The sequence below is a fragment of the Loigolactobacillus coryniformis subsp. coryniformis KCTC 3167 = DSM 20001 genome (assembly GCF_002706425.1).
GTDB lineage: Bacteria > Bacillota > Bacilli > Lactobacillales > Lactobacillaceae > Loigolactobacillus > Loigolactobacillus coryniformis.
Window position 1 is genome coordinate 1153429 of sequence record NZ_CP017713.1, and the last position, 230686, is coordinate 1384114.

Annotated in this window: 215 protein-coding genes, 2 tRNA genes, 1 other RNA gene, 2 pseudogenes, 1 riboswitch and 3 other annotated features (2 of these 224 running past the window's edge); of the genes and pseudogenes, 173 read left to right on the forward strand and 47 right to left on the reverse strand. The window is 43.2% G+C overall.

Going from position 1 to position 230686, the window contains the following annotated elements:
• Positions 1-559 carry the 5' end (the start) of an ABC-F family ATP-binding cassette domain-containing protein gene (locus LC20001_RS05730; protein ID WP_010009840.1) on the reverse strand. The gene continues 1391 nt to the left of window position 1, outside the view, so only the first 559 of its 1950 coding nucleotides appear in the window; its start codon is at positions 557-559; its stop codon lies off the left edge, out of view.
• A gap of 304 nt (positions 560-863) precedes the next feature.
• Between LC20001_RS05730 and LC20001_RS05735 the strand changes: the two genes are divergently transcribed.
• From LC20001_RS05735 to LC20001_RS05745, 3 genes are all read left to right on the forward strand, one after another.
• Positions 864-1523 (forward strand): redox-sensing transcriptional repressor Rex, encoded by a 660-nt coding sequence (locus LC20001_RS05735; RefSeq protein ID WP_003679989.1) that lies wholly within the window; start codon positions 864-866, stop codon positions 1521-1523.
• 119 nt (positions 1524-1642) lie between these two features.
• On the forward strand, positions 1643-2575 hold the full coding sequence (locus tag LC20001_RS05740; protein WP_010009839.1) for an LPXTG cell wall anchor domain-containing protein: 933 nt from the start codon (positions 1643-1645) through the stop codon (positions 2573-2575).
• Between the two features lie 81 nt (positions 2576-2656).
• Positions 2657-2728, forward strand: a tRNA-Gln gene (locus LC20001_RS05745).
• Positions 2729-3108: 380 nt separating this feature from the next.
• On the opposite strand, the gene LC20001_RS05750 is transcribed toward LC20001_RS05745, so the two are convergent.
• Positions 3109-4476 (reverse strand): aldehyde dehydrogenase family protein, encoded by a 1368-nt coding sequence (locus LC20001_RS05750; protein WP_010009838.1) that lies wholly within the window; start codon positions 4474-4476, stop codon positions 3109-3111.
• A 223-nt stretch (positions 4477-4699) separates the two neighbouring features.
• Entirely contained in the window at positions 4700-5629 is a 930-nt protein-coding gene (locus LC20001_RS05755; protein WP_010009837.1) for an alpha/beta hydrolase, read from the reverse strand.
• 171 nt (positions 5630-5800) lie between these two features.
• Here LC20001_RS05755 and LC20001_RS05760 point away from each other — a divergent pair, with 171 nt between their 5' ends.
• From LC20001_RS05760 to LC20001_RS05770, 3 genes are all read left to right on the forward strand, one after another.
• A complete protein-coding gene (locus tag LC20001_RS05760) occupies positions 5801-6454 on the forward strand; it encodes a deoxynucleoside kinase (RefSeq protein ID WP_010009833.1) in 654 nt (217 codons plus the stop codon).
• Positions 6455-6646: 192 nt separating this feature from the next.
• The gene (locus tag LC20001_RS05765; protein WP_010009832.1) at positions 6647-6847 is read left to right on the forward strand and encodes a cold-shock protein; all 201 of its coding nucleotides are present in this window, start codon (positions 6647-6649) and stop codon (positions 6845-6847) included.
• Between the two features lie 146 nt (positions 6848-6993).
• Positions 6994-7611: a hypothetical protein gene (locus LC20001_RS05770; RefSeq protein WP_010009831.1), complete on the forward strand. Its 618-nt coding sequence runs from the start codon at positions 6994-6996 to the stop codon at positions 7609-7611.
• Positions 7612-7657: 46 nt separating this feature from the next.
• Here the strand turns inward: LC20001_RS05770 and LC20001_RS14380 are convergent, their stop codons facing one another.
• Both LC20001_RS14380 and LC20001_RS05775 read right to left on the reverse strand, forming a co-directional pair.
• Positions 7658-7801: a hypothetical protein gene (locus LC20001_RS14380; protein WP_010009830.1), complete on the reverse strand. Its 144-nt coding sequence runs from the start codon at positions 7799-7801 to the stop codon at positions 7658-7660.
• 429 nt (positions 7802-8230) lie between these two features.
• Entirely contained in the window at positions 8231-9469 is a 1239-nt protein-coding gene (locus LC20001_RS05775; RefSeq protein WP_069700426.1) for a transposase, read from the reverse strand.
• A 244-nt stretch (positions 9470-9713) separates the two neighbouring features.
• Here LC20001_RS05775 and LC20001_RS05780 point away from each other — a divergent pair, with 244 nt between their 5' ends.
• The 3 genes from LC20001_RS05780 (at position 9714) to LC20001_RS05790 (ending at position 11883) form a co-directional block, all read left to right on the forward strand.
• A complete protein-coding gene (locus tag LC20001_RS05780; RefSeq protein WP_010009829.1) occupies positions 9714-9842 on the forward strand; it encodes a hypothetical protein in 129 nt (42 codons plus the stop codon).
• A gap of 93 nt (positions 9843-9935) precedes the next feature.
• Positions 9936-11630 (forward strand): oleate hydratase, encoded by a 1695-nt coding sequence (locus tag LC20001_RS05785; protein ID WP_010009828.1) that lies wholly within the window; start codon positions 9936-9938, stop codon positions 11628-11630.
• 180 nt (positions 11631-11810) lie between these two features.
• Positions 11811-11883, forward strand: a tRNA-Glu gene (locus LC20001_RS05790).
• Positions 11884-12260: 377 nt separating this feature from the next.
• Here LC20001_RS05790 and LC20001_RS05795 read toward each other — a convergent pair.
• Positions 12261-12947: a CPBP family intramembrane glutamic endopeptidase gene (locus LC20001_RS05795; protein ID WP_010009827.1), complete on the reverse strand. Its 687-nt coding sequence runs from the start codon at positions 12945-12947 to the stop codon at positions 12261-12263.
• 161 nt (positions 12948-13108) lie between these two features.
• On the opposite strand from LC20001_RS05795, the gene LC20001_RS05800 reads away from it, so the two are divergent.
• The 6 genes from LC20001_RS05800 to LC20001_RS05825 all read left to right on the forward strand — a co-directional run bounded on the left by LC20001_RS05800 (position 13109) and on the right by LC20001_RS05825 (position 20447).
• On the forward strand, positions 13109-13738 hold the full coding sequence (locus LC20001_RS05800; RefSeq protein ID WP_010009826.1) for a TetR/AcrR family transcriptional regulator: 630 nt from the start codon (positions 13109-13111) through the stop codon (positions 13736-13738).
• Between the two features lie 61 nt (positions 13739-13799).
• On the forward strand, positions 13800-15542 hold the full coding sequence (locus tag LC20001_RS05805) for an ABC transporter ATP-binding protein (RefSeq protein WP_010009824.1): 1743 nt from the start codon (positions 13800-13802) through the stop codon (positions 15540-15542).
• Entirely contained in the window at positions 15535-17406 is a 1872-nt protein-coding gene (locus LC20001_RS05810; RefSeq protein ID WP_010009821.1) for an ABC transporter ATP-binding protein, read from the forward strand. The genes LC20001_RS05805 and LC20001_RS05810 overlap by 8 nt, the downstream gene beginning before the upstream one ends.
• A gap of 105 nt (positions 17407-17511) precedes the next feature.
• Positions 17512-18516 carry a serine hydrolase domain-containing protein gene (locus LC20001_RS05815; RefSeq protein ID WP_010009820.1) on the forward strand — a complete coding sequence of 335 codons (1005 nt, stop codon included), beginning with the start codon at positions 17512-17514 and terminating at the stop codon, positions 18514-18516.
• Positions 18517-18613: 97 nt separating this feature from the next.
• Positions 18614-19576 carry a mannose-6-phosphate isomerase, class I gene (gene manA / locus LC20001_RS05820; RefSeq protein ID WP_056943244.1) on the forward strand — a complete coding sequence of 321 codons (963 nt, stop codon included), beginning with the start codon at positions 18614-18616 and terminating at the stop codon, positions 19574-19576.
• A gap of 124 nt (positions 19577-19700) precedes the next feature.
• Positions 19701-20447, forward strand: a complete 747-nt coding sequence (locus LC20001_RS05825; RefSeq protein WP_056943242.1) for an NADP-dependent (R)-specific alcohol dehydrogenase — start codon at positions 19701-19703, stop codon at positions 20445-20447.
• Positions 20448-20591: 144 nt separating this feature from the next.
• Here LC20001_RS05825 and LC20001_RS05830 read toward each other — a convergent pair whose 3' ends face one another.
• Positions 20592-21944 carry a Mur ligase family protein gene (locus tag LC20001_RS05830; RefSeq protein WP_003680141.1) on the reverse strand — a complete coding sequence of 451 codons (1353 nt, stop codon included), beginning with the start codon at positions 21942-21944 and terminating at the stop codon, positions 20592-20594.
• 393 nt (positions 21945-22337) lie between these two features.
• Here LC20001_RS05830 and LC20001_RS05835 point away from each other — a divergent pair, with 393 nt between their 5' ends.
• The 29 genes from LC20001_RS05835 to sufB all read left to right on the forward strand — a co-directional run bounded on the left by LC20001_RS05835 (position 22338) and on the right by sufB (position 49458).
• Complete coding sequence (locus LC20001_RS05835; protein WP_010009811.1) at positions 22338-22922, forward strand: thymidine kinase; 585 nt, start codon at positions 22338-22340, stop codon at positions 22920-22922.
• A gap of 379 nt (positions 22923-23301) precedes the next feature.
• Entirely contained in the window at positions 23302-24384 is a 1083-nt protein-coding gene (gene prfA / locus LC20001_RS05840) for a peptide chain release factor 1 (RefSeq protein ID WP_003678763.1), read from the forward strand.
• The gene (gene prmC / locus LC20001_RS05845) at positions 24377-25213 is read left to right on the forward strand and encodes a peptide chain release factor N(5)-glutamine methyltransferase (RefSeq protein ID WP_010009809.1); all 837 of its coding nucleotides are present in this window, start codon (positions 24377-24379) and stop codon (positions 25211-25213) included. Before prfA ends, prmC begins: the two co-directional genes overlap by 8 nt.
• A gap of 18 nt (positions 25214-25231) precedes the next feature.
• The gene (locus LC20001_RS05850) at positions 25232-26254 is read left to right on the forward strand and encodes an L-threonylcarbamoyladenylate synthase (protein WP_003678759.1); all 1023 of its coding nucleotides are present in this window, start codon (positions 25232-25234) and stop codon (positions 26252-26254) included.
• 170 nt (positions 26255-26424) lie between these two features.
• On the forward strand, positions 26425-27675 hold the full coding sequence (locus LC20001_RS05855; RefSeq protein WP_010009805.1) for a serine hydroxymethyltransferase: 1251 nt from the start codon (positions 26425-26427) through the stop codon (positions 27673-27675).
• Positions 27676-27801: 126 nt separating this feature from the next.
• On the forward strand, positions 27802-28431 hold the full coding sequence (upp, locus tag LC20001_RS05860) for a uracil phosphoribosyltransferase (protein WP_003678756.1): 630 nt from the start codon (positions 27802-27804) through the stop codon (positions 28429-28431).
• Positions 28432-28982: 551 nt separating this feature from the next.
• Complete coding sequence (gene atpB, locus LC20001_RS05865; RefSeq protein ID WP_029507970.1) at positions 28983-29699, forward strand: F0F1 ATP synthase subunit A; 717 nt, start codon at positions 28983-28985, stop codon at positions 29697-29699.
• Positions 29700-29729: 30 nt separating this feature from the next.
• Positions 29730-29942 carry a F0F1 ATP synthase subunit C gene (atpE, locus tag LC20001_RS05870; protein ID WP_010009801.1) on the forward strand — a complete coding sequence of 71 codons (213 nt, stop codon included), beginning with the start codon at positions 29730-29732 and terminating at the stop codon, positions 29940-29942.
• A gap of 107 nt (positions 29943-30049) precedes the next feature.
• A complete protein-coding gene (atpF, locus tag LC20001_RS05875) occupies positions 30050-30574 on the forward strand; it encodes a F0F1 ATP synthase subunit B (protein ID WP_003678752.1) in 525 nt (174 codons plus the stop codon).
• Entirely contained in the window at positions 30561-31103 is a 543-nt protein-coding gene (gene atpH, locus LC20001_RS05880) for an ATP synthase F1 subunit delta (RefSeq protein WP_003678750.1), read from the forward strand. The genes atpF and atpH overlap by 14 nt, the downstream gene beginning before the upstream one ends.
• A gap of 79 nt (positions 31104-31182) precedes the next feature.
• Positions 31183-32709, forward strand: coding sequence for a F0F1 ATP synthase subunit alpha (gene atpA / locus LC20001_RS05885; protein WP_003678748.1), 1527 nt, complete (start codon positions 31183-31185; stop codon positions 32707-32709).
• A gap of 14 nt (positions 32710-32723) precedes the next feature.
• Complete coding sequence (locus tag LC20001_RS05890) at positions 32724-33659, forward strand: F0F1 ATP synthase subunit gamma (RefSeq protein WP_010009798.1); 936 nt, start codon at positions 32724-32726, stop codon at positions 33657-33659.
• A 37-nt stretch (positions 33660-33696) separates the two neighbouring features.
• A complete protein-coding gene (gene atpD / locus LC20001_RS05895) occupies positions 33697-35145 on the forward strand; it encodes a F0F1 ATP synthase subunit beta (RefSeq protein WP_003678745.1) in 1449 nt (482 codons plus the stop codon).
• An 11-nt stretch (positions 35146-35156) separates the two neighbouring features.
• Entirely contained in the window at positions 35157-35582 is a 426-nt protein-coding gene (locus LC20001_RS05900) for a F0F1 ATP synthase subunit epsilon (RefSeq protein ID WP_003678743.1), read from the forward strand.
• 279 nt (positions 35583-35861) lie between these two features.
• Positions 35862-36095: a DUF1146 family protein gene (locus LC20001_RS05905; protein WP_010009795.1), complete on the forward strand. Its 234-nt coding sequence runs from the start codon at positions 35862-35864 to the stop codon at positions 36093-36095.
• 28 nt (positions 36096-36123) lie between these two features.
• Positions 36124-37488 (forward strand): UDP-N-acetylglucosamine 1-carboxyvinyltransferase, encoded by a 1365-nt coding sequence (gene murA / locus LC20001_RS05910; RefSeq protein ID WP_003678741.1) that lies wholly within the window; start codon positions 36124-36126, stop codon positions 37486-37488.
• 200 nt (positions 37489-37688) lie between these two features.
• The gene (mreB, locus tag LC20001_RS05915) at positions 37689-38672 is read left to right on the forward strand and encodes a rod shape-determining protein (protein ID WP_010009793.1); all 984 of its coding nucleotides are present in this window, start codon (positions 37689-37691) and stop codon (positions 38670-38672) included.
• Positions 38673-38686: 14 nt separating this feature from the next.
• A complete protein-coding gene (locus LC20001_RS05920; RefSeq protein WP_010009792.1) occupies positions 38687-38875 on the forward strand; it encodes a DNA-directed RNA polymerase subunit beta in 189 nt (62 codons plus the stop codon).
• 106 nt (positions 38876-38981) lie between these two features.
• A complete protein-coding gene (gene yidD / locus LC20001_RS05925; protein ID WP_010009791.1) occupies positions 38982-39275 on the forward strand; it encodes a membrane protein insertion efficiency factor YidD in 294 nt (97 codons plus the stop codon).
• Positions 39250-39468 carry a DUF2969 domain-containing protein gene (locus tag LC20001_RS05930; protein WP_010009789.1) on the forward strand — a complete coding sequence of 73 codons (219 nt, stop codon included), beginning with the start codon at positions 39250-39252 and terminating at the stop codon, positions 39466-39468. The genes yidD and LC20001_RS05930 overlap by 26 nt, the downstream gene beginning before the upstream one ends.
• 206 nt (positions 39469-39674) lie before the next feature.
• Positions 39675-40880 (forward strand): FtsW/RodA/SpoVE family cell cycle protein, encoded by a 1206-nt coding sequence (locus LC20001_RS05935; RefSeq protein ID WP_003678736.1) that lies wholly within the window; start codon positions 39675-39677, stop codon positions 40878-40880.
• A 72-nt stretch (positions 40881-40952) separates the two neighbouring features.
• Positions 40953-41183: a binding site (T-box leader), on the forward strand.
• Positions 41184-41265: 82 nt separating this feature from the next.
• On the forward strand, positions 41266-42300 hold the full coding sequence (locus LC20001_RS05940) for a methionine ABC transporter ATP-binding protein (protein ID WP_010009787.1): 1035 nt from the start codon (positions 41266-41268) through the stop codon (positions 42298-42300).
• Positions 42293-42991, forward strand: coding sequence for a methionine ABC transporter permease (locus LC20001_RS05945; RefSeq protein ID WP_010009785.1), 699 nt, complete (start codon positions 42293-42295; stop codon positions 42989-42991). The genes LC20001_RS05940 and LC20001_RS05945 overlap by 8 nt, the downstream gene beginning before the upstream one ends.
• 43 nt (positions 42992-43034) lie before the next feature.
• Positions 43035-43856: a MetQ/NlpA family ABC transporter substrate-binding protein gene (locus tag LC20001_RS05950; RefSeq protein ID WP_010009784.1), complete on the forward strand. Its 822-nt coding sequence runs from the start codon at positions 43035-43037 to the stop codon at positions 43854-43856.
• 315 nt (positions 43857-44171) lie between these two features.
• Complete coding sequence (sufC, locus tag LC20001_RS05955) at positions 44172-44966, forward strand: Fe-S cluster assembly ATPase SufC (protein WP_003678728.1); 795 nt, start codon at positions 44172-44174, stop codon at positions 44964-44966.
• Between the two features lie 13 nt (positions 44967-44979).
• Positions 44980-46284 (forward strand): Fe-S cluster assembly protein SufD, encoded by a 1305-nt coding sequence (sufD, locus tag LC20001_RS05960; protein WP_010009782.1) that lies wholly within the window; start codon positions 44980-44982, stop codon positions 46282-46284.
• Complete coding sequence (locus tag LC20001_RS05965; protein WP_003678725.1) at positions 46265-47503, forward strand: cysteine desulfurase; 1239 nt, start codon at positions 46265-46267, stop codon at positions 47501-47503. The genes sufD and LC20001_RS05965 overlap by 20 nt, the downstream gene beginning before the upstream one ends.
• A complete protein-coding gene (gene sufU / locus LC20001_RS05970; RefSeq protein ID WP_003678724.1) occupies positions 47490-47966 on the forward strand; it encodes a Fe-S cluster assembly sulfur transfer protein SufU in 477 nt (158 codons plus the stop codon). Before LC20001_RS05965 ends, sufU begins: the two co-directional genes overlap by 14 nt.
• 49 nt (positions 47967-48015) lie before the next feature.
• On the forward strand, positions 48016-49458 hold the full coding sequence (gene sufB / locus LC20001_RS05975; protein ID WP_010009778.1) for a Fe-S cluster assembly protein SufB: 1443 nt from the start codon (positions 48016-48018) through the stop codon (positions 49456-49458).
• Between the two features lie 150 nt (positions 49459-49608).
• On the opposite strand, the gene LC20001_RS05980 is transcribed toward sufB, so the two are convergent.
• A complete protein-coding gene (locus LC20001_RS05980; protein ID WP_029507672.1) occupies positions 49609-49824 on the reverse strand; it encodes a DUF378 domain-containing protein in 216 nt (71 codons plus the stop codon).
• A gap of 381 nt (positions 49825-50205) precedes the next feature.
• Here LC20001_RS05980 and mobA point away from each other — a divergent pair, with 381 nt between their 5' ends.
• The 13 genes from mobA (at position 50206) to LC20001_RS06045 (ending at position 66343) form a co-directional block, all read left to right on the forward strand.
• Entirely contained in the window at positions 50206-50787 is a 582-nt protein-coding gene (gene mobA / locus LC20001_RS05985) for a molybdenum cofactor guanylyltransferase (RefSeq protein WP_035457225.1), read from the forward strand.
• 9 nt (positions 50788-50796) lie between these two features.
• Positions 50797-51621: a formate/nitrite transporter family protein gene (locus tag LC20001_RS05990; RefSeq protein WP_010009776.1), complete on the forward strand. Its 825-nt coding sequence runs from the start codon at positions 50797-50799 to the stop codon at positions 51619-51621.
• On the forward strand, positions 51614-52192 hold the full coding sequence (locus LC20001_RS05995; protein ID WP_010009774.1) for a hypothetical protein: 579 nt from the start codon (positions 51614-51616) through the stop codon (positions 52190-52192). Before LC20001_RS05990 ends, LC20001_RS05995 begins: the two co-directional genes overlap by 8 nt.
• A gap of 176 nt (positions 52193-52368) precedes the next feature.
• Complete coding sequence (locus tag LC20001_RS06000; protein ID WP_010009772.1) at positions 52369-52857, forward strand: NADH-quinone oxidoreductase subunit NuoE family protein; 489 nt, start codon at positions 52369-52371, stop codon at positions 52855-52857.
• A gap of 153 nt (positions 52858-53010) precedes the next feature.
• A complete protein-coding gene (locus LC20001_RS06005; RefSeq protein ID WP_040473068.1) occupies positions 53011-54312 on the forward strand; it encodes a complex I 51 kDa subunit family protein in 1302 nt (433 codons plus the stop codon).
• A gap of 2 nt (positions 54313-54314) precedes the next feature.
• Positions 54315-57026: a formate dehydrogenase subunit alpha gene (fdhF, locus tag LC20001_RS06010; RefSeq protein WP_029507969.1), complete on the forward strand. Its 2712-nt coding sequence runs from the start codon at positions 54315-54317 to the stop codon at positions 57024-57026.
• Positions 57027-57046: 20 nt separating this feature from the next.
• Positions 57047-58249, forward strand: coding sequence for a molybdopterin molybdotransferase MoeA (locus tag LC20001_RS06015; RefSeq protein ID WP_003678330.1), 1203 nt, complete (start codon positions 57047-57049; stop codon positions 58247-58249).
• Between the two features lie 635 nt (positions 58250-58884).
• Entirely contained in the window at positions 58885-60918 is a 2034-nt protein-coding gene (gene tkt / locus LC20001_RS06020; RefSeq protein ID WP_010009764.1) for a transketolase, read from the forward strand.
• Positions 60918-61793: a shikimate dehydrogenase gene (gene aroE, locus LC20001_RS06025; RefSeq protein ID WP_003678327.1), complete on the forward strand. Its 876-nt coding sequence runs from the start codon at positions 60918-60920 to the stop codon at positions 61791-61793. The genes tkt and aroE overlap by 1 nt, the downstream gene beginning before the upstream one ends.
• 20 nt (positions 61794-61813) lie before the next feature.
• Positions 61814-62815: a 3-deoxy-7-phosphoheptulonate synthase gene (aroF, locus tag LC20001_RS06030; RefSeq protein WP_003678326.1), complete on the forward strand. Its 1002-nt coding sequence runs from the start codon at positions 61814-61816 to the stop codon at positions 62813-62815.
• 81 nt (positions 62816-62896) lie between these two features.
• Positions 62897-63985, forward strand: coding sequence for a 3-dehydroquinate synthase (gene aroB, locus LC20001_RS06035; protein ID WP_010009763.1), 1089 nt, complete (start codon positions 62897-62899; stop codon positions 63983-63985).
• Complete coding sequence (locus tag LC20001_RS06040; RefSeq protein WP_010009762.1) at positions 63985-64824, forward strand: prephenate dehydratase; 840 nt, start codon at positions 63985-63987, stop codon at positions 64822-64824. Before aroB ends, LC20001_RS06040 begins: the two co-directional genes overlap by 1 nt.
• 100 nt (positions 64825-64924) lie before the next feature.
• Entirely contained in the window at positions 64925-66343 is a 1419-nt protein-coding gene (locus tag LC20001_RS06045) for an MATE family efflux transporter (RefSeq protein WP_010009761.1), read from the forward strand.
• A gap of 42 nt (positions 66344-66385) precedes the next feature.
• On the opposite strand, the gene LC20001_RS06050 is transcribed toward LC20001_RS06045, so the two are convergent.
• Entirely contained in the window at positions 66386-66898 is a 513-nt protein-coding gene (locus LC20001_RS06050) for a YbhB/YbcL family Raf kinase inhibitor-like protein (RefSeq protein ID WP_010009760.1), read from the reverse strand.
• 165 nt (positions 66899-67063) lie between these two features.
• Between LC20001_RS06050 and proB the strand changes: the two genes are divergently transcribed.
• Both proB and LC20001_RS06060 read left to right on the forward strand, forming a co-directional pair.
• Positions 67064-67900, forward strand: a complete 837-nt coding sequence (gene proB, locus LC20001_RS06055; RefSeq protein ID WP_010009759.1) for a glutamate 5-kinase — start codon at positions 67064-67066, stop codon at positions 67898-67900.
• 102 nt (positions 67901-68002) lie between these two features.
• Positions 68003-69250, forward strand: a complete 1248-nt coding sequence (locus tag LC20001_RS06060) for a glutamate-5-semialdehyde dehydrogenase (RefSeq protein WP_010009758.1) — start codon at positions 68003-68005, stop codon at positions 69248-69250.
• A 34-nt stretch (positions 69251-69284) separates the two neighbouring features.
• Here the strand turns inward: LC20001_RS06060 and LC20001_RS06065 are convergent, their stop codons facing one another.
• Positions 69285-69797: an aminoacyl-tRNA deacylase gene (locus tag LC20001_RS06065; protein ID WP_003678319.1), complete on the reverse strand. Its 513-nt coding sequence runs from the start codon at positions 69795-69797 to the stop codon at positions 69285-69287.
• 170 nt (positions 69798-69967) lie between these two features.
• On the opposite strand from LC20001_RS06065, the gene LC20001_RS06070 reads away from it, so the two are divergent.
• The 3 genes from LC20001_RS06070 to LC20001_RS06080 all read left to right on the forward strand — a co-directional run bounded on the left by LC20001_RS06070 (position 69968) and on the right by LC20001_RS06080 (position 73056).
• Positions 69968-70939 (forward strand): DUF2785 domain-containing protein, encoded by a 972-nt coding sequence (locus LC20001_RS06070; RefSeq protein WP_010009756.1) that lies wholly within the window; start codon positions 69968-69970, stop codon positions 70937-70939.
• A gap of 27 nt (positions 70940-70966) precedes the next feature.
• Positions 70967-72340 carry a glycerophosphodiester phosphodiesterase family protein gene (locus LC20001_RS06075; RefSeq protein ID WP_010009755.1) on the forward strand — a complete coding sequence of 458 codons (1374 nt, stop codon included), beginning with the start codon at positions 70967-70969 and terminating at the stop codon, positions 72338-72340.
• A 128-nt stretch (positions 72341-72468) separates the two neighbouring features.
• Positions 72469-73056, forward strand: a complete 588-nt coding sequence (locus LC20001_RS06080; protein WP_010009754.1) for a DNA-3-methyladenine glycosylase I — start codon at positions 72469-72471, stop codon at positions 73054-73056.
• Here the strand turns inward: LC20001_RS06080 and LC20001_RS06085 are convergent.
• The 5 genes from LC20001_RS06085 to LC20001_RS06105 all read right to left on the reverse strand — a co-directional run bounded on the left by LC20001_RS06085 (position 73042) and on the right by LC20001_RS06105 (position 76566).
• Positions 73042-73926 carry a PPK2 family polyphosphate kinase gene (locus LC20001_RS06085; RefSeq protein ID WP_010009753.1) on the reverse strand — a complete coding sequence of 295 codons (885 nt, stop codon included), beginning with the start codon at positions 73924-73926 and terminating at the stop codon, positions 73042-73044. The two genes, LC20001_RS06080 and LC20001_RS06085, sit on opposite strands and share 15 nt — an antisense overlap.
• Positions 73927-73995: 69 nt before the next feature.
• Complete coding sequence (locus LC20001_RS06090; RefSeq protein ID WP_010009752.1) at positions 73996-74493, reverse strand: universal stress protein; 498 nt, start codon at positions 74491-74493, stop codon at positions 73996-73998.
• Between the two features lie 77 nt (positions 74494-74570).
• The gene (locus LC20001_RS06095) at positions 74571-74843 is read right to left on the reverse strand and encodes a hypothetical protein (protein ID WP_010009751.1); all 273 of its coding nucleotides are present in this window, start codon (positions 74841-74843) and stop codon (positions 74571-74573) included.
• Positions 74844-75057: 214 nt separating this feature from the next.
• Positions 75058-75247: non-coding RNA, 6S RNA (ssrS, locus tag LC20001_RS06100), on the reverse strand.
• Between the two features lie 47 nt (positions 75248-75294).
• Entirely contained in the window at positions 75295-76566 is a 1272-nt protein-coding gene (locus tag LC20001_RS06105) for a replication-associated recombination protein A (RefSeq protein ID WP_029507676.1), read from the reverse strand.
• A gap of 185 nt (positions 76567-76751) precedes the next feature.
• Between LC20001_RS06105 and gshAB the strand changes: the two genes are divergently transcribed.
• Positions 76752-78998: a bifunctional glutamate--cysteine ligase GshA/glutathione synthetase GshB gene (gene gshAB / locus LC20001_RS06110; RefSeq protein WP_056943243.1), complete on the forward strand. Its 2247-nt coding sequence runs from the start codon at positions 76752-76754 to the stop codon at positions 78996-78998.
• Between the two features lie 43 nt (positions 78999-79041).
• Here gshAB and LC20001_RS06115 read toward each other — a convergent pair whose 3' ends face one another.
• Positions 79042-79491, reverse strand: a complete 450-nt coding sequence (locus LC20001_RS06115; RefSeq protein WP_010009748.1) for a YueI family protein — start codon at positions 79489-79491, stop codon at positions 79042-79044.
• 97 nt (positions 79492-79588) lie between these two features.
• Here LC20001_RS06115 and LC20001_RS06120 point away from each other — a divergent pair, with 97 nt between their 5' ends.
• Positions 79589-80212 carry a DUF1054 family protein gene (locus LC20001_RS06120; protein WP_010009747.1) on the forward strand — a complete coding sequence of 208 codons (624 nt, stop codon included), beginning with the start codon at positions 79589-79591 and terminating at the stop codon, positions 80210-80212.
• Between the two features lie 43 nt (positions 80213-80255).
• Here LC20001_RS06120 and rpsD read toward each other — a convergent pair whose 3' ends face one another.
• The gene (rpsD, locus tag LC20001_RS06125; RefSeq protein WP_003678305.1) at positions 80256-80867 is read right to left on the reverse strand and encodes a 30S ribosomal protein S4; all 612 of its coding nucleotides are present in this window, start codon (positions 80865-80867) and stop codon (positions 80256-80258) included.
• Between the two features lie 325 nt (positions 80868-81192).
• On the reverse strand, positions 81193-81645 hold the full coding sequence (locus LC20001_RS06130; protein WP_010009746.1) for a GAF domain-containing protein: 453 nt from the start codon (positions 81643-81645) through the stop codon (positions 81193-81195).
• A 149-nt stretch (positions 81646-81794) separates the two neighbouring features.
• Here LC20001_RS06130 and ezrA point away from each other — a divergent pair, with 149 nt between their 5' ends.
• The 17 genes and pseudogenes from ezrA (at position 81795) to LC20001_RS06215 (ending at position 100905) form a co-directional block, all read left to right on the forward strand.
• On the forward strand, positions 81795-83510 hold the full coding sequence (ezrA, locus tag LC20001_RS06135; protein ID WP_010009745.1) for a septation ring formation regulator EzrA: 1716 nt from the start codon (positions 81795-81797) through the stop codon (positions 83508-83510).
• A gap of 198 nt (positions 83511-83708) precedes the next feature.
• Positions 83709-84857: a cysteine desulfurase family protein gene (locus LC20001_RS06140; protein WP_003679622.1), complete on the forward strand. Its 1149-nt coding sequence runs from the start codon at positions 83709-83711 to the stop codon at positions 84855-84857.
• An 80-nt stretch (positions 84858-84937) separates the two neighbouring features.
• A complete protein-coding gene (gene thiI / locus LC20001_RS06145; RefSeq protein WP_003679620.1) occupies positions 84938-86155 on the forward strand; it encodes a tRNA uracil 4-sulfurtransferase ThiI in 1218 nt (405 codons plus the stop codon).
• 39 nt (positions 86156-86194) lie between these two features.
• Positions 86195-86479, forward strand: a binding site (T-box leader).
• Between the two features lie 61 nt (positions 86480-86540).
• Entirely contained in the window at positions 86541-89204 is a 2664-nt protein-coding gene (locus LC20001_RS06150) for a valine--tRNA ligase (protein ID WP_010009741.1), read from the forward strand.
• Between the two features lie 75 nt (positions 89205-89279).
• Complete coding sequence (locus LC20001_RS06155) at positions 89280-90584, forward strand: bifunctional folylpolyglutamate synthase/dihydrofolate synthase (RefSeq protein ID WP_003679617.1); 1305 nt, start codon at positions 89280-89282, stop codon at positions 90582-90584.
• A 9-nt stretch (positions 90585-90593) separates the two neighbouring features.
• Positions 90594-91250 carry an HAD family hydrolase gene (locus LC20001_RS06160; protein ID WP_003679615.1) on the forward strand — a complete coding sequence of 219 codons (657 nt, stop codon included), beginning with the start codon at positions 90594-90596 and terminating at the stop codon, positions 91248-91250.
• 68 nt (positions 91251-91318) lie between these two features.
• On the forward strand, positions 91319-91996 hold the full coding sequence (gene radC, locus LC20001_RS06165) for a RadC family protein (protein WP_003679614.1): 678 nt from the start codon (positions 91319-91321) through the stop codon (positions 91994-91996).
• Positions 91997-92149: 153 nt separating this feature from the next.
• Positions 92150-92350 (forward strand): cold-shock protein, encoded by a 201-nt coding sequence (locus LC20001_RS06170; RefSeq protein WP_003679612.1) that lies wholly within the window; start codon positions 92150-92152, stop codon positions 92348-92350.
• Positions 92351-92683: 333 nt separating this feature from the next.
• Positions 92684-93688, forward strand: a complete 1005-nt coding sequence (locus LC20001_RS06175; RefSeq protein WP_003679610.1) for a rod shape-determining protein — start codon at positions 92684-92686, stop codon at positions 93686-93688.
• Between the two features lie 125 nt (positions 93689-93813).
• Positions 93814-94671: a rod shape-determining protein MreC gene (gene mreC / locus LC20001_RS06180; RefSeq protein ID WP_003679608.1), complete on the forward strand. Its 858-nt coding sequence runs from the start codon at positions 93814-93816 to the stop codon at positions 94669-94671.
• On the forward strand, positions 94672-95193 hold the full coding sequence (mreD, locus tag LC20001_RS06185; protein ID WP_003679607.1) for a rod shape-determining protein MreD: 522 nt from the start codon (positions 94672-94674) through the stop codon (positions 95191-95193).
• Positions 95194-95310: 117 nt separating this feature from the next.
• The gene (locus tag LC20001_RS06190) at positions 95311-95985 is read left to right on the forward strand and encodes a septum site-determining protein MinC (protein WP_003679605.1); all 675 of its coding nucleotides are present in this window, start codon (positions 95311-95313) and stop codon (positions 95983-95985) included.
• 3 nt (positions 95986-95988) lie between these two features.
• A complete protein-coding gene (gene minD / locus LC20001_RS06195) occupies positions 95989-96786 on the forward strand; it encodes a septum site-determining protein MinD (RefSeq protein WP_010009740.1) in 798 nt (265 codons plus the stop codon).
• Positions 96787-96868: 82 nt separating this feature from the next.
• Positions 96869-97097, forward strand: a binding site (T-box leader).
• 166 nt (positions 97098-97263) lie between these two features.
• Positions 97264-97926, forward strand: coding sequence for an amino acid ABC transporter permease (locus LC20001_RS06200; protein WP_003679601.1), 663 nt, complete (start codon positions 97264-97266; stop codon positions 97924-97926).
• Between the two features lie 12 nt (positions 97927-97938).
• Entirely contained in the window at positions 97939-98580 is a 642-nt protein-coding gene (locus LC20001_RS06205) for an amino acid ABC transporter ATP-binding protein (RefSeq protein ID WP_010009739.1), read from the forward strand.
• 95 nt (positions 98581-98675) lie between these two features.
• Positions 98676-99506 carry an amino acid ABC transporter substrate-binding protein gene (locus tag LC20001_RS06210; RefSeq protein WP_003679596.1) on the forward strand — a complete coding sequence of 277 codons (831 nt, stop codon included), beginning with the start codon at positions 98676-98678 and terminating at the stop codon, positions 99504-99506.
• Between the two features lie 201 nt (positions 99507-99707).
• Positions 99708-100905, forward strand: a pseudogene (locus tag LC20001_RS06215) (IS4 family transposase).
• Positions 100906-101113: 208 nt separating this feature from the next.
• Here LC20001_RS06215 and LC20001_RS06220 read toward each other — a convergent pair.
• Positions 101114-102478, reverse strand: coding sequence for an aspartate kinase (locus LC20001_RS06220; protein WP_003679594.1), 1365 nt, complete (start codon positions 102476-102478; stop codon positions 101114-101116).
• Positions 102479-102771: 293 nt separating this feature from the next.
• Here LC20001_RS06220 and thiT point away from each other — a divergent pair, with 293 nt between their 5' ends.
• A complete protein-coding gene (thiT, locus tag LC20001_RS06225) occupies positions 102772-103353 on the forward strand; it encodes an energy-coupled thiamine transporter ThiT (RefSeq protein ID WP_003677475.1) in 582 nt (193 codons plus the stop codon).
• Between the two features lie 55 nt (positions 103354-103408).
• On the opposite strand, the gene LC20001_RS06230 is transcribed toward thiT, so the two are convergent.
• Both LC20001_RS06230 and LC20001_RS06235 read right to left on the reverse strand, forming a co-directional pair.
• Positions 103409-103522 (reverse strand): DUF4044 domain-containing protein, encoded by a 114-nt coding sequence (locus LC20001_RS06230; RefSeq protein ID WP_010009737.1) that lies wholly within the window; start codon positions 103520-103522, stop codon positions 103409-103411.
• Positions 103523-103601: 79 nt separating this feature from the next.
• Positions 103602-104549: a magnesium transporter CorA family protein gene (locus tag LC20001_RS06235; RefSeq protein ID WP_003677476.1), complete on the reverse strand. Its 948-nt coding sequence runs from the start codon at positions 104547-104549 to the stop codon at positions 103602-103604.
• 127 nt (positions 104550-104676) lie between these two features.
• Between LC20001_RS06235 and LC20001_RS06240 the strand changes: the two genes are divergently transcribed.
• The 19 genes from LC20001_RS06240 (at position 104677) to LC20001_RS06330 (ending at position 125945) form a co-directional block, all read left to right on the forward strand.
• A complete protein-coding gene (locus LC20001_RS06240) occupies positions 104677-105009 on the forward strand; it encodes a DUF3397 family protein (RefSeq protein WP_010009734.1) in 333 nt (110 codons plus the stop codon).
• 208 nt (positions 105010-105217) lie between these two features.
• Positions 105218-105649 carry a division/cell wall cluster transcriptional repressor MraZ gene (gene mraZ, locus LC20001_RS06245; protein WP_010009733.1) on the forward strand — a complete coding sequence of 144 codons (432 nt, stop codon included), beginning with the start codon at positions 105218-105220 and terminating at the stop codon, positions 105647-105649.
• A gap of 24 nt (positions 105650-105673) precedes the next feature.
• Positions 105674-106618: a 16S rRNA (cytosine(1402)-N(4))-methyltransferase RsmH gene (gene rsmH / locus LC20001_RS06250; protein ID WP_003677480.1), complete on the forward strand. Its 945-nt coding sequence runs from the start codon at positions 105674-105676 to the stop codon at positions 106616-106618.
• Positions 106619-106632: 14 nt separating this feature from the next.
• Positions 106633-107046 carry a protein required for the initiation of cell division gene (locus LC20001_RS06255; RefSeq protein ID WP_010009730.1) on the forward strand — a complete coding sequence of 138 codons (414 nt, stop codon included), beginning with the start codon at positions 106633-106635 and terminating at the stop codon, positions 107044-107046.
• Positions 107043-109217 carry a penicillin-binding transpeptidase domain-containing protein gene (locus tag LC20001_RS06260; protein ID WP_003677482.1) on the forward strand — a complete coding sequence of 725 codons (2175 nt, stop codon included), beginning with the start codon at positions 107043-107045 and terminating at the stop codon, positions 109215-109217. Before LC20001_RS06255 ends, LC20001_RS06260 begins: the two co-directional genes overlap by 4 nt.
• 339 nt (positions 109218-109556) lie before the next feature.
• Entirely contained in the window at positions 109557-110522 is a 966-nt protein-coding gene (gene mraY / locus LC20001_RS06265) for a phospho-N-acetylmuramoyl-pentapeptide-transferase (RefSeq protein WP_003677484.1), read from the forward strand.
• 46 nt (positions 110523-110568) lie between these two features.
• Entirely contained in the window at positions 110569-111948 is a 1380-nt protein-coding gene (gene murD / locus LC20001_RS06270) for a UDP-N-acetylmuramoyl-L-alanine--D-glutamate ligase (protein WP_003677485.1), read from the forward strand.
• 5 nt (positions 111949-111953) lie between these two features.
• Positions 111954-113045, forward strand: a complete 1092-nt coding sequence (gene murG / locus LC20001_RS06275; RefSeq protein ID WP_010009729.1) for an undecaprenyldiphospho-muramoylpentapeptide beta-N-acetylglucosaminyltransferase — start codon at positions 111954-111956, stop codon at positions 113043-113045.
• 75 nt (positions 113046-113120) lie between these two features.
• On the forward strand, positions 113121-113984 hold the full coding sequence (locus LC20001_RS06280) for a cell division protein FtsQ/DivIB (RefSeq protein WP_003677488.1): 864 nt from the start codon (positions 113121-113123) through the stop codon (positions 113982-113984).
• Between the two features lie 145 nt (positions 113985-114129).
• Entirely contained in the window at positions 114130-115455 is a 1326-nt protein-coding gene (ftsA, locus tag LC20001_RS06285) for a cell division protein FtsA (RefSeq protein ID WP_003677490.1), read from the forward strand.
• A 33-nt stretch (positions 115456-115488) separates the two neighbouring features.
• A complete protein-coding gene (gene ftsZ, locus LC20001_RS06290; protein WP_003677492.1) occupies positions 115489-116790 on the forward strand; it encodes a cell division protein FtsZ in 1302 nt (433 codons plus the stop codon).
• A 26-nt stretch (positions 116791-116816) separates the two neighbouring features.
• Entirely contained in the window at positions 116817-117485 is a 669-nt protein-coding gene (locus tag LC20001_RS06295; protein ID WP_003677494.1) for a YggS family pyridoxal phosphate-dependent enzyme, read from the forward strand.
• Between the two features lie 73 nt (positions 117486-117558).
• Entirely contained in the window at positions 117559-118035 is a 477-nt protein-coding gene (locus tag LC20001_RS06300) for a cell division protein SepF (RefSeq protein ID WP_003677495.1), read from the forward strand.
• A gap of 213 nt (positions 118036-118248) precedes the next feature.
• Entirely contained in the window at positions 118249-118527 is a 279-nt protein-coding gene (locus LC20001_RS06305; protein WP_010009726.1) for a YggT family protein, read from the forward strand.
• 35 nt (positions 118528-118562) lie between these two features.
• Positions 118563-119345: a YlmH family RNA-binding protein gene (locus LC20001_RS06310; protein WP_003677496.1), complete on the forward strand. Its 783-nt coding sequence runs from the start codon at positions 118563-118565 to the stop codon at positions 119343-119345.
• An 18-nt stretch (positions 119346-119363) separates the two neighbouring features.
• Entirely contained in the window at positions 119364-120128 is a 765-nt protein-coding gene (locus tag LC20001_RS06315) for a DivIVA domain-containing protein (protein WP_010009725.1), read from the forward strand.
• 298 nt (positions 120129-120426) lie between these two features.
• Positions 120427-123219 carry an isoleucine--tRNA ligase gene (gene ileS / locus LC20001_RS06320; protein WP_010009724.1) on the forward strand — a complete coding sequence of 931 codons (2793 nt, stop codon included), beginning with the start codon at positions 120427-120429 and terminating at the stop codon, positions 123217-123219.
• Positions 123220-123455: 236 nt separating this feature from the next.
• Positions 123456-124433 carry a diaminopimelate epimerase gene (gene dapF / locus LC20001_RS06325; RefSeq protein WP_010009722.1) on the forward strand — a complete coding sequence of 326 codons (978 nt, stop codon included), beginning with the start codon at positions 123456-123458 and terminating at the stop codon, positions 124431-124433.
• A gap of 69 nt (positions 124434-124502) precedes the next feature.
• Positions 124503-125945 carry an MFS transporter gene (locus LC20001_RS06330; protein ID WP_029507967.1) on the forward strand — a complete coding sequence of 481 codons (1443 nt, stop codon included), beginning with the start codon at positions 124503-124505 and terminating at the stop codon, positions 125943-125945.
• A 45-nt stretch (positions 125946-125990) separates the two neighbouring features.
• Here the strand turns inward: LC20001_RS06330 and LC20001_RS06335 are convergent, their stop codons facing one another.
• Complete coding sequence (locus LC20001_RS06335; RefSeq protein ID WP_010009715.1) at positions 125991-127178, reverse strand: toxic anion resistance protein; 1188 nt, start codon at positions 127176-127178, stop codon at positions 125991-125993.
• Positions 127168-127875 (reverse strand): 5-bromo-4-chloroindolyl phosphate hydrolysis family protein, encoded by a 708-nt coding sequence (locus tag LC20001_RS06340; protein WP_010009714.1) that lies wholly within the window; start codon positions 127873-127875, stop codon positions 127168-127170. The genes LC20001_RS06335 and LC20001_RS06340 overlap by 11 nt, the downstream gene beginning before the upstream one ends.
• A gap of 196 nt (positions 127876-128071) precedes the next feature.
• Between LC20001_RS06340 and LC20001_RS06345 the strand changes: the two genes are divergently transcribed.
• The 9 genes from LC20001_RS06345 to recD2 all read left to right on the forward strand — a co-directional run bounded on the left by LC20001_RS06345 (position 128072) and on the right by recD2 (position 136830).
• On the forward strand, positions 128072-128611 hold the full coding sequence (locus LC20001_RS06345; protein ID WP_010009712.1) for an NUDIX hydrolase: 540 nt from the start codon (positions 128072-128074) through the stop codon (positions 128609-128611).
• A 97-nt stretch (positions 128612-128708) separates the two neighbouring features.
• On the forward strand, positions 128709-128963 hold the full coding sequence (locus LC20001_RS06350) for a hypothetical protein (RefSeq protein ID WP_010009710.1): 255 nt from the start codon (positions 128709-128711) through the stop codon (positions 128961-128963).
• 97 nt (positions 128964-129060) lie between these two features.
• Entirely contained in the window at positions 129061-129753 is a 693-nt protein-coding gene (locus LC20001_RS06355) for a 5'-methylthioadenosine/adenosylhomocysteine nucleosidase (protein ID WP_003677504.1), read from the forward strand.
• 71 nt (positions 129754-129824) lie between these two features.
• Complete coding sequence (locus tag LC20001_RS06360; RefSeq protein ID WP_003677506.1) at positions 129825-130985, forward strand: cysteine desulfurase family protein; 1161 nt, start codon at positions 129825-129827, stop codon at positions 130983-130985.
• Positions 130986-131103: 118 nt separating this feature from the next.
• Positions 131104-131445, forward strand: a complete 342-nt coding sequence (locus tag LC20001_RS06365; RefSeq protein ID WP_003677507.1) for a DUF1831 domain-containing protein — start codon at positions 131104-131106, stop codon at positions 131443-131445.
• Positions 131446-131760: 315 nt separating this feature from the next.
• Entirely contained in the window at positions 131761-132885 is a 1125-nt protein-coding gene (mnmA, locus tag LC20001_RS06370; protein ID WP_003677509.1) for a tRNA 2-thiouridine(34) synthase MnmA, read from the forward strand.
• 109 nt (positions 132886-132994) lie between these two features.
• Entirely contained in the window at positions 132995-133654 is a 660-nt protein-coding gene (locus LC20001_RS06375) for a histidine phosphatase family protein (protein ID WP_010009707.1), read from the forward strand.
• 8 nt (positions 133655-133662) lie between these two features.
• On the forward strand, positions 133663-134319 hold the full coding sequence (locus LC20001_RS06380) for a tetratricopeptide repeat protein (protein ID WP_003677513.1): 657 nt from the start codon (positions 133663-133665) through the stop codon (positions 134317-134319).
• A gap of 9 nt (positions 134320-134328) precedes the next feature.
• Positions 134329-136830, forward strand: coding sequence for an SF1B family DNA helicase RecD2 (gene recD2 / locus LC20001_RS06385; RefSeq protein ID WP_010009706.1), 2502 nt, complete (start codon positions 134329-134331; stop codon positions 136828-136830).
• A 26-nt stretch (positions 136831-136856) separates the two neighbouring features.
• Here the strand turns inward: recD2 and LC20001_RS06390 are convergent, their stop codons facing one another.
• From LC20001_RS06390 to LC20001_RS06405, 4 genes are all read right to left on the reverse strand, one after another.
• Complete coding sequence (locus LC20001_RS06390) at positions 136857-137819, reverse strand: diacylglycerol/lipid kinase family protein (RefSeq protein WP_003677517.1); 963 nt, start codon at positions 137817-137819, stop codon at positions 136857-136859.
• Between the two features lie 84 nt (positions 137820-137903).
• Positions 137904-139586, reverse strand: a complete 1683-nt coding sequence (rnjA, locus tag LC20001_RS06395) for a ribonuclease J1 (RefSeq protein ID WP_003677518.1) — start codon at positions 139584-139586, stop codon at positions 137904-137906.
• Positions 139561-139800, reverse strand: a complete 240-nt coding sequence (locus tag LC20001_RS06400; protein ID WP_010009705.1) for a DNA-directed RNA polymerase subunit epsilon — start codon at positions 139798-139800, stop codon at positions 139561-139563. The genes rnjA and LC20001_RS06400 overlap by 26 nt, the downstream gene beginning before the upstream one ends.
• 338 nt (positions 139801-140138) lie before the next feature.
• Complete coding sequence (locus tag LC20001_RS06405) at positions 140139-141377, reverse strand: transposase (RefSeq protein WP_069700484.1); 1239 nt, start codon at positions 141375-141377, stop codon at positions 140139-140141.
• Positions 141378-141971: 594 nt separating this feature from the next.
• Here LC20001_RS06405 and LC20001_RS06410 point away from each other — a divergent pair.
• Positions 141972-142478, forward strand: coding sequence for a hypothetical protein (locus LC20001_RS06410; RefSeq protein ID WP_010009702.1), 507 nt, complete (start codon positions 141972-141974; stop codon positions 142476-142478).
• A 47-nt stretch (positions 142479-142525) separates the two neighbouring features.
• Here the strand turns inward: LC20001_RS06410 and def are convergent, their stop codons facing one another.
• Positions 142526-143083, reverse strand: coding sequence for a peptide deformylase (def, locus tag LC20001_RS06415; protein ID WP_003677521.1), 558 nt, complete (start codon positions 143081-143083; stop codon positions 142526-142528).
• A gap of 315 nt (positions 143084-143398) precedes the next feature.
• Between def and LC20001_RS06420 the strand changes: the two genes are divergently transcribed.
• The 12 genes from LC20001_RS06420 to LC20001_RS06475 all read left to right on the forward strand — a co-directional run bounded on the left by LC20001_RS06420 (position 143399) and on the right by LC20001_RS06475 (position 156025).
• Positions 143399-144325, forward strand: coding sequence for a Rossmann-fold NAD(P)-binding domain-containing protein (locus LC20001_RS06420; protein WP_003677522.1), 927 nt, complete (start codon positions 143399-143401; stop codon positions 144323-144325).
• Positions 144322-144600, forward strand: coding sequence for a UPF0223 family protein (locus LC20001_RS06425; RefSeq protein ID WP_010009699.1), 279 nt, complete (start codon positions 144322-144324; stop codon positions 144598-144600). Before LC20001_RS06420 ends, LC20001_RS06425 begins: the two co-directional genes overlap by 4 nt.
• Positions 144601-144609: 9 nt before the next feature.
• On the forward strand, positions 144610-145389 hold the full coding sequence (locus tag LC20001_RS06430; protein ID WP_003677524.1) for an inositol monophosphatase family protein: 780 nt from the start codon (positions 144610-144612) through the stop codon (positions 145387-145389).
• Positions 145390-145986: 597 nt separating this feature from the next.
• Positions 145987-147834 (forward strand): translational GTPase TypA, encoded by a 1848-nt coding sequence (gene typA, locus LC20001_RS06435; RefSeq protein ID WP_099267131.1) that lies wholly within the window; start codon positions 145987-145989, stop codon positions 147832-147834.
• Positions 147835-148093: 259 nt separating this feature from the next.
• Positions 148094-148381, forward strand: coding sequence for a DUF1507 family protein (locus LC20001_RS06440; protein ID WP_244901115.1), 288 nt, complete (start codon positions 148094-148096; stop codon positions 148379-148381).
• 18 nt (positions 148382-148399) lie between these two features.
• Positions 148400-149620: an FtsW/RodA/SpoVE family cell cycle protein gene (locus tag LC20001_RS06445; RefSeq protein ID WP_010009695.1), complete on the forward strand. Its 1221-nt coding sequence runs from the start codon at positions 148400-148402 to the stop codon at positions 149618-149620.
• Between the two features lie 26 nt (positions 149621-149646).
• Positions 149647-153102 (forward strand): pyruvate carboxylase, encoded by a 3456-nt coding sequence (locus tag LC20001_RS06450; RefSeq protein WP_010009693.1) that lies wholly within the window; start codon positions 149647-149649, stop codon positions 153100-153102.
• Between the two features lie 12 nt (positions 153103-153114).
• Positions 153115-153531, forward strand: a complete 417-nt coding sequence (locus LC20001_RS06455) for a YlbF/YmcA family competence regulator (protein ID WP_010009691.1) — start codon at positions 153115-153117, stop codon at positions 153529-153531.
• Positions 153532-153592: 61 nt separating this feature from the next.
• Complete coding sequence (locus tag LC20001_RS06460; protein ID WP_010009689.1) at positions 153593-153931, forward strand: YlbG family protein; 339 nt, start codon at positions 153593-153595, stop codon at positions 153929-153931.
• Positions 153932-153934: 3 nt separating this feature from the next.
• Positions 153935-154504 (forward strand): 16S rRNA (guanine(966)-N(2))-methyltransferase RsmD, encoded by a 570-nt coding sequence (gene rsmD / locus LC20001_RS06465; RefSeq protein WP_010009687.1) that lies wholly within the window; start codon positions 153935-153937, stop codon positions 154502-154504.
• The gene (gene coaD, locus LC20001_RS06470) at positions 154494-154991 is read left to right on the forward strand and encodes a pantetheine-phosphate adenylyltransferase (RefSeq protein WP_010009685.1); all 498 of its coding nucleotides are present in this window, start codon (positions 154494-154496) and stop codon (positions 154989-154991) included. Before rsmD ends, coaD begins: the two co-directional genes overlap by 11 nt.
• Positions 154992-154993: 2 nt before the next feature.
• A complete protein-coding gene (locus LC20001_RS06475; RefSeq protein WP_010009683.1) occupies positions 154994-156025 on the forward strand; it encodes a SepM family pheromone-processing serine protease in 1032 nt (343 codons plus the stop codon).
• 98 nt (positions 156026-156123) lie between these two features.
• Here the strand turns inward: LC20001_RS06475 and LC20001_RS06480 are convergent, their stop codons facing one another.
• The gene (locus LC20001_RS06480; protein WP_145955953.1) at positions 156124-157497 is read right to left on the reverse strand and encodes an IS701 family transposase; all 1374 of its coding nucleotides are present in this window, start codon (positions 157495-157497) and stop codon (positions 156124-156126) included.
• A 287-nt stretch (positions 157498-157784) separates the two neighbouring features.
• Positions 157785-159233 carry a DDE-type integrase/transposase/recombinase gene (locus LC20001_RS06485; protein ID WP_099267101.1) on the reverse strand — a complete coding sequence of 483 codons (1449 nt, stop codon included), beginning with the start codon at positions 159231-159233 and terminating at the stop codon, positions 157785-157787.
• A 175-nt stretch (positions 159234-159408) separates the two neighbouring features.
• Here LC20001_RS06485 and LC20001_RS06490 point away from each other — a divergent pair, with 175 nt between their 5' ends.
• From LC20001_RS06490 to holA, 4 genes are all read left to right on the forward strand, one after another.
• The gene (locus tag LC20001_RS06490; RefSeq protein ID WP_035456922.1) at positions 159409-160086 is read left to right on the forward strand and encodes a helix-hairpin-helix domain-containing protein; all 678 of its coding nucleotides are present in this window, start codon (positions 159409-159411) and stop codon (positions 160084-160086) included.
• Between the two features lie 366 nt (positions 160087-160452).
• A complete protein-coding gene (locus LC20001_RS06495) occupies positions 160453-160944 on the forward strand; it encodes a ComE operon protein 2 (RefSeq protein WP_010009681.1) in 492 nt (163 codons plus the stop codon).
• 150 nt (positions 160945-161094) lie between these two features.
• Entirely contained in the window at positions 161095-163167 is a 2073-nt protein-coding gene (locus LC20001_RS06500; protein WP_235804475.1) for a DNA internalization-related competence protein ComEC/Rec2, read from the forward strand.
• 99 nt (positions 163168-163266) lie between these two features.
• Entirely contained in the window at positions 163267-164292 is a 1026-nt protein-coding gene (holA, locus tag LC20001_RS06505; RefSeq protein ID WP_003680528.1) for a DNA polymerase III subunit delta, read from the forward strand.
• 50 nt (positions 164293-164342) lie between these two features.
• Here the strand turns inward: holA and rpsT are convergent, their stop codons facing one another.
• From rpsT to LC20001_RS06520, 3 genes are all read right to left on the reverse strand, one after another.
• On the reverse strand, positions 164343-164597 hold the full coding sequence (rpsT, locus tag LC20001_RS06510) for a 30S ribosomal protein S20 (protein ID WP_010009676.1): 255 nt from the start codon (positions 164595-164597) through the stop codon (positions 164343-164345).
• Between the two features lie 223 nt (positions 164598-164820).
• Positions 164821-166188 (reverse strand): IS4 family transposase, encoded by a 1368-nt coding sequence (locus LC20001_RS06515; protein WP_099267132.1) that lies wholly within the window; start codon positions 166186-166188, stop codon positions 164821-164823.
• Positions 166189-166401: 213 nt separating this feature from the next.
• Positions 166402-167427, reverse strand: a complete 1026-nt coding sequence (locus tag LC20001_RS06520) for an IS30 family transposase (RefSeq protein WP_099267133.1) — start codon at positions 167425-167427, stop codon at positions 166402-166404.
• A 267-nt stretch (positions 167428-167694) separates the two neighbouring features.
• Here LC20001_RS06520 and rpsO point away from each other — a divergent pair, with 267 nt between their 5' ends.
• The 9 genes from rpsO to LC20001_RS06565 all read left to right on the forward strand — a co-directional run bounded on the left by rpsO (position 167695) and on the right by LC20001_RS06565 (position 177417).
• Positions 167695-167964, forward strand: coding sequence for a 30S ribosomal protein S15 (gene rpsO, locus LC20001_RS06525; RefSeq protein WP_004562567.1), 270 nt, complete (start codon positions 167695-167697; stop codon positions 167962-167964).
• A 216-nt stretch (positions 167965-168180) separates the two neighbouring features.
• On the forward strand, positions 168181-169059 hold the full coding sequence (dapA, locus tag LC20001_RS06530) for a 4-hydroxy-tetrahydrodipicolinate synthase (protein ID WP_004562569.1): 879 nt from the start codon (positions 168181-168183) through the stop codon (positions 169057-169059).
• 39 nt (positions 169060-169098) lie between these two features.
• Positions 169099-170784, forward strand: a complete 1686-nt coding sequence (locus LC20001_RS06535) for a ribonuclease J (protein ID WP_176720056.1) — start codon at positions 169099-169101, stop codon at positions 170782-170784.
• 152 nt (positions 170785-170936) lie between these two features.
• A complete protein-coding gene (locus LC20001_RS06540) occupies positions 170937-171887 on the forward strand; it encodes a hypothetical protein (RefSeq protein ID WP_004562573.1) in 951 nt (316 codons plus the stop codon).
• A 226-nt stretch (positions 171888-172113) separates the two neighbouring features.
• Positions 172114-173301 carry an elongation factor Tu gene (tuf, locus tag LC20001_RS06545; RefSeq protein ID WP_004562580.1) on the forward strand — a complete coding sequence of 396 codons (1188 nt, stop codon included), beginning with the start codon at positions 172114-172116 and terminating at the stop codon, positions 173299-173301.
• Between the two features lie 210 nt (positions 173302-173511).
• Positions 173512-174846, forward strand: a complete 1335-nt coding sequence (tig, locus tag LC20001_RS06550; protein ID WP_004562581.1) for a trigger factor — start codon at positions 173512-173514, stop codon at positions 174844-174846.
• Between the two features lie 293 nt (positions 174847-175139).
• A complete protein-coding gene (gene clpX, locus LC20001_RS06555) occupies positions 175140-176390 on the forward strand; it encodes an ATP-dependent Clp protease ATP-binding subunit ClpX (protein ID WP_004562582.1) in 1251 nt (416 codons plus the stop codon).
• 110 nt (positions 176391-176500) lie between these two features.
• Positions 176501-177088: a ribosome biogenesis GTP-binding protein YihA/YsxC gene (gene yihA, locus LC20001_RS06560; protein WP_004562583.1), complete on the forward strand. Its 588-nt coding sequence runs from the start codon at positions 176501-176503 to the stop codon at positions 177086-177088.
• Between the two features lie 26 nt (positions 177089-177114).
• The gene (locus LC20001_RS06565) at positions 177115-177417 is read left to right on the forward strand and encodes a nucleoside triphosphate pyrophosphohydrolase family protein (protein WP_004562584.1); all 303 of its coding nucleotides are present in this window, start codon (positions 177115-177117) and stop codon (positions 177415-177417) included.
• Between the two features lie 41 nt (positions 177418-177458).
• Here LC20001_RS06565 and LC20001_RS06570 read toward each other — a convergent pair whose 3' ends face one another.
• The 4 genes from LC20001_RS06570 to LC20001_RS14385 form a co-directional block, all read right to left on the reverse strand.
• Positions 177459-178220 (reverse strand): 3-oxoacyl-ACP reductase, encoded by a 762-nt coding sequence (locus LC20001_RS06570; RefSeq protein WP_010009672.1) that lies wholly within the window; start codon positions 178218-178220, stop codon positions 177459-177461.
• On the reverse strand, positions 178220-178444 hold the full coding sequence (locus LC20001_RS06575) for a DUF2829 domain-containing protein (protein WP_010009670.1): 225 nt from the start codon (positions 178442-178444) through the stop codon (positions 178220-178222). Before LC20001_RS06575 ends, LC20001_RS06570 begins: the two co-directional genes overlap by 1 nt.
• A 74-nt stretch (positions 178445-178518) precedes the next feature.
• Positions 178519-179010, reverse strand: coding sequence for a QueT transporter family protein (locus tag LC20001_RS06580; RefSeq protein WP_010009668.1), 492 nt, complete (start codon positions 179008-179010; stop codon positions 178519-178521).
• Between the two features lie 7 nt (positions 179011-179017).
• A riboswitch (PreQ1 riboswitch) is annotated at positions 179018-179062 on the reverse strand.
• Between the two features lie 103 nt (positions 179063-179165).
• Positions 179166-179309, reverse strand: coding sequence for an SPJ_0845 family protein (locus LC20001_RS14385; RefSeq protein WP_010009666.1), 144 nt, complete (start codon positions 179307-179309; stop codon positions 179166-179168).
• A gap of 468 nt (positions 179310-179777) precedes the next feature.
• Between LC20001_RS14385 and LC20001_RS06585 the strand changes: the two genes are divergently transcribed.
• From LC20001_RS06585 to tnpC, 17 genes are all read left to right on the forward strand, one after another.
• Complete coding sequence (locus tag LC20001_RS06585) at positions 179778-181250, forward strand: ABC transporter substrate-binding protein/permease (RefSeq protein WP_004562587.1); 1473 nt, start codon at positions 179778-179780, stop codon at positions 181248-181250.
• A 4-nt stretch (positions 181251-181254) separates the two neighbouring features.
• Entirely contained in the window at positions 181255-181986 is a 732-nt protein-coding gene (locus tag LC20001_RS06590) for an amino acid ABC transporter ATP-binding protein (RefSeq protein WP_004562588.1), read from the forward strand.
• Positions 181987-182123: 137 nt separating this feature from the next.
• The gene (gene uvrC / locus LC20001_RS06595) at positions 182124-183896 is read left to right on the forward strand and encodes an excinuclease ABC subunit UvrC (RefSeq protein WP_010009662.1); all 1773 of its coding nucleotides are present in this window, start codon (positions 182124-182126) and stop codon (positions 183894-183896) included.
• Positions 183897-184150: 254 nt separating this feature from the next.
• Entirely contained in the window at positions 184151-184636 is a 486-nt protein-coding gene (gene purE, locus LC20001_RS06600) for a 5-(carboxyamino)imidazole ribonucleotide mutase (protein WP_010009660.1), read from the forward strand.
• Complete coding sequence (gene purK, locus LC20001_RS06605) at positions 184629-185747, forward strand: 5-(carboxyamino)imidazole ribonucleotide synthase (RefSeq protein ID WP_010009658.1); 1119 nt, start codon at positions 184629-184631, stop codon at positions 185745-185747. The genes purE and purK overlap by 8 nt, the downstream gene beginning before the upstream one ends.
• The gene (gene purC / locus LC20001_RS06610; RefSeq protein WP_010009657.1) at positions 185747-186475 is read left to right on the forward strand and encodes a phosphoribosylaminoimidazolesuccinocarboxamide synthase; all 729 of its coding nucleotides are present in this window, start codon (positions 185747-185749) and stop codon (positions 186473-186475) included. The genes purK and purC overlap by 1 nt, the downstream gene beginning before the upstream one ends.
• Positions 186462-186707, forward strand: coding sequence for a phosphoribosylformylglycinamidine synthase subunit PurS (gene purS, locus LC20001_RS06615; RefSeq protein ID WP_010009656.1), 246 nt, complete (start codon positions 186462-186464; stop codon positions 186705-186707). The genes purC and purS overlap by 14 nt, the downstream gene beginning before the upstream one ends.
• Positions 186708-186709: 2 nt before the next feature.
• The gene (gene purQ, locus LC20001_RS06620; RefSeq protein ID WP_010009655.1) at positions 186710-187390 is read left to right on the forward strand and encodes a phosphoribosylformylglycinamidine synthase subunit PurQ; all 681 of its coding nucleotides are present in this window, start codon (positions 186710-186712) and stop codon (positions 187388-187390) included.
• A complete protein-coding gene (gene purL, locus LC20001_RS06625; protein ID WP_010009654.1) occupies positions 187387-189585 on the forward strand; it encodes a phosphoribosylformylglycinamidine synthase subunit PurL in 2199 nt (732 codons plus the stop codon). Before purQ ends, purL begins: the two co-directional genes overlap by 4 nt.
• A complete protein-coding gene (gene purF, locus LC20001_RS06630; RefSeq protein WP_010009652.1) occupies positions 189579-191006 on the forward strand; it encodes an amidophosphoribosyltransferase in 1428 nt (475 codons plus the stop codon). The genes purL and purF overlap by 7 nt, the downstream gene beginning before the upstream one ends.
• Positions 191007-191121: 115 nt before the next feature.
• A complete protein-coding gene (gene purM, locus LC20001_RS06635; protein ID WP_010009651.1) occupies positions 191122-192156 on the forward strand; it encodes a phosphoribosylformylglycinamidine cyclo-ligase in 1035 nt (344 codons plus the stop codon).
• Positions 192153-192722, forward strand: coding sequence for a phosphoribosylglycinamide formyltransferase (purN, locus tag LC20001_RS06640; protein WP_010009649.1), 570 nt, complete (start codon positions 192153-192155; stop codon positions 192720-192722). Before purM ends, purN begins: the two co-directional genes overlap by 4 nt.
• 26 nt (positions 192723-192748) lie before the next feature.
• Entirely contained in the window at positions 192749-194275 is a 1527-nt protein-coding gene (purH, locus tag LC20001_RS06645) for a bifunctional phosphoribosylaminoimidazolecarboxamide formyltransferase/IMP cyclohydrolase (protein WP_010009647.1), read from the forward strand.
• A 39-nt stretch (positions 194276-194314) separates the two neighbouring features.
• Positions 194315-195568 (forward strand): phosphoribosylamine--glycine ligase, encoded by a 1254-nt coding sequence (gene purD, locus LC20001_RS06650; RefSeq protein ID WP_010009646.1) that lies wholly within the window; start codon positions 194315-194317, stop codon positions 195566-195568.
• 237 nt (positions 195569-195805) lie between these two features.
• On the forward strand, positions 195806-195982 hold the full coding sequence (locus LC20001_RS14390) for a hypothetical protein (RefSeq protein ID WP_156403535.1): 177 nt from the start codon (positions 195806-195808) through the stop codon (positions 195980-195982).
• Positions 195972-196325 carry an IS66 family insertion sequence element accessory protein TnpB gene (tnpB, locus tag LC20001_RS06660; RefSeq protein ID WP_010011941.1) on the forward strand — a complete coding sequence of 118 codons (354 nt, stop codon included), beginning with the start codon at positions 195972-195974 and terminating at the stop codon, positions 196323-196325. Before LC20001_RS14390 ends, tnpB begins: the two co-directional genes overlap by 11 nt.
• A gap of 64 nt (positions 196326-196389) precedes the next feature.
• Positions 196390-197919 carry an IS66 family transposase gene (gene tnpC, locus LC20001_RS06665; protein WP_169925048.1) on the forward strand — a complete coding sequence of 510 codons (1530 nt, stop codon included), beginning with the start codon at positions 196390-196392 and terminating at the stop codon, positions 197917-197919.
• Between the two features lie 63 nt (positions 197920-197982).
• Here tnpC and LC20001_RS06670 read toward each other — a convergent pair whose 3' ends face one another.
• The 5 genes from LC20001_RS06670 to LC20001_RS06690 form a co-directional block, all read right to left on the reverse strand.
• Complete coding sequence (locus tag LC20001_RS06670; RefSeq protein ID WP_225358951.1) at positions 197983-198837, reverse strand: NAD(P)-dependent oxidoreductase; 855 nt, start codon at positions 198835-198837, stop codon at positions 197983-197985.
• A 208-nt stretch (positions 198838-199045) separates the two neighbouring features.
• Complete coding sequence (locus tag LC20001_RS06675; RefSeq protein ID WP_035457969.1) at positions 199046-200395, reverse strand: IS4 family transposase; 1350 nt, start codon at positions 200393-200395, stop codon at positions 199046-199048.
• Between the two features lie 133 nt (positions 200396-200528).
• Complete coding sequence (locus LC20001_RS06680) at positions 200529-202475, reverse strand: PTS fructose transporter subunit IIABC (RefSeq protein WP_003679950.1); 1947 nt, start codon at positions 202473-202475, stop codon at positions 200529-200531.
• Between the two features lie 26 nt (positions 202476-202501).
• Positions 202502-203419: a 1-phosphofructokinase gene (gene pfkB / locus LC20001_RS06685; protein WP_010010113.1), complete on the reverse strand. Its 918-nt coding sequence runs from the start codon at positions 203417-203419 to the stop codon at positions 202502-202504.
• Positions 203416-204171: a DeoR/GlpR family DNA-binding transcription regulator gene (locus LC20001_RS06690; RefSeq protein ID WP_010010112.1), complete on the reverse strand. Its 756-nt coding sequence runs from the start codon at positions 204169-204171 to the stop codon at positions 203416-203418. The genes pfkB and LC20001_RS06690 overlap by 4 nt, the downstream gene beginning before the upstream one ends.
• Positions 204172-204762: 591 nt before the next feature.
• Here LC20001_RS06690 and obgE point away from each other — a divergent pair.
• The 9 genes from obgE (at position 204763) to LC20001_RS06735 (ending at position 215996) form a co-directional block, all read left to right on the forward strand.
• Entirely contained in the window at positions 204763-206058 is a 1296-nt protein-coding gene (gene obgE, locus LC20001_RS06695) for a GTPase ObgE (RefSeq protein ID WP_003679956.1), read from the forward strand.
• A 32-nt stretch (positions 206059-206090) separates the two neighbouring features.
• On the forward strand, positions 206091-207983 hold the full coding sequence (locus LC20001_RS06700; RefSeq protein WP_010010111.1) for an acyltransferase family protein: 1893 nt from the start codon (positions 206091-206093) through the stop codon (positions 207981-207983).
• A gap of 149 nt (positions 207984-208132) precedes the next feature.
• Positions 208133-208819, forward strand: coding sequence for a response regulator transcription factor (locus LC20001_RS06705; protein ID WP_010010110.1), 687 nt, complete (start codon positions 208133-208135; stop codon positions 208817-208819).
• Positions 208816-210135, forward strand: coding sequence for a sensor histidine kinase (locus LC20001_RS06710; RefSeq protein WP_010010107.1), 1320 nt, complete (start codon positions 208816-208818; stop codon positions 210133-210135). Before LC20001_RS06705 ends, LC20001_RS06710 begins: the two co-directional genes overlap by 4 nt.
• A gap of 728 nt (positions 210136-210863) precedes the next feature.
• Positions 210864-211817, forward strand: a complete 954-nt coding sequence (gene rnz, locus LC20001_RS06715) for a ribonuclease Z (RefSeq protein WP_003680309.1) — start codon at positions 210864-210866, stop codon at positions 211815-211817.
• A gap of 24 nt (positions 211818-211841) precedes the next feature.
• Entirely contained in the window at positions 211842-212633 is a 792-nt protein-coding gene (locus LC20001_RS06720) for an SDR family NAD(P)-dependent oxidoreductase (RefSeq protein ID WP_010010106.1), read from the forward strand.
• A gap of 84 nt (positions 212634-212717) precedes the next feature.
• Positions 212718-213089 carry a LapA family protein gene (locus LC20001_RS06725; RefSeq protein WP_010010105.1) on the forward strand — a complete coding sequence of 124 codons (372 nt, stop codon included), beginning with the start codon at positions 212718-212720 and terminating at the stop codon, positions 213087-213089.
• Positions 213090-213151: 62 nt separating this feature from the next.
• Entirely contained in the window at positions 213152-215488 is a 2337-nt protein-coding gene (recJ, locus tag LC20001_RS06730) for a single-stranded-DNA-specific exonuclease RecJ (RefSeq protein WP_010010103.1), read from the forward strand.
• Positions 215478-215996, forward strand: coding sequence for an adenine phosphoribosyltransferase (locus LC20001_RS06735; protein ID WP_003680303.1), 519 nt, complete (start codon positions 215478-215480; stop codon positions 215994-215996). Before recJ ends, LC20001_RS06735 begins: the two co-directional genes overlap by 11 nt.
• 377 nt (positions 215997-216373) lie before the next feature.
• Here LC20001_RS06735 and LC20001_RS06740 read toward each other — a convergent pair whose 3' ends face one another.
• Positions 216374-217540: a hydroxymethylglutaryl-CoA synthase gene (locus LC20001_RS06740; RefSeq protein WP_010010102.1), complete on the reverse strand. Its 1167-nt coding sequence runs from the start codon at positions 217538-217540 to the stop codon at positions 216374-216376.
• 34 nt (positions 217541-217574) lie between these two features.
• A complete protein-coding gene (locus LC20001_RS06745) occupies positions 217575-217976 on the reverse strand; it encodes a hypothetical protein (protein WP_010010101.1) in 402 nt (133 codons plus the stop codon).
• A gap of 168 nt (positions 217977-218144) precedes the next feature.
• Here LC20001_RS06745 and LC20001_RS06750 point away from each other — a divergent pair, with 168 nt between their 5' ends.
• From LC20001_RS06750 to LC20001_RS06780, 7 genes are all read left to right on the forward strand, one after another.
• Complete coding sequence (locus LC20001_RS06750) at positions 218145-218486, forward strand: hypothetical protein (RefSeq protein WP_035457700.1); 342 nt, start codon at positions 218145-218147, stop codon at positions 218484-218486.
• A 176-nt stretch (positions 218487-218662) separates the two neighbouring features.
• Positions 218663-218899 carry a cytochrome b5 domain-containing protein gene (locus tag LC20001_RS06755; protein WP_035457699.1) on the forward strand — a complete coding sequence of 79 codons (237 nt, stop codon included), beginning with the start codon at positions 218663-218665 and terminating at the stop codon, positions 218897-218899.
• Between the two features lie 210 nt (positions 218900-219109).
• Complete coding sequence (locus LC20001_RS06760) at positions 219110-220600, forward strand: flavocytochrome c (RefSeq protein ID WP_010010099.1); 1491 nt, start codon at positions 219110-219112, stop codon at positions 220598-220600.
• Positions 220601-220975: 375 nt separating this feature from the next.
• Positions 220976-222304 (forward strand): MATE family efflux transporter, encoded by a 1329-nt coding sequence (locus LC20001_RS06765; protein WP_029507982.1) that lies wholly within the window; start codon positions 220976-220978, stop codon positions 222302-222304.
• Between the two features lie 100 nt (positions 222305-222404).
• Complete coding sequence (locus LC20001_RS06770) at positions 222405-223349, forward strand: DMT family transporter (protein ID WP_010010095.1); 945 nt, start codon at positions 222405-222407, stop codon at positions 223347-223349.
• An 81-nt stretch (positions 223350-223430) separates the two neighbouring features.
• Positions 223431-224270 carry an aldo/keto reductase gene (locus LC20001_RS06775; protein WP_010010094.1) on the forward strand — a complete coding sequence of 280 codons (840 nt, stop codon included), beginning with the start codon at positions 223431-223433 and terminating at the stop codon, positions 224268-224270.
• An 82-nt stretch (positions 224271-224352) separates the two neighbouring features.
• Positions 224353-224859, forward strand: a complete 507-nt coding sequence (locus tag LC20001_RS06780) for an O-acetyl-ADP-ribose deacetylase (RefSeq protein WP_056943291.1) — start codon at positions 224353-224355, stop codon at positions 224857-224859.
• Between the two features lie 51 nt (positions 224860-224910).
• Here LC20001_RS06780 and LC20001_RS06785 read toward each other — a convergent pair.
• A pseudogene (locus LC20001_RS06785) lies at positions 224911-225789 on the reverse strand (IS982 family transposase).
• 135 nt (positions 225790-225924) lie between these two features.
• Here LC20001_RS06785 and LC20001_RS06790 point away from each other — a divergent pair.
• A complete protein-coding gene (locus LC20001_RS06790) occupies positions 225925-226188 on the forward strand; it encodes a type II toxin-antitoxin system RelB/DinJ family antitoxin (protein ID WP_010010092.1) in 264 nt (87 codons plus the stop codon).
• 441 nt (positions 226189-226629) lie between these two features.
• Here LC20001_RS06790 and LC20001_RS14395 read toward each other — a convergent pair whose 3' ends face one another.
• The gene (locus LC20001_RS14395; RefSeq protein ID WP_035457574.1) at positions 226630-226842 is read right to left on the reverse strand and encodes a hypothetical protein; all 213 of its coding nucleotides are present in this window, start codon (positions 226840-226842) and stop codon (positions 226630-226632) included.
• A 176-nt stretch (positions 226843-227018) separates the two neighbouring features.
• Between LC20001_RS14395 and LC20001_RS06795 the strand changes: the two genes are divergently transcribed.
• A complete protein-coding gene (locus LC20001_RS06795) occupies positions 227019-227357 on the forward strand; it encodes an ArsR/SmtB family transcription factor (protein ID WP_010010089.1) in 339 nt (112 codons plus the stop codon).
• 172 nt (positions 227358-227529) lie between these two features.
• Here LC20001_RS06795 and LC20001_RS06800 read toward each other — a convergent pair whose 3' ends face one another.
• Positions 227530-228975: a DDE-type integrase/transposase/recombinase gene (locus LC20001_RS06800; protein ID WP_169925066.1), complete on the reverse strand. Its 1446-nt coding sequence runs from the start codon at positions 228973-228975 to the stop codon at positions 227530-227532.
• 143 nt (positions 228976-229118) lie between these two features.
• Here LC20001_RS06800 and LC20001_RS06805 point away from each other — a divergent pair, with 143 nt between their 5' ends.
• Both LC20001_RS06805 and LC20001_RS06810 read left to right on the forward strand, forming a co-directional pair.
• A complete protein-coding gene (locus tag LC20001_RS06805; protein WP_010010088.1) occupies positions 229119-230135 on the forward strand; it encodes an NADP-dependent oxidoreductase in 1017 nt (338 codons plus the stop codon).
• Between the two features lie 95 nt (positions 230136-230230).
• Positions 230231-230686, forward strand: the 5' portion of a protein-coding gene (locus tag LC20001_RS06810) for a glycosyltransferase family 8 protein (protein WP_010010087.1). The gene runs 396 nt beyond the window's last position; 456 of the gene's 852 nt are visible here — the first part of the coding sequence; its start codon is at positions 230231-230233; its stop codon lies beyond the right edge, outside the window.

The window sequence follows — 230686 nt, forward strand, 5'->3', positions numbered from 1 at the left end:
GATCGTGTTTTTCCAGTAAAAGTTTGGCTAAGGCTAAGCGTGATTTCTGTCCGCCGGAAAGGTCACTGACGCGATGTTCATAATAGTCAGCATCGAAGCCGAATCCATGCAAAACGTTGCGGATTTCTGCTTCATAGCCATAACCATTACGTTCGGTAAAAGTATGCTGCAGTTGTTCATAGCGTTTAAGCGCTTGTTGATAAGCTTCATCATCGGTCAATAATTGTTTGTCACCGAGTTGAGCTTCTAATTGATGCATTTGCTGTTCCATTTCACGTAAATCGGCGAAAACGGTCAACATTTCTGCAAAAATCGTGTGCTCCGAATCCAGACCAGTATCTTGTGATAAATATCCGATACTAACACCTTTACTGGTAATTACTTGGCCTTCGTCAGGTGGGTTCTGGCCGATCAAAATTTTTAATAAGGTTGATTTGCCGATGCCGTTACGCCCGACTAAAGCAACGCGTGCGTTACTTTGAACTTCTAATTGTACGTTTTCAAACAAAACTTCTGCACCGAAGCGCCGGGCAACGTTTTGTGCTTGTAATAATATCACGAGGTTCGCTTCTTTCTGAATGAATTATTCGCTTATTTAAATGGTAGAACAATAACTGTAAATTGACTATTCCTTGGTTAAATCACTACAATTATTAATGATGCTTTGCGCAAATTCTTTTTTAGCGGTCATTGAGTAATTTTTAGATACTCTTTAGTCTACCATATCTTGCTAGTTTCAGGACTGCATGTGCAAAATATGTTGTGAGCAATCAATTGCTTTTCACAAGTAAATACAGTATGATAACAAGTGTTATTAAGAAATTAATTCACAAGTAAAAAAAACATAGTTTGGAGTTGAGCGAATGGCTGAAGCAAAAATACCTAAGGCAACGGCAAAACGGTTGCCAATTTATTATCGTTACTTAAATATCTTATTTAATGCCGGCAAGCAGCGCGTTTCTTCTACAGAGCTTTCTGAAGCAGTTCAAGTTGACTCGGCGACGATTCGTCGTGATTTTTCATATTTTGGTGCACTAGGCAAACGTGGCTATGGTTACGATGTTGAAAGTTTGTTAAACTTTTTTAAAAAGACGTTGAATCAAGACCGTTTGACTAACGTTGCTTTGATTGGTGTTGGTAATTTAGGTCATGCCTTGTTGAACTATAATTTCCGTCAGACCAATAGTGTGCGTATCAGTGCCGCTTTTGATATTAATGAAGAGATCGCCAATACGATTCAAAGTGGGGTACCTGTCTACCCAATGGCTGAGATGAAGGAACAACTGCAGATTCAGCAAATCGATGTCGCTATTTTAACAGTACCAATTGAGGACGCACAAAAAGTGGCGGACGAATTAGTAACGGCCGGCGTTAAAGGTATCATGAACTTTACCCCGATCCGTATTTCGGTCCCTACGACGGTGCGTGTACAAAATGTTGATTTAGCTAATGAATTACAAACATTGATTTATTTCTTAGATCATTATGGTAGTGAAAATACTGATAATTCAACGACTGATTAAGCGCGCGATAGGCCATTTGGCTATCACGTGCTTTTTTATACTTCATTGCGGCGCGGAGACAAAAAGTATGATAGGATAAGAGTGAATGGGTTTACAGTCATCTATCTGGAGGGATTTAGATGCTATATTTAAAACATGGGCTGCAAGGCTGGCTACTTAGTGGTAGTATACTGCTAGGATTAGGCTTATGGGGCACACAAACGAATGCAGCAATAACACCAGCAATGGTGCCAACAGCACCAGATCGTACCGCAGTTGTTTCTGAACCGCAGCAATCGTTAATGGCAGATTTGGCGGCACCGGTGACTAATGCGGTAGCGCCAGCAACGGATACCGCAGTACCGGAAGCTAAAGCAGCTACTGGTGCATTGGATAATGCAACTTTGCCAGTGACACCAGCAACAACTACTAGGACGGTTAATGAATCTACGCTAGTTCCGCAACCAGAAGAGTCAGCGGCTTCTTCTGCAGCTAGCAGTGCAGCACCCGCAGCTATGCAATCGGCTGCGGATACTAGAAATGAGACCGCAACTTCAGCTACAGCATTACCGGAGAGAAAAAGCCAATCGGTGGCACAAAGTACAGTACCAATGGCAACAATCAGCGAAGAAGCAGCTAAAAGTAGTGCACCCGTAGCTGCACAATCAGTAGCGAGTTCTGATACTAAGAAAACAGTGGCAGATAAAAAAATAGGGCAAGCTGATTTATTCGCCGATTTAGAATCCGCTGAATTAGCTCCAGAGAAGCCGGCAACAATTACCGCTGCGCAGGAAAACAAAAAGGATACCCCATTTAAGATTGTTCAAGATGTAACGGCAAAACAGAGTAGTAAAGCAAAAGTAGGCGTAAGGACACCAACTGAATCTACAATTACGGCACAAGTAACTAGCATGATTGAAGTGGCGCACAAGGCTAAACAAAAACAACCAACTTCTATTTTCGCCGCTTTACTTCCAGCAACTGGCGAACACATTAACTTTTTATTGAGTCTGGCTGGAATTGGGTTGATCAGCAGCGCAATTATCTTGTTAAAACGTAATTGGGCACATTAATTGCATAAAAAATCAAATTTATAATTGACAGCTAGCTGTTTTTTCGGTAAACTATTAGTCGTTGATGAGATTTCACATCATTGGGTAATAGCGAAATGGTAACGCAACGGACTCTGAATCCGTAATTTCTAGGTTCGATCCCTAGTTACCCAATTTTTATAAGCGTAGACCGTCACCAGTGCTTAGAAGCGCCGGTATGACGGTCTTTTTGTTTATTATCTTGAAAATTTTGACAAAATTGATCATCGTGTGAAAGCGACGGTAGTGACTGCGTTGATCGTAAAAAAATTAGGTGTTTTTGACTGTAAATTATATTTCGTCATTGCCTAAAATGCGTGGCGGATTAGCTTAATGATTCTCCTAAACAGGGTATTGACTAAGGAAGTGGGTTGTTGTGTACGCAGGTATTAAGCGACTTTTAATCATTGGCGGTTAGTGCCAGTGTATTGCTCATTATCAGTCTTTAAGCGTTATTGCTTCTTACATGCAAACAAAAAGCCTTACCGGTAGCTAAACCATGTAAGGCCCAAAGTTTATTCGCTGATTGTTTTGGCATTGGCAAATTCACGAATACCTAAATCACCTAGTTCGCGACCGTAACCTGATTGCTTAATACCGCCAAAGGGCAGTTCAGGGTAAGAGGTCAGCATGTGATTGAGCGCAATTTGTCCCGTCTCGATCTGGTCAGCTAACTTACGGGCGTGCGCGATATCACCCGTAAAAATGGTGCCGCCTAGGCCGCGTTGTGACTGATTGGCTAGTCTAAGTATTTCTTCATCCGAACTTGCTCGATAAACTTGCGCCACTGGTCCAAATAATTCGGTATCGTACAGCGGGTGATCAAAGGCCATCCCTTCTAGAATAAGTGGCTTAAAACCAGCCCCGGGTCCTGCGATCGGGGTATTTTGCCCCCAAATTAGTTTGGTGCCACCGTTGATGATCGCATCGACTTGTTCCTGTAGTTGTTGCTGGGCTTTTTTGGAAGATAGCGGTGCTAGTGTGGTCGCGGGGTCCATTGGGTCGCCGAGTTGACGTTGTGCAAAGGCTGCACTCATGCCGCTGATAAAATCATCATAGACGGCTTCATGGATGATAAAGCGCTTGGCCGCGGTGCACACTTGACCGGCATTATTTAAGCGTCCAGCCACGCCAGCTTGAATGGCTTTTTCCAGATCGGCATCGGCTAAAACAACGAAAACATCGGTTCCACCCAGTTCCATAGTTGACTTGCGTAAATTTTTACCAGCAATTGCGGCGATTTTCTGCCCAGCTCCAGCCGAACCGGTGAAGGCCACACCTTGTATGCGATGGTCGGCAATGATTTGCGCCACTTGTTCATAGTTAATGAATAAATTTTTAAATGCGCCAGTTGGTAAGCCGGCTTGGATCGTCGCCGTTTCAAACGCTTGGGCACATTCAGGGATGATACTAGGATCCTTAAGTAACACTGGGTTACCGAGTATAAAGTTGGGCGCAAAAACGCGCATGATCTGTGTAAACGGAAAGTTCCATGGTTCGATCGTCATGATTGCGCCAATCGAATGCAATCTGACGTACGCTGGACCATTAGGTGCGTCGGGGTAGGGAACGTCCTGCAATAAGTGAGCGCCGTTTTGGACATAATATGCAGCAAAGTCGGCGGCTTTTTTAACTTCGGCTTGTGCTTCAGTCCATAACTTGCCCATATTGGTTGTTATTGGTGTGGCGTATTGGGGAACATTTTGTCGTAGTTCGGTGACCAGTTGTTGCAATAAGCGGGTGCGTTCAGCAATGGCCTGGCGTTTAGCTGTTTGATAAAAGTCTTGGGCATTAGCTAAGGCCTGTTCGACTTGTTGAGCGGTCGTTGCGGGAAATTCACGAATCAGCTTACCAGTGTAGGGATTGATTGCACGATATGCCATTTTGTTCAGCTCCTTTTCCTATTTAAGTCTATTTTGCCGAATTTATTGTGAAAACACAAAATAGATGCGTCTAAAGTAATTAATTGCTGATTTATGATTAGGTTTTCCGCTATTTCGATAATTGGTCGGTGAAATAGTCCGGGTCAGGGCATGTGATCAAATCGCTGAGTATAAACTGAAGCACCCCCACGCCGCGATACTAGGGCATGGGGGTGCTTTACATTTAATGAACGTATTTTGTCAAAAATTGTTTGATATGTTGTTGGTAAGCTTGAGGCTGTTTGCTAAATGATTTAACGTGAGCGGCGCCTTTGACTAACCACATTTCCTTGGGGGAATTGGCGGCGCGGTATAGTTTTTTAGTCATATAGGTAGGTACAAATTTATCGGCGGTCCCGGTCACAAAATAGATTGGTTTGTGATTTTTATGGACTTGCTTGACGGCGCTGGCTTCTTCAAAGCTATAGCCGGCGCGAATGCGTGTGACTAAGCTGGTGATCGGCACCAGCGGGTATTTGGGCAAGTTATACTGTTGCTTGGCTTCATAGGTGATCTCGTCTTCGACTGATGTATACGGGCTGTCAACGGCGTAAGCTTTGATCTGCGGCAATTGATGCTCGCCGCTGGCCATGACCATGCCGGCAGCACCCATGCTGATGCCGAACATGACGATCTTACTATTTTGACCGTTTTTACGAACGACTTGGCGGGCCCACAGTAAATAATCGCGGCGATCAAGCCAGCCAAAGCCGATCACGTTACCTTGACTAGCGCCGTGACCACGGTTATCTGGTAGCAATACATTGTAGCCTAATTGATGAAATAAGGCCGCATAGGCGCCCATTTCTTCCTTGCGGCTCATAAAGCCGTGGGCGATCACTGCTGTTTTATTTGTTTTCTTGGCCGCTGGGATATAGTCGGCATCTAGTTTGAGTCCGTCAGCAGTGGTTTCGTACCAATGAGTTTTGGTCGTATCCGCAAACCATTTTTTCTGCTGATACAGCGGATCACTAGGTTTCAGTGTGCTGGTTTTACCGAGGAAATCTTTGGGTCCCGGCACCACTGCTACGTGGTAAAAATACATGCCTGCGCCGAATAAGCCGATGATCACGACGCCGATAATAGCTAACAAGGTCAGCCAGATTTTTTTCACAAGAGTCACTTCCTAATTCATAATTGCCGTAAAACGTTAATAGGATTAACTTATTTATCATAGCCTTAGTAATGGGGTGTTGACAAGTTTTTATGAAAAATGATTGTCCTTTAAGCTATTCTGCCCTACAATATAGGGTATGCATTTTTGCAACTAACGAGGGGGCCAATCATGGTGATAATAACAGCAGGGATGATCGGCGTCGGCAAGACCACGCTGACCGGAATGATTGCGGAACATTTAGGCACACAAGCATTTTTTGAGCCAGTCGGCGATAATCCTGTTTTACCACTTTATTATTCTGATCCAAAAAAATACGGATTTTTACTACAGATTTTCTTTTTGAATAAACGGTTTGCGATGATCAAAAAAGCGTTGACTGACGATAACAACGTTTTAGATCGTTCAATTTATGAAGATGCGCTGTTTACACGAGAAAATAACAAGGAAGGCAACATTAGTGACCAAGAATTTGAGATCTACCTTAAATTATTGGACAATATGATGGCTGAATTACGGAGTATTCCTAAGAAAGCACCTGATTTGTTAGTGTACGCCTACGCTGATTTTGAAACGATTTTGTATCGAATCAAAAAACGTGGCCGTGATTATGAACAGGTTGAAAACGACCAAGGTCTTTATGATTACTACTTTAAGATCTGGAGTGCCTATAAGGAATGGTTTGAAGCTTACGACGAAGGCCCTAAAATGCGCGTTGACCTGCAACAGTTTGACTTAGCCAAACCAGATAATGCGCAAAAAGTGTTACAGATGATCGACAATAAATTGGCCACTGTTCGGCAAACAACTTCCTTAACTAAATGATCTGCAGAAATTTTTTAAATTAATTGCGTGATTAGTTTGCTATTAACAGGGGGATATGCTACTATACTTATAGTACTTCTTTGTTCGGAATATTTTGGTTTCAAGTTTCATCGTAAACTTCTTCCAATGTACGCCTTTCACAAGATTTACCAAATTATACAGGTCGATTGACCTACAGGAGGATTTTTACACATGGAATTAGGTACAGTTAAATGGTTTAACGCAGACAAAGGTTATGGCTTCATTACTCGCGACAATGGCAGCGATGTATTCGTACATTTCTCAGCTATCCAAGGCGAAGGTTACAAGTCTTTAGAAGAAGGCCAACATGTAACATTTGACGTTGAAGACAGCGATCGTGGCCCACAAGCGACTAACGTTGTTAAAGACTAGTTACTAGTCTGATGAACAGTCTCGAGTAATCGGGGCTGTTTTTTTGTACCTTGAATATCATTTCGGTTTAAGGCTTGAGTTTCTGTTGGTTTCTTTGTTAAAATCAACATAGTAAGTTGCCATGATGTGGAAGGGGTTCAACAAACATGAAAAAACTTTTCGGTGTTTTATTAATCGGGGTCACTGCAGTCACCTTGGCAGGGTGCAATAATGGTGGTTCCACGGACTCGTCCAGTGAATCAAGCCAGCAAACGAGTCAAGTTAGCAAGAAGGCTAGCAGCAGGAAAGCGCAAAGCCCAAGTACAGTCTCCAATTCAGCTAGCAGTACAAAAACCAGCAGTGCTGATGGTAATACAGCTGGTACGTCTTCTACAGCGATTGCTAGTTCTTCCAGCAGTAATGCTGGAAGTTCAACAAGCTTGGTAGCCAGCAGTCAAGCTGCTGGTCAAAGTCAGGCGCAAACGGCTACGACAGTCAATGGGCTGAACTTAACAACTGCGCAAGTACAGGATTGGGTCGCACAACATGTTAGTGGTAACTATCAATCAGATGATTTAGGGTATGAAATGAGCAAGGATGCTAATGGTGAATTAGTGATCCAAGTACGCGAAAATCATAATAGTGCTAATATGCAGGCACAGGGGGCTGACGCTGGGACTGCACCGACAATTGGCTGGTTCAAGATCAATAGTCAAGGCCAGTTACTTAGCTCACCTGATGCTGGTGCTTCGTGGAGTGTTGTGAGTAACAGTTACAATAATTAAGTGTATAAAAATAGGGATGCGGCAATTATGCCGTGTCCCTATTTGTTTAAGCTGTTTTTTTGTTTTTTGCTTGTTGATCGCGCAAACGCTGCTCTCTACTGAATTGAATCATAAAGGCAGTCAAATTACGACTGATTGCTTGATCAGAAAGCCGCCGAAACGGCAATTCAGGTTGCTTTTGTTTTTCCATATTAACGCCTACCTACTATATTGACAAAACTAACGACGTTTTTCATTGGGTTGAAAAACGCTTAAATGATTCACTTAAACTGGAACCGCAACATTGTCCGCAGCTAAGCACGAGCTCAGTTAAATACTGAGAAAAAGTGACTTGCCCACAAAAAAACTGAGGACGCCTACATCTTAGCTTTCTCAGCTGAGTCACATTTTTATTATTCATGCAGACCACTGCACAAACTCACCACTATTTACTATACACCATTTATGCGAAAGTTGCTAATACTTGAATTTACCCATTTTACCTTGTTCGGCGGGCAAAGGTTATGTCTTTGTCGGTCATTAATCGTTTTGGTACCAGTCAACTGGATCAAACTCATTTAGATGTATCCTAAATAAACGTCCCTTGACAGCACGTTTGAAAAACTTATCGAACTAACACTTAAATCGCCAAGCACAACTGCCTAGGGTCATGCCGTTGCTCGATACATTTGAAGTGCCTAATACCACTGACATCGAATTTCAGGATCGCCGCTAAGCCACGAATATAGCGATAAAACTTAAACCTTACCGCTTGCCGTAAACACTGTGCTTTGCGGTATAAGATTTCATTAAATGATAGCCCGGCTTCGATCTTGATCGCGTGATGACCTAATAAATACGTGATCAATCGGTGAATCAGCTGCAGTGAATTTAGCGAAAGTGTGCGGATTTTTTCCAAGTGATATTCCTGCTTCTGTACCCGGAATAGTTCTTCGATCCGCCAGCGGGTAAGATAGCTTTTGACGATCCGGAGCACGTCTGCTTTACTCGTAATTACCTTATTGGTCAGGAGTCTCATTGGCTTTTCACCATATCCATAAACGACCACCATAAAAAACGCTCGACCTTTAAACGCGGGTAAAGTCACTTTGATATGACTGATCTTTAAATGATAGTCTTTGCCTTTGATCTGACTATCAAAGGCGATCTTGCCCTTGCGTCGCTGCGCCAATTCAGGGACTTTATAAGCCTTATCCTGGTAGTGGACCCAGCGTTTGTCGGTTAAGCGCATAATGAAATCAGTTTGCTTTTGCATCAAAAAGTTAATGATATCATTCGCATCATAACCGCGATCCATCACGACGGTATATTTTTTATCACCAAAGAGTTGATCAACGCGATTTAAGCCGCGATAGGTTTCAACGTTAGTACTGATAAAGTCAGTTTCCTCAGCTGAAAATAAATGCGAGTATAGCGGTAGTGGCTGCTTTGTTTTTGATGTTGCGACCGTAATATTGGTTGTGAGGTAGCCTTTTTCGGTGACACCTTTTGAACCGTCGTGTACCCGGCCTAAAGCTTCAAATTTCTCACCATAAGGCTTGGTAATATCAGAATTATCAACGATGACTAGCATATCGTCCTTAAGCTGCGGTTGTACCGCGGCCAAATAATTTTGATCCAACTTGGCATAATCATGAAAATTCGTGGCGTTGCGGCTCAAACGTTTGAGCGTACCCAAAAGCGTAATATCCTCATTCAACGCACGGCTGATTTCCGCTAGTAATGGTGAACGTCCTTTCGCTAGTCCATAAAGCATGTCCATAACGAAATTAGTCGTAGGTTTAGACATGCCGAGCGTGAGCTTTTTGGCATAATTAATAATTTCTCGTTTTGCTTGATATATTTCCGTTGATTTCATGTTAAAATAACCTTGGTCCTTTCTTTTGTTAGCTTTGTTCTCGTTATTTTGGGTAAACTCAAAACTAATATAATCCCGGTTAAGTGATTAGCGTGGACAATCGGGAGCAAGTGTCCGAGTACGATCATTGCTTTTTTATATTAAGAATCTATAATGGAGTTGAAATGTAGTTGAATGGTTGATCAAGGATTTTTTAGCTACCATAACTGCTTATTTCAGTAACTTTTACAAGGAGGTCAGCAACATGAATAATAAACTTGTTTGTCTAGGCGCTACGGTCGGTTTGATCACGGCTAGCGTTTTGTACCTTGCTAAAAAGACTGGTTTTTTTGAGGATGATCGTCATTTGTATGATGAATTCGAATCACGTTAAGATGTACTGGGAAATCTTTTGCTAATATTACTGACGAATTTTGGTAGTACAGCGTGTAATGCGTTGAGCTAGTTAATGATCGGAGGAATTAGTATGCGGAAAAATAAAGCTATCATGATCGGTGCCGGTTTAGCCAATATGGCGGCTGCGGTTTATTTGATTCAAGAAGGTCACTGGAGTGGTGATCAGATTACTTTTTATTCACTGGATGATCATGGTTCAAATGATGGCGCGCCAACAAAGAGCGTAACCGATGAATATTGGAATAAAAATCATCCCTTAGAAAATCAGAAAGGCTATGTTGCTCGTGGCGGACGGATGCTGAATTATCGGACTTATGTTGATTTGATGGATCTACTTGATCGGATTCCATCGGCGACGGAAACTAATATGACTGCGGCTGAAGATACACGTGATTTTGATGCTAAACACCGTACCTTTGACAAGGCGCGGCTGCTTGAAGGCGGTAAGGGTATTATTAATGGCAGTCATTTAGGCTTAAATAATCAGGATCGGCTGCATCTAACTAAGTTGATTGCAATGCCGGATTCGGAAGAAGAAAAGCTGGATAACGTCACGATCGCTGATTATTTTAGTGATGATCCCCATTTCTTCGGCACAAATTTCTGGTTTATGTGGGAAACGACCTTCGCTTTTCGTATACAAAGTTCTGCTCAAGAATTACGACGCTATATGCACCAAATGATTTACGAATTTACTCAGATCGAGCATCTAGTCGGTGTCAACCGGACGAGATATAATCAGTATGAAAGCATTATGCTCCCACTGGTTAATTATTTACGTGATCAGGGTTGTCACATTATCTTGAATCGTCTGGTAACTGATTGGACGTTTAAAGATACGCCGATGCAAGATGAGATCACAGTTACTGGTTTGACAGTTAAGAATACAGTCACCGGTGTCGACGAACACGTCACGGTCGATGACGATACTGCGGTGATCTTTACTAACGGTTCAATCACTGATTCAGCCACTTTAGGTGACTTTAATACACCGGCGCCAGAAAATATGGATTATGGTGCAGCAGCTAGTCTATGGAAAAAAGCAAGTGAGCATTTCTATAATTTAGGTAATCCGGATAAATTTTTTGCTGATCGGAATGCCAGTGAATGGGTCAGTTTCACGCTAACGACTAAAGATCATTTATTGTTAAATGAAATTACTCGGATCACGACTCAAGTGCCAGGAAATGCGCTGAATTCGTTTATCTCGACTAGCCCGATTACAGCGTTGGGACATAAAGATGTGAATATGTCGATCGTGGTTCATCACCAGCCACATTTTACAACACAAAAACCGAATGAGACGGTTATTTGGGGTTACTTCCTATATCCACGGCGGCGTGGCGAGTTTATCGATAAGCCATACATCAAAATGACGGGTAAAGAAATGATCCAGGAATTGATTGGTCAATTGTCTAAAGTAGATCCAGGTCCCGGCAATATTCGCGACAAAACGGATCAGATCATGGCTAGCGTGATCAATAATATTCCGGTTTATATGCCTTATGCCTCTGCATTATTTAATAATCGGGCTAAAACTGATCGGCCAAAGGTTATTCCACAACATGCCACTAATTTGGCCTTTACTGGTGAATTTGTTGAGCAACCTTATCAGATGATCTTCACTGAACAAAGTGCGGTTCGTTCTGGTGAAATTGCGGCGTATCATTTCGCTGGTATTCCAATGTCGCATTTAGTTAAGACACCGCGTTATGATAAAGATTTGAAGACGTTAGCTAAAGCGGCTAAGAAAATGTTTGATTAGTGTAGTTTGTTTAAATGAGCATTAAAAAGAAGATAAACGATGATTGTTTATCTTCTTTTTTGCTGTCTAATCAGCTTGAACTGCAAAAGTGATAGGGTGGTATGGATTGGGTCGTTATAAAAAAAGCTTGACCAGCACCTTAAGTTTCTGTAGAATAATATATGTTCCAAATGTTGACCTTGCCCGTTGGTCAAATTGGTTAAGACGTCGCCCTCTCAAGGCGGAGTTACGGGTTCGATCCCCGTACGGGTGATAAAATAATTTTTCTAAGCCGAAAAGACTGTCAGATCAGTCTTTTCGGCTTTTTTATGTCTGCAAGTTAATAAAAGGTGAACTAGTGCCGCATAACCAAAATAGTTGGCTAATTTTTAGCTTTCTCAAGTTTGACGGTAATGGACAGAGCGGGTTATCTGCCATTTTAGTAAAGTGGTGATTACAGTAAAACGCTGATAAAAGCAGTAGAGAAAACCACTTTTATCAGCGTTTATAGTTGTAGTTTGTATTTACTACGCAGCGTTTAGACCAGTGAACAACTATTACTACCAGAATGGAACCGAACTAAGGCTGTTCATATATAATTTGATGAACTTGGTGGTAGCAATACAAATTGGTTTAAATTTGAGTACAATGCTAAACGAGTGCTGCTAAGGTGTTATTTAAAATATGCAGCGTGATCGACGCCTTTAAATTTTTGGTGCGACTATAAACTAGTGCCAAAACCAAGCCGAGTAAGATTTTTGACAACCAATAAATTGGATCGACTTGACCGCTGGAGAGATCAACGTGAAAGGTACCGAAGATCACTGAGCTTAAGCCAATGCTTAGCCAACGACGGTGTGGGAAAAACCAATTTAGAAAAAGACCACGAAAAAGAATTTCCTCAAGAATCGGGCCAATGAAAGCAACGAACAATAACATGAAGAAAGTGAAGCTTTGTAGCAAGCTAGTTAAACTATCTACGTTGGCGTTACCACTTGTTTTAACGAATGGAATGGTAGCAGCGTTGATTAGTAACATGGCAATGAACCCGGCAGCAACTAAAAGCCCATCACGTTTATGTAGTCGTTGTTCAAATTCATTGTTATTGTCAGTCACCGCTTTACGATAGACTTGCCAAAATAAAATCGTGATCAAAATGGAAATGATCAGGAATAAACTGCCTAATACATAAGTTAATTGGGTTTGCTGTGTGCCGGCTATTGCGCTGGCAAAGCTTAAACCAGTTAATGGTAATTGTTCGGCCAATAGAAGTAAGCAGAAATAGCCTACGTGGCGGACGGTCGCCCAGCCAGAATTATTTGTTTTGATAATCGTCACCTCACGAATTTAAGTAACCTCATGATAGCACGAAATTTGTTTTTAGACGTGTGAAACGTCTGGCTTGCTTTTCAATTTAAAAATCTCTATAATGACACACTGTCATATAAGCGACAAAGTGTCATAAATTTAAATTGATTAATGGGGAAAGGAGGAAGCAGATGCCAACACGCACTTTTTTTAATTTATCCCAGGAAAAACAACAACGGCTGCTAGAGGCGGCACGCTTAGAATTTTCGCGGGTGCCTTTACATGAAGCGTCGATCAGCAAAATTATTGCTAGTGCGGATATTCCTCGCGGCAGTTTCTACCAGTACTTTACTGATAAAGAAGACCTTTATTACTATTACGCTGATTATTTACGCAAGCAAGGGCAAAATTCACTATTAAGCAATTTACAGGCGGTCGACGGTGATTTATTTGCTGCATTTCGCCATTACTTTACTAAATTAGTTGATGAAATCATTAATGGACCTAATGCGGTTTTCTACAAAAATATGTTTTTGAACATGACTTATAAAAATGGTCGTAAAGTGACCTCAGCAACACAAAAGAGGCACCCACACCATGGACATGATGATTTTTATGCGGCCGTTGATTTCTCGGTTTTAAAAATTTCAACGCCGCATGAGTTAGGTACATTGATGCATATTTTAATGGCGACGTTATTTCAAACGCTGGGGGCCTATTACTTACGGCAACAACATGGTGAGCAGATCACGGTGGCACAATTAAACCAAGAATTTGAACAAGCCTTAGGTTGGATCGAACATGGTGTGGCGATCAATTGATCGTTTTGAATCAATCAAGTATTTTAATGTAACTTTTTATTTTAATTAAGGAAGTGAGTAGATGCTTAAAATAGCACGTGGACGAATGTCAATTTGGGCCGTCACTGGCGCTTTTTTATTTATGATCTTACAAGTGATCAGCAGCTTAAATCTACCAAGTTTGACGGCTAATATCGTCAATAATGGTGTCGCTAAAGGCGATATCAATTATATTTGGCGCGTGGGTGCTGAAATGGTCGGGTTTGCGCTTTTGAGCGTGTTGGCCGCTGTGGGTAATGTTTTTTTGGCAGCACGGACTTCACAGCATTTAGGCCAACAACTCCGTTCGGACATTTATCGTAAGGTCATTGGTTTTTCTAACGATGAGTTTGATCAGGTGGAGACCTCGTCACTGATCACCCGGACGACCAATGATGTGGTACAGATTCAAAACGTGGCCATGATGGCATTACGGATGATGATCATGGCGCCGATCATGTTGATCGGTGCCAGTGTTCTGGCATACAACAAAAACCAGCGATTGACGATGATCTTTTTAATTGTTTTACCGGTACTAGCTATTTTTATTGGCTTAGTGATGCGGTTTGCCGTACCGTTATTCCGCGCAATGCAGTCTAAAACCGATCGAATCAATTTGATTTTTCGTGAAGGTTTGACTGGGGTCCGGGTTATTCGGGCGTTCCGGCGTGATAAATTTGAGCAAACTCGTTTTGAAGCGGCCAATCAGGATTACACACATAATGCAATCAAAGTTTTTAGTATCATGGCGTTGATGTTTCCAATTATGACTTTGATGATGAGTGCGACTAATGTTGGAATCACTTGGTTTGGGGCTAAATTGATCGCTGATTTCTCGATGCCAGTCGGTAATCTGATCGCCTTTTTGACCTATGCCATGCAGATCTTAATGAGTTTTATGATGTTATCAATGGTTTTTGTTTTCATTCCGCGAGCGCAGGCTTCAGCATTACGGATTCAAGAAGTTTTAGCGCTTGATTCAACGATCAATGATAAGCCTGAACCGAAGGCATTACCGGCCGATTTTGATCATAGTGAATTGAACTTTCAGCATGTTGATTATCGCTATCGGGGTGCAGAAAATCGCGCCCTGACGGATATTGATTTCAGCGCTAAAAGTGGCCAAACAGTAGCGATTATTGGTGGGACTGGTTCTGGTAAAACATCGTTAGTCAGCTTACTACCGCGCTTTTATGATGTGGAGGCTGGTAGTATCAGTTTCAATGGCACGGATATCCGTGATTTTACGCAACATGATTTGCGACAAGCTATTTCTTTTGTTCCGCAAACGGCGATTCTATTTACGGGGACTGTACGTGAGAACATGCAATATGGTGATCCGAATGCGACTGATGAAGCCATTTGGCGTGCGTTGAAGATTGCCCGCGCCGATGATTTTATTGCGGCTGACGCTGGTTTAGATACCCACGTTGAACAAGGTGGCGGTAATTTTTCTGGTGGTCAACGGCAACGGTTAGCGATTGCCCGGGCTTTAGTCAAAGACGCCGCGGTGTATGTGTTTGATGATTCTTTCTCAGCATTAGATTTCAAAACTGATTCTCAGTTGCGCGCTGAATTAAGGGCTGATAGTCGGATCCAAAATCGAATCGTGATCATTGTTGCGCAACGAATTGCAACGGTGGCTGATGCTGATCTAATTCTAGTTTTAGATAATGGTAAATTAGTTGGTAAAGGGACTCATGAAGCGTTAAAAGCACACAATGCCGTTTACCAAGAAATCATGGCTTCCCAGTTAAAGGAAGGAGAGGAGGCGCAACATGAGTAAAGAAACACCAACACGGCCACCAATGGGCCATGGTCCCGGCAATCATGCCGGCCTAGTTGAAAAACCACAGCACTTTTGGCGGACAACCAATCGTTTGTTGCGCTACATGTCCAATCGTTTATTTGCGGTGGCAGTGGTTTTAATTTTGGCGATCACGTCAGTTATTTTCCAAATTCGGACGCCGAAAATTCTCGGTGAGGCAACGACGGAAATTTATAAAGGCATCATGAAGGGCGCAGCAATGAAAAAAGCCGGTGAAACGGTGGCTAAGTTGCCGATCGATTTTGATAAGATCAAGCAGATCATCATTATTGTTGTCTTAATGTATTTAACCTCAGCGTTGTTTAGCTTTTTCCAGCAATTTATTATGACGCGGGTCTCGCAGCAAACGGTCTATCAGTTGCGCCGCGAGTTTAAGGAAAAAATGCAACGGGTACCGATCAGTTATTATGATACGCATAGCAACGGTGATATTATGTCGCGAGCAGTTAACGATATGGATAATATCGCCAGTACCTTACAGCAAAGTTTAACGCAGGCAGTGACGAGTACTGTGACTTTTGTCGGCACGATCTGGATGATGCTGACGATCAGTTGGAAGCTGACCTTGATCGCGTTGATCACTATTCCATTAAGCCTAGTGATTGTTGGCGTGATTGCACCACGGTCGCAGCGTTATTTTGCGGGGCAACAGCGTAGCTTAGGCTTGTTGAATAATCAGGTTGAAGAAAATTATAGTGGCCATGTGGTTTTAAAAAGTTTTAACAAGGAACAAGCCGCGATCGATACTTTTGAAGAACAAAATCGTAACTATTATCAGTCAGCTTGGAAGGCACAATTTATTTCCGGGATCATTATGCCGTTAATGATTTTCTTGAATAATATTGGCTACGTCTTCGTGGCGATCATCGGTGGGGTACAGGTCACTCACGGTGCAGTGACGTTAGGTAATGTGCAGGCCTTTTTACAATACATGAATCAGTTCTCCCAACCAATTTCACAATTAGCTAACTTAATGAACACGATCCAGTCAACGATTGCTTCTGCGGAACGGATTTTTGCGGTGTTAGATGAACCAGAAATGAGTCCAGAGCCAACTGCTAAGCCAGTTGTTCAGCCGAACGCAAACTTTATTGATTTTGATCATGTACAGTTTGGTTACAATAAAGGCGAATTGTTGATGAATGACTACAATTTGAGCGTTAAAAAAGGTCAGCGCGTCGCTATTGTTGGGCCAACTGGTGCCGGTAAAACGACGATCATTAATTTACTGGAACGCTTCTACGATGTCAGCGGTGGCACAATTCGTTTGGCCGGCGTTGATACTCGTGAATTAAGTCGTGAAGACCTACGGCAGCATTTTGCTATGGTTTTGCAGGATACATGGCTGTTTACCGGTACGATCTACGATAATCTGAAATACGGTCGTGAAGACGCAACGGATGACGAGGTCATGGCGGCAGCTAAGGCAGCCCACGTTGATGAATTTGTTCGCCGCTTACCTAACGGCTACAACACCATTTTGAATGAAGCGGCCTCTAATATTTCTCAAGGGCAACGGCAATTAGTTACGATCGCGCGAGCTTTTGTTGCCGATCCTGAGATTTTGATCCTTGATGAAGCCACCAGTTCGGTCGATACTCGGACTGAAGTTCATATTCAGCACGCGATGGAACGCTTATTGGCTAACCGCACCAGTTTCGTGGTGGCCCATCGGTTGTCAACGATTCGTGATGCCGATAATATCATCGTAATGAATCATGGTGACGTGATCGAAACTGGGACTCATGACCAATTAATGGCCCAAAAAGGGTTCTACGCTGATTTATACAATAGTCAATTTTCTGGCAATATTGTGTCGTAAATGCGTTATAGTAAAAGCAAAGGTGTACGCTGCCTTTGCTTTTTTTATTGGGCGACGTTTCAACTTGGCGCCTTTTACCATAATTGTGAAATTGGAGTTGGTACGATGTATCCACAAACTGAACAGAAAATTCAAGCTTTAGTCGCTAATGGGATCGTTCCTGGTGTTAGTTATGGATTTATTCAGCAGCAGCACACTTGGACGAATTATTTAGGTGCTAGCCAGTTGTTGCCGGAAAAAAAGGCCTTACAAGCCGGCCAATTGTATGATCTGGCGTCATTGACTAAAGTAGTGGCAACGACGACTTTAATTTTAAAATTACAAGAACAAGGTCGACTAGCCATTACTGATCCAGTTCAAAAATATTTACCAGAATTTGGTGATGGGCGAGTAACGTTACGGCATTTGTTGACGCATACTTCGGGTATCACCGGCTATATTCCGAATCGTAACCAACTGGCAGCACCGGCATTGACTAAAGCATTACTTGGCTTAAGTGTCGGTGCAGATTTTGGACGCAAAGTGGTTTATAGCGATACAGGGCTGATCTATCTAGGTTGGATCATCGAACGCTTGTTAAAGGAGCCAGTACAAACGGCGTTGACACATGAAGTGTTGCAACCATTACATTTAAATACAATGACCTTTACGCCGGAAAAGGCGCGTTGTGTGCCCGCCAGTTATGAACCAACGGGCCGCGGTTTGATCCAGGGCGTTGTTCATGACCCCAAAGCCTTTATCTTAGGCAAACATTGTGCCTCGGCTGGTTTATTTTCTAATTTAGCTGATCTGTTACAATTTTGCCGGTTCATGTTGGGTGACTTTACGGTTAACCAACCACCGATCAGTTCAGCAACGATTGCCGCATTATACCGTGATTACACCGGCTTTGATGGCGGTCGTAGCTTAGGCTGGCAATTGTTGTATGCAGCGGACGGGCATCCAGTTATTTATCATACTGGTTTTGTTGGTCATTTTATGTTGATCGATGCGACCAAGCATAATGCTGTCGTTTTTCTGTCTAACCGCATCCATCCAACGGCACCAAATAAACCTTATCTTGCATTACGTGACGAAATCGTTACCACTTATCTGCAGGAAGCTAAATGAAACGGTGATTAAAACACACGAATTAGACTCGACGTCACTAACTGAAAACGGTAAAATAATTAGCGGAGCATTTGAGAATATTGAAGGAGTGATTATTTTGGCAGAACCGTATTTCTTACAGCCTTATTTTCAAGAAAAAATTTGGGGCGGAACTAAATTACATGATGAATTTGGCTATACCTTACCTAGTGAACGTACGGGCGAATGTTGGGCGATTTCCGCGCATCCCCATGGACCTAGTACCGTCGCTAACGGTCCATATGCTGGCCAGACCTTGATCGAAGTTTGGCGCGATCATCGCGATGTTTTTGGCGATGCTAAGGGGGATGTTTTCCCATTATTGACTAAAATTTTGGATGCTGAAGCTGACTTATCGGTTCAGGTTCACCCCGATGACGCTTATGCTGCGGAACACGAGCATGAACTGGGCAAAACGGAATGTTGGTATATCATTGCCGCTGATCCAGGGGCTGAATTGATCTATGGTCATAATGCCAAAAGTGAAGCTGAATTGGCCGATATGATCCATTCGGAAGACTGGCAGGGCTTGTTCCGCCATGTACCCGTTAAAGCCGGTGATTTCTTTTACGTCCCTAGTGGAACGATCCATGCACTGGGCAAAGGAATTATGGCTCTAGAAACGCAACAAAGTAGCGATACGACTTATCGGTTATATGACTATGATCGAGTAGACGCTAAGACTGGCAAAAAACGTGAACTGCATATCCAACAATCAATTGACACGACCACGGTACCGTTTGTGGCGCCTAAGTTAGCTATCACTAGTCAACAGTTTGGCGATTCTAAAGTTACCACTTTCGTTAAAGCGCCATACTTTACGGTTTACGAATGGCAAGTTAAAGGTGAACTAGAGTTAACCCGTCAAAGCGCGCCATATACATTGGTTTCCGTTTTAGCTGGGCAAGGTGAGATCACCGTTGATGGTCAAAGTTATCCGTTAGCTAAAGGGCAACACTGTTTATTACCATTTGCAGTCAAAAAATGGCAATTGTCCGGTGACTTACAAATTATCGCTTCCGAACCGGGTAAGAAAGCATAAAGAATGGATTTAGCGGCTGAATTTAGTCGCTATTTTTATATCATTTTAAAAAGCGCTTTCATTTACAGCTAAACAAGACTAAAATATAATTGTTCAAGCTAAAAATATTTTAGGAGACTATTAAATGACAGGACGTTTAATTGGCAAAGTTGCGCTGGTTACCGGCGGAACAAAAGGAATTGGTTTAAGCTGTGCACAGCGTTTTGTAGAAGAAGGGGCGAAAGTTGTTATTACTGGGCGCCATGTGGATCTTGGTGAAGCAGCGTTAGCAACTATTAACGCACCAGAGGCACTGAGCTTTATGCAACAGGATACCTCAGATGATCAAGAGTGGCCACAGATTATTAAGGCCGTCCAGGATAAGGTTGGTAAGTTGGATATTTTAGTTAATAATGCCGGTATTTGTTTTTTTAAAGATATTGAGCATACAACTGCAGCAGAATGGCGTAAAATACAGTCGATCAACTTGGATGGGGTTTTCTTTGGCACTAAATATGCCTTAATCGCGATGAAAGATCATGGGGGTTCGATCATTAACATGTCGTCGATCGAAGGTTTGATTGGCGAACCAATGTTGGCTGCCTATAATGCTAGCAAAGGGGGTGTACGACTATTTTCTAAATCAGCGGCCTTGTATGCAGCTAAAGAAGGTTACAATGTGCGCATCAACACAGTCCATCCCGGTTACATTCACACGCCGTTGGTTGATTGCGCACCGGATGTGGTGACTCACGAAGAGCAATTAACACCAATGGGGCACTTAGGCGAACCCGTAGATATTGCGAATATGTGCGTATTCTTAGCTTCAGATGAATCAAAATTTGCCACTGGTGCAGAATTTGTTGTCGATGGTGGTTATACGGCTCAATAATTCATTGTTGTGGTCAATGGTTAATGTGGATCAAATTATTTCAGTAAATGACTGAATATACAACGAAGCATTAATAATACGACTTCATTGAATGAGCAAATAAAATAAGCTTGGGTAACTTTTTCAGGTTACTCAAGCTTATTTTTAATGCTTACGGTTAGCTGCGGCAATGAAGCCTTGCGCCGCAAATTTTTCGCGTAATTGAAGAACTGCCGTGTAAGTGGCTAATACGTAAACTTGTTCAGTTGGCAAAGTCTTGATTTTTTCCGCGACTTCACTTAGATCCTTGATCTGTTGTAATTTATCTTCTGGGACACCGGCAACCTGCCAACGAAAGGCAATATCAGTGACTCGCTCACCACCAGCGATAAAGCTGGGAATCGCTTGAGTCGCCATTTTTTCAAAATTACCATCCCAGATCCAACTAGTGTCGATACCGTCAGCGTAATTGGCGTTCAGCAAAGTGACCAACGAAAAAGGTTTTTTATTCAATAAAATTAAATCAAATACTTGATTTAAGCCCACCGGATTTTTGACTAAAATTAAAGTTACAGCCTTATCGCCGACTTGAATCACTTCTTGACGACCAAAAACTTTTTCGTCAGCATCGAGTGCTTGCGCAATCGCAGTAGGTTCAATACCAAAATAACGACCTACACTGTAAGCAGCTAATGCGTTATAGATATTATACGTGCCACCAATATTAAGTTTGATTGGCTGACCATCGATCACAAAACTAGAGCTAACCGGCGTTTGCTCAGTTAATTCAGTGACTCGGTGTTGTAGTTCAGGACGGGCAAAACCACAGTTAGGACAGTAGTATTTACCTAGATTACTGTAAACTAATGATTTGTAGTGCAGAATATGATTGCAGACTGGGCACAAAACACCATCAGTATTGTATTCAGCTTTTAATTCACCATCAGGCTGGTTATCAAAGCCGTAATAGATGAATGGGTTGGGTAATTTACGTGAATGGAAAATTGGCGCATCACCGTTAGCGATGACCGTTGCCTCAGGTGCATTGGCCACACCATCAAGAATTTTCTGATAGGTGGTATATAATTCGCCATAACGATCCATTTGATCACGGAAAATGTTAGTGAAAACAAAGGCTGTTGGTTTGATGTATTTGGTTACTTCGATCACATTAGCCTCATCAACTTCCAAAACAGCGATCTGCTTACCAGAGCGCCCACGCTTGTGGGTTAAGAAGGCGGTGATGATACCTTGCTTCATGTTGGAACCAGTTGGGTTAGTCAAAATATCACTGTATTTTGCGTGTAATACTTTGACAGTTAAGGCTGTGGTCAACGTTTTACCGTTAGTGCCTGTGATGATCACGACTTCATAATCACGACCTAACGTTGCCAGAATATCTGGATCAATTCGATTGGTGATTTTACCCGGCAAAGAGCTACCACCTTTCATGAAGGTGTGCAAAAACCAGTAAGCCGAGCGACCAGCAGTCGCGGCGAAAGAACTTTTTAATGACATAATGAGTCTCCTATTCCACAATTAAGGTGATTTTATTAGCCTAGTGCGCTAATAAAATTTGCTATTTCAAAGGGTGCAACTATTTTGGTTTGATCCAATCGGCAATAAACGACTGTTTAGTATGGGAAGTATAAGTCGCATTAAATAACAATAACTATTTTGACAACGAAAAGTGTGCTTGTCAAAAGATAACCTGCGCCGACAATGTTTATAAGGCGAGCATAACATAACTTGATGATTTAATTCGCTGCAATGATTAAAACCAATCGTTTTCTAACTAAAAATAGGCAGTACAAAGATTGCTTTTTTACTTGTCACTAATTTGCAGATGAATTTTTCACTAAAATCGATTATACTGAATAAGAATGTTTATGAAAAGGGGTAAGAACAAGGATGGCCCAGTTGTTTTTTCATTATGGCGCAATGAATAGCGGTAAAACAATCGATATTTTAAAGGTTGCCCATAATTATGAGGAGCAAAATAAGTCGGTGATCATTATGACGTCAGGTCTAGATGATCGCGATGAGATCGGCTACGTTTCTAGCCGGATCGGGTTACGCCGCCAAGCGTTGCCGATTTTTGCTGAAACCAATATTTGCGATGTTGTGAAACAAGAAAATCCCAATGCAGCGTGTTTATTGATCGATGAAGCACAGTTCTTGCAAAAGCATCATGTGATTGAACTGGCTAAAATTGTCGATGAGCTGAATATACCAGTCATGACGTATGGTCTGAAAAATGATTTTCGCAATGAATTATTTGAAGGCTCAAAGTATTTATTGTTATACGCCGATAAAATTGTTGAAATCAAAACAATTTGCTGGTTCTGCAATAAAAAGGCTTTGATGAACATGCGTGTCGCTAATGGCAAGCCTGTCTATGAAGGCGAACAAATCGAAATTGGTGGCAATGAAGCTTACTACCCAGTTTGTCGTAAGCATTATTTTCATCCAATTTTAAGCCAATTAAAAGCATGAATGTGTTAATGTATTTAGCTAATAAAATAACCTTAATTGTGAAGTAGAGCCATGTTTCTTGCGGCAAGTATTTTGCCACAAGAATGGACATCGCCCGGAACATCAGAATTTATTAGCGTATTCCGCTAATAAATGACCTTAATTGTGAAGTAGAGCCATGTTTCTTGCGGTAAGATTTTCGCCACAAGAATGGACATCGCCCGGAACATCAGAATTTATTAGCGTATTCTGCTAATAAATGACCTTAATTGTGAAGTAGAGCCATGTTTCTTGCGGCAAGTATTTTGCCACAAGAATGGACATCGCCCGGAACATCAGAATTTATTAGCGTATTCTGCTAATAAATGACCTTAATTGTGAAGTAGAAAGGAAACTAATCATGGACGAAATGTTTGAACAGTTGCAAGCCGTGGTTGATCGTCATGAAGAATTGGAAGGCTTACTTTCCGATCCTGAAGTGATCAGTGATACACAGCGCTTCATGAAGCTGTCGAAAGAAGAAGGCGAGATCCGCGAAACAACGGAAAAGTATAACCGTTACAAGGATGTTGTCGGCCAGATCGCCGAAAATGACGCAATGTTGCGTGAAAAACTTGATCCAGAAATGGACGCGATGGTCAAACAAGATCTAGCTGAATTAAATACTGAAAAAGAAAAATTAGAGCATGAAATGACCTTACTGATGCTACCTAAGGATCCTAATGATGATAAAAATATTATCATGGAGATCCGGGGCGCAGCTGGTGGTGATGAAGCCAGTCTTTTTGCTGGGGACTTACTTAACATGTATATGCGCTATGCCGAAAAGCAAGGTTGGAAAGTGGAGACTGTCGATGAAACACCAACCGAAGTCGGTGGCTTTAAGAGTGTGGTCATTATGATCTCAGGTGATAGTGTTTACTCCAAGTTGAAGTTTGAAAATGGTGCGCATCGGGTACAGCGCGTTCCCCAGACTGAATCACAAGGGCGTGTGCACACCTCAACAGCAACTGTTGCGGTAATGCCGGAATATGATGCGGTTGATTTGGATATTGACCCGAAAGATATTCGGACCGACGTTTATCGTTCGTCTGGTGCCGGTGGTCAGCATATTAATAAAACTTCCTCTGCAGTACGGATGACCCATTTGCCAACGGGGATCGTCGTTGCCATGCAGGATCAGCGTTCACAGCAACAAAACCGTGAAAAAGCAATGCAAATTTTGCGGGCCCGGGTTTATGACTATTATGAAAGTCAAAATCAAAGTGAATACGATGAAAATCGGAAACAATCAGTTGGGACTGGTGATCGTTCAGAACGGATCCGCACCTATAACTATCCACAAAATCGGGTGACGGATCACCGGATCGGTTTGACTCTAAACAAATTGGATCGGATTATGAATGGTGAATTAGAAGAGATTATTGATGCGTTGATCTTACATGATCAAACGGCTAAATTGGAGCAGCTCCAAAATGGCTGAGCCAACATTTTTTGAGGCCTTGCGTTGGGCCTCTATTTTTTTAGAACAGCGGCAACAAGAAGACGCAGGTCGTTTTTTGTTATTAGAACGACAAAATTGGACAAGTACACAATTGCTGCTGCGCTATCGGGAACCGATGCCAGCCGCAATTTGGCATCAGTTTCAAGCTGATGTGCAACGTTTTGCTAAAAATGAACCCGCACAGTATATTGTTGGTCACGCGCCGTTTTACGGACATGAATTTAAGGTCACAACCGCGACTTTGATCCCACGCTCAGAAACAGAAGAGTTGGTTGAATGGGCATTAAATGAATTGCCAGCTACACCATTGAAAATATTGGATCTAGGAACTGGCAGTGGTGCAATCGCAGTTAGCTTAAAGTTAGCGCGTCCCCAGTGGCAAGTTTGGGCTAGTGATATTTCGGCGGCAGCATTAACTGTTGCTGCCGACAATGCGCATGACTTGGGTGCAGCCATTAATTTTCGGCAAAGTGATGTTTTTACTAATTTAGCGGTCGAAAAATTTGATGCGATCATCAGCAATCCGCCTTATATTGCCCCTAGTGAGCGTGATGTGATGGATGCCAGTGTTTTAGCCCATGAGCCAGCAACGGCTTTGTTTGCCGCTGAAGCTGGTTTAGCAATTTATCGGCGTATTTTGACTGACTTACCGCAACATTTGACGATCAACGGCCAGTTTTTTGGTGAGTTTGGTTATCATCAGCGACCAGCACTGGCTAAAATGGTTGCCGAATTATTACCGGCGAGTCAAGTGAAGTTCCGGCGTGATCTAGCTGGTCATGAGCGGATGCTCCAGATCAAACTATGAATGAAAGAAGGAAGTACGTTGCAAACAAAAGTTTTTAAACCAGATCAATTGGCGGCCGCTGCTGCTGAATTGGCTGCTGGTGAATTAGTGGCTTTTCCCACGGAAACAGTCTACGGTTTAGGTGCCGATGCAACGAATGAAACGGCAGTAAAAAAAGTTTATCAAGCAAAAGGAAGACCTAGTGACAATCCATTGATCGTTCACGTAGCTGATGTGGCAACAGTCAAAAAATATGTGGCTGATTTTCCCACGACAGCTGAAAAACTGACCCAAGCCTTTTGGCCAGGTTCGTTGACGATCATCTTGCCATTACAACCTAATGCTTTCTCGAAAACAGTTACTGGTGGCTTGAATACAGCGGCTTTTCGTAATCCGCGTAATCAAGTGACCTTGGATCTGATCAAGCAATTAGGGCGGCCAATCGTTGGACCGTCAGCTAATACTTCGGGAAAACCAAGTCCAACATTGGCAGAACATGTTTTACATGATTTGGCGGGTAAAATTGCTGGTGTTGTTGATGATGGTCCAACGGGTGTCGGCTTAGAATCGACTGTGATCGACTTGAGTACAGCAACTCCCACAATTTTGCGGCCTGGCGCAGTGACTAAAGAAGATATTGAAGCAGTGATCGGTTCGATCGATGCTGATCATCATAAAGTCAAAGCAGATGAAGTCCCTAAGGCACCGGGAATGAAATATAAACATTACGCGCCGAATGCGCAAGTTTATATGACAGCGGCTACGGACTTCAAGGCGGCGGCCGCTTGGGCACGTGAACAGGGTGAACCATTCGGCTTATTGGCAACGGATCAGGTGTTAGCTGAATTTTCTGCTTTAGCACCAGCTTATCGTTTTTCTTTAGGTGATTCGATCGTAACAGCCAGTCAGCATTTATTTGATGGCTTACGGCACTACGATCAATTACCTGAGGTCAAGTTGATTTTAGCAGAGGAATTCCCAGCCCAAGGCTTAGGTGTTGCTTACATGAATCGGTTAGCTAAGTCAGCAGGTCAACAGCGCTTTACGAAAAGTGAACACTAATTATAATTAGTATTTTCTAGACGTGTCTAGCTAAATGGTTGTTAAGTAACAATCAAACGCTTCAAGACACGTCTATTTTGATATGGTATAATCGGCTTATTCGGTGAGGTTAAGGCTGGCTCATTGATTACGCATTAAGCGTAAATATCAGTTTTGGAGGATGATGCGCAATGGATTTTCACGTTGATGATCAGGAAGTTTGGCAGGCAATTCGACAAGAGGAGCAACGGCAAGAACATAATATTGAGTTAATCGCATCGGAAAATATTGTTTCTGATGCGGTACGCGCTGCTCAGGGTAGTGTCTTAACTAATAAATATGCAGAAGGCTATCCAAAACATCGTTTTTATGGTGGCTGTGAATATATTGATGTGATCGAGCAATTGGCGATTGATCGTGCCAAAGAATTATTCGGTGCAGAGTACGCTAATGTTCAACCGCACTCTGGTTCTGGGGCTAATATGGCAGCCTATTCGGCTTTACTCGAACCCGGTGATCGTGTGATCGGGATGAGTCTTGCTGAAGGTGGACATTTGACGCACGGTGCACCAATGAGTTTTAGTGGTCAAACTTATGACTTCAAAAGTTATGGGGTAGATGCTAAAACGGGTCGGATTGATTTTGATGCAGTGCGTCAATTAGCCCATGATTTTCAACCTAAATTGATTGTCGCTGGTGCTTCGGCTTATAGCCGTGAGATCGACTTTAAGCAATTCCGTGAAATTGCTGATGAGGTTGATGCGTACTTAATGGTGGACATGGCCCACATTGCTGGTTTAGTAGCAGCGGGCCTACACCAAAGCCCTGTACCATATGCTGACATTGTTACTACGACCACCCATAAAACTTTACGTGGGCCACGTGGCGGCCTTATCTTGGCAAAAGAGCAATATGCTAAGGCAATCAACTCAGCAGTCTTTCCTGGCATCCAAGGTGGTCCGTTGGAGCATGTGATTGCTGGTAAGGCAATTGCTTTGAAAGAAGCTTTACAGCCAGAGTTTAAGGCCTATGCCCAGCAGATCATTGTTAATGCTCAAGCCATGGCCGAGGTTTTTGCTGCGGATGAGCGCATAAAAATTATTTCCGGTGGCACAGATAATCATTTAATGTTATTGGACGTCACAAAATTTGGTTTAACAGGTCGCGATGTTCAGGATCTGCTGGATACAGTCAGCATTACTGTCAATAAAAATACGATCCCTAACGAACAAAATGGCCCATTCCGGACTAGTGGGATTCGGGTGGGGACACCGGCGATCACAACTCGTGGTATGAAAGAAGCCGAAGCTAAGCAAGTGGCACAATTAATTTTACGGGCAATCGAGCAACGCGAAGATCCAAATGCATTGGCCGAAGTTAAGCGGGATGTATTCGCTTTAACGGAACAATTTCCGATCAATGCAAAAAGATTTGAATTTTAACTAGCCATAGCGACTATAATTCGCTAAAATATAAGTAATCAAATTGGGAAAACGGGACACGCTGATTTTTTTGGTGTGTGCCGTTTTCTGCAGTCTGCAACTAATATCAATAAGAGGAGCGTAATCATGGGAGAACTACATGTAATTGACCATCCGTTAGTCCAGCACAAGTTAACGATCATTCGCGATAAAAAGGTGGGGACACAACAATTCCGCCAGGTTGTCAACGAAATCGCAACTTTAATGGCCTACGAAGTTACTCGTAATATGGCGACAGAAGATGTGGTCGTCGAAACCCCAATTGCAAAAACAACGCAAAAATCATTAACCGGTAAAAAGGTGGCTATTGTGCCAATTTTACGGGCCGGCTTGGGTATGGTCGATGGCTTCTTAGAATTGATTCCCGCAGCTAAAGTTGGTCATATTGGGATGTACCGTGACCATGAAACTTTGAAACCAGTCGAATACTTTGTCAAAATGCCGACTGATATTGATCAACGGGAATTGTTTGTTGTTGATCCAATGTTGGCTACCGGCGGTTCTGCGATCATGGCGATCGATGCCCTGAAAAAGCGCGGCGCAAAGCAAATCAAATTTGTCGGCTTGGTTGCAGCACCAGAAGGCGTCAAAGCCTTGCAAGAAGCACACCCCGATGTTGATATTTACGTCGCTGGTCTAGATGACTATCTAAATGAAGATGGCTACATCGTTCCAGGTTTAGGCGATGCTGGTGATCGACTATTCGGGACAAAATAACGTGAACTTTAAACTCAGCTGATCTAGCAATGCCTAGATTAGCTGAGTTTATTTTGTTGTGAGCTACTTACAGGTGCCTCACTAACAAAAAAAGTAGCTATTTCACAAACAAAGTTCCAGCACTATAATCGCTAGCGGGCCAAAATAGCTGGAAGCTATTTGGTTTATTTGACTTAGCGGATCAGAATATTTTTGGCTGCAACGTAACCTTGAATTTATTTCCTTTGTATCTAATATTATGGATATTAAACGTAAAAAATAAATTCATATTTATTTTTTTCATGAAAAACTGTGTGCTACTAGGCTTTTTATGATTATAAATCGCTTTCGTATGTCGATAATCAATTTTGTATTTTTAGTGTATTGGTGGTATTATAACGATTGTATTTTAGATGGGTCTGCAACATGTGCTGTCTAAAGTCTTTTCTGCAAATGTGCTTTGATGCGGTCTTAGTTCTATGATACACTCAGAATACAGTGACTTTGTGTACATATGTTTTAACCGTGCAACACTGTGGAAGCAAATCGGTTGTGAAAAGAGGTGAGATTCTGTGAATGAAGAGAGTTACGTTGTAAAGTTTTTGGGGATTCCCTTCAACATTACCAACGTTGTCTCAGGATTGATAGCAATGGTCATCGTATTCTGTTTGGTTTGGTTCTTGTCGCGTAATTTGGCATTACGGCCAAAAGGCAAGCAAAACGTGTTGGAATGGATCATTGATTTTACCAATGGTATTGTCTCGACTAACGTTCCTGGTGAGCAAGGGAAACGGTTCAATTTATTAGCTTTTGTACTGTTTTTATTTATTTTTGTTGCGAACCAAATGGGGCTGTTAGTGCAAGTCATTATTGGCGGCAAGACTTTGATCAAATCACCGACGGCTGATCCAATGGTTACGATGTCTTTAGCTCTGCTGGTCTTATTAGTATCACATTATTTTGGTGTTATGATCTTTGGTTTCAAGGGATATTTGGTCAATTCCTACATGCGACCAGTAAGTTTCATGTTACCAATTAATGTGCTGGAAGAGTTTACTAATTTCCTGACGCTAGCATTCCGTCTATACGGGAACATTTTTGCCGGTGAAGTGCTGCTGACTCTGATCGGCGGCGTCGCAAAGTCTCACGGCCTCGTGACAACAATTGTCGCGTTACCGCTGGAGATGATCTGGCAAGGATTCTCAATCTTCATTGGTAGTATCCAAGCTTATGTATTCGTCACCTTGTCCATGGTTTATATCTCGAAAAAAGTTGAAGTCGAAGAATAGACCAACAAACCTTAGGGAGGAAAGTTAATTATGAATTTTATTGCAGCAGCTATTACAGCCGCAGGTGCCGCTATCGCCGCAGGTTATGGTAACGGTAAAGTTATCTCCAAAACAATCGAAAGTATGGCTCGCCAACCAGAATTATCCGGTCAATTACGTAGTACGATGTTTATCGGTGTTGGTTTGATCGAAGCCCTTCCGATTATCGCCATCGTTATTTCATTCATGTTGATGTCGCGTTAATCGCTGTAGGCAGCATTAAGTCTGCCTTTTTTGATTGAACAGAAATTTCTGCGAATTAAGCGGTGTCCGTGCCGCGGAACACATTCTTACAAAGGAGGTGTCAATAGATGCTTTCACATTTCGTTATTGGTGCTGCCAGTGGTTTATACATTGGTGATCTATTGTTTTATGCCATTTCGTTCATTATCTTAGTTGCGTTGATCAAGCACTTTGCTTGGGGACCAGTGACTAAAATGATGGATGAACGGGCCAACAAGATTTCTGGTGACTTGGACTATGCGGAAAAGTCCCGGAATGAAGCGACTGAATTAGCGGCTAAACGCCAAGCTGAATTAGATCGTTCACAAACAGAAGCCACTAGTATTGTGACAACTGCGCGCCAAAATGGTGAAAAGCAGCGACAAACCATCATCGAACAAGCACAAACTGATGCAACAACTTTAAAGGCTAATGCCCAAAAAGATATTGTTCAAGAACGTGCGGATGCACTGAAGAGTGCCCAAAATGATGTCGCTGCCTTATCTATTGAGATTGCTTCTAAAATCATTCAAAAAGAACTGAATGCCACTGACCAAAAGGCACTGATTGATTCTTATATCGAAGGGTTGGGGAAGCAAAATGGCGCTAGATAAGTATACGATCGGGCAACGTTATGGCACGGCCTTATTTGATCTAGCGACAGAACAAGGAACGATCGATGCGGTTTATGCCGACGTTGCTGCATTACAGCAAGTATTTGCTGATACACCAACTTTGGCGGCCACACTGACTAATGCGACGTTGACCTTAGAACAAAAGCAACCTATTTTAACTAGCTTGCAACAAGGTGCAACTGACAGTGTTAAAAACTTGATCCAAATGGTTTTTGATTATGGTCGGATGAATGAAATGCCATTTATCCTAGCTGCATTTATGCAACGTTATGACCAAGTTAATGGTATTGTCCATGCTAAAGTGACATCGGCAGTTGCTTTGACGACGGAGCAGCAGCAGGCTTTATCGACACAATTAGCGGCCCGTTTAGGTGCTAAACAGATCACAATCGATAATACGGTTGATGAAGCCGTGATCGGTGGCGTGATCGTTGAAGCTAATAATTTGGTTATTGACGGCAGTATTCGCAGTAAGCTTGCACAAGTTCGGCAATTACTATTAGGTTAAAAGGTATTTTGAGATTAGTTTAATTAGCGTTTTGCGACATTTTGTCCAAAAACGGTTTATTTAAAAAGAGGTGAACCCTATGAGCATCAAGGCTGAGGAAATCAGTTCTTTGATCAAACAGCAATTAGCTAACTATTCAGCTGATTTGTCTGTTGAAGAAGTCGGTACCGTAACCTACGTCGGTGATGGTATCGCAAGAGCACATGGCCTCGACAACGCAATGGCCAATGAATTGCTGGAATTCCAAAACGGTTCATATGGTATGGCGCAAAATTTGGAAACAAATGATGTCGGGATCATTATTATGGGTTCATATGACGACATTCGTGAAGGCGATACGGTTAAACGTACTGGCCGGATCATGGAAGTTCCTGTTGGCGACAACATGATCGGCCGGGTCATCAACTCATTAGGACAGCCAATTGATGGTCAGGGTGAGATCAAAACAGATCACACACGTCCTATTGAATTTAAGGCACCTGGTGTTATGGATCGTCAGTCCGTCTATGAACCACTACAAACAGGTTTGAAAGCAATCGATTCGTTAGTTCCAATTGGTCGCGGTCAGCGTGAATTGATCATTGGTGACCGTAAGACAGGTAAGACTTCAATTGCCATCGATACGATCATCAATCAAAAAGATCAGGACATGATCTGTATTTATGTTGCGATTGGCCAAAAGGAATCAACAGTACGTGCTCAGGTCGAAGCACTCCGTCGTTACGGTGCATTGGATTATACCATTGTCGTAACTGCCGGTCCTTCTGAACCAGCACCAATGCTCTACTTGGCACCTTATGCCGGCGCGGCAATCGGTGAATACTTCATGTACAACGGCAAGCATGTTTTGATCATTTATGATGATTTATCAAAACAGGCAGCAGCTTATCGTGAAATTTCCTTGCTGTTACGGCGTCCGCCAGGTCGTGAAGCGTACCCTGGTGATATTTTCTATACCCATTCACGTTTATTGGAACGTGCTGCTAAATTAAGTGAAAAGCTCGGCGGCGGTTCAATGACTGCTCTGCCAGTTATTGAAACTCAAGCTGGTGACGTTTCCGCTTATATTCCAACTAACGTTATTTCAATTACTGATGGTCAGATTTTCTTGGATAGCGACTTATTCTATTCAGGAACACGGCCAGCAATCGATGCCGGGACTTCTGTTTCTCGTGTCGGTGGTGACGCTCAGATCAAGGCAATGAAGAAAGTTGCCGGGACTTTGCGTGTGGATCTAGCTTCTTATCGTGAATTGGAAAGCTTTGCGCAATTCGGTTCTGATTTGGATGCAGCAACACAAGCGAAGTTAAATCGTGGTCGGCGGACTGTTGAGATCCTTAAACAACCTGTGCATAAGCCATTACCTGTTGAAAAACAAGTTTTGATCCTTTATGCATTGCGTCAAGGCTATCTAGACAGTGTACCGGTTGACGATTTGAGCCGTTACGAAGCTGAATTATTCAATTTCTTCGATGGTAGTCATGCTGATGTTTTAGCCGCAATTGCTAAGACCGGTAAATTACCTGAGGATGATTCATTAGATGACGGTATCAAGGCTTTTGCAGCCACATTTAAAGCGAGTGCAACTGCAGCAGCCGCGAACTAGAAGGAGATGAGATTATGGCTGAATCATTAACTGAGATCAAACGCCGGATCGCATCGACTAAAAGTACCGAAAAAATCACCCAGGCCATGCAAATGGTTTCGGCGGCTAAGTTGAATCAGATCGAAAAGAAATCGACCGCTTATCAGCTATACTCTTCTAAAATTCGTGAAATCGTGACCCACATGGCAGCTGCACAGTTGTTGGCAATTAATAATGCCAATGATCTGCGTGAAAAAAATGATGAGCCACAAACCACTCAGGATCAGCTTAAAGTCAGCAGTATGCTCCAACAGCGACCAATCAAAAAGACTGGTTACTTGGTCATTACTTCTGACCGTGGTTTAGTCGGTAGTTATAACAGTAGTGTCATCAAAGCCGTTACTGATATGATCACCAACGACCACAAATCTGCTGATGAATACGTCTTTATGGCGGTTGGTGGTACAGGTGCAGATTTCTTTAAGAATCGGGGCATGAATATTGCCTACGAATATCGTGGTGTTAGTGATGTCCCAACTTTTAATGAAGTGCGGGAGATCGTAACAACTGCGGTTTCGATGTACGATTCTGGTGTATTTGATGAGTTATACGTTTGCTACAACCATCATGTCAATACATTACGTTCAGAATTCCGTGCTGAAAAGATGTTACCAATCACTGATTTAGATGTTACTGAAGTGCAAGATCAGCACATTGAGTACATTGCAGATCCTTCACAAGAAGAAGTGCTGGATGCAATTTTACCGCAGTATGCCGCTAGTTTGATTTTTGGTGCCTTAATGGATGCCAAAGCTGCTGAACATTCTGCCGGTATGAATGCAATGCGTAGTGCAACTGATAATGCCAATGATTTGATCGATAAATTGACGTTGACCTATAACCGGGCGCGTCAAGGTGCGATCACACAAGAACTTACAGAAATTACGGCTGGGGCCAGTGCATTAGAATAGTCCTAGTAATTAAAAATGACGGGAGGAACAAAGCAATATGAGTGCTGGTAAAATTGTCCAAGTTATGGGCCCAGTTGTCGATGTTTCGTTTCCTTTAGATGGTTCACTCCCTGATATCAATAACGCACTGCTCGTCCGTAAAGCAAAAGACGAAACAGTGACGTTGGAAGTTGCGTTGGAATTAGGCGATGGCGTTATGCGTACGATCGCTATGGAATCTACCGATGGATTACAACGAGGTATGGTCGTTGATGATACTGGTAGTTCTATTTCCGTACCAGTTGGTAAAGCAACTTTAGGGCGTGTATTCAACGTTTTAGGTGAAACAATCGATTTTGGTGATAAATTCCCGGCGGATGCTGAACGTAGCAGTATCCACAAACCATCACCAGATTTTGAAGATTTAAGTACATCTTCAGAAATTCTTGAAACAGGGATCAAAGTAATTGATCTGCTTGAACCTTACCTTCGTGGTGGGAAGATCGGTTTATTCGGTGGTGCCGGTGTCGGTAAAACCGTTTTGATCCAGGAGTTAATTCATAATATTGCCGAAGAACATGGCGGTATTTCTGTCTTTACCGGTGTCGGTGAACGGACACGTGAAGGTAATGACTTGTATTACGAAATGAAGGAATCCGGCGTTATCGATAACACAGCGATGGTGTTCGGTCAGATGAATGAACCACCTGGTGCCCGGATGCGGGTTGCCTTGACTGGGGTCACATTAGCGGAATACTTCCGTGATGTTGCGGGCCAGGATGTGCTATTGTTTATCGATAACATTTTCCGGTTCACCCAGGCCGGCTCTGAAGTTTCCGCGCTGTTAGGTCGTTTGCCATCAGCCGTAGGTTATCAGCCAACATTGGCTACTGAAATGGGCCAATTGCAGGAACGGATTACCTCAACGAAAAAGGGTTCTATTACTTCGATTCAGGCGGTTTATGTCCCTGCCGATGACTATACCGATCCAGCGCCAGCAACTGAATTTGCTCATTTGGACGCAACGACTAACTTGGAACGTTCATTGACACAACAAGGGATTTATCCTGCTGTCGATCCATTGGCTTCTTCATCAAGTGCCTTGGATCCCGAAATTGTTGGTGAAGAGCATTACCGTGTTGCCACTGAAGTTCAGCAAGTGCTCCAACGTTACCGTGAACTACAAGACATTATCTCGATCTTAGGGATGGATGAATTGTCTGATGAAGAAAAGATTATCGTTGCGCGTGCGCGGCGGATTCAATTCTTCTTATCACAGAACTTTAGTGTTGCCGAGAAATTTACTGGTCAACCAGGTGCTTACGTGCCTGTTGCTGAAACAGTTAAAGGCTTTAAAGAAATCTTGGCTGGTAAATATGACGATCTTCCTGAAGATGCCTTCCGTGGTGTTGGCCCGATCGAAGAAGTTGTTGAAAAGGCGAAGAAGATGGGTTACGGTCAAGATAGTGCGACGGCTGCTGAACCTAAAAAAGCTGCAGCTAATTAGGAGGTGCACAAATGGCTGACAAACCAGTTTTGACAGTTAATATTGTCACTCCTGATGGGATCGTATACGATCATCACGCAACGATGGTTATTGTGAAGGCCCTCGATGGACAATTGGGGATCATGCCGAATCATGAACCAATCATTGCACCGCTACAAATTGATGAAGTTCGCGTTAAACGTGTAGATAATCCGGGACACGAAGATGCAATTGCCGTTAATGGTGGTTTCATGGAAATGTCCAACAATGTTGCTTCAATCGTCGCTGATTCAGCAGAACGAGAACGTGATATTGATGTATCACGGGCACAGTTAGCTGAACAACGCGCTGAAGAGCGGATCAAAACGGCTAAAGCAAAGCATGATGCGGATGAATTGGCACGGGCGCAAATTAAGTTACGCCGTGCGGTGAACCGAATCAATGTAGCTAAACATTAAGTTTTTTATAAATAAGCCAATGGTAAATTCGTTTACCGTTGGCTTATTTTTTAGTTAGACTGATTTAATGCGATCTTTACGAATCTTGAATTCGGGCGATCTGAGTCGTTAGGTACAGTAAATGATGATAAGCACTGATATAATAAGCTTATCAGGAAAATTCTGACAATTCGATTAGTCTATGATAGAATAGTGACAGGAAAAACAGTTGGATGCAATGCTGCTTTGAGGTTGCATCTATTTTTAACGGCCTAATCTAGTTAAAATGGGGATAATAGCATGCAGAACATCGGTATTCAAGCAGTAATTACATTGGCGTCTTATTTTATTTTTACCGGTGTGGCGTTTTGGGCTTTACAGGCGGTGCGCTTTGATCATTTACTGCGTGCCGGTCATGTCCCTCAGGCGCAGACTTTGTTTATTATTTTAGCTGCTGTTTTAGGTTATCTATGTACTAGCTTTTTCTTAAGTTTTATCGATAACACCCGTAACTTGATTTTCTTGTTACGTTAATCTAGTCAGTGTGACGGAGGGAAATTCCATGGAAAAATTGATCGTGCGCGGTGGTCAAACATTGAACGGAACGGTTGAAATCGAAGGTGCCAAAAATGCAGTTTTACCTATTTTGGCAGCTAGTATCTTGGCTTCTGAAGGCCAGATGACATTGGATAATGTGCCGATTTTATCTGATGTGTTTACGATGAATGAAGTTTTGAATATGTTGCAACTGAATTTAGAATTTGATCAGTTGCGTAAGACGATCGTGCTGGATGCGACTGGGGAGTTATCCTTTGAAGCACCACTAGAGTACGTTTCAAAAATGCGGGCATCAATCGTTGTTTTAGGCCCATTGTTGGCGCGTTTAGGTCATGCGCGTGTGGCTATGCCTGGTGGCTGTGCAATTGGCACGCGCCCGATTGATCTGCATCTAAAAGGTTTCGAAGCTTTAGGTGCGACGATCGAACAGCATGCTGGTTATATTGATGCATGGGCGGACAAATTAGTCGGTAGTAATATTTACTTAGATTTTCCTAGCGTTGGTGCCACACAAAATATTATGATGGCAGCAACCTTAGCTGAAGGCACTACTGTGATCGAAAATGTTGCTCGGGAACCGGAAATCGTTGATCTAGCTAACGTACTTAATAAAATGGGTGCTAAAGTGGTTGGCGCCGGAACTGATACGTTGCGGATCGAAGGCGTTAAGTCGTTACATGGTTGCAGTCACAGCATTATTCAAGATCGGATCGAAGCTGGAACATTTATGGTGGCAGCGGCGATCACCGGTGGTAACGTGTTGATCAAAGATGCAATCAAAGAACATAATAAACCATTGATTTCTAAGCTAGAAGAAATGGGTGTCACTGTCGTCGAAAATGATGCTGGTGTTCGAATCATCGGTAATCAACAGTTACGGCCAACTAGCGTTAAAACACTGCCACATCCAGGCTTCCCAACGGATATGCAAGCACAAATGACTGTGTTGCAATTAGCAGCTACGGGAACGAGCTTGATGACGGAAACCGTCTTTGAAAATCGCTTTATGCATTTAGATGAATTGCGCCGCATGAATGCTGATTTTAAAATTGAAGGCAGTTCAGTTTTGTTATATGGACCGACTGAATTTAATGGTGCGGAAGTGGCAGCTTCTGATTTACGTGCGGCTGCTGCATTGGCAATCGCTGGTTTGGTTGCTAAGGGCTTTACTCGGGTCACTAACTTAAAATACTTAGATCGTGGGTACTATCATTTTCAGCAAAAATTACGTGCGTTGGGGGCTCAGATCATACGGGTGACTGAACCAGCTAATCAAGAGCGTCTGGATGCTGCTTCTTTTGCTAAGGAATTAGCTTATCAACAAGAACAGGATCGCGTGCAGAGTTTAGCAACAATGATCAAGCGATAATTTTAAAGCTATTCGTCGGTTTTAGAGCCGAGAATAGCTTTTTTGATAAAATCTTTACTTTTAAACGGGTTATAGAGCGCCAAGTGAGGTTTTCGTCCTTATGAAGTTATGCTATAATTCAATATTGATTGGGCTAGTGAATTAGCCCGCAACCGAAGTGGAATTAGCTGCTCGGTTCATGTGAGAGGAGAAATATAAATATGGCGAAAGATATCGGCATCGACCTAGGCACCGCTAATGTTTTGATCCACGTTGAGGGCAAGGGCATCGTGCTTAATGAACCTTCAGTTGTGGCAATCGATACAAAGAGCGGTAAGGTACTTGCCGTGGGCACAGAGGCATATAAAATGGTTGGACGGACGCCAGGTAACATTCGAGCGATCCGGCCGTTAAAAGATGGTGTCATTGCTGATTTTGATATTACGGAAGCAATGCTGTCCTATTTTATTGATAAATTAAATGTTAAAGGGGTATTATCCAAACCCAATATTTTAATTTGTTGCCCAACAAATATTACTTCAATTGAACAAAAAGCAATTATTGAAGCTGCAGAAAAATCCGGCGGCCGTAATGTTTACTTAGAAGAGGAACCAAAAGTAGCCGCGATCGGTGCCGGGATGGATATTTTCCAACCCCAAGGCAACATGGTCATTGATATTGGTGGTGGGACTAGTGACATCGCCGTTTTATCAATGGGTGATATTGTGACTAGTCAATCATTACGACTAGCCGGGGATAAAATGGATGCTGAGATTGCCGCATTTGTTAAGAAAGAACATAGTCTGTTGATCGGTGAACATACGGCAGAAAAGATCAAGATCGAAATTGGTGAAGTGTATGGTCAGGATACTGGTAAAACCTTGGATGTTCGTGGCCGCGACATGGTGACTGGTTTACCACGGACCATTACGATCACTTCTAAAGAGATCGAATCTGCTTTACATGATACCATGATGGTCATTGTGCAAGCAGCCAAGGATGTTTTAAATCAAACACCACCAGAACTGTCAGCGGATATTATTGATCATGGGATCATGTTGACTGGTGGCGGTGCATTATTACATGGTATCGCCCAGTTATTTACGGATAACTTGAAGGTACCAGTCATCGTGGCTGAACAGCCGTTAGATGCGGTTGCATTGGGTACTGGCGTGTTACTGGGGAACATTAATAAAAGACGATAGACTGAGGTGATATCATGAATAATGATTCCAATCGATTTGATATTTTTGTTAAGCCAGTTTTGGTTCGGATCCTGTTAGTGGCTATTGCCATGACGATTGCTATCGTAATCGGTGCAATGATCGGCTATGCAGTTGGCGGTGGCAATCCATTGCGGGTTTTCTTACCTAGTACTTGGGGTCACCTATTAGACTTTGTGCGTTGATGAATTAGAGGCTGAGCATTAGCTTGGCTTCTTTTTGCTAGAAATATGGCGTAAAATTGGTCTAGGCGTAATCCGCGAATCCAAGAGGTAAAAGTGAGGTTTAGGTATGCGGTATATAGTGATCAAATTAATCAGTTGGTATCAACACTTTTCAGCACAGACGCCAAATCATTGCCGCTACTATCCGACTTGTTCGCATTATACGCAAACGGCGATATTGCGTTTTGGGGCTATTCGCGGCGGTTTAATGGGCATTAGTCGAATCCTACGGTGCCAGCCGCTTAGTCAAGGTGGGATTGATCCAGTACCACAACGATTTACTTTATTCCGAAATAAAAACACAGTAGATATAGCGAAAGCGAGTGAGAAATATTATGGCGAAACAGCCCAGCAAGATTGAGCTTAGTATTGAAGAAGAAAAACAGGCCGGCGAAACGATTAATGTTGTTTATGATGGTAAACACCGGGTCGGTAGTATTCGACCCGAGGCAGGTCAGTTTGTTGTTGAATTGACTAATGGTGAAGTCTATCACGCTAAGACCTATGATGAAGGTTTGAATACATTGATCATGCAATATCATTTACACAAGTAAAAATGATTATCAGTTGAGAAAATAGATCTGTTAAAACAATATTAGAAGTGAATTACCATGTCTTTAACATAACCGTGCAATTCTAAAAATGGCACTTAGTTTGGTAAGTGGCTGTGTTTATTTGCCAGACTCTAAGTATTACCGTTAATGTTAAATTTGTGGTATAAAAATTGTCCATTATTGTGAAGTAGAGGAAAGGTGAGTTGATGAATCGACAAACAGCTCGCGAGGAACGCGAGAACTCACGGATCGATTACGGTATTATATTTCCGATCATGATGTTAGCATTGGTTGGTTTAGCCTCGATTTATGTCGCTGCTAGTAATGATACTAAAAGTGTTAACGTTGTTAGAATGGTCGTTACCCAATTGATTTGGTACGTGATCGGGATCGGGATCGTTGCCGTGATGATGCAATTTGATTCCGAACAATTATGGAAGATCGCACCTTATGCTTATGGCTTCGGGATCTTTTTGATGATCATCATTTTGGTTTTTTATAGCCGAGCCTATTACGTTCAGACCGGGGCCAAAAGTTGGTTTGCCTTTGGTCCGTTTACGTTCCAGCCGTCTGAGGTGATGAAGCCCGCGTTTATATTGATGGCAGCGCGGGCGGTTCGCGGACATAACGATAAGTATCCGCAACATACGGTACAGACGGATATGCTATTGCTAGGTAAGCTGATTTTATGGATTTTGCCTGTCCTACTATCGTTACATTTCCAAAATGATTTAGGGACTACATTAGTCTTTTTAGCCATCCTAGGCGGTGTTATTCTGGTTTCTGGCGTTACTTGGAAAATTCTAGTACCGTTGATTTCAACGGTCACGGTGATTGGTGGAACTGCCTTAGCTTTTGTTACCACCACTTGGGGGCGTAACATTTTAGGCCGTCTCGGGTTTAAAGCTTATCAGTTTGCGCGGATCGATACATGGCTGAATCCATCCAATGATACCAGCAGTTCCAGTTATCAGTTATGGCGTAGTATGAAGGCAATTGGTTCGGGGCAGATTTTTGGTAAAGGTTTCAACCATGTTGAAGTTTATGTGCCTGTACGTGAATCTGATATGATTTTTTCCGTTATCGGTGAAAACTTTGGCTTTATTGGTTCCACGTTATTGATCTTATTGTATTTCTTGTTGATCTATCAAATGATTCGGGTTACTTTTGATACTAAAAACGAATTTTATGCTTATATTTCAACTGGCGTCATTATGATGATCTTGTTCCATACCTTTGAAAATATTGGTATGAACATTGGCCTATTACCATTGACTGGTATTCCGTTACCATTTGTTTCGCAGGGTGGTTCAGCTTTGATCGGAAATTTGATTGGTATCGGGATGATCATGTCGATGCGTTTCCACTATCACAGTTACATGTTTAGCGCCGACAGCGAAAAGTTTAATTGATGCGAAATTGGTAAATTAACGGTTGTGACTTGACACTGATTTGTAATCTGCTTATAATTGGAAACAATTCAATAAAGCACGTCGAAGGAAAGAAGCTAAGTAAACATTTATAGTGAGCTGTTGGCCAGTGGGAAACAGTAATGTACTTAGTTGAATGGTTCTGGAGTGCTGCTAGGTGAAAGTAAGTAAGCTAGCACGGGGAGCGACCGTTACTCGTTGAGTCTATGACTCATTAAGGTTGATGGAGCAATCTATCAACAAATTAAGGTGGTAACACGTAAAGTTAAGCTTTTCGTCCTTTGACAGCTATTTAGTCAAGGATGAAAAGCTTTTTATTTTTCTAAACACCGCATGAAAATTATTAAGAGAAAGAGATGATCAACGCGTGATTGAAATTAAGGACGTCAGCAGAATTTACCGTGGTAAGAAAAAAACGATCACGGCCGTAAAAGACGTCAACCTAACGATCAATGATGGCGAGATTTATGGTATCGTTGGCTATTCTGGTGCCGGTAAAAGTACTTTAGTCCGAATGCTTAATGGGTTAGAAACGCCAACTAGTGGGACAGTTACGATCAATGATACCGTGATGAGTGATTTAAAAGGCAAGCCACTGCGGGAAGCACGCCAAAAAATGGGAATGATCTTTCAGTATTTTAACTTATTGTGGTCGCGGACGGTTCTAGAAAATGTGACTTTTCCATTAGAATTAGTCGGTATGAGCAAGGTTGATCGCGAAGCTAAGGCTAAGAAGTTGATCGATACTGTTGGTTTGCAGGGACGCGAAAATGCTTATCCAAGTGAATTATCTGGTGGGCAACAACAACGGGTTGCCATTGCGCGGGCGTTAGCAAATGATCCGCAGATTCTATTATCTGATGAAGCCACTAGTGGTTTGGATCCGAAAACAACTGATGAAGTCTTGGATTTACTCTTGAAGATCAACCGCGAGTTAAAAATTACGATCGTCGTGATCACCCATGAAATGCATGTGATCCGTAAAATTTGTGATCGTATGGCAGTTATGGATGAAGGAGCAGTGGTCGAAGAAGGCAATGTCTTCGATATTTTCCGTAATCCTAAAATGGAAATTACGCGTCAATTTGTTTCTGAAGAAGAAACGCCGCAGCTAAACGATACGACTGTGGTGATCAATGAGTTGCTAGCGCAAGTACCAACGGGGAAAATCGTTAAATTGACTTTCCACGGTGATCAGGCTAAGTTACCGATCATTTCTGAAATGTTGCGACAATTTCCCAATGTTGATCTTAATATTGTTGACGGCAGTATTCATCAAACGCAGGAAGGATCAATTGGAACTTTGTATCTGCAATTGTTAGGTGACGATGCTGAAATTGCAGGTGCAACCGATTATCTGCATAAAATGCGTGTGGGAACGGAGGTGATTCGTGGTGAGTAGTACAACAGGCTTCTCCTCATACTTCCACTTTTCACAAGTTGATTGGCCCAGCATGTGGTCGGCAACGATCGAAACAATTTGGATGACGATTTTCTCATTGGTTTTAGTCGCTATTTTAGGTGTTTTACTTGGCTTGTTATTATTCGAAACAACCGGCAGTACTAATTTCTGGGCTCGATTGGTTCATGGCTTGACGGCCTTATTCGTTAATGTTTTCCGGTCGGTTCCGTTTATTATTTTAATCGTGTTGTTATTGCCACTGACTAAAAAATTAGTGGGTACCATCATTGGGCCTAAGGCGGCTTTGCCGTCATTGATCATCTCCGCCGCACCTTTTTATGCGCGAATGGTTGAATTGGCCTTCCATGAAATTGATCATGGTGTGATCGAAGCGGCGGAAGCCATGGGCGCAACGCGGTGGCAGATCGTCTATAAAGTGTTGTTGCCAGAGAGTAGTCCCGCACTGGTTTCAGGGATTACCGTTACTGGTATTTCCCTGATCGGTTTTACCGCAATGGCTGGTGTGATCGGGGCTGGTGGCTTAGGGAACTTAGCTTACTTAGATGGTTTCCAAGCTAGCAATAATACGGTTACCTTAGTTGCAACCATCATTATTTTATTAGTTGTTTTTGTTTGTCAAACAATCGGTGATTTCGTGGTCAAACGACTGGATAAGCGAGTTGCCAATTAAGTTTTGGTTATAAAATGTTTTATGAAAAATGGAGGGATTTTTTATGTCAAAGAAACATCGTTTAATTAAGTTTGTTACGGCTGCGGCTGTACTTGTGCTAGGGGCGAGCACATTTGGTTCTACGGCTGAAGCCGCAACTACATTGAAAGTCGGTGCAACTAAAACACCACATTCAATTATTTTAAATCACGTTAAGCCTCAATTGAAAAAAGAAGGCGTCAATCTAAAAGTAACGGTCTTCCAAGATTATTCCTTGATCGATAAGGCTTTAGTCGCTAAAAACTTGGATGTTACTTATTTTGCGCACAAACCTTATCTAGAACAAGAAATTGCGAAAAATGGGTATAAGATCAGCGATATTGGTGCTGTGCATTTGGAACCAATCGGTGCTTATTCTAAGACAGTTAAAAGTTTGAAGAACGTTAAAGATGGTGCAACGGTCTTAGTTTCAAATAACCGGCCTGATTATGGTCGTATCTTACAGATTTTGAAGGATGCGAATCTGATCACAATCAAAAAAGGGACTAAACTAACAGATGCTGATTTCACGGACATTGCGTCTAATCCTAAACATCTAAAATTTAAGCACAATTATGATCCAAAATTAATGCCTGAATTATACAAGAACAACGAAGGTGACGTAATTTTCATCAACGCTAACTTTGCCGTTCAAGGTGGTTTGAATCCGAAAAAAGATGCAATCGCTTTGGAGAAACAATCATCACCGTATGCTAATATTCTTGAAGTTCGTAAAGGTGACGAAAACAAACCAACTATTAAGAAATTAAAGAAGGCTTTGCAATCTAAATCAACACAAAACTGGATCAGCAAACATTTCAAAGGTGCAGTTTTACCAGCTAAATAGAACTAAGGAAAACTACGAGAAATCGTAGTTTTTTTGTTTAAATTAAAGTAAGCGTTGCCAAGCTAAGTAATGTTAAAAGCGACTATCAGGATATTCTTAATAAATTCTCATTTTACAAAAATAAGTCTTGGTTGGCGGAATTATAAAGCATAACAACTTTTTTGTGGCAAGAAATTCTTTAAGGAACTCGCCAAGGGTTATTGAAAAAGGTTCTCAATTAAGTTAGAATGAGTATTGTTTAATATTGGAAACGATTTTTCTCTTAAAACGTTTTCACTGGATAAACCAGTAATTCCTGATATCGGAGGAGAGCACATGTCAAAGTTAGAAGTAAAGAATCTACACGTTGCCGTCGTTGATGAAGATAAAGGTCAGCAAAAAGAGATCCTCAAAGGGGTCAATTTAACCATGCAAACCGGCGAAATTCACGCCATCATGGGACCAAATGGTACTGGTAAGTCGACCTTATCACAAGCAATCATGGGCAATCCTGCATATAAAGTCACTGAAGGTGACGTTTTGTTAGATGGTAAGAGTCTTTTAGATATGCCAGTAGATGAACGGGCACGTGCTGGTCTATTTTTGGCAATGCAATACCCAGCTGAAATTGCCGGGGTAACCAATGTCGAATTTATGCGGGCAGCAATCAATGCTCGGCGCGCCGATGATGATCAGATCCCAGTATTAGAATTTATGAAGTTCCTCGATAAAAATCTGGATATCTTAGATATGACCGACGATATGGTTGAACGTTACTTAAACGAAGGCTTCTCTGGCGGCGAAAAGAAACGCAACGAGATCCTACAGTTAATGATGATCCAACCTAAATTTGCTATTCTTGATGAAATCGATTCTGGCCTTGATATTGACGCATTAAAGGTTGTCTCCAAAGGGGTCAATTCGATGCGTGGACCTGAATTTGGTTCATTGATCATCACCCATTATCAGCGTTTGCTGAATTATATTGTTCCTGATACCGTTCATGTCATGATGGGTGGACGAATTGTTGAAAGCGGCGGCCCTGAATTAGCTGAAAAATTGGAAGCTGAAGGCTACGCTGGTGTACGGGACGATCTTGGTTTGGATGTCAAACTAACAGACGAAATCTAAGGAGGCGCAGGTTATGGAAACACAAGCAGAAATTGAGTTTCAATCCGCAGTGTCGGCCTTTTCTGCGGCCCATAATGAACCTGATTGGTTGCGGAAGTTGCGCCTAACAATGCTGGCTAAGTATCCAGAATTAGCGCTACCTAAATTTGAAAAAATTAAATACCAACGTTGGCCACTAACGGCTGTCCATGAACCGACTATTGTGGATTCTTCAGCAGCTGACTTATCAGCTTTATCATTGGATTATGCTGATGCCAAAAACGTTTTGGTCACAGTTGGTGAAACGGTGCTTACAACTAAATTGGATCCTGCATTAGCTGCTAAAGGGGTTATTTTCACGGATTTATTTACAGCCGTGCATGAACATCCTGACTTAGTTGCGAAATACTTTATGACAACAGCCGTTAAGCCGGATGATAACCGCTTGACTGCGTTTAACGCCGCTTTTCTTAACGGTGGGGCCTTTCTGTACGTACCTAAAGGTGTCAAGATCGAGGATCCGATCCAAGGTTATTACATCCAAGATAGTACGCGAACACAAGACTTTATTCATCATGTTTTAGTAGTGGCTGATACGAACAGTCAAGTTACTTATTCAGAAAATTATGCTACTGTTGGTGAGCAAGCTAATTTAGCTAATATTATTGTTGAAGTTGTGGCTGCCGATGATGCCCATGTGCGTTTTTCAGCGGTTGATCAGTTAAGTGCTGCGACGACAGGTTATATCAGTCGGCGGGGTAACTTAGCTAATGATGCTAAGCTAGATTGGGCAATCGGAATGATGAATGATGGCAACGTGGTGGTTGATTTCAATACCGATCTAGTTGGCCATGGTGCGCACGCGGAAGTTAAAGTTGTTGCGGTCACCACTGGTGAGCAATTGCAAGGTATCGATACGCGCGTGACTAATTTAGGACAGCATACGATCGGACATATTTTGCAGCATGGGGTTATTCTTGAGTCCTCAGCTCTGATCTTCAACGGTGTAGGACATATTGTTAAAGGCGCTCGTGGTTCCGATGCACAGCAAGAAAGTCGTGTCTTGATGTTATCGACACATGCGCGCGGTGATGCCAACCCAATTCTATTGATCGACGAAAATGATGTGACTGCTGGTCATGCGGCGAGTGTTGGTCGTGTTGATGAAGAACAAATGTATTATTTGATGAGTCGCGGAATTGATAAAAAGCGGGCAGAACGGCTAGTCATTCGTGGGTTCTTGGGTAATGTTCTAACCGAGATCCCAGCTAAGCGTGTTCGTGATCAGTTGACCGCCACGATCGAGAGGAAGTTAGAAAATGGGCAAAAATCTGAATGATATCCGCGCTGATTTTCCAATTTTGGATCAGCAAGTTAATGATGAACCATTAGTCTACTTAGATAATGCTGCAACCACGCAGAAACCTAAAGCAGTTGTTGAAGCTTTAACACATTATTACTATAACGATAACGCCAATGTTCATCGTGGTGTGCACACATTAGCTGAACGTGCTACTGAAAAGTTTGAAGCGGCCCGCGAAAAGGTCCGTGCTTTTATCAACGCTCGTTCAACTAAAGAAGTGTTATTTACGCGTGGAACGACGACCAGTCTAAACTGGATCGCCGCTAGTTATGGTGAAGCTAATATTACTGCCGGTGATGAGATCGTGATTTCTTACATGGAACATCACAGTAACTTAGTTCCCTGGCAGCAATTAGCTATCCGTAAACAAGCAACGCTCAAATATATCAAAATGAACGCTGATGGCACACTGGATATGGCCGATGCACAGCAACAGATCACGGATAAAACTAAAATTGTGGCGATCGCACAGGTTTCCAATGTTTTAGGTGTGGTCAATCCAATCAAAGAATTGGCTAAAATAGCCCATCAACATGGTGCAGTAATGGTCGCTGATGGGGCCCAGTCGTTACCTAATATGCCAGTAGACGTTCAAGATCTGGATTGTGACTTTTTAGCTTTCTCTGGACATAAAATGCTTGGTCCAACAGGAATTGGTGGCTTGTACGCAAAGGAAGCTCTCCTAAATGAAATGCCACCGATTGAGTTTGGTGGCGAAATGATCGATTTTGTGAATTTATTTGATAGCTCATGGTCCCAGTTGCCGTGGAAATTTGAAGCAGGTACGCCAGATATTTCTGGTGCAATTGGTTTAGGTGCGGCGATCGATTATTTGAATCAGTTTGGGATGGCTGCGGTTCATGAACATGAACAAAAGCTAGTTGATTATGTGTTACCTAAGTTGTTAGCGATTGATGGACTGACCGTTTATGGTCCCCATGACCCAGCTAAACATACCGGTGTGATTGCTTTTAATTTAGATGGGCTACATCCCCATGATCTAGCAACCGGCTTAGATATGGAAGGTGTTGCGGTTCGGGCCGGCCACCATTGTGCGCAACCGTTGATGAAATATTTGCAAGTACCAGCTACAGCGCGGGCTAGCTTTTATATCTATAATACGAAGGCAGATGCTGACCGCTTAGTTGATGCAATTGTGGCAACAAAGGAGTTCTTCAAAAATGGCACTGTCTAAATTAGATAATTTGTATCGCCAAGTTATTCTTGATCACTCAGCACATCCACATCATCATGGCCACTTGCAACAAGCGACTAATGAGATCGAATTACGTAATCCAACTTGTGGCGATGTGTTACAACTGGAAGTGGCTTTGACCGATGGTAAAATTACGGATATTGCTTTTTCTGGCGATGGTTGTACTATCAGTCAAGCCTCGGCTAGCATGATGACTGATGCCGTGGTTGGAAAAACACCAGCTGAAGCGGAAGAAATGGTTCAGGTTTTTTCAGAAATGATTATTGGCGATAAGCCTGGTCTGGATACAACGGCGTTAGGTGATGCGGCAATTTTAGAAGGTGTTGCTAAGTTTCCAGCGCGGATCAAGTGCGCCACTTTAGCTTGGAAAGCATTAAATAATGCACTAACTGGTGAGGACGGTAAAGGAATGGCTCATTTGTTGAGCTCACATGAGGATTAGTTATTGACCGTTTGAACCATATATTGAATAAGGGGGACAGCTTATGCCAATGCCTGAAACTGAAAATACAAAAAATAACGCTACCGTTGCTAGTAGCGTTGATGAATTAGGTTTGGATAAAGATTATGACTTTGGCTTTCACGATGATGTCACACCTGTTTTTTCAACGGGTCACGGCTTGACCGAAGATGTCGTTCGCGCCATCTCTAAGGAAAAAGACGAACCGCAATGGATGTTAGATTTTCGTCTGAAATCATACGAATTATATAAAAAACTACCCATGCCAGCATTTGGTCCAGATTTGTCAGGATTAGATTTGGATAATATGCTTTATTATCAAAAAGCAACGGATAAAAAATATCGTGACTGGGAAGAGGTTCCTGAAGATATCAAAAATACGTTTGATCGCTTAGGGGTTCCAGAAGCGGAACGTAAATATTTAGCGGGTTCCTCAGCACAATACGAATCAGAAGTTGTTTATCATAATATGCGCGATGAGTTCAATAAGTTAGGAATCATCTTTACCGATACCGATACTGCCTTGAAGGAGTACCCAGAATTATTCCGTAAGTGGTTCGCTAAGTTAGTTAAACCATCCGACAATAAATTTGCGGCTTTAAATTCAGCAGTGTGGTCCGGTGGTTCATTTATTTATGTGCCTAAAGGCGTGAAAACGGACGTGCCGATTCAATCGTATTTCCGTTTGAATGCGGAAAATTCTGGTCAATTTGAACGAACATTGATCATTGTTGACGAGGGTGCCAGTGTACAATACGTTGAAGGTTGTACCGCACCTAATTATTCCTCTGACAGTTTGCATGCTGCCGTTGTTGAAGTTTTTGCCCAAAAGGACGCTTATATGCGTTATACGACCATTCAAAACTGGTCCAATAACGTTTACAGTCTGGAAACAAAACGGGCACAAGCGATGGAAAATGCCACGATGGAGTGGGTCGATGGTAACTTAGGTTCTAAGATTACCATGAAGTATCCGAGTGTTTATTTAGATGGCGAAGGCGCAACTGGAACGATGCTTTCGATCGCGGTTGCGGGCCATAATGTTGATCAGGATGCTGGTGCGCGGATGATCCATAACGCTAAAAACACCTCCTCATCAATTGTTTCTAAGTCGATCTCTAAAGACGGCGGGGCGGTTGATTATCGTGGTACAGTGCGTTTTGGTCGTCATTCAGATGGTTCTAAAGCACATATTGAATGTGATACGATCATTATGGATGAAGAATCTAGCTCAGATACAATTCCGTACAACGAAATTTTGAATGGCAATGTATCGATGGAACACGAAGCAAAAGTTTCTAAAATTTCTGAAGAACAATTGTATTATTTGATGAGCCGTGGTATTTCTGAAGCCAAGGCGACTGAAATGATCATCATGGGCTTCGTTGAACCATTTACTAAGGAATTACCGATGGAATATGCCGTTGAATTAAACCGTTTGATTGGTTATGAAATGGAAGGGACCGTCGGCTGATGTCTTAACGATATGGTTGGTTAAGAAGTATCGTTGTTTTACACAAAAAGCAGCTCAATACCCTAAATTAGGGTGTTGGGCTGCTTTTGTGTCTTGAATTTATACTTTAAGTGCAACAAAAAACCGGCGTTAAGCCGGTTTTTCGATTACCTAAGCTTCGCGCCTGACTGATTTGGCAATCAGTGAAAAGAACTTAAGTGAATAAAGTGCACAGATCCCAACAACAATATACACGATTTTAGAGAGTAGTGCAGTTTGACCGCCGAAGATCGTCGCAACTAGATCAAAGTTGAATAAGCCCACAAGCAGCCAATTTAAGCCACCAATAATCAATAAACCAAGTGCAATGCTATCTAAGGTTTTCATAAAATGCGCTCCTTTCTAAACAATTACTTTTGGGACAATTAAAGTGTATCAGGTGATAGGTCTATGAGCTAGAAAGATGCAAAACGAAAAGTCTAGTAAGCATTGAGGATGAGGAAAACATAAATAATGCCGTAAATTATTTTAGTGGCGATGATGAATTTATAGCTCTCCTTTAATAGATAAATAATTATGCTGCAGAGGGCACAATTATTTTTTATTCGTCATCAATAAATTACTAGAAGCAGGATTTTGTTGGGTTAGAGGAAGCAAATCAATAAATTTTGGTTGACTATTTTTGTAAGCGTTTTATAATTAATTGAAAAGGCAAAAATATTTAGTCATAAAAAATATTATTTTGAAATGTAAAGGAGGGACCAGGCAATGATTGCAGCTACGGATGTGACGGGGATTATTCTTTGTGGCGGACATAGCTCGCGAATGGGATTTAATAAAGCATTGTTAAAATTGGACGGACAATATGTCATCTTACAGACTGCGGTCAAACTCAAAGAATTATTTCCGGCAGTGGTATTGATGACGAATAACCAGCAAAATTTTCGGGTGAGTGATGCGTTTGCTGGTTATCCGATTTGGGAAGATGACTATCAAAACTCTGGTCCCTTAGGTGGTCTGGTCACTGCTTTGGCTAGAGTAACTACGCCATATATTTTTGTGACTGCGTGTGATATTCCGAATATTTCTTTAACTATGATCCGGCAATTATTGAATAGCGTGCAGTCTGAACAGGTTATTTTGTATCAACAGGATAACCATATTGAATCCCTCTTTGGACTTTATCATCGTTCTTGTTTACCACTATTTACAGCGCAATTAGCTCAAGGTAATGGACAAATTCGCTATTATTTTTCGCAATTACGTGTTAGATTACTTTCCAGTCCTTTAACCGAGTTAAGGAATATTAATACGCCGGCTGAGTTACCTGGGTGGCGTATTAAAAAATGAGGTGAAAATATGAACAGTTTAAAAGCAAATCAAGTTATTGAAACGTTCAGTTTAAAGGCGAAGACTAAAAGTCAGCTTGGTTTAGGGAAATTATTGCTGTTAGGGATGATGGCAGGTGCTTTTATTGCAATTGGTTATTTGGCGTTTGTCCGAGTTGCTGGGACTGTACCTAAAAGTTGGGGGAGTTTTTCAACTTTTTTGGGTGCCTGTTTATTTCCAATTGGATTGATTGCAATCACGTTTTTAGGTGGTGAATTAGTTACTGGGAATATGATGATTCTCACGTTCGGTTTTTTGAAAAAACAGCTCACTTTAGTTGCAGTGATCAAAAACTGGGTACTTGTGCTGCTTGCTAATTGTTTAGGTGGTGCGCTGTTTGGCTTGCTTTTTGGTCATTTAGTCGGATTAACTGAAGGTGATTTTGCAGCTAAAACGATTGCGATCGCAACTGCAAAATTAGCGGATAGCCCTAGTGCAATGATCATATCTGGTGTTGGTTGCAATATTTTAGTTGGAATGGCCATTTTTCTAGCGGCAATGAGCCAGGACTTTTTTGGTAAGGTAATCGGTGTCTGGTTTCCAATCATGATCTTTGTGGTTTGCGGGTTTCAGCACGTGGTTGCCAATGCCTTTATTCTAACTGCAGCGGTTCTGGCTGGCGGTCATTTTTCAGCTAGCGCGTTGGTGCTCAACATTTTACTTGTTTTTATTGGTAATGCAATCGGTGGCGCGCTTGGCTTAGCTGTACCTGTTTATTATGCCAATCGTGAATCGGCGGTGGTTTCTACTACTGAGAGTCCTGAATCAATCAAGCAGGTGATCGTCAATGAATGAGTTGATTGCAGTACCGCAAATGATTCAAATTGGCTCAACTGGTCGCAATAGTGGTAAAACGGTTGTTGCTAAAAAATTGATTCACAGATTTAAACAGCGTCATACACTGGTCGCTTTGAAGATTATTACAATTACTGGTACGCGCGGTAAATGTCAACGTGGCGGTGTTGGCTGTGGTATCTGTACGAGCATTGATTCTGGATATGAATTGACTGAAGAAAAGAATCGGCGGGGCAAAAAAGATACGATGGAATTATTAAAGGCGGGTTGTCAGCAAGTATTTTTGTTAAAGGCATTTCGTGAGCATTTGCTGGATGGTTTTGAAGCATTTTTAGCGCAGATTCCAGCTGATGCATGCATTATTTGCGAATCAAATTCACTCCGTTCTTACATTCGGCCCGGTATTTTTCTGATGTTGAATAATCAAAAAAAACAGGTTAAGCCGACTGCGGCTAGTGTTTATAATTTAGCTGATTTAGTGATGACTGCACCAACCGATCAGGAGCTGATGCAGATCAGCATTCAAGCGACGGCAACACAACAGGAAGTCTGGGCGACGCAAGCAGTCTAAGGCTGTGTTTGAATTTTATGATTGCTCAACCCAAGGCGCACTGAGAAACAATCTTTTAACTTTATTTTAATGATCTAACACGTTACCAAGTGTCGCTTGTTGTCTGATTAAGTTGATGCTTAAAAGATGGTTGCTTTTTCAAACGCATCCAGAATGAAGGAAGGTTATCGAAATAAATGGCTAATTTAACAATTAATGAAAAAAATGAAATTATTGATCGTTATCAAGCTAATCCTGAGCAAGCATTGAATATTTTAGTTGATCTACAGTTTGCTTCGACTGATGGCTATATTGATCAGAAAACGGCACAGCTAGTTGCTAAACGTGTTGGGGTGACCGAAACACGTATTTATGAGTTGATTAGTTTCTATGCGATTTTGAAGGAGAAAACTCAGGCACGTTATGTCTTGAAAATCTGTAATAGCGCACCTTGCCGTTTTTCTGGTGAACCATTAGTCAGCCGTAGTCTCAAAGAAATTCTAGGTGTCAATGAAAATGAGATGACGGCTGATGGTTTGTTCTTATATCATGGGATTCCGTGTGTTGGTGCTTGTGCACAGACCCCCTTTATTAAGATCAAAGATCGTGTTTTCCCAAATTTAACTGCGCAACAAATCGTTCAATTAATCAGTGATCTTCGTGCTGGTCGTTATCCAGCACTATAGTATGGCAATCAGCAAAATAAATATTGCTGTCGCCAACTAAGCTGGTGTTGCTGCTTAGTTGGCGACTAGATCAAGTGAAAAATGAGTCTTAGCGGTAACAGAAAAATTTTAGTACAAAATTATCCACTATTGTGGAATAGCGGTGGTGAAAAAATGGTAGTTAGAAATCAAGCCGTTTTAACGGCACGTTTTAATAAATTACAGGCTGATCCCACTGATATTGATGCTTTTTGTCAGTTAGATGGTTACGCTGGTTTAAAAAAAGTAGTTGAAATGGACAAAACAGCGGTGTTAGATGAACTTGATCGCGCTGTATTATTAGGTCGTGGTGGTGCTGCTTATCCCGCCGGCAAAAAATGGCGTCATCTTTTTTATGCTAAAGGGCAACCTAAATATATTGTCTGTAATGCCGATGAAGGTGAACCGGGCACATTTAAAGATAAGACGTTGATCGAACATGATCCATTAGCAATCATTGAAGGGATGACGATTGCTGGTTACATGTTTGATTCACCGCAGGGCTATATTTATATTCGTGGTGAATATCGCAATTTACACCGTTGTTTACGTAAAGCCTTAGTGCAAGCACGGACCGCCAATTTTTTAGGTGAAAATATTCTTGGTATCACTGGCTTTAATTATGATATTAAAATTATTTCTGGCGCCGGTGCGTATGTTTGCGGTGAAAGCTCAGCCTTATTAAATTCAATTGAAGGGAAGACGGGGCGGCCTCGAGTTAAGCCACCACATTTAGCTGATGTAGGTCTATATCTGCAGCCTACCTTAGTGAATAATGTGGAATCTTATGCCAATATTCCGGTGATCATTCGTGAAGGTGGTGCAGCTTTTAAAGCATTGGGTACAGAAAAAGGCGGTGGAACCAAATTAATTTGCTTAACTGGTCATGTTAAAAATCGGGGACTGTTTGAAGTTAATCTGGGAACGCCACTTTACGATATTCTGTATTCAGAAAAATATGGTGGTGGCAGTAGTACTGGGCGACCATTGAAATTTATCCACTTTGGTGGTCAGTCTGGACCCATTGGGGCGGTAGCGCAACTAAAGGATTGTCTTTATTCTTATGATGGCTTATGGGCCAATAATTTAGCAATTGGTTCGGGCGCGCTAGTTGTCATGGATGATAGTGTCAGCATTATTGATTATTTAAATAGTGTCGCTGCTTTTTTTGCCCATGAATCTTGTGGTAAGTGTACACCTTGCCGAATCGGCACATTACGAATTTTAGAAGCACTAGAAAAATTTCAGAAAAAAGAAGCTGTCCCTGGTGACCTAGAAGTTTTTGAATCGATGTTAACGCATGTGACTCAGTTATCTGCTTGTGGGCTTGGCCAATCAGTTGCAACATCTATGGTCAGTAGCTTGAAGCTTTTTCCAGAAGAGTTTGAATTGGCGATCAATCGGCAGACAGCTGAGCAGAAGGAGGTTTTGTGGTGATGATGGAAACAAAAACAGCAACCGTAATGTTAACAATCGATGGACAAACGGTAACAGTTCCGGAGGGGACAACATTGCTAAAGGCTGCTGCAATGAACGGAATTGAGATTCCTACACTTTGCCATTTAAAAGAGTTAGCTCCCGATGGCTCTTGCCGGATGTGTATGGTAGAAGTTGAAGGTGGTCGCAAAGGTGGCTTAGTGACAGCCTGTTCAGCACATGTGCATGAAGGAATGGTTATTCATACTCAAAATAAAAAAGTGCGTGACTCACGCCGTTTTGTATTGGATCTGTTGTTAAGTAATCACAAATTAGATTGTTTTAAATGCCCAAGTAACGGTGACTGTAAATTACAAGATTATTCTTTGGAATATGGGATGCTTGAAACTAGTTTTCATGGGCAGCGACAACCAGGAAATCAGCAAGACACGACAAACCCGTTTTTTGATTATGACCCAGAAAAGTGTATCATGTGTCGGCGTTGTTCGCGCGTCTGCCAGTTACGCCAAGGACGTGACGTGATCAGTATTGCCAAGCGTGGATTTGATACCAAAATGATGCCAGCCTATGGTGAGGATTGGGATCAATCAATTTGTGAATCTTGTGGTAACTGTGTGTCTGTTTGCCCAACTGGTGCACTGGCTTCTAAAGATCAACAAAAGTTTCGTAAGTGGGCAACTACTAAAATACGAACAACTTGTCCGCATTGTGGCACTGGCTGTCAAGTCGATTTATTAGTTAAAAATAATGTGATCGTTGGTGCTGAACCAGCTGATGGACCCGCTAATCGTAATTTATTATGCGTAAAGGGAAAGTTTGCGTCTTACAAGTTTGTAGCGTCTGGGGACCGTTTAACGACGCCTCTGATCAAGCGCCAGGGTCAATTCGTACCTGCTAGTTGGGATGAAGCATTAACCTTGATTGCAGATAAGTTTACGGCGTTAAAACAAAACTATGGTGGCAATAGTTTAGCTGGGTTCTCTTGCTCGCGTTCGACTAATGAAGACAATTATGTTTTCCAAAAAATGGTACGGACTGCTTTTGGTAGTAATAATGTTGATAATTGTGCACGTGTCTGTCATTCGGCAACAGTTCATGGGCTAGCTCATACTTTAGGTAGTGGGGCAATGACCAATACGATCGCAGATATTACCACTGATGTTGACGTGATTTTATTGATCGGTTCTAATACTACTGAAGCTCATCCAGTGATTGGATCTCAGATTCGCCAAGCTGTTCAACATGGGACCAAGTTGATCGTTATCGACCCGCGCAAAATCGATCTAACCAAAAATAGCACAATGCATTTACAGGCTAAAGCAGGTACTAATGTGGCTTTGATCAACGGAATGATGAATGTAATCATACGCGAAGGGTTGGCCGATCAGGATTTCATTGCTAAACGAACTGAAGGTTACACCGCAATGCGTGAATTAGTGGCCGATTATACACCGGAAAAGGTAGCCAAGATTTGTGAAATTGAACCTGAAGAAATTATTAATGCGGCGCGGTTATACGCTAAAGCTGGCAAAGCACCAATTATCTATTGTTTAGGGGTAACTGAACACAGTACTGGTACCGAGGGTGTGATGAGTATGTCTAATTTAGCCATGCTTGTTGGTAAAATTGGTCGTCCAGGCTGTGGCGTCAATCCATTGCGTGGACAAAATAATGTTCAAGGAGCCTGTGATATGGGCTGCTCACCATTTGATTTTCCTGGTTATCAAAAAGTAGCTGATAGTAAAACAATTGCCAAATTTGAAAAGGCGTGGGCAACAAAATTAAATCCCCAAATCGGTTTAACGTCAACACAAGTTTTACCTGCAGCTACACGTGGCGAGATTAAAGGCTTATATATTTTTGGTGAAGATCCCATTGTGACTGATCCGGATACCTCGCATGTGCGTCACGCCTTAGAATCATTAGATTTCTTAGTCGTTCAAGAATTATTTATGACGGAAACTGCGGCTTACGCGGACGTGATTTTACCAGGAATTAGTTTTGCGGAAAAAGACGGGACTTTTACTAATACAGAACGGCGAATTCAACGGATTCGTAAAGCAGTTGCACCGCGTGGTGGTGCGCGTGAGGATTATAAAGTTTTTTGTGAAGTCGCAACGCGGATGGGTTATGCAATGACCTATGATTCACCGAGCCAAATTATGGCTGAGATTGCTCAAGTAGTTCCAACTTTTGCCGGGGTCAATTATAAACGTTTAGATATGTTAGGTAGTTTGCAGTGGCCTTGTCGATCATTGGATGATCCGGGAACGCCCATTATGCATGTCGGGCAATTTAGCCGTGGATGTGGTTTGTTTATGGCCATTCCATATAAACCAGCTAAAGAATTGCCGGATGCTACTTATCCATACCTAATGTCAACTGGGCGAATGTTGTACCAATATAATACTAGAGCAATGACGGGACGAACCGCAGGTATTAATAAATTAGCCAATCATTCATATATTGAAATCAATTATGAGGATGCTAATCGCTTGGGAATTAAGGATGGCGATAAAGTACAAGTTAGTTCTCGACGGGGTAAGATCCAAACTTATGCGGCGGTTGGTGATCAGGTAATGCAGAGTTCAGTCTTTATGACTTTCCATTTTCCTGACGGTAACGTTAACGAAATCACCAATCCAGTATTTGATGATATTGCGATTATCCCTGAATATAAAGTGTGTGCAGTGGCAATTGAGCCAGTGAAATGAATGGGGAAAGGAGCGGGTTCATGATTGAACTAGAACAGGCGATTGCATTAGTTACAGGAGCATTATCACCACAAATTGATAGTGAATTGGTTCCTTTAGCACAAGCTAGTGGCCGTGTGACTGCCTGCGCCCTTAAAGCGCCCTTAGCGGTGCCAAACTTTGTTCGTTCAGCGATGGATGGGTACGCTGTCTACGCTACTGATGTTGTTCGGGCAAGTCCAGAGCAACCAAGACGATTAACTGTTTTAGGGACGATCTATGCCGGTGATCACATGAGCTATACACCACGAATGGGTACGGCAGTCCGAGTTATGACCGGTGCAGCAATTCCACCGGGTTATGATGCAGTGGTTAAACAAGAATTAACTGATCAGGGACAAGCTGTTGTACAAATTTATCAACCAATCAAGGCTGGGAAAAATCTGATGCCAATTGGTGAGGATATTATCAGTGGACAAGTCGTATTTGAACCGTATACTTACTTGAATGGTGATAGTGTTGGTATATTAGCTAGCTTAGGTTATACGACAGTCCCAGTACTACAGCGTTTACGTGTTGGTTTGATTGCAACTGGCAATGAATTAGTTATCCCCGGACAGCCACTAGCACCGAATCAGATCTATAACAGCACAATTTATTCTTTAGCGGCGTATATTGAGCGTACTGGTGGTCAAGTCGTACTACAAACGATTTGTCAGGATAATCCAGCCGAATTAATGGCGTTATTGACGCAAAACAAACAAAAAGCTGATTTGTTTATTACGACCGGCGGTATTTCTGTTGGAGCAAAGGATTTTATACCGGCAACGCTGACAGCCAATGGAGGGCAACCACTATTTCATTTTGTGAATTTAAGGCCAGGAACACCGATCTTTGCAGCTAATTGGCAGCATAAATTGATTCTATCCTTGTCAGGGAATCCGTTTGCGGCAATGGTTAATTTTCACTTGTTTTATTGGCCATTGTTAGTGCGTTTTCAGCGGAATGAACATTTTAATTTAAAAAAACAAACAGCGCGCTTAGTAGCGGGCAAAATGCCAGCAACCAGTATGCGCCGTTTTGTACGGGCAAAATTGACCGGAACTGAGGTAGTGATCGATAAAAAGGGGCATTACGCGTCGGTACTGCATAATATGATCGATAATAATTGTTTAATTGAACAGATAAAGGGGAAGAGCTTACAGGTCGGCGATCAGGTAACTGTCTATTCATGGCCAGATTAGGTGTGGTCGTTAAAAAAGTGTATAAAAAGAACGTTTGATCTGCGCCTCCAGCAAGTCAAGCGTCCGCCATACCGCGATATTGAATTGTTCCTAACCTTCATCACCAAGATGATGCTTATCATGAAATAACATGAGCACCAACCCTGTTACAATTATGGCACCTTCAATAAGAGCCGCCAAGTCATCAGCCTCCTGTAATTGGTCACAACTACAATTCTATTGTAAAACGGAATAAGGTAATTGTTAAGCACTAAATGTTTTTTTCAAAAAAAGGTTGACGGGCTCACAGACAGTTGTTATACTAATTTCATTCAATTCTAAGGATTTTTTAATATGACGCAAGTAAACCGAATGTGTACCCTAATTTCACAATCGAATACGTATTATTACTATTGGTTCTTTAAGTAGTGTCTGCATCGGTAAGCTAGATGCAGACACGAAGTCTGCATCTATGCGAGCCAATAGTCTTTAAGCGTGTATTAAAAACTTGGCCACATGGATGATTTAAGAAAATCAGCTGTGTGGCTTTTCTTTTTGGGAACCTTTATTAGGCTATCTCTCTAAGATGAGGTCTAAGGTCGCACAGCAAATAACATGTTGTGCGACCTTTTACTTTTACTTACGGAGGGATTTATATGTTTGATGAAACAGATCAGTTGAGTGTGAATGCATTACGGGCTTTAAGTATTGATATGATTGAGCGGGCAGGGTCAGGACATCCCGGATTACCTTTAGATGCTGCACCAATGGCTTACGTTTTATATAGTCGTCATTTACGAGTCGATCCACAAGCACCAGATTGGGTCAATCGTGATCGATTCGTCTTATCAGCAGGGCATGGTTCAGCCTTGCTATACAGCATGCTGCATTTGAGTGGTTTTCCAACCCGTATGGCTGATCTGAAACAATTCCGGCAATTACACAGTATGACGCCAGGACATCCTGAACATGGTTTGGTTGCGGGAGTTGATGCAACGACAGGCCCCTTAGGTCAAGGTTTGGGAATGGCCGTTGGGATGGCGATGGCGGAAACGCATTTGGCGGCGCAATATAATACGCCAGAACAGAAAGTGATCGATCATTTCACTTATGTGATTTGTGGTGATGGTGACTTGATGGAGGGAATCTCTCATGAGGCCGCCAGTTTAGCTGGTAACCTAAAGTTAAATAAATTAATTGTTCTGTACGATTCAAACGATGTCTCACTAGATGGTGCGACGGACCGTACTTTTTCTGATGACGCCCAACAACGATTTGCAGGTTATGGTTGGGATTACCAAAAAGTAAGTGATGGTAATAATTTGGCGGCAATCGATGCGGCAATTACAGCGGCTAAGTTGACAGACGCACCAAGTATGATCGAAATTAAAACCACAATCGGTTATGGCGCACCTAAACAAGGGACTCATTTGGTCCATGGGGCCCCCTTAGGCCAAACTGATTTGGCGGCGACTAAGCAAAGTCTTGGGTGGCAAGCAGCGCCGTTCACAGTGCCAGCAGCAGTTAAGCAACGGTTTGCTGAGCGGGTGCAGGAACGTGGCCAGGTGGCTCATCGACAATGGCAAGCATTACTAACCACCTATCAGCAGGCACAACCTAAATTAGCCGCTCAGTTACACCACGCGTTAGCACAAGAATTGCCAGTTGATTGGCAGAGTGATCTACCTAAATATCAAATTGGGGATAGTGAAGCTGGTCGGATCACGAGTCAAAAGATGATCCAAGCACTAGCGGCTAAGGTACCTAGTCTCTGGGGTGGTGCAGCTGATCTAGCTTCTTCGAATAAAACGGATATTGCTGCCAGCGGTTCCTTCAGCGCCACTGCGCGACAAGAACGCAATTTAAACTTTGGTGTTCGTGAATTTGCTGAAGCCGCAGCAATGAATGGCATTGCTTTGCACGGTGGTAGTCATGTGTTCGGTGGCACGTTCTTCGTTTTCTCAGACTATATGCGTGGTGCAATTCGTTTGGCGGCATTACAAAAATTGCCTGTGACTTATATTTTTACCCATGATTCATTGGCTGTGGGTGAAGATGGACCAACTCATGAACCGGTTGAACAATTGATGAGTCTACGAGCTATGCCTGGCATCAGTGTGATTCGTCCAGCTGATCCCAATGAAGCAGTTGCTGCTTGGCGTTTGGCAATGACTACCAATGACCGACCATCGGTGCTAGTATTAACACGGCAGGATTTGGCGGTATTAAAAGGTAGCTTAAATCACCCTGACGGTGTCAGTCGTGGCGGTTATGTGATTTCACCACAACAACGTAAACAAGCTGAAGGGATCTTACTTGCGTCTGGTTCTGAAGTTGCTTTGGTGATCGCCGCCCAACAGCGTTTGCGCAAATTCGGCCATGATGTGGCTGTAGTCTCAATGCCGTGTTTCGATCGGTTCATGCAACAACCAGCGGCTTACCGTGAAAAAGTATTGCCGCGAAATATTCGCCGGCGGGTATCAATTGAGTTGGGCGCAACACTAGGTTGGGAACGGTTCATTGGTTTAGATGGCTTAAGCCTTGGTATTGATACCTTTGGTGCTAGTGGTCCTGCTGCTGAAGTCTTGGCGGAATATGGTTTTACTAGTGATGCTGTGGTTGCTGCTTATCAGAAATTATGGCGGGCCGATAACCGGCTACAAACGCCGATTCGACGGAGTGTGATTTAATGATCGATGGTAAAACACAGTTATATGGATTCTTTGCGCATCCGGCGCAGCATAGCTTATCGCCGCTGATGTATAATACCACGTTTGCTGAACAGAAAATCAATGCAGTTTACTTAGCTTTTGATTTTACGGCTGATTTAGCTACTGCGGTTACGAGTATGCGGACTTTGAATTTTGGTGGTGCTAATCTATCCATGCCATTTAAGGCACAGGTCATTCCACTATTAGATGAGATTGCACCGGAAGCTAAGTTGATCGGTGCGGTCAATACGATCGTCAATCAAAACGGGCGCTTGATTGGCCATAGTACTGATGGTCCAGGATTCTTTGCTGGTTTGGCGCAGCAAGGGCAGACTTTTCAGAACGCTCATTTGACAATTTTAGGTGCTGGCGGTGCTGGATTAGCCATTATTGCCGCGGCTGGTCAAGCGGGTGTCACCGCGATCGATGTGTTTAAGCGGCGTAACGCCACCTACGCGTCAGTAGCAGCCAAATTGACTGAAATCGCCGCGGCGACTAAAGTAACGATTAGATTACATGATTATGCGGCTACAAATGAGTTGACCGCTGCGCTAAAAAGTAGTGATTTATTGGTCAATGCCACTAATATTGGGATGGGTGCTGGTAGTACAGCGCTACCGATACCACAGACTGTGTTGACTCAGGTACCACCAACGACTGTAGTCAGCGATGTGATCTATTTCCCTAAAGAAACGGCATTTTTAAAGGCAGCGCGACAGCTCGGACATCCTACGTATAATGGATTGCCGATGCTGATCCAGCAAGGTGTCTTAGCTTACAAACTATGGACTGGCGCTGAAATGCCCTTGGCAAAAGTAACCCAAGCATTAGAACAACAGCTCTATCAAAAATAATAAAAATGAGGTAATTAATGATGATCATACAATTAAAGACAAATGCAGACGAACAAATTATTGCGGGCTTGATTGCGCGTTTGGAAGCAACTCCAGCCACTGTTATTCGCATCAAAAACCATTTAGCAATTCCTGAAGTTAAAACGACTGAATTATCTGCTGCTGAAGCGGGTGTAGTTGCTGAAGTGATTGAAAAAACGCCAGCTGCCGTTTTAGGGAGTCGTTTGTTCCAACCAGAAGATACGATCATTAAATTGCCACATTCTGTGATCGGTGGTAAAGGTAATTTCACAATGATGGCTGGTCCTTGTTCAGTTGAATCAGAAGAACATGTCCGAAAAATGGCTAAGGTAGCTAAGGCAGGTGGTGCAACGCTATTGCGGGGTGGTGCCTATAAACCACGGACTTCACCATACAGTTTCCAAGGTTTAGGTGAAGATGGCTTGAAATACTTACGCGAAGCAGCTGATGAAAATGGTATGGACGTGATCACAGAAGTTATGGATGAGACTCACGTTGACTTGATTGCTAAGTACACGGATGTTTTCCAGATCGGTGCTCGTAACATGCAAAACTTCTCATTACTAAAGGCAGTTGGTAAAACTAACGTTCCAGTAGCATTGAAACGTGGTTTAGCTGGAACGGTCGATGATTTATTAAATGCATCAGAATACATTGCGGCTGGCGGTAATCATCAGATCATGTTGTTAGAACGCGGTATTCGAACGTTCGATAATAAATATACCCGTAATACCTTTGACTTAGCAGCGGTTCCTGTGTTGCAAAAATTATCCCATTACCCAGTGCTTGTTGACCCTAGCCATGCAGTTGGTGAATGGGATCTAGTTACACCAATGGCCCATGCCGGTGTTGCTTCTGGTGCTTCTGGTATGATCGTCGAAATTCATGATGACCCAGAACACGCATTTTCTGATGGTCCACAAGCATTGAAGCCAGATACTTACTTAAAGATGACGGAACAAGTTTACGCGATTCGTCAATTAATGGATAGTTGGGAATAAGGGTAGTGACAATCATATGCTTACTTAGTAATTTTTGCTAAGTAACTTTCAGCTTAAAGTGAGATAGAGGAAGAAGGCAGTATGTTGCAAAAAATTGAAGTTAAGTTACCACAAAAAGAATACCCGATCTACATTGAAAATGGTCTTTTGACGCAAATAGGTACCTTGGTGCGGGAGCACTGGACTAAAGTACAGCAAGTTGCGCTGATCAGTGATAGTAACGTTGCACCATTGTACGCAGAAAAGGTGCGGATTCAATTGACTAATGCAGGTTTTCAAGTCTATCTTTACACCGTGACTGCTGGTGAAGCAGCTAAATCATTAGGTGTGGCGTCTTCACTGTATGATGAATTATTAGGTGATGGCTTCACGCGTAGTGCTGGTGTGATCGCGCTTGGTGGTGGTGTGGTCGGTGATCTAGCTGGTTTTGTGGCTTCAACTTTTATGCGCGGTTTAGCCTTTATTCAAATTCCAACTTCTTTGTTAGCCCAAGTCGATAGTAGTGTTGGTGGTAAAACCGCCGTCGATCTACCGGCGGGTAAGAATTTAGTTGGAACGTTCTATCAGCCTGATGCAGTATTGATCGATCCGGCTACGTTGACGACTTTATCGCAGCGTTATTTAGTTGAGGGCTATGCGGAAGTAGTTAAAATGGCTGCCATTGCCAGCCCTGATTTTTGGCAATTGGTGACCCAAGTCCAATCGGTTGCAGCTATTTTAGATTTGGCTGAAGCATTGATCCAGGCCAGCGTGACTTTCAAAGCTAAGATTGTTATGGCGGATGAAAAAGAGGGCGGCTTACGACAAATCCTGAATTTTGGTCATACTTTTGGTCATGCAATCGAAGCCGGTGCCAATGGTGCTTTGGCGCATGGTGAAGCAATCAGTATCGGCATGGTGGCACTGACGCAGTGTTTTGAACATGCCGGCTTAACGCCAGCGGGGATGACCGCTAAATTACAGCAACAGTTAGCTGCCGTTGGGTTACCGCTAACTAGTAAATTAATTGGTCAGGCCGATTTTTATGCGCGAATCGCAAAGGATAAGAAAAATCGGGGTGGCCGGGTAAACTTGATCTATTTAAAGGCGATTGGCGAGCCAGCTATTTATCCAATGGCTCTGGCAGAATTACCACAATTTGTGGAAGAAAATCTATTGGCGGTGATGTGATGTCACCACGTTTAGCGGTGTTGGGACCAGCGGGGACCTTTAGTGATATTGCTGCACAACAATATTTGCGTCAGCAGCAGTTTGCTTGGCAATTGACTTACTATAATTCAATCGATCAAGTAGCAGCTAGCGTGCAGGCAGAAACCGAGTACGCCTTATTACCATTAGAAAATACATTGGACGGCTATGTTCAAAATACATTAGCAATTTTAAGTTATGCGGAGCTACAGGTAGTCGGTGAAGCGTTAGTGCCGGTGCGCTTTTCCTTAGCCGCAAATGCTGCTGATTTGGCCAGTATTAAGCGGATCTACGTTCAGTTTAAAACCAAGGGACAGTGTGAACGAATCCTAGCGCAGTTACCACAAGCTGAACGTTTGACCACCGAAAGTAATATGCTATCGTTTAATAAATTACAAACGGCAGCGCACGGCGACGCAGCTATTATTCCTCAATTTCATTTGGCGGAGTTACCAGATACTTTTCTGAAATTAGCTGATGTTACCGATACGACTGAAAATTATACTCGGTTTATCGTGGTCAAAAAACAGACTGCTGCTTTGCAACAAGTACAGCCGTGGCAACAAGATTTTCGAGCTTTATGTTATATTACGCCGCACACAGATCGGGCTGGCTTATTGAGTGAGATTCTCCAGGAATTTGCCCAGCGACATTTAAATTTGATCTCGATCATGTCGCGGCCTACCCGGCGTGAGTTAGGTCATTATCGCTTTTTTATTGAAATCGGTGGTCAAGCCGGCCAATCACCGGTGTTAGCGGATGCTTTGGCTCAGCTAGCACAACGGCATCACGTGAAGTACCTAGGTAGTTTTAGTCGCTAATTGCTGCCGCCATAACCAATTAAAATTTTATTTTCAATCCTCTTGCATTTTCATGAAAATCCTTGTAGACTATCCACTATTGTCTAAACGAGGTTTGAAAATGAAAGGGGATTTTGTCGTGCGTACTTTAACTGCAGGGCGGCCATTAAAATTGATTCTCTGGTTTACATTACCATTATTAATTGGTAATTTTTTCCAGCAGTTTTATAATATTGCGGATACTTTGATTGTTGGCCAGACGCTAGGGGTTGAGGCTTTGGCGGCAGTTGGTGCAACTGGTGGGATCTCGTTTCTGATCATCGGTTTTGCTCAAGGTATGACCACTGGATTATCGTTGTTAACGGCACGCCGGTTTGGTGCGCATGATTTTCGTGGTGTCCGGCGTAGTTTTGGAGTTAGCATCGTGATCAGCTTAGTTGTTGCTAGCTTATTGACGGTGATCAGTTTACGTTTCACACGTGAATTTTTAGTGATGATGGCAACACCGGTTTCAATTTTACCGCAGGCAGTTGCTTTCATTCAGATCATTTTTGCTGGGATCATCGCCTCAATGATGTTCAACTTACTATCAAACATGTTGCGTGCACTAGGTGATAGTAAAACACCGCTGATCTTTCTAATGATCGCCAGTGTAATCAATATTGGGCTTGATTTTTTGTTGATCATGGGCTTTCATTTAGGCGTTGCTGGGGCCGGTTACGCCACAGTTTCAGCGCAGATTGTGGCCAGCTTACTCTGTTTAGTTTATATTTGGCGGCACATTCCGTATTTACGAGTCACTTGGCGCGATTTGAAATGGGACAAAGCCTTGTACTGGGAACATTTACGGATGGGTTTACCACTGGGCTTTCAATCATCGGTTATCGCCATCGGTGCCATCATTTTACAAGTGGCGTTAAATGATTTAGGAACAAACGCTGTTGCCGCATCAACTGCAGCCAGTAAAATTGATCAGATCGCGACCTTGCCGATGATGTCATTGGGAATCACGCTAGGTACCTATGCTGCACAAAATTTTGGTGCCCAGGAATATGGTCGAATCATCAAAGGTGTGCGTCAGAGTTTGTTGTTATCTGTTGTTTTCAGTTTAGTACTCAGTGTACTCATTATTATCAGTGGCCGTACATTAGTGACTTTCTTCATCGGTAACGATATAGCAGTGTTAGATTTGGCGCAGACTTATTTCTTGGTGGTTGCCAGTGGCTATGTTTTTCTTGATATTTTATTTGTCATGCGCTACACACTACAGGGATTAGGCTACAGCATGATCTCGATCATTGCCGGAATTGCTGAATTAGGGATGCGCGCTTTAGCGGTTTTTGCTTTAGTCAAACCATTTGGCTATGCTGGTGCTGCTGCAGCTGAACCATTGGCGTGGATCGGCTCCTGTATTGTGTTAGTGATCACTTATTTACAGGCGATTCGGCGACTCCGTAAAGCCGAACAATTGAAACAAAAAGTTCATGGGCAACCTGCTGAACCAGTGGCAGCACCGGAATTAGAATTAGTTGAAGAGTAACGAAAAGACGTCAACCACAAAAAAGTTGACGTCTTTTTTAAATCAAGCCCGACTAGGTAACTCAATTTGAGCTTGTGCTAAAATATGGCCGGCGCTGGCGTGATAGAACTCATTCAGCCAATAGCCATTAGTTAGAGGTAATAACTGATCAAGTGCGTATACCGTTAATTGATAATTATGGGTTTTGTCCGGTGGTGTGGGGCCAATATAATGTTTGGCTGCGTCCAGATCATTATTTTTAACAAACGGTGAAGCCAGACTATTCTTACCTTGGATCAATTGAGTCGTTAAGTCACGACTGGCGTTGGCTGGTAAGGTTGTTTGTTCTGGCGCGATATTAGTTACTAACCAGTGGATCCACGGGAAACCAGCAACTGGCACGGCATCAAAGTCTAACAAAGTTAGCGCCCAGGCTTTAGTTGCGGCCGGTAACTCAGCAACTTGCACTGGGAATGAACGATTGGGACCGCCATTAGTACCACGCGCGGTATCTGGTGCATATTTACCATATTCATCAGCTAAGTACCCATTTTCAGTTGGGACAATAGGTTTCATTTGCTCACCACTTTCATTAAAATAAAACGGCTATCGTCTTTAATTTACGCGTGTTGGCTGGCTAATTCAAGTTTTGACACCGACAGCTTTGTTCACTATCGGGATTGTGGTAGAATGAGTATAATTTTAATGTAACACTAATAATTAATAAAGGATGAGTGTGTTATGGCAGAGATGCGGCAAATTGAAGCGCAACGGATCGTAGTCAAAGTGGGAACCAGTAGCCTCATTTACCCTAATAATCAATTGAATCTACACACGATCACTCGCTTAGCGCTGGTGCTCAGCGATCTGAAGAACCAGGGCAAAGAAGTGGTGCTAGTGTCATCGGGGGCGGTTGGTGTTGGGATGAATAAGTTGGGCTTGGCGCAACGACCCACAACCTTACCGGAGCAACAAGCAGTGGCGGCCGTTGGTCAGGGTGAATTAATGGGCATCTATGGCCGGGCATTTGGTACCTATAATCAAACAGTTGGTCAAATGTTGTTGACGCGTGATGTGATCGCTTATCCACAAAGCCATAGCAACGCCTTAAATACCTTTCAGAATCTACTCAAAATGAATGTGATCCCGATCGTCAATGAAAATGATAGTGTCGCAGTTGAAGAATTCAATCATTTGACTACTTTTGGTGAAAATGATGTGTTAGCGGCTATCATTACCAATCTGATCGATGCCGATCTTTTAATCGTTTTATCGGATATTGATGGCTTTTACACGGCCAATCCAGCTAAAGATAAAAACGCGCGCTTGTTGGCTGAGGTACGGCAGATCGATCAGACGACCTTAGCTGCTGCTGGCGGTCACGGCACTAGATATGGGACTGGTGGGATGGTCACCAAGTTAAAGGCAGCAAAACGAATCATTGCTAATGATCAGCAAATGGTTTTAGCTAACGGTAGCGATCCACAGATTATTTATCGGATTTTAGCTGGTGAACCTGTGGGGACATTATTTAAAGCGGCTAAAGTACAGCAATTAACTAGTGAACATCATGGCTAAGGCCATATTTCTTGCGGCAGTATTTTGCCATAGTAACATCAAGGTTAATTAGTGTGTTTTGCTAATTAACTACCTTAAAAGTGAAGTAGAGGAGGTAGTGGCATGCAATCGATCCAGGAAATGGGGCAGGCTGCTCAAGCAGCCGCGTTTACATTAGGTCAATTGGCAACAACTAAAAAAAATCAAGTTTTACTAGCGATGGCGGACGCACTAGTAGCAGCGACGCCAACAATTTTAGCCGCTAATCGACAGGACATGGCGGCGGCTAATGCCAATCAGGTACGTCAGGTGATGCGCGATCGTTTAAAATTGGATGAGCAACGAATTGAAGCAATGGCAATGGGGTTGCACCAAGTAGCAACTTTAGCCGATCCAATTGGTGTGATCGATAAAGGTTGGCAAACCGATGCGGGGTTGCAAATTGCCCAACAACGAGTGCCATTAGGCGTGATCGCAATGATCTATGAAGCGCGGCCCAACGTAACTGTTGATGCGGCGGCATTGACTTTTAAATCTGGAAATGCGGTTATTTTACGTGGTGGTAAAGAGGCGTTGCAATCTAATATTGCTTTAGCCACTGTTTTGCAGCAAGTGCTTGTTGATTTACAGTTGCCAGCGGCAGCAATCCAATTGGTCACGGATACGTCACACGAGACGGCACAAGCACTGATGCGGCTCAATGATTACGTCGATGTCTTAATTCCACGTGGCAGTGGCAAATTCATTAAAACAGTTGTCCAGACAGCGACCGTGCCGGTGATCGAAACCGGGGCTGGTAATTGTCATATTTACGTTGATGACTCTGCTGATCTAGCGATGGCCCGGGATATTATTATCAACGCAAAAACGCAACGACCAGCAGTCTGCAATGCCATGGAAAAGTTAGTGGTCAATCAGCAAGTCGCGGCGCAATTTTTACCACAGTTGGCAGCGGCATTGGCACCATATAATGTTGAGTTGCGTGGCGATGAACAAGCACAGGCAATTTTACCTACGATCACACCAGCTACTACTGAAGATTGGGCAACTGAATATAATGATTATATTTTGGCAATCAAAGTCGTACCTGACTTGGATGCGGCAATCAAGCATATTAATCGGTATAATACGAAGCATTCAGAAGCAATCATTACCAATGATTATGCGCATAGTCAGCAATTCACGAAACAAATCGATGCAGCGGTGGTTTACGTTAATGCGTCAACCCGTTTTACCGATGGTTTTGAATTTGGTTTTGGTGCGGAAATCGGTATTAGTACACAAAAATTACATGCCCGTGGACCGATGGGCTTGACTGCGCTGACCTCGACCAAGTATGTGGTTCGGGGTTCTGGTCAGATTCGTCAATAAAGCAAAAAAGCCGCATTTGCGGCTTTTTTTGCGTTCAGTCTTCTTCAGTAATATCGGCAAACTTAGCGCCAAGGAATTTGACTAGTTTACGCGGGTCTAACCGAACGGAGCGACCAATTTTACCGGAAGAAACTAAAATCTCTGGTTGGATTTTGGCAGTGGTACTGAAGTAGATTGGATAATTATATTTTTGGTGAATACCGATCGGTGTATTTGCGCCATGTTCATAGCCAGTTGTGGCAATTAATTCTTTTAGTGGCACTAAGCCAACCTTACGATTACCGGTCACTTTAGCAAATTTCTTATAGCTGATCCGTTCATCAACTGGGACAACCCCAACGATCGGGCCTGTTTTTTGGCCTGTCATGACCAAGGTTTTATAGATCATGTGGTCGTCAATATTCAATTCGCTTAATTTCAATTGACGCACATCACCATCTTGTTCAGTCGGAAATTCGTATTGCGTATAATCGATTTTGGCCTGATCAAGAATTTTTTCGACTAAAGTTTTATTTAATTTAGCGTTTTTGTCATGTTTCTTACTCACGTTCAAGATCCTTTCTGCACATGATGCTTAGTACCAGCCAGACGGTCACTAAGCACGAATGAATTAATACTTTCAATATAGCATTTTCATTGCGCAGATGCGAGCCGGCTGAACGGTTTAATGTTAAACTAGACATAAGATATTATGAAAATAAATGATGGAGGCAGCATATGACGGATGCAGTAACTGAAACGCTTCGCCAGCTGGACCAGTTAAGAACTAGATTGAGTCGCGGCGAACTTTATCAACGTTTACCTCAAAAAGTTGGTGAGTTGATCGATAATTTACCACATGAAAAAAGAACTCCGGTACCAGTGTTGAAAGACAATAAGGCGGCATTAGCGCAAATCAAGTCATTGCGCTTACAGATCAAGCAGAAAAAATTGACTGCGATCAGTGATGCTGAAATTGACTTTTTACTGGCACATTTAGCGGCAACCGATCCTTTGGTACGCGATAAAGGCGTCTATTTCTTATTTAACGATATTCTCCAAGCACGATTATTAAGTGCAGCGCAAATCAAACGAATATTTCATCGTTTACTTGACCCCAATATATTGTACGGGCATATTTTGGAGACGAAAAGTAATGCCATTTTTTTACGTTCTTTTAGTGTCATGATCTTGTCAGGAATTTTGTATGTTGATCGGATGCATTATCACACATTACAAACCGCTGATTTAGAGGAAGTCAGCCTCAAGATCTCTGCTTACATGGCAATGGAAACAGATGGTCGCGGCTATATTGGGACCCGTGGTTGGGCACACGCGTATAGTCATGTTGGCAATGTACTGGATGAACTGACTGAAAGTACGTCACTTAATCGAGCTAATAAGCTGTTTTATTTAACGGTACTGTTAGCACGTTATCAGCGATTGGAATCACCGTTGATCTTTGGTGAGGATCATCGGTTGGCGTTAGCAATCGCTAATTTGGTCAATAAAAATAAATTTTATGCGGATTATTTTTTATTGCTCTTGCAAGCTTGGCAGCGTGAATTAATGATTATGCGCCCACAAGAAAATGAAGGCTTTTGGAATTGTTGGTATAATCGCAATCGGTTATTACAAGCCTTGATCATTCGGGGTGATCTACCTCAGAAGATCCAAGATTTTTTAATGCAGATCGTTGATGTTTTTTAAGTGACTGCTAACCATGGAGTGGTTGTTGTGTTGATTATATTACTGTTGCTGAATGTAAGTAGTTACTGGGTTTATCATAACAGCGGGGGTAACCCGCTGTTGTTATTGATTTGGCTTTTGTTGGGATTAATAGCTAGTTATGCATGGGTAGAGCGTGCCCAAGCCTTAACTTGGTGGCAATTATTAGGTCATAGTCTACGTGGCAGCCTTTGGTTGCCTTTTTCTGGTTTATTAGCATTTAATTTTTGGCGGTATAGTTGGCAACCGCCAAGTGGTTTACTCGATCAATTTTTAAATCATCGCTGGCAAATTTTGCCGTTACTTTTGGTGCTTTACCTCGGTATCATTGGTTTTAGTGTGCGTCATCATTTTAGTGAATATTTACCGCACATGCTCCGCTGGCTAGGGTTACTTTTGCTGCTGGCAGTTAGTTTGCTGATCGTGCAATGGGGAAGTGATCAGATTGGCGGCACTTTCAGTCGTTATAGTGTGCGATTGCTTTGGTTAGTCTGGTTGAATGGTAAGTATCTTTTGTGGCTAGATTTATTATTGCGTTTGCGGCAACAGCAACTGGCATTAGATTATCGTTGGTTTAGTGTTGGACTTTTATTAGTAATAATTCTTGCTTGGCCAATGAGTGGTCAATTTTTTGCTAAGACGGCCACACAACCGCAAATTATTGCCCATCGAGGTGTCAATGGTCAGGGGGTACAAAATACGATCAGTGCTTTACGCTCAACGGTACCGGCACAGCCAAGTTTAGTTGAAATTGATTTGCGGACTACTCATGATCAGCAATTTATTGTTAGTCATGATGCTGATACTCAGCATTTGACGGGGCAGGCTAATAATATTGCGCACACTAATTTGGCTCACCTACAACATTTGACGTTGACGGAGAATGGACAGCACGCTCACTATGCCAGTTTTGCTGACTATTTACAGACGGCACAAAAGGTAAAGCAGCCGTTATTGATCGAATTAAAAGCGTCCGATCATTTTCAGCGAATGGCTCGTGAGTTTGTTCAGCAATACCGAACTAAATTACCAGCATCGGCGCAGTTTCATAGTGCTAGCTTAACGTTGGTCAATTTATTAAAGCAGGCGCGGTTCACACCGGTTGGCTATATTTTACCGTTTACGCAAACTGGGTTGCCTGCAACTCACGCTGATTTTTATAGCGTTGATTGGCGTACCTTGAATCCACTGATCGTTGCACAAGCACGGCAGCAGGGTAAACCGTTATATGTCTGGACAGTTGATCAAGTTTGGGCATTACAAGCAGTTCGTCATTTAAATACCGCTGTGGTGATCACGGATCAAACAAGTCAAGTACAGCAACAGCTCCACCAACCGGCCGGTTATAATGGCAACTTATTATTGTTATTAGCAAATTTTTAGTTCTTTTTTGCGTATATTAATTAATAGTGTGTTTCTATAAAAGTGTCATTCAGCAGCGAGAACTAGCATCAATACTTTTATTAGCCACGCTTTCTAATTAACTTATCCATTACAGGAGGACGAAAATAATGTTAGAACAACAACGCTGTCCTTGGGCACAACAACAATTACGTGTGTTTCATGACCAAGAGTGGGCGGTACCAGTTACGGCTGAAGATGAGTTATTTAAATTATTGGCATTACAGGTATGGCAGTCAGGCTTGAGCCAAAGCGTTTTATTGCGCAAACGGGCCGCAATTTGCGCGACCTTTCATGATCTAGCGCCGGAATGGTTACGACAAACCGAGACCCAAGTCTTGCTGGATCGTTTAGCTGATCCAGCATTGATCCGTAATCGGCGTAAATTATTGGCAATTCAGCATAACGCTTTTGCTTTAGATGCCTTGCATCAACAGGATGAATCGTTGTGCTATTTATTGTGGCAACGCACGCGCAAAACGCATTTTACGACTGCTACTGCAATTCCGCGTTATGATGAAACTGCGGTTCGTTTAGCAGCACAGCTCAAAAAAGTCGGCTTCCAATTTATGGGGCCGACTAATTGCTATGCTTTACTTGCCACTGCAGGCGTGCTTAATTTACATTTAACTAGTTGCTGGCGTTATCCGGTGATCAATCGAGCACAACAGATGGTGAAGGAATCACTTGGTTTCTAATTGCCATAGAATTTGTTGCAGCTCTTGGCGCCGTTGCGGACTGGTGCTCGGGTAAGCCAAAGGTAGGGTGCTTAGTTGCTGATTGATGATCTGCGAAACGATCAAACGTGAAGCCCACTTATCGTCGGAAGGAATAATATACCAAGGATCATCATTGGATGCAGTGTGCTGCAATACATCAGCATAGATCCGTTGATATTTAGGCCAAAAAGCCGCTTCGCGAATATCGGCTGCGGAGAACTTCCAGTTTTTTTCGGGTAGTTCAATGCGGCGGGCGAAGCGTTTTTTTTGTTCGGTTGGGGTGATATGAAGAAAGAATTTGAGCACCATGTAGCCGCAATGGTTCGCATAAGTTTCAAAGTGGCGTAGATCTTGATAACGCGTGCGGAAAAAATCAGTCGGAATGTCACTCAATTGATCGATCCCCGGTAAATTTTCTTGCAATAAAATTTCTGGGTGGACTTGAGTGACCAAAACATCTTCATAATAAGAACGATTAAAAACGCCGATCTGACCGCGGCGCGGAAAGACTTGATGGACGCGCCAGAGAAAATCGTGAGCCAGATCCTGTTTCGAAGGTGTTTTGAAGTTATTGACTACGATGCCTTCGGGATTGACACCACTTAAAATATGTCGGATCATGCTATCTTTGCCAGCAGCATCTAAAGCTTGAAAAATGATCAACACGCCATAACGGCTTTGGGCGTAAAGCTCATCTTGATAGCTAGCCAATTGCTTAATATTTTTATCAATCGTTGATTTAATTTCGCTGGTAGCTAGTTTAGCCGGTATAGTAGTCGGCCAAGTGGCTAATTGCAACTTCTTTTTACCAGCATAGCGATATTGGTCTAAGTCCAGAATAGATTCCATTAAAAACGCCTTCTTCTAATTGATTGTAAAGGAAAAGCCAAGAACTGACTGTTCTTGGCTTTTAATGGTTTATTCGGCTTGAATACTAGCTTTTTTACCGGCTTGATTCAAGGCTGGTTTGTTGTCCAAGTCTGTCCGTACAACAAGCACATCGCAAATTGCCGTCCGCGTTACGTATTCGGTAACGGAACCGATCAATAAACGTTCAACCGCGTTTAAGCCAGTTGCACCGATCATGATCAAGTCAATATTGTGTTCCTTAGGAATTTCCTTGGCGATGATAACTTTTGGTGCACCGTACTCAATGGCATAATTAACGTTATCTAAACCATTCTTTTTAGCGGTAGCTACATATTGTTCCATCGTTTTCTTGGCAGTGTCAGTCACTTGCTCAACCATTGCGGAATCGAAGCTAGAAACATTTTGGAAAGCACGGGTATCGACAACGTGAATCAAGAATAATTCACCGTTATTCCGTTTAGCAACTTCCACGGCTTTGCGGAAAGCTAGTTCGGCTTCGTAAGAACCATCAATAGCGACTAAAATATGTTTGTATTGTTGTAGCATAATGATCACCCCAATTATTTTTATCTCATCCTTATTGTACGTTATTTTAGGGTGATGTGTAAATGAAAGCGGCTAAATTATATTTGATTTGCGAAACTTATGGCAAAAACGGCGGCTAAAACACAACCCATCAGCAGGCAAACTAACCAAAAAGTCACATTATTGGTGATCGTGCTGACAAAAGTTAAACCACCGATCACTGCAAAGTAATTACGGTAACGAGTCAAAAAACTTTTTAGCTGTGGTTCCTGCTGCGGTTGGTGATTTAAAAATTGGCCATTAAGTTGACGATGTAAATAATAGCTGATTGCAAATAAAACTAAGGCAAAAATAAGTAGCCCGATACGCATGATCTTGTTCTCCTATTCCACAATTAAAGTCTATTTATTGGCCAGGTACGCTAATAAATCCTGCTGTGCCACTGTCGCTTGTTTTGAAAATACTGTCTAGCCAGTATTAATTACTAGAACTGATTTGCTAAACAGAACTTGCTTTCCGCTGTCGCAAGCAACATGGTTCTTTAAAATCAAAATAATAAAAAAGACGACTCTTGCGAATCGTCCTAGATGATCTGGTGGTGCCGTTGCAATTCCGTTTGTATTGAACCCGCAAATTAGCAGGTGGGTTCGGCTATTTACCCATGCTAGCGTCCTCGTGAAAAGGCTGGCTTTGATGAGTTAAAATTGTCGTTCCCGTATTTAAATTACTTGATCGGTCAACACATTGTGGAAAAATGCGCACACCTCAGAAAATCTATCCTTATACTAGCATATGGATTCGGATTGTGCAATTATTACGCAACTAATGGCGTTGGGCAGCTAGTAAACGTTGGTATTGTTCCGCTAACGCTTTTTCGTATTTACCGTTAGTTTTGGGCTGATAATAAGTTGCTTGCTTTAAACGATCCGGCAAGTATTGTTGTTTGACCCAATCGTTTGGATAATCGTGAGGAAATTTATAGCCAACGCCACGATTCAGTTTAGCGGCACCTTTGTAGTGGGCATCGCGTAGTTGATCAGGGACTTCACCGGCTTTACCGGCGCGAATGTCTTCTAGCGCGGCATCGATCGCAACGATTCCGGAGTTTGATTTTGGTGATAGTGCTAGGTCGATCACTGCGTCAGCCAGAGGAATACGCGCCTCAGGGAAACCTAGTTTTTCCGCTGCTTGTACGGCGCTAACCGTGCGCGCACAGGCTTGCGGATTACCAAGACCAATGTCTTCATAAGCGATAACCATTAGCCGGCGGGCAATACTCGGTAGATCGCCGGCTTCGATCAGTCGGCCCATGTAATGAAGAGCGGCATTAACATCACTGCCGCGAATCGATTTTTGAAACGCTGAGATCACATCATAATGTGCATCGCCATTTTTGTCGTTACTAACAGCTTTACGTTGAACGCATTCTTCAATGATCGGTAACGTAATATTGATTTTGCCATCCGTTGCGGGAGTTGATTTAACCGCTAGTTCTAAACCATTTAAAGCACTACGTAGATCACCATTAGTGGCTTGGGTCAAAAAAGTTTCTGCAGTATCATTTAAATGAACTGGTGATTCACCAAGTCCACGCGTTTTATCTTTTAGTGCGCGCTCAATCGCGACTTTAATGTCGTTTTCTGCCAGCGGTTTAACTTCAAAAATCTGTGTCCGACTGCGAATGGCGGGATTGATCGAGATATAAGGATTTTCGGTCGTTGCACCGATCAAAATAATCCGGCCATTTTCCAAATGTGGCAGTAAAAAGTCTTGTTTAGTTTTGTCTAAGCGATGAATTTCATCCAGTAGCAAGATGACAGTGCCGCTCATTTTGGCTTCTTCAGCGACGATCTGTAGATCCTTTTTACTGTCGGTGGCGGCATTGAGCATTCGAAATGCATAATGAGTTGACCCGGCAATAGCGCTGGCAATACTAGTTTTTCCGGTGCCAGGCGGGCCATATAAAATCATTGACGATAACATTTTGGCGTCGACCATTCGCCGAATGATTTTACCAGGACCAACTAAGTGTTGCTGACCAACAACTTCATCGATATTAGTCGGTCGCATGCGGTAAGCAAGTGGCTGCATCACAAAACCTCCTTCGCTCATTTAAGAACTTAATTGTTGAATAAACTAAATCATTGTTGATTTGCTGAAAATGCTAACAGAACATTATAGCACGGTAAACAAAGTTGACTCAAATGATGGGCTGTTAGTGACGGAGATTTCTTGTATAATAAAGTTACTTTATGTTGTAGAGAAAGTGAGCTGAAATTATGTTAGATCAGATTGGCACCCAATTAAAAAAATATCAGCACGAAGCTTTTTTGTTTGCTGGTCACTATGGGATTGAAAAGGAGGGTCAGCGAGTAAATACGCAAGGGGATTTGAGTCAAACACCATTGCCATTTACACAACCGCATCCTTATGTAAAAAATGATTTTGCCCAGGCTCAAGCAGAAGTGGCGACTGATTATTTTGATACTTGTCAGCAAACTTTTCAGCAATTACAGGGGCTAGATGCGGTATTATTACGGGCCTTACCAGAAAATGAGGTCTTATGGCCATTGTCAATGCCACCAAAGTTGCCATCAGCGGCAGAGATCAAAATAGCGGCGCCCACTGCAGCTGGGTCACATTACCGCCAACAAATTGCGCATAAATATGGCTATCAGATGCAGATGATGTCGGCGGTGCACGTTAATTTTTCATTATCGGAACGCTTGATGCGCTTTTTATTTGAAGTTCATTATCATAATCAATTTAATGATGACTATATTGCTTTTCATAATGCGGCTTATTTGAAACTGACTCAGAATTATTTGCGGTATCGTTATGTGCTGACTTATTTATTTGGTGCTAGTCCGTTGGCTGCAGCTAATTTTTCAACCGCTGTGCCAGATCATTTGGTTCGCAGTTTGCACGCTAGTCGGCGCTTTGGTTATGTTAATCGCGCTAGTCAGGAAGTCTCTTTCCAATCCATCACGGCTTATGTTGCTGATTTGCAGCAATTGATCAATAACGGTGAATTGCAAGGACCACGCGAATTTTATTCACCAGTCCGGTTACACGGTAATTCGCTAGCTGAATTAGAGTCAGCTGGCATTCATTACTTGGAGTTACGTAACTTAGACATAGATCCTTATGCAGCTGATGGTTTAAGTGCAACCACATTAAACTTTTTCCGTTTATTTTTAGCCTATCTACTGGTAACACCTAGCGTGCCCGTCGAACAAGCGCCAACTGTTTTAGTGCAAGCAGCGGCCCAAAATGAAACCGTAGCGTTAGAGTCACCGTTAGGGGTCTCGCGCTTACAGCCGCAATTACAAGAATTTATGCAGTCGTTAGGAAAATTTGCTCAGAACTTTCAGGCACCAGTTGAATTGCAGCAGGCTTTGCAAACAATGCAGGCTCGTGTCGTTGATTATCGGTTAACGCCTAGCTATCGCTTAAGTGAAGAAATTAACGGTGGTTCATTGCAGCAATTTGCTTTGCGACAGGCACAAATATTCAAGCAACAAGCGATTGCACAGCCTTACCAATTACCGGGATATACACAATTGGCTGCGGATAGTCAGTTGCTGCTAGCTAACGCTTATCAGCGTGGTTTAGCTGTGCGTTTGCTGGATGAACAAGCTGGCGTATTTCAACTAGCTGAGCATGAAGTGATCGGACCCGGTGCCAGTACGCGTTTGAATTCACAAACGGCGGTTATGGCTAGCCAAAATAAGTTAGTGACAAAGAAGTTATTGGGCCAAGCAGGTTTAATTGTGCCAGCCGGTGCCGAATATACACAGGTTGCGACTGCGATGGCTGACTTTGCTGATCTTGCAAAACAGGGATTAGTGGTCAAGCCTAAGTGGGGAACTAAGGGGCAAGGTATTACTGTTTTCCAAACTGCGCCAACCGCTGAGCTATTTAAGGCGGCGCTGGAGCGAGCTTTGACAACTGGAACTAGTGCTTTGGTGGAGAATTATGTACCAGGCACAGTTTATCGTTTTCTAGTCATTGCTGGACGTGTTTGCGCAGTGGCAGAATGCATGCCGGCTAATGTTGTTGGCGACGGTCGGCAAGCTTTGACTGCTTTAGTCGTACGTAAAAATAAACAAGCCAATCGAGGGTTAAATCGTCCTTTGCGACCAATACCATTAGATGGACAAACGAATTTTGATTTACAACAACAAGGATTGCAGCGTTCGATCATTCCGGCGCGGGGCAATCAGGTTAATTTAAGATTGGCTGCGAATTTTGCTACTGGTGCTGATGCGGTGGATGTAACTGCAGATATGGACGCTAGTTACAAAGAAGTGGCAGTGGCGGCAGCGCAAGCATTACAGTTACAAGTTGCTGGGGTCGATATTGTGATCGATAATCTTTATCAGCCGGTAGATGCAGCCCATCCAGAATTAGCGACGGTTTTAAGTGTGACCGCACGACCTGAATTAGCCGTACATGAGGCTCCTTATTTTGGTACTACACAACCAGTCACCGCGGCTTTACTCGATCAATTATTGACTAAATAAAAAACGTAGCCACACCGTGTTTGGTTACGGGTGGCTACGTTCATTAATGATCACGATGGAATAAATTATCTAAAAACGAATGCTGCGGCGTTTCTTTTTCTTCGGCTTGATAAAAGTGACTAATATCAACCTTAGCCTGGTTGACCGCTGTTGTTGTAACTAATAACAATGCAATCGCCTCCGGTGCGGTGCTGGTGGTATCATCATTAACCATGGTAAAAGCGAGATCGTGTTGTGTGGCGTATTGTAAATAAGGTTTCAGTTGCGCTGAATTTAAGCGGCCATTGAGTAATAATTTAGTCGCTGCCAATTTTGGCGCGATTGACTTAAAGGCTGGTAATGTCCGTTGATCGGTTAATTGCGCCACCTGAATTTGCAATAAAACTCGCTCACGTAGCGAACCGAGATAACGACGACGCTCATCTGGTTTAGTCTGGGGTGTGCCTGTCATGCGACTTTTTAATTGGCTTTCGAGGTCATTGTTTTCCGTCACGCTGGGTCATCCCTTTCATCATTATTTGATACCATCATGATAGCATATCCAATTAATAAACCAAATTTAGTGCAGTAAGTTTAAAAGGGGAGTGAGTATGATCAGTTTTACAGCAAATGATTTTAAAGTTTTTAACGAGCAAACGGTAGCAGGGCGGATGGCGTTGATTCGTGAGCAGCTTGATCCTAAGTTTGAGATGCTTGGTGCAACGCTCAGTACCCAATTGGCGGTAGTTAAATTGCCGGTTTATATTAATGTAGCTAAACACTTACGTCGCCATATTAATCCGGCACCAAATACTTGGTTTGCATTAGGACCATATAAACGTGGATATAAAATGGTGCCTCATTTTGAAATCGGCTTTTGGGATGATCGTTTGTTTACTTGGTTGTGCTTGTTGGAAAATATTCAGCAACCAGCGCCATATGCCGCGATTTTACACCACCAACAGCATTTGATCGAACACTTGCCGGTTGGTGACTGGCAGTTGTCGGGTAATCATATGGCTAAGCCAATTCAACCGTTAAATACAGCTAATTTAGTTGCACAAACGCAGCGTTTTACTGAAGTTAAAAAAGGCGAGTGGCTGTTAGGCAAAGAGTGGTTTAAAACAGATCCTATTTTTGCAACCAATGGTGCAATTGAAAACGAGATCCAGCAAACGGTTTTAGAACTAGCGCCGCTTTATCGTGAACTATTAGCAGCAATTCAACCAGACTAAAAAAACGCCTGACACAATGTGTCGGGCGTTTTTAGCATTGATATTACAATAATTGGTTGTAGTATTCAACGACAAGTGTTTCATCAATATCTGGTTCTAATTCGTCACGTTCTGGGAAACGAGTTAATGAACCTTCTAATTTGTCAGCATCGAAGCTTACGAAAGCAGGACGGCCAACAACTGCTTCAAGAGCAGCTTGGATGATCACTAAGTTTTTAGATTTTTCACGAACTGAAATTACTTGGCCGACTTCAACGTGGTATGAAGGAATATCAACACGTTTGCCATCTACTAAGATATGACCATGGTTAACTAATTGACGTGCTTGGGCACGAGTTGTAGCTAAACCTAAACGGTAAACCATGTTATCTAAGCGTTGTTCCAATAAGATCATGAAGTTAACACCTTGTTTACCTTCTTTGATCTTACCAGCTTTTTGGAACAAGTTAGAGAATTGGCGTTCGTTTAAACCATACATGAAACGTAGCTTTTGCTTTTCACGTAATTGAACACCATATTCTGATAATTTGCGGCGGCTGTTGGGACCATGATCGCCAGGTGCGTAAGGACGCCGAGCTAATTCTTTACCTGTACCAGATAAAGAAATACCTAAACGGCGAGATTTTTTCCATTGTGGGCCTGTATAACGAGACATAAAAAAATTCCTCCAATAAGTTTATTTGGAGTAAAATAACGAATTGTAAGTTCAGTATACGTGCAGTTTGTTCTGCAACTTTCGCCTTATGCAGCCGCAGGTTACTTGTTGAACTTTGGTGCAACAAACTGTTGACGTGCTTACCACTTACTGCTGCATTATTTTACACAACGACCAGTGTAGCAAAGCTAAGGGGGAAAGTCAATTATTGTTTTTATAGGCCGGGAAAAAGCCCACACCAGTTGTTATCGCTAGTGTGGGCTTTAAACGTGGTTGAAAAAGTAAATTATTGCGTACAGCTAAACCTTTTTTCAATACACACTTTTTATAGATGCTTGACCAAGACAGCAGCAAATTCTTCTAACGCAGCTTGATCATCAGCGTTAAAACAATCAAACTTTAATGAATCAATGTCGAGAACACCAATTTTACGGTCGCCATCAGTTAAGGGTACAACAATTTCGGCATTGGTAGCTGAGTCGCAGGCAATGTGACCAGCAAATTGATGAACATCAGCCACGACTTGCGTTTTTTGGGTGGCAAAAGCAGTGCCAACAACGCCCTTACCATTAGCAATGTGCATACATGCCACCTTACCTTGAAAAGGACCCAAGTCGAGTTCGTTCTTACTTTTATTATAAAGATAAAAGCCGACCCAATTGACATCAGTTAAGCTGTCATTTAATAATGCGGCAGCGTTAGCCAGATTAGCCATTAAATTTGGTTCGTTATATAGTAGCGCATCAACTTGTTGCGCCAAAAGTGAGTGTTTAGTCATTCTATTTGGACCTCCAAAATAAATTAGATGCTGTTTTTGCGATTCGTTAGTGATGCACCGCGGTCACTATGATATAATTTAGAGTAGATTTTAACGACCTTTACAAATAAATGCAAGGTAAATTGTGAAACGTGACGGGGGTTTTATTGATGGAGTTAATTTTGATCGGTATTATTATTTTAGCATTAGTGCTATATGTCGGGGTGATTTTTTACCAGCGACGTAATTCTAAGCAGATCGATGCACTGCAAGATCGAGAACAGAAGCTGACTAAATTACCGTTCAAAAAAACGATGAGTGCTGCACGGCAGCAGGGCTTAGCGGGACAAAGTCAAGAAGAATACGCTAAGTGGCAGGAACGTTTACAAGAGATTCAGAAAAATTGCTTTGCTGATTTAGAGCGTAAATTATTATTAGCGGAAACGACCAATAATCGTTATCGTTTCTTTGCAGCAGCAAAGACGATCAAAGAGCTGAAGCAGCAATTGACTACCGTTCAACAAGCTCTGGATGAGATCATGGCTGGTTTTGGTCAGATTCAAGCTGATGCAACGGCAAATCAAACGAAGGCCAAAGAATTACGTGAACTTTATCAGAAGTTACGTAAACAGTTATTGACCAAGAGCTTTTCGTATGGAGCCGCTGCTGACGGCTTAGAAGAAAAATTAAGTTATTTAGAAACATCCTTTGATAAGTATAATCGGTTTACTAAATCTGGTGATCATGTCGAAGGTAAAGCAATTTTAGGCCAATTGGACAAAGATATCACTGAGTTGAATGATTTGATGAAACGGATCCCGCCCCGTTTCAAAGAATTAAATAATGAATTTCCGGAACAATTAGAAGAATTACGTCAAGGTTATCGGCGTCTGGCCGATGAGGCGTATCAATTCTATGATATTGACATTCCAGCTGAATTAACTGATCTAGATCAACATATTAATACTACTAGAAAATCACTTAAGAAATTAGATTTAACGGCGATCGAGGCAACCGACCAAGATATTGCACGGCGGATCGATCACTTGTATGATGTAATGGAAGCTGAAATCAAGGCACATGAAGAAGTTGAATCGCGCCATGATGAATTACAAGCTTTTATCAATCACGCCCAGAAACAAAATCGTGAATTACAAGATGAACTGGATCATTTAAATCAAAGTTACAGTCTAAATAATAATGAAATAAGTCAAGCACAAGAGTTAAAACATCAATTAGACGAAATTCGGACAACGTTTGAGAATGATATGCAGGAAGTAGCTGGTCAGACGGCAGTCTATTCAATGGTTGCGGAAAATTATAGCACCGCCTTTGCAGCTTTGACTGAGATCGAAAAGAAACAAAAAGCAATCAACGATAGTGTTCAAGGATTGCGGCGTGGTGAAGAAGAAGCCCAACGTTCGTTGCAATCATTTGAGTTTGAGATCCGTAATGTTAAACGTCAGGTTGAAAAACTTAATCTTCCTGGGCTGCCACGGCATTATTTAGATTTCTTCTTTATTGTCGCTGATGAGATCACTAAACTTGATCAGGAATTAAATCAAGTTAAGATCGATCTAGATGTGATCACCAAGGAGCTGATCACTACCCAAGAAGACCTAAACAAGCTGAAAGAAGAAACCAACGCTTTGATCGACAGTGCACTATTGACTGAGCAGTTACTGCAATACGCCAATCGATATCGGCATAGTCATGCCGATGTGGCGCAAGCTAGTGATGAAGCGCTGCGTTTATTTAATAGCGAATATGATTACAAACAAGCGGCTGAAACCATTGCCACTGTTTTAGAGCAAGTCGAACCAGGTAGTTATAAAAAAGTTGAAGAAAGCTTCTATAAAACGAAGGATCAGGAGTTAAAGGTTTGATAGTCGTTATAAAAGGTGCTGTCCGTTCTGCGTTGAGCGGTGGTGCCTTTTTGATTGCTTATTAAAAGTTAGTATTGTCTTTTAAGATGAGTTTGTTATAATAGTTGGGAATTTTGTTATTGATCGTAAGAGTTAGTCAACAATACGCTGTGAGTAAAATCGTCAGGCGTGGAATAACGAAAAAGGAAGAATGTTTGCATGATTTATTTTGATAATAGCGCGACAACTGCGGCGGCACCAGAAGTTCTGCAGTCTTACCAAGCAGTCAGTCAGGATTTTTTTGGTAATCCGTCTAGTTTGCATGCGTTAGGCGATAAAGCCGATAATTTATTACAACAGTCGCGACAACAAATCGCTCAGTTGATCCAAGCCGAACCTGATGAAATTTATTTCACCAGTGGTGGTACCGAAGGCGACAATTGGGTCGTTAAAGGAACCGCAATCGCAAAACGCCAATTTGGTAAACATTTGATCAGCACAGAGATTGAACATCCGGCAGTTAAAAATTCATTAGCCCAATTGGAACAGTTAGGCTACGAGGTGACTTATTTACCCGTTGATAAGCGTGGGTTTATTGATCCCGCTGACTTAAAAGCAGCCTTGCGATCAGATACGATCCTAGTTTCGATCATGGCAGTCAATAATGAAATTGGTAGTGTTCAACCACTTAAAGAAGTTGCCGATATTTTGGCTGATTATCCACGAGTGCATTTCCATGTTGATGCGGTACAATCGATCGGTAAGGGACTATTACCATTACTGAGATTACCACGGATCGACTTTTTAACCTTCTCAGCGCATAAATTCCATGGTCCCCGGGGAACGGGCTTTATCTATGCGAAGCGTGGGCGCCAGTTAGCGCCTTTGATGACTGGTGGTGGTCAAGAAAACAATTGGCGTAGTGGTACAGAAAATCTACCGGCAATCGCGGGGATGGCTAAGGCATTACGTTTATTGTTAACTGATGAGTCAGCCAAGGTACAACAACAGCAGGCAATCAAAACTAAAATTTATCAGCACGTGGCGCAACAGCCTAAGGTCACAATTTTCTCGGAAAATACTGCTGATTTCGCACCGCACATTCTTTGCTTTGGCATTCAAGGTGTTCGTGGTGAAACCATCGTCCATGCTTTTGAGGAGCATGATATTTATATCTCAACCACCAGTGCTTGTTCCTCTAAAAAAGGAACGATTTCGGGTACGTTAGCAGCTATGCACGTTCCTGATGAGATTGCAACGAGTGCTGTTCGGGTTTCTTTAGATGAAAATAATACTTTGGCTGAAGCAGAGGCTTTCATCAAAGCTTTTGATCAGATTTATGCGCGTTTTGAATTGATCAACTCATAATCGTACAAGGAACAGATTTTTCGTGGCATAAATTTTGCCATGAGGAATAGTCGACTTTAATCGTGAAATAGGAGAATTTAATGGAATATACAGAAATTATGGTGCGCTACGGTGAATTATCAACTAAAGGTAAAAACCGGCGCAGCTTTATCGATCGTTTATACAGTAATACACGCAAGGCGCTACATCGTTTTCCAGCGTTAGAAATTCATGCTCGCCGTGATCGGTTACACGTTGTTTTGCATGGTGAAGACAGTGCCGCAGTGATGAAACGTTTAGGCCAAGTTTTTGGCATTCAAAACTTTTCACCATCGATCCGAGTAGAACGTGATATGGATCAGGTCCGGGCAACCGCAATCGCTATGATTAAGGAACAATATCAGCCTGGTGACACATTTAAGGTCAATACGCGTCGTTCAGATCATAACTTTGAATTAGACACCAACGAAATGAACGCCGAGCTTGGTGGCGTAATTTTGGACAATGTTCCAGGAATTACGGTGCGTGTGCATAAGCCAGAAATCACATTGCGAGTTGAAGTTCGTTTGGATGGTATTTATTTATCTAGCCGGACGATTCAAGGTGCTGGTGGGTTGCCAGTTGGGACTGCCGGTCGGGGTATGTTGATGTTATCTGGTGGAATCGATTCGCCAGTGGCTGGTTATTTAGCCATGAAGCGTGGTGTAGCGATTCAAATGGTGCACTTTTTTAGCCCGCCATATACGAGTGCCAAAGCGCTAGCCAAGGCCAAGGAATTGACTTCAAAATTAGCACCGTATGCTGGTAGCATTCAGTTTATTGAAGTGCCATTTACGCATATTCAAGAAGAAATCAAAAATAAAGTGCCTGAAGGCTATTTGATGACTGTACAGCGGCGTTTAATGTTACGTTTGACTGATAAAATTCGTGAACAACAGCGAGGGTTAGCTATTTTTAATGGGGAAGCCTTAGGTCAAGTCGCCTCACAGACAATGGAAAGTATGGTCGCAATCAATGATGTGACCACAACACCAATTTTGCGGCCAGTTGTTTCAATGGATAAAAACGAGATCATCAAAATTGCCGAAGAAATCGATACGTTTAATTTATCGATCATGCCGTTTGAAGATTGCTGTACGATTTTTGCGCCACCAGCACCAAAGACACGGCCTAACTTGGAAAAGACGCGGGCCTATGAAAAGTTCATTGATGTTGAGGGCTTGATGGCTGAAGCGTTAGCTGGTATTAAAATGACTGAAATTAAAGCTGACGAAGAATTTTTGTCTCAAGATCAGACTGAAATCGCCAGTCTGCTTTAATTTAGCATTGCACTACTGCCGATTTTTTGCTACAGTAGTTTCAAAGCATTGAACAAGCGAGTAGTTGTGGAATCGCGGCATAGAGAAAAAGTGAATTGCTGCAAGCTTTACGCGATACACAATGAAGGTAACTTGGGAGCTGTTACTTTGAAATCTAGGTTGTTTAAGTTAGTTTTTATCGCTAATTTGATCTAGAAGTGGTTGGAAAAATTGCTTTTTTAACCACTCGAGTAGGAGTAGCCGGTAGATAGCCGTTATGATCAATTAAGTGGCGCAGTATGCGCAATTTAGGTGGTACCGCGAATAACAGCATTCGTCCTATTGATTTAGGACGGGTGCTTTTTTATTTGCAGTGAACGATATTAATTTTAGAGGGGTGACGTCAATGGCTGACAAAAAACAGATGTCAACTAAGTACGATCCGCATCAGGTTGAACCTGGGCGGTATGAAGAATGGCTCAAAAAAGATTTATTCAAACCAAGTGGCGATCCGGAAGCAAAACCGTATTCAATCGTGATCCCACCGCCTAATGTAACTGGTAAGCTACATTTAGGCCATGCTTGGGATACCACGTTACAGGATATGTTGATCCGTCAAAAACGGATGCAAGGGTATGACGTTTTGTGGTTACCAGGGATGGACCATGCTGGTATCGCCACTCAGGCCAAAGTTGAAGGTCACTTACGCGAAAAGGGTATTACGCGCTATGATTTAGGCCGTGAAAAATTTGTTGACGAAGTATGGGATTGGGTCCATGAATATGGTGATATCATTCATCAGCAATGGGCTAAGTTAGGTATCTCAGTCGACTATTCACGTGAACGCTTCACTTTGGATGAAGGTTTGTCCAAGGCTGTCCGTAAAGTCTTTGTTGAACTATACAAAAAAGGCTTGATCTATCGCGGTGAATATATCATCAACTGGGATCCGCAAGCGCGGACGGCTTTATCTGATATCGAAGTCATTCATCAGGATGATCAAGGCGCTTTTTATCATGTTAAATACCCGTTTGTTGATCCTGATTATACGTTTGATGGTAAGAACTACATTGAAATTGCAACCACCCGGCCAGAAACGATGTTTGGGGATGTGGCTGTTGCGGTCAACCCAGATGACGAACGTTATAAAGATCTGGTTGGTCGTGAAGTTGTCTTACCATTACAAGGGCGGCATTTACCAATCATTGCCGATCCGTACGTTGATAAGGAGTTTGGAACGGGGATGGTTAAAATTACCCCAGCCCATGATCCTAATGATTTCCAAGTTGGTAATCGCCATAATTTAAAGCGGATCAATACAATGAATGAAGATGCATCAATGAACGCCAATGCCGGCAAATATGAAGGTATGGACCGTTTTGATGCCCGTAAAGCTATGGTGGCTGATTTAGATCAGGAAGGCTACTTATTACGCACAGATCCAATCGTGCATAGTGTGGGCCATTCTGAGCGGACTGGCGTTCAAGTTGAAGCGCGCTTATCAACACAGTGGTTCGTCAAGATGAAGCCATTAGCTGAAGCGGCTTTGAAGAACCAAAATGGGGACGATCGGGTTGATTTTGTGCCTGAACGGTTTGAAAACACCTTCACGCAATGGATGGATAATGTACATGATTGGGTGATCTCACGGCAGCTTTGGTGGGGACATCGGATCCCAGCTTGGTATAACAAGGAAACTGGCGAGACGTATGTTGGTATGGAAGCGCCAGCCGATCCAGAAAATTGGGAACAAGATTCAGACGTACTTGATACGTGGTTTAGTAGTGCTTTATGGCCATTTTCAACGATGGGTTGGCCCGACACTGATGCGCCTGACTTCAAGCGCTATTTCCCAACTAACACCTTAGTAACAGGCTACGATATTATTTTCTTCTGGGTTTCCCGGATGATCTTCCAGAGCTTAGAATTTACTGGTAAACGGCCATTTGAACACGTTTTGATCCATGGTTTGATTCGTGATGAACAGGGCCGCAAGATGAGTAAATCCTTGGGTAATGGGATTGATCCAATGGAAGTTATCGAAAAGTATGGTGCCGACGCTTTACGCTGGTTCTTAAGCACTGGTTCAACTCCAGGGCAAGATGTACGCTTCTCTTATAGCAAAATGGACGCCGCATGGAACTTTATTAACAAGATCTGGAACGCCAGCCGTTTTGTGATCATGAATTTAGATTCTACGACTACGTCAACAATGCCAACTGCGGATCAACGTGACTTGGCTGATCGCTGGATCTTGAGTCGTTTAAATGACACCGTCAAAGACGTGACGCGCTTATTTGAAGACTTTGAATTTGGTGAAGCGGGCCGCTTGCTTTATAATTTCATCTGGAACGATCTTTGTGATTGGTACATTGAAATGAGTAAAGAAGTCTTGTACGGCGATGATCAGACGGCCATTGCAAACAAACAACAGGCTTTAGCTTATGTTTTCGAACAAACGTTGAAATTAATGCATCCGATCATGCCATTTGTTACTGAAGAATTATGGCAACAATTACCACATGTCGGGGATTCGATCGTGACGGCTAGCTATCCTGTTGAACACACTGAACTGGCTGATGCTGATGCGGTGGCGCAAATGTCTAGCTTGATTGATCTGATTCGTTCAGTTCGTAATATTCGGGCGGAGGTCAATGCGCCATTATCCAGCCCAATTGATGTGATGATCAAAACAACGGATCAATCGACGCAGACTATCTTTGAGAACAATCGGGAATACATCGAGCGCTTTGTTCATCCTAAGGCCTTGACGATTGCGGCGGATGTTGCGGCGCCAGCTTTGGCGATGTCGGCAATTATTACGGGCGCCGAGATCTATGTACCACTAGCTGAGTTGATCGATCTGAATGAAGAAATCAAAAGGATGGAAAAGGAAGCAGCTAAATTACAGAGTGAGGTTACGCGGGCTGATAAAAAATTAGGTAATGAGCGTTTCGTGCAAAATGCACCTGAAGCGGTTGTCGCTGAACAAAAAGCTAAACGCGCTGACTATGAACAAAAATTAGCAGCTGCTAACGAACGAATTACTGAATTGAAAGCTAATTTATAGGCGGTAAAAAAAAGAAGTCTGAATTTCAGGCTTCTTTTTTTGTTATACTGGAAAAAAAGTGAAAGTGGCGAAATTATGTACGCAGAAAATTATCAAGTTGCCTTAACTAAAATTCACAGTCGGCCTAAAATGCATAAGGAAGGCAGTTTAAGTCGTATGCAACGGGCAGTTGCTGCCTTTGGTCATCCGGAAAAACAGATAACCGCGATTCATGTTGCTGGTACCAATGGTAAAGGATCTGTGGTCAATGATCTCCGTTATTTAGCAAATGCGCAGGGTATGACAGTAGGAACATTTACATCACCGTTTTTGACGCATTTTAATGAACGAATCAGCATTGATGGGGAACCAATCAGTGATGAAGCGTTGTTGCAGTTAGTCAACCAGGTCGGCCCACGTGTGGCCGAATTGGATGCGGCGCAACCAGAAAATCAGATCACTGAATTTGAATTTGTCACCTTGTTAATGCTTGTCTACTTTGCGCAGCAACCGATTGATTTGGCGATTATTGAGGTCGGTATCGGGGGACTGACGGATGCGACTAACGTGATCACGCCATTGGTGTCAGTGATCACTACGATTGGTTACGATCATATGGCACTGTTGGGTGACACATTGACCGAGATTGCAGCACATAAAGCGGGGATAATTAAGCCAGGTCAGCCTGTGGTCAGTGGGCGATTGCCGGCAGAAGCGCAGGCGGTAGTTAGTACTGTGGCTGAACAAAAGCACAGCCGACTGTACCGGTTAGGCGATGATTTTAAAACTTCGCGGCATCAAGCCTTGGCGACTTGGGGCGAGACTTTTGATTTCACTGGCTTAGCTCAGCACGTAAAAGGAATCGAGCTACCGATGTTAGGCGATTATCAAATTGATAATGCTGCAGTGGCCATTGCTGCCTTTGTCTTGGCGTTACAACAATTGCAGCAAAGTAGTGATGCCAAAACAATCAAGGCTGGTTTAGCACAGGCTAAGTGGCTCGGACGCTTAGAGAAGATCAACGATCAGCCGCTAATCGTTTTAGACGGGGCGCACAATGAACCGGCAATGCATGCTTTGGCGGACACGTTGAAAGCAAATTTCAGCCAACTAGAGATCTATATTATTTTTGCTGCACTGAAGGATAAGGAAACCACTAAAATGTTAGCAATTTTGGAACGGTTACCTAATGTCCATCTCATTTTGACGCAGTTTAACGGTAATGATCGGGTGGCTGCAGCTAGTGAGTTAGAACAAGCAAGTGAGCAAGATCTGCCGTTATATACATACTGGCAGGAAGCGCTGCAAGCGGTCTTGCAAGAAGCATCAGCAGACGATATGCTATTATTAACGGGTTCACTTTATTTTGTTTCTGAAGTGCGCCACTATTTTGAAAGTTGAGGACTGACGATGAAGGTACAAGGCGTAATTTTTGATATGGATGGCTTGATGTTTGATTCCGAAAAGTTATACTATCAGGCCAATTTAGCGGCGGCAAAGCAAATGAAACTCGATTATAGTGACGACTACTATGAGCGTTTTATTGGCGCCTCTGATGAAGACTTAATGGCCTTTTTCCGTGAGGCTTTTGGTAGTGAAGCGCAAGTGCAAGAATTTATGCGGCTGACCTATCAAGCGATCGATCAGGCCATTCATCAAGGAAGATTGGAAAAAAAGCCAGGTTTGGATGAATTGATTGCTTATCTAGAGCAACAACAAATCAGTAAGGCAATTGCTTCGAGTAATTTTAAAACTAAAATCAGTGATTTTTTGACGGCCACGCAAACGGCTAGTCATTTTCCAACGATCATTTCAATGGATGATGTCGCTAAAGGTAAGCCGGCGCCAGACTTGTTTGCAGCAGCACGGGCAGCTTTGGGGACGCCCGCGGCAGAAACCTTAGTGCTTGAGGATTCGCTGAATGGGCTTTTAGCTGCTCAGGCGGCGGGAATTCCTTGTATTATCGTACCCGATTTGATCAAGCCAACTGTTCAAATGCAGGCCCAAGCATTGACGATCGTACCTGATCTGTTGGCGGTTCGTGATTTTATCAGAAATAATCACTGAGATTTTGCGTAGTTTAAGAATAGGCGTTAAAAGAAACGTTTAATCTTAAATCAGCAAGGGGTAATTAAATGTTAAGGCTCGAGACACATAAGGAACCATTGCAACCACGGGAGCAGTTAGTTTATGCTGGGGCGGCGAGTTTGACTGATCAACAATTATTAGCAATTTTATTACGGACGGGAACAAAACAATTGCCAGTCATGACGGTAGCCGCCCAAGTTTTGCAGACTTATCCGCAATTAGCGACTTTGGCGCACGCAAAAATCAGTGAACTGCAGCAGATCACTGGTATTGGACAAACTAAAGCGATTGAATTACAAGCCGCTTTAGAGCTAGGTCGTCGCTGTCAGTTAGCTGCTCAGTTGCGTTTTGGTACCATTGCTTCCAGTCAGCAGGTCGGCGAAATGATGATCAAACGGTTTGCTGGCTGTCGTCAGGAGCATTTAATTGTGGTTTATTTGGACACTAAGAATCAGATTATTAAGGAGCAAGAATTATTCCGGGGTACGTTAAATGCTTCGATAGCGCATCCACGGGAAATTTTTGCGTATGGGCTGCAGTTGGCGGCGGCTCGTTTTATTTTGGTGCACAACCATCCTAGTGGCCTAACCGAACCCTCGAATTATGATCTGAAATTTACTCAGCGTGTTGCGAGTTGTGGGGAGCTTATGGGCATCGAATGCTTAGATCACTTAATCGTTGGTCAACAGCAATATAGTAGCCTAAAAGAACGTGGTGATTTATGAGGGTTCTGGCTTGTTATTAAACCGGTATCATGGTAAGATTAACTTGTATTTTTGTTAGGTAGTGGATCAAAGTTTCATAGATAAACTTTCCCCATCGTACCAATCAGAATTACAAAAAATTGTGTCAAAAAGGCACGAGGAGGATTTTTATTCATGGAACAAGGTACAGTTAAATGGTTCAACCCTGAAAAAGGCTTCGGTTTTATCTCACGCGAAAATGGTAGCGATGTATTCGTTCATTTTTCAGCTATCCAAGGCGAAGGTTTTAAAACTCTTGAAGAAGGCCAAGCTGTAACATTTGACATTGAAGAAAGCGATCGCGGCCCACAAGCTGTTAACGTTAATAAAGCATAGTCAATTATTAAAAGCAGACAACATCGTATTCGCGATGTTGTTTTTTGTTTGTTTTTTATTTAAAAATTGAATCTAAAATTAAGTTTATTTGATCTAGCTAATGTAAGCGCAATAGTTACTAAAAAAGGGTTAAGTTTGTAAAAGCCCTTATCATTCCACTGATTATTCGGTATGATAGATTAGTAGATGTTAAAGCATTTTGTATCGGAAATAAGTGTGTTATAATTCCTTTATCTGCAAACGGAGATGCTAAAGCATTTAATGATTAGGCGCAGCCAGTAATGGTCAGCGAATAGTCAGTAAATATCGCTGAATTTGAAGGAGAGAGACGCTGTGTTCGGATTAGGCACAAAGAATATTGGAATTGACCTCGGAACAGCCAATACATTGGTTTATATTGATGGTAAAGGAATCGTGCTGCGTGAGCCTTCCGTTGTTGCCAAAAATACGAAGACTGGTGAAGTGGTTGCTGTTGGTACCGAAGCACGCGATATGATTGGACGGACGCCAGGTAGCATTGTTGCTATTCGGCCGATGAAAGATGGTGTTATCGCGGATTATGATACGACAGCAGCAATGATGAAATACTTTATGGAAAAATCACAGGGGCGTGGTGCGGGTAAGCCATACGTCATGGTTTGTGTTCCAAGCGGCGTGACTGAAGTTGAAAAGCGTGCCGTTATTGATGCAACACGTGTGGCTGGTGCCCGTGACGCTTATGTGATCGAAGAACCATTTGCGGCAGCAATTGGTGCTGGTTTGCCAGTGATGGATCCTACCGGTAGCATGGTTGTTGATATTGGTGGCGGAACCACTGATGTTGCGACGATTTCCTTAGGTGGCATTGTGTCCAGTCGTTCGATTCGGATGGCTGGTGACAAATTTGACGAAGCAGTGATCTATTATATTCGGCAACATTTTAATTTATTGATTGGGGAACGTACTGCAGAAGATGTTAAGATGCAGATTGGTTCAGCGTCATTAGAAAAAGCTGCTGAAATTGAAGGAATGACTGTGCGGGGTCGTGACTTGATCTCTGGCTTACCTAAAACCGTCGATATTGAAGCTGTTGACATTGCTAAAGCGCTACAAGAAGTTGTTAGCGAGATCATCACAGCAATCAAAGAAACACTGGAAGAAACTTCGCCAGAAATTGCTGCCGATGTAATTGATCACGGTATTGTGTTAACTGGTGGTGGAGCAATGCTAAAAAACTTGCCTGAGGTCATTGCTGATGCAACTAAAGTACCGGTTTTTGTTGCCCAAGCACCGTTGGATTGTGTGGCTATTGGCACTGGTGAATCGCTAAAAAACATCGATATTATGAAAAAACGTTAAGATAAAAAGGTTAGTAAAAGCCTACATTAGTCGCTGAAGATTGGTCGAATACTCGCCATTTTCAGCGATTAATATTGTCAGCTCAAGACTTATTGCTTGCTAGGCAAATTGTTGGAGGTCGCCCTATGCAGAAATTTTTCTCAAATCGAAAACTAATCATTGTTATGATCGTTATTATCATCAGTATGGGCTTGATGGCATTTTCGGTCAGTGTACGTAATAGTGAGAAGACACCACCATTAGTCCAGCGTTTCGGTAATGATGTTGTTGGCGTTGTCGATCACGTTGTAGCTTTACCGGCTAATAGTATTAAAGGTAGTTTTGCTGCTGTTTCCAACTTGATCAATACGTATGAAGAAAACGGAAAACTCAAGGCACAATTGGATGATCTAGCGCAGACTAGAACCCGAGCGAATACGTTACAAAGTGAAAATAAAGAACTGAAAAAGCAATTAAAACTTGATAAAACGTTAACGGACTATTCGCAGCTTAATGCAGCAGTTTTGACACGTTCTCCGGCTAATTGGCAGAATAATCTTGTTATTAATAAAGGCAGTTTAGCTGGAGTTAAGAAAAATATGCCAGTTATGGCTGGTTCAGGTCTAGTTGGTCGTGTGGTTGAAGTTAATGGGACTAACTCAAAAGTTGAATTACTCACTACTGACAATCAATCCGCTAATCGTTTCGCGGCTGAGATTATTACTGACGACGGGACGGCTAATGGGATTATTACTGGCTATAATCAAGCAACTAGTCAAATTAAAATGGGCCAACTTAATTCGGATGCTAAAATTAAAGTTGGGGACACGGTGCAAACTTCTGGTTTAGGTGGATTGACGCCACGTGGTTTGTATATTGGCAAAGTGGCTAAAGTTAAGCATGATGATTATGGCTTGGCTTTATCTGTATTGATCAAACCAGCTGTTGATTTAGATAATTTCTCTGTTGTGACGGTAATTGAACGACAACTGGTAGGTGATTAGATGCGTTTACGCGAAAAAATTTGGATCAGTGTCTTTTTGACATGCTTGTTGCTGCTGGATGGGTCATTCAGCTATATATTTGGTAGCACCTTGCACCGGTTTCCAGATACGATGATTATTCGACTTGTGGTTTTAGGGTTGATCTTAGTCTATTTCTTTGCGCCGGATTTTCCACATTTGATTTGGGTCGCATTAGTTCTTGGTCTGTTTTATGATAGTTTTTACACTGGTGTTTTAGGTGTGTACATGTTTTTATTTCCGATGGTTATTTTTCTAACTCGGTGGATCGCACAATTCTTTACGCCAGCACCGCTGGTGATCGGCGCGATTTATTTAATTGATTTGACGGTCTTGGAAAGTTTTGTGTATGGCATGAATACGTTTATGGGTCAGACGACGATGTCATTGAATGATTTCATTCCCAATATCTTAGGACCGACCTTGGCACTAAATTTAGTTTTGTTTATTTTTCTGTATTTCCCGTTACGTCAGTTGATCGTAAGATTAGATTCGACGTACTAATAAGGTTTTACAAGGGGAACTTATTTATAATAATGGGTCGTGCCAAATAGTAACGAGACACAGGCCTAATAAGTATGCTAAAATTTAAATAATCGTGTCAACTAGGGAGTGGCAATCATGCATAATGTGGTTTTAAAGGGACATCAAGGCGGCTATCAACTAACCTTAAAACAAAACGGCGCTTTTACAGCAATTATTGGCGAGCTTGGTGAGCTATTTGCTAAGTTAAGTCGTGAGCGCTCGGGTCAAGATGATGAGCAAATCGTTGGCTTTAAAATTAATACTGAGAATCGTTTACTGACCGATCGTGAGAAGCAACAAATTCAAGAACTGATCGAACAATACCCGCAATTTCGGGTCGAAAAAATTGAGTCCGGCGTCATGACGAAAGCGGCAGCGAAGGCTTGGAAAGAGCAAGATAGTATTCACATAAGCCGTTTGGTTATTCGCAGTGGGCAAGAAATTCAGATCGATGGTGATGTCTTGTTTATTGGCGCGGTCCATCGTGGCGGTATTTTACGTGCAACCGGCAGTGTTTACGTGGTTGGTAAAATCGAAGGTGTGGTTCAAGCTGGTTTTCCTGATCGCGAAGAAGCAATTGTGGTTGGTGATCTTAGCCAGGCAATTCAGGTACGGATCGCCGATAACGTTGATATTTTGGCCGATAGTGACCAAACATTTACACCACGCTCAGTTACATATATTAATGATTTACACATGCTTGATTATGGCAACCTGGATGAACTTAAAGCGATTCGTCCAAAGTTATATAACAAGATTGGGGAGGCATAACTCATGGGAACGGCAATCGTAGTAACATCCGGTAAAGGCGGCGTTGGTAAGACGACCACTAGTGCCAATTTAGGGACTGCATTGGCTTTACAAAATAAAAAAGTTTGTTTGATGGATCTAGATATTGGCTTGCGTAATTTAGATGTGGTTTTAGGTCTAGAAAATCGCATTATTTATGATATTGTTGATGTCGCGCAAGGTCGAGCTAAATTACATCAGGCTTTAGTCAAAGACAAGCGTTTTGAGGATAACTTATACTTATTACCTGCAGCACAGAATACGGATAAGGATGCTTTAATGCCTGACGAAGTTAAAGCAATTGTCGATGAATTGAAGGAAGACTATGACTTCGTTATTTTGGATTGTCCTGCAGGAATCGAACAAGGTTTCCAGAATGCAATTGCTGGTGCAGATTGTGCGATTGTGGTCACTACACCGGAGATTTCGGCTGTTCGTGATGCTGATCGAGTAGTTGGCTTATTGGAACAAGCTGAAATGGCCCAAGAACCACGTTTGATCATCAATCGCATTCGTCAGCATATGATGAATGAAGGGGACGTGATGGATATTGACGAGATCACGCGCCATTTATCGATCGCATTATTAGGTATTGTGTTAGATGATGATGGTGTGATTATGTCATCTAATCATGGCGATCCCATTGTGCTGGATCCTAAGAATCCAGCTAGTCAAGGTTACCGTAATATTGCGCGGCGTATTTTGGGTGAAACGGTACCGTTAATGTCGATCAAGGAAGAGAAGGTTGGTTTCTGGAAACGTCTTTTCGGTAATCGCAACTAAGTACTGTATTAAATCGGGACTAATTTTAAATTATGAGTGCGTTTGACAGTAAAGTTAAAATGTGCTAATCTTATTCTCATAATAAATAACGTTGAACAGAAGAGTAAATGGACTTAAATTATCAGAGAGTTTCTGGATGGTGTGAAGAAACAATTGAGTGTATTGAAACACATCTGCGAGTATTGTACGCTGAACAAATTAGGTGTACACGGGAAAGCCCGTTACTGCTGTAGTTCATTGAACTACCTGAGGTATTGCTTGTGAAAGTGATACAAATTAGAGGTGGAATCACGAAATCAATCGTCCTCTTGAAGTTATTTAATAACTTCAAGAGGCTTTTTTATTTGGCGAATGAACTACTTGAGGTGTTGATCGTAAGGTTAGCACGAATTGAGGTGGAACCACGCGCTGCGTCCTCGAAAACGATTTGTTTTCGGGGACTTTTTTATTGGCTAATTTTTAAAAGGAGATGTTGGCATGAATATCTTAGCAACACAATGGCATTATGCATGGCAGATTATGCCGTCTTTATTTGATGGTATCAAAATGACATTATCATTATTTTTCTTCACGTTGATCGGTTCGATTCCGCTGGGGATTATTGTTGGACTGGGACGCGCCTCAAAGTTTAAGCTGATTCGTAATATTCTTGGAATTTATGTCTGGATCATGCGTGGGACGCCGCTATTATTACAATTGATTTTTGTTTTTTATGGATTACCAATTGTCGGAATCGTGTTCCAACGTTATGATGCGGCGTTATTCGCTTTTATCATCAATTACGGGGCTTATTTTGCAGAAATTTTCCGTGGTGGCTTACAATCGATCGATCATGGTCAGTATGAAAGTGCTAAGGTATTGCGCTTAACTTATTGGCAAACCGTTCAAAAAATTATCTTACCGCAAGTCATGAAAATTGTTTTACCGTCGATTGGGAATGAGGTCATTAATTTAGTTAAGGATTCATCCTTGGTTTACGTCATCGGCTTAGGCGATTTGTTGCGTGCTGGTAATGTCGCAACAGCGCGAGATGTAACTCTGCTGCCGCTAGTTTTAGTGGGTATCGGTTACTTATTATTGACGGCCATTTTGACACTGGCGCAACGCAAGATCGAGCAGCATTACAGTTATTATAAATAGGAGGGATTTCCGATGTTAGAATTAAAAGCAATTAGCAAATATTACGGTCGGCGTTTAATTTTGGATCAGCTTGATCTAACCGTGAATGATGGTGAAGTTTTAGCAATCGTTGGCCCTTCTGGTGCTGGTAAGACAACGCTATTGCGCTGTATCAGTGGTTTGGAACGAATTGATAGTGGTCAGATTCTATTAGACGGACAAGCGTTCGATCCATTTGATAATCAGGATAAAGATAGCGTCATCGGGGTCGTTTTCCAGGATTTCCAATTGTTCCCGAACCTTAGTGTATTAGACAACATTACGTTAGCACCAATGCTGGCTTTAAAGCAGACAAAAGACGCAGCAGAAAAGCAAGCACGCGCCTTGTTAGAGCGATTAGCTTTGACTGGAAAAGAAACCCTTTATCCCTATCAACTCTCTGGCGGGCAGAAACAACGGGTTGCTTTAGCACGAGCATTAGCAATGAAGCCGAAAATTCTCTGTTATGACGAACCAACTAGTGCCCTTGATCCTGACTTACGACAAGAAGTTGAAAAATTGATCCTCGGCTTAAAAGCTGACGGTATGACGCAAATCGTGGTCACCCATGATTTAGAATTCGCGGAAAACATTGCCGATGCAGTTAAACGAGTCGAGGCATTGCCAGAAAAATAGGGCTGATTATAAAACATACCATGCGTAAAATTGGGCTAGCGATTCAACGTTGCCCAAGATATTAACCACTATTGTGGAGTAGAGGAGGCCAAATAATGCGCAAAAAAATACTGGGAGCTTTACTGGCGATCTTAATGCTTTTTAGTACAATCAGCCTAACTGGTTGCTCACGGCAAAGTGCTAATGCTGATTCTTGGTCGACAATCCAAAAACGGAAAACGGTTATTGTCGGTTTAGATGACAGCTTTGTACCGATGGGATTTCGTGCTAAAAGTGGACAATTAAAGGGCTTTGACATTGATTTAGCGCGGGCCGTTTTTAAAAAGTACAATATTAAAGTTGATTTTCAAACGATCGATTGGTCGATGAATGCAACTGAATTACGTAATCACACGATTGATTTAATTTGGAACGGCTATACGATCACACCGCAACGTAAAAAGGTTGTTCGTTTCAGCGCACCTTACTTGGAAAATAAGCAAATTTTAGTAACGATGAAGAAAGATAAAATTAACAGCTTTGCCGGTATGAAGGGTAAAGTACTGGGGGTACAAACGGGTTCATCTGGCTACTCAAGTTTAGAAGCAGAGCCCAATTTATTGAAGAATTATATTAAGAATCAAACTCCCGTGTTATATAGTACGTTCAACGATGCGTTTATTGATCTAAACGCCAATCGGATCCAAGGGTTACTGATCGATCGAGTATACGCAAATTATTATATCGATCATCAATCTAATCGTGCGGACTATCAAGTTACTCAAGGCAAGTTTGCTTCTGAGGATTTTGCGGTTGGGATGCGTAAATCAGATAAAACTTTGCAGCGCAAGATCAATCAAGCGATGAAGGAATTATATCGTGATGGTACGATGAAGAAGATCAGTTATAAATGGTTTGGGGAAGATGACACAATTCCGCAGAAATAAATAAAACCGTCACTGGAAAATTTTCCAATGTCATTAAGTTAAGCTATTGACAAAAAAGAATAGGGCTTCAGCTACATCATTTATGTAGCTGAAGCCTTATTTTTTACTTTAAACTTGGTAAACTAAAAGGGGAAGGCACTAAACCTTCTCCTCCACAGGTCTAATTGTAACAATCCAATACCGATAAGGAGTGTGTCACTAATGTTAAACCCAACTAATAGTTTAAGCGTTCTGGACCAAATTATCAATGAAACAGTTAGCCATATTCATGATTACACTCATTCACCACAGGATTTTACGCGTAAACGGAAATTAACTGCTGGTACGATGATTAAAACGATGCTTAATATGCAGGGTAACAGCCTTAACATTGAGTTATTCAATGCTTTTCCTGGCGATCGATGGCTCGGACTTTGATCTGCCTTGGAATCCTACTTCAAAGTACGTTTGTGATTTTTCAAAAAATAAGCCTTATTGTCAAATGCATGTTAATACTTTATACGACTTGTTAAATAAAAGCTATCAAGACTGTATTAGCCAACCCAAAACGGCAATGGACGAACGCGGCAGTGTTTTAGCCATGCTTGATCACCTACCAGACGATTCGATCGTGATGATGGACCGTGGCTACCCAAGCTTTAATCTAATTGAAAATCTAAACCGGCACCAGGGGTTGCATTATCTTATTCGAGCCAAGTTAGGCGGCAGTATCAAAGAAATTCAAAATTTGCCAGATGGTGAGTGTGATCAAGCAATCGCGTGCCGCGTGACCACTTCTAATCATTATTACGTTACGCATAAAAGTAGTGAAAATATTCATTGTATTCAACATTATTGGCACCAGTACCAACCATTTCGTTCCAAAAATACCAAAGATCGGCGGTGGGATTTTGGCGTCTTTTGTACCGTTAAATTCCGGGCTTGTAAATTTCAAATTGGGACAACAGCTGACGGTAAGCCAGCGTGGGAAGTCTTGATCACTAATCTTCCGGCAAAGCAGTTTCCATTACCACGAATGAAACGGTTATATCATTTGCGCTGGGGCATCGAAACCGCTTTTTCTAAGCTAAAATATGATCTTGGCGCCATTCAATTTCATTCCAAAAAAGACCAGTTTATTGAAATGGAACTTTACGCCAACTTAATCATGTACAATGTGGTTAGTGCAGCCGTTAATCAAGCTTACGTCGCGCAGACCAATCACCATCATTGGGACACCATTAATTTTAAACTGGCCACTAGGATCGTGCGGTATTATTACCGCAATAACCAGCAGGCAAAGTTTCAAGCGTTATTGATTCAGCTTGGCACCTACTTAGTCCCGATTCGCCCCGGGCGTAAAAATAAGCGGCGACTAAAACCTAAGCGTGCGGTTAGTTTTGTTTATCGAGTCGCGTAAACTGACAACCTAATCTTGCGTCGCCCTTATTTTAGTGCGCTTTAAATTAGCTTTAAATTATAAAAACCACCCAATTAGCAATCATGAAATGACTAATCAGGTGGTTTTAAAATTAGCCGAGCGATTTCCTCAGGGACTAATAATTGTCAAGTCACTAACTTAATGACATTGGAAAATTTTCCGGTGACGGTTATTTATTAACTGTAAATTAAGCTGTTTCAGTGTTAAAGAAGGCTTTGTAGAGGCCGCGAACCGCGTTATATTCATCTTTTTCGCGTACGCCAAACATGATTGATACTGGTGAAGCGCCGTGATCTAGAGTGACGATTGAAACCCCAGCCTGGGCAATGCTGTTGGTGGCTTTAGCCATCATTCCGATGTGATCTTGGATACCCTCACCAACGATCATCACGAGCGCGTAATGATGGATCACGCGAATATCATCAGGGTGGATAGCTTCCTTGATTGCTTTGATAACTTTTGGTTCTAGCTCTGGTGTTAATTCGCGTTCACGGATCACGATCGTGATGTCATCGATCCCCGAAGGAATATGCTCAAAACTGATGCCATATTCGGCGAGAATTTGCAATACCTTGAAGACGAAGCCGACTTGTTTATTCATCAAGTACTTGCGAATGTAAATTCCTAAAAAGCCGGTATCACTAGCAATACCGGAAATTGGCCGCTTGGGATCATAGATCTTACGAGCTGAAATTAATGTTCCGGGTTTTAACGGATGGTTAGTGTTTTTAACGCGAACAGAAACACCGCCTTCGATGGCTGGAATCAACGCTTCATCATGGAAAACAGAAAAACCAGCATACGATAGTTCACGCATTTCCCGGAAAGTTAGATGTTCAATTGCCGCTGGATGTGCCACAATATTCGGGTTAGCTGCATAAATTGCGTCAACGTCGGTGAAGTTTTCATATAGCTCTGCCTTAAACGCACGGGCAAAGATGGCACCAGTAATATCGGAGCCACCACGTGAGAAAGTACAAATCTGACCATCCTTAGTGTAGCCAAAAAAACCGGGGATAATCAATAACGTTTTGCTCTTTTTAAAAGCAGCTAATTGTGCATAACTTTCAGGTAAAACCTGTGCATCTCCTGGAGTAGCACTAACCAGCAGACCAGCTTCACGTGGACTAAGATAATGACTAGGCATCCCTAGATGATTGAGGATCGCGGCAATCAATTTCGCATTATTATCCTCGCCGGCAGCTTTAAACGCATCCAGCAGATAGTCCGCAGAAGGGTAGTCGTGATCAGGTAATTGCATAATATGATCATGGATCGGTTGAAATTCACTTGCTGGTAAATTAAAGCCAGTGGCGATTTCTTGGTAGCGTGCCAAAATGGCATGTTGAATAGCAACTGGATTCGCTTTTTTTAAAACAACATTAGCGTAGTCGATCAATAAGTCCGTCACTTTACGGTCATCCGCAAAACGTTTACCTGGAGCAGAGACGACGACTGCACGTCGTTTACTATCACCGCGAATAATATCAATTACTTTTTGGAGTTGGTTGCTGGAAGCTAATGAACTTCCGCCGAACTTAGCCACTTTCAAACTTAGCCACTTCTTTCTGGATTATTAAAAATAAATTAGTATTAGCATAGCAAATTCACATCTAAAAGGCAATTTTTGTTGGAAATTATAATGTTATTGACACCGATTGCAAACAGGCTTATGCTAAAAACAACAATTAAATAATTAACTGCAAAGGGGAGCCTTTTTGGCTGAGAGTGATTAAGTTCAGACCCTTGAACCTGTTGTGTTAACGCACGCGTAGGAATTGTAGTTGGCGCCAAGCCAAATTTGCAACCTCTTTGTAGTCGATTGATCTATAGGGAGGATTTTTTATGTCTAATCGACATCTATTAGTTTGGATCGAAGGAACCGTGATTGCTGCCTTGGCAATGGCGTTGGAGTATTTACCACATGCGGTGGGCCCATTGAATGTTTCTTACGGAATTATTCCATTGGCAGTCTATAGTTTGCGCCGAGGTTGGAAGGCTGGCTTAAGTTCAGGTTTAGTTTGGGGCTTACTGGATCTCTTTTTACGTGGTTTTGGCAGTGGCGGCTTTCTTAACCCGCTGCAAGGTCTGATCGAATACCCGCTGGCTTTTGCAGTAGTAGGTTTGATCGGTTTTGGTGCTAGCCCAGTGCAACATGCGCTCAGTCGGCAGCAACGTGGACGAGTACTTGGTTATGCAATCAGTACGACATTTTTTGGTGTTTTGTGTAAATATTTCCTTCATTTCGTTGCTGGTGTTTTTTACTGGGGTTCTTATGCACCCAAAGGAATGAGTCCGGTTATTTATTCCTTAGTCGCTAATGGTGGTAGTGCCATTTTAAATTTAGTTTTAGTCAGTTTGGTAGTTGGGTTGTTATTGGTTAGTGCCCCACATCTATTTATGCCTAAAAACGTTCAAACTGCCTAATTATTAATTATAAAAAAAGATCCGGCCAGCGCCGAATCTTTTTTTATTTAACCGATTATTGAAAAGCTGCGACGGCAGTTATGACCATGCCACCAAGCGTTGCAATCAACATGATCCAAACAACGATTTTAGTTAATTTTGCGAAACCGCTAGTTTTTTCTTTTTTCATTGCGCTTTATTGCCACCTCATTGATTGGTTTAATTTAGGACAAGTTTAACGTGTTTCTTAATAGATTGCAATTATTGTTTCAGAAAAAATTGCGGCGGCGTAACCACCAAGCAGCTAGCCAAGAGACGACGATTGTTCCCAAAATGATAAAGGTGAAGGCCCGCGCACTACTAGCACCTGGCAAGTGTACATTCATCCCGTAAATCCCACCGATGATCGTTGGAATGGTCAAAATGATGGTGATCGAAGTTAACACTTTCATAATGATATTTAGATTATTAGAAACGATTGCACTGACCGTGGTATTGTACTCATCAATGATTTGTTTCTGCTGGGCAGTCATGGTGGCCGCTTGCTCACTTTCAATTAAAATATCACTAAGTAATTCGCTAAAAGGTGCAGTCTCAAAGTAAAATTCACTGGCTTGCAATTGGGTCAGCAGCTGACGGTTTTTACGCAGTGCCCATTGAAAGTGGATCAAGCTTTTTTGCATGGCAGTCAGCTGAAAAAGGTCGTTATTTTCGGTAGCAATGGTTAAGTTTTTTTCCATGGTATCCATTGTATGACTATTTTCATCTAAACAATTAAGATAGCTTTTATGAATAAACCAGACTAGTTTTAACGTGAAGCGTTCGTGGTTGTTGATGTTTAATTGGGGTTGATGAAACAGAAAGTCTTGGATAAACACTGCTGGATGATTGCAAACCGTAATCAATACTTCTGCGGTCAGAATAATGGCGAAAGGATAAGTTGTGTATTCGTTATAACCTAAGGGACTAACCGATTCATGTGGAAAACGAACCAGGATCAATGCTGGTCGTTCGATAATCGATTGTTCGGTTCCTTCAGTCCGTGGATTCTCTTTATCATCTAGCGCTGCAGTTAAATAAGTAACCGGTAAATTAAAGCGAGTTTGTAGGTGTTTGATTTCAGCAGCACTTGGTCGCTCGACATTGACCCAGCAATTGCGTTGATAAGCGGGAATCGGTGTTATTTGTCCATCAGTAGTATTGAAATAATTGATCACGTTAGCCGCTTCCTTTCGCACATTCGGTTTATTAATCTGCTCTTGTCATTTTACCACTTTTCCCGTAGGCTAAAATAGGAATAAGAATGAACGGGTAGTGGAAACAAAAGAAGGTAGGTTAGAGTGAATGCTTGTACTGGGACTATTGATGCCAGTGATAGGTTTGATTATTGGTGGTGTATTGCACAAAACACATATTAAATGGCGCATGACGCCAATCGATTGGTTGACGCTTAGTTTACTGATTGCCAGTGATATTTTAATTTTGGTTCGTTATCATTATCAAGCAATTAGTTTGTTGATCATGATCCTAGCGTCTGTAGCAATCTGTGTTGCCATTGGTTTAGCCTGGCGGCGGGGAGAGATTCTTTACCACACCTTTTTTAAACTATGGTGGCGGTTGCTATTCATACCAAGTGTCATTGCATATTTAGTGCTAATCGTATTGCAATGGTGTTAAATAAATATAGCGTCAAAATCAGGGCGATGATCGTATGGTGAGATAAGGGCTTACATACAGATCAGAATGACTGATTTTGGCGTTTTTTTTATCGAGTATCAACTTTAGAAAAGTTTAAGCAGTTATTTTACTAGTTTTTGAGGGAAACTATGGTAGAAAGTGGGGGGATGTGGTAGACTGAAAATGTGCATTTGCGGGGGTGTTGTCAATGTTCATGGGTGAATTTCGTCATTCGATCGATCAAAAGGGTCGCTTGATCATTCCGGCCAAGTTTCGGGATGCATTAGGTGCGAAATTTATTGTGACCCGCGGCATGGACGGCTGCCTATTTGGCTACCCCCAAGCAGAGTGGCAAGCGTTAGAGGAAAAGTTGCGCCAATTACCGCTAACTAAGAAGGATGCACGGGCGTTTGTACGTTTCTTCTACTCAGCTGCAACTGAGTGTACGTTGGATAAGCAGGGACGGATCAATTTACCGCAATCACTGATCACCCACGCCGGTTTAACTAAAGCGTGTGTGTTGATCGGGGTTTCATCGCGAATTGAAATTTGGGATGCTGAGCGTTGGGCTACTTCTAGTGCGGAGATTGCGGAAAACTTTGATTCAATTGCAGAGAATATGTTAGATTTTGATTTTTAGAGATGAATGGATGGGTGAATAGCAGTGTTTAAGCATCAAACTGTATTATTAAATGAGACCGTTGACAGCTTGCAAGTCAAGCCAGATGGAGTTTATGTTGATGCAACACTGGGTGGTGGTGGCCATAGTGAGCTACTGTTAAGCCGCTTGAGTTCTGCTGGACATCTGTATGCATTTGATCAAGATCAAACTGCGATCGATAATGGCAAACGACGATTACAAGCTGAAGTTGCTGCCGGTAAAGTGACTTTTATTAAAGCTAACTTCCGTGATCTCGCTGCTGAATTAGCCCAACGTGGTGTTGATCAGATCGACGGAATTCTGTATGACCTGGGGGTTTCTTCACCCCAATTTGATGAAGCTGCACGTGGGTTTAGTTACAAGCTTGATGCGCCGCTAGATATGCGGATGGATCGTACCAAGCCATTGACAGCACATGTCATCGTCAATCAATGGCCGTACGCCGATCTCGAACGAATTCTTTACCGCTATGGGGAAGATAAGTTTGCAAAACGAGTGGCACGTGCGATTGAACGGGCGCGAGCTGAAGCACCCATTGATACGACCCTGCAATTAGCTGAGATCATTAAATCAGCGATTCCAGCAGCAGCAAGGCGTAAAGGTGGCCATCCAGCTAAGCGCTCGTTTCAAGCGTTACGAATCGCAGTTAATGACGAACTAGGTGCTGAGGAAACGTCACTAGAAGCGGCAATTAGTTTGTTGGCTTTAGGTGGTCGGATCAGTGTGATCAGTTTTCATTCATTAGAAGATCGAATCGTCAAAACCATTTATCGCGAGCACGCGCGTGTTGCGGAAGTGCCACGCGGCTTGCCAATCGTAGGTGATGGGGAACAACCTGAATTGAAAATTATAACTAAAAAACCAATTGAACCAACAGCAGCAGAGGTTGCTGAAAACCGGCGGTCGCGGAGTGCCCAACTTCGGGTCGCTGAAAAACAAAAGCTTTAAGGATGTGGTGAAGTATGGCAGATGAAAGTGCAGCAAGAGATTATTCTTTATTGGCTGAGCCGCTTGCGCCCAGCACGCCCCAACCAGAAATACATATTAAGGCGCCATTAGAGACAACGCCAGCAGCAAGACCGCAAGCTATTCCAGCTGGTCGGGTTGCAGTATCCGCTTTTGAAAAAATTTTACTTATGGTAACTGGTGTCATAACAGTTGCTTTAGCAACCGTTATCGTGGCAACACAGATCTCAGTTGCTGATGCACAACGTGATCTACAGGATGTTGAGCAGACGATTGCGACAGTGCAAGCAAAAAATAGTGATGCAAAGCAAACAATCAATGAGATCATGCAGTCTAGTCATTTAGATGCGGTTGCAGCTAAAGATGGCTTAACTTTTAACGAAGCAAATATAAGGAATGTTAGTAAATGAAGGTACCACGTAATAAACGATTGATGGGCAAGAGAAATCCACGACGGAACCGCCAAAGATTTGGCGGGTTCTTTCTTTTCATTTTAGTGGGCGTTTTTCTTTTGTTCGTCTTTCGTTTTTCTTATATCGTGATCAGTGGCCATGTAAACGATGAGAATTTAACCAAAAAGGCTAGCGCGCTATATGAAAGTAGTACGGTGCTACGTGCTAAACGGGGCACGATATATGATGCCAATGGCACTGCGATTGCTGAAGATTCGACAACATATTCGGTTTATGCGGTTTTAGATAAGAACTATACCGGCATTAATCATAAGAAACTTTATGTGACTGATAAAGCAAAAGTGGCCAAGGTATTAAGTCAATACTTACCACTAGATCGTGCAGCTATTTTAAAACGGCTGAATCCTGCTAACGATAAAACTTTCCAAGTCGAATTTGGTTCGGCGGGTAAGGGGTTATCATTAACGATCAAACAAGCAATCGAGAAAGCCAATTTAAACGGGATCTATTTCACAGAGACACCGGCACGCTTATATCCGAATGGTATTTTTGCATCACACCAAATTGGGTTAGCGCAAGCGAATACTAAAGCAACCAAAGTGGCGAATGCACAAAATTTAGTTGGCATTATGGGCTTGGAAAAAACGTTAAATAGTACCTTGGCTGGAACTAACGGAGTCAAGGAGGTCAAGGAAGATTCTTACGGCTATCAATTACCTAATACCAAAGCCAAGAAAAAGGCCGCTAAAAACGGTAAAAACGTTTATTTGACCTTAGATTCACGGCTACAGACTTATTTGGAAACGTTGATGACTAATGTACAAACGAAGTACCAACCGGAACAACTTAACGCTGTTTTAATGAATCCGAAAACTGGACAGATTTTAGCTGCTTCACAGCGACCAACGTTTAATCCGGAAACTGGTTCTGGTTTAGGCAGTTTTTGGCGGGACACGTTAGTTGGTGATTCCTATGAACCTGGTTCAGTTATGAAGACTTTTACATTGGCTGCGGCAATCGATAAAGGCAAGTATCAACCGAACACAAATTATCAGTCAGGTCAGATCACAATCGGTGGGACAACAATCCATGATTGGAACCAAACTGGTTGGGGCTCAATTCCTTTAAGCAAGGCTTTTCCGCTTTCAAGTAACGTTGGTTTTGTTCATATTGAACAAGCTTTAGGTAAGGATAATTGGTTGAATTACATTAAGAAGTTCCAATTTTTGAGTAAAACTAATTCATTGTTATCCGGTGAGGTGAATGGCAGCATTCAATATGAGCATACGTCGGATCAAGCTGTAACCTCATTTGGTCAAGGGATTAACGTAACGGTAATGCAAATGATGCAGGGCTTTTCCGCCATTGCTAACGATGGTAAAGAAATGCAACCACAGATCGTTTCGAAGGTAGTTGATCCGGTGACGGGTAAAACGACTAAGTATAAGCCGCATCAAGTGGCAACACCGATTAGTAAGTCAACTGCTAGTCAGGTGTTGTCGGCGATGGAAGATGTGACTTATAAAGATTATGGGACGGGGACAGCTTACCAGATCCCTGGTTATAAGATCGCAACGAAAACGGGGACGGCGCAGATCAGCAATGCTAACGGAGCTGGTTATATGACTGGTGATAACAATTATATTTTTTCCGTAGTCGGGATGGCACCGGCAAGTGATCCGAAGTATGTTTTGTATATTACAATGAAGCAACCGCAAGACATGTCGCAATCGGCGACCGAAATTTTATCGGAAATCTTTAATCCATTAATGAAACGGGCTTTAGATTATGATGCTGGTGATACCACAACAGAATCTAAAACGATGATGCCAAATATTACGGGTAAATCAGTTAGTGCTGCGACAGCCGCGCTTAAGAAAGAAAACTTACAGACCGTGCAGATCGGGACTGGGGACACTGTCGTTCAGCAAATGCCGTTGGCCAATGAAGTGATTCTAGATGATCAACGTGCATTGATCCTAACCAACGGTGCGATGACAATGCCGGATGTAACTGGCTGGTCGAAGAGTGATGTTTTGAAACTGGCTGAGTTGACTGGTAAGCAGATCACAATCAAGGGAACTGGTTACGTGACTAAGCAGAGTTTGTCAGCTAAAAGTTTATTGAATTCGGCTAAGACGATTACCGTCACTTTAAGTAAGCCATAGAGCCATGCTTCTTGCGGCATGAACTTAGCCACAAGAATGGTCATTATCCGTAACATCAAAGCTAATTAGTGTGTTCTGCTAATTAGCTACCTTAAAAGTGAAGTAGAGCCATGTTTCTTGCGGCACGAACTTTGCCACAAGAATGGTCATCGTCCGTAACATCAAAGCTAATTAGTGTGTTCTGCTAATTAGTTACCTTAAAAGTGGAGCCATGCTTCTTGCGGTATGAACTTTGCCACAAGAATGGTCATCGTCCGTAACATCAAAGCTAATTAGTGTACTTTACTAATTTAGCTACCTTAAAAGTGAAGTAGAATAAGAATGGGGAGTAAGAGAGTTATGCAATTTACGCAGATGTTGATTCCGATCGTTAGTAGCTTTGCCATCACATTTATTGTGTTGCCACTGTTTATTGGCTATTTTCGGATGAAAAAAGAGGGTCAAGTGATCCGCGAAGAAGGACCTAAATGGCACGAAAAAAAATCGGGTACGCCCACAATGGGTGGGTTAATTTTTCTGATTGCAAGCGTCATTTCAACAATTTGGGTTGGCTATTGGCAACATCAAATGACCGTTCAAGCTTGGATCACTTTGTTTATCCTGGTACTCTACGGTGTGTTAGGGTTTATGGATGATTCGATCAAATTATTTGAAAAACGTAATCTAGGATTACGTGCTTGGCAGAAATTGCTTGGTCAAATTATTGGTGGTTTGATCTTCACTGCGGTGTATATTTATGAAGGTTTACCACTGGCTATTGACTTACCGGTCGTCGGGCAAGTTCATTTAAGTGTATTATATGTGATTTTCATTTTGATCTGGTTAGTTGGTTTTTCCAATGCAGTCAATTTGACTGATGGTTTAGATGGTTTAGTTGCCGGAACTGCAACGATTGCTTTTGCAACCTACGCTGTAATTGCGTATAAAGAAGGACGCACGGACATTTTGATTTTCTGTTTGACTGTGATCGGTGGTTTGATCGCGTTCTTCTGGTTTAACCACAAACCAGCCAAGATTTTTATGGGCGATGTTGGTTCATTGGCATTAGGTGGCGCGTTAGCTGCAATTTCAATCCTGCTGCATCGTGAGCTATCATTATTATTGATCGGTTTGGTTTTTGTTATCGAGACTGCTAGTGTAATGATCCAAGTTTCGGTCTTTAAATTAACTGGCAAGCGCGTGTTTAAAATGAGTCCGATTCATCATCATTTTGAAATGGTCGGTTGGTCTGAATGGCGTGTTGTTCTGACTTTCTGGGGCTTTGGTTTGTTGTGTTCGATCATTTACTTGATCGCATTTCTTTAATAATTAATATATTTTTTAACCATAAAGAGGAAAAGGGCGAATATTCTTGAATTTAGTAACGGATTATCAGAATCAAAAAGTATTGGTGTTAGGCTTAGCTAAAAGCGGTTTTCATGCCGCTAAACTACTGGCCAAATTAGGTGCGTTGGTAACGGTCAACGATAAAAAGGATTTTGATCAAAATCCGGATGCGCAGTCATTGTTGGCTGAGGGGATCCGCGTGATCACAGGCAGTCATCCGTTGGCATTATTGGATGAGGACTTTAAATTAATGGTCAAAAATCCAGGCATTCCGTACACTAATCCTTTAGTACAAAAAGCACAGGCAAAGGGTATTCCGATTATTACTGAACCTGAATTAGCCTATGAAATTTCTGAAGCACCATTGATCGGGGTAACCGGAACGAATGGTAAAACCACTACCACGACTTTGATTACGCAAATGCTTAATCAACAGCGTTCAGCAGGTAAAGCCTATGTGGCTGGTAATATTGGTGTTCCAGCCACCGAAGTTGCTCAAAAAGTAACACCGGAAGATGTGATGGTGACTGAGCTTTCCAGCTTTATGTTAATGGGCATCACCAAGTTACGGCCACATATCGCTGTGTTGACCAACATCTATACTGCACATATCGACTATCATGGTAGTCGGGCTAATTATGTTAAAGCCAAGATGCGGATCACGATGAATCAGACTAAGGACGATTACTTCGTGGTCAACTGGGATCAGCCAGAATGGCGTGAATTAAGTCAGCAATCTAAGGCCCAAGTAATACCATTTTCCCGGCAAGGCTTAAGCACAGTTGGGGCTTACGTCAAGGATGGTCAATTCTGTTATCGGGATGAGGTTTTGATGCCGGTTAGTGAATTAAATATTCCTGGTGATCATAACGTGGAAAATGCGTTGGCAGCAATTGCGGTTGCTAAGTTAGAAGGACAAAACAATGAAGCTATTTGCGAAGTTTTGCGGACCTTTACTGGGGTCAAACATCGGTTGCAATTTGTAACTGAATGGCAAGGTCGGCGCTTTTATAATGATTCTAAAGCGACCGATATTGAAGCCACTGAGATGGCCTTAAAGGGATTTAAAGCTCCAGTGATCTTACTGGCTGGCGGTTTGGATCGTGGCTTTACCTTTGAACGTTTAGTACCGGCGTTACAAGAACACGTTAAAAGTTTGTTATTATTTGGTGAGACGGCTAAATTATTAGCTCAAGCTGGTGAAGCAGCAGGAATCAAAGACATTCAAATCGTTGAAAATGTAGCAACTGCCTTACCGATCGCTTACCAAAAGAGTCAGCCAGGCGACATTATTTTATTATCACCAGCTAATGCTAGTTGGGATCAATACCCGAATTTTGAAGTCCGGGGCCAGATCTTTATCGATGGTGTAGCTGATTTGATCAAAGGAAATGGAGCGAACTAAACGTTATGCGTGTAATCTTTTCAGGTGGTGGCACAGGAGGTCACATTTATCCAGCTTTAGCGGTATTGGAACGACTAAAGGAACGTGATTTATTAGATGAAGTTCTATATATCGGTACCGAAAAAGGCTTAGAGAGTCGGATCATTCGCCAAAAACAAATTCCGTTTGAAGCCATTGAGTTGCAAGGTTTCAAGCGTTCGTTATCATTGGAAAATTTAAAAACAATCAAGTTATTCTTGCAAAGTACACGGCGAGCTAAGCAAATTTTGCGTGATTTTAAACCGGATGTTGTTGTTGGAACTGGTGGTTATGTATCTAGTGCCGTTTTGTTTGCGGCGGCGCGACTACATATTCCGACGGTGATCAATGAACAAAATAGTGTAGCTGGGATCACCAATCGCTTTTTAGGTCGTTATGTGGATCGAATTTCGATTGCTTTTCCCGAAGTGGCGGAACAATTTCCTAAGGCCAAGGTGGTGTTGACTGGTAATCCGCGGGCACAACAAGTTGCGGGGATTAAGCCAAATCAGCGCTTAACTGATTTTAAGTTGCAACCAACGATACCAACACTTTTAATTTTTGGCGGTAGTCGTGGTGCGGAACGGATCAACGCTGCATTTTTAGAAGCTTTGCCGGAGTTGAATCAAAAAGATTATCAAGTGTTATTTGTCTCTGGACGCGTACATTATGCTAAAATTCAGAAAGCACTTGCTGAGCAGACGGTGGCAGCTAACGTGGCTGTTGTACCTTACATCAATGATATGCAGACAGTTTTACCTGATATTGCGGTGATCTTGGGTCGTGCTGGGGCGACTTCGCTAGCAGAAATCACAGCCTTGGGGATTCCCTCAATCCTGGTACCTAGTCCATACGTAACTAATGACCACCAGACTAAAAATGCGCAAAGCTTGGTTTCACATCAAGCTGCGGAGATGATCACCGAAAACGAATTGACTGGGACTTCGTTACTTAAAGTCACTGACCACTTGATGCAGGATCAAAGCTTGCGTCAAGCAATGGGCGAGCAAGCCCGGCAGTTAGGTGTTCCTGATGCTGCTGATCGATTTATTAAGGTTATGCAGGATTTGATCCATTAATATACTTATACGGTTGGCAATGCTGTTTAAATGGGCAGCTATTGCTAGTGATAAAAATAGTGAGGAGGTGTGCGGATGGCGAAAAAAAAGCTTAAGCGGTCAAAAAAAGCGACTTCGGCAGAAGATCCGGCGTCCGCGCTGACCCCTTGGGAAGCTTACCAGCAACAACAGCAACAATCACAGAAAAAGCAAAAGGCACGATCAAAACCGACGATTGAACATAAACTACCACGTTTACGTGAATTGCGGCATAAACATTTAGTTCGCCGCTTAGCGTTATTACTTACTGTTTTAGTTATGATTTTAGTGGTTGCCGGCTATTTTGTTTCTCCCTTAAGTCAAATCAATTTGATCAGTGTTAGCAGCAATCAACAAAGTCCGTTAAGCGAACAAACGGTGATCGATGCTAGTGGGATTCAAACTAAAGATTCTGTGGTAGACGTGTTGTTACACCGGCATTCAATTGCTAAAAAGATGACGACCCGGGAACCCAAGATCAAATCGGCTACGATCTCGATTCGACATTTACGTAATGTTGAGCTCAAGATCAAGACTTATAAAACAGTTGGTTTAATGGTGCGCGGCTCTCGGTACTACCCAATTTTGGAAAACGGGATGATCGCCAAGGATAGTACAGCCCAACCAACTAGTAATCATTCGGTTTATAGCCACTTTAAGTCTGGTAAAAAATTACAATTGATGATCAAGCAGTATAATAAATTACCAGCAACAGTTCGTAATAGTATTTCTGAAATTCGGTTTACACCGACTAAATTGAATCCAGAACGGATACATTTATATATGAATGATGGTAATCAGGTTTACGCAACAATCTCAACATTTGCAAAAAAAATGCAATATTATCCAAGTATTGCTAAAGAAATGCAAAAAAAAGGGACGGTTAATTTAGAAGTTGGGGCCTACTCTTACCCATTTTAAGCTTAAAATTTCTTGAAGTTATGTGAAAACGTGTTAAACCGTAATGATAAGGCTTTTAAAACCAACTTTGAGTGTGTTAAAATCTAGGCATATAGTATATTTAAAAAATTAAACTGAAAATTGTTTCAAGGAGGTTCCACCGCTTATGGGAAACACAGGCATATACGTTGGGCTTGATATTGGAACCACCTCAATAAAGGTTATTGTCGCGGAATACGTTAAAGGACAAATGAATGTTATTGGAGTGGGTAGCGAGCGTTCCGAAGGCTTGAGCCGCGGTGTTGTTGTTGACATCGACAAGGCAGTCGCTGCGATCCAAAATGCAGTTCGTCAAGCTGAACAACGTGCTGAGATTGAGATCCATGAAGTAACTGCAGGAATTCCAGCTAATCTGCTCGAAATTGAGCCATGTCAAGGGATGATTGCAGTTGCTGATGAGTCCAAAGAAATTAATGACAGTGATGTTAGGAACGTAGCTGCAGCAGCTTTAGTACGTAACTTACCACCGGAACGTGAAATTCTGACAATCATTCCTGATGAATTTATCGTTGACGGTTTTGATGGTATCAAAGATCCACGCGGAATGATTGGTGTTCGTTTGGAGATGCATGGTATTTTACTGACAGCACCAAAAACGGTCATTCATAATATGCAAAAATGTATCGAACGTGCTGGTCTCGTTTTAAATGAATTAGTTGTTAATCCATTGAGCTTAGGTAAATTAGCCTTAGCCGATGGTGAACAAGATTTTGGGACTGTCTTGATCGATCTCGGTGGTGGTCAGAGCACTGCTGCTGTTATCCATGATCATAAATTAAAATATACTTATGTGGACCAAGAAGGCGGCGACTATATCACAAAAGATATTTCCGTTGTGTTAAATACATCCTTTGACAGTGCTGAAAAAGTAAAACGTGATTATGGTTATGCTGATTCGTTACAAGCATCTTCAGAAGAAGATTTTCCAGTTGAGGTCGTGGGCAAGGATGCGCCAATTACAGTTAATGAGAAATACCTTGCCGAAATTATTGAAGCTCGATTGACGCAAATCTTCGAAAAAATGAATCAAGCTTTACGTAAAGTTGGTGCGTTGGATCTACCTGGCGGCATTGTAATGACTGGTGGTGTCACGGCTTTACCAGGAATCGTTGAATTAGCTAGTGACATCTTTGATCATAATGTCAAGCTATATATTCCTGATGAGATGGGATTGCGCCATCCTTCTTTTGCCCAAGCATTAAGTTTGATCAGCTATACGGCTAATTTAAGTGAGATCGATTTAATCGTTCAAAGTACGCTTAAAGGTACAAATACAACAAAAGGTAACTATACTTCGAGAAAAGTTGTTAAAACTGATAGTGAGCAATTCCGACCCGCAAACAATCAGACCACAACCCAAAATGAAGCGTCGGAACCAAAGAAAGAGCGTTTCGCCAGCATCAAGAAGTTTATTAGTAATTTCTTTGAATAATGGCACTATCAGATTATTAGGAGGATACAAGTTATGGAATTTTCTTTAGACTCAACACAAAACACTGGGGCTGTTATCAAAGTGATCGGTGTCGGTGGTGCTGGCGGTAACGCCGTTAATCGAATGATTGCCGAAGATGTAAAAGGGGTCGAATTTATCACTGCCAACACTGATGTGCAGGCTTTAGATAACTCAGATGCAGAGACCAAGATCCAATTAGGGGCCAAATTGACCCGTGGTTTAGGTGCTGGTGCAACACCAGAAATCGGTCAAAAAGCGGCTGAAGAAAGTGAAGAAGCGATCGCTGAAGCACTTAAAGGTGCGGATATGATCTTTGTTACTGCTGGAATGGGTGGCGGTACTGGTACTGGTGCTGCACCAATCATTGCTAAAACGGCTAAAGACTTAGGTGCTTTAACGGTTGGTGTTGTGACCCGACCATTTAGTTTCGAAGGGCCTAGACGTGCTAAAAATGCTGCTGAAGGTATCTCAGAAATGAAACAGCATGTAGACACACTAGTTATTATTTCTAACAATCGTTTGTTAGAAGTCGTCGATAAGAAGACGCCAATGCTAGAGGCTTTCCAAGAAGCTGATAATGTTTTACGTCAAGGGGTACAAGGTATCTCTGACTTGATCACTTCACCTGGTTATGTCAACTTGGATTTTGCTGATGTTAAAACAGTAATGCAAAATCAAGGTTCAGCATTGATGGGTATCGGTTCCGCTACTGGTGAAAATCGTACCGGTGAAGCAACCAAAAAAGCAATTTCGTCACCATTATTAGAAACTTCGATCGATGGTGCCGAACAAGTCTTACTAAATATTACCGGTGGCCCTGATTTGTCCTTGTTTGAAGCACAAGATGCATCGGACATTGTTTCACAAGCTGCAACCAGCGATGTTAATATTATCTTTGGGACTTCGATCAATGAGAGCCTAGGTGATGAAGTGGTTGTGACAGTTATTGCAACTGGGATCGATGATGATAAAAAGACACAGCCAGCACGGCGTAATTTAAATTCACAAACAAATGCTGGTCGTGCCAATGCTGGTCGTAATTTTGATACGCAGCGGGCTAACGAGTCAGAAGCAAACTCTGCAGCCCCAAGTACACCACGGACTGCAGGCAATAAGCAACGTAATGATGATCCATTTGGCAATTGGGATATTCGGCAAGAACCAAGTCAGCGTAAAAATCCCGAAAATAATGATAATTTTACCAAGACAGAAAAACCTGATTTTGATATTTTCCGGCGAACGGATACAGATAACAGCGACGACAATGATGGCGGCCTAGATAAGCCACCATTCTTCCGGCGCCGGCGTAACTAATTTTTAAATGAAATGGGGGCGGCGCAATGACAATTGCAGAAAATGTGCAACACGTTCAGCAAACAATTGCGGCCGCACGCGCTGAAGCAGGGCGGACTGATACGGTGACTTTAGTTGCAGTAACTAAGTACCACACGATTGCGGAAGCTCAAGCAGTGGCTGCGACTGGCTTAGTTGATTTGGCAGAGAATCGGCCAGATGGTTTGGCAGAAAAGCAGGCTGCTTTGACCGCACCAGAACTCAAGTGGCATTTCATCGGTAACTTACAAAAACGCAAGGTCAAGCAAGTGATCAATAAAATCGCCTACTTACATTCACTTGATCGTTTAAGCCTAGCTGAAGAGATTGAAAAGCGTGCTGAACGGCCGATTGATTGTTTTATCGAAGTAAACGTGTCTGGTGAGGCTTCTAAGTCGGGAATCACCTTAGCTGAGGTTGAACCCTTTATTAAGTCATTAGCAGATTTTAAAAAGATCCGCGTGATCGGGTTGATGACCATGGCGCCAATCGATGCGGATGAGGCGACTCTACATGTGTTATTCAAAAAGTTGCGATTAAAGCGAGATGCAGTTGCTCAGTTGAATTTGGCTTATGCACCTTGTCATGAACTTAGTATGGGCATGTCGCGTGATTATCGCATTGCGGTATTAGAAGGCGCTACTTTTGTTCGTGTCGGGACTGCCTTGTTTCAATAAAGCAGTTGACAACTAGAGAGAAAACCTTACTGAGGTAACAATTATCTTCATGAAGTCAAAGGGAGGTCAGAAAATGGCATTTGGTAAATTGAATTTGAGCAAGTTTTTTGGCATGAGCGATGATGACGATGAATTTTACACAGAGCCGGTCTCACAAGAGAAAAAGGTAAGTGAACCCCAGCCATCGCGGCCAACAAGCTCAGTTAAAGCACCACAGTATCGTGCATCAACAACGGCAAATAGTCAGAAGGTGGTTTCAATGAATGCTGCGCCAACTAAAGCCAGTAAAATCGTTATTTTTGAACCACGGCTCTATTCTGATGTGAAAGAAGCTGCTTCACATTTGTTAAATAGTCGAGCAGTCGTTTTAAGTTTTAATCGGATTGATCAAGCCCAGGCTAAGCGGATCGTTGATTTCTTGACTGGTACTGTTTTTGCAATCAATGGTGATATTGAACGCATCGGGGATGATATTTTCCTGTGTACACCCGCTAACTTTGAAATTGATGGTAACCTTTCGGATATCTTACGCCAGGATGGCTTAGGATAAATTAGTTCCAGTACAGTTGGTAAGCGGGTAGCTATTAGGACACACCGCTAGCATGGATATTGGTTATCTTGATGGCTGCACTTATGTTTGCCAAAAATATGGTAGGCCCAAGTCGTATTGAAACGATTTGAGTTAAGGAAACGCAGTTGCTGATTTTGCACCTACGCACCTTAAAATCACCACAAGATTATGTACGCTAAAGGAGGTTATGCGGTGCTCGCTTTTGTCGGTATTATTTTCAGCATTTTAAGTCGTTTGATTGACGTTTATATGTTTATTATTGTGATTTACGTGTTGATGTCGTGGTTCCCTAATGCCTATCAGACCAAACTTGGTCAATGGTTGGGTCGAATCAGTGAACCTTATTTAAATATTTTTTATCGTATCATTCCGCCAATTGCTGGATTAAGTTTTGCACCCTTGGTGGCATTACTAGTCTTAAGTATGGCACAGTACGGGCTGGGTGCTTTGTACAATATAATTGTTTTTTAAATTGACTTAGATTCAAAATAAGGAGGATAGTAAGTATGGACGCGAATATTTACCAACATTTTCGGAAAGCGGAAGCCCCGTTTATCGATCAGGTGGCCGGTTGGCTGCAGGAAGTTAGTGATCAGTATCGCCCATATTTAACCGACTTTTTGGATCCACGGCAACAATATATTGTTGAAGCAATTGTTGGTGAAAAGGGTGAACAGCATTATCAGTTTGATGGCGGGTATCTCGCTGCTGAACGTAAACGGGCGCTGATTTATCCTGAATATTTTGTACCAACCCAAGAAGATTTTGATATTCAATTATTTGAGATCCACTATCCCACTAAATTTGCGACGTTATCCCATGGTAAAGTTCTGGGCACACTGGTTAACGCAGGGATCAAACGTGAAGTGTTTGGTGATATCATGACCGACGGTGACCGTTGGCAATTTTTTGTAACGGCAAGTATGGCTGATTATATTCAAACCCAAATCACACAGATTGGTCGAATTGGTGTCCGTTTGGAACCTAAAGATTATACTGAATTATTAGTGCCAAAGGATGCTTGGAGTCTTGAACATACGACAGCGAGCTCACTGCGGATCGATGGCTTGATTTCTGCTGTGTATAATATTTCACGGCAACGTTCGAAAGAATTAGTGGAAAATGGTAAAATAAAATTGAACTGGCAAGTTTTCGAGCGGCCCGATTTTGAATTAGGTTTACGCGATATCATCTCTGTGCGCGGTTTCGGCCGAATACAGTTACGTGAGATCGAAGGCAAGTCCAAGAAAGACAAGTACCGCTTGTTACTTGGTGTTTTAAGAAAATAGTTTTTTGGAGGGATTCATATGGCATTAACCCCGTTGGATATTCATAACAAGGAATTTAACGTTAAAATGCGTGGTTACGATCAAGATCAGGTCAACGATTTTCTTGATCAAATTATTAAGGATTATGAAGCGGTTTTAAAGCAAAAAGATGATCTGCAAACTGCTTTGAAGGCAAGCGAAGAAAAAGTCACTTACTTTAATCAATTGAAGGATGCACTTAATCAGTCGATCATCGTGGCGCAAGAAGCAGCTGATAAAGTTAAGACGAATGCGCAAAAAGAAGCCGAGATCATTAGTCAAGAAGCACAGAAGAATACGCAAAATCTGTTAAATGAAGCGACTGATAAGTCCAACCGGATTTTGGCCGACGCCTCACAAAAGGCTAAACAAATTACGATTGAAACTGAAGACTTGAAGAAACAAACTCGTGTCTTCCGTCAACGGCTACAAGTAATGTTGGAATCACAATTAGAAATTGTGCGTAGTAAGGATTGGGATGAATTGTTGGCTCATGATGATGGCGCACAAGATGAAGCGATTCAACAAATCTTGCAACAACGGCTTGACAATACGGAAGCAAGTGGCGTAAACTCAAATCAATCAGAAGCTGCACCAGCAAATAGTCAAGTAAGTGCTGAAGCGGCAGCCGATACTGCAGCAGCGCAAGTTGAGAGTGAAGCACCAGGGGAGACGATGATTATTTTCCCTGATAATACAAGCGAGGCTGCTGGTATTGGTGATCAACCAGCAATTGAACCTGATTCACAAAATTCCGATAAATAAATCACAAAGAACAGTAAGCTGATCGTTATCACAACAGCGAGTCAACAGTTGGTGGGAGGTTGACAGTGCGCTAACGAGCAGTGGATCATCTTTGATTTGATGCAACAGTGAATAATGAGTAAGTGTTGCCGGCTTTGTAGTCGTTATAACTACAGTTGAGGGAGTGCCTGAGGTGCTCTAAATCTGGGTGGTAACACGACGACTTCGTCCCAATTAGGGATGGAGTCTTTTTTTATTTGTATCAGGAATGCTGTGTGATAGCTGATAAAAATGTAACTTAAATAAGGGAGAGATGTTGATGCGTGTTAAAGACACTTTAAACTTAGGTAAAACTAAGTTCCCAATGCGCGGTAATTTGCCTGTTCGTGAAGCTGAATGGCAAAAAGCATGGGAAGAAAATAACTTATACCAACAACGCCAAAAATTAAATGAGGGTAAGCCAACTTTTGTCTTGCACGATGGCCCTCCATACGCTAATGGGAATATCCATATCGGTCATGCGTTGAACAAGATCAGTAAAGATATTATTGTGCGTTTCAAGTCTATGTCCGGCTTCCGTGCCCCATATGTTCCCGGTTGGGATACTCATGGTTTACCAATTGAGCAACAGTTGACTAAGCAAGGCTATGATCGCAAAAAAATGTCAATTTCAGAATTCCGTGCCCTTTGTCATAAATATGCATTAGAACAAGTTGACAAACAACGTACTGATTTTAAACGCTTAGGTGTTTCTGCAGATTGGGATCGTCCTTACTTAACTTTAGCACCAGAATTTGAAGCACATGAAGTCCGTGTTTTTGGTGAAATGGCTAAAAAAGGTTATATTTATCGTGGGAACAAGCCAATCCACTGGTCACCATCTTCTGAGTCAGCTTTAGCCGAAGCAGAACTTGAATATAAGGATATTGAATCACCATCCGCTTATTATGGTGAACAAGTCAAAGATGGTAAAGGTATCCTAGATACTGATACTTACTTTGTTGTTTGGACGACTACACCATGGACCATTCCAGCCAGTGAAGGGATCGTCGTTGAAGCCGAATACGATTATTCCGTTGTGCAACCAGCTGGCGAAGATCGTAAATTCGTAGTGGCTTCTGAATTGATCAATACTTTGGCCGAAAAAGCTGGCTGGCAAGATGTTAAGGTGCTGAAGACACTTAAAGGTCAAGATATGGAATATATGACGGCTCAACATCCGTTCTACCAAGAACGAGAATTATTAGTGATGTTAGGTGATTACGTCACGCTTGATTCAGGTACTGGTTTAGTCCATACTGCACCTGGTTTAGGTGACGATGACTTTAAAGTTGGTAAAAAATACGGCTTGGATATTCTATCACCAGTGGATGATCAAGGTCGTTTAACTGATGAGGCGCCTGGCTTCGAAGGTTTGTTCTACGAGGATGCCAATAAATTATCCATCAAAAAAGTCGAAGATGCTGGCTTGATGTTGAAGCAGGAACCATATCTGCATAGTTACCCAATGGATTGGCGGACAAAGAAACCAGTTATTTTCCGGTCAACACCACAATGGTTTGCGTCAGTTGATGCTTTCCGTGATCAAATTTTGGCCGCTATTGAAAAAGTTTCCTTTACACCAGATTGGGGTAAGACTCGGCTTTACAATATGATTCGTGATCGTGGCGATTGGGTTATCTCTCGTCAGCGGGTCTGGGGTGTGCCATTACCAATTTTCTACGGTGAAGATGGTGAAGCCATCATTACACCAGAAACGATTGATCATGTCGCTGATTTGTTTGCCAAACATGGTTCCAGTGTTTGGTTTGATCGTGAAGCTAAGGACTTATTGCCAGAAGGTTTCACTAGTGAACATTCACCAAATGGTCAGTTTACTAAAGAAACAGATATCATGGATGTCTGGTTTGATTCCGGTTCATCTCATCAAGGTGTTTTAGCTGAACGTGATTACCTAACTTATCCAGCTGACCTTTATCTAGAAGGTTCTGATCAATATCGTGGTTGGTTCAACTCTAGTTTGATCACTAGTGTAGCGGTTTCTGGTGAAGCACCATACAAACAGATCTTATCCCAAGGTTTCACAATGGATAAAGATGGTCATAAGATGAGTAAGTCATTGGGCAATACGATTGCACCAAGTAAGATCATCAAGCAAATGGGCGCTGAGATTCTGCGCTTGTGGGTCGCAACGGTTGATTCTTCTGCTGATGTGCGGGTTTCAATGGAAGGCTTCAAGCAAGTTTCTGATAGCTATCGTAAGATCCGTAATACCTTACGCTTCTTGTTAGCTAATACAACTGACTTTGATCCCGCAACGGATGCACTTGATTATAGTGAACTACAGTCAGTGGATAAATATTTAATGATTCGCTTGAATCAAGTCAAAGCAGCATCCTTAGCAGCTTATAATAAATATGATTTTGCAACGGTTTATAAACAGATCAGTAACTTCATTACTGTTGATCTGTCGGCTTTCTATTTAGACTTTGCTAAGGATATTGTTTATATTGAAGCAGCTGATGATCCAAAACGGCGGGCAATGCAGACTGTGATGTACAATGTTTTAGTTGATTTGACTAAATTATTGACACCAATTTTACCGCATACCACTGAAGAAGTTTGGGGCTTCTTACACGAACCAGAAGATTACGTGCAATTAGCTGAAATGCCGGTAGTCGATCATTTTGCTGACGAAGCTGAATTACAGGAATTATGGACCAACTTTATGGATCTGCGTTCTGATGTTTTGAAGGCATTAGAAGAAGCGCGGGACGCTAAAGTGATCGGTAAGTCCTTGGAAGCTAAAGTGACTTTGTATCCTAACGAAACAGTTAAAACGTTGTTAAATGCGTTGGATGCTAATGTGATGCAGATCCTGATCGTTTCTGATCTTGAAGTAGCAGACGCAGCTAGCGCACCAGCTGATGCCGCTGACTTTGGTGACGTTAAAGTTGTTGTTGAACATGCTGCCGGTGAAGTCTGCCCACGCTGTCGGATGACACGGACCGATGTCGGCGTTGATCCTAAACTTCCTGCTTTCTGTGGCCGCTGTGCTAAAATTGTTGAAGAACATTTCCCTGAAGCAGTGACTGAAGGATTTGAAGATTAATCTTAAAAGAGTCAATGACTATTTTAGTCGTTGACTCTTTTTCTGACTAAAAATAAGTAGCTGCGTAGTTTTTTTTTCTCATCTGTGCTACACTAGATTTTAATTTCAATAATGAACCGTGTTGTGATGCGCAAGATTAGTAGGTATCAGAAGTGCGGTATAAAATTATTCATGATTGTGTTGTGTTACATTTTTGTGGTAGCTATTCATGATTGTGAGGTAGAGGTGGAATGGTAATGGACGTCACATTGATAAAAGTACACGGATCAGAGAATGACTTTTTTATTCTTGATCAAACAAAATTAGCCCATCGTTTAAGTGAGGCTGAACTAAAACAGGCCACGCAACAGGTGACTGATCGTAAATCTGGCTTAGCCGGTGGTGCCGATGGCGTTTTGTACGTTGACGACTCCAGTCATCCGCAAGTCAGTGGTAAAATGCGGGTCATCAATGCTGACGGAAGTGAAGCTTCAATGTGTGGTAATGGGATTCGTACTGTAGCACGCTATCTTTCTGAACAGAAACAGCAAACTGATTTTAAAATCGAAACGATGTATGCTGATCTTAATGTAAAGCAAGCCGCTGATCTCGCACCAGAAGTTAAGACTTTTCAAGCTGAGATCTCACCGGTTAGTTTTCAAGCAACTGACTTGGGTATGCACGTGGCTGATTTAACTGAACTACATCATGTTAAGCTGCCCGCATTATCGAAGTCATTGTTCTTTACCGCGGTGGCGGTACCGAATCCACATTTGATCAGTTTTGTTGATCATGCCACGTTATTAGGACCAGAATTAGGCCGTATTGCCGGTTACTTAAATGACGGCCAAAATCCTTATTTCCCTGATGGCGTTAATGTTAGTTTTGTTGAAGTGCTGGGACAAAATCATATCTTTGTACGCACGTTTGAACGTGGGGTTGGCTTTACGAATGCGTGTGGTACCGGTATGTCAGCGGCTAGTTTGATCTATGTTTTAGAGCAGGGTGGCGATTTCGAACAATTGATTACCGTACGCAATCCTGGTGGTATGGTCAAAACTTTAGTTCACCAGACAGATACTGGTTATTGGATGGAATTGATCGGTAATGCCACTTTTGTTGGTACCGCAACGCTTAGTCTTGATGACTTATTGGCCGGCAATTTTAGTCAAACTAAATTCAAGGTCAGTGGTGAACAACCAGCTTATCAAGCATTTGTTAACAATTTAAAATAAAGATAGGCTTGTCGTTATTTTATTAGCGACAAGCCTATCTTTATGACTAAATAAGAATGAGGAATTAATATGGCAACTGAAGTCAAACAAGCTTCTTTTCAAACGGATCCGAATGTTCAAAAAAATCGTTGGTGGATCTTAGTCGCAGTCGGTCTATTCACGTTTATGTCAACCTTAGATGGTAGCATCGTTAATATCGCTTTACCAGTGATGAGTCGTGATTTTCATATTCCAATGAATCAAGCGGAGTGGGTCGTTTCAATTTACTTGATCGTTGTTTGTGCACTATTATTGTTATTTGGTAAGTTAGGTGATGCCTTTGGTAAAATCCGTATTTTTCGCTTAGGCACGTTTTTCTTTGTATTGGGCTCACTATTATGCGGGTTTAATCAAAGCTTAACGTTTTTATTGTTGGCACGTAGCTTGCAAGCCTTTGGTGCTAGTATGACGATGAGTACAAATAATGGGATCATCACCGAAATTTTTCCTATACAGGAGCGAGGTAAAGCGTTAGGCTTCATCGGCTCGTTTGTCTCTTTAGGTTCGATCGCTGGGCCGGGTATTGGCGGTTTGATCTTAGCGGTATTGCCGTGGGGCTACATTTTCTGGCTGAATGTACCAATCGGTATTTTGACTATGATTCTAGGTCATAAAATTTTGCCGCATGATTTGTTAGCCAATCGTAAACCAATTGATTTCGGTGGCTTTATGCTATTCATGATCACAATTGTGAGTCTATTTGTCGGCGTTTTTCTAGGCCAACAAATTGGGTTTACTCAGCCAATCATTTTAGGTTTATTCTTATTGGCTATATTGATGTTTAGTGCCTTTCTTTGGTATGAACAACGCCAAAAAGAACCGTTGATCGCATTTAAATTATTCCGTAATTCTGCGTTTACATTAAGTTTGATCGCTGGTTTTCTGATTTTTGTGACCAACTTTTTCTTCAACGTGATCTCGCCGTTTTATTTAGAAAATGCGCGGGCAATTTCACCGACGATTGCTGGTTATATTCTAATGATGTTTCCGATTGTTCAGGTGATTGCATCACCACTGGCTGGTAGTATCTCTGATCGGATCGGACCAGAATTATTGACGTTTATTGGTTTGGTTTTAATTTCCCTAAGTCAGATTGGTTATTTATTAACTGATTTAAGTACGCCACTTTGGCTATTTATGGCTTTTGTCGGCTTAGTTGGGCTCGGCAATGGGATTTTTCAAGCACCGAATAATACAATGGTGATGAGTTCGGTTACTGCTAAAGATCTAGGCATTGCTGGTGGGATCAACGCACTAGCACGTAATTTAGGGATGGTTTTTGGTATTTCCATTGCAACAACAGTGTTGTATGGGGCAATGAGTCATAACTATGGTCAACATGTGACAACCTATTTAGCGAAGCGACCAGATGTGTTTATTTACGGGATGCATGCTTCCTTTGCGGTGGCACTGGTTATTTGTTTAATTGCGACGATGCTGACAGGGGTTCGTTTATTACGTAAACGCCGTTAATAAAAAGCGCTAGACCGTTAATTCTGGTCTGGCGCTTTTGCATTGCTATTTATTATGGCCCTGGGTTAGAGCTAATAATTGATCACGGAGATTATTTTCCATATGACTCAGTTCTAATTCGGCACTTTGACGTTTTTCGCGGCCTTCTTGTTGGATCTTCAAAGTTTCCTGCAAAGTTTCAACGAGATCACTTTGCGTTTTCTGTAGCGTTTCAATATCGACGACACCACGTTCGTTTTCCTTAGCCGTTTCAATGGAGGAGATTTTCAGCATTTCACTGTTTTTCTTCAATAGGTCATTAGTGGTTTCGGACACTTGACGCTGTGCCGTGACTGCTTCTTTTTGGCGTAGCAAGGTGAGGGCGATTGCCACTTGATTTTTCCATAGTGGAATTGCAGTGTTGATCGATGCCTGAATTTTTTCAGCTAAAACCTGATTGGTATTTTGAATCAGCCGTATTTGCGGGGCTTGTTGGATCGTGATCTCACGAGCTAATTTAAGGTCATAAACGCGTTTGTCTAGCCGCTCCTCAAATTGGTTCAAATCGTTAACGGTTTGTAGATCCATTTGGCTGCCGCTAGCTTGCGCTTTTTGATTAGCTTCAGGAATTAATTTGGTTTGTAATTCGGTGCGTTTTAGTTCGCCAGCGGCAATAAAAATATTCAAGGCGTCGAAGTAGTCCTTATTTTTTTGATAAAGTTGTTCCAGTAGCCGGTTGTCGTTGAGTAAGTTATTTTTTTCTTTATCTAATTTAACGGCAATCGTATCGATCTGGGCACCAATTTTTTGGTATTTAGCCTGGATCTCATAGATCGATTTGCGCACTTTGCCAAACATGCGTTTAAAGAAATTACTGTCGCCAGCTTGTAAGTCTTCGGGACTAGCTTCGTTTAAGCGAAACATCAACCCGGAAAGGGCATCGCCGATCGCACCCGTATCTTGGCTCTGTACTTTACTTAACATACCTTGTGAAAATTCACTAAGTTTAGTTTGCGCTTGAGCACCATAAGTCATCACTGATTGCGTATCACTGACATCGATTTGTTGGGCCAACTTTTCTGCATCGGCTCGTTGCTCGGGATTTAGCCGATCAATCATCTGCTCAGGCTGTCCTGTCTGAGTCACTTGCTGATCATTGACGACTGGGGCATTAGGGGTGCTAAAAGGATCTTTTAAGAGATCATCTAAAACTGCGTTATCAGGGGTAACATCTTTTTTTTCGTTATTGCTCATCGTTATTGGACTCCTTTGCTGCCGTTTGGGATTTTTTAAGTGCTGCTTGTGCCAAGGTCATGTCGACATCGATATCACTTAAGTCATCAGCAACTAAGGCCTCATAATCGTCACGGAATTGCTGGGCTAGATCACTAATGACCGTCGCACTTTTATCCAGTACGGTGTAGGTATCTTTATCTTTAACTTCGTGCTTATTGATTGCGATATGCTTTTTCGTTAAATCGACCATTGTGGGTAAATGCCGGTATAAAAAGTCACTGGCAGCGTGTAACTTTTGTGGTTCGGCAACGATCGTTTTAAAAATTGCTCGACTGACTTTAACTGGTTCCGAATGTAACTCGATTGCACGTAATTTAGGTACGCTTTGCATATTCTGATTTAATTGATCGATTTGATCTTTGGCGGTACTCATGGTTTCGCGGAAAAACTGAATGTCTTCGTCGGACATACCTGCTTTACGATAGTGCGTCAACATGGTCTGATCAACATTTTTTAAATTTTTCGCCGCTTGTGGTTGCCGTTGTTGCCACCAGAAAATAATTCCCGTGACGATCACAGCACCACCAAGTGCCAAAGTATTGTTAAAATTACCATTCATGCAGCCATCAAAAACTAAACGGAACGCGTAGAAGCTGGCAATAAAAATAATCGCATTGATCAGCCAGCTACGGCGCTTAGAAATTCTTTTTTGCATTATTGTCAACTCCATTCCTTAACGATCTATTGTAGCTTCATTTTACCACAGACAAATTACGAGCAGCTAAGTCTAAAGATTGATTTTCTGCTAAATCGAACTACTGATTCTTACAAATGTATTTGAATTTCTAAATTATTACCGGTATCATGAAAATATCAATGCAAAAGTATTGCGGAAAGATGAAGGAATGACCATGGAATTTGCGGAAAAGCGATTGACGAATCAGCGCTTGTATCATGGTGCGGTGATTGATTTAGATTTAGAGACCGTTGCACTACCTAATGGTAAAACGGCTAAACGTGAGATCGTACGTCACCCTGGTGCAGCGGCAATTATGGCGTTGACTGCCGATCAGCGGATGATTTTTGTTGAGCAGTGGCGAGAACCATTACAACAGGTTACGTTAGAAGTGCCAGCTGGCAAAATTGATGCGCGGGATGTAGATGCTGAAGCAGCAGCTTGGCGTGAATTAAATGAGGAAGCTGGTTATACAGCAGATAAATTAACCTTACAGGCCCGATTTTATTCATCGCCTGGTTTTGCTGATGAGCGCATGTCACTTTATCTAGCAACTGATATTCGGTCGGTGACCACGCGTTTGGCCTTAGATGATGATGAGTTTTTACGATTGCATTTGTTAACTTTGGCACAGGCCCAAGAACAGATCGAAGCTGGGGTGATCTGCGATGCTAAAACTTTGATTGCCGTCCAATATTGGCAAGCAATGAGTTGACTCATTGCTCAACAATCGTAACAGTCGCGGCAGGTTATCTGGCACGGGTTGGTGGCTGTTCAGTTATCCTCGTTTTGAAGTAAAGGATCGTGATTAAATGTCAAATGAAGAAAAACCACTAAGTCGGGCAGCGTACCGTAAGCAACAGGAACAACACGAGCAGCAGACGGAACCAGCTAAAGAACCGCCATTACGGCGCGAAGATAAGCGGCGGGGCAATAAACGGTCACATACTAGCAGTGATTTGGATGAACCCGCGGCTAGTCCCAAGCTTAAAAAACGTTTAAATTGGGCGATTGGAATCGTTGCTGTGTTGATCGTCTTGGTTTATCTGGTTTTATTTTTTGTCTAGATTAACCATGAATGTCGTTTTTTATCCTAACTGGTGATCGTGATAAGAAAAACGACAGGTGATAGAAGTAATATTAATATATAAGGAGTGTTTTGATTTGAAAATCGGTATTGTCGGCGCTATGGAAGAAGAAATTCGTTTATTACAGGAAAAGATGAGCAATTTAACCCAAGAAAAAATTGCTGGAGTAGATTTTTATCAAGGAACGATCAGTGGTCAAACCGTTATTTTAGTTCGTTCAGGGATTGGTAAGGTCCAAGCAGGGATGACAACTGGTTTATTGCTATCCCGTTATACACCTGACGTCGTACTAAATACAGGCTCAGCTGGTGGCATTGGTAGTGGCTTAAAAATTGGTGACGTTGTGGTTTCCAGTGAAGTTGCTTACCATGATGTTGATGCGACTGCCTTTGGTTATGCGTTAGGCCAATTACCGCAGCAACCAGCACGCTTTAAAGCGGATGCTAACTGGGTTGCACGGGTGCAGCGGGCTTCGGCGGCGGTTAATTTAGCTTCACGGACAGGCTTAATCGTTTCTGGCGATCAATTTATTTCTAGTCATGCAGCTAGTGCTAAAATCTTAGCCAACTTTCCCGATGCCTTGGCCAGTGAAATGGAAGGCGCTGCAATTGGTCAAGTAGCTGCTCAATTTAAGGTCCCGTTTGTTGTGATTCGTGCCATGAGTGATGTTGGCGATGAAGACGCTGGTGTGATCTTCGATGATTTTGTGGTTGAAGCTGGTCAACATTCAGCAGCCATGATTTTAGCGTTATTAGCTGACTTAGCATAGCTAAACGGTTGCTTGACTTGTAAACTGTGCTAAACTATTATTGCTTACTTTTTACAAGGGGAGAACAAATAATGACACATACCTATTTAGATAATGCAGCGACAACACCAATGGATCCGGCGGTTATTGCGGTGATGACGGAGCAAATGCAGCAGAACTTCGGTAATGCTTCAAACATCCACTATTTTGGCCGGCAAGCGCGGCAAGTGCTTGATGCCAGTCGCAAAACACTGGCTCAAAGTATCAATGCTAAGGAAGCGGAGATCGTTTTTACTAGTGGCGGTACTGAAGGGGACAATACCGCGATCATGCAGACGGCATTGCAACGACAGAAACTAGGACGGCATATTATCACCACGGCCATTGAGCATGAAGCAGTCTTAAAGCCATTACATTTTTTGGAAACACAAGGCTTTGAAGTAACTTATTTACCTGTTGATGAGCGCGGTCTGATTTCATTAGCCGATTTTAAAGCAGCTTTGCGTGACGATACGATTTTGGTCTCGATCATGATGGGCAATAATGAAGTTGGTAGTCACATGCCAATTCATGAAATTGGTGAATTATTGAAGGACCACCAAGCTTGGTTCCATACAGATGCGGTGCAGGCTTACGGTTTGTTGGATATTGATGTCCAGCGTGATCATATTGATTTATTATCAGTTTCTGCGCATAAGCTGAATGGACCTAAATTTTTAGGTTTCCTCTATCGGCGTCAGGGAATTAATTTTCCCAGCTTTATCAAAGGCGGCGATCAAGAAGATAAGCGGCGGGCAGGAACAGAAAATATTCCCGCAATTGCTGGTTTCGCTAAAGCGGTCGAATTAGATACGCCAGCAGAAAAAGCCGCACGGCAGCAGAAATATGCTGGCTTTAAGCATCAGTTATTGGCTGGGTTAACGGCTAATGGGATTGACTTTGCGGTCAATGGTGAGCTGAATCCAGATAATTTACAACATGTTTTGAATATTTGGATCAAAGGAATTTCCACCTATGTCTTACAAATGAATCTCGATCTGGCTGGTTTTGCGATTTCTGGCGGCTCAGCATGTACTGCGGGCAGCTTAGAGCCCTCACATGTATTGACGGCCATGTATGGTAAAGATAGTCCGCGGATCGAGGAGTCGATTCGGATCAGTTTTGGTAAAGATAATACGGCTGCAGAGATTGATAATTTTGTGGCAGCTTTGACAAAAATCGTACAACGAGTTAAAAAGACAGTCAAAATTTAAACAGTAGAGCCATGTTTCTTGCGGCATGATTTTAGCTACAAGAATGGACATCGACCATAACATCGGAAATTTCTGGTACAAAAATTATCCACGATTGTGGAGTAGAGGAGTGAGCGGAATGGCATTTGCAGCAACAGCGGCAGTTAAAGGGAGCACAACAACTTACGCGCTTAGCCCTAATGTTAAAAAATATACATTAAAGGATGTCGGTTTTGTTGAAACGCGTGGTGGTAATTTTCAATTAGAACGACCACTTGATCCTAATTCGCCATACAATCAGGCGTTCAAGCTAAAAATTACTGTTGCCAAAGATTTAAAGAACCTGAAGATGTCGATTACAACAGCCAATGGGTTACAAGCAGTTGACATTTTTAAACAGCCGGCTAAAACCGAAGAAATTACGCAATTTAACTTTTTAGTGGACAATCTGATTGACCGTGAGATTTTAATTAAAAAATAATTAGTAAATTCACTTGATTTTATCATATTAAGTTTTAAACTAAAACTTAGATAAATAAGGGTGGGTTAAATATGAAAAAATTGGTTTGGTTGATCGTTACTAGCTATCATGATCTTCAGTGGGTTTATCAACATAATGAAGTTGCTTGGAAGATCAATTAAAGTTGCAAGTAAGACTACTCAGAAATGGGTGGCCTTTTTTACTTATGATTAGTTAGCTTGCTTTCTATCTGTGGCTTGTTATAATGGTAATTACTGAATTACGCGACCTTCAAATCGTGGATTTTCAGAATCTATTTGAAATGATGGTGATCAAATGAATGAGAACGCCAATACACGCGTTGTCGTTGGTTTGTCTGGTGGCGTCGACTCCACCGTTGCCGCATTATTGCTGAAGCAACAAGGTTACGATGTAGTCGGCGTATTTATGAAGAATTGGGACGATACCGATGAGATGGGTGTCTGTACCGCCACCGAAGATTTTAAAGACGTGGTTAAAATTGCCAATCAAATTGGCATTCCGTATTACTCAATTAATTTTGAGAAGGAATATTGGGACCGCGTTTTCGAGTATTTCCTAGATGAGTATAAGCACGGCCGGACACCTAATCCAGACGTGATGTGCAATAAGGAAATTAAGTTCAAGGCATTCTTAGATTACGCATTGGATCTAGGTGCTGATTATATTGCAACGGGTCATTATGCCCGGATTCGGCGTGATGCTGATGGCACTGCCCACATGTTACGTGGCGTTGATGGCAATAAAGATCAGACTTATTTCTTGAGCCAATTATCACAGAATCAGTTGAATAAGGTCATGTTCCCATTAGGCGAGATGACTAAGCCTGAAGTGCGCGAGATCGCCGCTAAGTATGACTTGGCAACCGCTAAGAAAAAGGATTCCATGGGGATCTGCTTTATTGGTGAGAAGAACTTCAAGCAATTCTTAAGCCAATATTTACCAGCACAGCCTGGTAAGATGATGACCGTTGACGGCGAAGTTAAAGGAACCCATGACGGTTTGATGTACTATACGATTGGTCAGCGTCAGGGCCTAGGAATCGGCGGTAACGGTACTTCGAACGATCCTTGGTTTGTGATTGGTAAGGATCTTACGACTAATACATTATACGTAGGCCAAGGCTTCCACAATGAGCATTTATACGCAACGCATTTGACTGCATCTAAGTTTAACTTTACAACTGACTTAGATCGAGGCGATACTTTCCACGTAACGGCTAAATTCCGTTATCGGCAGAAAGATACCGGCGTCACAGTGCATATGAATGCTGATCAAACAACGGCAACAATCGAGTTTGACGAGCCGGTTCGTGCGATCACACCTGGTCAGGCCGTTGTTTTATATGATGGCGACGAGTGTTTAGGTAGCGGTACAATTGACGCTGCCTATAATGATGAGCGCGTATTACAATACGTTTAATTGAGAAAAGTTGGCTGCGGCCAACTTTTTTGTTTGCGATGGTTGCTTGAATTTCCGCGCACTTTTCCGCATAATAGTAGGAAAGGTATTGGAAAGAGGATCAGTTCTGGTGACTAAATTATTTTTTGTACGACACGGTAAAACGAAATGGAATTTAGAAGGACGTTATCAAGGCGCTAATGGTGATTCACCGTTATTAACTGAAAGTTATACGGAAATCGATGACTTGGCTAATTTTTTACGGCCATTACAGTTTAATCGAATCTATAGCAGTCCGTTAAACCGCGCTAAAACGACTGCTTTAGCGTTAGAAGATCGGTTACCCGGTAATATTCCGGTTGTGATTGACGAGCGTCTACGCGAGTTTAATCTAGGTAAAATGGAAGGCATGAAATTCACTGAGGTGGCTAAACGTTATCCGAAAGAACTATATGCATTCCGACACGCACCGGCACAATATGATCCGACTGTGATCAACGGCGAATCCTTTCCACAGCTGATTGCGCGGATGCAACCAGCAATCAAAGAAATAGTTGCTCAAGACACTGGTAAAGGACAGTACATCATTGTCAGTCATGGGGCTGCGTTGACCGCACTGATCCAATCATTATTGGGCACACCGATCGCTGATATCCGTAAACGTGGCGGGTTATCAAATACAAATGTGACCACGATTGAAACTACAGATAGTGGCGCAACTTATCAATTGATCAAATGGAACGATACTCATTTTCTAAGTAAAACATTAGACGAGACTGATACGATTTAGGTGATTTTTTGCAGAATAAAAGTAAAGCTTTATGGGCAAAGGGCGATAAACAAGGTGCAGTCAAAGCCTTAGTTAAAGCTATTGAACAGGCACCGCTACAATTAGATAATTATTTAGAATTAGCGGCTTATTTAAATGCACTTAAGGATACTGATCAGGCAGAAAAGTTATTGCATAGCGCTTTAGTGCGTTTTCCAGATAATCAAGATCTGCTTTATAGTTTAGGCACAACTTATTACGCGGCAGGCAATTATCCACAAGCGCTGGCGCAGTTTCAGCAGATCACCGCTACCCGTTTAGAAAATGATAAATTATACATGCTGGCGTCAACTTATTATGCGCAACAAGATTACGCTCATGCATTAGCATTTGCGTTGACAGCGCAGCAAAATGAACCACAGCGTAGCGATGTTGATCTGCTAGTCGGTGATTTATTTCTAGCGTTAGGGGACTTTGGCCATGCTGAAACATATTATGCACAAGTCTTGACGCAAGAGCCTGACAGCGCGGCCGCCAATTTTAAAGTTGGTTTAGCCCGATTAGCACAAGGAACTGCTAACGAGGCTTATTTTGAAAAGGCTAAGCAGTTAGATGCAGCCTATTTTGAACGTGAGAAACACCGTTTAAGCGATATTGAACGTTACTTAAAAGCACAACAAAAATGAGGTACCACTATGTCAGAACAAGAACTACCATTATTTACAGAGGATGAACAACCGCCATATTTGATTGGTAAAGTTAGTGCGGTCTTTTTTCATAATCCAACTAATTTTTATCAAGTTGTGCTAATCAAGGTTAGTGAAACTAGTTTCGAATGGCACGAGGATGAAATCGTGGTTACTGGCAGTTTTGGTGAACTCAAAGAAGAAGAAACTTATCAGTTTTTTGGCAAGTTAGTGACTCATCCCAAATATGGCATGCAATTTCAAGCGACTAATTACCAACTAAATAAACCAACGACGACTGCTGGTTTGGTGGCTTATTTGTCGGGCGATAATTTTAAAGGCATCGGTAAGCGCACTGCGGAAAAAATCGTGGCTGAATTGGGAACTGATGCGATCGATAAAATTCTCGCTGATTCAAGTGTGCTGGCGCCATTAGGGTTACCAGCAACTAAGATTCAAGCGTTAGTTGACACACTGACGGCTAATAATGGGCTGGATCAAATTATTATTGGTCTTAACGGTTATGGCTTTGGTAGTCAGTTAGCTTATACCATCTATGAACGGTACCAACAAGATACCTTAAAAGTGATCACAGAGAATCCCTATCAATTAGTTTATGATATTGCCGGTGTTGGCTTTAAAAAAGCCGATAACATTGCCTTGCAACAGGGTTTAGCGGCTGACGCACCAGAGCGGATCCAAGCGGCAATTTTACAGGTGATCACTGAGTTGACTCAGGCCGAAGGCGACACTTATACGACTGCTCAGCCATTATTGAATGGGAGTTTAAAGTTGTTACAAGAAAGCCGTAACGTCGCAATCGATCCGGATAAAGTGGCACAGCAGTTTATCGAGTTAGCTAATCAAGGCAAATTGGTCGGTGACGAGGATCGAATTTATTTGCGGTCGCTTTATCGGGCCGAATGGCAAATTGCTGAACATCTCTACCGTTTGGAAAATGACGAGGATGCGATCACTTATCCAGGACGTGATTTGGATAAAGAGATTCGCCGTCTAGAGAAGCTTTTTGGGATGAGTTATGGCGATTCACAAGTTACCACGATCAAAGAAGCTATGACGCACCGCGTGTTCTTATTGACTGGCGGACCTGGCACTGGGAAAACCACGATCATCAATGCAATTGTTAGTTTATTTGCTGAACTAAATGGACTATCACTTGATCCAAACGATTACAAAGATCAAGATAAAACTTTTCCGGTTTTGTTGGCTGCACCAACAGGTCGTGCGGCTAAGCGGATGAGTGAAGTTACCGATATTCCAGCCAGTACGATCCATCGCTTATTAGGCCTAACCGGCCGTGAAAGTAGTCCTGATGTGGCTACTAAAGATCTAGAAGGTGGCTTATTGATCATTGATGAAATGTCGATGGTTGATACGTATTTATTTAAAATGCTGATCCGTGCGGTGCCTAGTTCAATGCAAGTTGTCCTAGTAGGGGATAAAGATCAATTACCGTCAGTCGGTCCAGGACAGGTTTTTCACGATCTTTTGAGCAGTCATGTGTTGCCTGGTCATGAATTGACTGAAATATATCGACAAGATGGTGAATCATCGATCATTCCGTTAGCACACGCAATCAAGGAAGGACAATTACCGGCTGATTTTAATCAAAATAAAGTCGATCGTTCTTTCATTGCTTGTAATGCTTATCAAGTTGAGTCGGTGATCCAGCAGGTAGTCACTAAGGCTAAAACAAAAGGTTTTACGGCACAAGATATTCAGGTGCTGGCACCAATGTATCGTGGTGCTGCGGGTATCGACCGACTGAATGTTGAGGTTCAACAGATTTTGAACCCACCGAAATCAGCGAAAACGAAAGCAATCGAATTTCGTAACCAAACGTTTCGAATTGGTGATAAGGTGTTGCATTTAGTTAATAGTCCGGAACAAAATGTTTTTAATGGCGATATTGGTGAGATTGTTAGTATTCAGTTGGCTAAAGATAAAGGTAACGAGGATCGTGCCGACAAAATGACAATTCGTTTTGATGCTACCGAAGTAACCTATGGACGTACAGATTGGGCCAAGATCACTTTAGCTTTCTGTACCTCGATCCATAAGGCGCAAGGGAGCGAATTTAAGCTGGTTATTTTACCAATGGTTCATCAGTATCAACGCATGCTGCAGCGAAACCTACTGTATACGGCAGTGACCCGTGCCGAAAAGTTATTGATTCTGATTGGTGAAAAACAAGCCTTTATCGATAGTGTTCAACATGAATCCGTTAATCGGAAAACAACTTTAATGCAGCGCGTGCAGGCTACTTTTGCACCTGACGAACAACCTGCTAAAATTGAAGACAAACCAGCAACTTACGCAAAGTCAACTGATGATAAAGCGCCAACTGCGACCACCTCAGTTGAAGTTACAGCACCTGAGCAACCGGCAGATTTTATTTTGACTACCGCACTGATTACACAAGGCAAAATTGATCCGTTGATCGGCATGAAGGGAATCAAGCCCCGCGATTTTGTGACCGCAAATAAATAAGCAGGTTTCCCATTTAGGGAACCTGCTTATTTATTAGGTACGAACCAGAAGTCTTGGTGTGCCACACTAAATTCTAAATCAAAGCGGCGCTTGCCTAAATCTTCGCCGTCGGCTTGTCCGTATTCAGCCGCGGAGGTTTGCACATGTAATTTACGAACGTGGAAATGATGGACCGGCGGCATTTTAGTATGCCATTGACGAAACATCATGGCGAATAATAGGATGAAGTAAAAAACGTTGACGCGTTCCATAATGACTAAGTCTAAATGGTGATTGTAGACTGAAGCACTGGCTAGTAGAGGAACGCCGCCGCCAAAATAGGGATGGTTAGTTGTAGTGACCACAAATCCTCGCTTAAACTGACGCTGTTGCCCATCGGCAGTTACCGTTACCGGGAAGGCTTTTTGACTGAAAAAAGCTTTAACTAATGAAGCCAAATAGGCCAACGAGCCCGCGTGATATTTATTGAGATATTTTTTAGTGACCGAGCGGTTGGTAATGTGGACAACGTTAGCGTCAAAACCGATTCCGATATTATTGCTAAAGTAGCTAACTGTGTGCTGCTGTAAATCATTGCAGCGACCAATATCTAAGGTTAAGGGCTTTTGTGCAGCTAAGATCTGTGCTAAAGCTTGTTGTGGATCAGTGGTGATACCGACACCACGTGCAAAATCATTGCCGGAACCACAGGGAATATAAGCTAATGGTATTGGATTATCCGGCACTTGTTGTAAGCCGTTTAGCGCTTCATGTAAGGTACCATCGCCACCGAGGACAAGTAATATTGGCGACTCGGCGGTTGTTGTATGATATTTTGTAGCCAGATCGTAAGCCAACTTGGTGGCATGACCGGGTGCCTGTGTAAAATTCTCTGTATAAGAAAGGTGACGTTGTTGTAGGATCGGCACGAGTTGTAACCAAGTTTGACGAGTACGACCACCACCAGCAAAATTATTGATGATGACATAAAAAGGGCGTTGTTGAGACACAGCCGGCACTTCTTTCTAAATTGGAAATTTAATGGCCCAAAAGACGCTTACTGCGTCTTTTGGGCCATTATTGGTTGCACGGTGCTAAACCGTGACCAGCATTGGTAAGATCATTGGGTGGCGTTCAGTTTGATCAAATAAGAATTCTTGCAGATCATCGATGATTGCATCACGTAACATTGACTCAGTCACTTGTTCGTTCGTTTTGAAAATATTACGCATGATTCGATAAATTCGTTTTTGACCTTTACTGATTAGTTCGCCAGATTCACGCATGTAGACAAAGCCACGTGAGAGAATATCAGGGCCAGCTAAAACTTGCTTGGTTTTAAGGTTAATTGTTGCTACCACGATGACAATACCTTCTTCAGAAAGTACTTGGCGATCGTGAAGTACCACATTACCAATATCACCGATACCACTACCATCAACGTAAACGTCACCGGCAGTGAAGTGACCGGCGATCCGTGCGGAGTCGCTGGTTAGGGCTAAAACATCACCATTTTCCATGATAAAGGTGTTTTCTTCAGGAACATGGGTCTGTTCGGCTAATTCAGTGTGTAATTGCAACATCCGGTATTCACCATGAATTGGCATGAAGAATTTAGGCTTCATCAAGCGGAGCATTAATTTTTGTTCTTCTTGGCCACCGTGACCTGAAGTATGCACATTATTCACTTTACCGTGAATGACTTCGGCACCAGCCTCAGATAATTCGTTGATCACATGGTTAACACTGGTTGTGTTACCTGGAATCGGATTACTAGAAAAGACGACTGTGTCACCAGGTTGAATGGAAATCTGCCGGTGAGTACCATTAGCGATACGGCTTAATGCTGCCATTGGTTCACCTTGTGAGCCAGTACAGAGGATCATGATCTTGTTGGCTGGTAAATGATTTAGTTCATTGCCTTCAACTAGACTTTCTTCAGGAATATTTAAGTAGCCTAATTCAGTACCATTAACGATCGCATTTTGCATACTACGACCAAAAACAGCAATTTTACGGCCAGCGGCTAACGCGGCATCACTAGCTTCCTTGATCCGAGAGATATTGGATGCAAAGGTAGCAAAGATGATCCGGCCTTCGATTTTGTCGATAATATGTTTCAATGATTGTTCGACAAAACGTTCTGACTTCGTAAAACTTGGTACTTCAGCGTTGGTACTGTCAGACATTAAACAAAGGACGCCTTCTTCACCAAGGCGAGCCATCTTTTGAAAGTTTGGTGCAGGTTGGTCGCCCACTGGTGTTAAGTCAAATTTATAGTCACCAGTTTCAACAATGGTTCCTTGTGGTGTTTTGACGGCAACGCCTAACGTATCGGGAATAGAATGGGTTGTTCGGAAAAACGATACGCTAGTTTTACGGAATTTTAAGACGGTATCTTCGTTGATTTCATGTAACTCAGCGTCTTTTAATAAACCACGTTCCTCTAATTTACCGCGGATCAATGCTAAAGCTAAAGGCCCAGCATAAATCGGAACATTCATTTGTTGCAACAGGAAGGGGATACCACCAATATGGTCTTCGTGTCCGTGAGTGATCACTAAGGCCTTGATTTTGGACAAATTAGTCATTGCGTAAGCATAATCAGGAATGACGTAATCGATCCCTAGTAGTTCATCCTCTGGAAATTTGATCCCACAATCGATCAAGATGATTTCATCTTGAAATTGAATGCCATACATATTTTTACCGATTTCGCCTAAGCCCCCCATGGCAAAAACGGCAGTTTCGTTATTCTTGACGTTCAGTTTCTTCATCATTGAACTCCGTTAGTTTAAAATTGGGACTCTTTTGTTCATATTCGAGATGATTACCGATCAGTTCTTGAATAAATTCAACATTATAGGGGGTTTGTGTTTCGATGATTGACCGAGCAGCTACTGCATCAGTAGCGTCCATGTAGAGTGTTTTAGTGCTTTCACGCCGTGGTGCCATAGATTTATTTTCTTGATAAAGTACTTTAAAGATCATAAGAAATAGATCGCTCCTTTGAAAAAATAAGATAAAATATAGTTACACTACTAAAAAGCCCACCTGATTACGTGGGACTTTCAGCGTGCAATTAAATTGTTTTCTTCCGAACAAGTGGTTGTAAAAACAACGTATGCCTAAATTTTAGCATAAAACGATTAATAAGTATACTCACTACCATCTTGAATTTACCCATTTTACCTTGTTCGGCGGGCAAAAGTTATGTCTTTGTCGGTCATTAATCGTTTTGGTACCAGTCAACTGGATCAAACTCATTTAGATGTATCCTAAATAAACGTCCCTTGACAGCACGTTTGAAAAACTTATCGAACTAACACTTAAATCGCCAAGCACAACTGCCTAGGGTCATGCCGTTGCTCGATACATTTGAAGTGCCTAATACCACTGACATCGAATTTCAGGATCGCCGCTAAGCCACGAATATAGCGATAAAACTTAAACCTTACCGCTTGCCGTAAACACTGTGCTTTGCGGTATAAGATTTCATTAAATGATAGCCCGGCTTCGATCTTGATCGCGTGATGACCTAATAAATACGTGATCAATCGGTGAATCAGCTGCAGTGAATTTAGCGAAAGTGTGCGGATTTTTTCCAAGTGATATTCCTGCTTCTGTACCCGGAATAGTTCTTCGATCCGCCAGCGGGTAAGATAGCTTTTGACGATCCGGAGCACGTCTGCTTTACTCGTAATTACCTTATTGGTCAGGAGTCTCATTGGCTTTTCACCATATCCATAAACGACCACCATAAAAAACGCTCGACCTTTAAACGCGGGTAAAGTCACTTTGATATGACTGATCTTTAAATGATAGTCTTTGCCTTTGATCTGACTATCAAAGGCGATCTTGCCCTTGCGTCGCTGCGCCAATTCAGGGACTTTATAAGCCTTATCCTGGTAGTGGACCCAGCGTTTGTCGGTTAAGCGCATAATGAAATCAGTTTGCTTTTGCATCAAAAAGTTAATGATATCATTCGCATCATAACCGCGATCCATCACGACGGTATATTTTTTATCACCAAAGAGTTGATCAACGCGATTTAAGCCGCGATAGGTTTCAACGTTAGTACTGATAAAGTCAGTTTCCTCAGCTGAAAATAAATGCGAGTATAGCGGTAGTGGCTGCTTTGTTTTTGATGTTGCGACCGTAATATTGGTTGTGAGGTAGCCTTTTTCGGTGACACCTTTTGAACCGTCGTGTACCCGGCCTAAAGCTTCAAATTTCTCACCATAAGGCTTGGTAATATCAGAATTATCAACGATGACTAGCATATCGTCCTTAAGCTGCGGTTGTACCGCGGCCAAATAATTTTGATCCAACTTGGCATAATCATGAAAATTCGTGGCGTTGCGGCTCAAACGTTTGAGCGTACCCAAAAGCGTAATATCCTCATTCAACGCACGGCTGATTTCCGCTAGTAATGGTGAACGTCCTTTCGCTAGTCCATAAAGCATGTCCATAACGAAATTAGTCGTAGGTTTAGACATGCCGAGCGTGAGCTTTTTGGCATAATTAATAATTTCTCGTTTTGCTTGATATATTTCCGTTGATTCCATGTTAAAATAACCTTGGTCCTTTCTTTTGTTAGCTTTGTTTTTGCCAACTCAACTTTAACATAAGTTGGGGCTTTTTTTTCGGAAAATTTTGAACCAAAATAGCGCGCCAATCACGATTTTAGATCGTAATTGGCGCGCTTGCTTTTTCAGTTAGCTTTGTTCTCGTTATTTTGGGTAAACTCAAAACTACCATGCCTGGGTAAGTTCAATAACTGAGCATGATAGTATGTCTCTTTTCGTTAGGTGATCAATTATGGTACAGTAAAGTCAGTACAAGGCTTATTTAAAATCGCTTTTAGTACTGTTTCTTGTGGGAACTGCCGCTTGTTTTGGGTCATACTTTTAGCAAGGAATTAGTTACTGAAATTACTGATAAAACGTTTGCTCACCAGTTGCAGTTGAACTGCTGCCACAGACGAGGTGGACTTTTACTAATAGCTTTCGGGTTTCTGTGTTGTTCATTTTGTTGGCCGTAACTGTGCTTGGCAAAAACCTAGCAAGATAAAGAGTTGTATTGAATATGAACGGTAAAAATTACTTAACATTTTTTACTAAGCAACGATCATTCTATATGAGATAGAGGAAGGTAAAACAATGAATACATTATTTGTGAGCTTAGTTGTACTAGGCGTCATTATTTTGGTCGTTGTGTTAGTACTTACACAGCGTCTACGCCGTAATCACGCTTTACGTTTACTGCAACTAACTAGTCAAAAAGCGAGTGATGCTGCTGCAGCAACTGCACTGCAACAATTAAGTCAGCAAAAATTGTTGCCTGCATTGACGGCGCCGTTAGTTTCACAAGTTGCCGCCGATATTTGGGGCCATGGTGTTTTAGTTTTTGAGTATCAGGTCGCTGCAGGTGAGCTGACATCGCCGCAGTTAAATATGTTAGCCCATCAGTTAGAACAGGCTTTGGCACAAGCCGCAAAACAACAAGAATTGACGGCGTTTAAGCCGGACGTACCGGTATTTATCGTTTCTGATATTTGGCTGTTGACTGGAAATTTACATTTTGATGTTGCCTATTTACGTAATCAAGCAACTTTTGATTATGTGGCCGATATGCGTAAACTCAGTGTTGAAAAAGGAACTAATTAAAAAAGTGAGCTGCAATTTTGCAGCTCACTTTTTGTAATCGGGGAAGTTTATTCGATGACCAAATCTTCGTTTTCCATTGTAAATGGATGTTCGTGGTCAATATGATCATAAAATAAGATGCCATGTAAATGATCGATTTCGTGTTGGCAAACGATTGCTGGATAGTTTTTTAGGCGAATCTTATGTTGGTTGCCGTCAATATCATAGTAACGTAAGGTGATCCGATCGTGGCGAACGACGTAGCCAGGAACATCACGATCAACGGATAAGCAGCCTTCGCCTTCAGACAAGGCCGCCCCTTGAACGGAGTGACTGATAATTACCGGATTGACGATCGTATCTTTAAATAATGGGGCTTCACCTTCAGGCCCAGGAACTAAAACTGATGCCATCTGTAAAGAAACGTCAACTTGTGGTGCTGCCAGACCAACGCCAGCACGTAGATGATATTTTTCCGCAATTTTAGGATCTTGACTATTTTCAAGAAATTCCATCATATCATGTGCGAGTTGCAGTTGTTCATCCGTTAATGGGAAGGTTGCTTTTTTTGCTTCCGCTCGTAGCGTATCGTTACCTTCACGAATAATATTTTTCATTGTAATCAACTTCTATTACCTCCGCTTTATTACCATTTATGAGAATAGTTTAGCATAATTATTCGTTAAATTAAAAGCTTGTTCTGATGTGCACTCGGTTTCTAAATGCCCAGCAGAGGAAATGAAGTGAAAGCTAACTAAAGCTTTAGAAAAAAGTTGGAAAAAATAAATTTTTGAATTTTAGTCAATCTAGCTTAAAATAGAGATAGTTTATCTGGTTTTTGGGGAAGGGGTTGAATAAGTATAGTCAAGGATAGCCACTAGATTTTAATTGCACGACGATTAGTTTGTGGGGGTTACTTTAAATTGGGTATACTTGGATCAATGAAAAAGAATATCGTAATTTGCGGTAATGCGGACCGCGTTTATGCAGCAACACTTGCCTGTTTGCTGGTTGATTTTCCATTAACGATCAATTTACTAAGTGATGATGGCTTAAGTTCAGAACGATTACAAGAATTAGTTAATGCAGCGGACTTACAGAATAATATTGATGTTCAGCTAGCAACGCCAGCAATTTTTAAAACAGCCGATTTATTACTGATCACCGATTTACAAGCGGTACCAGCTGATATCTCAGCATTAGATTACGCTACGGCGATTTTACCTGAATTTCGTAAATTGATTGCCAGCGCGATGGCTAATGGATTTACTGGTAAGATTTGTTTGCTGCAAAAATACGACGAACTGTTTACCTATTTTGCGTGGCGCTTTTCTGGCTTACCACAGAGCGATATTGTTGGTTTTGGCACGTTCCCAGCAACGTTGCTGTTAGAACGTTTGCTACAAAAACAATTGCGGGTTGGACGGCACGATGTGCGGGCCTACGTTGTTGGTACGGCGCAACAGCCGATTGTTGTCTGGAGTCGAGCCTATGTTGGTGTGGCCCCGGTGTTGACTTTAGTTGCCAGTGAAACAACGGATTTTGACGCTGATAAAATGATGCAATTGGAACAGCGGGTACAACAGGAAAGTGGTGTGGAGCAATTCGCTTTACAAGCAATTTGTTTACAAACTGTTTTACGGGCATTGCTATTTGAAGCAGGCTTGTTATCGACCTTTACAACGTTGCATCCATATACTGATGATCAATTAGTTGCATATAGCGCACCAATTTATCTAAGTGGTTCGGGAACGCGTCAAGTTACTGAATTGTCTTTGACTAAGGAAGAACAAGCTGAATTGGCAGCATCATTAGCAGTCACTCGTGATATGATCACACAAATCGAACAAGGAGGATTAGGTGTTTGAATAATCAAAATTATCAGTATCCAATGGATGCGGATTGGTCTAAAACCGAATTGGTGACGGTGATCACCTTTTATCAGGCAGTTGAACAAGCCTATGAACAAGGTTGCCTCGTAGCTAAATTTTTAACCGCTTATCAGGCTTTTAAGGTCGTAGTGCCAGGTAAAGCTGATGAAAAACGGTTAGATCGTGAGTTTAAACAAGCTTCCGGCTATTCGATTTATCGCGCTGTGCAGGCGGCTAAAAAAGCGACTAAAAAGCAATTTAGAATGGAATGAGGTGTGGGTATGGATCTATTGGAAATTAAAGCAGTTAATACAGATGTTCAACGTTGGTTAGCTACTGCAGCAACCAATTTACGGCAACATTTAACCGCACATTTTCAAGTACAAACTAAATCTGGACGTAATGATTTAGTCACTAACTTTGACAAAGAAACTGAACATTTTTTGGTTGATCAAATTCGGCATAGCTTCCCGAATGATCAGATCGTAAGTGAAGAGGGTTTTGGCGATCAAGTTCAGCAAATGAGTGGTCGTGTCTGGTTTGTTGATCCGATCGATGGGACATTAAATTTCGTTAAACAGCGGAATGATTTTGCGATGATGATCGGCTTATACGAAGATGGCCGCAACGTTTTAGGTTATATTCTAGACGTTATGGACAACAAGTTATTGTGGGGTGGTCCTAGTGTCGGCTTACATTTAAATGAAGAGGCAATCAGTGGCCCGGCAAATGAGCCCTTAGCTGCTGGTTTGTTTGGCGTTAACGGCCCGATGTTTGCAACGAATCGCGAGTCCGTTCGTGATATTGCGTTTGCCAGTTCTGGCGCACGCATTCTGGGTAGCGCTGGTTTAGAATTTCAACATGTGATCTTAGGCCGCCAGGTGGGATACATCTCACGTTTGATGCCATGGGACTTTGCGGCGGGAAAAATTTTAGCAGAAACTGCAGGTTTATCGGTCACAACGATTGACGGCGACCCTATAAATATGCTAAAATCGCAAACTGTATTAGTAACAACGCATCATGCGCTGCCAGAGATTCAAAGAATCCGACAGTCTTAAAGGTAGTTTATGAATAAAAAACGCAGGACTGTGGCAATGGTCACAGTTTTTTTATGGCGTTGGGGCGGATGTTTTCTGAAAAAAACTGCGCATCAGCAATATTTTCTGGTATAATATGCTGTTGAGTGTGAATTTCGCCTGAAATTTATGGTTTCGGGCTTGGTTTTAACTAAGCAAATAGCGCACAGTTAAAGAAGGCCAACCGAAATAACCGGATCTATTAGTGATTTGAGCTAATAAATCATCATTTTTGTGAAGTAGAGCCATGTTTCAACTAGGTGAATTGAGCCGTAGTTGAATGGACATCGCCCGAAACATCAAGATTTATTAGTGGTTTGAACTAATAAATCATCATTTTTGTGAAGTAGAGCCATGTTTCAACTAGGCGAATTGAGCCGTAGTTGAATGGACATCGCCCGAAACATCAAGATTTATTAGTGGTTCGAGCTAATAAATCATCATTTTTGTGAAGTAGAGCCATGTTTCAACTAGGCGAATTGAGCCGTAGTTGAATGGACATCGCCCGAAACATCAAGATTTATTAGTGGTTCGAGCTAATAAATCATCATTTTTGTGAAGTAGAAAGGATAGAGTAAAGTGAAGCGTAGAGAAGATATTCGCAATATTGCAATTATTGCGCACGTCGATCATGGTAAGACGACCCTAGTTAATGAAATGCTAAAACAATCTGATACTTTAGATGAACATATCCATTTAGAGGATCGGGCCATGGATACTAACCCGATTGAAAAAGAACGTGGGATCACGATCTTATCAAAGAATACTGCAGTTGACTATGCAGGTAAGAAAATTAACATTTTGGATACACCAGGCCATGCGGATTTTGGTGGCGAAGTTGAACGAATCATGAAAATGGTTGATGGTGTTTTGTTAGTCGTAGATGCCTTTGAAGGAACAATGCCACAAACACGGTTTGTTTTGAAAAAAGCCTTGGAACAACATTTAACACCAATCGTCGTGATTAATAAAATTGACCGTCCTGGTGCTCGTCCTGAAGAAGTTGTGGATGAAGTTTTGGACTTGTTCATTGAATTAGGTGCCGATGATGACCAATTAGAATTCCCAGTTGTTTACGCAAGTGCAATTAATGGGACTTCTAGCTTGGAATCAGATCCAGCAGCACAAAAACATACAATGAATCCTTTGTTTGATACAATTATTAAGACTATTCCAGCACCAATTGACAACTCAGATGAACCATTACAATTCCAAGTTGCCTTGTTGGACTACAATGAATATGTCGGTCGTATCGGTATTGGTCGTATTTTCCGTGGTAAGATCAAAGTCGGTGATCAAGTTTCCGTTTTGAAACTTGATGGCTCAGCTAAGAACTTCCGCGTAACGAAACTATTTGGTTTCTTCGGTTTGAAACGAGTTGAGATCAATGAAGCCAAAGCTGGCGATTTGATTGCTGTATCTGGGATGGAAGATATTTTCGTCGGTGAAACAGTGACACCAGTTGATCATCAAGAAGCTTTACCAGTCTTGCGGATCGATGAACCAACTTTGCAGATGCAATTTGTTGCTAATGATTCACCATTTGCGGGTCAAGAAGGCGAATTTGTTACTGCACGCAAATTGGAAGAACGGCTAAAGACACAATTGCATACTGATGTTTCTTTGCGCGTAGAAGATACTGATTCAAGTAGTTCTTGGTTAGTTTCTGGTCGTGGCGAATTGCATTTGTCGATCTTGGTTGAACAATTGCGTCGTGAAGGCTATGAGTTACAACTCTCACGGCCCCAAGTTATTTACCGGACAGTTGATGGTGCATTAAGTGAACCATTTGAACAAGTGGTTATCGACACTCCTGAACAATATACTGGTACGATCATTGATTCATTGTCACAACGTAAAGGTGAAATGCAAAATATGGAAAGCGAAGGCAATGGCCAAACACGCTTGACTTTCATCGCACCTTCACGTGGTTTGATTGGTTATTCTTCAGAATTCCTTTCACAAACCGCTGGTTACGGGATTATGAACCATACTTTCTCCAAATATATGCCAGTGATCAAAAACTGGGAACCAGGTCGTCGTAATGGCGCGCTGGTTTCAATTAATGCTGGTAAGACAACCACTTATAGCCTAGAAGGTATCGAAAGCCGCGGCCAATTATTCTTGGGTGCTGCCGTTGATATTTATGAAGGCGAAATTGTTGGTCAAAGTAATCGTGAAACTGATATTTCGGTTAACGTTACTAAGGGTAAGAAACAGACTAACACGCGTGCTTCTGGTAAGGATCACTCTGCAGCTATTGCAGTCCCACGTAAGATGTCACTTGAAGAGTCAATTGAATTCTTAAACGAGGATGAATACTGTGAAGTTACACCTAAGAGCATTCGTCTACGTAAAAAGATTTTGAATACCAGCGAACGCGAACGTGTTTCGAAGCGGCGCAAAATTGCTGCTAAAAAAGCCTAAATTTTAAAATTAACAAGTCAGATTATTTTCTGGCTTGTTTTTTTATATAAATTTAAGTTAAATCGCTTTCTTTTGCCCATAAAACAATTTTTCGTTACTCACTTAATAGACTTTTCTAGAACTCAGTGCGTTTTCAAAACTCGCTATGGTATAATATTGTTTTATAAAGGTAAGCATAATTTTGGATAACGATCCAAAATTAGCATCAATTGACGTGATTCATTTGGCTTACGCAATTAAATTAGTAAAGGAGGTCGCGATGATGACTGATGATCAACAGGCAATTACAGCAGATATGGTGTTGCAAGATGATGCAGATAAGATCGAAGAATTAGTCAATAAACAACGCGTTTCACTTTGTTTAAGCCAATGTCCTGCTTTTGAAGAAGTGGTCGATACACAAGTCTTTGGTTACTCTAAAGAAGTCATGTTAGCTGTTCGTTTAAATTTGATTCCTGAGGAACAGGGTCATAACTTGGTACGCGACTTAGAACAGCGGCTAAACGCCATCTACGCGGATAGTTTTGATAAACAAAAACAGAAATAGAAGGAGGCTGTTCCTCCATTGCAACAGAAAATAGTTAGTTGGCTGCGGCGTAACTTACAATACCGTGATTACCTACCTAATCTAGATTGGTTTATTTTAGTTCCGTACTTACTTCTTTCTGGAATTGGAATCGTCATGGTTTTTAGCTCTAGTTCCGATTACGTGATCATGCGCAATGTCAGTCCGGTCAGTTATTTGATGAAGCAGGCATTCTTCGTTATTTTAGGGTTGTTCATTGTAGCTGCTTTTTACATTATTAAATTGGATGTTCTCAAAAGTATGCAAAAGATCTTGATTTGCATTGTTGTTTTGATCATTGCGTTGCTCTATTTGTTGTTTGCCGGGCATTCGGTTAATGGGGCCTCCGCGTGGATCAATGTTGGTTTCTTCAACATTCAACCAGTAGAATTTGCCAAATTTATTCTAATTTGGTACTTAGCTTATTTTTTCAGTCATCGTGAACATGAGATCGCCCAAGCTGATCTAAAGAATCTCGGGCGGAATTTAGTTAGACCAGGAATTATCGTTGGTTTGATCATGTTTTTAGCGATTCTACAACCGGATATTGGGGGAACGTCGATTCTAGCGGCAATTACGTTAGTACTAGTTTTTACCAGTGGGGCACGGTTTCTCTATGGTTTCAGTTTTAGTGCAATCGGGTTTGCTTTAGTTGGCGCCGGCTTCATGTATTTACAAAAGTTACCGATCCATGCTAGCAGTGGTTACCAGTATCGGCGTTTGATGGCGTTTGTCCACCCATTCGCTTTGGCTGGTACGGATGGTAAACAATTGGTTAATTCGTATTATGCGATCAATAATGGTGGTTGGTTTGGTGTTGGTTTAGGTAATAGTATCCAAAAACGCGGTTACCTGCCAGCGCCCTATACCGACTTTATTATATCGATCACTGCGGAAGAATTAGGCTTGATCGCCGTTATTATTATTTTAGCGTTAGTCTATTTCTTAGCTGCACGGATCATCTTAGTTGGTATGCGTGCGCGTGATTCCTTTAGTGCTTTATTTTGCATTGGGGTTGGAGCGATGATCATGGTCCAAACAACGATCAATATTGGTGGTATTTCAGGCATTTTGCCAATTACAGGGGTTACATTTCCCTTTGTGAGCTACGGGGGCTCCTCAATACTGGTTTTGGTGATGTCAATCGGTGTTGCGTTAAATGTTAGTGCAACTGAGAAAGGCATTCAGAAACAGCGTAAACAAAAAATGAACAAAGGTTAATTGATAATGAAAGGGTGATAGTTAGTATGAAAAAAGTACTGATCGCGAACCGGGGAGAGATTGCGGTACGTATCATTCGTGCATGTGAGGAACTTGGCTTAGAAACTGTAGGTATTTATGCTAAAGAGGATGAATATTCCTTACATCGTTTCAAGGCCGATGAAGCTTATTTAGTTGGTGCCGGCAAACAGCCGATTGCGGCTTATCTGGATATTGAAGATATTATTCGGATTGCTAAAATGAGCGGTGCCGATGCCATTCATCCTGGTTACGGTTTTTTGTCTGAAAACGCCCAATTAGCACGGCGTTGTCAAGAAGAAGGTATTACTTTTGTTGGACCAACTGCTGAATTGCTAGAAATGTTTGGTGATAAAGTCGCAGCTAAGCGTGCAGCGCATGAAGCTAACGTGCAAACCATCCCAGGTAAAGATGAGCCGGTTACTGATCTAGCCGAGATCGAAGAGTTTGCGGCGACCTATGGTTATCCGATCATGATCAAAGCAGCAATGGGCGGTGGCGGCCGTGGTATGCGGATCGTACATAGTGCTGCGGAATTAGCTGATAGTTACGCTCGTGCTAAAAGTGAAGCACTACAATCATTTGGTAGCGATGAGATTTACGTTGAACGCTTTATTAAATCAGCTAAACATATTGAAGTACAGATCCTAGCTGATCAACATGGGAATGTGCTGCATTTATTTGAACGCGATTGTTCAGTTCAACGGCGGAACCAAAAGGTGATTGAAGTTGCTCCTTGTGTCATGTTGACTGACGAACAACGTGAACGGGTTACTAGTGCTGCAGTCCGTTTTATGGAACATGTTCACTATCAAAATGCGGCAACAATTGAGTTCTTATTTGAACCGGCCAAGGATCAATTCTATTTTATTGAAGTTAACCCGCGGGTTCAGGTTGAGCATACGATCACCGAAATGATCACTGGTGTTGATATTGTACAAACACAATTAAAAATTGCCCAAGGCCAAGATCTATTTACCGATATTGGTCTGCCACACCAAGCAGATTTACGCTTTCATGGTGCGGCGATCCAATGCCGGGTCACAACTGAAGACCCATTGAATAACTTCATGCCAGATACTGGCACGATTGAAACTTATCAATCACCAGCTGGGAATGGGGTCCGTTTAGATGGGGGTAACGCCTATGCTGGGGCGGTGATCACACCATACTTTGACTCTCTGCTGGTTAAGGTTTGTACCCATGCGCTTAATTTTGAACAGGCAACTCAGAAAATGTTGCGGGTATTGCGTGAATTTACGATTCGTGGCATCAAGACTAACATTGCTTTTATGGAAAAAGTCATTCAGCATCCAGAATTTATTTCCGGTGAAGCTGAAACAACGTTTATTGATAATACGCCAGCTTTATTTGCGATTCCACGTTCGATCGATAATAGTACGCAAAAAATGCAGTATATTGGTGATATTACGGTTAACGGTTATGGCGATCTTGATCGGCATGAGAAAAAGTATTATCCTGAAGGCCAATTTAAAGCTGACTTTAAGCCATTTCCTAAGGGACTTGTCACTGCAAAAACAATTTTAGATGCGCAGGGCGCTGATGCCGTAAATGATTGGTTAAAGCAACAAAACAAGTTGTTATTGACCGATACAACTTTTCGTGACGCTCATCAAAGTTTATTTGCAACGCGAATGCGGACACACGATATGCTAGGAATCGCTGATGGCATGCAAAAGGCGCTACCTAATTTATTTTCTTATGAGATGTGGGGCGGCGCAACTTTTGATGTGGCGTATCGTTTCTTAGTTGAGGATCCATGGGAACGATTGAAGCAATTGCGGAAAAAGATGCCGCATACCCTGTTCCAAATGTTATTCCGTGGTAGTAATGCAGTAGGGTATAAGAATTATCCCGATAATGTATTGGCTGAATTTATTAAACAAGCAGCTACTGATGGGATCGATGTTTTCCGCATCTTTGATAGTTTGAATTGGGTACCACAATTGGAGAAGAGTATCCAAGCTGTTCGCGATGCTGGTAAAATCGCCGAAGCGGCTATTTGTTACACTGGTGATATTTTGGATCCAACTAAGCATAAATATGATTTGAAATATTATCAGGATCTAGCCAAAGAATTAGCGGCTTCCGGGGCGCATATTATTGGCATCAAGGATATGGCCGGTTTACTTAAGCCCGAAGCTGCCTATGAACTAGTTTCAACATTAAAGGAATCCGTTGATCTGCCGATTCATTTGCATACCCATGATACACCGGGTAATGGTGTTAGCACGTATCAACGTGCGGCAGCGGCCGGTGTCGATATCGTTGATGTGGCGCAAAGTGCGTTGTCAGGTACAACGAGTCAGCCAAGTATGGAAAGTTTGTATTATGCGTTAACTGATAATCCACGGCAACCTGATTTAGATATTCATGCTGCTGAGCAGTTGAATCGTTATTTTGAAGGTATCCGGCCATTCTACGGTGACTTTGCTAATGGCTTGAATGCACCCGTAACGGAAAACTATACCGCGCAAATGCCAGGTGGTCAGTATTCCAACCTACGGCAGCAAGCTAGTGCGGTTGGCTTAGGTGATCGTTGGGAAGACGTTAAGCGCATGTATGCCACCGTCAACCAAATGTTTGGTGATATCGTGAAGGTTACACCATCGTCGAAAGTTGTTGGTGATATGGCGTTGTTCATGGTTCAACATAAATTAACTGAGGATGACGTTTACGCTAAAGGTGATACGATCGATTTTCCTGATTCTGTAGTTAGATTCTTCATGGGTGATCTAGGTCAGCCAGTTGGTGGGTTCCCAGAAAAATTGCAAAAGATTATTCTAAAAGGGAAAACACCATTGACAGTACGACCTGGTAGCTTAGCTAAACCTGTTGATTTTGCGACAGTTAAGGCTGAATTAGCTGAAAAGATTAAGAACGAACCAACTAAAGAAGAAGTACTCAGTTATTTGATGTACCCTGATGTTTTCCTAGACTATCATCAACGGAAAGAAATTTATGGGGATGTTTCAACATTGGACACACCAACATTTTTCCAAGGTATGCGAATCGGTGAGAAGATTGAAATTCATGTCCGTCCGGGTAAGACCTGGATCTTAACGTTAAATGAAATTGGCGAACCTGATATCGAAGGTAACCGGACTTTGTATTTCACTGTTAATGGCCAACGCAGTGAAGTTGTGATCAATGATAAGAGTGCTAAACAATCAGTGACAGTTTCACAAAAAGCTGAACCAACTAATCGTGAACAAATTGGGGCGGCGATGACTGGCACTGTCCTTAGCGTTTTGGTGACAACGGATCAATTAGTTCAAAAGGGTGAACCATTGTTAGTTACGGAAGCGATGAAGATGGAGACAACGATTCAAGCACCATTTACAGGTCGAATCAATCATTTATATGTTCAAGAAGGCGATCGTGTTGATTCCAATGAGCTATTGTTGGAGATCAAGCCGGAAAAAACAAATAGTAAAGCTTAGGCAGATGATTTGATGATTATCACTGAGAACTCGGTCGCTTTGTTGGAGCAAGTTGATCAGTTGGTGGTCACTTTAGCGGCTAGCCCACTTTTTCAAACCTATCAGCAAGCTAAAAAAGCACTGGCGGCTGACACAGTAGCGCAACAGAAAATTGCGGCGTTACAAACCGTAAATGAGGCATTTGCGGCTATCAAGGATTATGGTCAGTATGCGCCTGATTATCAAACTAAGCGGCGTGAATTACGCCACTTAAAGCGTGAAGTTACTTTATGGCCAACCGTTGCAGCGTTTAAACGGGCAGAAATGGATCTGCAGACTGCACTTGATGAGATTGGCATCCGGTTGGCTGATTCGATTTCACCAGATATCAAAGTGGCAACTGGTAATCCGTTTTATGTAACGAGTCATACGAAAAAACATTGTCGTTAGTAATTAAATTTCAACTAGATATTTTTGTTTGGTTGGCGCAACTAGGAAGGAGTGTGAGTAGATGGCATTTACTATGACACCTAGACAAGGGTTAGTTGTTTGGGTCTATAGCTTAAAGCAACTACGGCAACTACGCCGTTACGGTACGATCTATTACACGTCCTGCCGGCTTAAGTACGTTTATTTGTACGTGGATCAAGCGATGATTCCAACAGTTAGTGAACAAGTTAAAAAATTACATTTTGTTCGCCGTGTCGAAGTCTCTCATCGTCCAGAATTGGATATGAATTTTGGCGAGCGGGTCGGCCAGTTAGATAAATCAGAGCCAGCAGATGTTCGTGAATCAGCAGGGCCTAAAATTTTATTAACAAGTAAAGAAATATTGAAGAAGGATTCATAACGTATGCGAATTATATCTGGAGAGTTTGGTGGTCGTCGTTTAAAAGCCGTTCCCGGCCAAGCAACACGGCCAACAACTGATAAAGTCAAAGAAGCAATTTTTAATATGATCGGACCTTATTTTAGTGGTGGTCGTGGTCTTGATTTATTTGCTGGTAGCGGCGGTTTAGGCATTGAGGCGATCTCGCGGGGCCTTGATTCAATGGTTCTAGTTGATCGCCAATATGCGGCCATTAAAGTGATCAAAGATAATGTGGCAACAACCAAGGCCGCAGATCGTTTTCAAGTGATCAAAGCCAATGCTGATCGTGCGATTCAACAATTTGCGGCTGCTGGGGAACAGTTTGATCTAGTTTTACTAGATCCGCCTTATCGTGCCCAACAAATTGCGGCGGAATTAACAACTTTTGCGGCACAGAAGTTGTTAGCTCCAGGCGCAACGATCGTTTGTGAAACCAGTAGTGAAACTGTTTTGCCGGAAGCTCTTGCTGGTTTTACGCATTTACGCCGGCAAACTTATGGTACAACAGCAATCACGATTTATCAGTATGGAGGAATCGATATTGACAGCTAGAATTGCAGTTTTTCCTGGCAGTTTTGATCCATTTACCAACGGCCATTTAGAGACCGTTCAGCGGGCGAGTCATTTGTTTGACGAAGTTATTATTGCGGTAATGACCAATACCTCAAAGCAACCGTTGTTTCAACCAGCTGAAAAGCTCGCGTTGATCACGGCCGCAACTAAGTCTTTGACCAATGTGCGTGCAGTTGAGCAAAGTAACGAATTAACCGTTGATTTTGCTCGTAGTCAAGGTGCTAAGTTTATTTTGCGCGGGATTCGTAACGTAAAAGACTTCGAATATGAACGTGATATTGCTGCAATGAATCAAGTACAAGCACCAGAGATCGAAACCGTTATTTTATTGGCACCAAAGCGTTATGCCTTTCTTTCTTCAAGTTTGATCAAAGAAGTGGCCAAATTTGGCGGCGATATCTCAACTTTAGTACCGACTAATGTCATGCAAGCTCTAAAGCAAAAGTTTAGTCAGAAAGAGGGCTAAGCATGAAGCAACACAAGCGCAAAATAACGATTTTGGTTATCGTGCTGCTATTATTGATCGGGTTTTTCTTGCCCTTACCTTTTTATCTGGAGACACCGGGGACTGCGGAATCTTTAAGTAAGTTTGTTACAGTTGATGGCAAACGTGATCGCCGGAAAGGGCATTATATGCTGACGACGGTTGCTTTGCAGCAAGCACGGCCACTGACTTATTTATGGAGCAAAACGCAGCCCTTTGCGGAAACAGTTAGTAAAGAATCGTTGATGGGTGGTGCTAGCAATCGAACGTATGAACAGATGCAAACTTATTACATGCAGTCATCGATCAACGATGCGATCACAGTTGCTTACCGGCGAGCTGGTGAAGCTTATCATAAAAAATATCGTGGAATCTATGTGATGTCACTTTTAGCTGGTTCAAAGTTTAAGAGGCATTTAGCGATTGGGGATACCGTCACGAAAATCGACGGCCATGCATTTAAAAGCGCGCAACAATTCATCAACTACGTTAAACGACAACGTGTCGGTCAAAAAGTGACGGTGACGTATACCCATAAGCAGCGGGTTAAAACAACGACACAAGCTTTAGTCAAACTGCCAGGAACTAAACGACCTGGTTTAGGAATCACTTTAGTTGATCATTCACAGGTCAAGACCGATATTCCGGTAAAAGTTAATGTAGGTGAGATTGGCGGACCTTCTGCTGGAACGATGTTTACGCTAGAAATTTATGACCAATTAACTGGTGGTAAGTTACGGCGTGGACGGAAGATTGCTGGAACCGGAACGATGGACGCAAAAGGCAATGTTGGTGCTATCGGTGGCATCGATAAAAAAGTTGTTGCTGCTAGTCGTGCCGGAGCAACTATTTTCTTCGCCCCGAATGACCCAGTCACTAAAGCTGATAAAAAGGCGGACCCTAATTATAAAAATAATTATGCGGTTGCAAAGGCTGCGGCCAAACGGATCCACAGCAAAATCAAAGTTGTACCGATCAAAACCTTTAGTGATGTCGTCAATTATTTGAAAAAATAATGAATTAATGAAGCCGTTCAGAAAATGAACGGCTTTTTTGCGTAGATTAAATATAGTGGCTGATTAAAATAAGGTAACGTCAAAAGTTCTACAGCACTTTACAGCTTTTCACTGACCCCCGACCAACAAGAAGCCAACCACTGAATCACCACTTTGGCCGGTGTTGTTTTTAACCGCCTTTGCACTTGCCGCGCTAAACTAGCCAAAAACAGCGCCGCTTGAATTTGCCGACTTAACCAGAGTTTGCGTTCACGCAAACTTTTGGTTACCAAAAAAGCTAAACTAGGTTGGGTCAATGGCAATACGATCATCAAGGTATACGCCGTATTCAATAAATGATGATCGGCTTCAATCTTGGCTACTGAACGCACGGCGTAATCACCGAAGTGCCAGAATGTTTTCATTTCATAAAAATAGGTCTCGATCGCCCAACGTTTTTGATAGTAGGCCAACGCTCGTAGCGCTGGCGCAGGGGCGCTGGTCTCCGGCGTCCGATAGGTGAGCTGGGTCGGATCAACGGCTAGGGTTTCGGTTGTGATCGCCGCTAATTCTTCGGGCGCGCTCGTCGCCATGAACAGACGACAAGTCGTCTTGCGTTGTACGCGGATCATGTAAACTGGCTGGGGCATCAAGCGTGTCAGACACCGCACTATACCGATCTGATCTCCGGCCGAACAAAGATTTAATGCAATATTTCCCAAATGGATCTGGTCACCATATTTCCGCGGCCGACCGCGCTTACCGGTGCGTTTGGGTAAGCCAAACATGGCGGTATCTTTACGCACATTGGCGATCATAGCTAGATTAGGTTGCGTCATGACCAGTTGGTTGATCTCAGCTTTGGGATACCAACTGTCACACAGTAGGAACACTTGTTGGTCGCTGGCGATCGATTTCAAAGTCGTCTTGATCATTTGCGCCGCTTGCTGGTATTTGGTCGCCTGTTCCGCCTGATAAAGGTGCGTGGCTAACGGCAAGAACGTATAAACTGGCTGGTCATCTTGGTCCCGCTGTGTTGGGATCATCAGACCTAAAGTAACGAAATCATGGGCATTGACGAGCCGCTTACCCGTATGTGCGGCGTGATCGAATAGATATTTGACGCCGGTAAATTTGTGGCCGAACTTGGGTTGGACCGTGTCATCCAGAACCAATAATAAGGGCAAGTCCTGACAAGTAGTGGGAATCAAGGTCAGTAAATACGTCAAGTTGCGCACTTCTAACTGTGGCAAGTGGTTACCGATCACTGCCAAAGCCCGATAAAACGTGTTCAAAGAATGCTTCGTCACCCGGCCCAGAAATTGTTCAAATAAGTGGCGGATCGAGTGGCGGTCACCGATCACTAACAACGCTAGACACAACCAAAAATAGTTAAGGCCCATTGGCTTAGACAAGCCAGCCGCTTTTAAATCAGAAAAATAGGCGTGGAGGGTGGTTAAAAGTGATGATTTTTGATAAAATGAGTTCAACACGAATCCTTCTTTCTAAATGGTTTTTTGTCGAACTCATTTTAGCAAAGAATAGGCATTCGTGCCTTTTTATATCCAAATTTTTTTAAAAAGCTGTAAAGTGCTGAAGTTCTATGAAAACCGTGGTTCAGAAGGTGGTGTAGATGCAACTGTAGAAATCGACTTAAGGATTGAGTGGTCTAGTTGGTTAGTTCTGTACGCGCACAGTATTAATCCGGCCAATCGCCCGTTTCGAGGCAACACAAAGTCAGCTTAGACAAGTTTGATTCTAGTCCTAAACTAATGCTTGCTTATGCAGTTGGTAATTGGCTTTGTGCTAGATCAATCAAGGCCAACCATTTATCGTACATGCGCGGTTTATTGTCCAGCTCTGGTAGGTGTACCGGCACCTTATAATCTAGCGCTTCGTGCGGGCGTAAAAAGTTATAAGCCGCTGAATATAAGGCGGTATAACTGGCTGAACCGGTTGGTGAGTTAAAACCAGTGGCCGACCGATAATTGCCCTTAAAACTACGGTTTAAACGCTCAATTGTTTGTTTCAAGAAACGATACTCTTTACTGATTGGATCTTTGTTGGTCAACCCTACTACTTGCTTGATTTTAAAATTGATCCCTTGTTGAGCAAAATAAAGTTGTGCTACTTGATAAATGGGATTGGCGTCGACTACGAACTGTAGGTCGGCTGGACGTTCGGACATCTTCTGTAGGACTTGATTGATGGCAACGACCGCTGATTCAGTTGTGCGGTTGGGCGTTATATAGTCGGCTAGAATTAGCTTTTTAACCGCGTCGTAAAAGTAAAAGATATAGTTCCACTTACCTTTGACCTTGACGTAAGTCTCATCACCAACTAATTGGTTGGAAAGTTCGTAAGGATAGTTAGCCCAGAATGGTCGAATAACGGTCGCTACCGCCTCTTCGTAGTTGTGAATGGTTTGGTGGGAGATCTTAACGCCGTGAACGTCGTACATGATGGCTGCGGTACGACGGGCCGACAGGCCATAGTTAATGTGATAGGTCAGGGCAAGCCCTAAAACCTCAGGGCTGGCTTGGATCTTACTCAAATCGACCTTGGCTTGAACTGGCGAACTAGCCGCTAAGCCTTTGAGATCGAATTTAAAGTTACGGAAAGTGTAGCGTACTTTGAAGCTAGATGGCTGTTCCTTGAATTGTTTGGCTTCAGCTACGGATAACTGCTTGATTTGTTTTAAACGAAATGAACATTGGTCATTAGGACAACGTAACACATCGAAGTTACTACGGTGGTGATGAGCTTCCAATCGATGTTGGCAGTATGGGCAACGAAGTACCACCGCTTTCTTCTTCTGCGCATCACCATTTTGGAAGCTAAAAGCGCAGATCTTACACTTAAGCTGATTACCTTTACCGTTATTAGCGTATAGATAGTCGCTTGGGGCATTACAGCGTGGGCAACGTTGGTTCTGGAACGTGATCACGGTGCCTTGTCGGCGCCGAATTGGTTTTAGATCTTTGCCGGTTTTGGTCATGTAGTCAATGATCAGTTGCTCATAATTAAGTGATTCTGGACCAATATCGGCTGCTAAAATTGGTAATTTATCGTCAACTTGAAATTGATTAAAGCGTTTATAGGTTGGTTTATCGGTGCTGGGCAAGCGCGAATGGTCAAAAATATCAATCAGCTGGGCCAACAAAAAGATGATCAATGCACGTTGGAACTTGATTATTTGGACTAAATAAGTTAATAATGGTGTAAGCACTCGGATCTCCTTCTTTCTTGGAATTCTTGTTGGTTGCACACCAAGGATAACAGAAGAATTGGTCCGGGTGTTTTTTAATTTCACTTAGATAATACAAAACCATTAGAAACAATAATTAAAACTAGACAAAATCGGGTACGTTTGACAGTACCTAAAATAAACTGGAGGTGAAATGATGTTAGCGGCTTGGGAATGGCTGAAACAATATTGGCAGTTTGTGATCATTGGTTTATTGACAGTTAGTGTGGGGCTTGTTTTATTTTTGTTATTGCGTACACCAGCACCAACACAAAAAAGTGACGATGTTTTTACTAATAGTCATTCAGCGGTACTAGCAACTGCTTCAACAGCGAGCGCAACGGCACCAACCACTACACAGACTGGCTTTGTTGACGTTAAGGGAGCAGTTAAGAAACCGGGAATTTATCAAGTTAATGATAATACACGTTTGTTTGATGTGGTGCGCTTGGCTGGGGGGTTAGCCACCGATGCCGATCAACAGCAAATTAATTTAGCTCAGCAACTCAACGATCAACAGGTTGTCTTTATTCCTAAGATTGGTGAGGAGGTGCCGCCACAATATGCTGCACCAGTGGCAACACCGGCTACAAGTGAAGCACCAGCGACTGCTACAGCAACAACTAGTACGAGTACCGGCGGGACACAAGTTAATTTAAACACTGCTACTGCAGAAGAATTGCAACAGCTAACTGGCATTGGTCAAAAGAAAGCAGAACTCATCATCCAATTTCGAACTGAGCAGGGCGGCTTTAAGCAGCCTGAAGATCTAAAAAAGGTTTCCGGCATCGGTGATAAGACCTTTGAAAGCCTGAAAGATAGCGTTACGGTCTAACCGCATCTTTGGTATACTGGAAACAAACAAAAATTAACCATAATCGTGGAGTAGAGCCATGTTTTTGATGAGTGAGGATGCGGCCATAAAAATGGTCATCGTCCGTAACACCAAAATTTTTGGTACAAAAATTAACTACAATTGTGGAGTAGAGCCATGTTTTTGATGAGTGAGGATGCGGCCATAAAAATGGTCATCGTCCGTAACACCAAAATTTTTGGTACAAAAATTAACTACAATTGTGGAGTAGAGCCATGTTTTTGATGAGCGAGGTTGCGGCCATCAAAATGGTCATCGTCCGTAACATCAAAAATTTTTGGTACAAAAATTAACTACAATTGTGGAGTAGAATGAGGTTTTAGTAATATGGATAGTGTACAAACTAAACGGATGCCGTGGGATCAGTATTTTATGACACAGGCAATATTATCGTCACTACGGAGTACTTGTCCGCGGGCTACGGTAGGCGCAGCCATCGTACGTGATCGTCGTGTGATTGCCAGTGGATATAATGGGTCAGTCTCTGGTGACGATCATTGTATTGATGTTGGCTGCTATATTGTGGACGGGCATTGCCTGCGAACCATTCATGCTGAGATGAATGCTATTTTACAGTGCGCCAAATTTGGCGCGGCGACAGAGGGTGCGGAAATTTATGTTACTCATTTTCCGTGTCTTCAATGTACTAAAATGTTGATTCAGGCCGGGATCAAAACTATTAATTATTTAAAAGATTACCATGATGATGAGTATGCTCAAGCGCTGATTAAAAAATCCGGTGTTGAATTAAATCAAATTAAACTGGATGCTGCTTATTTTGACCAATTTGACCTTAATCAATTATTTAGCCAGCGTTAAGTTAATTAATTGCGCAATAACTGGATCTTTTTAGCCGGTTTAGCGACAACACTTTCTTTTGCAGTTTTAAGTGTCCGATGGTGGGCGTGGTTATTTGTTTTGCTTATTTTCGTACGGTTGCTTTTTACCCAGCAACTTAGGTTAACTGTTTTGATAATTATTTTAGCCACGATGTTTGGTTTTTATTATCGGTACTATGAGCAATTACAACCACCATTACCTCATGGGCATACCCTGCTAGTTGAGCCGGATGATTGTACTGTGGCCGGTGATCAACTACGTTTTACTGCCCAGGTTGTTGGTACGCGACAGTTGGTTCAAGCCTATTATTATTTACCAGATCAGTCCGCACAACATTTTTGGCAGCAACAACAACACGCAGTTAAACTGACGGTTACTGGTGATTATCAGCGATTACAGCCGGCAACCAATGTAGCTGAGTTTGATTATGCGTCTTATTTAAAACAACAAAAGCGAATTTTCTATAGTTTAACAATTGACGAAGTTAAAACCGTCCAACGTTGTTCACCGACTTTTTTAACGCGACTGCACGAGTGGCGCCAACGGCTGATCATACGATCGCGTGGGTTGCCTCAGCAGTTAGGCCAATACTATCGAAGCTTGATTTTAGGCTATCAAGATGCCGCATTTAAGTCAACGGGAGCGTTATTTAAACAATTAGGCTTGATCCACTTATTTAGTTTATCGGGACTGCATGTTTATTATTTTGCCAATTTATTTCAAATGGGCTTATTGCGTCTGCGTTGGACGCGAGAACGCGTTGAGGTCTGTTTGTTAGTCTTATTACCGTTATATGCGTTATTTGCTGGGGCAACAACTAGTTTATTGCGTGCGGCGTTGTTATGTTGGTTGCACGTCTTTAATCGTCATTTTCATATTCAAGTTGCACCGTTAGACTGTTTTGCTGCAGTTGTTTTAATTAATTTAGTTTATCGGCCATACTTATTTTTTAGTTTAGGTGGGCAACTATCTTATTTACTTTCGTTTGCACTATTATTTTTACAGGGAGCGAATGAATGGCAACGGGCGTTAAAACTTAATTTATTAAGTTTACCCTTGCTGTTGTATCATGTTTACGAGTGGCATTGGTTAACGATTCTGTTAAATTTATTGATCATGCCCATATTTTCTTATGCCATTTTACCGTTAACATTATTAGGCGGTTTAACCTATAATTTCATTCCTATAGTTGGACGGCTGATTGATCGTTGTTTTGTTGGGTTACAGCTTTTTCTTAGTTGGTTTGCTCGACCTGGATTGATGTTGACGTATGGACAGTTACCAGCAATGCTAGCTAGCAGTTGCATTTTACTGTTATTTTATGCTTGGTGTTCCCCACATAAAAGGCGTTATTATGGGGTGTTAGCGACCCTTTATCTGGCTGGCTTTTGCTGGCTGCATTTTCCTCTTCAGGGTCGCGTTGTTTTCTTTGATATCGGCCAAGGTGATAGTATTTTGATTGAAACACCATTTCATCATGAAGTGACTTTGATCGATACTGGTGGAAAGCTGCATTTTGGTCAGAAAGCTTGGCAGAAAAAAGACAGTCGTACACGTGCAGAACAAGTCATTATTCCTTACCTGAAAAGCCGCGGAATCCGGCGGATAGATCACGTTTTTTTGAGCCATCAAGATACCGATCATATCGGTGATTTACCTGCTTTACTAAAGCAATTACAGATTGGATTGGTTTATTTTCCGGCGGGAATGGAATATAATCAACATTTCCAGCAAAAAATTTGGCCTTATCGTTATCAAACTAAGTGGCAGCCATTATTACGTGATAATCAGATTGCAATAAAGGATTTTCATTGTCAGGTGTTGGCACCACGTCAGCCAGGGAGTGGGACTAATGAGGATTCGCTAGTTCTACGCTTGGGTTTGAATCATAAAACGTGGTTATTTACTGGAGATCTACCAACTAGTGGTGAAGATGCTTTAGTTAAAGATACCGTATTAAAAGCTGATTATTTAAAAGCAGGTCACCATGGTAGCCGGACTTCTTCTGGCGCAGCTTTTTTAGCAGCCGTACAACCCCAAAAGGTCATTATTTCGGCTGGTCGCCATAATCGTTATGGTCACCCGCATGCCGAAACTTTGGCGCGTTTTAAAGCTGCTAATATTGCCTATAAAAATACGGCTGATGTCGGGATGATTATCTGGTCGTTTGATGATAAATGGTGGACTTTCTTACATAATTAGAGAGCCGAATGTCGTTAAATATGTTCGTACGAATAAATAATTTTGGTAGCTGATCAGCTACCGTTAATTTTGAAGTAGAAAGCGGGGCTGAGTTTAGCTATGGATGTACCCACATTGCTCAAGAATTTAAAACAACAAAAATTACAATCGATCTATTTAGTTAAGGGAACCGAAAGCTATCTGATCGATCAAGTTAAAGATCAATTTCAGGCACTGCTAACCCCTGATGAAGCCACAATGAACTTTGGTAACTATGATTTAGCAACAACGCCATTGGCTACTGCATTAGACGATGCGATGTCGGCGCCGTTCTTTGGTGATCGTCGGTTAGTCTTCATGCAAAACCCCATTTTTTTGACCGCGGAAAGTAAACAAGCCAAAATCGTCCATGATGTGGATAGTTTTTTGACTTATTTAAATGATCCTCCACAAACGACTATTCTAGTTATTTTTGCGCCCTATGATAAATTAGACGAGCGTAAAAAGGTGACTAAGACGCTGAAAAAGCACGCGACTTTAGTGGATGTGCAGCCACTATCAGAACAACAAGCACGGCAATACGTGAATGATTACTTAACTGCCCAGCAATTAACAATCGAACCAGAGGCATTACGGTTATTGATCGCGCGTACTGAGGCTAATCTTTCATTGATGATGGCCGAATTAACTAAACTGACTTTATACGCGATGCAGGATCAGCGAATCACGACAGCAGCAGTTGAACAGTTAGTGACACAAAATTTAGAACAAAATGTTTTTACGTTGGTAGATGCGGTGATGGCACGTGATGTTGCACGGGGATTAACACTATATCATCAGTTAGTTTTACAAAAAGAGGAACCGCTGAAATTAAATGCGATTTTAGTTGGACAATTTCGGTTATTGTTACAGGTAAAAATTTTACAACGTGGTGGCTATAGTCAGGGTGAGTTAGCGAAGGTGTTGCGTGTACATCCTTATCGGATCAAATTGGCGATCAATCAAGCTAAAAAATTTCCACAGATCGCATTGCGGCAAGCTTATTTAGGCTTGGTTGATTTAGAATACAAATTAAAAACTAGTCAACAGGCACCAGAACTGCTATTCCAATTGTTTATTTTGAAATTCAGTCAGGATGTTGCTTAAAAAAGGTAAATAAAAAAGCCGACGCAAATGCGTCAGCTTTTTTATTTTAATTATTTAGCCAATAATTTAGTTAAACGTGATTTGTCACGGCCAGCTTTATTAGCATGGATCAAACCTTTAGAAGCAGCCATGTCGATTGAACGAACTGCATCGCGGTACAAAGCTTCAGTGTTTTCGGCACCAGCAGCTTGGGCAGCTTCAAATTGTTTGATGGTTGTACGCATCGCACTAATTTGTGAAGTGTTTTGTGCGTTCGCTTTTTCATTTGTGCGAACACGTTTGATTGCTGATTTAATGTTAGGCATTGATGTCACCTCCGTGGTAGCAAATTACATTAATTGCATTTTTTCAACGTTGCTAATTATACAGAAGACTGGGAAAATTTGCAATACAAAGTTGTAAAGTAAAATAGCTTGACTAACTTTTGTAGGTTTAATCAGGGTTACTTTAATTTTTTAACTAAGTCGTGAAAGTTCCAATTCGAGTAATCCCTTAGTCCACCAAGCTTTACAGCCTAAAAATTAACCTTCAACTATTGCTCATGCTCAGCGTGATCAGCGCCGAAGTTTGAATCGATAAGCCATTTAAAAATTGGTCAATCAGTGTCTTGATCTGCGCAGTCATTTTTGCAGGTGATTTAGTCACCTTTAGGTTAGTCAACTCACCTAGTAACTGGCCGATTGCAGTCGCCAGATCAATGATCGGCAGTAAGGTATCCAATTGATAGAAAATATCGCCAATCGTTGGGTCGCCTGGTTGGCGCCGCTGTTGCCAAGCCAACAGATCATAGGTCATCATGGTCACAGCCATATGCGCACAAAGCCCGTCATAATCCTGGATCTGAGTCTGATCAAGGCGTAAATATTGTTTGGCGGCCTTAAAATAGTTCTCAATCTGCCAACGGCGACTATAAAGTTGAATGATCGCTGCCGGGGTCAGATTGGTTTTTGTAGTCGCTAACACCAGGTAGTCGTTGGCGCAATGGCGTTTAGCGACAAAAACTAAGCGTAACGGTAACTTTGCGGTAGCGGCCTGAACCACGCAACTATATAAATAGTCGGCTCGTGATTGACGATGCGACTGACGTAAGTACTGATAGAGCGTTTTGACGGTGTATTGGCGGCCACGATAGCGGTAATAGATCTTCTTGGTCCGTTTAAGCATGCCAATACCGATCAACTTTTGGTCGTTTAACGCCGCAAACATTTTAGGCGAGGTAAACCAACTATCGAATAGCACATATTTAGCTTTGAGCCCATTTGCCCGCGCTTGCTTGATCAGTTCTAGTGCGACCGCTGGCATTGGCCGCATCGCTTGGGCCCGCCGTTGTCCGGCTAAGGTGCGTTGATCTAAAGTTTTAGCTGGTGTGCCCACCCGATTACGTGCTTTCTGTGACGACAAAACTGCCGTCGTGACTGGCAACACGAGCTGGCCGTTACTCCAAGCCAAGGTCAAACCACGGTAACCTTTTAAGTAGCGTTGCCGATCATGATCGAAGGTGTTGGCTAAAAGCTCGGTTTGTTTCGCATTCAGTCGTGAGATCAGGGTGTCATCAATGATCAGCGCACCACTTTTGCGGGCGTCGAGCCACTGTGCTAGGCCAGTAATCACCCGTTGTGCCAATAAACAACTAAGCCGTTGCCAATTGATCCGACCGTCATTCAAGATATTGTAGACCGTGCGTTTGGTACACATGCCTGGTGCTTCTGCTCGGTAAAGTGTCCGCCGCTGGAAAATAACCTTGAGTAACCAAATCAAGATTGCAGTTAGTGAAACGTTAGAATGGCGGTGATCATTGAGCAAGCGGACCAAAGCTGGTAGGTGCGCCAAGGCACAAAATTGGGTAATTATTTTAAAACTTGATTTTTCAATTTTATTTTGCGGTATACTAGCCATAGCACAAGCACTCCTTTGTATCGTGGTTTAGACGACTCAAGTATACTTCAAGGAGCTGCTTGTGTTTAATTTTGGGCTAAAATAACTTAGTGCAATCAGGGTTTAGCTGGGTTTTGAACTTTCACGGTTTAGTTTTTAATAAAAAGTAGACCCGAATTGTCAAATCAAGTGCAACACTTGCTAAACTTCACTTATAAGTGGTCTAGGTGGTGGTCATGCGAGTAGCTGCTCAGCCATGAATTCATTGGCTGATTTATAACCAAATAGTTTACGTGGCCGTTGGTTAAGTGCCGCGGTCGCTTGCTTAATATGATCATCACTGAAACTGGTAATTGATTGACCTTTAGGGATAAATTCTCTTAGTAGCCCATTAAGCTGTTCGTTACTGCCCCGTTCTGACGGCGTATAAGGATGAGCAAAATATAGGTTGGTCCCAGTGACCTCACTCAGCGCAGAAAATTCTGCACCATTATCAAAAGTGAGTGACTTAACCACCTCAACATCAAGTTTATTCACAAACTGTTGAACTGCAGCCTTACAGGTTTCAGCCTGATAGTTGGGGATTCTGATCACGACTTCGTAGCGCGTCATTCGTTCAGTTAGGGTGAGCAGTGCCGGTTGATCGCTGGTTCGCTTGCCTTTGACTAAATCACCTTCCCAATGACCAAATTCAGAACGATCATTAGCCGCTACTGGTCGCTGTTCAATTGAAGTCCCCAAGATCTTTTTATTTTGGCGTACACGACCCGTACGGTGCTTTTGGTGACGTTTGACCTGTTGTGGTAAATCGATATTGGCGACAGCTAGTAACCCGCGATCAATGTAACGATAAACAGTGGGTGTTGCGGGGCAATATTCAGCTGGATGGTGACGTTTATAAGCACCGACAAAGCTATCTACACTGTGCACCCGGAACTTAGCTTTAAGCGCAGTGGTCAATTGGTTAAAGAATTCCGGATTATGTTCGAGTAGACTTTTGCGATGGCAATTTAAACGGCGTTGTTCGTATTGAATTTGACCGCTATCGGCAAAATAACGCTGGGTATAAACGCCATAACTGGACATTTGCGTCACGGTGCCGCGCTTGATTTCACGGCTGATCGTGCTGGGATCGCGGGCTAATCTTTTAGCAATCGCCCTGATCGAATAATGATCTTCATAAAGACTCTGGATTTGGCCACGCTCCTCACTTGATAGTTGCTTATAAGATTTTTTGATGGTATCTTTAGATTGGGTCATGAAGTCCGTCCTAACTTATTGGTTTTGTCACTTATAAGTTTAAGGCTTCATGGCCTTTTTGGTCTAGTTATTTTGGTGTTGCACTTACATTGTAAATCCGGCAATAAAAAGTAGAATCAATTTTGGCGCTAATTTGGCTTGCAATTTAAATTAGTTTCTAGTAAAGTAGACAACGTGCTTAGCACGAACCCAGCACTTGGTTTAACGAATCACCAACGTTTTACTCAGTTATGGGCATTTTATATATAGTGAAAGGTGTGGAAAAACATGGCAATTTCCCAAGAACGTAAAAACGAAATCATCACCAAATTTGCTCGTCATGAAGGCGACACAGGTTCGACAGAAGTACAAATCGCTGTCTTAACTGAAGAAATCAACACATTGAACGAACATATCCGGGTTCATAAGAAGGATTATCATTCTTACCGTGGTTTGATGAAAAAAATCGGTCATCGTCGTAACTTGTTAGCTTACTTGCGTAAGTCTGACATCCAACGTTACCGTGACTTGATCCAAAGCTTAGGCTTACGTCGTTAAGCTTTTATAGGAAGATGCAGCAGGGGTTATACCTTGTTGCATCTTTTTTATTTGTTGTAAAAACAATCCTGCAAGTGGTGGGGATAATGTCGTGACCGTTTTTTTGTGGTATCATAGAATAAAATTATTCTTAAAGACTAGAACGATTTAATAAGCATTGGTTACAGTTAGTTTTCTAAAATTTTTGATGAAAACTAATGATTCGGGGAGGATTTTATGGATTCGTTAAAAGATGTTTCATTGATCACAGCAATGGTTACCCCATTTGATGACACGGGTGCTGTGAGTTTTGATCGATTAGCTGTTTTGATCGAACATTTATTAAATACAGGGACACAAGCGATTTTAGTTGGTGGCACAACGGGCGAAGGACCAACTTTATCGATCACAGAAAAATTGGCTTTATTCAAGGAAACTGTTCGTTTAGTTGCTGGACGCGTGCCGATCATTGCAAATACGGGGAGCAATAATACGGCGGCTACAATTGAGTTTACGCAGCAAACCGCAGCAATCGCTGGTATCGACGCAGCATTGATTGTCGTTCCTTACTATAATAAGCCTAACCAAGCTGGTTTATTGGCGCATTTCCAAGCAGTTAGTGAGCAGGGCGGCTTACCAATCTTGATTTATAACATTCCGTCGCGTACCGGGGTTGCAATGTCGGTTGCCACGGCGCTACAGCTTTCTTTACTACCTAATGTGATCGGAATCAAAGATTGTACGGGGATCACTAATTTAGCCGCGCTAGTTGAAGGTACACAGGATCATGACTTTTATGTCTATACTGGTGAAGATGAATATGCTTTTGCCGCTAAGACACTAGGTGCACAGGGCGTGATCTCAGTTAGCAGTCATCTTTTTGGTGCAGAACTAAGCCAAATGTTTGCGGATCTTGCTGACAACAAAATCGGTGCAGCGGCAGCGATTATGCGGCAGCTAATCCCTAAGGGGCAGCAGTTATTTGCGCAACCTTCACCAGGTCCAGTCAAAGTTGCGTTGGCCCACGCTGGTATCCCTGTCGGCGGTGTTCGTTTACCGTTAGTGTTACCAAACAAAGTCGAACAAGAACGCTTATTAAATATTTTAGATCTTTAAGAAAACGAGGTGAAGTAATTGAGTAGTCATGTAAAAATCATGCCTTTAGGCGGCGTGCGTGAAAATGGTAAAAATATGTACGTTGTCGAAGTCGATGATGAAATTTATATCTTGGATTGCGGCTTGATGTACCCAGAAAATGAATTACTGGGGATCGATGTCGTTATTCCTGATTTCTCTTACTTAGAAGAGAATATTGATCGAGTTGTGGGGATCTTCTTGACCCACGGCCATGCGGATGCAATTGGTGCTTTACCATATTTCATCAAGCAGCATTCAGTACCTGTTTTTGGTTCTGAACTAACGATTGCTTTGGCTAAATTAAACGTTAAGGCCGACAAGCAAACTAGAAACTTTAAAGATTTTCATGTGATCGATAAAGATACCAAAATTGATTTTGAACGGGCAACGGTATCGTTCTTCAAGACGACACATTCTATTCCTGATTCTTTGGGAATTGTGATCGAAACCAATGCCGGCAGCGTAGTTTATACCGGTGATTTCAAATTTGATCAGTCAGCTACTCCAGAATATCAAAGTGACTTTGCGCGCTTAGCAGAAATCGGGCAGGGCAACGTCCTTGCACTATTAAGTGATTCTGCTAACGCCGAATCCCCTTACGAAATGGCTAGCGAACGCGATATTGCCGCTAATATTCTGGATACTTTCCAGTACCATAATGGACGGATCATTGCGGCGGCAGTGGCTTCCAATATTGCACGTATTCAGCAAGTGATTAATGCTGCTGCCAAGTCAGGGCGCAAAGTTGTTTTAACTGGGCGTGATCTAGAAAAGATCGTGCGGACGGCAATGCGCTTGAAACGGCTCAATTTGCCAAGTCCTGATATTTTGGTACCAACTAAGGATCTGCATAAGTTGGCACCAGAAAAGACAGTTATTCTAGAAACTGGCAAAATGGGTGAACCAATCAAAGCGTTGCAACGAATGGCAACAAATCGTCACCGGTTGATTCGTATCAAGGAAGGCGATCTTGTCTTTATTACGACAACGCCATCACACGCAATGGAAACCACAGTGGCTAAGACTAAAGATATGATCTATCGTGCTGGCGGCAAAGTTAAGTCGATCAGTGACGAGATTCATGTTTCCGGTCACGGTAATAAAAATAACCTTCAATTGATGATCAATTTGATCAAGCCAACTTATTTGGTGCCAGTTCAAGGTGAGTATCGGCTATTAGCTGCACATGCTAGTATTGCACATGAGACGGGGATTCCGTTTGAAAATATTTTCATCACCAGTAAAGGCGACGTCCTTGATTATCAAAAAGGGCAGATGCATTTAGCCAATCAAATCGATGTTGGTAATACGATGATCGATGGTATTGGTGTCGGTGATATTGGTAATATTGTGTTGCGTGATCGTAAAGTATTATCAGAAGATGGTATTTTTGTTGCGGTGATCACGATCAACCGGAAGAAACGGACCATCGTGTCCCATCCGAAAATCACGACCCGCGGTTTTGTTTATATTAAAACTAGCCGTGATCTCATTCATGAAAGTGCTAATCTAGTGACCAAAACGGTTCAAGATAATTTAGATAATAAAGAATTTGATTGGGGCCATTTGAAACAAGATATCCGTGAAGCGCTTAGTGGCTATTTATTTGAACAAACCAAACGACGGCCAGTGATTTTACCAGTGATCATGGAAGTCAATCAGAATCGGCGCCATACCGCTAATACGACAACAACTAAAGCATAAACTTATGGGACAAGGGATGGTGAATCAGCCACCTTTGTCCCATCTTGTTTAGCGCCATGTTTCTGGTGGCCAAATTGTGCCGCAAAATTAGAATCGGCGTTCATTTTTGGCCTATTATGCAACCATGTATGAAGCAGCAAGGAGGCTTATTGATGGGTGAACCGATCCCGTTTCCGCAAAATTTTCAACGTTTTGTTCAGCTAGGCTGTGAAGCTAGTCAAAAGCAACAGTGGACTGAGGCAATCGATTATTTACAAGCAGCTTACGAATTGAAGCAAACTTTTGCCGTTAATGTGTTATTGGTTACGGCGTTATTAGCGGATGAACAATATCAGCAAGCAGCAACACTAGCACAGGAGCAAGCGTCCGCGTATTTAGATTCACAAGATGCTGGTCGTTTATATTTGACCGTATTGTGCAAGATACATGATTTTATTGGAATCCGTAAACTTTGCCATCTGCAACCCGGCAAGCAGACGCCAACTTTTTGGACGCAACAATTAACATTGGTGAAACAGGCTGAAAAACTGTATCGGCAACAAGCAACGCAACAGATCAAAGAACTACAAAAGGCGTTATATCAATTAAGTGCGGTACCGATTTACGAACAGTTGAATTTAGCAAAGCGCGCACAGCAATTACCGCAAACTGAATTTGTGCTTGCTAGTCGGCGGTTATTAACCGATTTATATGTGCATCCATTACTGCGGGCTAATTTTTTAGATGAGTTACGGCAGTTAGGTATTAATACTGCAGTTGAGTATTTATGGTTGGACGAAACAATTAAAACGGTGGTGCCGGCAGAGTTGAAGGCAATCACAGAAGTCGCCAGCATTCAAGCTTTACAAAAGCAGTTGTTTACGCAGTTAGCGGCTGATCCAGTTTTGACACAAACCATTAGTGGTGAATTAGCTTTACATGCAGCTTATCTTTATCCTTGTGCCGATCAGGTGATCACGCAACCAAAAGTTTGGGCAGCCGTTTATCTAACCACTTATGCGGGTAAAAAAAATAATTTAGCGGCTTTTGCGACTGCTGAAATTACCGCAGTTCAGGACTGGCAACAGCGATTTAATCGATTAACTCAGCGTTTAAGCGAGTAAAATTCGCAGGTTTATGAAAAAATGCTGAAAAATATGAAATTATTAGGCAAAGGTGTTTACAAAGTTGGTAGAAGCCTATATAATATCTAAATGGATTCTTCCTTGTGCGAAGGCAAGCTAGACTTGGCTTTTAACAGTGGAAGTTGTATAATAAATAGTAAAGGATTATCGGCATTAACATTTTTGATGGCGAACTATTCTTGCGAAAATACAGGAGGTTTCATTAATGGCAAAAGAACATTATGAAAGAACAAAACCCCATGTTAATATCGGTACTATCGGCCATATTGATCACGGGAAAACTACTACAACGGCAGCAATTTCAAAGATTTTAGCTGACAAAGGCTTATCTAAGATGACTGACTTCGCTGCAATTGATTCAGCTCCAGAAGAACGTGAACGTGGTATTACGATCAATACTGCCCACGTTGAATACGAAACTGAAAAGCGCCATTATGCTCATATCGATGCTCCAGGACATGCTGATTACATCAAAAACATGATCACTGGTGCCGCTCAAATGGACGGTGCAATTTTAGTTGTTGCCGCAACTGATGGCCCAATGCCACAAACTCGCGAACATATCTTGTTAGCTCGCCAGGTTGGTGTTGAATACATCGTTGTATTCTTGAACAAGACTGACTTAGTTGACGATCCTGAATTGATCGACTTAGTTGAAATGGAAACACGTGAATTATTATCAGAATACGATTATCCTGGTGATGATATTCCATTTATCCGCGGTTCTGCGTTGAAGGCTCTTGAAGGCGACAAAGAAGAAGAAGCTCATATCATGGAATTAATGGATGCTGTCGATGAATATATCCCAACTCCAGAACGTAACAACGACTTACCATTCTTGATGCCTGTTGAAGATGTATTTACGATCACTGGTCGTGGTACTGTTGCTTCAGGTCGTATCGATCGTGGTATGGTTAAGATCGGTGACGAAGTTGAAATTCTTGGTTTACACCCAGAAGCTGTTAAATCAACTGTTACTGGTTTGGAAATGTTCCGTAAGACTTTGGACTTTGGTGAAGCCGGCGATAACGTTGGTGTCTTACTTCGTGGTATCAACCGCGACCAAGTTGAACGTGGTCAAGTTTTGGCTAAGCCAGGTTCGATCAAAGTTCATGACAAGTTTAAAGGTCAAGTTTATATCTTGAGCAAGGACGAAGGTGGCCGTCATACACCATTCTTCTCCAACTATCGTCCTCAGTTCTACTTCCATACAACTGACGTTACTGGTGTTATCCAATTACCAGAAAACGTTGAAATGGTTATGCCAGGCGATAACGTTGAATTCTCAGTTGATTTGATCGAACCAGTTGCGATCGAAAAAGGGACTAAGTTTACGGTTCGTGAAGGCGGCCGTACTGTCGGTGCCGGTGTCGTAACCGAAATCGACGAATAAGCTTAGCTTATGTTTAACTCGGAGCTTGTCTCCGAGTTTTTTTTATTATCAATAAGCTAATACAAGTCAGTTAAATCAGGCAATTAGACTTAAAAGCGTAATTAGCGCGGTTTTTTAGTGAGAATGATTTACAAGACCGTTAAACTACGTTAGAATAACAAAGTATGCAATTTATTAATTATGAAAAATTATGATTCCGGAGGGAAAGTAATGGCAGCAAAATGGGAAAAAAAAGGCGCCACTGATGGTGAATTAACCTTTGAAATTGAACAATCTAAAATTAAAGAAGGTTTAGATCAAGCATTTGCCCGCGTTAAAAAGAATCTTAACGTACCAGGCTTCCGTAAAGGTAAAGTCTCACGGCAAGTATTTAACTCAATGTACGGGGAAGCTGCATTGTACGAAGATGCATTAAACATTCTTCTTCCAGATGCTTATCAAAAAGCCATTGAAGAAACAAAAATCGAACCAGTTGATCAACCACATATTGACGTTGACAGCATGGAAAAAGATCAACCTTGGGTGATCGTTGCTAAAGTAACGGTTAAACCAGAAGTGACACTTGGCGAATACAAAGGTATGAAAGTACCTGAACAAGATCGTACAGTCACTGACGAAGACGTTGATGCTGATATCGAAAGCAAACGCCAACAACAAGCTGAATTAGTGCTTAAAGAAGACGGTGCAGCTGAATCTGGTGATACAGTTGTTATCGATTATAAAGGTACTGTTGACGGTGAAGCCTTTGAAGGCGGCACAGCTGATAATTACTCACTTGTTTTAGGCTCTAACTCATTCATCCCTGGCTTTGAAGATCAATTGATTGGTCATAAAGCTGATGAAGATGTTGACGTTAAGGTTACTTTCCCAGAAGACTATCAAGCTAAAGATCTAGCTGGTAAAGATGCAGTCTTTGCAACTAAGATCCATGAAGTTAAGTCGAAGGAATTACCTGAACTTGATGATGAATTCGCTAAAGACGTTGACGAAAACGTTGATACATTAGCTGAATTAAAAGATAAGGTTCGTAAAGACTTGCAACAAAGCAAGGACGATGCGGCAACAGAAGCTATCCAAGACGCTGCGATCCAAGCTGCAGTTGAAAATGCGACTGTTCAAGACATCCCACAAGCCATGATCGATGAAGAAGTTCAACGTCAAATGGACCAATACTTAGGCAACATGCAACGCCAAGGTATCGATCCTAAGATGTACTATCAATTGACTGGAACATCTGAAGACGATTTACGTAAGCAATTTGCTGGCGATGCTGAAACTCGTGTTAAAACGAACTTAGTATTAGAAGCAGTTGTTGCAGCTGAAGATATCAAACCTTCTGCTGATGAAATCGAAAAAGAAGTTAAAGATTTAGCTGACGAATACGGTATGGAAGTTAAAGCCGTTCGTAATGCTTTAACTGATGATATGTTGAGTCATGATATCGCCGTTAAGAAAGCAATTGAAATCATTGCTGATGCTGCAGTTGAATCAGCTGACGTTAAGCCAGCTAAAGAAGAAGCTGCTGATGCTGACGACGCTAAATAATTAGCTTTACTTTAAAATTGCGGTGTAAGAGTCATATACTTTTAGAGCTAGCGAACTGACACACGCTGATCAGTGTATGTCATTGCTACCTGAAAGGCTGACCCTTGCGCCGCTTTTTTGTCTAGTAAACTGAGGCTGTTCATATTTGTCAGTGAGGTTCTAGAATCAGTTTGCTTTACCTTCGAGTGTGGATATGCTAAAGTTTTCACTGTTCAAAGAAATTGGCATATCCGTTGGCAAGTGATTGTTTTTACGGTAAGATTGAACTAAGAAATTAATAGGGGTTGATATATGTGTTCGACAATACGGAAACGGATGGCCCTGTCAACTGCTCATTTTGCGGGAAGTCACAAGATCAAGTGAAGAAGATTGTCGCTGGACCGGGTGTCTACATCTGTAATGAATGCATTGACTTATGCAAAGAGATCATCGATGAAGAATTCCAAGATGAAGCATACAATGATCTACTTGAAGTACCGAAACCAGTTGAAATTTTAAATATTTTAAACCAGTACGTCATTGGGCAGGATGAAGCTAAACGTGCTTTGTCAGTTGCTGTTTATAACCATTACAAGCGGGTTAACCAAATGGAAGTTCAAAGTGATAATGATACTGAATTACAAAAGAGTAACATTTCTTTGATCGGACCAACTGGTTCAGGTAAAACCTTCTTGGCTCAAACATTGGCGCGTATCTTAAACGTTCCATTTGCAATTGCTGATGCAACTACTTTAACTGAAGCCGGCTACGTTGGTGAAGACGTTGAAAATATTCTCTTGAAGCTATTACAAAACGCGGATTATGATGTAGAAAAAGCCCAAAAAGGGATCATCTACATTGATGAAATCGATAAAATCGCTAAGAAGAGCGAAAATGTTTCAATCACGCGTGATGTTTCTGGCGAAGGGGTCCAACAAGCGTTATTGAAGATCTTGGAAGGCACGATTGCTAACGTTCCGCCGCAGGGTGGTCGTAAGCATCCACAACAAGAGTTTATTCAGATCGATACAACGAATATTCTCTTCATCGTTGGTGGGGCTTTTGATGGGATCGAAAACATTGTTAAGGAACGGTTAGGTGACAAGGTCATCGGCTTTAGTGGTCACGATGCCAAAGGCGTTGATGAATCAAAGAGTTTGATGCAACAAGTTATCCCCGAAGACTTAATGAAATTTGGCTTGATTCCTGAATTTATCGGCCGAATTCCGATCATGGCAGCATTAGAGAAATTGACCGAGGATGATTTGGTGCGGATCTTAACTGAACCAAAGAATGCTTTAGTCAAGCAGTATACGAAGTTGTTAGGTCTAGATGACGTCAAGCTTGAATTTGAGCCAGGTGCCCTTCACGCAATCGCACATGAGGCGATTGAACGGAATACTGGTGCCCGTGGCTTACGTTCGATCATTGAAGAAGTCATGATGGACATTATGTTTGATCTACCAAGTCGTGACGACGTTGCTAAGGCAATCATTACCGAAGATACTGTCGACGGTACTGGTAAGCCTAAGCTGGTCTTAGCGGATGATCAAAAAGCATCCTAAACTGATCTAAAAAAGAAACGATTCACTTGTTGAATCGTTTCTTTTTTTGCAGGTAGGTATGCTAAAATAGTAAGCAGTGATTCAGAACTATAGTTGTGGAGGAAAAATAAATGCAGATTCAGGATGTGGAATTGGTGATCAGCGCCGTAGCACCAATGCAGTATCCCACCGACGGTTTACCAGAAATCGCACTGACGGGCCGCTCCAACGTTGGTAAATCATCAATGATCAATAAGTTGATCCAACGTAAAAAAATGGCACGAACGTCAAGTACCCCTGGTAAAACACAAACTTTAAACTTTTATAAGCTGAATGATGCTTTTTATTTTGTAGATGTCCCTGGTTATGGTTATGCCAAGGTTTCAAAAAAAGACCGCGAAAGCTTTAGCCAGATGATCGAAACTTACTTGCAGGAGCGCGATAATTTGCGTGGTGTGATTTCGTTGATCGATGTGCGTCATGAACCGACTAAGGATGATCTGGCGATGTACAAGTACCTACAGTTCTTCGGTGTACCAGTGTTGGTCGTGGCAACTAAAGGCGATAAAGTACCGCGTGGTAAATGGAATCAGCGGGAAAGTAAGCTTAAGAAGGCACTCGAACTCAATCAAACTGATGACTTAGTTGTGTTCTCCAGTACGACTGGGATCGGTGGCGACCAAATCTGGCAGTGGGTCGAAGAACACTTGGCAGATTAAATTATTTTTAGAAAGTAGGGGCGCGTGTGGAATTTAATGATTATCAAAAATTAGCCAATCGGACTTTATTAGGCAATGAGCAGGTTTTAACTAATTGTGCGCTAGGCTTAGCTAGTGAAAGTGGCGAGGTCATTGATTTGATCAAAAAATACACGTTTAACGGGGAAGACTTGAAACGTGATGAATTAGTCAAGGAAATGGGTGACGTGCTCTGGTACTTGTCTCAAGTGGCTGAGTGGGCCAATATTCCCTTTGAAGAGGTCGCACAACAAAATATTACGACCTTAAATACGCGTTACGGTAAACAGATCGATGCGCAGAAGCAATAAAAAATACGACGCCCAATTATTGGGGGTCGTATTTTTTAGATTTATTTTTCGATCCAGCCGCCATCAATCGGAACGACACTACCGTGAATGTAGTCAGCGGCAGGGCTAGCTAGAAACAAGCTTAAAGCGGCGACTTCTTCGGGTTGCGCCCATCGTTGGGCTGGTGTTGCGGCCGCCACTTGGCGCGCCATTTTGGCATCATCTTGGAAGTCGGCTGCGTTCATTGGTGTATCGATCGCGCCAGGGGCGATACAATTAGCACGGATGCCCTTGGCGGCATAATCATAATCGATTTGTTTGGTCAGACCAATCACACCATGTTTAGCCGTCGTGTAAGCCACGCCGCCACCACCAGCGACTAAGCCAGCGATCGAAGCCATATTGATGATCACACCATGTTTTTGGGCCAACATTTGCGGTAATAACGCTTGAGCAAACAAAAATTGACTGGTGAGATTAGTAGCTAAAATGTTTTGCCAACTAGCTAATGTGGTCGCTAATAGTGGGGCGTAGGCGTCCAAAACGCCAGCAGTATTCAGCAGCAAGTCGATATGATCTAATTGTTCCAGCGCATGACTAACACTGGCTTGGATCGCTGCGGCATCGCGAACATCTACTTGCTCAAAAAAGAATTGCTGCGGGTATTGTTGCGTCAGTTGTTCAATCGAAGCATTGCTTTGGCGATCAATACCGAAGACAAGGACACCTTGAGCTAAAAAAGCCGTTGCTTGGGCATGACCGATACCAGAAGCCACACCAGTGATCAAAGCGTGCTGGTGAGCTAATTCGGGATAGGTTGCCATTATTCGACCACTTGCCAGTCGGTGGCGAGTAGGTCGCAGCTAGTTGGTTGAAACATTGACAAGCTAGGTACTTCGTCGGTTTTGATCAAAAAGTAAGGATTGATTGCTTCACCATGATAAGTTGCATCGTTAACTAGAAAGATGTACTGTTCACTACCTTCCCAGCCACTACGAATGACTTTTTTGCCAGCTGCTAATAAGGGTAAAACTTCATTAAAAGACATATTAAATCCCTCCTATTTTACAATTAAGATTAGGCGTTAGCGAATTACGCTAACTTGTAAACGCGACCCGGAAATTAGGCGGTTAGGTCGATCCGCTTAACTAAAATATAAAATAAAATTGCGCCGATGATTAACGAGATCAATTCACCGAAAGCGACGCTAAAGTAAGTTGGCCAAAAAGGGGCTTTGCTGACGAGGTGTAACTCTAAGGCGACGCTCCACATCGCGATGGTACAAATAATTGTACTAGTGGTTAATTTAGCCGCGACACTTTTTAAGCGCCGACTAAGATAGTAGCTAACGGTCGTCATGACCAGTGTGCCTAAAGTCCCAAAGATGATATCGATGATCCCCAAGGGTGAAAATAAATTGACGATCGCGCAGCCAATGGTTAACGCCCAGATGTAGCGTTTGTTAAAAATAGCCAAATGATTCAGCATTTCCGAAAAACGTAGCTGAGTCGCGCCAAAGCTCCATGGTGCCACCAACATGGTGATTGCAATATAAAGCGCGGCGATCACGCCAATCTTAGTCAGTGAACTGGTTTTGATCCTAGTTTTTTCCATTATAAATAGCCTCCTAGTTTTTTTCGGTGGGATGGTCACGAACCACCACTGACAAATTGTCAGACTTGCAGCATTAAGTATAACAAACTCAGCCGCTATGGGGAAATTTTGCCAGAAAAAAACTCAAGTCAGCGCTGACTTGAGTTGAGTTGGTTTTATTTTTTTGATGCGTCTTTTTTTGTGACTTTAGCTTCTTTAGGTTTTTTTGCAACTGGTTTTTCAACAGGCTTTTTTGGATCCAAGGCGAATTTATCGAATAATTCGTTTAGCGTGTTGTCTTGTTTCATGGTAAGTCCCATTGCCATCATCCTTTCTTTACTTGGTACCTATTTTAGCAGAAAAGTGGCAACTTTGCTCAGATAAGTGTTAGCCTTTTTCCAGCTTAAGCAAAACCTAAAGTTATTGCGCTTTTGTTTAAGTTTAGGCGTTAATTATTTATTTGAGCAGGTTATTTTTTTGCTTATAGTAAGCGCTTTTTGTATATTGGTAGCAATGCCTGCATATTTGTTTAACTTAACCGGTTAATGACGAATTTAGCTTACCATAGGTTTTTGTACGCTACTTTTAGTTTGATCGAGTGCTTTTTAATTGAATAGTCGATTGAATTTATGCATAAATGTAATTATTTATCGAAAATACTTGCATAAAAAATCATTAGCAGGTATAATCGACCTATTGAATATCAAGTGTGAGTTTTTTAGCGGTCAGTATGTTGGGGTACCGCGAAAAATTTCGCAAAAATGTAGATTAGATAGGTAGGCAAGCACATGAAGAAAATAATGAGCTGGTTAATGTTAGTCGTCACAGTTAGTGTGGCGTTGCTCGGCGGATTTGCGCAACCGTCACATGCCGCAACGGCGACGACGGATGATTCGTTGGCACGGGTTAAGGAAAAAGGGACGTTGGTCATGGGGACAAGTCCTGACTATCCACCGTATGAATTCTTAGTCAATCGTGGCGGTAAAGATTGTGTTGTCGGGATGGACGTGGATATCGCTAAGAAAATCGCCAAAGATTTAGGCGTTAAATTAGTGATCAAACAAATGGATTTTGATTCTTTATTGGTCGCTTTGGAAACCAATAAGGTCGATATGGTTATTTCCGGGATGTCACCAACGCCGGCACGGCAAAAGAGTGTTGATTTTTCCAAGGTCTACTATAAAGGTGGCCAATCGATCATCATTAATAAGGCGGATAAAGGGTTATACAAGAATAAAGATTCTTTCCGCAACAAAGCCGTTGGCGCACAGACTGGGAGTATCCAGTATAATTTAGGTAAGAAACAAATCAAAGGTTCGACGGTCAAAGGCTTGGCTAAAATCAGCGATTTAATTTTGGCGTTGAAGAGTCATAAAGTCGAAGGTGTGATCATGGAAGAACCGTCGGCTCAAGCTTATGTGGATAATGATCCTGATTTAGCAATGATCGATGGTAAATTCAGTCTTGGTAGCGGTGAAAATAACACGGCGATTGGCTTTAAGAAGGGGTCAACTTCATTAGTCAATGCCGTCAATAAGTCGGTTGACGAGATCAATCAAAAGAACTTAACGAAGACTTATTTGAAGCATGCTGGGACGTTTATGAAGACCAACACGAAGAACACTAGCATGTGGCATTACGCAGGTTACTTCGTAAAAGGGGTCGAGTATACTTTACTGATCACCGTTGTCAGTGTCTTCTTTGGTATTTTACTTGGGATTCTCTTCGCTTTGATGCGTTTGAGCAAGATGAAGTTGATCCATGGTTTAGGGGTTGCCTACATCGAATTCGTTCGGGGCACACCGTTGATGATTCAAGTAATGTTCGTTTACTTTGGCATTGGTTTGTTTATCAATATTCCGGCGTTGATCGCTGGTATCATTGCCGTTTCTTTGAACTCTGCTGCCTACGTCGCGGAAATCATTCGTGGCGGGATCAATTCAGTGGCTAAGGGTCAAACCGAGGCGGCACGGAGCTTAGGCTTGAGCCGGCAACAAACTTTCCAAAGCGTCGTTTTCCCACAAGCTTTGAAGAACATTTGGCCAGCATTGGGTAATGAATTTGTTTCCTTGATTAAGGAAAGTTCGATCGTGTCGATCATTGGGGTTACCGATTTGATCTATCAATTAAAAGCTGTGCAGACCGCGACTTATAAAGGGGTTATCCCGATCGTAGTTGCGATGATCATCTATTTCGTTCTAACCTTTAGTTTGTCGAAAGTATTGAACCACTATGAGAGGAAGATGAAGCACGATGCCTGAAGAAATGATTGCGATTGAAAATATCAATAAAAAATTTGGCGACACCGAAGTTTTAAAAGATTTAAACGGTAAGGTTGAAAAAGGCCAAGTGATCTGTGTCATCGGCCCATCTGGTGGCGGTAAAAGTACGTTCTTACGCTGCTTAAATATGTTGGAACAACCAACTAGTGGTAAAATTTTGTTCGAAAATTCTGATTTAACTTCATTAAATGAAGGCCAGATCAACCAATTACGGGAGAAAATGGGGATGGTGTTCCAGAGCTTCAATCTATTCTCCAATATGACTGTCGTGGAAAATGTTAAGTTGGCCCCAGTTAAAGTTAAAAAAATGACTGACGCTGACGCCCAGAAATTAGCGATTAAGCTATTGGATCAAGTCGGTTTGGCTGATAAAGCGGACAATTATCCGGCTAGTTTATCCGGTGGACAGCAGCAGCGGGTGGCGATTGCCCGGGCGTTGGCAATGAACCCAGATGTGATGTTGTTTGACGAACCAACCTCTGCGCTTGATCCAGAAATGGTCGGCGAAGTGTTGAAAGTTATGCAGGATTTAGCTAACCAAGGCATGACCATGGTCGTGGTCACTCATGAAATGGGCTTCGCTAAAAACGTCGCCGATGAAGTGTGGTTCATGGATGGCGGTGTCTTTGCTGAAAAAGGGACACCAGAACAAATTTTCGAACACCCACAAAATGAACGGACCCAAGATTTCTTGGCAAAAATTCTAGAAGCATAATAACAAAAGCTGGCTGCGGCCAGCTTTTTGCGTTGTCTTAAGCTAGACGCTTGCTTTTCCGGCCGGACGCGTTAAAATATAACAGCGAACATGTGTACGTTGATTAATTTTTGCTTATTTAAGAAAGGTTGTTTGGTGTGGCAACAGAACATATAGAACACAAACTAGCTCTACTGCCGCCGCTGCCGGGCTGTTATTTGATGAAAAATCGCGACGGCAAGATTATTTATGTCGGCAAGGCTAAAAATTTAAAAAACCGGGTCCGTTCTTACTTTAAGAGCAGTCATGAAGGCAAAACGGCGCGGTTAGTCTCTGAGATCCGTGATTTTGAAACGATTATTACTTCAACCGATAAAGAAGCTTTTTTGTTGGAAATCACGCTGATTCAAAAGCACCAGCCACATTTTAATATCAAGTTAAAAAAGGGCACCGGCTACCCATATATTAAGATCACTAACGAACGTGATCTCCGCATGCTGATCACGGGTGACGTTAAAAAAGACGGCGGCTACTATTTTGGCCCGTACCCCAACGTTTATGCTGCTGAGGAGACACTACATTTTTTACAAAAAGTATACCCGCTGCGGCGTTGTAATGGGCGGCAGAAACGGCCTTGCTTGTATTATCATATGGGCCAATGTTTAGGCGCGTGCTTCCGCGAGGTGCCCAAAAGTGAGTATGACGCGCAGATCCGTAAGATCAAGCGCTTTTTAAATGGGCAAGTGAGTGATGTTAAGCGGGAGTTACGGGAAAAAATGCAGGCTGCCGCCGCTGATCTACATTTTGAACGTGCCGCCGAATTACGCGACCAATTACGCTATATTGAGGCCACCGTTGAAAAACAAAAGATCATCTCTAATGACCATACGCCACGGGATATCTTTGGCTATTATATGGATAAAGGCTGGTTGTCGGTGCAGATCTTCTTTATCCGCCAAGCCCGGCTGATCAAGCGGGAAAAGCGGCTATTTCCGTGTGTTAATACGCCAGAAGAAGAGTTGGAAAGTTTTATTCTCCAATTCTATAAGCGCAAAAATAACGTGTTGCCGCGGGAGATCCTAGTTCCCAAAGGCGTCAACCAAAAAGTGTTAGCCGATATTTTGCAAGTGCCGATCCGCACGCCGCAACGTGGTGAAAAACGGGCATTGATGCTGATGGCGAATAAAAATAGCCGTTTGGTTTTAGAAGAAAAATTCCGGTTAATGGAATTGGATAATTCGCATACGGTTGGCGCGGTGCAGGAATTAGTTGATGCGTTGCAGATCACATCCGCCCACCGAATCGAAGCGTTTGATCATTCCAATATTCAAGGAACGGACCCAGTTTCGGCGATGGTTTGCTATATCGATGGGGAGCCCGCCAAAAATGAATATCGGAAATATAAAATTAAAGCCGGCGATGGCGCTAATGAAGCGGCTAACACTCAAGAAGTTATCCGCCGCCGTTATATTCGGTTGTTGAAGGAAGAACAGCCGCTGCCTGACTTGATTTTAATGGATGGTGGCGAGATTCAGGTGCACGCGGCTAAGGAAGTTTTGGAAGACGAATTAGGACTAAACATTCCCGTTGCCGGGATGGTCAAGAATAATCACCATAAGACTGCTGACTTAATGTATGGTCCAGATTATAAAAAGCTTGATCTTGATCCAAAAAGCGAAGGCTTCTATTTACTGCAACGCATCCAAGATGAAGTCCATCGCTTTGCAATTACCTTCCACCGCCAATTACGGGGCAAGCATTCCTTGAGTTCACAGCTTGATCAAATTCCCGGCGTTGGTCCAAAAACACGAACAAAATTACTACGTCATTTTGGTTCATTAAATAAATTAAAGAATGCAACTATCCCTGAATTACGTGAAATCGGTGTTTCAAAAACGGTTGCGCAAACGATTAAATTGTCATTAAAATAGAGAATGAATTAGGTCCAATCACATTTGTGGTTGGGCCTTTTGTTATTTTAGCGGTCTTTAATGATAAGGCGTATTTTATCACGATCATAGATTAAAGCTGTGTGTCAAACACGAACAATTATAATAAAAATATTAAAAATATACGTTTATAGTATTGACGAATGATTATGGATGCTTGTATACTCAATGTACGGTTTATAAAGGTTGATGTATTCACCTTAATTATGGAATTGTGAAATAGGGAGGTCATTTTTGTGAAGCAAGTTGCGATCGTGATGGGTTCAGTTTCAGATTGGCCGACAATGCAGGCGTCCGCCACTATTTTAAATGAGTTGCAGATTCCGTTTAGTAAGCACGTGATTTCGGCACATCGTATGCCGGCACAGCTGCAAGACTTCGGTCAGCAGGCGGTGACCCGGGGCATCGATATAATCATCGCTGGTGCTGGTGGTGCCGCACATTTACCGGGGATGCTGGCGGCGAATACCGTGCGGCCGGTGATCGGTGTCCCGATTGAAAGTCATGCGCTGCACGGGCTGGATTCCTTATTGTCGATCGTGCAAATGCCTGCCGGTGTGCCGGTGGCAACGATGGCGATCGGCGTGGCTGGCGCTAAAAATGCGGCGTTGCAGGCGGCTAGCATGCTGGCGTTGCAAGATGATCAGTTGCAACAGCGGCTACTAGATTACCGAGCGGCGCAGACCCAAAAGGCGATTGAAAGTGAGGCGCAACTTGATTAAGCAATTATTACCACCGGCCACGATCGGTATTGTCGGCGGCGGTCAATTAGGGCAGATGATGACGTTAGCCGCCAAGAGCATGGGTTACAAAGTTGGTGTGCTCGACCCAACCCCGGATTGTCCTGCGGCTCAGGTGGCTGATTTTCAAATCACTGCCGACTATCGTGATCAACCAGCCATGCTGGCGTTAGCCAAACGGGCTGATGTGTTAACTTATGAATTTGAAAATGTTGATCTGGCTAGTTTAAAGGCCGCTAAGCAATATGCTGAATTGCCACAGGGGACGCATTTGTTGGCGATCACCCGCAATCGACTGACGGAGAAAAACTTTCTTAAATCGCTGGGGGTGCCGGTGACTGAGTTTGCAGCGGTGACGACACCAACTGAATTAAAGGCAGCTTGTCAAACCGTGGGCGTGCCCAGTATTTTGAAAACTGCTACCGGTGGTTACGACGGTCATGGGCAGCATGACGTGAATACGCTGGCCAATTTGGCGACTGATCTCTTGCCAGGAGAGTGTATTCTAGAACGGCGCCAAGCATTTACCAAAGAATTAGCCATTATGGTCACCCGTGATCGTGATCAGCAAGTGCGCACATTTCCAGTGGTCGAAAATAGCCATCATCAGCATATTCTTCATGAAACGATCGCTCCAGCGCCGGTTTCAGCGGCAATTAAGGCTGAAGTCGTTGCGATCGCCACTAAAATTGCCCAGGGGTTGGAATTGTACGGCGTCTTAGGCATCGAATTTTTCTTATTGCCGAATGGTCGTTTGTTGGTTAATGAATTGGCGCCACGACCGCATAATTCTGGCCATTTTAGCATTGAGGCTTGTAATTTATCACAATTTGCCGCCCATATTCGTAGTATTTGCGGACTGCCGATCCCCGCGATCACCCAACAGCGACCAGCGGTGATGGTCAACATACTCGGCCAACAGTTACAGCCAGCGCGGCAACGCTGGTTACAACGGCCGCAGTGGTATCTCCATGACTATGGTAAAGCAGAAAGCCGTTACCAACGTAAAATGGGCCACATCACTATTTTGACTGATGATCCAGCGGCGACACAGGCTCAGTTAGAACAAGAAAATATTTGGGAGGATCAATAATGCGCAAACTTAAAGAATTGAAAACCGGCAAGGCCAAACGACTTTATACTACCGATGACCCAACCGTTTTGTGGGTCGAATACTTAGATCAAGCCACTGCACTTAATGGCAAACGCAAGGAACAAATTACTGCTAAAGGTGCGCTGAACAACCAGATCGACTGTTTAATTTTTGATTACTTAATGGCCAATCAGATTCCGACTGATTTTATTCGCCAAGTTTCGGCGACAGAACAATTGATCCATCCCGTTAAAATGATCCCCTTGGAAGTCGTTGTCCGCAATCTGGCTTCTGGTAGCTTCCAACGCAAGTTTGCCACCGACTATTTACAGCCGCTAACTAAGCCGCTGATTGAGTTCTTTTACAAATCGGATCAGCTGGACGATCCTTTCATGAATGATGCGCAAGCCGAAGTTTTAGGTATCGCGACCGCTGATGAACTAGCTGCGATTAAACAATTAGCTTTGCGAATCAATCAGTTGTTGCAAGCGCGGTTTGCGCAAGCTGAGTTGACCTTAGTTGATTTTAAGATCGAAGTCGGTTATTTAGAGGGTCAATTGGTGTTGGCAGATGAAATTTCACCGGATTCGTGTCGGCTAGTCGATGCGACAACGCAAGCCTCGTTGGATAAGGACGTTTTCCGCAAACACACGGGTGATTTGACCACGGTTTATCAAGAAGTGTTGACGCGTTTGCAAAACTCGGAGGTGGCTCATGTATCGCGCTAAAGTTTATGTGACCTATAAAGATTCGATCCTCGATCCTCAGGCCGAAGCAGTTAAAACCGCTTTGCACCAATTGGATTTTTCTGAATTGCAACAACTGACTTGTGGTAAATATTTTGAATTAGTTTTAGCTACATCGAAAGAAAAAGCAGCGGCCGCGGTGGAACAGATGTGTCAAAAGTTACTAGCTAATGTGAATATGGAAAGCTATCGTTACGAATTGGAGGCTTGCTAAAAATGAAGTTTGCCGTGGTTCAATTTCCGGGCTCAAATTGTGATCAAGACTTAGTAGCCGCTTTACGCGATGTCTTTCAGCAACAGGCCGTTTTAGTCGATTATCGAACCGTCGATCTAACTGATTATGCGGCAGTTTTGTTACCTGGTGGTTTTTCGTATGGCGACTATCTGCGTGGTGGGGCGATCGCCCGTTTTGCCCCAATCATGACTGCGGTGCGTGAGTTTGCCGCTGCTGGCGGGCTAGTGATCGGTATCTGCAATGGCTTCCAGATTTTGACCGAAGCTGGCTTATTGCCAGGCGTTTTGCAGCAAAATCACAGCGCCAACTTTATCTGTCAACCGGCGGCTTTAACCGTTGTCAACAATCAAACCAGCTTCACCAACGCTTACCAGCCGCAACAGCCGATCACTTTACCGATTGCTCACGGTGAAGGTAATTACTACTGTGATGCGGCAACGTTGGCGGCGCTCAAAGCACACCAGCAAATTGTGTTTACTTATCAGGACAATCCTAATGGCAGTGTCGCTGATATTGCCGGTATCACCAATCGCGCCGGCAATGTTTTAGGCATGATGCCCCATCCCGAACGGGCGGTGGAGGCACTTTTAGGTAGCGAAGACGGCCGCGGTGTTTTTCAAAGTATGTTGCAAACATTAACGAAAAAGGTGGTGCCAGCATGATCGAGCAAACAGCGACAGCAATTGAAGCTAGCGGGTTATACGAACAATGGGGCTTGACCAGTGCTGAATATCAACGGATCCAAGAATTGCTCGGCCGTTTGCCTAATTTCACTGAAACTGGCTTGTTTGCGGCAATGTGGAGTGAACATTGTGCCTATAAAAATTCTAAACCGTTACTGAAACAATTTCCGACTAGTGGGCAACGGATTTTGCAGGGCCCCGGTGAAGGTGCTGGCATCATCGATATTGGTGACGGTCAGGCAGTGGTTTTTAAAGCTGAAAGTCATAACCACCCCACAGCCGTTGAACCTTATCAGGGGGCAGCGACTGGTGTTGGCGGTATTATTCGCGATATTTTTTCAATGGGCGCACAGCCGATCGCGCTGCTAGACAGTCTGCGTTTTGGCGAATTAACTGATGCGCATACCCGCTTTTTACTACAGGAAACTGTCGCAGGTATTGGCGGTTATGGTAATTGTATCGGCATTCCGACGGTTGGCGGTGAGTTGGCGTTTGATGATGCTTATGCGGCCAATCCAGTTATGAACGCAATGTGCGTTGGGTTGTTGGACACCACGATGCAGCAAAAAGGTCAAGCCGCCGGCGCCAGTAACTTGATTTATTACGTTGGCGCTAAAACTGGCCGCGACGGCATTCAAGGGGCAATTTTTGCTTCGGCGGAATTTAATGATGCGGTTGAAGCTGATCGTTCCGCGGTTCAAGTTGGCGATCCCTTTATGGAAAAGCGATTAATGGACGCTTGTTTGGAATTGATCCGCGAACACCCGGAAGCAGTCGTCGGCATTCAAGATATGGGCGCTGCTGGCTTGGTCTCATCTTCAGCCGAAATGGGTGCCAAAGCGGACTACGGCATGACTTTGAATTTAGATGCGGTGCCGCAGCGGGAAACGGGTATGATTCCTTATGAATTAATGTTGTCGGAATCGCAAGAGCGGATGTTGCTCTGTGTTGCTAAAGATCAAGGGGCGGTGGTCGAAGCAGTGTTTGCCCGCTATGAACTGGATGCGGTACAGATCGGTGAAGTGACGGCAGCTAAACAATATCAGTTGTATGCTCATGGTGAAAAAGTGGCTGACGTACCGATCAAAGCGTTAGTCGATGAGGCGCCAGTTTATCAGCGGCCGCAACGAATCCCTGCACGGTTATTGACGGCTGACCCACAACAGTATCAGCCCCAGTTCACCAGCGCAACAGCCGTTTTGACAAAGCTGTTGCAACAACCAACGCTGGCTTCCAAGCAAGCCATTTATCGCAGTTACGATACTCAAGTTAAAACCAATACTGTCGTGGCACCAGGCTCGGATGCCGCCGTAATTAGAATTCGCGGTGGGCGTAAAGCTTTGGCAATGACTACTGACGGTAACGGACGCTACTTATATTTAAATCCAGAAATCGGCGGCCAAATTGCGGTTTGCGAGGCGGCGCGCAATATTGTGGCTAGTGGCGGTGTTCCGCTGGGTATCACCGACTGTCTTAATTTCGGTAGTCCCGAAGAACCGGAAAGTTTTTATGAATTGGCACAAGCCACTAAAGGGATGAGCACGGCCTGCAAAGCTTTAGCAACGCCGGTGATCTCTGGTAACGTGTCGTTGTACAACGAATCTAACGGCACAGCGATCTACCCAACGCCGATGGTCGGCATGGTTGGTTTGATCACAGACCTTGCTTTGATCACGACCCAAGATTTCAAGCAAGCGGGGGACGTGATTTTCTTAGTCGGCCAAACTCATTCTGATTTTAATGGCAGTGAATTACAAAAAATGCTGACTGGGAATATTAGTGGCGCGTTATTTGATTTTGATCTAGCCACGGAAATTGCCCATCAACAATTGGTTCAGCAAGCGATTCGGGCAGGTCTCGTTAGTGGTGCGCATGATCTAGCGGAAGGTGGCTTAGCGGTCGGTTTAGCGGAATGCTGCTTTGGTCAGCAATTAGGCGCCAGCGTTGACGTAGCCATGCCCGCTAGCTGGCTATTTGCCGAAACGCAGTCACGCTTTATTATCACCGTGCCCGCAGCGCAAGCAGCAGCTTTCAGTCAAATGGCCGGCGAACAGGCACAACAGATTGGCACGGTCACAGCAGCGACTGACCTAGTTATCAAAACAAATACAGAAACCTTGACATTGGATATCGTCACCAGCAAACAGCAGTGGGAAGGAGCATTAGCATGGTAAGTGAGGTCAAAAGTCTCAATGAAGAATGCGGAGTATTTGGTATTTGGGGCGATGCGCAAGCGGCCGAGCTCACTTATTTTGGCTTACATGCGTTGCAACATCGCGGTCAAGAAGGCGCCGGCATCGTCGCCAATGAGCAGGGACATTTAAGCGGTGAGAAAGGTTTAGGTTTGTTGACGGAAGTTTTTGACCATCCGGATAAATTAGCCCATTTAACTGGTAACGCGGCTATCGGCCATGTCCGTTACGCCACGGCGGGCAGTGCCGGGATCGAAAATATCCAGCCACTATTATTTAATTTTAACCAGCAACAAGTGGCCTTGGCGCACAATGGCAATTTGACTAACGCGGTCAGTTTGCGGGCGACGTTAGAGGCAGCCGGCGCCATTTTCCACGCTAACTCCGATACCGAAGTGTTGATGCATTTGATCCAGCGGCAAACCGCCGCGACGTTTGAACAGCGCTTAAAAGCCAGCCTGCGCCAAATCAAAGGTGGCTTTGCGTACTTAGTCCTGACCAACGATGCCTTGTACGCCGCACTAGATCCCAATGGCTTTCGACCGTTAGCGCTAGGCCAGTTAGCAACTGGAGCTTATGTGGTGGCGAGCGAAACTTGTGCTTTAGATACGGTCAATGCGCGCTTCATCCGCGACGTGCAACCAGGTGAATTGATCAAAATCGACGATCACGGTTACCACGTTAATTCCTATACCACCGACACACAGCTAGCCGTTTGTTCGATGGAATTCATCTATTTTGCCCGGCCTGATTCAACGATTTATGGTGTCAATGTGCATCAAGCGCGCGAACGTATGGGCCAACTTTTGGCTAAAGAACAGCCGGTGGACGCCGATATCGTCGTCGGGGTACCGAATTCTTCTTTGTCGGCGGCTAATGGTTACGCGGCGGCCAGTGGTATTCCTTACGAAATGGGTTTGATCAAAAATCAATACAGCCAACGTACCTTCATTCAGCCAACCCAGCGCTTACGTGAGCAAGGTGTGCGGATGAAGTTATCAGCGGTGACGGCAGTGGTCAAAGGTAAGAAAGTTGCCTTAGTCGATGATTCGCTAGTGCGGGGGACGACTAGTAATTATATTGTGCGCCTTTTAAAAGAAGCGGGCGCCACCGCGGTTCATTTGCTGATCGCCTCGCCGCCATTGCGCTATCCCTGCTTTTACGGTATCGACATTGAAAACACCCGTGAGTTGTTGGCGGCTAATCTGACCTTACCGCAAATGCAGGCGCAGATCGGTGCTGATTCACTACATTTTCTCAGCGTAGCCGGCTTGATCGCGGCGATTAATTTAAAAAGCAGCGCGCCGTATTCTGGTTTATGTGTAGCTTACTTTAATGGTGACTATCCGACCCCGCTGTATGATTACGCCGCAACTTTTGAATTGCCGCAAGTGATGGCTTGAAGTTTGGCGGCAAAATTAAACAGTGAGTGTATCGCTAAACGAAGGATACTACTGAGCTAAATTAGTTGTAAGAGCCAGCCAAATAATTTTCAAATACAGCTTAGGAGGAAACCAAATGAATGCTTACGAGAAGGCGGGCGTTAATATTGCTGCCGGGGAAGCGGTGGTCACTAATTTGCAGCAACAGATCAAAAAACTAAATTCGGCAAATGTGTTAGGGGGGTTAGGCGCGTTTGGTGGCTTGTATCAATTGCCACCGCGGCAGCAGCCGGTTTTAGTTGCGGGGACGGATGGTGTTGGCACCAAATTGTTGTTGGCAATCCAAAGTGGACGGCGGACAACGGTGGGCCAGGATCTAGTGGCAATGTGCGTCAACGATGTCGTTGCACAAGGGGCACAACCCTTATTTTTCCTGGATTATTTAGCGGTGGCGAAAACCCAACCGCAGGAAGTGGCTGAGCTGATGCAAGGAATCGTGGCCGGCTGCCAACAAAGCGGGATGGCCTTGTTAGGCGGCGAAACTGCGGAAATGCCAGATATGTACACTGCTGGTCATTATGATCTGGCTGGTTTTGCCGTTGGTATCGCTGAAAAGGCAGCGTTGCTGACGCCGGAGCAGGTGCAGGCCGGCGATATTTTGCTGGGCTTACCTGCCAGTGGTTTACATAGCAATGGCTTTTCGTTGGTGCGCCAATTGTTGTTCAAAACACACGATTATCGTTTTACTGATACCCCTGCTGAATTAGGGGGAGCCAACTTACTGGATACCTTGTTGACGCCGACGCAGATCTATGTTGACGCGTTGCTGCCATTGCTTAAGCAACAGTTGATCGCTGGTGCGGCGCATATTACTGGCGGTGGCTTGCTGGAAAATGTACCGCGGATGTTGCCGGCTGGATTAACGGCTCAAGTCAACTTAGGTAGTTGGCCGCGCCAGCCGATTTTTGATTGGTTGTGTGCATTAGGTCAGTTGCAGCAAAATGAGGCGTTCACGACTTTTAACATGGGTCTGGGCATGGTTTTAGCGATCCATCCAACTGATCTAGCTGCCGTGCAACAAATTCTGACCGCTCAGCAGCAAGCTTTTTATCAAATTGGTACGGTGCACGCGGGCGCAACTGGTGTGGTATTAGTGGAGGCCGACGCATGAAAAAGTTAGCGATCTTCGCTTCCGGCAATGGTAGTAACTTTGAAGCGTTGGTAACCGGCATTCAGCAGCAAAAATTAGCAGCACAAGTGGTGTTACTAGTGTGTGATCAGCCGACTGCGCCGGTTATTCAACGGGCGCAACGGTTAAAGATTCCCGTTTGGACCGCGGAATTTAAGCAATTTGCGGATAAAGCAGCTTTTGAAACGACGATCTTGGCTCAATTACGCCAACATGAGGTGGAATTGATTTTGCTGGCTGGTTATATGCGGATCATTGGTCCCACCTTGCTGCAGGCTTATCCGCAGCGGATCATCAATATTCATCCGGCTTTGTTGCCTAAATTTCCTGGCCGTCATGGAATCGAAGATGCGTTTGCCGCTGGCGTGACCGAAACTGGCGTGACGATTCATTACGTTGATGCTGGCGTTGACAGCGGGCCAATCATTCAGCAGGCTATGGTCCCAGTTAAATCGCAGGACACGCTGGCTAGCTTAAGTCGCCGCATTCATCGAACGGAGCATCGGCTTTATTTGCAAAGTCTAGTAAAAATATTAGAAGAGAAATAAATGATAGAATAAGGGGCGCATCATTAATGAAAACAGCTTTACTTAGTGTATCGGATAAAACAGGATTGGTTGAATTCGCGCAGGGATTAGTCGCACAAGGTTACCGGATCCTTTCGACTGGCGGCACCCAAAAAGTATTGGCAGCGGCTAATATTGCCGTTACCCCAGTTGAAGACGTTACCCATTTTCCCGAAATGCTTGACGGTCGGGTAAAAACGCTCCACCCAGCGATCCATGCAGCATTATTAGCTAAACGCGATGATCCTGAACATATGGCAACGTTGGCACAGCAAAAAATCACGCCGATCGATCTGGTGTGTGTTAATTTGTATCCCTTCAAACAAACTATCATGCAGCCGGCGGTCACGGAAGCGGCGGCGATCGAACAGATCGATATTGGTGGGCCCAGCATGTTACGCTCCGCGGCAAAAAACTTTGCCGCAGTGTTGCCGCTTGTTGATCCAGCCGATTACCAGCCCGTCTTGACTGCATTGGCTGCTGGTGAAGTTGATCAGGCATTCCGGCGGCAATTGGCGACTAAAGTATTCCAGCACACTGCCAGTTATGATGCGTTGATCGCCGATTATTTGAACACGGAAGAATTTCCGGCAACGTTACCGCTAGCTTACGAGAAGAAACAAGCGTTGCGTTATGGTGAAAATTCACATCAAAAAGCCGCTTTTTATCAGACGGCGCTTCCGGAACCTTATTCGATTGCGCAGGCACAACAATTACACGGTAAAGAGCTTTCCTACAACAACATCAAAGACTGTGATGCGGCACTGCGGATCAGCCGTGAGTTCAGCCAACCAGCTGTCGTCGCAGTCAAACACATGAATCCTTGTGGTGTCGGCTTAGCTGCTGATATTGAAACCGCTTGGGACCGTGCGTTTGCTGCTGATTCGACTTCGATTTTTGGTGGTATCATCGTGTTGAATCGGGAAGTTGATGTGGCTACCGCCGAGAAAATGCATCAGCTGTTCTTGGAGATCATCATTGCGCCTAGCTTTACCCCTGATGCGTTTGCTGTTTTGGCGCAAAAGAAAAATCTACGTTTATTGTCCTTAGATATCAGTGCACCAGAACAAACTGAACTCGAAAGTGTCTCGGTACTGGGCGGTTTGTTGCGCCAAGAGGCCGATCAAGTCCATGAAACGGCGGCTGATTTTGAAGTGGTGACTAAGAAACAGCCAACAGCGGCCCAGCTAAAAGCCTTAGAATTTGGTCAGATTATTGTCAAACACGTTAAAAGTAATGCCATCGTGGTTGCTACCGCGGAACAAACGTTAGGTATCGGTGCGGGGCAAATGAATCGTGTTGGCTCAGTAGAGATCGCTATTCAAGCGGCTAAAGATAAACCAGGTTATGCCGATGCCATTTTAGCCTCTGACGCCTTTTTCCCAATGGATGATTCAGTCGCGTATGCTGCGGCGCACGGCATTACTGCGATCGTGCAACCTGGTGGCAGTATCAAAGATAAAGACTCGATTGCTAAGGCAGATGAATTAGGCGTGGCGATGGTCTTCAGTGGTCGGCGGCATTTCCGGCATTAAGCTGGGCGTTTTTTCAGACACACTCTAAGGAGGGCGATTATGGCTAAAGTTTTAGTTATCGGTAGTGGCGGCCGCGAGCACGCTTTGTGCCGGCAATTTTTGTTGAGTCCGCAGGTGACGCAAGTTTACTGTGCCCCTGGCAACGCGGGCATGGTGGCCGATGGCATTCAATTAGTAGCGGCCACTGCTTTTGCGGCGCTCGCAGACTTTGTCCAGCAACAGCAGATCGACTTGACCTTTGTCGGCCCGGAGATGCCGTTGCAACAAGGGATCGTCGACTATTTTCAAACACGCCACTTACTTATTTTTGGCCCAACCCAAGCAGCAGCCGAATTGGAAAGCTCGAAAAGTTTCGCCAAAGCATTGCTGCAAGAACAAGGGATCGCCACCGCCGCTTATCAAGAATTCACTGATTACGCAGCGGCTTGGACTTACTTGCAGCAGCAGACATTGCCCCAAGTGATCAAGGCCAACGGTTTAGCTGCCGGCAAAGGGGTCACCATCGTTAAAAGCTTGGCGCAAGGGCAAAAGGTGTTGCAAGACTTATTGCAGCAACACCAATTTAAAACCACCAGCGTGATCATTGAGGAATTTCTAGTGGGTGAAGAATTTTCTTGCATGGCGTTTGTCGCCGGTGATCAGATCGTTCCGCTGCCGCTGGCACAGGATCACAAGGCTGTTGGCGCAGGCGATACTGGCGCGAATACTGGTGGCATGGGCGCCTATAGTCCGTTGCCGCAAATGCCGGCTGACTTAGCCCAACAGGCGTTTGACCAAGTCTTGCGGCCAACGGTCACCGGGATGCAACAACGGCAACGTGCCTTTAATGGCATCTTGTATGCTGGTTTGATCTTGACCACCAGCGGCATTAAAGTGATCGAGTTCAACATGCGCTTTGGCGATCCGGAAACACAGGTCGTCCTACCGCAGCTGACCAGCGATTTTTATCAGTTATTGCAGAATATGTTGGCCGGTAAAAAAGTTCAGCCGACTTGGCAAACACCGCGGCTTACCTTAGGTGTGGTGGTGGCGGCAGCTGGCTACCCCGGCGCTTATCAACAAGGATTGCCGTTGCCTGACTTAACGCACTTGCCAGCTGATTTAACGGTTTATTATGCCGGCGTAGCGGTCAGGGAGCAGCACTTAGTCAGCGCTGGTGGCCGCGTATTCCTAGTTGCAACGCAGGCAGCTGATGTCCGTACCGCGCAGCAAAAAATTTACACCGCCCTTGATCGGTTACCGTTGGCGGACTTTAATTACCGCCACGATATCGGTTGGCATGCCTTGGGCTAAAAAACGTTAGTCATTCATATTTTGAATGACTAACGTTTTTTAGTAGCCTAATTTGAGATCAGCTTGATTGACGCTTAACTTGCCAGTTTGGCAAAAGGACTGTAAATTAGGATAAAAAATAGCAAATAAGGCGTCTTCAACATGATCGACAGTAAGCACCAAATAACTGACCGACTATCAAACTAACTAAATTCAAGTTATGATTACCTCATCAAATAATTGGTGAGGTGATTTTTATTGGCAAAACCCGATATTGTACAAATTAAAATGGATCAGTCTGAACCACAACCACGCGCAATAACCAAAGCGCTTCAAATTAAAGTTGGGACAAATAAATCAGTAATCGTCTACAACCGGATCAATAACTATATTTTAGAAGCAATTTTAAAGGCGGTGTTCACCGATGATCATTGATCAACGGCAAATTCGCCAAGTCTATTTAGTGTGCGGTAAAACGGATCTTCGCCGCGGCATCGACGGTTTAGCCGGCGTTGTCCAGGATCAATTTGAATTGGATCCTTATAATCAGGCGCTCTATTTATTCTGTGGTACTAGGAAAGACCGCTTTAAGGCGCTCTACTGGGACGGTGATGGCTTTTTATTACTTTACAAACGAATTGAAAATGGGCGGTTACAGTGGCCGACTAATCAGAATGCGTTACGCAAACTGAATGCCAAACAATTGCGGCGATTACTCAGCGGTTGGTCGTTAGACGCCACTATTCATAAAACATGTCCACCTGGACATGAAAAATAACTATTCAAGCTAAAGGAGACGTGGTAAACTCAATTCATAAAATACGGACTGAGTAGGTGGGCTAATGACCCCAGAAGAAGAAATTGCGGCGTTACGCAAACAGGTGGCCGAATTGACAGAGATGGTCGCATACTTGACGAAAAAACTTTATGGTCAAAAATCAGAACAAACGGACCCTAATCAGCTGTCTTTACTGGAAGGTAATGACGGTGTTTTTAGCGCGCCAGAGCAAACTGGCCAACAAAGCAGCGCCACAGATCAAGTACCGGCAAAGAAAAAGCGTAAAAAAACCCGGCAAGAAAGCTTAAGCCGCCATTTGGCGGTTAAAGAAACAATGATTGATTTAACTGGCCAACAGTGTGACCAAGGTCATAAGCTAACCAGCGTTGGCAAAAAGTTTGTCCGTGAAGAACTGCATTTTATTCCGGCTAAACTCTATCGTGAGCGTATTTATACGCGCACCTATAAGTGCCTTGAATGTGAACTAGAAGATGGGATTGCGCATTTAATTCAAGCGCACACACCAGCAGCTTTAATTCCGCATAGTCTCGCTTCAGCTTCGGTGGTTGCCGAGATCATCTGTCAAAAGTTTATCTTAGGTACGCCGTTATATCGGCAATTACCCAACTGGAAGCGACTAGGTATCGCACTTTCAGAAGCCACGGCGACCAACTGGATCATTAAATCAAGTCAAATGGTCGAACCAATCTACGACCTATTGTGGCAAGCAATCAGCGCGCAGCGCTATTTGCAAGGTGACGAGACCCCAATTCAAGTACTACGTGAATCAGGTAAAGCCGCAACCGCAAAATCCTATATGTGGGTGGCCCGAACGGTCAAACAATGTCCCCAGCAAATTATTTTATATGCTTATAGCAAGACACGTTCAGGCACCTTCGCCCAAAAATTATACCAGAACTTCACTGGTATCCTACAGTGCGATGGTTATGCCGGCTATAACTTGTTAGCAAACAGTGTGACTCGGGTCGGTTGTTGGGCCCATGTGCGGCGTAAGTTTTACGATGCCGCCCAAGTTAACGGTAAAACAGTAGCAAGTGTCCCCCTGACATTGATCGATGAGATGTTTGCCCATGAACGACAATGGCAGCATTTTTCCCCGCGCGTGCGGCGGCGTAGACGACGTAGTCAGATTCGCAAGCTACTTAAGCGCTTCTGGAAATGGATCGCTTCGGCACAGGTACTACCTAAATCACGTTTAGGCAAGGCAATCACTTACGCCGTTGATCAAAGGCCGACCTTAGATCGGTTAATCAATATTGGCATGATGGACTGGAGCAATAATGCTTCTGAACGCAATATGAAGCGTCTTGTGATCGGCCGAAAAAACTGGCTTTTCAGTACGAGTCCAGCCGGAGCCAGATCAACCGCCATTTGGCTAACTTTAATTGAAAGTGCCAAGGCCAACGGCATTGATCCACGAGCTTACATTACTTATCTGTTAAAAGAACTGCCGCAACAACCAGATTTCGCCGATCCGGCGCAGTTAGCGGTTTATTTACCATGGCATTATCCAGGTGCTCGGCATCAAAATAAAAAAACAACGGACAAGCATCAAGCTAAAAATGCCGCCTAACAAAAGACAACCAGATTTCTCAAAATCGAGAAGTTTGGTTGTCTTTTTAAAACGGGTGATTATTTACCGCTTACGATCGACAGTGCCGGTAGTGTGTGGCGTCATAAGCAAGTTCGGTGCTTGCCACAGTGGTGAATCGGTTGGCAACAGTTCTTGCTCAAAAACATCTAACGCGGCACCAGCCAATTGACCGTTTTTTAGAGCAGCGATCAAGGCAGTGGTATCGACTGATGGGCCACGGCCGACATTAATGAAGATCGGCGGTTGCGGTTGGCGAGCGAAAAAGTCAGCGGCAAAAAAATGCTGGGTGGCGTTAGTCAGCGGCAATGTATTCACGATGAAATCAGCTACCGGTGGCTGGGCCTTGCTAGTGGCTAACGCGATAGTTTCGGTGAACTCTGGTGCTGGGTGACCGCTGTGATTGACGCCGATCGTTTGCAAACTAATTTGTCGCAATAGTTGACTGACGGCTTGGCCGACATGGCCGGTGCCATAGATCAGCACTCGCTTGTTAACAACGGAATACAGGACACGCCGCTGAATACGTCCTTGCCAGAAATTTTGCGGATCGCGGTTTTGCGGGTGGGTGATATAACGGGCAAAGTCCAAAATGTAACCAAGTACTGATTGCGCGATCGCATCGCCGTGAATACCACCAGCATGGGCGACTAACACCTTTTGTTGGTCCAAAGCGGCTAGCGGTAAATAATCGATTCCTGCTGAGGAGGTTTGAATAAATTTAACTCGATTGGGGCCGGCCAAAATTTTAGCGGCGAGTGGGCTCCAAGCCATGATCACATCGATGGTTGGCGCCAGCTTAGGCTGAAAATCATTTTGGCGAATGACGTGGACGTCGGGTAAGCTTTCTAATTGACTGATCTGGGCTGTAGAGAAGTGAGTGGCAGTAAGAATGTTCATTGGTTAACCGTCCTTATTAATAAGTTTAACTGTATTTTAAGTGGGTTAGCTTAAAAGCAACTTAAGGTCACAAAAAAGAGCGTGCCGGCAAAGCGGTACGCTCTTTTTCAGATCATATTAGTTTTCTTCTAAAGGTTGAAAGTACCCAAATAACTTCAAACTCCTGCTAGTCCTGAGTTTGAAGACTAAAAATTAGTTAATTCAGTTATTACACGCCATTGCCCAATAATTGGGCCAGATTATTGGGCAGTGTTCGGATAAATTGATCGAAGAGTTCATCAATGATGGTTGTTGTGAGCCCTAACTTTTCACCTAGACCAGTTAATTGGCGCATCAACCAAGCTAAAGCGACTGCGATCTCAATATCCGGCAACGGGCGGCCAAAATTATAAAATAAATCGCCAAGCGTTCGTTCATCAACTTGTTCGCGTTGATGCAGCGCTAAAATATCGTAACTCATCATGACCATGGCCATATGGCCGCACAGTCCATCGTAACTTTGGACTTGGGTTTGATCAAAACGCAGGTATTGTTTGGCTACTTTGAAGTAGCCCTCGATCTGCCAGCGACGACCATAAAGTTGAATGATTTGGTCAGGTTCTAGGGTCGTTTTTGTTGTACCTAAAACCAGATACTGACTGTGATCTGTTCGGTTAGGAACGAAAACTAATTTAACTTTCATGGGCTGACCTCCAACTTCGAAAGTGACAATGGGACTATAATGATAATTCTGATGCTGAGGCCATTTACTCCGCCGAAGGCGCTCGTACAACGATTTAACATCCATTTGGCGACCACGATAACGAAAATAAACTTTCTCACTGCGTTTGAGCATACCTACACCAAACTGACCGCGTTGCAGTAACTCAAAAAATAGTCTTGGTGAAGCAAACCAGCTATCAAACAGAACGTATTTAGTTTTAATGCCAGCACTTAAAGCCGAATCAACTAGCTCTAAGGCAACCTCATTCATTTTTCGTTTGGCTTGTGCTCGTCGCTGTGCAGCTAATGTACGCGGATCAAATTGGTTGATCGGACCTAATTGATTTTTGGCTTTGCCAGATGACATCAGCGCAAAATCAACGGGCAAGAAAGTATTCCCATCACTCCAACCTAAAGTTAACGTACGAAAGCCATGATAATAGCGCTGGTGATTATGATCAAAAACCCGAGCTAATAACTCAGTTTTACGCGAGAACTCACGCTTGAATAAGGAATCATCTAGGATGAGCGCTTGTGCACGGCGGGTATCCGTAAAGTGTTTAACATATTGAATTAGCCGCACTGCGAGTAAAATAACTAGACGTTGCCAATTTGTATGGCGATTATTGAGACAGTTGCGGGCGGTTTTCTTAGTAAAATGTGGATCAGATTCGGCACGAAAGATGGAATAGCGCGTAAAAATAGTGGTGATCAGCCATTCAAACAGGACTGGCACCTGAATACCACGAGTTTTATGGATATTAGCGCGACGTAAAACGTCAGGTAACTGGACCAATTTAGAAAAATGTTGCATTGCTAGGTGAATATTAGGGGTAGAATGTTGTATAGTAGACATGGCACGAAAACTCCTCTGTATGTTTGTTTTTTAGACGACTCAATTATACAGATACGGAGTGTTTCGTGTCTATTTTTATAACAAAAAAGCCCCAACAGATTGGGACTCAATTGGGAATATTAACTTTCAACCTTTAGTTTTCTTCTTTTAATGCTGGGCGCCAGATGCCAAGGATCACACCGGCAACGACAGCACCGATCACGACGGCTAAGAGGTAGAAGATCCAGTTAGTTGCCAGTGGAGTTACCCATAACCCACCATGGGGTGCCGGGACGCTGACGTGCCATAATTGGGTCAAGCCGCCGCCTAATGCCGCACCGATCACACTAGAAACGATTACGTGCAAGGGGTCAGAAGCGGCAAACGGAATCGCGCCTTCGGTAATGAAGGAGATACCGAGCACGTAGTTGGAAATACCCGCTTTGCGTTCGTCAGCCGTGAATTTGTTTTTCCAGAAAGTCGTTGCAATGGCAGTTGCCAAAGGTGGGACCATCCCGCCGACCATGACGGCGGCCATTAATTTACCGTCACCAGTTGCGGTGTAAACGCCGATGGCAAAGGTGTAAGCGGCTTTGTTAAAGGGACCACCCATATCGATCGACATCATCCCGCCGAGGACTGTGCCGAGCAGAATCGCATTACCAGTACCCATACTCTTCAAGAACGTGGTCAAAGCATGGTTGATCACGGCAAAAATCGGATCGACGATGAAGTACATTAGGAAGCCGACGATCAGTAAGCCAAGGATCGGGTAGAAGATCATGGGTTTCAAACCGTCCAGTGACTTCGGTAAGTTACGGAATAAATGCTTCAGTAAGACGATCACATAACCGGCAATAAAACCTGCAGCCAAGCCACCAAGAAAGCCAGCCACACTGGTTGTTTTAACGATACTTGCAGCGGCTGTGTTGGCCATGAAACCACCGACAAAGCCGGGCATCAAGGCAGGTCGATCACCAATGGAAACGGCGATGTAGGCAGCCAAGACTGGGATCAAGAAACTGAAGGCCCAGTTACCAATACCGTTTAAGAAGATAAAGGTCGTTGAATGCGCACCCACGGTTTGTTCAACCATGAAGGAAATCGCCATTAAAATCCCACCACCAACGACGAATGGTAACATATTAGAAATACCATTCATCAAGTTGGCGTAGATTTTACTCCAAGCGGATTTGCTTTCACCATCGTCTTCGCTAGCAGCGCCATCAGCACCAGTAGCGTGGAAAATTGAGCCTTTTTCAGCTAACGTCTCGTTGATCAATTCTTCGGGCTTTTTGATACCGTCAATAACGGGGCGGTTCAATAAATGCTTGCCATCGAAGCGATCCATTTCGACTTTCTTATCAGCCGTGATGATAACACCGACTGCGCGGTTGATATCATCAGTGGTCAAGCGATGTTTCACGCCTTCGGAACCATTTGTTTCCACTTTGATGTCAACGTTCATTGCTTCAGCTTGCTTTTTCAAAGCGGCCTCGGCCATGTAAGTGTGGGCGATCCCAGTTGGACAAGCGGATACGGCCACGATAAAGGGACGTTCGCTATTGTCAGTGGTCGTTGGGGCAGCCACGGTTTGTGCTTTAGCTGCTTCAGCGGCTTCATCAGCAGCGTCTTTTGCTTCCTTAGCTGCCTGGGCGTCAGCGAATAATTGCTGTACGTCATCGGGTGTCTGGGCTTTTTTCAAAGCGGCGACTAAATCAGGGTTGATCAATAAACTGGAGAGGGCGGCCAAGGCCTGTAAATGGGTATTATTGGCGCCTTCAGGAGCAGCAATCATGAAGAATAAATGTACCGGTTGGCCGTCTAAAGCATCGAAGTCAACGCCGGCATCACTTTTAGCAAACAGGACCGTGGCACGGGTAACGGCTTTATTTTTGGCGTGGGGCATTGCGATGCCATCGCCGATCCCCGTCGTTGATTCGGCCTCGCGCTTGATGATGTCTTTTTTATACAATTCTTCGTCGTTGATGATGCCTTTGACGTAGTATTGGTGGACTAACTCATCGATGGCAGCAGCCTTAGTGGTCGCTTTGAGGTCCATGATCATGACGTCTTTGAGTAGTAGGTCACGAATATCCATGAATGTTACACTCCTTTAAAATTAATTTAATTGTGATAAGTATCGATGTGAATACTTTGGCGAACTTCGGCAATTTTAGCTTGGTTAGCCAAGTCTTCGGAAAAGGCGGTGGCACTGCCGCAAGCTAAGCCAGTTTCAAAACTCTGCAGTGGATCGTGGGTTTGACTGAAGGTGCCGACAAAGCCGGCGATCATTGAGTCACCAGCACCAACTGAGTTGATCACGGTTCCTTTTGGTGCAGTCGATTTGTAAACTTGGTCAGGGGTGATCAAGAAGGCACCGTCGCCGGCCATGGAAACTAAAACGTGCTTGGCGCCAAGGTCGAGCAATTTACGGCCATATTTCACGATATCCGCGTCGCCAGTCAATTCAACGTTGAATAAAGCGGCTAGTTCGTGGTGATTTGGTTTGATCACTAATGGTTGGGCGCTTAAGGTATCCAAAAGCGCTTGGCCGGTGGTGTCGATCACAAAATCAGCACCGTGGGCTTTGATCAACGGAATCAAGTCACGATAAAAACTTTCTGGTAGGGTTGGTGGTAAGCTGCCGGACATGACGACGATATCGCCGGCTTGCAGCTGATCAAATTTGGCTTTGAAAGCAGCCAGTGCCGTTGCACTAATTGCTGGGCCTTGACCGTTGATCTCAGTTTCTTCGCCAGCCTTGATCTTAACGTTGATCCGGGTGTCGGCGTCGATCTTAGTAAAGTCGGCGGTCATTTGTTCAGCGGCTAATTGTTGTTGAATAAAGTCGCCGGTAAAGCCACCTAGAAAGCCCCAAGCGGCGTTTTTGACTGCTAATTGGTTCAAGATCCGGGATACGTTGATCCCTTTACCACCAGGTAGTTTGGTATCATAACTCATTCGATTGACTGCGCCCAAAGTTAGCTGGGGCAGTTGTACGATATAGTCAATTGAAGGATTGACTGTTACCGTATAGATCATTTGATCGCCTCCAAAATATCTGTATGTTGCTGATATTGGTCAAGTTCACGTTGACTTAAGTGGTCGGTGACGATGGTGGCTTTCGCTAGGTCACCAAACTTAGTAAAGGAAACTTGGCCGAATTTAGTATGATCGGCTAGGACGATCGTCATTTCCGCCTGAGCGATCGCTGCTCGTTTAATCGCGGCTTCGTCTGGGTCGGGGGTGGTGTAACCGTAATGTAGGTGCACCCCATTAGTTCCGAGAAAGACTTTGTTGAAGCGATACTGTTGCAAAGCTGCAAAGCTGTCGGCGCCAATGATCGCTTTGGTTACATTTTTTAAGCGACCACCTAATAGGAAACAACGGATGTCATAGTCGGCCAAAAGTGACGCATGATTAACGCCGTTGGTGACCACAGTCAGATTAGCTGTGGCCTTTAAATAAGGAATCATGGCTAAGGTCGTGGTGCCAGCGTCTAAGAAAACCACGTCTTGCGGGGTCAAACACGAAACCGCCAATTTGGCGACGGCTTCTTTTTCGCTGACACTCTGGTTCGATTTTTCGCTGACCGCTAATTCGGTTTGCAGCGCGGCCACGCGTTTAGCGCCGCCGTGCACCCGGACTAACAAGCCGGCTTCTTCCATTAAGTGTAAATCACGGCGGATGGTTGATTCAGATGCCTGCGTTGCACTGATCAAGTCATGTAATTTAATAATGTCATGTTGCTTTAATTGATTAAGAATAATTTGATGTCGTTCCTCTGTAAGCACTTACCTCACCTCCGCAAAAACTAATTTACCACCAAAACCATTCAAAATCAATAGAAAACTTTCAAATTCGTTCAAAAACATGAATCGAAAAATTCAAAATGCCGTAATGATAACGTTTTAGCGTGAAATTTTTTTGGTGGGGGACTTGGCTTTTATTTTGAATCGAGGGTCTTATTTTTATGGCTTCCGTAGCTGTTATGAAATGGGCATCTTCTTGGAACTGAGCTAAAAATTAGCTCACGATGTTAATCGTGATCGATCCAAGGCACTAACTTTGTTTCGGGCTAGTCGAAATCACCGCAAATTAAGCGCACATTTGTTTGTCTAGTGTATAGACAGCACCCACTTTTTTCTTTACAATTAGAGAGATGTTCGAATTTTAATCAATTTATTTTACGGCGTGCAGACACTGTGGCTAGACTTTTACTTAGTGATTAGTTTAGGATGAGCGTAGTCAAATGGATAATGAGTATTTTTAACGATAATTGCCGTTAATTTATAGTAGGCAGATTTTTGCGAATACGTTTGAAATTCATGATCATATATTTATAGAAAATTTAAAATTAGTTATTATTTGAGGAGGAACCTAACTTGTTTATTGATCAAGTTAAAATTACAGCCAAGGCTGGCCGCGGCGGCGACGGATTAGTTGCTTTCCGGCGGGAAAAATTTGTGCCCCTTGGTGGACCAGCTGGCGGCGATGGTGGCCGTGGCGGTAGCATCATTTTGAAAGTCGATGAAGGCTTACGGACATTGATGGATTTCCGTTACAAGCGCATTTTTAAGGCAGCTAGTGGCGAAAACGGGATGAACAAAGGTATGACGGGGCGCGGCGCCAAAGATACTTATATCAGTGTGCCGCCTGGCACGACTGTTCGGCGCATCGATGACGATCAATTGCTCGGCGATTTGACTGAAGATGGCCAAGAATTAGTCGTCGCTAAAGGTGGTCGTGGCGGCCGTGGGAACGTACATTTTGCCTCACCGCGTAATCCAGCGCCAGAGATCTCAGAAAATGGTGAACCAGGCGCCGAAGTACAAATCAGTTTGGAACTGAAGTTATTGGCGGATGTTGGTCTGATTGGGTTCCCATCAGTTGGTAAATCAACGTTATTATCGGTTATTACTAGTGCTAAGCCTAAAATTGGCGCCTATCATTTTACGACGTTGGTGCCTAATTTAGGGATGGTCAGCTTACCCGATGGGCGGAGTTTTGCGGCGGCCGATATGCCTGGTTTGATCGAAGGCGCAGCGAACGGTGTCGGTCTTGGAATCGAGTTCTTACGCCATATCGAACGGACCCGCGTGTTACTGCATTTAGTTGACATGAGCGGTGTTGACGAGCAGGACCCATTTGCTGATTACGAAAAGATCAATGCTGAATTAGCTAAATATGATCCTAGTCTATTAGAACGGCCACAGATCATTGTGGCAACGAAGATGGATATGCCTGATAGTGCGGCTAATTTGACCACATTTAAGGCTAAATTGGCGGCGGCTAAGGTTGACGCACCTATCTTCCCAATTGCCGCGATCGCCCATCAAGGGTTAAATGAGCTGTTAACTGCAACGGCTGACTTGTTGGAAGCGACCCCAGCCTTTCCAATGTACACGGAAGAAGCAGTGGCAGCTGAGAAACATTATGACTACGCTGCGGATAGCCAACCTGGCTTTACCATTGAACGTGATCCTGATGGGGTCTTTGTCATTACCGGTGAAAAAGTTGAGCGTTTGTATCAAATGGCTAACTTGGATCACGATGACAGCGTCATGCGCTTTGCCCGCCAATTACGTGGTATGGGGATCGATGAAGCTTTACGGGCAAAAGGTGCCACCAATGGTGATTTGGTCCAAATTGATGAATTTACTTTTGAATTTGTTGAGTAATTTTGAATTAAAAAAATAGGTTGTGGCAAATTATGGAACATAAAAAAAGATTGGCAAACAGCCGCTATATCACCGGCATCAATGGCTTGCGGGCCATTGCGGTCATTGGGGTTATCCTGTACCATTTGATCCCATTTACCGTGCCCGGCGGCTTTCTCGGCGTCGTTATTTTCTTGGTGTTGACGGGCTATTTAATTACCGATCTCTTGATTCAAGAATGGGATCAAAATGGCAAAATTGGGTTACGGTCCTTTTACCAGCGGCGAATCAAGCGACTTTATCCGGCGCTAGTGACGATGCTTTTTGCTACTGCGGCCTATATGACGCTGTTTCAGCGCCAATTGCTGGCCCAGTTGCGCGGGATTCTCTGGAGTAATTTGCTCTATGTCTATAATTGGTGGCAGATCCTGCACGGTCAATCTTATTTTGATCGCTTTGCCAATAACGAGTCACCGTTCACGCATTTGTGGACGTTATCGATCGAAGGTCAGTTTTACTTAATTTGGCCAGTGATCATTATTGGCTTGTTGTTGTTTAATAAGCATCGCCATCAAGCCACTAATATTTTACTTGGTCTAGGTATTTTATCGGCGCTGTTAATGGCGTTGCTATATGTGCCAGGTCATGATCCGAGCCGGGTGTACTACGGAACGGATACCCGGGCGTTTGCCGTTTTATTCGGTGCAGTGTTGGCTTTTATCTGGCCGAGTACCGAGTTGAAAAGTAAACTTGGTCACGCGCAGCAGCGTCTGCTCGATGGCATTGGTTTGTTGACGTTGGTGGCGATTATTGGCATGTATTTTTTGGTCGATTCGCAAAGCGCCTTTGTTTATCGCGGCGGGATGGTGTTATTTTCCCTGCTAGTGGTGCTATTAGTTGCCGCCACCGTTCATCCTGGGGCCCACGTTAATCGTTGGCTGACCAATCCGGTGTTCACGTGGATCGGTAAACGCAGTTATGGCATTTACCTGTATCAATTTCCAGTGATGATCTTTTATGAAAATCAAGTGCACAACATCGCGCATTGGCCGTGGTTACACAACTTTATTCAATTGGCGCTGATCCTAGGGTTAAGTGAACTTTCCTATCGTTATGTGGAAAAGCCGCTGAGTCACGTTCAATGGCACCAACCACGAACGTGGCGGACAACTGGCTGGCAGCGTTGGTTATTAGTACCGGCGTTGGCGATTTTTGCGATTGGTTTAGTTGGCGCTGCGCAAGCGCCGGCCCATGCAACCACCGGTGAAACGCCATTAGCGCGTAATATTAAGCGTAACGCCAAAAAGAATTCTGAGCATAATGCGAAAGTGATCGCACAAGCTAAGCAACGTAAAGCGGCGGCAAAGCAGGCGTCAAGTTCGTCTGCGGTGTCTAGTAGTAGTGCCGCCAGCAGCAGTGCGTCAGCGGTTGGTAATTTGACCAGTGCACAAGTGCAGCAAGCCCAACAACTATCGATCGTCGGTGTCGGCGATTCAGTCATGCTTGATGGTGTGGACACGCTGCAAAAGATTTTTCCATTAATGATCGCCGATGCATCCGTCGGTCGCCAGGTCAGCAGCAGTCAACAGATCTTAGCTGATTACAAGGATAAGGGCGTGTTGGCTAACGTGGTTCTGATCGGCTTAGGCACTAACGGGGCGTTTACCGATCAGCAATTGGATGACGTTATGCGCACAGTCGGGGCACAGCGGCAAGTATTCTGGGTCAATGTCCGCGTTCCCACACGGAGTTGGCAAAATACAGTCAATAACTCGTTGGCACAAGCTACGAAACGGTGGCCTAATTTAACGGTGATCGATTGGTACAAGGAAAGCAACAACCATCCAAATTGGTTCTACTCGGATCAAGTTCACCCGAATGAAACGGGGAAACAGCACTACGCTGATTTTATTGCCCAACAGATCCTAACCAAGGTCAAGCATTAAGGTTAATTTAAGTTAGTCGTTTTATACTGGGGACATTAGATCGTGTTTGGAAAATAACGCAAAGTGAGCGAAAAAGTGATTGAAGAAGCAGATCATTACGCATAACTTGAACGTTTTTTCAAACATGCGGGATAAAATGAGGTGGGAAAATGGTTAAAAGTGCCAAGGCGTTACTCGTTGAAGATGATGTTGAGCTATCTGCTAGTGTGCGTGATTTTATCACGGACTTCTTGGATGTTGATCAAGTTTATGATGGCGAAGAGGGCGAGTTTGCGGCTAGCCAAGGGATTTATGATCTGATCATTTTGGATTTGATGTTACCTGGGAAAAACGGCTACGACGTGTTAAAGTCGCTGCGCAAGCAACACTTGGAGACGCCGGTGCTGATCTTGACCGCCAAGGATGGGATCGACGATAAGCTCCACGGCTTCAACGTTGGCGCTGATGACTATTTGACCAAGCCGTTTCATCGTGAAGAATTGATTGCGCGGATCAAAGCCTTATTGAAGCGCAGCGGTCATTTCTATCAAGAAAACGTGCTGACAATCGGCCAGTTAAGTATTAATTTGCAAAATCGTAGCGTTACGGTGGCGGATGATGAAATTCGGCTTAACGGTAAGGAGTTTGACTTGCTAGTTTATTTAGTCGAGAACCAAAATACGATCATCACCAAGGAACAAATTTTCGATCGCTTGTGGGGCTTTGACTCCGAGACCAGCATTACGGTGGTGGAAGTTTATATGAGTAATTTACGTAAAAAATTGAAGCCGTATCAGGCGGATAAAATGATCAAAACGTTGCGCAACGTGGGCTATATGGTGGAAGTGACCGCATGAAAGTTGTGAATCGTAAGCAACAAATCAGATTATTTCTCACTGAGTTGATCAGCTTTGCGGTGATTTTCTTATCACTGGGGACGATCGTTTATCTGTCGTTTCAGCACGAAATTTACCGTAATGTCGATCAAGGTCTAGAGATGAAGCGCAGTCAGCTGTTGCTGGCGCAATTTAAAAATAAGGCGAAGCTCAAGACTAATGATAAAAGCAAAGCGGTGCAGCAGCAAAGGCAAGGTACACCGCCGCCGGATTTTCGGATCAATTTTTTGATCTATAATAGTCAGGGTAAAGTGATCAATACCGAAATGTTAGGTGATCGCTATACGCTGCTGACCGGGGTCAAGCTCGATCCTGATCAGCGGGGGAAAATCGTTAATCTGACCACCGATGATGGCAGTAAGTTCCGTTCTTTGTTAGTCAAAGTGCCTAAAACTAATCACGCGAAGTTATACGCTGGCAAGTACGTGCAGATCATTCAAAACATCGATTCTGAAGATCAAGCGATCCAAAGTTTTCGGCGCGTTTTGATTTTGACGATGCTGTTTTTCTGGTTATTGTCGATCTTACTTAGCTACTTGTTGTCGCGCTGGAACATGCGGCCAATTCTGAAGTCCTGGCAGCAGCAACAGGATTTTGTGGCGAATGCGGCTCATGAGTTGCGGACACCGCTGACGATCATTCAGAGTAAAATGGAGTTATTGCTGACTAAACCTAACGAAAAGATCATCAGTCAGATGGAGCCGATCGCGTTATCCTTAGCGGAAACGCGGCGGCTAAATCAGTTGACTCGTGATTTGTTAATGTTGGCACGGTCGGATTCAAATATGACCCAGATCACGCGGCAGCCAACAAATACGGCTGAGTTCTTAAAACAAGTGATCGCACCCTATTCCGAAATTGCCGCTAGTCAGGACAAAATGTTTACTGCGCAGATCGATCTGAACACGCAACAAATGATCGATCAAAAACGGATCCACCAATTATTAGTGATCTTGCTAGATAATGCGTTGAAATACACGCAGACTGGGGATCAAGTTGAATTTAAGGCTTACGCACACGGCAATCACTGGCAGGTGGAGGTCGCCGATACCGGTATTGGTATTGCGCCAGAAAATCGGCAGGCGATCTTTGAACGTTTTTACCGCGAAGATAAGTCGCGTAGCCGGCAAACCGGCGGTAACGGCCTTGGCTTAGCCATCGCCAAATGGATCATTGACAGCCATCAAGGCACTGTCAAAGTGGTCACCAACGATCCCCACGGCTCACGGTTTATCGTTAGTTTTCCGATCGAACACATTAAAAAAGAACATCATTAAAAGCGTTAAGCGCGAGACCAAGTACCAAATAGGCTCGCGCTTATTTTGTGTGATTGGCACAGCCCTGATTCTGTTTTATTCTGGTGCTGACGTATGGAACGCGTGCGGTTTTGGCTTGCCGTACTAGCTTAATACAATTAACTGTGAACGACAGTTTAATAGTTTGCCACTTTACAATTAAATTGCGTGGTTAACTATAAACGTCGATAAAATGAGTTTGTGTTCCTGTATACGACTTTGTAGCTGGTCTTTATTGAAGTTGCCGATAATTAATGTATGAATGTTCTACTGTATTTTGATGGAATGGAGATGCGCGAGGACCAGCTGTGTCGATAGTTCTTAATGGTGGTTTGTGCCATTTAGAAATATGCGGTATTGGCGAGATCCTCTTTTATCTCATCTTTTGCATTTATCTGATAAAAGTTAGCTCGCCAAACCGCCATGCGTTCCGTCCTCGCGCATCGGAATGGCATCTAGCCAGCTCAGTCTCGTTTCCAGCTAAATTTCAATTTTAATATTAATTGATAACTATGGTGTGCTAGACGGTAATCTGGGCGTTGTGTAAACGCTCTGGCGATTTTTATTTGCGTAAAGTCGTAAATACTGATTAAATAGATATATTTGAGGATCACGTAAAATTAAAATATAATTGAAACGTCGCTAAGTTAAAAATGCGGTTGTGGCCGTTTAACTGAAGGCGTAAATTACAGAAATGGATGAATGAACTGATGGAACTAGAATTTCTCGGCACTGGCGCTGGGTCGCCGGCGCGTTATCGTAACGTCACTAGTATTGCGTTGAAATTATTGGATGAACGCAATTCAGTTTGGCTGTTTGATGTCGGTGAGGGCACGCAGCAACAAATTTTGCGGACAGCGATTCGGCCGCGTAAAGTGGAAAAGATTTTTATCACGCATTTGCATGGCGATCATATCTTTGGTTTGCCTGGATTTTTAAGTAGTCGTTCCTTCCAAGGCGGTAATCAGCCGTTGACGATCTACGGACCAAAAGGGGTGCGCGATTACGTGCAAACTAGCCTGCGGGTATCGGATTCGCGGTTGACTTACCCGATCAAGTACGTGGAGATCACCGATAATATGCTGGTTTTCGAGGATGATACGTTTAAGGTCGAATGCCGTAAATTAGATCATCGGATCGCTAGTTTTGGTTACCGGGTGATCGAAAAGGATCACACCGGCGAATTATTAGTCGATAAATTGCGTGCTGCCGGTATCAAACCGGGACCAGAATACGGTAAGATCAAAGCTGGGCAACCGGTGACCTTAGCGGACGGCCAAGTATTGCCTAGCAGCGATTTTATCGGCCCAGCGCAAAAAGGGCGTATCGTGACCATTTTAGGTGATACGCGGCGAACGGCTAATTGCTTTACTTTGGCGGAAAATGCTGATGTGTTGGTCCACGAAAGTACGTTTGGCAAGGCTGATGGCCGGATGGCGTATAATTACTACCATTCTACCAGTACCCAAGCGGCGGAAGTGGCGAAAAAATCTCACGTTAAGCAGTTACTACTGACCCATATTTCCGCGCGGTATGTCGGTAAAGCAGCTCACGAATTACAATCCGAGGCGCGACAGATTTTTCCGCATACTCGGGTGATGAAGGATTTCGATCAGGTGACGATTCCATTGCAGAAGCAACAAACACAGGCAATCGCTAAATAATTTTGTGAAAGCGGGGCAAACTTAATGAAATTAGCAAATAAAACCGTTTTGATCACCGGCGCTTCGAGTGGCTTAGGGGCCGCGTTGGCGTACGCGGCGGCACGGCAAGGGGCCCAGTTAGTTTTGTGCGCACGCCGCAGCGAGCGTTTACGGCAAGTGGCGGCTCAAGCACGGGCATTGTCGGGGAGGCGGGTACTGGCGGTGCGGATCGATTTGACCCAGCCCGCACAGCTCGACCGTTTAATGACGGTGCTTAAGCAAAAAGTTGGCACCGTCGATGTGTTGATCAATAACGCCGGCGTTGGCTATTTTGAAAAGGCACTGGATCTACCGTTAGCCAAGGTCCAGCATTTATTTCAATTAGATGTATTAAGTTTGATGCAATTAACGCAAAAGGTTGGCTTGACGATGGCAGCGCTGCGCCGGGGCATGATCGTCAATATTGCCTCCCAAGCCGGTAAATTAGTGACCCCGAAGGCGACCGTTTACGCGGCAGCTAAGGCAGCGGTGATTGCTTATTCCACTGGTTTACGGATGGAGCTGCGGCCGTTGAATATTCAAGTGTTAACGGTCAATCCTGGCCCGATCAAAACGGAGTTTGCCCATATTGCGGATCCCAGCGATCAGTATGCTCAGGCGGTGGCGGGAATCGCGTTGGACGCCGATCAATTAGCGGCGCGGATCATTCGGGCGATTGAAACTCAGCGTCGCGAATTAAATGCACCGTGGCCCATGGAAATTGCGGCCCGGTTACGGACGCTATTTCCGGCGATAGCTGATCGATTGATCGCCAGCCCATTATTTGATCGTAAATAAGAGATAATTTAGTGCGAATGTAGCTGAAAAAGCAGCGCTAAGCGTTTTTTCAACGCACAGGATAATGTTTTGGAGGAAGTTTAAATGAAAAATCAATGGCGGCTTGTTCTTGTTTTATTGTTAGCGTTAGTGATCGTGATTTTTGCGGTGTTAAACGTGGCACCAGTTACGGTTCATTTTGGTTTTGGTACCGCCAAATGGCCGCTGATCATCGTGATCATTGTGTCCTTACTGTTAGGTGCGTTGGTCACCGTTTTAGTGTCGACCATGAGTGCGTTAGGTCTGCGGCGGCAGGTTAAAACCTTGACCGCAGAGAAAAAGCAGCAAGAAACCGCGATCGACCAAGCGGTGGCCGAAGCAACGGCTAAGTTGAATACCCAGTTGGCGGAAAAAGAAGATCAGATCAATGCCTTGCAGCAGCAAGCATCATCCGCGGCGGCACCCAGCGATAAATAAACAAGACTTTCAATCAGCTGGAATTTTGATATAATAGTTTGGTTGGGAGCGTGAAGTATTAAATGAAATCCCGTTATACTTGGCAGTATTTGCCGCAGCCACGAGCGGCGTTAGTCACCGAGCTTGCTGAAAAGTGTCAATTGGCACCAGCAGTGATCCGGTTACTGATCAATCGTGGACTAACTGATCAAACAACAATTGAAAAATTTTTAAATCCGGGAGTGGATCAATTGCATGATCCACTTTTATTATTTGACATGCAAAAAGCGGTTGACCGTATTCGTCAGGCAATTGAAGCTAATCAATTGATCACAGTGTACGGCGATTACGACGCTGATGGGGTCACCAGCACCAGTATTATGCTGGAAACGTTGGAATCCTTAGGGGCCAACGTCAATATTTATATCCCGGACCGTTTTAATGAAGGTTATGGGCCCCACGAATCTTCGTTTAAACAATTATTAGACGCCGGGACGCAATTGATCGTTACCGTCGACAATGGGATCAGTGGCAACGCGCCAATCGCCTATGCGCAAGCACAAGGTGTCGACGTGATCGTCACGGATCATCATGAATTGCCGCCAGAGTTACCGCCGGCATTTGCAATCGTTCATCCACGCCATCCGCAAGGCCACTATCCTTTTGGTGACCTTTCTGGTGTTGGCGTGGCTTTTAAAGTCGCTAGCGCTTTGCTTGAGGAAACGGCTGTCGATAGTTTTGATTTGGCCGCCATCGGTACGATCGGGGATCTAGTCTCCCTGACTGATGAAAATCGTGCCCTAGTTACCCTAGGTTTGCAACAGTTGCAGCAGTCAACGCGCCCAGGGATCACCGCACTTTGTGAAGTCGCGGGGATCGAGCAAGCTAAGATCGATGAACAATCGATTGGTTTTGCGATCGCGCCGCGGTTAAATGCCTTGGGCCGCTTAGGTGATGCTAAAGACGGTGTCAAATTATTGACCACCTTTGATCCTGATGAAGCAACTGAGTTGGCTAAATTTGTCCAAACGCAAAATGAGCGCCGCCAGCAATACGTTAAAGACATTGCCGCAACCGCAATGGAAATGGCGCAGACACCAGAAAATCAGCAGCGGCAAACCTTGGTGTTGGCCCACGCTGATTGGCATGAAGGGGTGCTGGGGATCGTTGCTAGTCGGATCGTCGAAGCTACCGGCAAACCTACTTTAGTGTTGACGGAACGCGAAGATCATACGTATAAAGGCTCTGGCCGTAGTGTGCAGGCGTTTAATTTATTTAACGCTTTGGACCAATACCGTGATTTGATGATCAGTTTTGGTGGTCACCATATGGCGGCTGGCTTAGCGGTCACGGCGGATAATTTAGCCGCGTTAAGTGCGGGCCTAGAAGCTCAGGCTGATGCGGTTGATCTGCGGCACCAAGCCCATGATGCTTTGAAAATCGATTTGCAGTTACCGGTGCCGGAAGTGACGACTGACTTTTTGCAGGCTTGTCAGCAGTTGGCGCCATTTGGTACCGACAATCCGGCACCACAGATCGCCGTTACACCAGAAAAGGTGACTGACGTGCGCGCAATCGGTGCGGATAAAGCACATTTGAAATTTAAATTGACCGCGGCCAATGCTAATCTGGATGTGATCGCCTTTCAAAAGGGGCAATACGCTGAGGATCTTACCGCTGCCGATCAGGTGACAGTGGTTGGCGAATTAGGCGAAAATGTTTGGCAAGGCCGGCGGACGCTGCAGTTGCAGTTAACCGATTTTGCTACTAGCGGCATCGAGATCATCGATAAGCGAACGACTCATTTGACCCGCCATTTATTCCAGTACACGGCCACCTATGTCTTCTTCTCGGCTAAATTACAGCAACAGCTTAGTGGCTATTTGCCGGTCGACGCAACGGCAGTTTCGGCGCATGAACCATTTAACGTGGTCGGCGACACCTTGGTATTAGTTGATCTGCCGACTGATTTGGCGGCTTTAGCAACGTTATTACAAGCGCATCAGCAGGAATATGACAAGCTGATCAGCTTCTTTTACATGGCGCACCCGGTTTATTTAGCGGGAATGCCGACACGAGCGGAGTTTGCGCGCTTATTTAAATTCACTACTACCCATCGCGGCATTAACCTGCGGACGCAATTGGCGACGCTGGCTAATTACTTACATTTGAAAAAAGAATTATTGATTTTCATGATTCAAGTGTTTTCTGAGTTGGGTTTTGTTAAAATAGTTGATGGCGTCATGGACGGCGTGGCGCAGCCAGCCAAGGCTGACTTGCAGTCCGCCGCCAGTTATCAGCAGCGTCAGCAGCAAATGACTGCTGAGCAAGTGCTAGTTTATAGTAACTATCAAGAACTTAAAAATTGGTTAAACGCACATATTGTGCCAGATGAAGGAGCGAAAAGCAATGTCAGTTGATTTACATGATTATATCGCCAGCGTGCCAGATTTTCCGGAAAAAGGGGTCATCTTTCGCGATATTTCACCATTGATGGCTGATGGGGAAGCTTATCACGAAGCTACGGATCAAATTGCAGCCTACGCTAAGGATAAAGGTGTCGATATGATCGTTGGCCCCGAAGCGCGTGGTTTTATCGTTGGTTGTCCCGTGGCCTACAAATTAGGTCTGGGTTTTGCCCCCGCGCGTAAAAAGGGTAAGTTGCCGCGGCCAACGGTTTCGGCTAGTTATGGGTTGGAATACGGTAAATCAACCTTATATTTGCACAAGGATGCGATCAAACCAGGGCAAAAAGTCTTAGTCACTGATGACTTATTGGCAACTGGTGGCACGATCGCCGCAACGATCAAATTAGTCGAAGATCTCGGCGGAATCGTTGTTGGTACAGCTTTCTTGATCGAATTAAAGGATCTGGGCGGCCGCGAAAAAATCAAAGATTATGATATGTTAGCTTTATTGCAGTATTAAAAAAGTGTGTGACATAAGATCATAGACTTTTCTGAAATATGGTTAGCGTGAAACAGAGCAGGTTAGATGCCATTCCATCTGGCCCGCGGAAGCATATACCAAATTTAGTGGTGTGGTCGTCAATAATGGTTGCATAACTAAAAATAGTACAAGTTGTACGCAAAAATACCAGTAAAAACAGCTAAACCTGTTTTTACTGGTATTTTGTTTAGAAATGATTCGATTGATTTTAAAATTGCGAATGACTAAGCTTGAAGATAATGCAAAATCATACTAACTAAGCATTTAGCCCAATTAATTATTCAATGTTCAGTTATTGCCGGAATGGAACCTAACCAGAGAATAAACTGATCACTTATAGTCAAGGTTTTTTTTTGTTACTGTTTACGATATTGCCGTTGGTGTGCTTTGATTCCGGCCAAAACGTATGGCGCGGGGTCATGGCTTAAATCTAGTTCAACGGTGCTGCCATCGGTCGGTAATTGTTGTTGGAAGATTTTTTCATAGGTCGGCACATCAACTTGCTGACGTGCGGCAAACATTTTTTGATGTTGTTCAGGCAACAAGGCTTGTTTGAAGTTGGCCTGCAGAATGCCGCTGAAAAATTCGCTGACGGCGCCGGAACCATAGCTGAATAAACCGAGGCGGTCACCAGCTTTTAAGGTGGTGGTATTTTCCAACAGCGACAGTAAACTCAAATATAATGAGCCGGTGTATAAATTACCGACGATCTGATTATATTGGCGTGAATCTTCAAAGTTGGCGCTCAGCCGTTGTTGGTCAGCTTCTGTTGCTTGAGGTAAAATCGAGCGCAAGGCTTTGAGGCCCATTTTGGTATAGGGTAAGTGGAAAGCTAGGGCGGCAAAGTTAGCTAAGGTCATGCCGCTTTGTTCGCGGTAAGCATCGAAGACTTCGTTGAAGAAATCAACGTACATGTGACCAGAGTAGTGGCCGTCGACTTTTGCTTCGGTGGCGTAGTTAGGCCGCCAGAAGTCCATGATATTTTCGGTCAATACGGTGCTGTCTTCTTCTAAGGCCAAGATCCGTGGGTCCTTGCTGATGATCATCGCCACCGCACCGCCGCCTTGGGTTGGTTCACCGGCGTTACCGATGCCGTAGCGGGCAATGTCGCTGGCGGTGATCAGGACTTTTTTGTCGGGATGTAAGGCGATGTAACCGCGAGCTAACTGTAGTGCTGCGGTCGCGGAATAGCAGGCTTGCTTGACTTCAAAAGCGCGGACTTGCCGTGGCAGGTCGAGCAAACTTTGCAGGTAAACGGCGCCGGATTTTGACTGATCGATGCCAGATTCTGAGGCGAAGATCACCGTGTCGATCTGTTGGCGATTTTCCGGGGTCAGAATCTTGGCGGCTGCATTGGCGGCTAAGGTGACGCTATCTTGTGTCGGCGGGATCACCGCCATCTTTTTTTGACCGATGCCGATCAAGTATTTGTTGGGATCTTCATTGCGCGCATGCGCTAACTCAGCCATATCAATAAAATAATGGCTGGTGTGGAAGCTGATTTGGTCAATACCAATTTTCATTACGTTGGAACTCCTTATATACATAGGTCTAGTTTTAATAGCTGCTATTTTGTTCTTGCGGGCTGGCTTGGTGCAAGCGGGCTTTGTGTTTAGCCGTTTTTTGCGTTAATAGGATCGCGCCGATCAATAAAAGTGAAGGCACCAAGGCAACTGAGGGGAGCAACCAGAAAATTAGGAAGGCGCCGATCCCAGCAATATTAGCCAGCAACATGGCCGGAATTTGGAATGCTCGTAAATACGAGATCAGGTGCAAACCGATACCGATCCAAGTAAAAATGGCTAAATGGCTTAACAGAGCAGCCCGCGCGGCCATAAAGTTGTCGACGTGAAATAGCGGCAAGATGTGACCGATGCCCAGCACCGCACAGCTAAGCAATAAGAATAACATAAATAAAGTGTCATATAAACCTGGTAATTTGAGCAACGAAATTTTCATGGTAGCCACCTCGGGTCAAAGATGAATTTATTATTAGTATAGCAGAGATTCAGAATCGTGAAAGATTTTTACTAAGGGAAATCGCTATTCTTACAAAATAGTTCATGCTATGATGTGACTAAGAACAGTTAGATCAATCAGTGGTTCAAAGCCAAAGGAGGGTTAATAATGGAAGAAGTGGTTGCACAAAATGTGGTACCAGCCGAGGTAAAGGGTTGGAACTGGGGCGCGTTTGTTTTTAATATTTGGTGGGGGATCGGTAACAAAACTTATTTGCCGTTATTATGTTTAGTGCCGCTGTTCAATATCGTGTGGATTTTTGTCTGTGGCTTCAAAGGTAACGAGTGGGCGTGGAAAAGCAACGATTATCCCGATGTAGCGAGTTTTAAACGGGTGCAGGCAACGTGGAATCGTGCCGGGTTGGTTTCGTTTATTGTCAGCGTTGCGGCGATCATCCTGTATTTGATTTTCTTCGCTGCAATTTTAGCCAGTCTGCCCGATTATTTCTGATTGGGGGTAATGGCTGATGACATTGGATTTAGTGGTACCGACGCTGGCGTACCAGCAACGGCGGCCATCTAACCTGATCGCTCTAAATTTTAGTAAGCATTATCGGCCGGAAACAGTCGTGGTCGTGTTATACTGAAATTAAGCGTTATAAAAATTCTAATTTAGGAGTGATCAGTTTGGCAGAAAAAACTTTTTCTAAGGAAGAATTGGCACAATATGATGGTAGCGATGGCAAAAAAGCGTACGTTGCTATTGATGGTTTAGTTTATGATGTGACTGACGTGAAGCCTTGGGCCGGCGGCAAGCATCATGGACAAACGGCAGGGCAAGATCTTTCGACCGTGATCACGAAAGCCCCACACAAAAAATCGGTACTCGCAAAATTAACCGTGGTTGGTAAGTATACCGGCTAATAAAGACCAGAAAGATAAAGTTGGTACTCCTAGTGTTAAAGCCAAACACTAGGAGTATTTTTGTGATTAAAATTTTAGTTATATGTGATTTAATATACTTTGAATTAGATTTATTTAGCAATGGCTATTTTAAAATTCTAATTGATATTGAAAGAAAAATCACATACCTGTATAATATCATTATATAAAAACAGGGGGTTACAAATAATTATGAAGAAAATTAGGGGTATGACGTTTTTCTCCGCCGCGCTATTATTGACATCTAGTATGCTAGGGATAGCACAAGGTGTTTCAGCTGCGGATAAAAGTGATGTTACGACAAGTGCTTCCAAAACAGAATATACATCGGCAAAGGATCTAAAGAAAAAATATGATGTGATCATTGTTGGTGCTGGGGGTGCAGGGATGTCAGCAGCTTTGGCGGCTAAGCAAAAAGGTTTAAAACCGGTAATTTTAGAGAAGATGCCGATTGCCGGCGGAAATACGTTAAAAGCTTCTTCGGGAATGAACGCTTCAGAGACAAAAGTGGAAAAGGCCAATGGGATAGTTGATAGTAATGAGCAATTCTATCAAGAAACACTAAAAGGCGGCCATAACAAGAATGATAAGGCATTATTGCATTACATGGTCAACCATTCTGCTAGCGCTATTGATTGGCTGGATAGCATGGGAATGAAACTAGATAAATTGACTATTTCCGGTGGTATGAGCGTTAAACGAACGCATCGTCCACATGATGGTTCAGCAGTCGGACAATATTTAGCTACTGGTTTATTACGTAATATTAAAAAAGACAAGATTCCATTGATAGTTAATGCGGATGTCACAAAAATTACGGAAAAAGACGATCAAGTTTCTGGTGTTAAAGTTGTCATTAATCAAGATAAGACAAAAACAGTTAAAGCAAAAGCAGTTATTGTCACTACCGGCGGCTATGGGGCTTCCAAAGCAATGATCAAAAAATATCGACCTGATCTAGCTAAGTACGTAACGACCAATGCAGCGGGGACAACTGGCGATGGAATCAAAATGATCCGGCAACTCGGCGGCTATACAGTTGATATGAAGCAAATTCAAATTCACCCAACTGTTTATCAAAAACCAGCTTATTTGATTGGTGAGGCAACACGGGGTGAAGGCGGTATTTTAGTTAATAAATCTGGTGATCGTTTTACCAATGAGTTAAATACACGAGATAAGGTATCGGCAGCCATTAATGGTCAGAGCGGTAAAATGGCTTACGTTGTTTTCGATGCTGGTGTTAAGGCACGTTCAGCCGCAGTTGATCAATATATTAAAAAAGGATTCACAAAGCAAGCTGATACGGTTGAAGATTTGGCTAAGAAAATCAATGTTCCCGCAGCTGAGTTACAGAAAACAATAACGACATGGAATCAAGATGTTGCTGCGAAGAAGGATAGCCAGTTTGAACGGACAACCGGCATGGAACATCAACTCAATCAAGGACCTTACTATGCGATTCCTATTGCACCAGGGATTCATTATACAATGGGTGGTGTGAAGATTAATACTAAGACCCAGGTATTAAAGAAATCCGGTAAGGCTATTCCTGGTCTATATGCTGCTGGTGAAGTGGCTGGTGGTTTACATGGTTACAATCGAATTGGTGGTAATTCTGTTGCCGATATAATTATTTTTGGTCGACAGGCAGGTGAGCAGGCCGCAGCTTATATAAAATAATAAAGTCAAAGCGTGATCGATTAGGTCACGCTTTTTTCTGGCATTAAATTACATGCGTTTTATTATCTTTACGCCGCTTTCCTTGTTATGCTGGAAGAAAAGTTAAGGAAGTGATTGCAATGACCAAACGGCTATGGCGCAATGTGTTGATCGGTCTATTGTTAGGCTTGTTCGTTGTGATCGTCGGGTACTTGGCGTTATTGATCCACGCGGTGGCGATCATTTGAATTATTGGCCGGCGTAGACACCAATTAAATGAAGTGCTAAACTTATAAAATAATAGATAAATGAAATTTCATTCCCCAGTGCAGCGCGGTGTGTTTAGCCGTGTTGTCTGGGGGTGTTTTTTTGAAGGGACGGTTTATTTGGATGAAAATGGATGAGATGTTTGCCCGGGCGCCGATTCCCAAAGTGTATATGCAGTTGGCGCTGCCGGTGGTGTTGGGGATGGTGGCCAGTATGGTCTACAATCTGGCCGATACATTTTTTGTCGCCCAAACCGGGAATGCGGATCTGGTGGCGGGAATCGCGTTAGGGACACCGCTATTTTCATTTATGCTGGCAGTCGGTGATATTTTTGGCCTTGGCGGTAGCGCGGCGATCTCACGCCTGTTGGGGCAAAAGGCGCATCAGGCCAGTGCTCACTTAAGTAGTTTTTGTTTTTACGCGGCGATCGCTTTTAGTTTAGTGCTGACGGTTTTGATGCTGGTGTTTGAGCGGCCAATTTTAGGCATGCTCGGGGTAACGGCGGCGACTTATCAGTATGCGGCTGGCTTTTACCGGATGATGGCGCTGGGGTCGACTTTTATTATCGTCTCATTGGTGCCAGGGAATATTATTCGCACCGAGGGGTTGGCAACTAAATCAATGATCGCCACGCTGACGGGGACGTTGTTGGCGATCGTGCTCGATCCGATTTTTTTGTTTGTCTTGGATTGGGGTGCGGCTGGCGTTGGCTTAGCTAACGTGCTTGGTTACGCGGTCAATACGACGATGTTGGTTTATTTTATGGTCAAAGATTGCCAGATCCTATCGTTATCGCCAAAATTATGGCGGGTCAGCTGGGCCGACGTGCGGACGATTTTAAATATTGGGATTCCGGCGTCGTTGACTAACTTTATGCAAAGTTTTGGCGTCATGTTGTTGAACAATTATCTGGCGCTTTACGGGGCGGTGGCGATCGCGGCAATGGGCATCGTGTTGAAAATTTACATGGTGGTGATGCTGATCATGGTCGGCTTTGCCTTTGGGGCGCAACCGTTGATCGGCTACAACTATGGTGCCGCTAATAAAGCCCGCTTTCGGGCAATCGTCCGTTTTGATTTTATGGTCGAGGTGGTCTACGCTTTGATCTGCGCGGTGATCTTGATGATCTTTGCGCCGCAGTTAGTGGCGTTATTTATGGATAAACCAGCGATTGTTACTATGGGTACCAAAATGTTGCGGCTGTTGCTGGCGACGGCACCGTTTATTGGCGCGATCCTAGTATTTACCACCTTATTTCAATCGATCGGTAAAGCCAGTGGGGCCTTGATCATGGCGATCACTCGTCAAGGGATCGTTTTTGCGATTGTGATCGTGCTCCTGGCGCGATTGTTTGGTTTCCAAGGTGTGATCATGGCCCAACCAGTTGCTGACGTCGTGACGTTTTTGATCGGTTACTGGTTGTATCGTCAATTAGTGGTCAAAAGTGAAGCAAAATGATAGCTGAAAATGCTTAAAAAGATTAGAATAACGGCAATAAAGTTTACCTGACCGTTTGTTGGTCAATGCTTTTTATATTTTGCTGATCGGAGATGCGGATATGTTAGCAATTATTGTAGGTTTAGCCATTGGGATCGGGTTACCGATGCAGACAAGTATTAATTCGCGCTTACGTCGTGCAATTGGGTCGCCTTATTTAGCCTCACTGATCTCATTTGCGATCGGGACGCTATTTTTGCTGGTTATGACGTGGCTCATGCGGCATAGTTTGTTATTTAGCTGGTCTTTATTTACCAGTCAGCCGTGGTGGTTGTGGATCGGTGGTATTCTTGGTGTCATTTATTTAACCGGGAATATTCTCTTATTCCCTAAATTAGGTAGTGTGCAAACGGTGATCATGCCGGTGTTAGGCCAGATCCTAGCCGGCTTATTGATCGATAATTTCGGTTGGTTCTCATCGCCACAAAAGCCATTATCGCTGACCCGGGTATTGGGTGCAGTATTGGTGCTGCTAGGCGTACTCGGCGTGGTGGCGCTTGATGGCTGGTTGGAGCGGCGGCATGATCGGTTGGACGCTGCGCCGAAAACTAATTCAGGTGAACTGTGGTTGTGGCGCGCGTTTGGCGTTTTAGCAGGGATGTTAAGTGCCGTTCAGACTGCGATCAATGGTCATTTAGGTCAGGTGTTGCATTCAGCGGTGGCCGCGGCTTTGGTCTCCTTTTTGGTGGGGACTTTAGGCTTGGTCCTGGTGGTGTTGGCGCTGCGGCCTAAATGGCAGTTAACCGCGCAAAAGCGGGCTACGGCGCCGTGGTGGATGTGGCTGGGCGGCATTGTTGGTGCATTATTTGTGCTCGGCAATGCATTCCTAGTACCACAAATTGGAACCGGCTTGGCAGTGGTGATCGTTTTAGTTGGCTTGATGATCGGCAGTTTGTTGATCGATCAATTCGGGTGGCTCGAATCGCAACGTAATCCACTGACCTTAGCCCAATTGCTCGGTTTGATCGTGATGATCGCCGGCGTGGCACTGATTCGCTTATTCTAAAAGTCAAACCGCCGACATTTGGCGGCCAAGTAGGCTATAATGAAATAGAACGAATGATTTCGGAAAGGTCGCGATTTTAAGATGCAAAAGAAGTTTACCTTTGATTCTGATTTAACGGTCGATCGGTTAGGCTATGGCACGATGCAATTACCTGGTAAAGGCGTTTGGGGCCCTGCCGCCGATGCTAAAAAAGCTGCCGCGGTTATCACGACGGCAATTGACAACGGGGTTAATTTTATCGATACGGCTGATTCTTACGGGCCGTTTTTCGCGAACTTGTATTTAAAGGACGCGCTGCAACAACGGCCTAATAGCAAAGTGATGGTGGCAACTAAGGTCGGTTTCACGCGCCAAGGCCCTAATCAGTGGACCGCGGTAGGCAATCCTGCTTATTTGCGCCAACAAGTTGAATTGAACTTGTTTAGTTTAGGCTTGGATCACATTGACTTGTTGCAGCTGCACCGCATTGACCCAAATTTCTCGATCGAGGAACAAGTCGGTGAATTGGCCAAATTGCAACAAGAAGGTAAGATCAAGCATATCGGCTTGAGCCAAGTTTCGGTGGAACAGATCAAAGCTGCGCAAAAGGTGGCGCCGATCGTATCCGTACAAAATCGGTATAATTTGATCGATCGCGCGGATGAAGACGTGTTGAACTACGCCGAACAACAGCACATGGCGTTTATCCCGTGGTTCCCCTTGGCGACTGGTAAGTTGACTAAAGGCAATACCTTGTCTTCATTGGCAGAAAAGTATGACGCTACGCCAGCACAGATCGCTTTGGCGTGGTTGCTTAAACGTTCCGACGTGATCTTGCCAATTCCGGGCACCAGCTCAGAAGAACACGTTAAGCAAAATATTGCGGCACAAGAAATCGAGTTAGAAGACGCCGATTTTGATCAATTAAGTAAGCTCGCGTAACGCGTTGCCCCACCAACTCAGTGTGTTAGCTGAGTGGTGGGGCTTTTTTTATCACGTTCATACAAAGATGGAGGGAAATTCGATGATCCAAATTATTCAAGGGGATATTACGCAGATGCAAGTGGATGCGATCGTGAATGCGGCTAACACCACGTTACTGGGTGGTGGCGGTGTTGATGGTGCGATCCATCGTGCCGCGGGGCCGGAGTTGTTGGCGGCGTGTCGCCAGTTGCATGGCTGTGCCACCGGTGAGGCTAAGATCACTGCGGGGTTTCGTTTGCCGGCTAAATTTGTGATCCACACGCCGGGACCGATTTGGCGTGATGGCACCCAAAGTGAAGCACAATTGCTGCATAATTCTTACGTCAATAGTCTGGCGTTAGCAGCGGCCCATGATTGTCAAACGGTGGCCTTTCCGTCGATCAGTACCGGCGTTTACCGTTATCCGTTGGCGCAGGCCGCTAAAATTGCGCTGACCACGATCCGTGATTTTTTGGCGACAAATACAGTGGTCAAAACGGTGACGCTGGTGTGCTTTGATCCCACTACTTTGGCGGCTTATCAACAGGTGTATCGGGAAATTGTATAGTTAATTAATATACAATGGATGTACTTTGATCTATTCTATACACGCGTGGTGCTAGTTCGTCATAAAATCAAAAAAGCCTAAATTGTATACCAATATCGTCAATTCAATCTTTAATTGAAAACCAAATAGACTACGGGTGAGATTGGTTTCAATCCCAAATTGCTGGGCTAAAATTGAAAAGCGTGACTCTATTGTCCGCCGTAACGCCTTGAGTTGACGCTTATTATGCTATTTAGCACCTTTCATATTAGAACGATAAGGCGTCCATAAGTTATAGCCTAGGGCCCTAAAACTGGTCTTGAGTTTTTTCCCAACATAACCAACATCGGCCAAAATATTGGGACAAGGACAACCGCTAATTAGCTCAGGCGCTACCTTAGCATCATGAACTGAGGCTGCCGTGATCACATAATTCAGAATATAGCCATTAGCCGTGACGACCATGTGGGTTTTAAACCCATAAAATGGCATTTTCTTGGTGGCATTATAGCCAATGTTGGCCTTCCCAGCAAAAATTCTAACTCTGAAATTACGAACTTTGGCACATAGTGGGTTGGGTAAACTGTCGATAATCGCTAGGTCGCCCGAATGAGCATAATCCTTAGTGATACCTGAGCGAATGGTATTGACTACTGCCAGTAATTGTTGCGCGCGGCGGTTGAAACGTGAACGTGATACCACCATTTGCCGCGGCATAAACGCTGCCATCAGATAATAGAAGCGGCGTTGCGATTGAATTCCCAGTGTGACTTGTAAGCACAGTAAAGCTAAAAGTTTAATATCAGTAATTTTAGTATGTTCAACGTTGCGCCGCTCAATGACGCTACGCGGACAATAACGCTGATAAAGCAATGAACATAACTGGTAAAAGTAATGGAAACTAACTTGTAATTCGTGACGATTTTGCTTAAACTTGAGGTGGTTCAACACAGTTATTACTCCTTTTAAGTTTTGTCACTTATGAGTCTAACTGGGTTGGACTTTTTTGTTAAATTTCTAAATGTTACAAACTAGCACCACACGTATTCTATACTTAGAATCTAAATACGTGAGGAGGAAGTTCTGGTGCACGAAGCTAAAACAAAAAAAATCGCAATTTCATTTAAAGTCGATCAACATGATAAAGAATTGGCGACCGAAATTTACAAAAATCTAGGCTTGAATTTGTCAACTGCTTTTCAAATGTTTTTAAAAAAGTCAATTGCGGAAGGTGGCTTACCTTTTGATGCGCGTGATCCATTTTATAGCCAGGCTAATATTGAAAATATTCTCGCTTCAAAAAAACAGCTTGATGATGATCAAGGGGCGGTGAGCGAAGGAGATCAGTAAGAAATCATGAAAAGTCTGCTTAATGTGTGAGACTCTTTCTGAAGTGTGGTTAGGGTGAAACAGAATTGGTTAGATTTCATTCCAGCGCAAGTGGACGGAACGAGTGGCGGTTTGGCGAGCTAACTTTTCCAGTTCAAAGCAAAAGCGGGTGGAAAAGTGGATCTCGCCAATACCGCATAGTTGTAAATGGTAAAACCCACCATTAACAACTATCGACACATCTGGTCCACTTGCGCTTCCACTCCATCTGGCCGCAGTGGCACATGTCAGACTTAATTGTATTGCCGTCAATTGTCATTACACAATTCAAAATAGTTCAAGCTGTACGCAAAAATACCAGTAGAAACAGTTAAATCTGTTTTTACTGGTATTTTGTTTAGAAATAATTTGCTTGATTCTAAAATTACGAATTATCAAGCTTAAAGGTAACATATTAGCACACTAATTAACGACCACGCTGGCGATGTCGTTGCGGTGCAGTTTGGTGTGGCCGCAGCTGGAGGTGATGATGTATTGTTCGGCCGCGCCGATGTTGAAAAAGTTGCGGGCGGTGGTGTTGATCACGGCGTCATCGGTGATTACTTGAACGTTGTGGACTTGTTCTAAAATTAATTGTTCGCCGGAGTGCAGCAGTAGCGTTAGTGTTTTGACCATTTTGTAAGCTCCTTCATTTTTGTCATATCTATAAGATAAGCCGGATGAAGTTGATAAGCAAAAATAACGCATAGGCAGCTCCGTCTCGATTTGCTTTCTCAATGTGGTTTTTTGGCGGCTAAGCGGTTAGACTAGGAGCATGCGTTTAAACTTATGAACGGAGGTGGTGAATGACAATGGACAAGCAAGCAACTTTAGCGGCAATCACGCAGGGGTTTGTGCAATCGCAAAGCCTGTTATTGGCTTTAGGGGATGAAAATCGGCAGTTGCTCATTATTGCCTTATTGCGTTTTGGCTGTGATGGCGCGCGGGTCGGGGCACTGACGGCGCAGACGCATTTATCACGGCCGGCGGTGTCGCATCATTTAAAAATATTGAAGGACGCTGACTTGGTGACGTTACGCAAAGAAGGGACCAAGCATTATTATGCGGTGAATCCCAACGGCAACTTCGCGGTGATCCAATCAACAACAGCTATGATCCAAGCTTTAGCGGTAACGTCTAAAGTTCCATGAAACCCAAGTTCAAAACCGGATGTTCAGGGAGGGGATGATGTTTATTGTACGGCATCACTGTCCACGGATGAAACGAACTTAATTCAAGCGTTGCTTCTCACTGGATCTTGCCTATTTTATGTGTTCTAGGGTACACAAATTAAGCCTTAGTTAGTCTGATTTTTCAGAATATCTAGGCTGCTGTTGGTAATTGAGACTGCGCTAGTTCAATTAGCGCCAGCCATTTGTCCGGCATTCGTTCAAACGGTTTGAGTTGTGGTAACTCAACAGGAATGCGGTAATGCAGTGCTTCATGAGGCCGCAAGAAGTTATAGGCCGCTGAATAAAGTGCCGTGTAACTCGCTGAACCTGTGGCAGAGCCAAAGCCGGTACTGGAACGATAATTTTCTTTGTAGGAACGATTCAAGCGCTCAATGGTTTGCTTTAAGAAGCGGTACTCACGACTGATCTCATCTTTGTTTTCAAGACCAACAACCTGGTGAATGCCAAACTTGATGCCCTGTTGTGCAAAATAGATCTGGGCAACTTGGTAGATCGGATTCGCGTCAACGACGAAGTTAAGCTTCTCAGGGATCTGAGGCATCTTTTGGAGGACTTGGTTGATCGCAATGACCGCTGATTCGGTTGTGCGATTAGGGGTCACGTAGTCGGCGAGAATGAGCTTACACTTGGCGTCGTAGAAGTAGAAGATATAGTGCCACTTGTCTTTCACGCGCACGTAAGTCTCGTCACCAACAATCTGATCGGACAGTGCGTAAGGATAATTCGCCCAGAAAGGCCGGACAACAGCGGCTACCGCCATTTCGTAGTTATGGATTGTCTGGTGTGAGATTTTAACGCCATGGATATCGTACATGATCGCCGCGGTTCGCCGCGCTGACAGACCATAGTTGATGTGATAGGTCAGCACCAAGCCCAGCACTTCAGGGCTGGCTTGAATCCGATCGAGGTCTACCGGTGCTTGGATCGGCGATTCTGGCGCAATGCCTTTAAGTTCAAAGTTGTAGGTTCGCCAAGTGTAGCGCACCTTGTGGGCAGTTGGATGGACGTTGAAGTCAGCGACTTCAGCCGGTGACATTGCGGCGATCGCACCAAGGCGAAAAGCGCACTTATCGTTGTAACAACACCAGACGTCGAACTTGGTCCGACGGTTGTGAATACTCAGGCGATTCTGGCAATAAGGACAACGTAAAGCGACCGTCTTATTCTTCTCGGCGTGACCATCTTGAAACTTGAACTGACAGACCTTGCACCGTAGCTGACCGCCAGCACCGTTATTGGCGTAAAGATAGTCCTGTGGTGCCGAGCACCGCGGACAGTCTTGCGCCGCAAAGCTGATTGGTTTACGCCGCCTGACTGGCAGTATCGGCTTACCGTTCTTTTCAAGCGACTCAGCGATCAACTGCTGGTAGTCGAGGGCTTCAGAACCGATATCAGCTTGAAGTAGTGGGACTTTCTCATCGACCTGAAATTGGTTAAAACGCTTGAATACCGGTTTATCAGCGCTTGGCAGCCGTGAATGATCAAAGATCTCAGCCAACTGAGCTAAAAGGATCAAAATAATTTGTCTTTGGAGCTTGATTATTAGAACTAAATAGGCTATTAATGGTGTATGCACTCGAATCCTTCTTTCTGGATTTTCTTGTTGTTCGCACACCAAGAATACCAGAAAAAGACGTTCGGGTGTTTTTTAATATTCGGAAATTAATAACAAAAACGAGGTACGTTTGACAGTACCGCTTTAGCACAGGAGGAAAATTAATGACAAAAACAATGCAAGCCATGCAAATCAAACAATATGGTCAGGTACCAGTTAGTGCAACACAAGTGTCGCTGCCAGCGGTAGGGGCGACGGATGTTTTAGTGGCGATTCGCGCTGCCGGGGTCAATCCAATCGATACTAAGACCCGTGATGGCGAAGTAAAACTGTTGGTCGCGCACCAAATGCCGTTGACACTAGGGCACGAATTTGCCGGCGTGGTGGCGGCGGTTGGTCGCGACGTGCAGCAATTTAAAATTGGTGATGAAGTTTATGGGCGGCCCCGTGATGCACGTATCGGGACGTTTGCGGAATACATTGCAGTGGATGTCGCTGATATTGCCTTGAAGCCGCAGTCGTTATCCTTTGTTGAAGCGGCGTCGTTGCCGTTGGTGGGGTTGACTAGTTATCAGGCGTTGATCGATTTGGTGCAGCTCAAGCCGGGGCAGAAAGTGTTGATCCAAGCTGGTGCCGGCGGTGTCGGTACGATCGCGATCCAATTGGCGAAATATTTAGGCGCGTACGTGGCGACCACTGCTAGTGCCAGCAGCGCACCGTTAGTCAAAAAATTAGGCGCTGATCTGGTGATCGACTATCATCAGCAGTCATTCGACGAAGTGCTGCACGATTATGATCTGGTGTTTGATACCCTAGGTGGCGTTAATTTGCGCAAAGCGTTCACGATTTTAAAACCCGGTGGTAACATCGTGTCGGTCAGTGGCTTACCGAACGGGCAATTTGGCCGCCGGCGTCACTATAGTTGGTGGAAAACGTGGCTGTTCAGTTTGGCGACGCTGAATTTAACTCGGTGGGCCCACAAATACCACGTGACCTATCAGTTTTTGTTCATGCAAGCCAACGGCCGCGAATTAGCCGAATTGACGGCCTTAGTTGAACAGGGCAAATTACAACCGCAGATCGACCGCGTTTTTCCGTTAGCCCAAACGCAGGCTGCCTTGGACTATGTGGCCCAGGGGCGTGCTCACGGTAAAGTGGTGGTGACGGTAGCCGCAGAGTAAGCGGGATGCGTGATCACTGCGGGGACACCTTTTCATGCGGGCGCCGTTTCCTGTTATAATAAATTCATTCAGTTATAAAGCAGGTGAATTGAAGCATGATCAATTTGTTATTTGCCATTGATGACCGCATGACCGCGCAATTATTGACGACGTTGTATTCAATCGTGGTCAATACGCCACAAAAGCAGTTTACTGTTTACGTGATCCAGAAAGAAGTGCTATCGGCCACGCCGCAGATCGAGGCTTTTTGTGCGCAAATGGGGCTACGTTATCGGCCGTTGGTGGTGGGGGCTACTTTTGTGGCTACGGCACCGGTTACGGAGCGTTATCCGGAGACGATCTATTATCGCTTGCTGGCGCAACGATATTTGCCGGAATCCGTGACGCGCATCTTATATTTGGACGTGGATATATTGGTGCTCAACGATTTGACGCCGTTATATGAATATGATCTGGGCACTGATTTGTACGCCGCCGCCAGTCATAATGCGTTGAGCCGCAATTCATTCAATCAGTTGCGACTGGGCAACTATGAAGCAGAAAGTTACTTT

Excerpts from the sequence above, each read along its gene's own strand:
- LC20001_RS06050 (WP_010009760.1), bottom strand. The coding sequence starts at position 66,898 with ATGAAACCTATTGTCCCAACTGAAAATGGGTACTTAGCTGATGAATAT.
- LC20001_RS05995 (WP_010009774.1), top strand. The coding sequence starts at position 51,614 with ATGAATGAGTTGATTGCAGTACCGCAAATGATTCAAATTGGCTCAACT.
- LC20001_RS06805 (WP_010010088.1), top strand. The coding sequence starts at position 229,119 with ATGACAAAAACAATGCAAGCCATGCAAATCAAACAATATGGTCAGGTA.
- LC20001_RS06170 (WP_003679612.1), top strand. The coding sequence starts at position 92,150 with ATGGAACAAGGTACAGTTAAATGGTTCAACCCTGAAAAAGGCTTCGGT.
- LC20001_RS06240 (WP_010009734.1), top strand. The coding sequence starts at position 104,677 with ATGCTTGTACTGGGACTATTGATGCCAGTGATAGGTTTGATTATTGGT.
- LC20001_RS05950 (WP_010009784.1), top strand. The coding sequence starts at position 43,035 with ATGTCAAAGAAACATCGTTTAATTAAGTTTGTTACGGCTGCGGCTGTA.
- ftsA (WP_003677490.1), top strand. The coding sequence starts at position 114,130 with ATGGGAAACACAGGCATATACGTTGGGCTTGATATTGGAACCACCTCA.
- mraY (WP_003677484.1), top strand. The coding sequence starts at position 109,557 with ATGCAATTTACGCAGATGTTGATTCCGATCGTTAGTAGCTTTGCCATC.
- LC20001_RS05740 (WP_010009839.1), top strand. The coding sequence starts at position 1,643 with ATGCTATATTTAAAACATGGGCTGCAAGGCTGGCTACTTAGTGGTAGT.
- LC20001_RS06280 (WP_003677488.1), top strand. The coding sequence starts at position 113,121 with ATGGCGAAAAAAAAGCTTAAGCGGTCAAAAAAAGCGACTTCGGCAGAA.
- LC20001_RS06040 (WP_010009762.1), top strand. The coding sequence starts at position 63,985 with ATGTCACCACGTTTAGCGGTGTTGGGACCAGCGGGGACCTTTAGTGAT.
- rpsO (WP_004562567.1), top strand. The coding sequence starts at position 167,695 with ATGGCAATTTCCCAAGAACGTAAAAACGAAATCATCACCAAATTTGCT.
- murA (WP_003678741.1), top strand. The coding sequence starts at position 36,124 with ATGGAAAAATTGATCGTGCGCGGTGGTCAAACATTGAACGGAACGGTT.
- LC20001_RS06005 (WP_040473068.1), top strand. The coding sequence starts at position 53,011 with ATGGTAGTTAGAAATCAAGCCGTTTTAACGGCACGTTTTAATAAATTA.
- LC20001_RS05900 (WP_003678743.1), top strand. The coding sequence starts at position 35,157 with ATGGCTGACAAACCAGTTTTGACAGTTAATATTGTCACTCCTGATGGG.
- LC20001_RS06140 (WP_003679622.1), top strand. The coding sequence starts at position 83,709 with ATGATTTATTTTGATAATAGCGCGACAACTGCGGCGGCACCAGAAGTT.
- rnjA (WP_003677518.1), bottom strand. The coding sequence starts at position 139,586 with ATGAAGAAACTGAACGTCAAGAATAACGAAACTGCCGTTTTTGCCATG.
- yidD (WP_010009791.1), top strand. The coding sequence starts at position 38,982 with ATGCGGTATATAGTGATCAAATTAATCAGTTGGTATCAACACTTTTCA.
- LC20001_RS06015 (WP_003678330.1), top strand. The coding sequence starts at position 57,047 with ATGATTGAACTAGAACAGGCGATTGCATTAGTTACAGGAGCATTATCA.
- LC20001_RS06760 (WP_010010099.1), top strand. The coding sequence starts at position 219,110 with ATGAAGAAAATTAGGGGTATGACGTTTTTCTCCGCCGCGCTATTATTG.
- yihA (WP_004562583.1), top strand. The coding sequence starts at position 176,501 with ATGCAGATTCAGGATGTGGAATTGGTGATCAGCGCCGTAGCACCAATG.
- LC20001_RS06410 (WP_010009702.1), top strand. The coding sequence starts at position 141,972 with ATGAATACATTATTTGTGAGCTTAGTTGTACTAGGCGTCATTATTTTG.
- LC20001_RS06745 (WP_010010101.1), bottom strand. The coding sequence starts at position 217,976 with ATGAAAATTTCGTTGCTCAAATTACCAGGTTTATATGACACTTTATTT.
- LC20001_RS06120 (WP_010009747.1), top strand. The coding sequence starts at position 79,589 with ATGATCAGTTTTACAGCAAATGATTTTAAAGTTTTTAACGAGCAAACG.
- LC20001_RS06515 (WP_099267132.1), bottom strand. The coding sequence starts at position 166,188 with ATGGCTAGTATACCGCAAAATAAAATTGAAAAATCAAGTTTTAAAATA.
- purM (WP_010009651.1), top strand. The coding sequence starts at position 191,122 with ATGAATGCTTACGAGAAGGCGGGCGTTAATATTGCTGCCGGGGAAGCG.
- LC20001_RS06590 (WP_004562588.1), top strand. The coding sequence starts at position 181,255 with ATGATTGCGATTGAAAATATCAATAAAAAATTTGGCGACACCGAAGTT.
- LC20001_RS05735 (WP_003679989.1), top strand. The coding sequence starts at position 864 with ATGGCTGAAGCAAAAATACCTAAGGCAACGGCAAAACGGTTGCCAATT.
- LC20001_RS06130 (WP_010009746.1), bottom strand. The coding sequence starts at position 81,645 with ATGACTAAACACTCACTTTTGGCGCAACAAGTTGATGCGCTACTATAT.
- LC20001_RS05905 (WP_010009795.1), top strand. The coding sequence starts at position 35,862 with ATGCAGAACATCGGTATTCAAGCAGTAATTACATTGGCGTCTTATTTT.
- LC20001_RS05980 (WP_029507672.1), bottom strand. The coding sequence starts at position 49,824 with ATGAAAACCTTAGATAGCATTGCACTTGGTTTATTGATTATTGGTGGC.
- recJ (WP_010010103.1), top strand. The coding sequence starts at position 213,152 with ATGAAATCCCGTTATACTTGGCAGTATTTGCCGCAGCCACGAGCGGCG.
- ileS (WP_010009724.1), top strand. The coding sequence starts at position 120,427 with ATGCGTGTTAAAGACACTTTAAACTTAGGTAAAACTAAGTTCCCAATG.
- LC20001_RS06540 (WP_004562573.1), top strand. The coding sequence starts at position 170,937 with ATGGGTGAACCGATCCCGTTTCCGCAAAATTTTCAACGTTTTGTTCAG.
- tig (WP_004562581.1), top strand. The coding sequence starts at position 173,512 with ATGGCAGCAAAATGGGAAAAAAAAGGCGCCACTGATGGTGAATTAACC.
- LC20001_RS05935 (WP_003678736.1), top strand. The coding sequence starts at position 39,675 with ATGAATCGACAAACAGCTCGCGAGGAACGCGAGAACTCACGGATCGAT.
- LC20001_RS06775 (WP_010010094.1), top strand. The coding sequence starts at position 223,431 with ATGCAAAAGAAGTTTACCTTTGATTCTGATTTAACGGTCGATCGGTTA.
- LC20001_RS06440 (WP_244901115.1), top strand. The coding sequence starts at position 148,094 with ATGATGACTGATGATCAACAGGCAATTACAGCAGATATGGTGTTGCAA.
- LC20001_RS05835 (WP_010009811.1), top strand. The coding sequence starts at position 22,338 with ATGGCCCAGTTGTTTTTTCATTATGGCGCAATGAATAGCGGTAAAACA.
- murG (WP_010009729.1), top strand. The coding sequence starts at position 111,954 with ATGCGTGTAATCTTTTCAGGTGGTGGCACAGGAGGTCACATTTATCCA.
- LC20001_RS06520 (WP_099267133.1), bottom strand. The coding sequence starts at position 167,427 with ATGACCCAATCTAAAGATACCATCAAAAAATCTTATAAGCAACTATCA.
- LC20001_RS05785 (WP_010009828.1), top strand. The coding sequence starts at position 9,936 with ATGCGGAAAAATAAAGCTATCATGATCGGTGCCGGTTTAGCCAATATG.
- LC20001_RS06490 (WP_035456922.1), top strand. The coding sequence starts at position 159,409 with ATGTTAGCGGCTTGGGAATGGCTGAAACAATATTGGCAGTTTGTGATC.
- LC20001_RS06360 (WP_003677506.1), top strand. The coding sequence starts at position 129,825 with ATGACACATACCTATTTAGATAATGCAGCGACAACACCAATGGATCCG.
- LC20001_RS05770 (WP_010009831.1), top strand. The coding sequence starts at position 6,994 with ATGAAAAAACTTTTCGGTGTTTTATTAATCGGGGTCACTGCAGTCACC.
- LC20001_RS06570 (WP_010009672.1), bottom strand. The coding sequence starts at position 178,220 with ATGGCAACCTATCCCGAATTAGCTCACCAGCACGCTTTGATCACTGGT.
- LC20001_RS06495 (WP_010009681.1), top strand. The coding sequence starts at position 160,453 with ATGGATAGTGTACAAACTAAACGGATGCCGTGGGATCAGTATTTTATG.
- purS (WP_010009656.1), top strand. The coding sequence starts at position 186,462 with ATGTATCGCGCTAAAGTTTATGTGACCTATAAAGATTCGATCCTCGAT.
- rsmD (WP_010009687.1), top strand. The coding sequence starts at position 153,935 with ATGCGAATTATATCTGGAGAGTTTGGTGGTCGTCGTTTAAAAGCCGTT.
- LC20001_RS06475 (WP_010009683.1), top strand. The coding sequence starts at position 154,994 with ATGAAGCAACACAAGCGCAAAATAACGATTTTGGTTATCGTGCTGCTA.
- LC20001_RS05765 (WP_010009832.1), top strand. The coding sequence starts at position 6,647 with ATGGAATTAGGTACAGTTAAATGGTTTAACGCAGACAAAGGTTATGGC.
- mnmA (WP_003677509.1), top strand. The coding sequence starts at position 131,761 with ATGAATGAGAACGCCAATACACGCGTTGTCGTTGGTTTGTCTGGTGGC.
- LC20001_RS05805 (WP_010009824.1), top strand. The coding sequence starts at position 13,800 with ATGCTTAAAATAGCACGTGGACGAATGTCAATTTGGGCCGTCACTGGC.
- LC20001_RS06700 (WP_010010111.1), top strand. The coding sequence starts at position 206,091 with ATGGAACATAAAAAAAGATTGGCAAACAGCCGCTATATCACCGGCATC.
- LC20001_RS06455 (WP_010009691.1), top strand. The coding sequence starts at position 153,115 with ATGATTATCACTGAGAACTCGGTCGCTTTGTTGGAGCAAGTTGATCAG.
- LC20001_RS06340 (WP_010009714.1), bottom strand. The coding sequence starts at position 127,875 with ATGCAAAAAAGAATTTCTAAGCGCCGTAGCTGGCTGATCAATGCGATT.
- dapF (WP_010009722.1), top strand. The coding sequence starts at position 123,456 with ATGGACGTCACATTGATAAAAGTACACGGATCAGAGAATGACTTTTTT.
- pfkB (WP_010010113.1), bottom strand. The coding sequence starts at position 203,419 with ATGATCTATACGGTAACAGTCAATCCTTCAATTGACTATATCGTACAA.
- thiI (WP_003679620.1), top strand. The coding sequence starts at position 84,938 with ATGGAATATACAGAAATTATGGTGCGCTACGGTGAATTATCAACTAAA.
- LC20001_RS06740 (WP_010010102.1), bottom strand. The coding sequence starts at position 217,540 with ATGAAAATTGGTATTGACCAAATCAGCTTCCACACCAGCCATTATTTT.
- LC20001_RS05920 (WP_010009792.1), top strand. The coding sequence starts at position 38,687 with ATGAATAATGATTCCAATCGATTTGATATTTTTGTTAAGCCAGTTTTG.
- LC20001_RS06330 (WP_029507967.1), top strand. The coding sequence starts at position 124,503 with ATGGCAACTGAAGTCAAACAAGCTTCTTTTCAAACGGATCCGAATGTT.
- LC20001_RS06580 (WP_010009668.1), bottom strand. The coding sequence starts at position 179,010 with ATGGAAAAAACTAGGATCAAAACCAGTTCACTGACTAAGATTGGCGTG.
- prmC (WP_010009809.1), top strand. The coding sequence starts at position 24,377 with ATGGCTGAGCCAACATTTTTTGAGGCCTTGCGTTGGGCCTCTATTTTT.
- upp (WP_003678756.1), top strand. The coding sequence starts at position 27,802 with ATGGGAGAACTACATGTAATTGACCATCCGTTAGTCCAGCACAAGTTA.
- atpF (WP_003678752.1), top strand. The coding sequence starts at position 30,050 with ATGCTTTCACATTTCGTTATTGGTGCTGCCAGTGGTTTATACATTGGT.
- LC20001_RS05930 (WP_010009789.1), top strand. The coding sequence starts at position 39,250 with ATGGCGAAACAGCCCAGCAAGATTGAGCTTAGTATTGAAGAAGAAAAA.
- LC20001_RS06155 (WP_003679617.1), top strand. The coding sequence starts at position 89,280 with ATGTACGCAGAAAATTATCAAGTTGCCTTAACTAAAATTCACAGTCGG.
- purF (WP_010009652.1), top strand. The coding sequence starts at position 189,579 with ATGGTAAGTGAGGTCAAAAGTCTCAATGAAGAATGCGGAGTATTTGGT.
- LC20001_RS14385 (WP_010009666.1), bottom strand. The coding sequence starts at position 179,309 with ATGGGACTTACCATGAAACAAGACAACACGCTAAACGAATTATTCGAT.
- atpH (WP_003678750.1), top strand. The coding sequence starts at position 30,561 with ATGGCGCTAGATAAGTATACGATCGGGCAACGTTATGGCACGGCCTTA.
- tuf (WP_004562580.1), top strand. The coding sequence starts at position 172,114 with ATGGCAAAAGAACATTATGAAAGAACAAAACCCCATGTTAATATCGGT.
- LC20001_RS06675 (WP_035457969.1), bottom strand. The coding sequence starts at position 200,395 with ATGTCTACTATACAACATTCTACCCCTAATATTCACCTAGCAATGCAA.
- LC20001_RS06735 (WP_003680303.1), top strand. The coding sequence starts at position 215,478 with ATGTCAGTTGATTTACATGATTATATCGCCAGCGTGCCAGATTTTCCG.
- sufD (WP_010009782.1), top strand. The coding sequence starts at position 44,980 with ATGGAAACACAAGCAGAAATTGAGTTTCAATCCGCAGTGTCGGCCTTT.
- LC20001_RS06750 (WP_035457700.1), top strand. The coding sequence starts at position 218,145 with ATGGAAGAAGTGGTTGCACAAAATGTGGTACCAGCCGAGGTAAAGGGT.
- LC20001_RS06350 (WP_010009710.1), top strand. The coding sequence starts at position 128,709 with ATGTCAAATGAAGAAAAACCACTAAGTCGGGCAGCGTACCGTAAGCAA.
- mobA (WP_035457225.1), top strand. The coding sequence starts at position 50,206 with ATGATTGCAGCTACGGATGTGACGGGGATTATTCTTTGTGGCGGACAT.
- LC20001_RS06705 (WP_010010110.1), top strand. The coding sequence starts at position 208,133 with ATGGTTAAAAGTGCCAAGGCGTTACTCGTTGAAGATGATGTTGAGCTA.
- LC20001_RS06080 (WP_010009754.1), top strand. The coding sequence starts at position 72,469 with ATGTTAGAACAACAACGCTGTCCTTGGGCACAACAACAATTACGTGTG.
- atpA (WP_003678748.1), top strand. The coding sequence starts at position 31,183 with ATGAGCATCAAGGCTGAGGAAATCAGTTCTTTGATCAAACAGCAATTA.
- LC20001_RS06575 (WP_010009670.1), bottom strand. The coding sequence starts at position 178,444 with ATGTCTTTTAATGAAGTTTTACCCTTATTAGCAGCTGGCAAAAAAGTC.
- LC20001_RS06680 (WP_003679950.1), bottom strand. The coding sequence starts at position 202,475 with ATGGATATTCGTGACCTACTACTCAAAGACGTCATGATCATGGACCTC.
- LC20001_RS06150 (WP_010009741.1), top strand. The coding sequence starts at position 86,541 with ATGGCTGACAAAAAACAGATGTCAACTAAGTACGATCCGCATCAGGTT.
- LC20001_RS05855 (WP_010009805.1), top strand. The coding sequence starts at position 26,425 with ATGGATTTTCACGTTGATGATCAGGAAGTTTGGCAGGCAATTCGACAA.
- LC20001_RS06315 (WP_010009725.1), top strand. The coding sequence starts at position 119,364 with ATGGCATTAACCCCGTTGGATATTCATAACAAGGAATTTAACGTTAAA.
- LC20001_RS06095 (WP_010009751.1), bottom strand. The coding sequence starts at position 74,843 with ATGCGTATCGGGCTACTTATTTTTGCCTTAGTTTTATTTGCAATCAGC.
- LC20001_RS06060 (WP_010009758.1), top strand. The coding sequence starts at position 68,003 with ATGCAATCGATCCAGGAAATGGGGCAGGCTGCTCAAGCAGCCGCGTTT.
- tnpB (WP_010011941.1), top strand. The coding sequence starts at position 195,972 with ATGATCATTGATCAACGGCAAATTCGCCAAGTCTATTTAGTGTGCGGT.
- LC20001_RS06070 (WP_010009756.1), top strand. The coding sequence starts at position 69,968 with ATGACGGATGCAGTAACTGAAACGCTTCGCCAGCTGGACCAGTTAAGA.
- LC20001_RS05760 (WP_010009833.1), top strand. The coding sequence starts at position 5,801 with ATGGTGATAATAACAGCAGGGATGATCGGCGTCGGCAAGACCACGCTG.
- LC20001_RS06300 (WP_003677495.1), top strand. The coding sequence starts at position 117,559 with ATGGCATTTGGTAAATTGAATTTGAGCAAGTTTTTTGGCATGAGCGAT.
- aroB (WP_010009763.1), top strand. The coding sequence starts at position 62,897 with ATGTTGCAAAAAATTGAAGTTAAGTTACCACAAAAAGAATACCCGATC.
- recD2 (WP_010009706.1), top strand. The coding sequence starts at position 134,329 with ATGTCAGAACAAGAACTACCATTATTTACAGAGGATGAACAACCGCCA.
- ezrA (WP_010009745.1), top strand. The coding sequence starts at position 81,795 with ATGGAGTTAATTTTGATCGGTATTATTATTTTAGCATTAGTGCTATAT.
- LC20001_RS06765 (WP_029507982.1), top strand. The coding sequence starts at position 220,976 with ATGGATGAGATGTTTGCCCGGGCGCCGATTCCCAAAGTGTATATGCAG.
- LC20001_RS06460 (WP_010009689.1), top strand. The coding sequence starts at position 153,593 with ATGGCATTTACTATGACACCTAGACAAGGGTTAGTTGTTTGGGTCTAT.
- LC20001_RS06405 (WP_069700484.1), bottom strand. The coding sequence starts at position 141,377 with ATGGAATCAACGGAAATATATCAAGCAAAACGAGAAATTATTAATTAT.
- aroE (WP_003678327.1), top strand. The coding sequence starts at position 60,918 with ATGATCGATGGTAAAACACAGTTATATGGATTCTTTGCGCATCCGGCG.
- LC20001_RS06200 (WP_003679601.1), top strand. The coding sequence starts at position 97,264 with ATGAATATCTTAGCAACACAATGGCATTATGCATGGCAGATTATGCCG.
- proB (WP_010009759.1), top strand. The coding sequence starts at position 67,064 with ATGGCAGAGATGCGGCAAATTGAAGCGCAACGGATCGTAGTCAAAGTG.
- rnz (WP_003680309.1), top strand. The coding sequence starts at position 210,864 with ATGGAACTAGAATTTCTCGGCACTGGCGCTGGGTCGCCGGCGCGTTAT.
- LC20001_RS06725 (WP_010010105.1), top strand. The coding sequence starts at position 212,718 with ATGAAAAATCAATGGCGGCTTGTTCTTGTTTTATTGTTAGCGTTAGTG.
- mreB (WP_010009793.1), top strand. The coding sequence starts at position 37,689 with ATGGCGAAAGATATCGGCATCGACCTAGGCACCGCTAATGTTTTGATC.
- LC20001_RS06780 (WP_056943291.1), top strand. The coding sequence starts at position 224,353 with ATGATCCAAATTATTCAAGGGGATATTACGCAGATGCAAGTGGATGCG.
- purH (WP_010009647.1), top strand. The coding sequence starts at position 192,749 with ATGAAAACAGCTTTACTTAGTGTATCGGATAAAACAGGATTGGTTGAA.
- tkt (WP_010009764.1), top strand. The coding sequence starts at position 58,885 with ATGTTTGATGAAACAGATCAGTTGAGTGTGAATGCATTACGGGCTTTA.
- LC20001_RS06420 (WP_003677522.1), top strand. The coding sequence starts at position 143,399 with ATGAAAAAGAATATCGTAATTTGCGGTAATGCGGACCGCGTTTATGCA.
- LC20001_RS05780 (WP_010009829.1), top strand. The coding sequence starts at position 9,714 with ATGAATAATAAACTTGTTTGTCTAGGCGCTACGGTCGGTTTGATCACG.
- LC20001_RS14380 (WP_010009830.1), bottom strand. The coding sequence starts at position 7,801 with ATGGAAAAACAAAAGCAACCTGAATTGCCGTTTCGGCGGCTTTCTGAT.
- ftsZ (WP_003677492.1), top strand. The coding sequence starts at position 115,489 with ATGGAATTTTCTTTAGACTCAACACAAAACACTGGGGCTGTTATCAAA.
- tnpC (WP_169925048.1), top strand. The coding sequence starts at position 196,390 with ATGACCCCAGAAGAAGAAATTGCGGCGTTACGCAAACAGGTGGCCGAA.
- LC20001_RS05830 (WP_003680141.1), bottom strand. The coding sequence starts at position 21,944 with ATGTCATTAAAAAGTTCTTTCGCCGCGACTGCTGGTCGCTCGGCTTAC.
- rpsD (WP_003678305.1), bottom strand. The coding sequence starts at position 80,867 with ATGTCTCGTTATACAGGCCCACAATGGAAAAAATCTCGCCGTTTAGGT.
- atpE (WP_010009801.1), top strand. The coding sequence starts at position 29,730 with ATGAATTTTATTGCAGCAGCTATTACAGCCGCAGGTGCCGCTATCGCC.
- LC20001_RS06710 (WP_010010107.1), top strand. The coding sequence starts at position 208,816 with ATGAAAGTTGTGAATCGTAAGCAACAAATCAGATTATTTCTCACTGAG.
- LC20001_RS14395 (WP_035457574.1), bottom strand. The coding sequence starts at position 226,842 with ATGGTCAAAACACTAACGCTACTGCTGCACTCCGGCGAACAATTAATT.
- LC20001_RS06770 (WP_010010095.1), top strand. The coding sequence starts at position 222,405 with ATGTTAGCAATTATTGTAGGTTTAGCCATTGGGATCGGGTTACCGATG.
- rpsT (WP_010009676.1), bottom strand. The coding sequence starts at position 164,597 with ATGCCTAACATTAAATCAGCAATCAAACGTGTTCGCACAAATGAAAAA.
- holA (WP_003680528.1), top strand. The coding sequence starts at position 163,267 with ATGGATGTACCCACATTGCTCAAGAATTTAAAACAACAAAAATTACAA.
- sufB (WP_010009778.1), top strand. The coding sequence starts at position 48,016 with ATGCCTGAAACTGAAAATACAAAAAATAACGCTACCGTTGCTAGTAGC.
- LC20001_RS06090 (WP_010009752.1), bottom strand. The coding sequence starts at position 74,493 with ATGCTACAACAATACAAACATATTTTAGTCGCTATTGATGGTTCTTAC.
- fdhF (WP_029507969.1), top strand. The coding sequence starts at position 54,315 with ATGGAAACAAAAACAGCAACCGTAATGTTAACAATCGATGGACAAACG.
- LC20001_RS06085 (WP_010009753.1), bottom strand. The coding sequence starts at position 73,926 with ATGGAATCTATTCTGGACTTAGACCAATATCGCTATGCTGGTAAAAAG.
- LC20001_RS06295 (WP_003677494.1), top strand. The coding sequence starts at position 116,817 with ATGACAATTGCAGAAAATGTGCAACACGTTCAGCAAACAATTGCGGCC.
- LC20001_RS06160 (WP_003679615.1), top strand. The coding sequence starts at position 90,594 with ATGAAGGTACAAGGCGTAATTTTTGATATGGATGGCTTGATGTTTGAT.
- mreC (WP_003679608.1), top strand. The coding sequence starts at position 93,814 with ATGCAGAAATTTTTCTCAAATCGAAAACTAATCATTGTTATGATCGTT.
- mreD (WP_003679607.1), top strand. The coding sequence starts at position 94,672 with ATGCGTTTACGCGAAAAAATTTGGATCAGTGTCTTTTTGACATGCTTG.
- LC20001_RS05775 (WP_069700426.1), bottom strand. The coding sequence starts at position 9,469 with ATGAAATCAACGGAAATATATCAAGCAAAACGAGAAATTATTAATTAT.
- LC20001_RS06795 (WP_010010089.1), top strand. The coding sequence starts at position 227,019 with ATGGACAAGCAAGCAACTTTAGCGGCAATCACGCAGGGGTTTGTGCAA.
- LC20001_RS06045 (WP_010009761.1), top strand. The coding sequence starts at position 64,925 with ATGAAAGGGGATTTTGTCGTGCGTACTTTAACTGCAGGGCGGCCATTA.
- purC (WP_010009657.1), top strand. The coding sequence starts at position 185,747 with ATGCGCAAACTTAAAGAATTGAAAACCGGCAAGGCCAAACGACTTTAT.
- prfA (WP_003678763.1), top strand. The coding sequence starts at position 23,302 with ATGGACGAAATGTTTGAACAGTTGCAAGCCGTGGTTGATCGTCATGAA.
- mraZ (WP_010009733.1), top strand. The coding sequence starts at position 105,218 with ATGTTCATGGGTGAATTTCGTCATTCGATCGATCAAAAGGGTCGCTTG.
- gshAB (WP_056943243.1), top strand. The coding sequence starts at position 76,752 with ATGTTAGATCAGATTGGCACCCAATTAAAAAAATATCAGCACGAAGCT.
- LC20001_RS05750 (WP_010009838.1), bottom strand. The coding sequence starts at position 4,476 with ATGGCATATCGTGCAATCAATCCCTACACTGGTAAGCTGATTCGTGAA.
- LC20001_RS06205 (WP_010009739.1), top strand. The coding sequence starts at position 97,939 with ATGTTAGAATTAAAAGCAATTAGCAAATATTACGGTCGGCGTTTAATT.
- sufU (WP_003678724.1), top strand. The coding sequence starts at position 47,490 with ATGGCACTGTCTAAATTAGATAATTTGTATCGCCAAGTTATTCTTGAT.
- aroF (WP_003678326.1), top strand. The coding sequence starts at position 61,814 with ATGATCATACAATTAAAGACAAATGCAGACGAACAAATTATTGCGGGC.
- radC (WP_003679614.1), top strand. The coding sequence starts at position 91,319 with ATGTTAAGGCTCGAGACACATAAGGAACCATTGCAACCACGGGAGCAG.
- LC20001_RS06190 (WP_003679605.1), top strand. The coding sequence starts at position 95,311 with ATGCATAATGTGGTTTTAAAGGGACATCAAGGCGGCTATCAACTAACC.
- LC20001_RS06535 (WP_176720056.1), top strand. The coding sequence starts at position 169,099 with ATGCCTTTAGGCGGCGTGCGTGAAAATGGTAAAAATATGTACGTTGTC.
- LC20001_RS05810 (WP_010009821.1), top strand. The coding sequence starts at position 15,535 with ATGAGTAAAGAAACACCAACACGGCCACCAATGGGCCATGGTCCCGGC.
- LC20001_RS06310 (WP_003677496.1), top strand. The coding sequence starts at position 118,563 with ATGGACGCGAATATTTACCAACATTTTCGGAAAGCGGAAGCCCCGTTT.
- LC20001_RS05965 (WP_003678725.1), top strand. The coding sequence starts at position 46,265 with ATGGGCAAAAATCTGAATGATATCCGCGCTGATTTTCCAATTTTGGAT.
- purQ (WP_010009655.1), top strand. The coding sequence starts at position 186,710 with ATGAAGTTTGCCGTGGTTCAATTTCCGGGCTCAAATTGTGATCAAGAC.
- atpD (WP_003678745.1), top strand. The coding sequence starts at position 33,697 with ATGAGTGCTGGTAAAATTGTCCAAGTTATGGGCCCAGTTGTCGATGTT.
- LC20001_RS06430 (WP_003677524.1), top strand. The coding sequence starts at position 144,610 with ATGGATCTATTGGAAATTAAAGCAGTTAATACAGATGTTCAACGTTGG.
- sufC (WP_003678728.1), top strand. The coding sequence starts at position 44,172 with ATGTCAAAGTTAGAAGTAAAGAATCTACACGTTGCCGTCGTTGATGAA.
- LC20001_RS05890 (WP_010009798.1), top strand. The coding sequence starts at position 32,724 with ATGGCTGAATCATTAACTGAGATCAAACGCCGGATCGCATCGACTAAA.
- minD (WP_010009740.1), top strand. The coding sequence starts at position 95,989 with ATGGGAACGGCAATCGTAGTAACATCCGGTAAAGGCGGCGTTGGTAAG.
- LC20001_RS05800 (WP_010009826.1), top strand. The coding sequence starts at position 13,109 with ATGCCAACACGCACTTTTTTTAATTTATCCCAGGAAAAACAACAACGG.
- LC20001_RS06400 (WP_010009705.1), bottom strand. The coding sequence starts at position 139,800 with ATGATCTTTAAAGTACTTTATCAAGAAAATAAATCTATGGCACCACGG.
- LC20001_RS06000 (WP_010009772.1), top strand. The coding sequence starts at position 52,369 with ATGGCTAATTTAACAATTAATGAAAAAAATGAAATTATTGATCGTTAT.
- LC20001_RS06720 (WP_010010106.1), top strand. The coding sequence starts at position 211,842 with ATGAAATTAGCAAATAAAACCGTTTTGATCACCGGCGCTTCGAGTGGC.
- LC20001_RS06335 (WP_010009715.1), bottom strand. The coding sequence starts at position 127,178 with ATGAGCAATAACGAAAAAAAAGATGTTACCCCTGATAACGCAGTTTTA.
- LC20001_RS06260 (WP_003677482.1), top strand. The coding sequence starts at position 107,043 with ATGAAGGTACCACGTAATAAACGATTGATGGGCAAGAGAAATCCACGA.
- LC20001_RS06450 (WP_010009693.1), top strand. The coding sequence starts at position 149,647 with ATGAAAAAAGTACTGATCGCGAACCGGGGAGAGATTGCGGTACGTATC.
- LC20001_RS06210 (WP_003679596.1), top strand. The coding sequence starts at position 98,676 with ATGCGCAAAAAAATACTGGGAGCTTTACTGGCGATCTTAATGCTTTTT.
- LC20001_RS06670 (WP_225358951.1), bottom strand. The coding sequence starts at position 198,837 with ATGAACATTCTTACTGCCACTCACTTCTCTACAGCCCAGATCAGTCAA.
- LC20001_RS05990 (WP_010009776.1), top strand. The coding sequence starts at position 50,797 with ATGAACAGTTTAAAAGCAAATCAAGTTATTGAAACGTTCAGTTTAAAG.
- LC20001_RS06230 (WP_010009737.1), bottom strand. The coding sequence starts at position 103,522 with ATGAAAAAAGAAAAAACTAGCGGTTTCGCAAAATTAACTAAAATCGTT.
- purD (WP_010009646.1), top strand. The coding sequence starts at position 194,315 with ATGGCTAAAGTTTTAGTTATCGGTAGTGGCGGCCGCGAGCACGCTTTG.
- LC20001_RS06255 (WP_010009730.1), top strand. The coding sequence starts at position 106,633 with ATGGCAGATGAAAGTGCAGCAAGAGATTATTCTTTATTGGCTGAGCCG.
- LC20001_RS05825 (WP_056943242.1), top strand. The coding sequence starts at position 19,701 with ATGACAGGACGTTTAATTGGCAAAGTTGCGCTGGTTACCGGCGGAACA.
- dapA (WP_004562569.1), top strand. The coding sequence starts at position 168,181 with ATGGATTCGTTAAAAGATGTTTCATTGATCACAGCAATGGTTACCCCA.
- LC20001_RS06345 (WP_010009712.1), top strand. The coding sequence starts at position 128,072 with ATGGAATTTGCGGAAAAGCGATTGACGAATCAGCGCTTGTATCATGGT.
- LC20001_RS06585 (WP_004562587.1), top strand. The coding sequence starts at position 179,778 with ATGAAGAAAATAATGAGCTGGTTAATGTTAGTCGTCACAGTTAGTGTG.
- purN (WP_010009649.1), top strand. The coding sequence starts at position 192,153 with ATGAAAAAGTTAGCGATCTTCGCTTCCGGCAATGGTAGTAACTTTGAA.
- thiT (WP_003677475.1), top strand. The coding sequence starts at position 102,772 with ATGTCTAATCGACATCTATTAGTTTGGATCGAAGGAACCGTGATTGCT.
- purL (WP_010009654.1), top strand. The coding sequence starts at position 187,387 with ATGATCGAGCAAACAGCGACAGCAATTGAAGCTAGCGGGTTATACGAA.
- LC20001_RS05815 (WP_010009820.1), top strand. The coding sequence starts at position 17,512 with ATGTATCCACAAACTGAACAGAAAATTCAAGCTTTAGTCGCTAATGGG.
- LC20001_RS06365 (WP_003677507.1), top strand. The coding sequence starts at position 131,104 with ATGGCATTTGCAGCAACAGCGGCAGTTAAAGGGAGCACAACAACTTAC.